Genomic DNA, 220,636 nt, shown 5'->3' on the forward strand with positions numbered 1-220,636 from the left:
TCAATTGTCAAAGAACAGACATCGCAGACGCGAGGTCGTGGCCCGTACGCTTTTGGCTTCGGGGCCGTTCGAGTGTCGCTCACGCGGCTCTCTTGAATTTCGCAGAGGGCAAATCTAGAAGCGAACTTCTTCGTCGCCAGCGGCGCGCCGCCCTCGTTGGTGAGGCGTATATAGTCGGCAGGCGTCCAAAGTGTCAACAACGATTTCGGTCTTTTTTGAATTTTTTGCGACGAAAGATTGCGGTGCCGATTTTCGCTAGCCGACTTCCGCTGCAGCATGGGGATAACAAAGCCGACCACCACCAAGGAGCCCTATTGCCGCCGCATTGCGGTTTGACACCAAGGCCCAACGAAGCTGGCGCATGCACCACCGGCGCGGCGCCCTTATAAGCGACTGATAAGAGAGCCACTAAGAGAGAAGTATGACTGGGGATCTCGGCCGAAGCCAGGCGCTTCGTTGACTTCGCCCGCCGTGACAGGCAAATGTCATGGCCACAACAAAAGCGACAAGCCGTCCCGCCCGGGGAAGAAGCAGCCTTTCTGGATGCCAGATACGGAAAATGTCATAGCCGAACTCGGCAACGAGCCGCCGCTGATTGCGGACGGTCGCAGTGGCCCGCCCGACCGGCGCGAGGTTTCGGCGCGCTGGCTGTCGGGCACTTTTCTGACTGGCGTGACGTCGAGCGTGCTGATGGGCGTGGCGCTGTTCGCAGCCCTCGACGGCCGCCAGCAATTGGCAACACCGCCCGAGATCGCGGAACTGATCAGCCTTGCAAGGGGCGACGATTCCGGCGAGGTCGCCAAGACCACCAGGCTGGCGGCGCCGCGCCAGATCGCCAAGGCCAAGGACCGCCGGCGCATGGAAGTGTCGATGGTGACCAAGGTCGGCGACCGCGATGTCATCCACACCATGCCTTTCGTGCAGATCAAGATGGCGCTTGCCGCCGGGCACACGACCAGCCGAGCCTATCCGCCTTTCAACCCGATGCAGGTGTTTGGGGACGACCGCGACGGCAATGCCGGTCAGCCGGCGACCGCCGCCGCCGGCCAGATCTATGGCGCCAAGGTCGAAAGCGAGATGAGCCTGAAGACGGTCGATTTCCCGATCGAGAAGGCGGCCTTCGACGAAAAGAGTGACTTGTCCGCCGACGAGGTGGAAAAGGTGGTGCGCCAGGCCGGCACGGGCCTGAGCGACGGCGCCGTGCAGGTCGCGTCGCTGCATTATGTCGACCCGCAGCGATTCGGCGATGCATTCGCCGAGAGCATGGCCGGCTCCTACGACGTCAGGATCGTCCCGGAAAACGTCTCGGTGTCGCCGCGTGCTGCCCCCGATGATCAGGCGCCAGCCTTCGCCGAGGAGATCATCCCCTTCACCAGGGACCGCAACATTGTCGAGGCATTTGCCGATTCGGGCTATACGGGCGAGGACGCCACCGGCATGGCCGAGGCGATCGCCAAATTGCTGAATGCGACAGCGCTCAAGGCGGGAACCGTGCTGCGCGTCGGCCTCGAGGTCCATGGCGACGCCGCCAAGGTCGTTCGCACCGGCATCTACGACAGGGCCCAGCATATCGTCACCATCGCGCTCGATGATCACGGCCAATATGTGCCGGCGCAGGAGCCGGAGCCCAATCCCGAATTGCTGACCGCGTTCGATGATTCGCCGCCGGTTGTCGTGCGCGGCAATCTGCCGAACGTCTATGACGGCATCTACCGCGCCGCCTATTCCTACGGCATGTCCAAGGCGATGACCAAGCGGCTGATCAAGCTCCTGGCGTCCGGTGTCGATTTCCAGTCGCGGCTCAATCCGTCGGACCGCGTCGAGGTGCTGTTCTCGCAGCCGGATGGCGACGACCAGGCATCCGACGAATCCGAGCTGCTCTATGTCTCGGCGACGTTCGGCGGCACGACGCGCAATTTCTATCGGTTTCAGATGCAGGACGGCAGTACCGACTATTTCGACGAGGACGGCCGCAGCGCCCAGCAATTCCTGCTGCGCAATCCCCTGCCCGCAGGAAAATTCCGCTCCGGCTTCGGTGCCCGCAGGCATCCGATCCTCGGCTATGTGCGCATGCATACCGGTGTCGATTGGTCAGCCGCCATCGGCACGCCGATCATCGCTGCCGGCAACGGTGTCGTCGAGAAGGCGGGCTGGGCCGGCGGCTATGGCAAACAGATCATCATCCGCCACGCCAATGGCTACGAAACCTCCTACAATCACCAGAGCGCATTTGCCAAAGGCATCGCGCCGGGCGTGCGCGTCCGCCAAGGCCAGACCATCGGCTTTCTCGGCCAGACCGGCCTTGCCACCGGTCCGCATCTCCACTACGAGCTGATCGTCAACGGCACCAAGGTCGATCCGATGCGTGTTCGCCTGCCGGTCGGCAAGGTGCTGAAGGGCGACGACCTCGTCGCCTTCAAACGCGAGCGCGGGCGCATCGATGATCTGCTCAATCAGGAAGACAGTGATTCGCTGAAGGTCGCGAGCGCCAAGATCGAAGGCTGAGCTGACCTTGAAACCTTCCGGGCTCCTCAGCTCTGCGGAGTCTCAGATACACGCGACCATGGCAGTCGTTCGCCGGAGACGGTCGTCCACGCCACGATCGCCGAGAGCAGACAAAGCAGCGCGGTCGCCAAGGCGACGGCTGCGAAAGCTGCATCGCTGGCGGCAAGCCTTACTGCATCGAGATCCGGTGCCAGGCCCGCCGGCGCCGGTTCGCCGAAACCCGGAATGCCGGATGCGGCACCGCTATTCAGCACTGCCGCATAGACCCAGGCCGCCAGTGACCCCATCGCCGCCACTGCGATCAGGCCGCCAATGCGCGAGACGGCATTGTTGATTCCCGAAGCAGCACCCGTATCCTTGTCCTCGACTGCCGTCATCACCGCCGTCGACAGCGGCGACACGACCAGCGCCATGCCGAGCCCCATCAGCGCCATCAGCGGAAACACTCCCCACCAGAAACTGTGGAGGCCGGCATAGGCCAGCAAGGCAAGCCCGGCAAAGGCGACAGCGACGACGAGACTGCCGCTGGTGATCGGAAAACGCGGGCCGATCCGGTCAGACCACTGGCCGACCAGCCCCGACAACATCGCGATCAAGACCGACAGCGGCAGGAAGATGAAGCCGACCTCAGCCGCGCTCAGCCCCCATCCGGCGATGAGCAGCATCGGCAGATAGAACAGGTTGGCCGACAGTGCGAAATAGAGGAAGAAGGTCGCCACATTGGCGCCGGCGAAGGCGCCGACCCGAAACAGCGAGAGATCGATCATCGGTTCGCGCTGCCGGCGCTCGAAGACAATAAACATGATGAGCAGCAGCGCGCCGGCGGCGATGCTCGGGCCGGACATTTGCGCCTCGCCCTCTGCGCTCATCGAGGTCAAGCCGTAGGCAAGCGCTCCGAACGCCAAGGTGGCGAGGGTAGCGCCGCCGAGATCGAGGCTGCGCTTTTCCGTCGGTGCGTCGGCCGGGACCTTGGCGAGCAGGAGGTAGATCGAGACAAGACCAAGCGGCAGATTGATCGCGAAGATCGCCCGCCAGATGCCGTTGCCGAAGGCCGACAAGACAACGCCGCCCAGCACCGGGCCAAGCGCCGTCGTCAGCGCCGAGGCCGCCGCCCAGATGCCGATCGCCCTGCCGCGCTCCTTCTTGGGATAGGCCTTGGCGATAATGGCGAGGCTGCCCGGCACCATGATGGCAGCACCGATGCCCTGAATGGCGCGAAACGCAATGAGCACCGGCGGGTTCGGCGCCACCGCGCAGGCAAGCGAGGCGGCAATGAACAGCGCGATGCCTGCCACAAAAGCATGCCGCAGGCCAAAACGGTCGCCCGCGGCGCCGCCGACAAGGATGAGTGCCGAAAGCGTCAGCGCATAGGAGTTTGAAATCCACTGCGCCTCGGCGAAACTTGCGCCAAGATCGACGCGGATCGCCGGTGTGGCGATGGCCAGGATCGAACCGTCGATGAAGCCGAGCGCCGAAGCCAGGATCGCCGCGATCAGCACGAAGCTGCGCCGCGATTGCGGGCAAAACGTATCGGCCGGCAGCGGCCTGGCCAGGGGGACGGCTTCGGCGCCGACTTCGCTTGGAGAGCGCATGAAGCCTGCTTAGCCCTCCTATGCGCTGGCAACAACCGGCCAGAGGACTGCTGTCGTTGAAACCAGAACAGGATCGGCGTTTCGATGCCGCCGGACAGCGGCTCCTTCACTTGCGAAGATCATCGGCTGATTCATGCAAGTCGCCCAAAAGCCTGCTCCCGGGTGACCCAGGGGTGCGCTACGATTTGCGAAGGCGCTCAGTCGATGAATTCCACCGTGACGCCCGGCGAGACGATTTTTGCCAGTTCGCGCGCGTCCCAATTGGTCAGCCGCACGCAGCCATGGCTTTCGGTTTTGCCGATCTTGGAGGGGTCAGGCGTGCCGTGAATGCCGTAGGTCGGCTTGTCCAGTGCAATCCAGACCGAGCCGACGGGGCCGTTCGGACCCGGCGGGATGGTCAGGATCTTGTTGTTTTCGCCCTGCTTGAAATTGATGTTCGGATTGTAGGTGTAGTTCGGATCTAACGCGACCCGCGACACCGCATGAGTGCCGGTGGGCGAAGGCGTGTCCGCCGAGCCGATGGTGGCTGGATAGGCCGCGATTAGCTTGCCCGACGCGTCATAGGCGCGGACCTGCTTCTTGCCCTTGTCGGCGATGATGCGCGCCACCGGCTCCGCCACCAGCCTGCCGAAATTGGCGACCTTGATGATCGTGCCTGGACGATTGAAATTGGCTTCCGGGTTGAGCGCCTTCAGATAGTTCTCGTCCATATGGAACCGCTCGGCCAGCGCTTCGGTGACGGAGGTGTAACTCAGCCGGTCGAGCTGCGCCTTCTGGCCGTAGTCTTCCGGCACCGAGGCGACATAGGGGCCGGCCGCATCCTCGGGCGTGATGCTGTAGGAGGCGAAGGCATCGCCGCCGGACTGCTCAAGGGCTGCCTGGATGCCGACCACATCGGTCGACCGAAGATTGCTGCCGGTGATCTCGTTGTAGGCGGCGAGCGCCTTGTCGACATTCGAGCCGAAGCGTCCGTCGACGACGCCGGGCGAAGCGCCGGCGCGGTCGAGCAGCACTTGCAACGCAGCAACATCCTGTCGTGCACCGAGTGAAAGCGACGGATCGGCGACAGTCTTGCCGCCGATCTTTGGCGGCAATGCCGCCTGGTCGCCCGGGGCCGTCGGCTCGACCGGTTCGATCGAAGCCTCGTCGAGCGGCTGGCGCTTGACGGTGCGCGGCTTTATCGGCTGCGGCGCTTCCGGATAATCGTTGCCATAGCTGCCGTCATCCAGCGGCGCTTCGGGAAAAGCTTCCACATAATTGTCGCTGTAGGGATCGTATTCGTCGACCGGCGGTACGACTTCATCGACCGGCGGTACGACGATCAGGCCTTCCTCTTCCAATTGCCTGCGGCGCAAGCGCGCCGTGTCTTCCGGGTCGTCGAGATAATAACGGTCGTCCTCGACCGGTCCGAGATTGCGCAGGCGCTCGCGGCGGAGCGCGCGGCGGTCGAACCTGGTCTGCGGCGGCTGGATGGCGAGGACCTGGCCGGTTTCCGCATCGACGATGACGCGGTTCCCCCTGGCGTCGTAATAGACGTCGAAATCGCCGTTCTGGGCGACCAGCACACCACCGGCATTGGCCGCACGGGCAGATCGCGGCGCGATGTCCTTAGTCGGCGCGGCCATCGCGCTCGAAGAAAGCAGCCCGGCGGCGAGCGCCGAAAGGGTGAAGATCGTGCGAAACATGTTGGCCAAAATCTCCGGTCCGTAATTGCCGCCGCCCGGCGTTGTCTCTTTAGAGCGCCGCGCGTCCCTTCGGACGCGCAAGGACGCTCCAATAGTTAAAATCTTCGCACCAAGTTTTCCGAAAATCGAATTCGATGTTCGGGCCTATGCGGCAGGCGAACCTCTTCGCCAGCAAATCAGTTGCCGACCATAAGGTTCCAACATGAACCGGGCATGAAGATGGCGGATTTCTGGCGATGAGAGCAACATAGCTAGCTGGCGGCGAGTCCCAATTCCTTGCGCGCCTGCTTGGTCAGCTTGAGTACGACAAGGCGATGGCTTTCGCGCAGATAGTCCTTCAGCGCGTCATCATCCATGCTTTGGCTTGTCTGGCGCTGGATCCATTTCATGCCGCGTGACGCAAGATAGGGCGCGGGCCGAAGGCCCGGCTGTTCCTTCAAGATGTCATAAGCGGTGTCGGAGCATTTGAAGGTGACGAACGGCTCCTTGCCCTCACTCCAACCGCCTATCGCAAACACCTTGGCTCCGACCTTCCAGACATGGGCGCCGCCCCACTGGACGACATGGCTCGTCGACGGCAGCGAGGCGCAGAAGCTGTTGTAGTCATCCAGCGTCATCTGCGCCCCGCCGTTGAGTGTTTAATTATGTGGCGGCCTCGAATCAGGCCGCCGCCTCGGTCGCCACGACCGTCGGCTTCGAGCGGAAGTTCAACCGGTCGGAACCTGCGGTGACCTTGACGGTCGAACTGTCGAGGATGTCGCCGAGCAGTATCTTCTCCGCCAGCGGGTCCTGCAGTTCCTTTTGCATCACCCGCTTCAGCGGCCGCGCGCCATAGGCCGGATCGTAGCCCTTGGCCGCCAGCCAGTCGATCGCCTCCTGGTCCAGCGAGAGCGTGATCTTGCGATCGACGAGCAGGTTTTCCAGTCGCTTGAGTTGGATCTCGACGATGCGGCCCATATCCTGCCGGCGCAGCCGGTGGAACAGGATCACTTCATCGACGCGGTTAAGGAACTCCGGCCGGAACGATACCCGCACCACGCTCATCACCTCGTCACGTACGGCATCGACGTCCTGGTTCTCGTTGAGATTGACCAGATATTCGGCGCCGAGGTTCGACGTCATGATGATCAGCGTGTTGCGGAAATCGACCGTGCGGCCCTGCCCGTCGGTCAGGCGGCCGTCGTCGAGCACCTGCAGCAGCACGTTGAACACGTCCGGATGCGCCTTCTCGATCTCGTCGAACAGCACGACCTGGTAGGGCCGGCGCCGCACCGCTTCGGTCAGTGCCCCGCCTTCCTCATAGCCGACATAGCCGGGAGGCGCGCCGATCAGCCGGGCGACCGAGTGTTTCTCCATGAATTCCGACATATCGATGCGCACCATGGCGCTCTCGTCGTCGAACAGGAAGCTGGCGAGCGCCTTGGTCAGCTCGGTCTTGCCAACGCCCGTCGGTCCGAGGAACATGAACGAGCCGATCGGCCGGTTCGGATCCTGCAGGCCGGCGCGGGCACGGCGAACGGCTTTCGACACGGCCTGCACCGCCTCGCCCTGGCCGACGACGCGCTTGCCGATCTCGTCTTCCATGCGCAGCAGCTTATCACGCTCGCCTTGCAGCATCTTGTCGACCGGAATGCCGGTCCAGCGCGACACGATATGGGCAACGTGATCGGGGGTGACTACCTCTTCGACCATGCCGACCTTGCCGTCTTGCGCCTCGGCCTGCGTCAGCTTTTTTTCGAGTTCCGGAATCTTGCCATAGGCAAGCTCGCCGGCGCGCTGGAATTCACCCCTGCGCTGGGCAATGGCGAGCTCGTTTCGCGCCTCGTCGAGCTGTTTCTTCAGGTCGGCCGCGAGCCCGAGCTTCTGCTTCTCGGCCTGCCACTTCGAGGTCAGTTCGGTCGATTCTTCTTCCAGAGCGGAAAGATCCTTTTCGAGGCGGGCGAGCCGGTCCTTTGACGCGTCGTCCTTCTCGACCTTCAGCGCCTCACGCTCGATCTTGAGCTGCATGATGCGGCGGTCGATCTCGTCTAGCGCTTCGGGCTTCGAATCGACCTGCATCCGGAGCCGCGACGCGGCCTCGTCGACAAGGTCGATGGCCTTGTCCGGCAGGAACCGGTCGGCGATATAGCGATTGGACAGCGACGCCGCAGCGACCAGCGCCGAATCCGAGATGCGCACCTTGTGGTGCTGCTCGTATTTTTCCTTCAGGCCGCGCAGAATGGAGACGGTGTCTTCGACGGTCGGTTCATTGACGAAGACCGGCTGGAAGCGGCGGGCAAGGGCGGCGTCCTTCTCGACATGCTTCCGGTATTCGTCGAGCGTCGTCGCGCCCACACAGTGGAGTTCGCCGCGTGCCAGCGCCGGCTTCAACAGGTTCGACGCATCCATGGCGCCATCCGCCTTGCCGGCGCCGACCAGCGTGTGCATCTCATCGATGAACAGGATGATGCCGCCAGCGGCAGCGGTAACTTCCGAAAGGACCGCCTTCAGCCGCTCTTCGAATTCGCCGCGATATTTGGCACCGGCGATCAGCGACCCCATGTCGAGCGCCATCAACTGCTTGTCCTTGAGCGATTCCGGCACGTCGCCGTTGACGATGCGCAACGCCAGCCCTTCGGCGATCGCCGTCTTGCCGACGCCGGGTTCACCGATCAGCACCGGATTGTTCTTGGTGCGGCGCGACAGCACCTGGATGGTGCGGCGGATCTCGTCGTCGCGGCCGATGACCGGGTCGAGCTTGCCGGCGCGGCCGTCGGCGGTCAGGTCGCGCGCGTACTTCTTCAGCGCATCATAGCCCTGCTCGGCGCTCGCCGAATCGGCGGTGCGACCCTTGCGGACGTCGTTGATCACCTGGTTCAGCGCCTGTGGCGTCACGCCGGCCTTGGTGAGGATGTCGGCAGTCTTGGCGGATTTCTCGACCGCCAGCGCCGTCAGCAGCCTCTCGACCGTAACGAAACTGTCGCCGGCCTTCTTGGCCAGTTCCTCGGCGGTCGAGAACACCTTGGCCAGCGGCTGCGCCAGATAGAGCTGGCCGTTGCCGCCTTCCACCTTGGGCATCGCCTCAAGTGCCGTCTCGACGCCAAGCTTGACGTCGCGGACGCTGCCGCCGGCGCGCTCGATCAACGACGCGGCCAAGCCCTCGTCGTCGTCGACGAGCACTTTCAATATATGTTCGGGAGTGAATTGCTGGTGGTTGCGCGAGAGCGCCAAGGTCTGCGCGGACTGGATGAAGCCGCGCACGCGCTCGGAATATTTTTCAAGGTTCATCTCTGTCTCCTTCCGTCACCGGCCCGCTTTGCGGCACCGGATCAGATTGCGGTGACGGACCCGCCCGTTCGAGCCGGGTCCTATTCACGCGAGATATGGGGCGCAAGCCACGGACCCTCAAGACGTCCCAATAATGGTGAATGCATAATATTGCCCGGGTGCGCAAAACAAAAACGGCGGAGATTTCTCTCCGCCGTCCAAGAATGTCTGAAGGCCTTGCTCGATCAGTTGTTGACGTCGATGATGGCAGGCTCGCCACCGGCGTCTTCCGCCGGCGCTGCATTCACGTTATCGGCGCCAGCATTGTCGTTACCGCCATCCACCTGATCAGCGTTGACGCGCGGACGGCGCGGACGCCTGGGGCGGCGGGCAGCGCCGCTTTCGGCGGCTGCTTCGTTCATCTCGGCCTGGACAGCCAGAGCCGCCGGCGAAAAGCTTTCGAACTGCGGCGCGGGTTCGGCCACAGAAACCGGCTCGACCGGAGACACAGTTTCCGCCTGTATGGGTGTCTCGTTCTGTACCGGTGTCTCGTTGCGCCGGCTCTGATCGCCGCGCCGGTTCTGATCGTCGCGTTGTCCGCTCTGCTCGCCGCGCGCACCAAATTCGCCGCGCTGGCCGTTCTGGCCGTAGCCGCCATTGGGGCGACGGTCGCGATGGCGGCCGCCATTGTCGCGCCCACTATTGCCGCGCCCACTATTATCGCGCCCGGTATCGCGCCCACCGGTATCGCGATTGTCGCGGCCGTTTTCCTGGTTGAACGCCAACTCGGCTGGCGTGCCATCGATGACCGGCTGCGGGCCGCCAGCGTGGTTGACCACCGGAGCCGCAGTCTCACCGACATTGCTGTTGCCGGCATTGTCGAACTCATCGCGATCTTCGTCGCCGTCATCGTCGAAATCGTCGCGGTTCTGCTGAGCGCTCTGGATCGGTAACTGCGCCTGTGCGGCAGCGATGATGCGATTGTAGTGCTCGGCGTGCTGGAGATAGTTTTCCGCCATCACCCGGTCGCCGGAGCTTTGCGCGTCACGGGCAAGGGTCGCGTATTTTTCGGCGATCTGCTGAGCCGATCCGCGGATCTTCACATCCGGACCGTTGCTCTCGTAGTTGCGCGTCAGGGGATTTGGGCCCTTGCGGTTATTGTTGTTGTTATTGCCGCCGCCATTGTTGTTGCGACCGCGCATGCGCCTGTTCTGCTGTTGTGGCCTCATTCGACTCTCTTCAATTTTGAATTTTCGAAAACTTTTTCACGAACGGAGGCGCTCATGCAGCCAGCCGTTTCGTCTCTTCACCGGCGTTCGCCCGCATCGATTGCGTTGGCGCCACGTGTCATCCTGTTCCGGTTACATCACTTGTCGGACGATTCCCGCACGAAGCTTGGGCGTCGTTTGCGCAAGAAGGCAGCTATTTCCAAGGAAACCGAATCGCTAAGAGCACTGCCTGCTTCGTCTCATCCGGTTAAGGCGACCCTAGCCGCATTCCCCGGCATTGCCAAGCGCTTTTTTCGCACTGCATCACGGCTTTGTCAGTTCAAAGATCAGAACCCTCTCGTTTCCGCCAAAGTCTCGGAATACCCCCGCCGGCACATAGCCGGCTGCGGAGAATATGCCCGTAACCTCTTTGCGTTGGGTGTGGCCAATCTCGACCGCAATCCTGCCCTCGGCTTCCAAAAAACCTGCCGCCTCGGCGGCGATGATCCTGTAGGGACTCAGACCATCCACGCCGCCATCGAGGGCTTGGCGTGGATCGAAATCGCGGACTTCGTCCTGCAGATTTTCAATGTCTATTGATGCTATATAGGGAGGGTTAGCGGCAATTACATGGTATCGGCCAAAAACTTTTTCGAACCAGTCGGATTTGAGCACCTGGAACCGGTCGGCTAACCCCAATTCCCTGGCATTGCGCATGGCGGTTGCCAGCGCGCCTTGCGAAATATCGACACCGGTAGCCACCGCCGCCGGAACGGCGCTGAGCAGCGCCAGCGCGATGGCGCCGGTGCCGCTGCCGAGATCGAGGATGCGGCATTGGCCTTGCCGTTCCGCTGTCGCCTTCACGAAGGGCAGCACCGCTTCGACCAGCGTTTCGGTGTCCGGTCGCGGCTCAAGCGTTTCCGGTGACAGCGACAGGCGCAAGCCGTAGAATTCGCGATAACCCAGGATGCGATGCACCGGCTCGCCGGCGATCCGCCGCCTCAGGGCTGAATCGATCGCGGCAATCGCGCCGGCATCGACCCTGCATTCGGGATCGGCGATGGCTTGTGTGCGGGTCGTGCCGGAAATATGTTCGACGATCAGCCTTGCATCCAGCGCCGGATCGGCGACTGCGGCCGCGGCAAGGCGTGCCCGCGCCGCTTTCAGCAGTGGCCCTAACGTACCGGGCAGACTGTCAGCCATCGAGGCCGATATCGGCGAGCAGCTTCGACTGGTGGTCGGCAATCAGCGCGTCGATGATCTCGTCGAGTTCGCCCATCATCACCCGGTCGAGCTTATAGAGGGTCAAATTGATGCGATGGTCGGTGACGCGGCCCTGCGGGAAATTATAGGTGCGGATGCGCTCCGAGCGATCGCCCGAACCGACCTGCGATTTGCGCGATTCGGAGCGTTCCTCGTCAGCCTTGCTGCGCTCGAGGTCGTAAAGCCTGGCGCGCAGGATCTGCATGGCTTTCGCCCGGTTCTGGTGCTGCGACTTCTCCGCCTGCACCACCATGATGCCGGTCGGCAGATGGGTGATGCGCACCGCCGAATCGGTGGTGTTGACGTGCTGGCCACCCGAACCCGAGGCGCGCATCGTGTCGATGCGGATGTCTTCGGCCCTGATGTCGATGTCGACCTCTTCCGCTTCGGGCAGCACCGCAACCGTCGCCGCCGAGGTATGGATACGCCCGCCGGCCTCGGTCGCCGGCACGCGCTGCACACGATGCACACCGGACTCGAATTTCAGATGGGCGAAGACCCCCTTGCCCGAAATGGTGGCGATGATTTCCTTGTAGCCGCCGACCTCACCCTCGCTCGCCGACACCGTCTCGAAACGCCAGCCGCGTGCCGCAGCATAGCGTTCGTACATGCGGAACAGGTCGCCAGCAAAGAGAGCCGCCTCGTCGCCGCCGGTGCCGGCGCGGATTTCGAGGATGGCGTTCTTGTCGTCTGCGGCATCCTTGGGCAGAAGCAGGATCTGGATATCCCTCTGCAGCGCCTCAATGCGTTCCCTGACCTCGGGCAGATCAGCCTCGGCCAATGCCCGCATTTCGGCATCGGTGCTTTTGTCGGCGAGCATCGCCTGCAAGTCGGACTGTTCATGCTCGGCGGTACGCAGCTCCCTGATCTTTGCCACCATCTCCTGCATGTCGGCATATTCCGACGCCATCCTGACATAGGCGTCCGCCGCCGGCCCGGCCGACATCTGCGCTTCGAGCATATCGAAACGCTTGACGACTTGATCCATACGGTCGCGGGGCAGGTTGATCATGGCGAAGGTCTACAACGGAATGGAGCGGTCGTCGGCAAAGGCTTGCAGCAGCGCCCGCATCGGCAACCCGTAGGCCGGCGCCATAAGATTGTCGTCGAAGAACGTCTCCAGCTCGGCCAGCGGCAGTTCCGTCAGCATCGCCTTGACTGGACCGATCGAAGCCGGCGACATCGAGATCGACCGGTAGCCAAGGCCGATCAGCGCCATCGCCGAGATCGGCTTGCCCGCCAGTTCGCCGCACAAGGTCACCGGGGTTTGATTGCGCACCCCGGCGTCGGCAATCTGCTTCAGAACGCGCAGGAACGGCGTCGACAGCGCATCGAAACGGTCGGAGAGCTGCGTGTTGCCGCGATCGACCGCCATAACGAACTGGAACAGATCGTTCGAGCCGACCGAGACGAAATCGACGGCCTTCATCAGCTCGTCGAGCTGGAACAGCAGCGACGGCACTTCCAGCATGGCCCCGAGCTTCAGGCTGGTCGGCAGATGATGGGCAAAACGCGACAGATGCCGCACCTCGCGATCGATGATTTCGCGCGCCTGTGCGATCTCGCCGAGCTCCGTCACCATTGGCAGCATCAGCTTCAGTTCACGCCCACCGCAGGCCTTTAGAAGCGCACGGATCTGGGTGCGCAACAGGCCCGGCCGGTCGAGCGTCAGGCGGATGGCGCGCCAGCCGAGCGCCGGGTTCTCTTCCTGGATCGTGTCCTTGAAGTAGGGCAGCACCTTGTCGCCGCCGATATCGATGGTACGGAAGGTCACCGGCTTGCCGCGCGCCGCGTCGAGCACGTCGCGGTAGAGCCGTTCCTGGGCTTCCGCACGCGGAAAGGTCGAGGCGACCATGAATTGTAGCTCGGTGCGGAACAGGCCGATGCCGGCGGCGCCCGCCTCGGCAAGCTGCGGCAGATCGACGGCCAGGCCCGCATTCATTAAAAGGTCGACCTGGACGCCGTCCTTGGTCACCGACGGCTTCTTGCGCAGTTCGCGGTAGACCTCCTGCCGCCGCGCCCGGAAGCGGACCTTTTCGGCATAGGCGGCTTCGAGGTCGGGCTGAGGGCGCAGATGGATCGCGCCTTCTTCGCCGTCGACAATGATGGCGTCGCCGTTTTCCGCCATGGAAACGGCGCCCCTCATCTGGCCCGCGGCCGGTATGCCCATGGCCCGCGCCACGATAACGACGTGGCTGGTCGCCGCGCCGTCCTCGAGCACCAGCCCGCGCAGCTTGTCTCTGGGATAATCGAGCAGTTCGGCAGCCCCCATCGAGCGGGCGACGATGATGGCGTCCTTCGGCAGCGAGGCCGCGACATCGTCCGGCCCCCGCCCCATCAACTGGCGTAGCAACCGATTGGCGAGATCGTCGAAATCGCTCATTCGCTCGCGCAGATACGGATCGGTCATGTGCAACATGCGGGCACGCATGTCGCTCTGCACTTTTTCCACCGCTGCTTCCGCCGTCAGGCCGTTTCGGATCGCCTCTTCCAGCCGGCGCACCCAGCCGCTGTCGTTGGCGAACATGCGATAGGCTTCGAGCACCTGGCGGTGTTCACCCTCGAAGGCGACTTCGCGGCGTTCCAGCATGTCGTCGATGGAGAGCCTGAGCGAGCCGAGGGATGCATCGAGCCGCCTGATCTCCTCATCGCTGTCCTCGTTGAACAGATTGGTGACGACGATGCGCGGCTCGTGCAGCACGACATGACCGAGCCCGACGCCTTCGTTGAAGGACAGGCCGGTAAAGCTCACCGGGCGGCGCAGGTCGAGTTCGAGCCCGGGCCGGGTCAGCCGGGCAAGGTCGCCGGTGGCGATCATCTCGGCGATCACCATCGCCGTCGTTTCCAGCGCCTCGACCTCGTCGTCGCGATAGTGGCGCATGGTCTTGTTCTGGACGACCAGCACACCGAGCGTGCGCCCTGCCCTGAGCACCGGCACGCCGAGGAAGGAATTGTAGATCTCTTCTCCTGTCTCCGGCAGGTAGGCGAAGGCTGGATGTTCCTGCGCGTTGGAGAGATTGAGCGGCCGTGCTGAGGCCGCGATCGTGCCGACGAGGCCTTCCCCCAGCCTGAGCTGCGCCAAATGGACGGCGTTCGGGTTCAGACCCTCGGTGGCATAGAGTTCGAGCACCGAATCGGCGCGCAGCACATAGAGCGAGCACACTTCGGCGACCATATTGGCGGCGATATCGCGCACGATGCGGTCGAGCCGCTCCTGCGGCTCCAGCGGCTCCTGCATGAGCTCGCGGAGCCGTTTCAGCAAAACGCGCGGGCCACTGGCCGTATCACGCATCGCGGCTTGTTCTCCAATGGACATTTTGCCCGCCGCAGTTTCTCCCGCGGCCGGCGCTCACGCAACAACTCAATTAGAGCGTAATGCGTCCAATTGGACGCCAAAGGACGCTCTAAGACTTTCGATCTGCTGCATCGTGCTTTCCGAAATCGACTCCGATTCTCGGGCCGATGCAGTCTGCTACTGCTTATCCAGACCGTAGACGGAATGCAAAGTGCGAACCGCAAGTTCGGTGTAGGGACCGTCGATCAGGATCGAAATTTTGATCTCGGAGGTGGTGATCGCACGGATGTTGATCGCCTTGTCGGCCAGCGCCTTGAAAGCGGTGGCGGCGACGCCCGCATGGCTCCTCATGCCGATGCCGATGACCGAGACCTTCGACATGCCGGCTTCCGACTGCACGACGTCGTAGCCGATCGTGGTCTTCAGCCGCTCGAGCACGGCAAGCGCCTTGTCGACATCGCCGGACGGCACGGTGAAGGTCATGTCGGTGAACTTGCCGTCCTCGGAAATGTTCTGGACGATCATGTCGACATTGATGTTGGCCCCGGCCAGCGGCCCGAAAATGCCGGCGGCAACGCCCGGCCGATCGCCGACACGGCGCAATGAAATCTGCGCTTCGTCCTTGGCATAGGCAATTCCGGTGACGACCTGCTGTTCCACGATCTCTTCCTCGTCGCAAATAAGCGTTCCGGGCGGATTGAGCAAATCCCCCATTCCGGGCGCGTCGGGATCGTCGAAGGACGACCGCACGAAAGTACGCACCCTGTGCACCATGGCAAGCTCGACCGAGCGTACCTGCAGGACCTTGGCGCCGAGAGAGGCCATTTCAAGCATTTCCTCGAAGGAAATCTTGGCCAGCCGCCGCGCTTTCGGCTCGATGCGCGGGTCTGTGGTGTAGACCCCATCGACATCGGTGTAGATGTCGCAGCGGTCGGCCTTGACCGCCGCCGCGATGGCGACAGCACTGGTGTCGGAACCGCCGCGGCCGAGCGTGGCGATGCGATTGTCCGGGCCGATGCCCTGGAAGCCGGCGACCACCGCCACCTGGCCCTCGCCGAAGCGCTTGATCAGGAACGCGCCGTCGATGTCGAGAATGCGCGCCGCGCCATGCGCATTGTCGGTCTTGATCGGGATCTGCCAGCCTTGCCAGGAGCGGGCATGGACGCCCATATTCTGCAGCGCGATCGCCAGCAGGCCGGCGGTCACCTGCTCGCCGGAGGCGACGACGACGTCATATTCGCGCGCATCGTGCATGGGTGAGGCTTCGCGCGTCCACTGCACGAGCTCGTTGGTCTTGCCGGCCATCGCCGAGACGACCACCGCAACCTCATGGCCGGCATCGACCTCGCGTTTGACATGGCGCGCCACATTGCGGATTCGGGCGATGTCGGCGACGGAGGTTCCGCCGAATTTCATCACGATGCGCGCCATGGAAGCGAAATGCCTTTGACTGGGTGCCGGACCGGCGGCCGAATAACGGAAAGGGAGCGCCCGCCTGGGCCGGTCGCCGAATTGGCGGCCTCCTTAGCCAAATGCTACGGGTTTCGCAAGGCGTGCCGCCGCTTGCCCTGGGCGACGAAGGCGACACACGAGCGAAACGCGCGTACCCGCATACCTGTCGCATAGGCGCAACGGGCAACAGTCGAAATTTGCTGCCTTGACATTCGCTGGCTCTCGACCGACTTCCTAACGTTCGAGGAGACCACACGATGCCAGAACCCCGACGATCGACGATCGATGCCGGAGAAGTGGAGCGCTTTTCCGCCCTTGCCGCCGAATGGTGGAATCCGAACGGCAAATTCCGCCCGCTGCACAAGTTCAATCCGATCCGGCTTGCCTATATACGCGACCAGGTGGCGGCGCGCTTCGGCCGCGACCCGCGTGCGGCGCGGCCGTTCGAGGGCCTGCGCTTCCTCGACATCGGCTGCGGCGGCGGGCTGTTGTGCGAGCCGATGGCGCGGCTTGGCGCCGAAGTGGTCGGCGCCGACGCATCGGCCACCAACATCGAAGTGGCCAAGCTGCATGCGGCGGAGGTCGGCGTGACGGTGGATTACCGTGCCACGACGGCGGAGGATCTGGCTGACGCCGGCGAGAAATTCGACGTCATCCTCAACATGGAAGTGGTCGAGCATGTTGCCGACATCGACCTGTTCGTGGCCAAATGCGGCGACATGCTTAAGCCCGGCGGCATCATGTTCGTCGCCACCATCAACCGCACACTGAAGGCCCTGGGCCTGGCCATTATCGGCGCCGAATATGTGCTGCGCTGGTTGCCGCGCGGCACCCACCAGTTCGGCAAGCTGGTGCGGCCAGACGAGCTGGAAAAGGCGCTGACCGGCGCTGGCCTGACCATCATCGACCGCACCGGCGTCACCTACAATCCGCTCGCCGACCGCTGGCAGCGGTCGAAGGATATGGACGTCAACTACATGGTGCTGGCGGAGAAGGCACCCGCCTGAACTTTCTCACCAAACGTCTGAACCTTCTCACGCCGCCACCTTCTCACCCGCCTTTGTGGTGATCTGGCTTTGCGCTTTGGTGGTGATGAACACGCCGGCGATGATGATGGCAGCACCCGCCCAGGTCAGCAATCGATAGTGCTCGCCGAGAAACATAGTGCCGGCAAACAATCCGACCGCAGCCGCGACATAACCGATCTGGCTGAGATAGACCGGGCCGCCGACCGCCTGCAGCCGGAAGAAGAAGACGAACATCGCCGCGGCTGACGCGACCTGCCCGACGACCACCATTGGCACGCCGCCGACCAGGGCGAGCGAACCGCCGCCCTGCAGCGTGAAGATACCGCAAAGAAGCAGCGCAGCCGATGCCAGATGGCTGCCGACGGCAAGCTCGATCGGTCCGGTCCCTTCCGGCCAGTCGACCGTGCGGTAGATGTTGCCGGCGGCAAGGCTGACCGGGATGAGCAGCCCCACCGCCACCCAGAAAAATTCGGCCGGCTGGCCGGCCTCGCCGCGCGTCCCCGCCACCATCACCGCACCAAGGAAGCCGACGGCAATGCCGACGACACCAAGCAGATTGGGGCGCCGAACGCCGAGCAGGATCGAAAACACCAGGGTAACCACTGGCGACAGTGTGAACATGATACCGGTATAGCCGGCGCCGAGATGCGGAATGGCCGAGAACATCAAGAGATTGGGGAATGCATAGGACACCGCCGCGGTGACGACGAAGTAACGCAGCCTGGGCGGGGTGAGCCGGATGCGTTGCCCGCGCAGAAGCAGGGCGCACAAAAGCACACCGCCGGCGCCGAGCGAGATAACGAGGGCCCAGACCATAGCCGAAACGCCGGCCGCCGTGGCGATCTTGCCGAACGGCAGCGTCAGGCCGAGCAGGCCGCCGGTGACGACCAAAAGGCCGGGCGCTGAATCCCAGAGAAATTTCATAGCGAACCTTGCACCTTATTGTCTTTGCAGCTCTTGGCCAGCAATGTGTCTTGAGATAAGATAATGGAAAGATTCTTAACGTCAAGATATTTAACGGTGAGATAGATGGATCGCGCCGCGAAAGCCATCGAGCAGTGGAAGAAAGAACGGCCGGATCTGGATGTTTCTCCGATGGCCGTGCTTGGACGGTTGAACGAAGCCTCGTCGCTGATTGCACGAGAACGCCTCGCTCCGCTGTTTGCCCGCTTCGGACTGCAATCCGGGGAATTCGATGTGCTGGCGACGCTGCGCCGTTCCGGGTCGCCTTACGCGCTGACGCCAACTGCCCTCTATGAAGCGACGATGGTGACGTCGGGCGCCATGACCAACCGGCTCGATCGGCTGGAGAAGGCCGGCTTGATCCTGCGCGGTCCGCACCCCAACGATCGGCGCGGGATCGTCGTGCAGCTGACCGGAAAAGGTCTCGCATTGGTCGATGAGGCGGTCGCCGCCCACGTCGCCAACGAGCACGAGATCCTTTCCGGTCTGACGCGCCAGGAGCAGGACACGCTCTCCCGGCTGCTCGAAAAATTGATAGGAAGCGTGGGCTGAACAGCGGGCACAGTCAGAGACCAGCGACGGAAAAGGAGGAATCAATTCGGCTGATCGGAAGCCCTTTTGCCATCTTGCCGCCCTAAGATCCTCCGATGTCGCCATCGCGCGAAAGAGACGATGATGCCCGCAAGCCAAGCCGGGGCATCGAGATGGAGCAAGGCATCCCGGGCGCCAGCGATCTCCCGGGCTTTGAGTGCTGCGTTGGAATAGTCAACTGGCCGATCCTGTCTGGCTTCGACCAATCGGCAAATACTCTCTCCATTCGGCAGTTTCGCTGCGAAGGCCAGTTCACGTTCCATACAGACCTGTTCCACCCGGTCGCGCAATTCCTGCTCGTAGCCAATGCCCCCTTGATGGAGGCGCGCATGCGTGGCTTCATGCACGATAGCACCGGCGATCTGCTCGGTCGTCGTGTGCTCGCCCAGAACAAATCGTTCATCGAGCTCACAAGTCGACGTCGAATTGACGAACTGGCCGGCGGCACCGGTATTAGTCGTAATCCAGATCCGCTTGATATCCTGGACCACGCGTCTGTAGCGAACAGGATCGAAATCGCTTATCAGTTGAAGTGCTGCAGCAACCTTGTCCGTAGCTTCACTGCCTTTGTGTTTGCTAAAAACGATCACCATTCCGCTGATCGTATGCTTGGCGCTCGCCTTCATGGCCAGCCAATTGAGAGTGTCCTGCCACACGATTGAAAAAGGTCGCCGTTCAGGCTTCCCGCGCCGACGCGACGTGGTCACGGGCACTCAGTTCCGCTCGTCCGGGAAGCTTGGAATCGGCATGAATTCAACGCCTTCCTCGGCCAGACTCTTCGCCTCCTCCAGCGTCGCCTCGCCATAGATGCCGCGCGGATCGCTCTCGCCGAAATGGATCTTGCGCGCTTCCTCGGCAAACTTGTCGCCGACATAGTCGGCGTTCTCGCGCACCTTCTCGGCCATCGCCTTTAATTGCGCCAGCGCCTGCTTCTGGGCCTCGCCCATGGCTAGTGCGATCTTCTCTTGCTTGCGACCGGTGGAGACGGCCGGCGCCATCAACGCCTTCTCAACCTTGTGCGAGCCGCAGGTCGGGCAATCGACGAAGCGACGCTTCTTCTGGGTGTCGAAATCGTCGTTGCTGCGAAACCAGCCCTCGAATTCGTGCTCGTGCTCGCAGATCAGAGAAAACCGGATCAAGATGCTGCACCCCTGAGTGGCAATGCCTCAGCCTGTCCGCCGTTTACGGCAAAATCCCGCGCATTTTTCAGGTTTGGGATCTTCTTGCGCGCGGCGGCCGACTGCGCCGGGTCGATCTCGGCGATGATCACCGCCGGCTCGTCATGTGCCGCTTCCGCGACGATGCGGCCCCAGGGATCGACGATCAGCGAATGGCCATAGGTCTCGCGGCCGTCCTCGTGCAGTCCGCCTTGCGCCGCGGCAACGACATAGGCGCCGTTCTCGATGGCGCGCGCCCGCAGCAGCACATGCCAGTGCGCCTCGCCGGTCTGGCGGGTGAAGGCGGCGGGCACCGAAAGCAGGTCGGCGCCGGCCAGCGCCTCGGCGCGGAAGAGCTGCGGAAAGCGCAGATCGTAGCAGACGGCGAAACCCAGCCTCGCACCATCGGTCCCGGCGCCGCTGATCTCAGTGACAACGGCCTGGGTGCCCGGCTCGTAGGCGGCGGATTCGCGCCAGCTTTCGCCGTTGTCGAGATCGACGTCGAACATGTGGATCTTGTCGTAGGTGGCAATCGTCGCGCCATCCGGTCCGAACAGAAGCGCGCGGTTGGCGAGCTTGCCGTCGGCGCGCAGGATGGCGGTCGAGCCGATATGCAGGAAGACGCCAAATTCTTTCGCCAGCTTGCGCGAGGTCGAGACGATGATGTCCTTGTCCTCGGAAGTGAAGGAGGCGGCCCGCGCTTGGCTGTCGCGGATCAGCGCACCGGTCATTTCCGGGGACTGGATATAGGTCGCACCCTGGCCCGCGGCCTCGCGCACCAGCCGCGCCAGATCGACCGCATTGCGCTCGGGGCTGGTGCCCGAACGCATCTGAATCGCCGCTGCCTTGAAAGCACCCATCGTCACATCCTTAATTCGTCGAGACATTGGCGAGCAGACGGTCCAGCCGGCCCTCCGCCTCCAGTTCATGGAGATCGTCGCAGCCGCCGACATGCGTGTCGCCGATGAATATCTGCGGAAAGGTCGAGCGGCCATTCGCGCGGGAAATCATTTCTCGGCGCAGTTCCGGCGAGAAGGACGCGTCGTGCTCGGTGTAGGCAACGCCCTTGCGCTCGAGCAGCCGCTTGGCCGCCACGCAATAGCCGCACATCATCCGTGTATAGATCGTCACATCGACCATCGGTCAGCAATCCTGCCTTTCTCCAATCTATATAGTCGCGGACTCGTCGGCCCGAAAGTCCCCCGGCAGCACGCGCGCAAAGGTCAGCACGTCGACGGTCCCAGCACCGCCCTTCTTCAGCGCCTTGGCGACCGCGCGGACGGTGGCGCCGGTGGTATAGACATCGTCGATCAAGAGCACCCGGCGGCCGGCGATCTCGATCTCGGCCTCCTCGGGCACTCTGAATGCGGCACGCACATTCTCCTCGCGTTCCCGCCGCTCCAGCCCGACCTGCTGGCGGGTGAGTTTGACGCGCCTGACAGCGGAGGGCGCAAAATGCAAGCCGCCAAGTTGCGATACCGCCCTTGCCAGTTCCGCCGACTGGTTGAACTGGCGCTTGAAAAAACGCCGCCAGTGCAGCGGCACCGGCACGACCACATCGGCTTCCGCGATCAGTTCGGCACCGGCGCGCAGCATCCAGCGCGCCATCCACGGCGCGAGGTCGGTGCGATCCTGGTATTTCAACCCTTGCACCATCTGGCGGGCGACACCGGAGTAAGCGACCGCGGCCCGCGCGCGCTCGAACGGAGGCGGGTCGGCGATCGCCTCGGCCGACAGGAACCCCTCGCCCATGTGATGGATGAACGGCGTGCCCATCACCGGGCACCATGGCCGCTCCAGGAGCCTGAGCTTCGGCCAGCAGGCGCCGCACAGTACGCCGGGCTGCGAGACATGCCGTCGACAGCCGGCGCAAACCGGCGGAAACAGGATGCGCGCCGGCCAGCCCAATGCCTTTCGAGCGATACTCTTGATATCTGGCATTGGATCGGCCACGTGGTTGCTCCTCCGCCACCCTATATCAGAGAGCGGAAACCAGGAACCGTCAGTTGCAACCTATAGTAGACACTTCTCTCTGGCTGGCGCACAAGCGCCGGGCGTTCGCCCGACCGACTGCCGGCGCGGATTTCCTGATGCGGCGGGCGGCCGAGGAGCTTGCCGAGCGGCTGGGCGCCGTCGAGCGCAAATTCGACAGAGCGGCCGTGCTGTTTTGCCAGACGCCGGCGGCGGTCGACGTGCTCGCGACAAGCGGCAAGGTTACGGACATCATACGCGTGGAGGCGGACGCTATGTTCCTGGGCGATGCCACCGGACTGGTGGCGCCGCTGGAGACCGTGCCGTTCGAGCCGGAAAGCCTCGACCTCGCCGTGTCTCTTTTGTCCCTTCAGGCAATGAACGACATTCCCGGCATGCTGGTGCAGATCCGCCGCGCGCTGAAGCCGGATGGTCTTTTCCTCGGCGCTTTTGCCGGCTCCGGTACGCTTTCCGAGCTGCGCGAAAGCCTGCTCGCCGCCGAGACCGAGCTTTACGGCGGGGCCAGCCCGCGCGTCATCCCGTTCACCGACGTGCGCGACGCCGGCGCACTTTTGCAACGCGCCGGCCTGGCCTTGCCCGTCGCCGATGTCGAGACGGTGACGGTGCGCTACGATTCCCTGTTCGGTCTGATGGCGGACCTGCGGGCGATGGGCGAAACCAGCGCGCTCATCGACCGCAGCAGGCGACCGGGCACACGAAGGCTGTTTGCCCGCGTCGCCGAAATCTACGCCGAGCGGTTTTCGGATGCCGATGGTCGCATCAGGGCGAGTTTTCCGATCGTCTGGATGTCAGGCTGGGCGCCCGACGCCTCGCAGCAAAAACCGCTGAAGCCGGGCTCGGCGAAAATATCGCTGAAGACGATACTGGAAAATCCCAGCGGGCGTTGACCGGATTTCTGTCGACCGGACTTTTATGGATGCTGGTGGCCGGTCGCGATCACTGCGCGAAAGCGTTCACAAGCCTGCTGGAATTGTCGCTGAACAGCCACGCCATTGCGTCAGCCGCCTGGCCGATGCCGCCTATGATGGTAAGCGACAGCACGGTCACGATCAGCCCATATTCGATGGCCGTCGCGCCGGTCTCGTCTTCCCAAAATCGTTGCAGCAATATTTTCATGGCCGTCGATCCCGCTTGCCGAAACCCTAGCGCCGACCTGTTAAGAAAGGTTAATGGCACAGGCTTAACAGGCGGTGAAACGGCTGCTCTAAACCATCTCAGCAGTCGCCGCTGCGCTTGCCATTGTCGCGTATCACGCAGACCGAACTGGGCAGCGGCTGCAGCACGCTCCTGCGCAGCGTGTAGGTCCCACGATGGCCGATCGAGCCCGTGTTTCCAATCGAGCCTGTGCTCCCGACCGATCCTGGGCTCCCAATCGATCCTGTGCTCATTCCATCGAGGCCGCCGGCAAAATGGTCGCGGGCGGACTGCATTCGCGCCCGGCTGTCGAGCAAGGGCGTCGCGATCAAGGCCAGCGCCACCGCGGCCGAGCCGAACAGCAGCGTGATCCGCAATATGCCCATGCCGGCATGGACAGCGCTAAAGCTGCGGTCGGGTCGGATCGAATCCCAGTCCCTGTCGAGGCTCATGCAACCGCCCTCCGAAGGCCTGAACACGGCCTTCCCTTCAATGTCCACGCCTCAATTTTCCACAGCGGGATAAATCTTCCATTAACGCTGTCTAACTCGGGCAGTGACGGCACAATCACAGAAGATCGATGAGGAACTGGATCAGCGGCGCGTCGGCCGGCGGCATCGGAAAATCGCGCATCTGGCGCGGCCGCACCCATTTCAGCACCTGCCCTTCCTTCGGCTGCGCGATGCCGCGGAAGCGACGGCAGACGAACAGCGGCATCAGCAGGTGAAAATCATCGTAGGAATGGCTGGCGAAGGTGAACGGCGCCAGGCAGGGAATATCGGTTTCGATGCCGATCTCCTCGTACAACTCCCGGATGAGGCATTCTTCCGGCGTCTCGCCGGGCTCGACTTTGCCGCCCGGAAACTCCCACAGGCCGGCGAGCTGCTTGCCTTCCGGCCGCTGCGCCAGCAGCACGCGGCCGTCGCTATCGACCAGCGCGCAGGCTGCGACCAGGAGCAGGCGCTTGCCGACAGGGCTTGGGCCGGTCATGCGCCTGGCGGCCGGCGATAATGGTAACGATAGACTTCGTCGAACCCGAGCGAACGATAAAGCGCCAGCGCCGGCGCATTGTCGGCCTCGACCTGCAGCCAGGCTTCCCGGGCGCCGCGCAGCCGGGCCCATTTCAGCGCCGACAGGATGAGGTGGCGGCCATGGCCCTGGTTGCGTACCGATCTGTCGGTGGCGATCTCGAACAGCCCGGCAAGATCGCCATCGTGGACGCAGATCAGCGTCGCCAGCGGTTCGGTGCCCTTTTCGAGCGCGAACAGCCCGGCTTCCGGCTGGATGGCGCCGATGATCTCCGACAGGCCCGGCCGCAGCGACACATCCGAGCCGCTTACCTTGAGCGACGCGCCGATGAAGCGGCTGATGTCCTTCAGCGGAATCTGGTCCATCGCGGCATCGAGCTGGGCGTCTGCCAGCGGCAGCCGCATCACCAGCGATTCGTCGAATGTGCTCCAGCCTTCGCTGTCGAGATGTTTGGAAAGGACCGGCCCCGACAGCGGCGATATGCGGAAGGTCAGCGGCCGGCCATAGGCGTCGAAACGGCGGCTGGCGCGGCCGATGCGCTCGGCAATGTGCTGGATGTCGCCCGGATCGAGCGGATTGACCGAATTCAGCCGCTTGGCCGGATGACCCGCCGTCAGCCGCACCACCCAGGTGCCGTCATAGTGGACCGCCGCCGCCGGCCAGGCGCGAAAGCCGGCCGCCTCGTAGCGGCGCACGATGGCAAGCACGCTTGCCGGATGTCTGGAAACCAACGCCATCAGCTCCGATAATCGCCGTTGATGGCGACATACTCTTTGGTAAGGTCGCAAGTCCACACCGTCGCCTTGCCGCGGCCGATACCGATATCGGCATGGATGCGGATCTCGTCGCGCTTCATGTAGGCCGATGTCGCCTCTTCGGAGTAGGCGGCGTCGCGCTCGCCCTCATGCGCCAGCCTGATATCGCCGAACCAGATCGACAGAAGGTCGCGGTCGGCCGGTTCGCCGGCCTTGCCGATGGCCATGACGACGCGACCCCAATTGGCATCCTCGCCGGCGACCGCCGTCTTGACCAGCGGCGAATTGGCGATCGACAGCGCGATGCGCTTGGCCGAGCGGGCCGATTTCGCACCGGTGACGGTGATCTCGACCTGCTTGCGGGCGCCCTCGCCGTCGCGCACCACTTGCAGCGCCAGCGATTTCAACACCTTGGCGAGCGCGCGGCGGAAGGCGCCGAGGCGCGCATCCCCGGCATCGGTGATGTCAGGCGCGCCGCGCCTGGACGCGGTGCCGGTGGCGAAGATCAGCAGCGTGTCACTGGTCGAGGTGTCGCTGTCGACGGTGACCGCATTGAAGGTCTTGGCCGTGCCGCGTGACAAAAGATCCTGCAGCACGGGGGCTGCGATCGGCGCATCGGTGGCGATGAAGGAGAGCATCGTCGCCATGTCGGGCGCGATCATGCCGGCGCCCTTGGCAATACCGTTGATGGTGACGTCGGCGTCGCCGAGTTTTACCGTCGCGGTCGCCAGTTTCGGATAGGTGTCCGTGGTCATGATCGCCTTGGCGGCTTCGGTCCACAGGTCCGGCCTGCCGTCCTTGACCAGTCCGGCGAGCAGATGGCTGAACTTGCCGGCATCCAGCGGCTCGCCGATGACGCCGGTCGAGGCCAGAAACACCTCGTCCGGCGTGCAGCCCGCAGCCTTGGCTGCAGCCTCGCCGGTCATTGCCGTGGAGGCTCGGCCCTTGCTGCCGGTGAAGGCGTTGGCATTGCCGGAATTGACGACCAGGACGCGCGCCCTGCCCTGCCCGAGATTCTGCCGGCAGAAATCGACCGGCGCCGACGGGCATTTCGACTTGGTGAACACGCCGGCGACCGTGGTGCCGGCATCGAAGACCATGGTCAGCAGGTCTGTGCGGTTCTTGTACTTTATCCCGGCCTCGGCGGTGGCGATGCGGACGCCCTCGATGTCAGGCATTTTGGGATACTTCTTCGGCGCGAGCGGCGAAATGGTGGCTGACATGAAGACCTCGGGCGGGAAAATCGCAAGGGGAACGCCGGTTTGCCCGATAGCGGGCGCCGGTGCAAGGGCGTTTTCCCGACCGTTGCGGACGACACCAACTGCCGGCAGCACGCTTGCGTCATTGGGCAGGATTGAGGAACCTCCGGAACATCTTCTGCACGCCCGGAATGAGGCCCCAGATCATGATCGCGACCATCAGCGGGGCGATGACCAGCGTGCGCTGCCAGATCTCCCACTGTTCGGTCAGCGGGAACACGACATAGAGGATGGCGGTGATCAGTGGATAGACGCCGGCAAGCACCAGCAGCGCAAAGCGGAGGCGCGAGAAGCGGGCGGCGGTCGAGGTCATTGGCTCTCTCCTTATCGTTACGAAACGTTCCGTTATATAAAACGGGCCGTTCCGTTTCGTCAAGAGGTCGTATATGCATGCTGAGGAAACCTGCCGATAAGGAAAAGCAGATGGGTGAGGACGCAGATCAGGCCCGCAAATCAATTGGCGCGCGGCGCAACCCCGACAGCGCCGACGCCATTCTCGACGCCGCCGAGGCGGTGCTGGTCGAGGCCGGTTATTCCGGCTTCTCGATCGAAGCGGTGGCGCGGCGGGCGCGTGCTGGAAAGCCTACGATCTATCGCTGGTGGCCGAGCAAGGCCGCTTTGCTCTTCGACGTCTATCAGCGGCTAAAGCGCGTCGACAACCCCGATACCGGAAACCTCGAGGATGATCTCGTCGGCTTCCTGAAGAACCTGTTCTCGCACTGGCATGGAACGTCCTCAGGCAGCGTCTTCAGATCGCTGATCGCCGAGGCGCAGTCGGATGCGACCGTCGCCGCCGTGCTTGTCGAATACACGAAAGGACGCCATGCCCATACCGCGCAGATGATCGAACGCGCCAAGGCAAGAGGCGAAGTGGCGGCCGACGTCGATTCCACGCTCGTCGCCGACCTGGTCGCCTCCTTTGCCTGGACGCATCTTTTGACCAATCGCCTCGACGAAGACGAAGCGACGCTGCGCAGGGCGGTTGGCTATGTGTTGAAGGGCATAGCCGCCGACGATGCCGGCTCGGTCAACGCCGCGGCGGTCCGGCGGAGGCGTCGACGCGTCATCGGTCGCACCACCAGGTAGAAGCGACAGGGGCGGCAGAGCAAAACCCACGCCCTGTCGTGATGGAGACCATCAGAGGCACAATTATCGGGGCGCGGCGCCGGCGCCAACAATTGATCGTCTCCATCATCTGCCGTGGCGGGCTGGCCTACTTGGTGTTTTCCAGCGCGTCGACCGTCTTCTTCAGCTTCTCGTCCGGGATCTCGACCTTGGCCTCGGCGCGCAGCGACTTGACCAGCGCGATGTACTTGTCGCGGATAACCGCCTGGCGGGCCTGGTCCTTGACCTGGTCGAAGGCCGGCGGCTGCTTGGCGCGCTTGTCCTCGACCTGGATGACGTGCCAGCCGAACTGCGACTGCACCGGCTGCTCGGTGTATTTGCCCACCGCCAGCGCGAAGACCGCCTTGTCGAACTCCGGCACCATCTGGCCGGGTCCGAACCAGCCGAGATCGCCGCCGCTGGTCTTGCCGCTCGGATCGCTGGTGTGCTCGTTGGCGAGTTTCTGGAAATCGGCGCCGCCGTCGAGCTGCTTGATGATCGTATCGGCCTCTTCCTTCGTCTTCACGAGGATGTGACGGGCATGCACCTCGTTGGTCGGCGGCGTGTTGGCGATTTCCTGATCGTAGCGGGCGCGAATTTCGGCATCCGTGACCTTGCCGACGACATCCTTCTCGACCATTTCGCCATGCAGGGCGCGCTGCTGCAGGAATGCCATGCGGCGCTGGAAGTCGGGATCCTTATCGAGGCCGGTGGTGACCGCCTGGGCAGCCATGACCTTGATTTCGATCGCCGCCGAAAGTGCTGCGGCGCGGCGCTGTTCGGGCGGCATCTGCGCGAACTGCTGTGACAGCTCGCCTTCGGCAAGGGCAAGGTCTGCCTCGGTCAGCGTCTGGCCGTTGATCGTGGCGACCACGGCGTTCGGATCGACCGGCGCGGCCGGTTGGGCGGGGGCGGCCGGTTGGGCCGGGGCTGGTTGGGCGGGGGCGGTGTCCTGCGCCATCAGCGGCGATAGCGACAGGGCCGACAGCCCGAATGCCAGGCCGAGGCTGGCGAGCGACGCGCGGCGGAACAATAAGGACATACGATTAACTCCAATGGGGGATAGCTAGAGCGGGATGGCTTCCAGACCAGCCAGATTGTGGCGGAATTTGGCACGGTCGACAGGGCGAGCGCGCCGTTGACATCGATTGAGCCCCCTCTTATCTGTCCAACGACTTTGCGTCCAGAACCGTTTTCCGGGCGCTTTTTGCGTTTGTCCGCGTTTCACGTGGATTTGATGGGACCGTCGGCACCCGTCGCAACGACTTGGAATGCTATTGAAAGGACCATTGAATGGTCAGTTTTGGCGGTCTCGCCCGTAAGGTTTTCGGCTCCTCCAACGATCGTCGGGTCAAGTCGACCCGACCGCGCGTCGAAGCGATCAATGCCATGGAAAACGAGATGCGGGCGCTCTCCGACGCCGAGCTGGCGGCCCGCACGGAAAAATTCCGCCAGGACGTCGCCAACGGCGCCAGCCTCGATGATCTCCTGGTGCCGGCCTTCGCCACCGTGCGCGAGGCGGCGCGCCGCGTGCTCGGCATGCGCCCGTTCGACGTCCAGCTGATCGGCGGCATGGTGCTGCACAATGGCGGCATCGCCGAGATGCGCACCGGCGAGGGCAAGACGCTGGTCGCCACGCTGCCGGTCTATCTCAACGCGCTCGCCGGCAAGGGCGTCCATGTCGTCACCGTCAACGACTATCTTGCCAAACGCGACTCCGAATGGATGGGCCGCGTCTACAAATTCCTCGGCCTTACCGTAGGCGTCATCGTTCATGGCCTGTCCGACGAGGAACGCCATGCTGCCTACGCCGCCGACGTCACCTACGCCACCAACAACGAGCTCGGCTTCGACTATCTGCGCGACAACATGAAATTCGAGCGCGCCCAGATGGTGCAGCGCGGCCACAGCTACGCGATCGTCGACGAGGTCGATTCCATCCTGGTCGACGAGGCGCGCACGCCGCTGATCATTTCCGGTCCGCTCGAGGACCGCTCGGAAATGTACAACACCATCGACGCCTTCATGCTGAAGCTCGGCCCGGCCGACTATGAGATCGACGAGAAGCAGAAGACCTCGATCTTCACCGAGGAGGGCACCGAGAAGCTCGAAAACCTGCTGCGCGACGCCGGCCTGCTCAAGGGCGAGTCGCTCTACGACGTCGAGAACGTCGCCATCGTCCATCACGTCAACAATGCGCTGAAGGCGCACCAGCTGTTCCAAAAGGACAAGGACTATATCGTGCGCAACGGCGAGATCGTCATCATCGACGAATTCACCGGCCGCATGATGCCGGGCCGCCGCTATTCGGAAGGGCTGCACCAGGCGCTCGAGGCCAAGGAGCATGTGGCGATCCAGCCGGAGAACCAGACGCTCGCCTCCGTCACCTTCCAGAACTATTTCCGCCTCTACAAGAAGCTCGCCGGCATGACCGGCACGGCGCTGACCGAGGCCGAGGAATTTGGCAACATCTACAATCTCGAGGTCACCGAGATCCCGACGAATCTGCCGGTGATCCGCATTGACGAAGACGACGAGGTCTACCGGACCGTCGAGGAGAAATACAAGGCGATCATCAAGGAGATCAAGGAAGCCCGCGCCAAGGGCCAGCCGACGCTGGTCGGCACCACCTCGATCGAGAAATCCGAGCAGCTGGCGGCGCGTCTGCGGAAGGAAGGCTTTACGGATTTCGAGGTGCTGAACGCCCGCCATCACGAGCGTGAGGCGGCGATCGTCGCCCAGGCGGGAAAACCCGGTGCCATCACCATCGCCACCAACATGGCCGGCCGCGGCACCGACATCCAGCTCGGCGGCAACGCCGACATGCGCATCGCCGAGGAGCTTGGCGATATGCCTGAAGGCCCCGAGCGCGAAGCCAGGGAAAAGGCAATCCGCGACGACGTCGCCCGGCTGAAGGAAAAGGCGCTGGCCGCCGGCGGCCTCTACGTGCTCGCCACCGAACGCCACGAGTCGCGCCGCATCGACAACCAGTTGCGCGGCCGCTCAGGCCGCCAGGGCGATCCCGGCCGCTCAAAATTCTTCCTGTCGCTGCAGGACGATCTGATGCGCATCTTCGGCTCCGAGCGCATGGACGGCATGCTGCAGAAGCTTGGCCTCAAGGAAGACGAGGCGATCATCCACCCCTGGATCAACAAGGCGCTGGAAAAAGCGCAGAAGAAGGTCGAGGCGCGCAATTTCGACATTCGCAAGAACCTGCTGAAATATGACGACGTCTCGAACGACCAGCGCAAGGTGGTGTTCGAGCAGCGCCTCGAGCTGATGGACGGTGAAGGCCTGTCCGAGACCATCGCCGAGATGCGCGAGGGCGTCATCGAGGAGATCGTCGCCAAGGCCATTCCCGAAAACGCTTATGCCGAGCAGTGGAACGTCGCCGGCCTCAAGGCCGAGGTCGCCGAATTCCTCAATCTCGACCTGCCGATCGAGGACTGGGTCAAGGAAGAGGGCATTGCCGAGGACGACATCCGCGAGCGCATCAGCCAGGCCGCCGAGACTGCCGCGAAAGAGCGTGCCGAGCGCTTCGGCCCCGACGTGATGACCTATGTCGAGCGCTCAGTGGTACTGCAGACGCTCGACCATCTGTGGCGCGAGCACATCGTAAACCTCGATCATTTGCGCTCGGTCGTCGGCTTCCGCGGCTATGCCCAGCGCGACCCGCTGCAGGAATACAAGGGCGAGGCGTTCGAGCTGTTCCAGGCGATGCTGGGCAATCTGCGCCAGGCCGTCACCGCGCAATTGATGCGCGTCGAGCTGGTCCGCCAGGCCGCCGAAGCGCCGCCGCCCGAGGCGCCCGACATGTTCGGCAGCCATCTCGACGGCACTACCGGCGAGGACGATTTTAACGGCGGCGAGACCGGGCTTCTGGTTCGCCAGGAGACCAACGCCATCGTCGCCCCCGAAAACCGCGACCCGAACAACCCGGCAAGCTGGGGCAAGGTCGGCCGCAACGAAGCTTGCCCCTGTGGCTCAGGCAAGAAATACAAGCATTGTCATGGGGCGTTTGCGTAAGCGAGCGCTTCTCTTCTCCCCGCCATTATACGGGAGAAGGTGCCCGAGGGGCGCATGAGCGGCGGCGCTGGGGCTCGCGATAAGCCAATCTCCCACCTGAGGGGAGATATCAGGCGGCCAGAGGGGGGTGCTGTCCCGAAGTGTTTATTATCAATTTTTGGCGATCATCTGGTAGGACAAACCATAGGAATCCTGACAGGCCGTCAATTATCGCGTTCGACGCAGCGAGCGAACAAAGAGAACAAGGGCTCCCAAAACAAACACGGGATTACGGTCACCGCGCCACCCCGTCCGCGCCAGAAACTCTGCCTGCCGTGGGTCTGGCGGACCAAGCGGTCCCCTGTCAACATGTTCCCGAGAAGGCGCAACTCGCTTTGCAGCCTTAAGCTCTTCAAGGCGCGCGCCCAATCGCTTAAGCCGCGCTTGCAGCTCTTTATTTATCAAGTGCTCCATGCATCTGTCATCGCACCAACTCTGGGTTGGAGCAACACCGCGCTACCCAGCCGTAGGGGGTTGGCTGGCGGACCTATTCCCTGGCCTTCTTTTTCGGGCGGTCGTCTGGATGCACGCACCAATCTGGTCGGGCGTATTCGGCGTAGCCTTTCAGGCCGGGGACCATCGCCAGCATGATGCATTCTTCAAGGCTCTGTCGTTTCGTCGCGTTCTGCCGCGAACGATGAATATGGAGCAGCGCTTGCGCTCCTGCTCGCGCCTTCTCCCCGCAAACAGGGCGAAGGAAGTATTCCACCCAACCGTTTCTTAATGTGTTTTCGCTACACCCAAACCCAGAAAAGAGGCGGAAAACGGAGAGTATTAGGTGCGCTTTTCCGCGGCGACGACAGCCGGGCGGTTCCTGCCGCAGCGCCTTGCGCTGCGCGTAAAGCCGCTGCTTGGCCGCATCGATGCCGTGCTGTTCACCGCCGACGAGCGCGGCGAAGCCGGCCGCATGTCGCTGATCGCCTTCTCCATCCGCATCGTCAGCGCCGTCATCGCCTTCGTCAGCCAGGTGCTGATGGCGCGCTGGATGGGCTCGTTCGAATACGGCATCTTCGTCCTCGTCTGGGTGACGATGGTCATCGTCGGCAATCTCGCCTGCCTCGGCTTCCACACCTCGGTCATCCGCTTCATTCCCGAATATCGCGAGCGCAACATGCTGGCCGAACTGCGCGGCATCGTGCTGACCAGCCGCCTGTTCGTGCTGGTTGCCTCGACGGCGATCGCCGGGCTCGGCGCGCTCGGCGTCTTGCTCCTCTCGCCCTTCATCGAAAACTACTATGTCGTGCCGTTCATCCTCGGCCTCATCTGCATGCCGATGATCGCCATGTCCGATCTGCTGCAGGGGCTGGCGCGGGCCAACTCATGGGCGCTGTTTGCGCTGGCGCCCACCTATCTGGTGCGGCCGGTGCTGATCCTGGCGCTGATGGCGCTGATGCTTCTGGTCGGCTTTGCGCCCGACGCCAGGACCGCGATTTTCGCCTCGATCGCCGCCGCCTATGCCACCACGCTCGGTCAGCTCATCGGCGTCACGACGCGCATGGACCGGAATATCCCGGCCGGGCCGAAGAAGGTTCATTTCGCGCAGTGGTTCCTCGTGTCGCTGCCGATTTTCCTGGTCGAAGGCTTCTTCTTCCTGCTCACCAATGCCGACGTGCTGATGGTCGGCGCCTATATGAAGCCCAACGACGTCGCCGTCTATTTCGCCACGGTGAAAACACTGGCGCTGGTGCATTTCGTCTATTTCGCGGTCAAGGCGGGCGTCGCCCAGCGCTACGCGCAATTCACCCATGGCGAGCCGGAAAAGCTCGCCGCCTTCGCCCGCGAAACGGTGTCGTGGACGTTCTGGCCGTCGCTGTTGATGGCGCTGCTGGTGCTGATGCTGGGCGAGCCGATGCTGAGCTTGTTCGGCGCCGAATTCGTTGCCGGCTATCCGCTGTTGTTCCTGCTGGTCTTCGGCGTCGTCGCCCGCGCCGCCGTTGGCCCCTGCGAAAGCCTGCTCACCATGAGCGGCAACCAGAACATCTGCGCCGCCGTCTACGCCATGACGCTGGCCTTCAACATCGGTCTCAATTTGGTGCTGATTCCGCTTTTCGGCCTGTGGGGCGCGGCGATGGCCACCGCCTTCGCCATGATCTTCGAGGCCGGCGCGCTGTCCTTCACGGTCTGGCGCAGGCTCGGCATCGTCATGGCCATTTTCGTAGCCGCCGAAGGAGCCGCATGATGGCTGCCATCCCGTTGCTCGAGGAAACCAGCGGCGGCCCGGCCGGCGCCATGGTGTCCGGCCTCGCCGGGCTCGCCCGCGAAGCCGACCCCGCCCATATCGAGCTCTTGGCCAACGACCGGCCCGAGCGCAAACTGGCCGTCTACCCGGCCTCCGCCGGCTTCGATCTGGTCGAGGAACTCGACTATCTCTGCACCCGCACGATCGAGCCCAACGTCTTCTTCAACCCGCGATTCCTGGCGCCTGCCATGCCGCGGCTGGAAGACCGCGAGGTGCGGCTGGCGGTCATCCGCGACGGCGACGAATACCGCAACCGGCTGCGCTTGCTGGTGCCGTTCTCGGTGGAGCGGCCGGCGCTGCCGCTCGGCGTGCCGGTCATGCGCACATGGTCGAGCCCGTTCGGCCCGATCGGCACCCCGCTGGTCGACCGTGACGATCCCGTCGGCGTCGTCGAGGATTTTTTCTCGATGCTGTCGCGGCCGCATCTCAAGCTGCCGAAAGTCTTTGTGCTGCCCGACATCCGGCTCGACGGCCCGGTGGCCAGCCTGCTGGCGACGGTCGCCGAGACGCGTGGCCTGACGCTGGTCACCACCGGCAAGGCCGAACGCCCGATGCTCGAAAGCGAGATCGACGGCGATGAGTATCTGAAGGCCTCGCTGCGCTCGCACCATTATCGCGAGTTCCGCCGCCTGAAGCGACGCCTCGCCGACCTCGGCAGGCTGGAGCATCTGGTAGCGCGCGGACCGGAAAACATCCGCCATGCCATTGAACGCTTCCTGACGCTGGAAGCAGCAGGCTGGAAAGGCCGCGAGCGCACCGCCATGGCCATCGACCGCTACCGCGCCGCCTTCGCCCGCGAGGCCGTGCACCGGCTCGCCGAACAGGATCTGTGCCGCATCCATTCGCTGACGCTCGACGACCGCACCATCGCCAGCCTGATCGTCTTCGTCGAGGCCGGCGTCGCCTACACCTGGAAGACGGCCTATGACGAGACGCTCGCCGCCTATTCGCCGGGCACGCTGCTGATGATCGAGGTGACCAGGCAGCACCTCGACGACCCCAACATCATGATGACCGATTCCTGCGCCGTGCCCGACCATCCGGTGATGAGCCGGCTGTGGACGGAGCGCAGGCCGATCGGCACCCTGGTCATCGGCCTGACGCCGGACGCCGACCGCCTCGCCCGCCAGGCGGCGTCGCAGCTTCACCTCTACCGCGAAACCCGCAACATGGCGCGCCTGCTGCGCAACCGGATGAAGAGCTTGTTGGGACGGCGGTAGGCTGATGGTGCTGCTGGTTCCTCGACCCAGTGATTTTGACAGGTTGGGCCAATCAGCAGCGAACGTCGATAATTCACGTCAGTGGCAAATCGCAAACCTCTAGGATTAGCCGAAACACCCCTCCACTTCGTTATCCCCGGGCGGAGCAAGGAGCGAAGCGACGGGGCACAGACCCTGGGATGACGAAGGCACAGTCGAGGCCTAGGTCATGAGGGCTAATTCTCCCGGCCAGCGGAAAGGATTAGCATCGGCGATAATCTCGGCCGCGCAACCAGCATCATTGCCGCCTTGCACGGCCAGAACAAAAATCTGGGAGGAATGCATGACGAAAACAACTTACTTCAGGCGCCGCAGCATACTCGCTTTGACTGGCCTCATCGGCGCCTGCCTGACTGCGGCTGCAGGTCAGGCCGCCGAGCCCGACAAGGCCGAGATCGATGCCCTCAAAAAATCGCTAGCCAAGTACGAAGACTACAAGGCCGCCATCCGCGACCTCTATCTGTCGACGGTCGGATGCGTTTATTACAGCGGCGAAAAAGTGGCTGGCGCTATGGATTACCCTAAGGGCGCGATGGGCATTCATTTCGTCAACGTCGCGAGCGTCAGCCCGACACCAGATCCGACGCGCCCCAATGTCCTTATCTATGAGCCGGTCGACGGCGGCTTGCGCCTGGTGGCCGTGGAATGGCTTGCACCGTTGACGCCCGACACCAAGGAGCCGCCGAAACTCTTTGGACAGACGTTCCAGGGGCCGATGGAGGGGCATTATCCGCTTATTCCGACGGAGTTCTACCATTACGATCTTCACGCCTGGCTGTTCAAGGACAACCCGCTCGGAATGTTCAGCCCGACGAACCCTGACGTGAAATGCGACAACTACGCGTTTCCGATGCCGGAGCAGCCGACCAAGATGGTCCCGGGGCCGATGTGATGGCGACCTGAGCTACGGAGTCCGATCTAATCAGGAAGGACCGGCCTCGTTGTCAGGAAGGACCGGCCTCGATTGTGGATTATCCCAGGATGCTCCTGGGATAACATCCCGCCGAGCTTTCAAGACGTCTCGGGTGGAAAATGGTGCCCCTAGCCGGGATCGAACCAGCACTCCTTGCGGAACTCGATTTTGAGTCGAGCGCGTCTACCAATTCCGCCATAGGGGCTCAGGCCGGGCGGCCTGGATTGGCGCGGACTATACGGTTGGAGGCCTGTTCGTCAACTGGCCAATTCCCGACATGCGGCCTTCGCTCAACCCCAGCCTTCGATTTCGTGAAGCTGCGGCCATTGTGCGGCGCGAAAAATCTTTCTAGACAGGCAGCGCATTGAAGCGCGTCGCGTATCGAGAGATTCATGTGGCGCGCTTTTGGTCTTTGTTTTTATGCATTGTTATCCCAAAACCGCTGCGCATTTTGGGCGACGTGCATTAGGAGTGCCGATGCTTCGCGGACTTTACGACTGGACCTTGTCGCTGGCGGCAAAGAAATCCGCCGAATGGTGGCTGGCATTCATCGCTTTCGTCGAAAGCTCGGTGTTCCTGGTGCCGGCCGACGTGCTGTACCTGCCGATGGCACTGTCGCGGCCGGATCGCGCCTACCGCTACGCGCTGGTCGCCACGCTGGCCTCCGTTCTGGGCGGCATCGCCGGCTGGTACATCGGCCACTATGCCTACGACACGGTGGCGAAGCCGATCCTCGAATTCTACGGCAAGTATGACGACTTCGAGGCGCTGCGCGTCTCGTCGGGCATCGGCTTCATCATCCTGATGCTGATCACCTCCGGCCTCGCCCATCTGCCGCCGATCAAGGTCGTGACGATCTTGTCCGGCGTCATCGGCGTCAATCTCCTGCTGTTCATCGTGCTGGCCATCGTGGCGCGCGGCGCCCGCTTCCTGTTCCTGGCCTGGCTGCTGCGCCGCTATGGCGAACCGATCCGCGAGTTCATCGAAAAGCGCCTTGGCATGATCGCGGGCGCCGCCGCCGCTGCCCTGATTTCGCTCTATATCGTCGTCAAATACGCCTTCTAGTATCAGAAGTCCGGGCTAGTATGAGAAGTCCGGGCTAGTATCAGAAGTCCGGGCTAGAGCAAGGATGTTCAAATTGACCCATCCTTTGCTCTAACGGGAATGGACGGTAGATCGATGACAGCGACCGTGAATGCCGACACTGGACGCCAGCGCATGCGGACGGCGGTGTTTCTCGCCGTCGCCATGGCGGCCACCGTCGGCTCGGCGCTGGCCTTCCAGCACCTGGGCGGCTACATCCCGTGCAAGCTCTGCCTGGAGCAGCGCACCCCCTACTACATCGGCGTGCCCCTGATGCTGCTGGCGGTGCTGTCGTCGGCGCTGCGCTGGCCGGCTTGGCTGACACGCGGCCTGCTGGCCGTCGGCGGCCTGCTGATGGCCTACGGCGTCTATCTCGGCGTCTATCATTCCGGCGTCGAATGGGCGTGGTGGCCGGGGCCGACCGATTGTGCCGCGGCGGCAGGACCGGTGGACACCGGCGGCAAGGGCGTGCTCGACGCGCTCGACCAATTCGTCCCGCCCTCCTGCGACAAGGCGGCACTGCGCATCCTCGGCCTGTCGCTGGCCGGCTGGAACGCCATCGCCAGCTTTGTCCTGGCCGTGGTCGCCTTCCGTGGTGCGTTTGCGCGCGGCTGAACCGCACAGCGCAGAGTTCGTCCAGAAATTCGTGAGGCCGGAGCGCATGACGTGGCTTTCGAGAACCGGAGCGGAGCGTACTTAAGTACGTGAGCACCGGAAGCGCAGAAAGCTGCGTCAGGCGACCGGGGCTCGCGGATTTCTGCCGAACTCTACGGTTCCAGTTCGACGTCCCAGTACAGATAATCCATCCAGCTTTCATGCAAATGGTTGGGCGGAAACAGCCGGCCGTTGTTGTGCAGATCATGCACCGTCGGCTGGTAGGGCTTCTGCAGCGGCCACATCTTGGCGTGCGCCGGCATCATGCCGCCCTTTCTCAGATTGCACGGCGAGCAGGCGGCGACGACATTCTCCCACGTCGTCGCGCCGCCGCGATGGCGGGGAACGACATGGTCGAAGGTGAGATCCTCCGGCGTGCCGCAATACTGGCACTGGAAACGGTCGCGCAGGAAGACGTTGAAGCGGGTGAAGGCCGGATGCCGCGATGGCTTCACATAGGCCTTCAGGCTGACGACGCTCGGCAGTTTCATCGAGAAGGTCGGCGACGACACGGCGTGCTCGTATTCGGCGACGATGTTCACCCTCTCGAGGAACACCGCCTTGATGGCGTCCTGCCAAGACCAGAGCGACAGGGGGTAGTAGCTGAGCGGACGGTAATCCGCGTTCAGCACCAGTGCTGGAAGCCCATCCGGAGATACGGCAACCGTCACGTCATTGACCTCCTTGGTTCAGCGCATGACCCCGAAAATCGGATCGAATTTCGGAAAGGATCATGCGCAGCTTCAAAAGTCCTACAGCGTCATTGCGCATCCAACTGGATGCGCGGCGCTGTAACCTGTCGGCGCGGATACTGTAAGCCCGACATGACAGGGATGTGAAGCGGCTTGTCGATCAAACGCCACGCCAAAAGCGACTGATTTCAATGCTTTTTTGCGAATTCAGGCCGGAGGCGCGGCGTCCCTGCCCTTCAATTCGCGATAATAGGCCCAGAAAAGCCGCGATGCGACACCTCGCCATGGGCTCCATGATTCGGCGAGCTGGATCAGTGTTTTCTCGGGCGGACGCGGGTCGATGCCGAGCGCGTGGCCGACCGCGCTCTGCAGGGCAACGTCGCGTGCCGGGAAGACATCGGGGTGGCCGGCGGCGAACAAAAGATAGACTTCCGCCGTCCACGGGCCGATGCCCGACACCTTGGTCATCGCCGTGATCGCATCAGTGGCGTCGAGCAAGCAGAGATGATCGAGGTCGAGGCCGTCGACCACCGCCTGGGCCACGGCGATCAGGCCGCGCTGCTTCGGCCGCGACAGTCCGGCCTCGCGAAACATGGCTTCGTCGGCGGCAAGGATCGCTTGCGGCGTCAGCGGATCGACCAGTTTTGTCAGCCGCCCGAAGATGGCGTCGGCGCTGGCGCGGGAAACCTGTTGCGAGACGATGATCGAGGCAAGGCTTCTGAACCCCGGCTCGGAAAGCCGAAGCGGCACCTCGCCGGCCATGCCGCGCACCTTTGCGAGACGCGGGTCGAGCAGGCAGAGTGCGTCCAGCCCTTGTACGATGTCGTCGAGCGTGGCGATACGTTGCATGTCTGCTTGTTCCCAGCGCAAAATGTCAGATGTAATCAGGCGCAAAGTAGCAATTGGCGAAAGCGCCGCTCAACCCGATTGCCGCCGAACGATGACACTCCTGACATTCCGCTTCGCACCGAGCCCGAATGGCGAACTGCATCTCGGCCATGCCTATTCGGCGCTGCTCAATCAAAAATTGGCGAGAGCAACCGGCGGGCGCCTGTTGCTGCGCATCGAGGACATCGACACGACGCGCTGCACGCCGGAATTCGAGGCCGGCATTTTTCGCGATCTGAAATGGCTCGGGGTTGGCTGGGAAGAACCGGTGCGCCGTCAGTCGGATCATTTCGCGGACTATCAGGCGGTGCTCGACCGGCTGATCAGGGAAGAGCTCGTCTACCCGGCCTTCATGAGCCGTGGCGAAATCCGCGCCTTCATTGCCGCCAGCGAAAAGCGCGGGCGCGACTGGCCGCGCGACCCGGACGGCGTGCCGCTCTATCCCGCCGTCGACAAGGCAATGCCGATGAGGGAACGCCAGCGTCGGATTGCCGAAAATGCGCCTTTCGCCTGGCGGCTCGACGTCGATGCTGCGATGGCGCGCGTCGGGACGGACCTGTCATGGCTGGAATTTTCGGATGAGCGGCTTTCCGCAACACGCACGGTGCATGCTCGGCCGCAGGACTGGGGCGACGTGATCGTGGCGCGCCGTGAAATCCCGACCAGCTATCATCTCGCCGTCGTCGTCGACGACGCGCTACAGGGCGTCAGCCATGTCGTGCGCGGCCAGGACCTCTATTCCGCCACCGGCGTGCAGCGCCTGCTCCAGGAGATCCTTGGCCTGCCGCAACCAAGCTACTTCCACCATCGTCTCGTCCTCGGCCCGGACGGACGAAAGCTGTCGAAGAGTCTTCGGGATACCGGCCTTGCCGCCTTGCGCGAGGCCGGCGCATCGCCGGCCGACGTCAGGCGGCTGATTGGGTTCTAGATCGGCGCATACGACCGCAAATATGAGCGCACCCTTCAATTCGGATGAGCCTATGGATCAACCGTTTGGTTTTGCTTGCTAGGTTGAACCGCATTACTGCAGTCGCGACACTCAACCCTCACCGATCACGCGGCAGCCTCCCGAAAATGCACAGCATCAAGCGGTTCATCCCCGCCTCCTTCGTCGTCCTGTGGGCGACCGGCTTCATCGGTGCTCGATACGCCATGCCGTGGGCGGAACCCTTCACCTTTCTCGCCGCGCGCTTCGTTCTGGCCGCCGTCCTCTTGGCCGCCTTGATGGCAGCACTCGGTTCCAGGCGGGCGACCCGCGCGGAAGCGTTGCACGCGACCGGCGCCGGCATCCTGATGCATGGCGTCTATCTCGGCGGCGTGTTCTGGGCCATCCATCGAGGCATGCCGGCCGGGCTTTCGGCCTTGATCGTCGGGCTGCAGCCGCTGATCACCGCGGTGATGGCCGGCCGATTTCTCGGCGAGGCCATCCTGCCGCGCCATTGGGCCGGTCTCGGCATCGGTCTGGTCGGTGTGCTCATTGTGCTCTGGCCGAAGCTCGGTGCGCTCGGCGGCGGCGTGACGGCCGAGACGCTGGCCGCGTCGCTTGTCTCGGTGCTCGCCATGAGCGCCGGCACGATCTGGCAGAAGCGCTTCGCCTCCAGCGGCGATCTCGTGGCGGCCACCAAATGGCAATATGTCGGCGGCGCATCGGTGATGGTCCTGGCTTCGCTCGCCTTCGAGACGCGAACGGTCGTCGTCAACGGCGAGTTGATCTTCGCCATGGCATGGTTGGTGCTGGTGCTGTCGATCGGCGCCATCTTCCTGTTGATGGTGATGATCCGCGACGGCGAGATGTCGAAAGTCGCTTCGCTGTTCTATCTGGTCCCGGCGGTCACCGCGGTCATCGCCTGGCTATTGTTCGGCGAACAATTGAACCTGGTCCAGATCGTCGGCATGGCGATCGCGACGCTCGGCGTCGGGCTCGCAACCGCTCAGCCGACCAAAGCATGATCCCGAACCGAAGGGCAGCGAAGCAAAAAGTGGGAACCGGTTTTCGGAAAAGATCGTGCTCAACTAAGACTCAGCCGACTCTCGCGCGCGCCTCCAGATAGCGGCTGATCGCGGCATTGAGTTCGCCGCCAAGGATGAAGATCGCCGAGACGATGTAGAGGAAGACGACCGCGACCATGATCGAGGCAAGGCCGGCATAGGTCGTCACATAGGACGAGAAACGGTCGAGATAGGCGGCGAAGATGGTCGACCCGATGAGCCAGGCAATCAGCGTGAAGATGATGCCCGGTATGATCGAGACGAAGCGGCGCCTGCCCGCAGGCAGCCAGTAATGCACCGCGAACAGCCCACCGACGATGACGGCGGAGGCGATGATGTAACGCCACAGCGTGATCGTGCCCATATAGGGCTTTATCCATTCGAAATTGGCCTCGGCCAGCCGCCCCAGTAAGGGCGCGAAAACCACGAGCACGCTGATCACCAGAAAACCTGCCGTGGCGATCAAAACGAAGGCGATGCTCTGCACCCGTCGATAGATGATGCCGCGCGTTTCGGAAACGCGGTAGGCGCGGTTGAGCGAGGTACGCAGCGCCTCGATCCCGTTCGAGGCGAAGAAGGCGGCAAGCAGCACGCCGTAGGTCAACAGGTCGGTGCGTTGCACGGTGAGCACGTTGAGCACTTCGCGCGCGATCGGCTTGGCGATCTGCTCGGGCCAGGTGTCGAAGACGAGATGCACGGCGGTGTCGGCAAAGGCCTGTGCGCCGAGGAAGCTGGCCAGCGTCGTGGCGAAAATCAGAAAGGGGAAAAGCGCCATCAGCGCCGTGATCGCCAGATGACTGGCCATCGCCCAGCCATCGTCTGCATTGAAATGGCCGAGCGCATCATAGAGCACGCGTTTGAGGGCTACGATCTTCCGCAACAAGAACCGCGTTCCCTTCGATTGTCTCGACGCCGCGAATATGGGAAGGGATTGCGGCAAATGGCAAGCCTAGGTCAAACCACGCTTCCTCCCGGAGAAGAGTTGCGCACCATCATCGTCACCGGTGCTTCTTCCGGGATAGGCGCCTATTGCGCGCGAGCGCTGAAGGCGGAAGGCTGGCAGGTCTTCGCGACGGCGCGCAAGCCAGAGGACATCGCTGCCCTCGAGGCCGATGGCCTCGAGGCTTTCTATCTGGACTACCGCGAACCTGGATCGATCGAGACGCTGGTGGCGTCGGTGCTGGAACGGACGGACGGACGGCTCGATGCCCTGTTCAACAATGGCGCCCACGCCCAGCCCGGCGCCGTCGAGGACCTGCCGGTCGCAGCACTCCGGGAGCAATTCGAGGCGAATGTCTTCGGCTGGCATGACCTCACCCGCCGTGTCGTGCCGGTGATGCGCCGCCAGGGCCATGGCCGTCTCGTCCATTGCTCCTCGATCCTCGGCCTGGCGCCGCTGCCCTTTCGCGGCGCCTATTCGGCGTCCAAGCACGCGATCGAAGGGCTGATGCTGTGCATGCATCAGGAACTCCAGGGCAGCGGCATCCATGTCTCGCTGATCGAGCCGGGGCCGGTAACATCGAAGATCGCCAGCAACGGCCTTGGGTGGTTTCTCAGGAATATCGACCGTGAGAATTCCGTCCACCGTCTTGCCTACGAGGCGCAGCTGCAACGGCTGCAGGCCGGCGGCAGCACGTCACGGCTGAAGCCTGGGCCGGAGGTGGTTCATGCGGCCTTGCGCCATGCGCTTCTGTCGCGGCGCCCGCGTCCGCATTATGTGGTAACGGTGCCGGCCAGGATCGGCGTTATCCTCAAACGCGTCCTGCCGGCATCAATGCTCTACCGCCTGCTTGCCAAACGCGCCTGAACGCAATCGATTGGAAACACACTATGGCAACCGTCTTCAACATCCTCGCTGTCCTCGTCATGGTCGCCGTGGTGATCGTGCTGATCCGCGGCCTCATCAACATGATGCGCGGCGGCTCCGCCATGACCTCCAACAAGCTGATGCAGACGCGCGTGCTGCTGCAGTTCGTGGCATTGGTGCTGATCATGCTGGCGGTGTATTTCACCCGCAAGTGACGAGGGTGGCGATTTCGGGAGGCAGAGCGTGGTCAAGCTCAACAAGATCTACACCCGCACCGGCGATGACGGCACCACCGGCCTTGGCACCGGTGAACGGCGGCTGAAATCCGATCTGCGCATCGACGCCTATGGCACGATCGACGAAGCCAATGCCTGCATCGGCATGGCCCGCATCCACACCGCGGCAACCCATCCGGGGATCGATGCGATGCTCGGCCGCATCCAGAACGACCTTTTCGACCTCGGCGCCGATCTGGCGATGCCGGACGACGGCAAGCCGCTCGGCTATGAGGCGCTGCGCATCACCGCTGTGCAGACCGACCGTGTCGAAAAGGACATCGACCTGCTCAACAAGGACCTGCAGCCGCTCAAATCCTTCGTGCTCAACGGCGGCACGGCGGCGGCGGCGGCCCTTCACCTTGCCCGCACGGTGGCACGGCGGGCCGAGCGCATCATGGTGGCTTTGACGCAGGACCCAAGCGAGCATGTCAACCGCGAGGCGATAAGATACATCAACCGCGTGTCGGACTTTCTGTTCGTCGCCGCACGCGCGGTCAATGACAATGGAAACGCCGACGTGCTATGGGTTCCCGGCAAGAACCGCTGAAGCTGCCGAGGCTGGAGGGGGGTCCGATGTTCATCCCGCTTTATGACACCAACCGGCTGCGCCACATCAAGCAGCAATATGTGACGATCGGCCTGATCGCGTTCAACACGCTGATCTACTTCGCCACCGCGCTTGGCGGAGAGCAGTTCACCAACGCTGCTGTGCTGGGCCTCGGCTTCATCCCGTCGGTCGTCCACGACAGCGTCGAACTGGCTCCGCAGTTTGTCGTGATCCCGGAGAGCTTGAGCTACGTCACCTATTCCTTCCTGCATGCCGATATTTTTCACCTCGGCGGCAACATGCTGTTCCTCTGGGTGTTCGGCGACAATGTCGAGGACGCGCTCGGTCATGTACGCTTTCTCATCTTCTACCTGCTGTGCGCCATCGCCGGCGCCTTCTTCCAGGGCCTGATCGCGTGGGACTCGCAGGTTCCGCTGATTGGCGCCTCAGGCGCCATCGCCGGCGTGGTCGCCGCCTATCTGATCCTCTACCCCAGGGTGAAGGTATGGGTGCTGGCCTTCGCCCGCATCCCGCTGCGGATCCCGGCCTTCATCCCGCTCATCCTGTGGATCCTGTTCCAGATCGTGATGTTCGCCGCCGGTGGCGAGGATCAGATTTCCTGGGCCTGCCATGTCGGCGGCATCATCGCCGGGGCCGTGCTGGTGCTCATTTTGCGCAATCGCGCCGTACCACTGCTTGCCGGTGCTGAGGAAGAGGCAGTGGTGGTCGCCGGCCAGGTGCCTGTTGCCGCAGAGCCGGCGTCAAGCGACCCGCAGCCGGCGCAGGCGGCGCCGCGCTGGGGACGGGGAAGCGCGTCCAGTCCGGAGTGAACCGATGTGAGTGCGTCACGGATAATTTGGGGGCGCCTCGGATATTGACGTGCGGGGTCGCCGCAACTACGGAAGCTTTCCCACACAAAGGCGGTCGGAGACTAGAATTCCGTCCGGAATGTCGGCTTTCGACAACTCTGAAGAGGCGCACACTGCTATAGCGCCCCCGACTATCTTGAAAGAGGTGGCTATCGTGAAAGAGGTGACAGGCAAATGAAGATCCTTGTGCCCGTGAAGCGGGTTGTGGATGCGAATGTGAAGGTTCGTGTGAAAGCTGACGGTTCGGCGGTGGAACTCGCCAACGTCAAGATGGCGATGAACCCGTTCGACGAGATCGCGGTCGAAGAGGCGATCCGGCTGAAGGAGGCCGGCAAGGCGGAAGAGATCATCGTTGTCTCGATCGGGCCGCAGCAGGCGCAGGAGACCTTGCGCACCGCCCTCGCGATGGGCGCCGACCGCGCCATCCTGGTCAAGACCGACGAGCAGACGGAGCCGCTGGGCGTCGCCAAGGTGCTGAAGGGCGTGGTCGAGGCGGAAAAGCCCGGTCTCGTCATTCTCGGCAAGCAGGCGATCGACGACGATTCGAACCAGACCGGCCAGATGCTGGCGGCACTTCTCGGCTGGGCGCAAGGCACTTTCGCTTCCAAGGTCGTTATCGATGGCGACAAGGCCAAGGTGACGCGCGAGGTCGACGGCGGCCTGCAGACGGTGGAGCTGAAGATGCCGGCGATTGTCACCGCGGATCTTCGCCTCAACCAGCCGCGCTATGCCTCGCTGCCCAACATCATGAAAGCCAAGAAGAAACCGCTCGACGAGAAGAGCCCGGCCGACTACGGCGCCGACGTCAAGCCCCGGCTGAAGGTGATCAAGACCGAGGAGCCGGGCGGCCGCAAGGCGGGCGTCAAGGTCAAGAGCGTCGCCGAATTGATCGACAAGCTCAAGAACGAAGCCGGCGTGCTGTAAGGCTGCGAAGGGACAAAAAAATGACAATTCTTCTGATTGCCGAACACGACAATGCGACGCTTTCCGACCAGACCGCCAAGGCGCTTTCGGCGGCACTGCAGATCGGCTCGGACGTGCATGTGCTGGTCGCCGGCAAGGGCGCAAACGGCGCTGCCGATGCTGCCGCCAAGCTCAAGGGCGTGAGCAAGGTGCTGCTCGCCGAAGCCGACGAACTCACCGAGCGCCTCGCCGAGCCGCTGGCCGCACTCGTCGTCGGCATAGCCGGTGCCTATGACACGATCATCGCGCCGGCGACCTCGTCGGGCAAGAATGTCGCGCCGCGCGTGGCAGCCCTGCTCGATGTCGCGCAGGTATCGGAGATCATCGAAGTTGTATCGCCCGACACCTTCAAGCGGCCGATTTATGCCGGCAACGCCATCCAGACGGTGCAGTCGAGCGACGCCAAGAAGGTCATCACCGTGCGCACCGCCTCCTTCCAGGCCGCACCCGAGGGCGGTTCCGCCCCGGTCGAGACGGTTCAGGCGGTGGCCAATCCCGGCCTGTCGAGCTTCGTCGAGAACAAGCTGTCCGAGACCGATCGTCCTGAGCTGACTTCGGCCAAGATCATCATCTCGGGCGGCCGCGCGCTGGGCTCTTCGGAGAAATTCCAGGAAGTCATCCTGCCGATCGCCGACAAGCTCGGAGCGGCCGTCGGGGCCTCGCGCGCCGCCGTCGACGCCGGCTACGCGCCGAACGACTGGCAGGTCGGCCAGACCGGCAAGGTGGTCGCACCCGATCTCTACATCGCCGTCGGCATCTCCGGTGCCATCCAGCATCTTGCCGGCATGAAGGATTCGAAGGTCATCGTCGCCATCAACAAGGACGAGGAAGCGCCGATCTTCCAGGTCGCCGATTACGGCCTCGTCGGCGACCTTTTCGTCATTCTGCCGGAACTGCAAAAGGCGCTTTGACGCCTTCTGCCAAAGCGTATTAAATTGTGAAGGGCGGGGTAGACGAAGTCGCCCCGCCCTTTTAGTTTGCACCGCACAAAAAGCAGGCCGCAAAGCCTTTTGACGGGATCGGTGTAATGAACAAGATCGAGACGATCGGCATCATCGGCGCGGGCCAGATGGGCGGCGGCATCGCCCATGTGTCCGCGCTTGCGGGCTACAAGGTGCTGGTCTACGACATCTCACCCGACCGCATCGAAAAGGGCATCGCCACGATCAGCGGCAACATGGCCCGCCAGGTCGGCTCCGGCAAACTCGAGGAAAAGCTGCGCAACGAGGCGATGGCGCGCATTTCGGCAGCGCCCACCATGGCCGATCTTGCGGGTGCCGATCTGGTGATCGAAGCGGCGACCGAGGACGAGACGGTCAAGCGCAAGATCTACGCCCAGCTCTGCCCGCAGCTCAATCCGGAAGCCATCCTGGCGACGAACACCTCGTCTATCTCGATCACCCGTCTCGCCGCGCAGACCGACAGGCCGGAGCGTTTCATCGGCATCCATTTTATGAATCCGGTTCCACTGATGAAGCTGGTCGAACTGGTACGCGGCATCGCCACCGAGGACCAGACCTTCGAAGCGGCAAAGGCCTATGTGAACCATCTCGACAAGACGATCACCGTCTCGGAGGATTTTCCGGCCTTCATCGTCAACCGCATCCTGCTGCCGATGATCAACGAGGCGATCTACACGCTCTATGAAGGGGTCGGCTCGGTCGACGCGATCGACACCGCCATGAGGCTCGGCGCCAACCATCCGATGGGACCGCTGCAGCTTGCCGATTTCATCGGCCTCGATACCTGCCTGTCGATCATGCAGGTGCTGCATGACGGCCTGTCGGATTCGAAATACCGCCCCTGCCCGCTGCTGGTGAAATATGTCGAGGCCGGCTGGCTCGGCCGCAAGACCGGACGCGGTTTCTACGATTATCGCGGCGAGCATCCCGTTCCGACGCGTTAGGCTCGAAACCCAATTGTGGTTGTTTAAGAGGCGATGGTCTGATTCCTTGGCGTCCGGAGGTTTTCGGATGGCAAGGAATCGCGAGGTTCATTGGCTGTCGGATGCGGAATGGGAGGCGATCCAGCCGTATTAGCCGAAGGGGCGAGGCGCGGCGTGTCGATGACCGGGGCTCGGGGACATGCACATGCTACGCTCGGGCGGCGGCGCTGCCCGCTAAGCCAACGCAGTCGCGCAAAGGCTTGACACGGAGCGGAACCCGTTCACCCGATCGACCACCCCGTGCCCCATCGTTTTTTGTCCAGCCTTCAGTGCCCGCTTAAGGCAGGCGCTGAAAGGCTGGATTGGCAATGCAATACGTTTCGACAGCCGCCCTACCTTCGGTTCGGTCCAACCGCAAGAATATGCCAAATATCCACCGATCAATCGCTACGGTTAGATGGATATCTCAAGTGGCTACCTGGATTTCCGTCTTGACGGAATTGGCAATGAAGCACTGTTCATGCGCCAAGTGGTGCAGTTCCGCTTGCGTTGCGGCGGTTGGCGGCTCCCCGGCGTAGACAATGGTCGGATTGAGGTCAACGCGGCTGACAACCAATCGTCCGTCGACCTTCTCCATCATGCCGATCGCCTTGTCGGTATAGCTCTCGACGACGATTCCCTGGGGCGCCGCGATCGAGAGAAAAGTCAACATATGGCAACTGGAAATCGCCGCGATGTAGGCCTCCTCCGGATCGACGTTGGCTTCCACTGAATAAGGAAGCGGAACGATGTGCGGCGAAGCCGAGGCCGGCACCACTTGGCCTCCGTCGAAGCGCCAAACGTGTGCGCGGCTGTAGCGCTTGTCGGTAAATACTGCCCCTTCTCGCTCCCAATGCACCTCGACGGTCATTTTCATGATTGATCCTTTGTCGGAATGGAAAGAAGTCTTGCAGTCGTTTGGGTTAAATGGCGGCGAAGATGCTGCGCAGCAGCGTCGAAATCGCGCCTTGCACAAGCGGCAACGATCGCCGCGTGTTCCTCGAAGAAATCAATTCGCTCCTGGGCGCCACGCTCTTGGTGAAGGGTTGACCGCCGGGATTCTCGTCGAAGGTCTCCGACGGTCTTAAGCAATCGAGTATTCGTGCAACCGCTGTACAGGGCGAGGTGAAACTGTTGGTCGAGCTCCAGAATCCGCGACGGATCATACTCCGCGAATAGCTCGTCGTTGAGCCTCTCAGCCTTACGCAAGGCAGAAGGCTGAAGCCCCGGTACCGACTGCTCCAAGGCGGCGACCTCCAAAATGGCCCGAAGTTCGCAAAGTTCAGTCGCCTCCCGTTCTGAGAGGATCGCTACCGCCAGGCTTCGATCGCGACGCCGCACGACCAAGCCACTCCCGAGTAACTGGTCTAAGGCCTGCCGGACGGGCTGGCGGCTGACCCCGAAACGCTCGGCGATCGATTCCTGCTTGAGAACGGAGCCTGGTGCCAATTCACCTGACTCGATCTCGTCCTGCAGCTCGCTAAAAATCGACTTTGGATCCATGGATCCAAATAATATACCCCGGCGGAGTTGGTCAAGCCTTAATCAGCTAACAAATGTTCCTCCTGGATCGCAGCGCTCCCGCCCTTCCGCCTCGGCTCAAGAAACGAAGCGACCAGGGGCCGACGACCGGGCAGTCCTTCCAGCGCCCGCTGGAGCGCAGCATGTGGATGATCCCCGAGATCGCCCGCCGGTCAGAGCGAATTCGATTTCGGGCCGATGCGCTGCCGCGCGCCTATTGTTCCGATCGCGGGCCGTCGCTCACCAGCGCACAAAAAGCCGCCCGCCGAGCGCGCCGAGCGCCGCAAGGATGGCAATGGCGATCGTGTACCAGGTGGCGACGAAAAGCGGCGAGTCGTCGAAGCAGTGTGCGGCATAGAAAGTTGCCGCCAGCCCACCGGCAAGCAGGCCCGCCACGGTTCCGGCAAGCACCGGCCGCGTCGGGGCGCCATAGCGCAGCACCGCTAGGAAGATGGCGAGCGGACCGATGCCGATCAGCGGAATGAACGTCAGGCAGATCACCAGATTGCTGCCGACCAGCCGCGTGCCCCAGTCGGCCGCAGGCACGGAAAGGAGTTCAAGAACCACCGCAATGACCACCAGCAGCGGTGCCGCAACCATCCAGGCCGCCCCCCTGCTCGTCGATGCACCGGGTGTCGACAGGGCGCGGATCAAGGCGAAGGCGCTGACGGCCAGAGCAGTCGTGAAGACGAACTTGGCGAGGAAACGCATCGTATGCATGGCGGTCGCGATGTCGGTGCGTGGGCCGATCGCCAGCCAGAAAACCACCGCCGCGATCCCCGTAGCCGCACCGGCGGCCACCCACCAGGCCGAGCCAAGCGGCATCGCCCCGCTGCGGGCATCGGCGTCAAGCGCCTTTATGAGATCGTCGGTCCTCATGTCATTCCCGCCCGAATTGGCTGGCCCCGAACCGTTTGGCAATGGTTGCGAGACCACGATGCAGCGATACGCGCACCGCCGTCTCGCTGATGCCGAACTTCGCTGCCGTCTCGCCGATGGAACGGCCTTCGACCGACACCGACGAGACCACGGAACGCTGCGCCGGCGGCAGGCCGTCCAAGGCCCGATTGATGTCGCGCTCGCTGACCGTCTCGGCCTCCGGTTCGGCGAAGGTCTCGGCGATCTCGTCGATTTCGATCTCGATGCGCCGCCCGCGCCGCCGAAAGGCATCGATCAGCTTGAAGCGCGCAATGGCGTAGACCCAGGGCAGCACGGCCAGATCCTGCCGCCAGGTATGCCGTTTCACATGAATGGCCAGCAAGGTTTCCTGCACGACGTCCTCGGGATCGACCCCGCCCTGAACGATCTTGCGCCTGATAAAGCCGCGAACGAGAGCAGCCGTCCGGCGCAGAAAGTCGGCGTAAGCCTTTTCATCTCCCGCGATCGCGGCCCGCATCAGCCGGGAAAGCTCGGCCTCGTCGTTGCCGGTCACAAGAGTTCACTCCCCGATATTCGCGCCTCGACGCTGATTTGTTACGTGGCCGGCGAATAATGTCCAAGCCAAAATATGGGAATATCACGAAGGTTTCACCTCCAGCGCCCGATTGCGCCGCTCATCAATGTTGACTACACCGGTCAGGAATTGATAGGTGCAGTCTTGCTAAATCAAAGACCATTGAGATCGAGAGGGATAACGTCCATGAAATATGCTCTTTCCGCCCTTGCCGGTGCCGCGGCACTTGCAACCAGCCTGATCGTCGGCCCGGCAATGGCCCAGGACGGCGGCATCGTCGTCTACAATGCCCAGCATGAAAGCCTGACCGACGCCTGGGTTGAAGGTTTCACCAAGGAAACCGGCATCAAGGTCACCGTTCGCCACGGCGGTGACAGCGATTTCTCCAACCAGATCGTCGCCGAAGGCGCCGCGTCGCCGGCCGACGTGTTCCTGACCGAAAACTCCCCCGCCATGGTGCTGGTCGAATCCGCCGGCCTGTTCGCGCCGGTCGATGCCGAGACGCTGGCCCAGGTTCCGCAGGAGTACCAGCCGTCCAGCGGAAAATGGGTGGGCATCGCCGCGCGCAGCACCGTCTTTGTTTACAACAAAACCAAGCTGACCGCCGAACAGCTGCCCAAGTCGCTGCTTGATCTCGCCGATCCGAGCTGGAAGGGACGCTGGGCCGCTTCGCCGTCCGGCGCCGATTTCCAGGCGATCGTCAGCGCGGTTTTGCAGCTCAAGGGTGAGGCCGCAACGGCCGGCTGGCTTAAGGCGATGAAAGAGAACTTTACCGCCTACAAAGGCAACAGCACGGTGATGAAGGCGGTCAATGCCGGCGAGGTCGAAGGCGGCGTGATATATCACTATTACTACTACGGCGACCAGGCCAAGACCGGTGAGAACAGCAAGAACATCGGGCTTCACTATTTCAAGAACCAGGATCCGGGCGCGTTCGTCTCGGTTTCCGGTGGTGGCGTGCTGGCCTCCAGCAAGCACCCGAAGGAAGCCCAGGCCTTCCTGAAATGGGTGACCGGCAAGGGTGGTCAGGACGTACTGAAGACCGGCAATTCCTTCGAATACGCGGTCGGCAAGGGCGCGGATTCCAATCCGGCGCTGGTGCCGCTGGCCGAACTGCAGGCGCCGAAGGTCGACGCGACGACGCTGAACTCCAAGAAGGTGACCGATTTGATGACGGCAGCCGGCTTGCTTTAGTCGGCGTTCGTCCTAAAAGGGCAACCGACTGCGCTCCTGCGGGAATTCGCTTCCGCAGGAGCGCTCTGTTTTTCGAGGTGGCATTCGTCCATGACGACAAGCTGCGTTTCTGGCCGCGTTTGCGGCCCTTCGACCGTTTCCGCCATCGGGCGGCAGCGGCACGGCGCCTGAGCTGATGCAGTCTGCGGCCGACCTTGCACGCTCGGGCCTGCCGACCGGCATGGTTGCTGGGCAATGGACGCGCCGGCGGCCGATATCCTGGATTTCGCTTGCCGCCATCCTGATCTCACTTCTCTCCCTGCTGCCGCTCGCCTTCATCATCTGGATTGCCGTGCAGACCGGCTGGGAGACCGTATCGGCACTGGTCTTCCGGCCGCGCGTCGGCGAGCTGCTGGTCAACACCCTGCTTTTGGTGATGCTCGCGGTACCGATCTGCATCGTGCTCTCGGTGGCGCTGGCCTGGCTGACCGAACGCAGCGATCTTCCCGGTGCCCGCCTGTGGGCCTGGCTGTCGGTGGCGCCGCTCGCCATCCCCGCCTTCGTCCACAGCTATGCCTGGATCACCCTGGTGCCGGGACTGCATGGCCTGTGGGCCGGCGTTCTGGTTTCCGTCGTCGCCTATTTCCCGTTCCTCTATCTGCCGGTGGCGGCAGCTTTGCGCCGGCTCGATCCTGCTCTCGAAGATGCCGCGGCAGCTGTCGGCCTCGGGCCGTGGCGCGTGTTCCGGCGGGTGGTGCTGCCGCAGCTCAGGCTCGCCATCTGCGGTGGCTCTCTACTGGTCGGCCTGCATCTCCTGGCCGAATACGGCCTTTACGTGTTCATCCGCTTCGACACCTTCACCACGGCGATCGTCGACCAGTTCCAGTCGACCTTCAATGGCCCCGCCGCCAACATGCTGGCTGCGGTGCTGGTGACATGCTGTTTCGTGCTGCTCGGGATCGAAGTGCTCGTGCGCGGCGAGGAGCGTTATGCCCGCGTCGGCTCGGGCGCCGCGCGCCAGCAGCAACGCACAAGGCTCGGCCGCGCCACGCTCCCGTGCCTGCTGCTGCCGGTCGTCACCACTATGCTGGCGCTGGGCGTGCCGTTCGTCACCATCGGCCGCTGGCTCGTAGCCGGCGGTGCCGATGTCTGGCGCCTCGATGAGATCGGCCTTGCGCTAGGCCAGACCCTGTTCCTGGCGCTCGCCGGCGCCCTGCTCGCCACCATCGCCGCCATGCCGATGGCCTGGATCTCAATCCGCGCGCCGGGACCGCTGCAGCGTCTTCTGGAGGGTTGCAACTACATCGTCGGATCGTTGCCCGGCGTCGTCGTAGCGCTGGCGCTGGTCACCATCACCGTGCGCATCGCTCTGCCGCTCTACCAGACCCTGTTCACGATCCTCGTTGCCTATGCGCTGATGTTCCTGCCGCGCGCCCTGATCAGCCTGCGGGCGTCGATCGCGCAGGCGCCGGTCGAGCTCGAACTCGCCGCCGCCAGTCTCGGCCGGTCACCGCTCAAGGCGCTGTGGTCGACGACGATCCGTCTGTCGGCGCCGGGTGCCGCGGCAGGCATGGCGCTGGTGGCGCTCGGCATCATGAACGAATTGACCGCAACGCAGATGCTGGCGCCCAACGGCACCCGCACGCTGGCGTTGGCGTTCTGGGCCCACAGCGGCGAGATCGACTATGCGTCCGCCGCACCTTACGCCCTTATCATGGTGGCGATCTCACTGCCGCTGACCTGGCTGCTTTATGTCCAGTCGAAGCGGATGGCCGGACGATGAGCTTCCTCGAACTCACCGATGTGCACAAGCACTACGGCCCGGTGGCCGCACTGGCCGGTGTCGATCTCAGCGTGGCCGGCGGCAGCCGCACCGCGATCGTCGGGCCGTCGGGCTGCGGCAAGACGACCTTGCTGCGGCTGATCGCCGGCTTTGAGGCGCCGGACCGGGGCCGCATCGTGCTTGACGGCCAGGTGCTGGCCAATGGCGGCGCCGCCGTGCCCGCCTATCGGCGCGGCATCGGCGTGGTGGCGCAGGACGGCGCCCTGTTCCCGCATCTGAGCATCGCCGCCAATATCGGCTTCGGCATGCGACATCACGAGGACAAGCGCACCGAGCGCATCGTCGAGCTCGCCTATATCGTCGGGCTCGACAAGGCGATCCTGAAACGGCGGCCACACGAGCTCTCCGGCGGCCAGCAACAGCGTGTGGCGCTGGCCCGCGCCATGGCCATGAAGCCGCGGCTGATGCTGCTCGACGAGCCGTTCTCGGCGCTTGACACCGGGCTGCGCGCCTCGATGCGCAAGGCGGTGGCCGAACTTCTGGAGACCGCCGGTATCACCACGATCCTGGTCACGCACGACCAGGCCGAGGCGCTGTCCTTTGCCAGCCAGGTCGCGGTGATGCGCGATGGAAAATTCTCGCAAATCGGCACGCCGCACGAACTCTATCTCAAACCGAAGGACAGGATGGTCGCCGAATTCCTCGGCGATGCCATCATCCTGCCGGCCAAGATCGCGGACGGCTTCGCCAACTCGCCGCTCGGCCGCATCGCCGTCGACAGCACCGAGCGGCGCGATATCGTCCGCATCATGCTGCGGCCGGAACAGGTGCTGTTGAAACGGACATCGCGCGAAGGCATGTCGGGCACGCCGGACATGCTGTTCGGCGAAGTGACGGAGTCCGAATTCGCCGGTTCGATGTGCACCATCGCGGTGCGGCTCTTGAACAGTCCCGATCCGCCGGACGCAGCCGCGATCGGCAACACGCCATTGATCCTGCGCAAGCCGGGCATGGACACACCGGTGGTTGGCGAGATCGTCCGGCTGACGGTGTCGGGCAAGGCGCATGTGTTTGCCTGAACGGCCTTGCGCCTCGCGCGGTTCGCTGGCCAGGACGACAGGCTGGCTTCAATCGACCCGTTTTCCGGCCTGATCGAACCAATGCAGCTTTTCGGCTTTGGCCACGACACGCAACTGGTCACCAGGCTTTGCGGCGGCGCGCCCTGAGACGCGCACGACGATACGGCTACCGCCTGCGGCGCAGTGAAGAAAGCTTTCGGCACCGACCGGTTCGACTGCCTTGACTGTCGCCGGCAGGACGAGCGCACCGGCCAGCGCCTCCGCATTGAAGGTCACGTCGGCATCTTCAGGACGAAAACCCAGTGTCACGGCTGGTGTTTCGCGAGCCGCAAAGCCGATCGCCGTCCCGTCGGCCAATACCGGGCCTGAGGAACTTCCGGTGAGCGCCAGAAGATTCATCGGTGGCGCGCCGATGAAGGAAGCGACGAAGATCGAGGCTGGCTTCTCGTAGACGTCGAGCGGCGCGCCAGTTTGCTCGACCAGTCCGGCGTTCATGACAACAAGGATGTCGGCCAGCGTCATCGCCTCCAGCTGGTCGTGGGTGACATAGACCGAGGTGACGCCGAGCGTGCGCTGCAAATTCTTGATCTCGACCCGCATCTGGCCGCGCAGTTTGGCATCGAGATTGCTGAGCGGCTCGTCGAACAGGAAGACTTTCGGGTTGCGCACGATGGCGCGGCCCATGGCGACACGCTGGCGCTGGCCGCCGGAAAGCTCGCGCGGGCGCCGGTCGAGCAGCGCCGAAAGCTCCAGCACCTTGGCTGTCGAGCGCACCCTGCTGTCGATCTCGTCCTTCGGCGTGCCGCGATTGCGCAGGCCATAGGCCATGTTGTCGTAGACCTTCATATGCGGGTAAAGCGCGTAGTTCTGGAACACCATGGCGATGTCGCGCTCGGTCGGGCCAATGGCGTTGACCACCTTGCCGTCGATGGCGACCGTACCGGCAGAAATGGTCTCCAACCCGGCGATCATCCTCAGCAGCGTGGACTTGCCGCAGCCGGAGGGGCCGACCAGAACACAAAGCTCCCTGTCGGGAATGGCGATGGAGACCCCCTTCACGGCTTCGACGCCGCCGGGATAGACCTTCTTCACGTCCTTCAGATCGACGGTCGCCATCGGCTTCTCACTTTTCGGATTCGACCAGGCCGCGCACGAACCAGCGTTGCATCAGCACGACCACCAGGATCGGCGGCACGATGGCCAGCATCGCCGTGACCATGACCAGGTGCCATTCGGTATCGGCATCGGCGAAAGAAACCATCTTTCTCAGCGCGATGACGATGGTGTTCATATCGTTGCTGTTGGTGACGAGCAGCGGCCAAAGATACTGCGTCCAGCCGTAGATGAAGAGGATCACGAAAAGCGCCGCGATGTTGGTGCGCGACAGCGGCAAGAGGATATCGAAGAAGAACCGCCATGGCCCGGCACCATCGACACGCGCCGCCTCGACCAATTCGCCCGGTATGGTCATGAAGAACTGGCGGAACAGCAGCGTCGCGGTGGCGGAGGCAATCAGCGGGATGATCAGGCCGGCGTAGGTGTCGATCATGCCGAGGTCGACCATAACCTTGTAGGTCGGCAGGATGCGCACCTCAACGGGAAGCATCAAGGTGATGAAGATCAGCCAGAAGAAGGTCATGCGCAAGGGAAAGCGGAAGAACACGATCGCATAGGCCGACAGGATCGAGATGAAGATCTTTCCCACCGCGACGCCGAGCGCCATGACCGTGGTGTTGAGGAGCAGTTGGCCGACGCTGACACCGCCGATGCGGCCAATACCGCCGAACAGCGCCTCGCTGTAATTGTTCCAGAGCTGGCCGCCGGGCAAGAGCGGCAGCGGCGGCCTGAAGATGGTTTGCAGCGTGTGGGTCGAGGCAACGAAAGTGTAGTAGATCGGAAAAGCCACAATCAATATGCCAAGGATGAGCACGGCATGGGCGATGAAGGTGCGGAGCGGGGACTGGCCGATCATCGCTGCCCTCAACCGTAATGGACTTTGCGTTCCACGTAGCGGAACTGGATGGCGGTGAGCGCAATGACGATGGCCATCAGTATGACCGACTGCGCCGCCGAGTCACCCAGGATCAGATTGACGAAGCCGTCATTGTAGACCTTGTAGACCAGCGTCTCGGTCGTCTTGCCCGGCCCGCCGCCGGTGACGGCATGAACGATGCCGAACGTGTCGAACAGCGCATAGACAGTGTTGACGACCAGCAGGAAAAAGGTCGTCGGCGCAAGCAGCGGGAAGACGATAGTCCAGAAGCGCTTGGTCTCGCCGGCGCCATCCATCGCCGCCGCCTCGATCAGCGTTTTCGGCACCGCCTGCAGGCCGGCGACGAAGAACAGGAAATTGTAGCTGATCTGCTTCCAGGCAGCCGCCGACACCAGCAGGATCATGGCGTGGGTGCCGTTGAGGAGCGGGTCCCATGCGATGCCGAGGCTTCTCAGCAAATACGCCAACGAGCCGATCGAAGGATTGAACAGAAACAGCCACAGCATGCCGGCAATCGCCGGCGCCACGGCATAGGGCCATATCAACAATGTGCGGTACAGGCCTTTGCCGCGCACGGCCTTCTCGGCCATGACCGCAAGCAAAAGAGCCACGCCCATCGCAACGATCGCGGTCGCAAGCGAAAACACTACGGTGACGTGGATCGAGTTGAGGTAGGCCGGATCGGCCAGCACCTTGCGGAAATTGGCGAACCAGACGAACCTGGTCCTCAGCCCGAACGGGTCTTGCCGGAGCATCGACTGGTAAAGCGCCTGACCGGCCGGCCAGTAGAAGAAAACCAGTGTTATGGCGAGTTGTGGCGCCACCAGCAGGTAGGGCAGGATCTTGTTGGGAAAGACGATGCGTGGAGACAGGCTGATTTCCCTCGCTATCCAGGAATCGCCCACGCGAGCTCGCGTGGGCGATATTCCAATCGATTGACCGAGATAATCTCGTCAGTTCTCGAGCGCTTCCTCGATCGCGGCGTTGCCGCGCGTGACCGCATTGTCGAGCGCCTGCTGAGCGGTTTGCTGGCCGGCCAGCATCTTCTCGAACTCCTCGTTCTGGATATCGCGCACCTGCGGCAGATTCGGCAGGCGCACGCCCTTCGAGTTATCGGTCGGCGCCTTGCCCGTCATCTGCAGGATGGGTGTCTCGCGGCCGGGGTTTTTGTCATAGAAGCCTGATTTCTTGGTCGCCTCGTAGGCGGCGAGCGTCACCGGCAGGTATCCCGACTTCTGGTGCAGATATTCCTGCACATCGGTCTTGGACAGATAGGCGAAGAAGGTCGCGACGCCCTTGTATTGCTCGTCCGACTTGTTGCCGAAGACCCACAGGCTGGCGCCGCCCGGCGTGGTGTTCTGCGGTGCGCCCTTGGCGTCGGTGTCGTAGGGAAGCTGGCCGATGCCATAGTTCATGCCGGACTTGACGATGTCGCCGAGGCCGCCCGACGATTCGGTGAAGATGCCGCATTCGCCGGCCAGGAAGATCTGCTTGGCTTCGGAGGTGCGCCCGCCATATTTGAAGGTGCCGTCCTTGGCGAGGTCTGTGAGCGCCTGGAAGTGGTTGACGAAAATCGGCGCATTGATCTTGAGCTCGACATCACCGCCGGCCAGGCCGTTTTGCTGGGTGGCCCAGGGCACGTCATTCCACGCCGCAAAGTTCTCGAGATGGATCCAGGTCAGCCAGGTCGAGGTGTAGCCGCATGAGGCGGCGCCGCTCGCCTTGATCTTCTTGGCAGCTTCCCACACCTCATTCCAGGTCTTGGGCGGGTTGTTCACATCGAGACCCGCCTTCTGGAAGATGTCCTTGTTGTAATAGAGGATCGGCGAGGAGGAGTTGTAGGGGAAGGACAGCATGGTGCCGTCAGGCTTCGAATAATAGCCGACGATGCCGGGCAGATACTGGCTCTTGTCGAAGGTCATCCCGGCACCGGTCATCACCTCGGCCACCGGCTTGATCGCACCCTCGGCCGCCATCATCACGCCGGTGCCGACATCGAACACCTGGAGAATATCGGGCGCCTGTCCGGCGCGGAAGGCAGCGATGCCGGCATTCAGCGTCTCGGGATAGGTGCCCTTGAACACCGGAACCAGCTCATAGTCGCTCTGGCTGGCGTTGAAATCCTTAGAGATCTTGTCGACGACTTCGGCGTTGGCGCCGGTCATGGCGTGCCACCAGCTGATCTGCGTGACGGCGAAAGCGGAAGTGGTGGAAAGCAGGGTCAAGGTGGCGGCGACACCGGCCGCGAAGCCGAAGAACTTCATGTTTCATCTCCCGTTTTGTCATTGGCGAAAGGGCACTCTCGCAAAGGCAATATGTGCCGCTCGTGACAATTGGACAACGGTTTTGTTGCGGATCGATGAACTCGATCTCCACGTAAAGTGGTGCACGCTTGCGAATGAGAGCTGATGGAAAGGGATTGCCAAGCCGGCTTACGGCTCGAACAAGGCGACGAAGATCGGCAACAATCGCTGACGCCTAGTCCGACTTTCCGAGCGCTGTCACGAGCAGCCGCTTGGCGTCCGGTCCCGACCATTCGGCCGGGCCGTTCATGTGAGCGATCAGGCAGCCTTCGCCGTCGATCAGCATGGTGACCGGCAGGCCGAGCGCCAGGCCGCGCGTCTTGAGATTGTTGAACAGCGCCATCGTCGAATCGCGGTAGTAGCCGAGCGCCTTGACGCCGGTTTCCTCGAGGAACTTCTTCGGCTTGGCGTCGTCGCCGACATCGACGTTGACCGCGACGACCTCGAAGGCATCGCTGCCCATTTCTTTTTGCAGCGCGTCGAGCGCCGGCATTTCGGCGCGGCAGGGTGCGCACCATGTCGCCCACAGATTGAGCAGCAACGTCTTGCCGGCATGGTCGGCGAGCGTCATCGGCTTGCCGCCAGGGTCGTTGAAGGCAAGGCCCTTCAGCGATTGCGGCGGATCAGCCGGCAAAAGTGCTGCCACCTGGCCGGTGGCAGCCGCCGCGACCGTCTTGGCGCGGTCGGCCTTGGCGGCGCAGGCGACATCGTCCTTGCTGTCGCCAATGGCGACTGGCACGGGCGCGTTGTTGCCAGAACCGCTCTCGCTGACATATACCGCGACCGCGCCCGCAAGCACGCCCGCCACCAAAGCGGCGAGGATGAGGCGCGGGGCCGGGAAAAATCGATTGCCGTCTGCCATTTTCTAAAAACTGCTCCGGAGCACGGGTTATAGCGATGAGCGACAAGAAGGCCAGCAACCAGATGTGGGGCGGACGTTTTGCCTCGGGTCCGGCCGCGATCATGGAAGCGATCAACGCGTCGATCTCGTTCGACCGCAAACTCTATGCGCAGGATATCAGAGGCTCGATCGCCCATAGCGAGATGCTGGCGCAAACGGGCATTATTTCGACGGCCGATCAAGAAAAAATCGCTCACGGGCTGAACACGATCCTGGCAGAGATCGAAGCTGGCACGTTCGAGTTCTCGACCAGGCTGGAAGACATCCACATGAATGTCGAGGCCCGCCTTGCCGAGCTGATCGGCCCGGCCGCCGGCCGCCTGCATACCGCCCGCTCCCGCAACGACCAGGTAGCGGTCGATCTCAGGCTGTGGGTCAAAGACGAATGCTTTCGCGTCGCCGAGGCGCTGAAGGGCCTGATCACGGCGTTCCTGGAACGGGCCGAGGAGCATGCGGCGACGGTGATGCCGGGCTTCACCCACATGCAGGCGGCGCAGCCGGTGACCTTCGGCCACCACTGCATGGCCTATGTCGAGATGTTTTCGCGCGACCTGTCGCGTGTCCGCGACGCCATCGAACGGATGGACGAAAGCCCGCTCGGTGCGGCCGCCCTTGCCGGCACAAGCTTTCCGATCGACCGGCACCAGACGGCCAAGGCGCTCGGCTTCCGCGAACCGATGCGCAACTCGCTGGACAGCGTTTCGGACCGCGATTTCGCACTGGAATTCTTGGGGCTAGCGGCGATCTGCGCGACGCATCTGTCGCGGCTGGCCGAAGAGATCATCATCTGGTCGACGCCGCAATTCGGCTTCGTCAGGCTGTCGGACTCATTCTCCACCGGCTCCTCGATCATGCCGCAGAAGAAGAACCCCGACGCCGCCGAGCTGGTGCGCGGCAAGACCGGCCGCGTCACCGGCCATCTGGTCGGCCTGCTGACGGTGATGAAGGGCATGCCGCTGACCTACGGCAAGGACATGCAGGAGGACAAGGAATCCGTGTTCGACGCCGCCGAGACGCTCGATCTGATGCTGGCGGCGATGACCGGCATGGTGCGCGACATGACGGTGAACGCGGCCGCCATGAAGAAGGCCGCCGGGTCAGGTTATTCGACCGCGACCGACCTTGCCGACTGGCTGGTGCGCACGCTCGGCCTGCCGTTCCGCGAGGCGCACCACGTCACCGGCCGCGCGGTGGCGCTGGCCGAGGAGAAGAAAATCGGGCTCGACAGGCTGCCGCTGGAAAACTTGCAGTCCATTCACCCCGGCATCACGGCGGACGTGTTTTCGGTGCTTGCCGTACAGGATTCGGTGAAGAGCCGCACGAGCTTCGGCGGCACCGCGCCGTCGGAGGTGAGGAAGCAGATCCGGTACTGGAAAAAGCACATCGCCAAGGCGTGATGCTCGTGCGGCGAATTCGAAATTCGCATCACGTTGGAGTAGCGCGGCGAGCGAATTTCGGATTCAAAAGCCGCACGAGTATTGATGAATTCTAGTGTGGTTTTGGATTTGAACTTCCTTGACGCGAATGCCATCAATGACAGGAACTTCTAATCCACCACACTAGGTGCAATGCCAGCAAAACTCGGCTAAAAGCGGCGGGCGAAAGTTTCAGACGGATGGATCGATGACCGCAAGCAGGATTTTGGTGACGCTGACGCTGCTGGTGGCGCTGGCAACCGTAACGGCCTGCGGCAGGAAAGCCGGCCTCGACACGCCCTATGAGGCGGCCGTGCAGGCGCGCAAGGACGCACAAAAGGCCGAGCAGCCCGTGCCGCCGGAGCCGGAAAAACCGGTCAAGGACAAGAAGTTCATTCTCGACCCGCTGATCTAGAGCCGATGAGATCGGCCGATCTTATCGGCTTCAACATCCGGAACCACTGTTGTGAACCATTTCGACTACCGCGACGGCGTGCTGCATGCCGAGGACGTGGCGATATCAGATATCGCCGCAAGCGTCGGCACGCCGTTCTATTGCTATTCGACGGCGACGCTGACCAGGCATTTCCGCGTGTTTGCGCAGGCCTTTGCCGGGCTCGACGCGCTGGTCTGCTACGCCATGAAGGCGAATTCCAACCAGGCGGTGCTAAAGATCCTGGCCAAGCTCGGCGCCGGCGCCGACGTGGTCTCGGAAGGCGAATTGCGCCGCGCCCTGGCCGCTGGCATTCCGGCCAACAAGATCCTGTTTTCGGGCGTCGGCAAGACCGCGCGCGAAATGGATGTTGCGCTCTCGGCCGGCATTCTGTGCTTCAACGTCGAATCCGAACCGGAACTTGAATTGCTGTCGGCCCGCACCACGGCACTGGGAAAGGTGGCTGCGATCTCGCTGCGCATCAATCCCGATGTCGACGCCAAGACCCACAAGAAGATCTCCACCGGCAAGGCCGAGAACAAGTTCGGCATTCCCTGGCAGAAGGCACGCCAGGTCTATGCCCGCGCAGCTGAACTGCCTGGCATAAAGGTCACCGGCATCGACACCCATATCGGCAGCCAGATCACCGAATTGCAGCCCTTCGACGACGCCTTCGCGCTGCTGGTGGAGCTGGTCGGCGTGCTGCGTGCCGACGGGCACGCCATCGAGCACATCGATCTCGGCGGTGGCCTCGGCATTCCCTACCGCGTCGACAACAGCCCACCCCCCTTGCCGGACGCTTATGCCCAGATCGTCAGAAAGCACGTCACCAAGCTGGGATTGAAGGTGATGTTCGAGCCGGGGCGGCTGATCGTCGGCAATGCCGGCATTCTTGTCTCGCAAGTGATCTTCGCGAAGGAGGGCGACGCCAAGAACTTCCTGGTCGTCGATGCCGCGATGAACGATCTGATCCGGCCGACGCTCTACGACGCCTTCCATGACATCAAGCCGGTGGTGCAGCAGCCGGCTGCGGCGCCGCGCATGACGGTCGACGTGGTCGGCCCGGTCTGCGAGACCGGCGATTATCTCGGCCTCGACCGCGACCTGCCCCGGCTGAAGGCCGGCGACCTGATCGCCGTCGCCACTGCCGGCGCCTACGGCGCGGTGCAGGCCGGCACCTACAACACCCGCCTGTTGGTGCCCGAAGTGCTGGTCGACGGCGATCGTTTCCACGTCGTGCGCCCGCGCCAGACCTATGACGCGCTGATCGGACTGGATTCGCTGCCCGACTGGCTGGAATAGACCCATGATCCCGAAAAAGTGGGAACCGGTTTTCGGAAAAGATCATGGTCAAACAAGAATAGATCGCCTGCAGCGCTACAACCGGTGCTGAATGAGCGCCCTCGTCTCGGCGATCCTGTCCTCGTCGCGGCGATAGAACGTCCACTGTTTGATACGCTTACTGCTGAGAAGGCCGGCCCGGGTGAGCACCCGCATATGCTCGCTGAGCGTCGCCTGGGTAATGCCAAGCTTTTCCGCAATCAGCAGCGCGCAGACGCCGTCCTCGACAAGATCGCCATCCGCTTGGCGTGGAAAATGCGCGCGCGGATCCTTCAGCCAGTCGAGGATTTGCAGCCTGCGCACGTTGGCGATCGCCTTGAAGACATCAACCTCTTGCATTTAGCCATTTTGCTAAGTTACTAAGTGATGTCAACCCTTGGGAGCAGGCCATGCTGAACAGCAATAGCATTACACGCGAACGCATCGCAGCAATGGAACCCCGCATCCGGCCATTCGTGCGCCACACGCCGGTCCTGCGCGTCGACATGGCCGATTTCGGCCGTCCGCCTCTTGCCGTCGACCTGAAGCTGGAATGCCTGCAGCATTCCGGCTCGTTCAAGGCACGCGGCGCCTTCACCAATCTTCTCGAGCGGCCGGTTCCCAAGGCTGGCGTCGTCGCGGCATCGGGCGGCAATCATGGCGCTGCGGTCGCCTATGCCGCCATGCGGCTCGGTCACAAGGCGACCATCTTCGTTCCCGAAGTGAGCCCGCCGGCCAAGCTGGAACGCATCCGCGGCTACGGCGCCGAGCTGGTCGTCGGTGGCGCGCGCTATGCCGAGGCGCTGGTCGCCAGCGAAGACTTTGCCGAAAGGTCCGGTGCACTGCAGATCCACGCCTTCAACCAGGAGGAAACGCTTGTCGGGCAAGGCACGCTTGGCCTCGAGATCGAGGCCGACCTGCCTGAGCTCGACACACTGCTGGTCGCCGTCGGTGGCGGCGGCCTGATCGGCGGCATCGCCGCCTGGTTTGCCGGCCGAATCAGGATCGTCGCCGTCGAGCCCGAAGGAGCGCCGACGCTTTATCGCGCCTTCGAGGTCGGCCAACCCGTCGATGCGCCAGCCGAGGGCATCGCCGCCGATTCGCTGGCGCCGAAGCGCGTCGGCGAAATGATGTTTCCAATCGCCGAGGCTTTCGTCGAGCGTTCCATATTGGTCAGCGACGACGAGATTATCGCCGCGCAGGCGGCGCTTTGGGACCGAGTGCGAATCATCGCCGAGCCGGGCGGCGCTGCTGCCTTCGCGGCGATCCTGTCCGGCCGGTACGCGCCGGCTGCGGGCGAGCGTGTCGCGGTACTGGTCTGCGGTGCAAACGCCAATCCGGCTAAATTCTGACGATAACGGGGGCAGTCCTGTTCACGTTTTAGGGAACTGCCTCGCCTTCGCCGTGTTTCTTGGTATGTTTGGAGCGACATGCATCTAAGGATTTAAGTCCTTCGCATCCGATTCTCGGGCCGGTGCGATAGATTTGTGAGGTTCGGGTTATCCTCCCGAATAGGAAGGGCCGATGACGCAACGACCCACCTTCACCAGTGATCGCAGCCTGGCCGGGCGCCTTGCTCTGAGCCGGCTGGCGACACGGGTCTCGATGACGGTCGAGCGTGGCTGGCCGTTGCTTCTTCCGCTGGTCATCGTCGCCAGCCTGTTCCTCAGCGTCTCGTGGCTCGGCCTCTTCCTTCTGCTGCCCGACACCGCGCGCATGAGCCTCATGGCAGTGTTCGGCATCGCAGCCCTTGCCGCGCTCTATCCCCTGCGTTTCTTCCGGGTGCCGACCAGCGCCGAGATCGACCGGCGCATCGAGGCTGCCAACCAATTGCTGCACAGCCCGGTGCTGGTGCAGACCGATCGGCCGAGCGGCAGGGAGAGTATTTTTTCGCAAGCGCTGTGGCGTGAGCACCAGAAACGCATGGCCGAAAAACTCGGCAGCCTCGGCGGCGACCTGCCCCGCACCCGGGTGCCGGAGCGCGACCCGTGGGGGCTGCGCGCCGTGGCGGCGCTTTTGTTGGTCACTGCCTTTGCCTTCTCCTTCGGACCGTCGGGCGGCCGCATCGCAGACGGGTTCAGTGCCCACGCGGCGCGCGACGCGGTGCCGCCGCGCATCGACGCCTGGGTGACGCCGCCGGCCTACACCGGCAGGCCGCCGGTCTTCCTCACTTCCCCCGCCCTCGCCAACCCAGCCCTCGCCGACAATGGCAAGCAGGCTGCGTCCACCTTCACCGTTCCGGAAGGCAGCGATGTGTCCCTGCGCGTCACCGGCGGTTCGGGCGAGGAAACGCTGAGCTACGCCGACGCCGACGGCAACGCCCGCACCATCGAACCGACCGGGCAGAAGGCCGACGCCAAACCGGCGGCGGCAACGCCCTCGACGGCAACGCCCTCCACGGTGCGCCAGTTCACAGGAAAGCTGACGACCAACGGCACGCTGACGCTGCAATCGGGCAATGACGAACTCGGCAACTGGGCCTTCGCGGTGATCCCGGACAAGCCGCCACAGATCCGCTTCGTCGGCGAGCCGAAACGCGCCGTCAACGGCTCCTTCGAACTCAACTACCAGATCGACGACGACTATGGTGCGGCCTCCGCCAAGGCGGATTTCGCATTGGCCGATCCACCGGCGCCGAATGCGCATCCGCTCTATGGCCCGCCCGAAATGCCGCTGACGCTGCCGCGCCGCGGCGCCAAGGGGAACGCCGCCAAGACCACGAAGGACCTGACCGAGCATGTCTGGGCCGGCGGCAACATCAAGCTCACGCTTGTCGCCATCGACGACGCCGGACATACGGCAACCAGCGAGACTAAGACGCTGGTGATGCCGGAGCGGCCTTTCTCCAACCCGCTGGCGAGGGCCGTGATCGAGCAGCGCCGCGCGCTGGCGCTCGACGCCAACTTCAAGAGCCGCGTGCTCGACCTGATGGACGCGATCACGCTCAGGCCCGAAGATACGTTCGACAACATGGCGCACTACCTCGCCATCATGAGCGCCCGCACCCGGTTGAAGATGGCTGACAGCGACGACAAGCTGCGCGACGAGGTCGCCTATCTGTGGGAGATCGCGCTCGGCATCGAGGAAGGCAATCTTTCTGAGGCCGAGCGGCGGCTGCGCCAAGCGCAGCAGGCGCTGCAGGACGCGATCAAGAACGGCGCCAGCGACGAGGAAATCGACAAGGCGATGAAGGAACTGCGCGAGGCGATGAACCAGTTCCTGCAGGAATTCGCCCAGCGTGCGCAGCAGAATCCGAACGCGCCGCAGATGCAGCAGAACGGCCAGGAACTGCGCCAGAGCGACATCGAACGCATGATGGACCAGATCGAAAACCTGGCGAAATCAGGCGATCGCGACAGCGCGCAACAATTGCTTTCGCAACTGCAGGACATGATGAACAATCTGCAGGCCGGACGTCAGCAGCAGGGGGGCCAGCAGAACAGTGAAATGCGCCAGCAGATGGACAAACTCGGCGAGATCATGCGGCGCCAGCAGGAGATGATGAACGAGACGTTCCGCATGGACCAGATGCAGCGTGGCCAGCAACAGCGCGGGCAGAATCGCGACGAGCAGCTCGGCGAGAACGGTGAGCAGGGCCAAATGGGCGAACAGGGCGAGCAGCCCGGCCCAGGTGAAGACCGCGATCCGCTCGGCCGGCCGAAGCCGATGACGCCGCAGGAATTCGCCGACGCGCTGAAGCAGTTGCAGGAAGGCCAAGGCAAGCTGAAACGCGACCTCGACCAGCTGAGGAAAGGCCTCGAAGGCATGGGTCTCGAGCCCAATGAAGGATTTGGCGAGGCCGGCAAATCCATGGGCAACGCCGAACAGGCACTTGGCGACAGCGATGGCGATCAGGCCGTCGGTCACCAGGGCCGCGCGCTGGAAGCGCTGCGCAAGGGCGCCAAGGACATGATGAAGCAATTGCAGGCCATGCAGGGCGACGAGGGCGACGGCGAGCGGGGCGGCCGCCAGCAGAACGCCGACCGCGATCCGCTCGGCCGGCCGCGCGCCACCGAGGGTCCCGATTTCGGCGATTCGGTGAAGGTGCCGGACGAGATTGACGTGCAGCGCGCCCGCGAGATTCTCGAAGCGATCCGCAAGCGGCTCGGCAACGCGCTCAGCCCCGACATCGAGCGCAGCTATCTGGAGCGGCTGCTGGAGCTGAAGTAAACCTGCCCTGCTCTAGCGATTGGTGAACGCCTCGCGGATCGCCTCTTCCATGCCGTCGATGGCCTCGCCGGAAGCGTTCGGATTGCGCCGCAGCACTACGTTCGACGAATCGATGTCGCCGAACCCGTCGGCGGCCGTAAGTTCGCGGCAGCCGGCCGGGATGTTGCTGCGCGAGATCGGCGCAATCGCCAGCCCGGAGGTGACGGCGAGCCGCAGGCCGCCATTGGTGTCGCTGGTATAGGCGACACGGTAGGCGAGACCGCGCTGTTCCAGCGACTTGATCGCGAAATCCTTGCACCAGCCGGCACGATTATAGAGGGCGATCGGCACCGGTCGCTCCTTATGCATGTGATGCAGCTCCGACGTTACCCATACGGTCGGATCATGCATCAGCACCTCTCCGCCGGAGAGGTCCTGCCATTCGAACACCACCGCCAGATCGAGGTCGCCGGCGGCGAGCGCCGCGATCTGCGCACCCGAATGCGCGTAGCGGACGGTGATGTCGACCTGAGGATGGCGCTTGGCAAAAGCGCCGAGCGCGCGCGACAGGATCGCGTGGCCATATTCCTCCGGAATGCCGATGCGAACCGGCCCGCCAAGCGGCGCTGCGACCATCGATGCCGCCGTCTCGTCCAGCAGCGATACGATCCGGCGGGCGTTGATGATGAGTTCGCTGCCGCGGCGCGTCAGCGCCACACCGCGCGAGCCGCGCTCGAACAGGCTGTCGCCGAGCACATCTTCGAGCTTCTTCATCTGCATCGAAACCGCCGATTGGGTACGGCCGGCCTGCTCCGCTGCCTTGGTGAAATTGCCGGTATCGGCAACCGCTACGAAGGTGCGCAGCAGATCGCTGTCGAGCGTGAGCTTCATTTGTCCGCCATAAGAAATTCTGATTGCTGGCATCATTCCAATTCGTTTGCAACATGTCAAACGGCGGATAATAGTCGCCTCACCCATTGGACATGCGGCTGCGAAATCGGCCGCGGACCAATATAGAGTCCTCACTCGTACCCGCTGCCCGAAACGGTGGCGGGTTCTTTTTACCCCGAACGCAGGCCCGGTTCCGGGCCGCACAGCAAGGAGCCGTCGAACGACATGCAGAACCGGATCGTTCTCGGCATGGCAAGCCTTTGCCTCGGCGTTCTGGTGTTCTCGCTCCAGGATCCGCTGATCAAGGCCGTGTCGGGCACCTATCCGGTGACAGAGGTGATGGCGATCCGCTCCATCGTCGCCCTGCCCATTCTTCTCGTGCTCGTTCATGCCGATGTCGGGCTCAGAGCGATTTTTTCAAAGCGATTTCGCATGCTGACGACGCGCGCCTTCATCCTGTTCACCTCCTACACGGTCTACTATCTGGCGATCGCCGCCCTGCCGCTTGCCGACGCGGTGGCGCTCTACTTCATGGCACCGCTGTTCATCATGGCGCTTGCCGGCCCTTATCTCGGCGAACGAGTGGCGTGGCAGACGCTGGTCACCGTCATGGTCGGGATGCTGGGCGTGCTGGTGATGCTGCGACCCGGTGCCGGGCTGTTCGACTGGGCGGCGCTGCTGTCGCTGGCCTCGGCGGTGCTGTACGGCTTATCGCAGTTGATGGCCCGCAAGATCGGCGACACCGAATCAGCCACGGTCATGGCGTTCTATCAGAACGGCGTCTACCTCTTGGGCGCTGCAGTGGTTGCCGGGCTGTTCTGGCTGGCGGGAATAGCTCACGCCACGCACCCGAGCCTCGAATTCCTGGTCAGGCCATGGATCTGGCCGACGCCAATCGATTTCCTGAAGATGGCGGCCTGCGGCTTCGTCGCTTCGGCTGGGATGGTCCTGTTGTCGCAGGCATACCGGCTGGCGCCCGCCAACAGCGTCGCCACTTTCGAGTACACCGGCATCATCTGGTCGCCGCTGTGGGGCTTCCTGTTCTTTGCCGAAGTGCCGCGATCGACCACCGTCGTCGGCGCGGCCCTCATCATCGGCGCCGGTCTGTTCGCGCTAAACGCCAATCGGCGCCGGAGCAGCGCGCCGGCAATCGCGGCAACCTGCGATCCGGCCTGACTGCAATCAGGCTTTGGCCGCTAGGCAAAACAGGCGAGCGCCCGTTCGACACGCGCGCGGATTTCGGCCAGCGTGAACGGCTTTTGCACGACGTCCACAATGACACCGTTCAATTCCTCGGCGCGCTCGCGCTGGTCGGCATAGCCGGTCATCAGCAAGATCTTCATCGCCGGAAAAAGCGACGCCGCCGATTTGGCCATTTGGATGCCGTCCATTTCCGGCATCCGGACATCGGAAACGACAAGGTCATAGCCGCCACGTGCTGCGCGGATCAGGGCAAGCCCTTGCGCGCCGTCGGCGGCGATGTCGATCATATGCCCGGCGCGTTCGAGCGCGCGGGCGGCGAGGGTGCGGACGGACTCATCGTCCTCGACGATCAGGAGCTTTGCCATAGCGGAATGTTTGGCGGGGAAAAGTTGACTTTTCCTGAACCGCAAACGGCATCGAAGATAAATCTATGCGTCGCCCTTGACGACGCCGACAAACGGCAATTCGCGAAACGCGTGGGCGACATCCATGCCGTAGCCGACGACGAAATAGTCGGGGCAGTCGAAGCCGACATAGTTGGCGTTGAGCGCAGTCTGGCGGCGCATGCGCTTGTCGAGCAGCACGGCGATGGCGCAGCTTTTGGCGCCGCGCGACAGCATCAGGTCGCGGGTGAAGGACAGCGTCTTGCCGGATTCGAGAATGTCGTCGATCAACAGCACGTCGCGGCCGGCGACTTCGTTGTCGATGTCACGCAGCACCCTCACCTCGCCGCTGGTGGTACCGGCGCCGTAGCTGGAAATGAAGATGAACTCGACCTCGGGCGACAGGCCGACATCGTGCATGGCGCGGATAAGATCGGCGGCGAAGATGAACGATCCTTTCAGCACCGAAATCACCAGAAGGTCCTGATAATCGTGCCCGGCGATCTCCTTGGCGAGTTCCAGATTGCGCCGGGCAATCGCCGACGCCGAAAACAAGACCTCGATATTCTTGCCACGCACGATTGGCATTAGCCGCCTTTCCAGAAATGATCGCCCCTAATTGGCGAAGGTGACCGAGACGGTCTTGACCCCGTTTCTAGGCACGTCGAGCCGGCTGGAAAAGCCAAATCTTTCGCCGGGCGCCAGCGAACGGTTGAATGCCTCCAGCGTATAGCGGGTTGTGCGCCTGTCATTGCCGGTGACCCGGATTTCCAGCGGCGGCAATGGCAAAGGGCTGGCACCGTCATTCGCGGCCTCGCCACCGACGAACAGGACAGGTTCCGGCCCGGACGCATCGATACGCGACGTAACGCCTGAAATGGTGAGTGCAGCGCCCGTCTCCTGTGCCGCGAGAAGAAGCGGCGCCTGGCGCACCAGCGCGTGCCCGCCCGAGATCCAAAAGGCTGCAAACGCCACGCTGAGGCCGGCGATCCAGAAGATCGGCCCGCCGCGCGACGCCCGCAGCCGTTCCATCGCGGCTTTCGGCTTGCGCAACATGTCCATGCCTTCGAGCGATGGCGTGGCGATCACCCGCGAAAGCGGCGGTGAAGGGTCCATGCTGGCGGTGAGGCGCGGCAGCACCTCGTAGTCGGCATCGACGACGTCGGCGGCTGGATCACGCAAGATGCGTTCCGGCGCATCGGTCATGAATTCGCCGGAAACCGGGCGCGCGGTTCGATCGTCAGCCATCACGGCCCCAGCACTACGGCACTTGTTCGTCTTCCTTTCTTTTGTGTAAACGGAAATGGTTAACGCTTCGCCACCGGAACCCTTGTGACGCGCCTAAAAAACCTCCGAATTAACCGCGGGTTAACCATGGCGGCCGATGGTGTCTCTTCTCAGAGAAGGCTGGCTCGTCGCCGCCGCAAGTTTCAGGTCGTCGAACGTGATCCGCTTCGAAAATGTCGGCCTCCGCTATGGCATGGGTCCGGAAATCCTCCGCGACATTTCCTTGCACATACCGGAGCGCTCCTTCCAGTTCCTGAGCGGCCCTTCGGGCGCCGGCAAGACGACGCTGCTGCGGCTTTTGTTCATGTCACTCAAGCCGACGCGCGGGCTGATCACCATCTTCGGCAAGGACCGCTCGCGCATCTCGCGCACCGAGCTGCCGCATCTGCGGCGGCGCATCGGCGTGGTGTTCCAGGACTTTCGCCTGCTCGACCACATGACGACCTATGAGAATGTGGCCTTGCCGCTGCGCGTGCGCGGGCGAGAGGAGGCGAGCTACCGCACCGACGTGACCGAATTACTGAAATGGGTCGGCCTTGGCGAGCGCATGCATGTGCTGCCGCCGGTGCTGTCGGGTGGCGAGAAGCAGCGCGCCGCAATTGCCAGGGCGCTGATCGAGCAGCCCGAGATCCTGCTTGCCGACGAGCCGACCGGCAATGTCGATCCACCGCTGGCGCGACGCCTGTTGCGCCTGTTCATCGAACTCAACCGGCTGGGCACTGCGGTGGTGATTGCAACGCACGACCTCGGCCTGATGGAACAGGTCGACGCACGGCGCATGATCCTGGCCGGCGGAAGGCTGGATATCTATGACTGACCTTTCCGTTCACCATGCCGAAGACCAGCACGCCGGTAAGGCTGCGACGACGCAGCGCGCTCAGCGCAAGATGGCGCCGATCGTGCCGGCGCAGAACATCGCCGGCCGGGCACTGGTCCTGGTCATTGCCATCATGACTTTCCTCTCCTGCCTGACCTTCGGCGCGGTGACGCTGGTGCGTGACACCGCCTCGGTCTGGGAGAACCAGATATCACGCGAGGCGACCATCCAGATCAAGCCGGTAGATGGCCTCGACATGGAGGCAGCACTTGCCCAGGCCTCGCAGATCGCCGGTGAATTTCCTGGCGTGAAGAGCGCCAGGATCGTCGACCGCGATGCCACGGCGCGGCTACTCGAGCCGTGGCTGGGTTCGGGTCTCAACATCGACGAGCTGCCGGTGCCGCGTCTGATCATCGTCACCATAGACGAGAACAACCCGCCCGACTTCGCCGCAATGCGCGCTGCGATCACGCCGAAGCTCCCCAGTGCAGCACTTGACGACCATCGCACCTGGGTCGACCGGCTGGTGGCCATGGCCCGTACCACGGTGACAATCGGCATTGCCGTGCTGGCGCTGATGCTGTCGGCAACGGTGCTGACCGTGGTGTTCGCAACGCGCGGCGCCATGGCCGGCAGCGGCCACATCATCGAGGTGCTGCATTTCGTCGGCGCCGAAGCGCGCTTCATCGCGCGCGAATTCCGCCACCACTTCCTGGTCACCGGCATGAAGGGCGCAGCCGCCGGGGGTGCGGCGGCGGTGCTCGTCTTCATGGTCTTCTCATGGTGGTCGTCGCGGAACATGGCAACGCCGGAGGCCGATCAGGCGACCGCCTTGTTCGGTAATTTCGCCATCGGTTCGGCGGGCTATCTCGGCGTCGTCCTCATGGTGCTGGTCATCGGTGCGCTGACGGCGGCAACCTCCCATGTCACCGTCGTCACCTATCTCAGCGACATCGATGTCCGCCAGCCGGACGCGGGGTGATCACGAATAGAGAATTAGCGTAACGTAATGTGTGCTTTTCCACCTACTAAACGCCGCATTTCGGGGTTAACGATAGAGACGATGGACGCGCGCGAGTCGACCGGAACGGCTGGACAGTTACCCTTGGTGATTGCGCCATTCAGCGAGCGCGTCACGCCCGGCCGATTGGCGGGCGCATTGCGCATCTCCGCTTTCTTTCTGCTCGTGCTGGCAACGCTGTTTGCCGGCGGCTTCGGCTGGTTCGCCAACACTGTCAGCCGTCTCGCGACGCCTATCAATCCGGCAAAAGCCGATGCCATCATCGTGCTGACCGGCGGCCATTCGCGTCTCGACGCCGCCATGGGTCTGCTGGCGTCCGGCAAGGGCGAGCGGCTGCTGATCAGCGGCGTGCATCCTTCCGCCAGCCGCCGCCAGCTTCAGGTCGCGACCCGCGGCGACAAGAAATTGTTTTCCTGCTGCGTCGATATCGACCGCGCCGCGCTCGACACGATCGGAAATGCCGAGGAAAGTGCCAAGTGGGTGGAAGACCACGCCTATGGCACCGTGATCCTCGTCACCAACAACTATCACATGCCGCGCAGCCTGCTTGAAATGGGCCGGCTGCTGCACAAGGCCAAGCTCGAGCCCTATCCGGTTGTCAACAGCAACCTTGGCAATGGCGGCTGGCTGACCAAGCCTAGGGCGCTGCGCGTGCTGTTCACCGAATATAACAAATATCTGCTGGCGCTGGCGCGCGGCATCGTGCCGGTGAAACCAACGCCAACCGGCATCGCTCTGGCCGAGGCTGCTGCGCCGAACTGAGCCGATCTGGACCTGTATCATTCCTTGACCGTGGCGCATGAGGCGCTGCGCAGGCGCGCGATCTCCTGTTCGAGACGTTCGATACGCTTGTCCCGCTCGGCCAGCGCCGCCGCGACGTCGGCAGCTTCGAACCGTTGCGGAATATGCTGCGGGCAATTGGAATCCCAGGCAGAAACCGTGAACAGGATGATTTGCTCGGGGCGCGCCTTATACCCTTCCGGCATCAGCTTCGCCATCAGTTCGGCGTCGTCCTCGAGGACACGCGCACTGCCCCAGATCTTGATGCGCTGCCGGTGCGCATAGTCGATCAGGAACAGGAAAGCGCGGGGGTTGTCGTCCAGATTGCCTTGGGTGATGAATTGCCTGTTGCCGGAGAAATCGGCGAAGCCGATCGTCCGCTCGTCGAGCACCTTGAGAAAGCCGGCCGGCCCGCCGCGATGCTGGATGTAGGGCTGGCCCTCACCATTGGCCGTCGACAGGAAGACGCTGGTCTGCGCCTCGATGAAGGCGGCGAGATCGGGCGTGATATCAGCTTGCCAGCCGCCACGCTCCTCGACGCGGGCATAGGCCACGCGTGAGCCTTTGCGGGCCTGGATCGCCTTGACGGTTGGCGTAAAGGCGACATCGCTGGTGAAGACGTGAACGCTCATTGGAAAGCCTCCTTCAAAGGCCGAGGTCCGTCAGAGAGGGATGGTCGTCCGGCCGGCGGCCGAGCGGCCAATGATATTTGCGGTCGGCCTCGCGGATCGGCAGGTCGTTGATGCTGGCGATGCGCAAGCGCATCAATCCATGTTCATCGAACTCCCAGTTCTCATTGCCGTAGCTGCGAAACCACAAGTCGCTGTCGTCGTGCCATTCATAAGCGAAACGCACGGCAATACGATTGTCGCGGAAGGCCCAGACCTCCTTGATCAGCCGATAGTCGCGTTCGCGACCCCATTTGCGTGTGAGGAAGGTCTGGATGGCATCGCGTCCTTGCAGGAACTCGGCCCGGTTACGCCAGCGACTGTCGATTGTGTACGCAAGCGCGACCCGTGCCGGATCACGGGAGTTCCAGGCATCCTCCGCCATGCGTGCCTTCTGTGCGGCGGTCTCGGCGGTGAATGGCGGGAGCGGCGGGCGGCTTTCGGCCATGGGAACTCCTTGCAATGGGCTCACGGTTGCTGAATTCAGGCTGCCCTGCGGGCAGAAACGAGCGGAAAGTCGATCTCCGTCCTGGCAACCTCATTGACATAGTTGGTCCAGATATTGAGAGCGACATGCTGGACGATCTCGATGATCTGCGCATCATCGTAGCCTGCGAGCCGGACGGCGCTGAGATCCTCGTCGCCGATATGGCCACGGTCGCGCGCAACCTTGGCGCCGAAACGCACCGCTGCGGCGGCCTTGGGGTCGTTGGACCCGCCGCCGCGATTGGCGACCATCTCGGCGTCGTCAAGCTTGGCGAGGTTCTTGCCGAGATAGGTGTGGGCGGAAAGGCAATAGCTGCAGCCATTGATCTCGGCGACCGCCAGAGCGATGCGCTCGCGCGTCGGCGCGGGAAGGCGGCCCCTGGCAAGCGCTCCGGACAGACTGAGATAGCCTTCCAGCGCAGCCGGGCTATTGGAAACGAGCCTGAAGAGATTTGGGACGACACCGAGTTGCTCCTCGACGGCATGCAACATCGGCTGCGACGCAGCAGGCGCGGCCTCTGTGGACGCAGGTGTAGAGATACGGGGCATGGCATTTCCTTCTCGTCGATCAGCTTCGCCACCAAATATGCCCCCTTCCATGTTTCGGATGTAGCTGTCATATTCGCAATTGATCCTTCCATTTTTCGGGAGAACCATGGATCGCCTCGAGGCCATGTCGCTTTTCGTCGCCGCGGTGGAGGCCGGCAGCCTTTCGGCCGCCGGACGCCGTTTCGGCATCCCACTTGCAACGGTCAGCCGCAAGGTCTCCGACCTGGAGCGGCATCTGAAGACGCGTCTCCTGAACCGCTCGACACGGCAGCTGACGCTGACCGACGCGGGTCACGCCTACCTGGCGGCCTGCCGTCGTATTCTCGACGAGGTCGGCGAGGCCGAGCGGACCGCCGCCGGCGAATACATCGCCCCGACGGGCGAACTGATCATCACCGCACCGATCGTCTTTGGCCGCCTGCATGTGCTGCCGGTAGTCACCGGCTTCCTCGCCGCCTACCCCGACGTGGCTATCCGCCTGATGCTCGCGGACCGGATAACCCAGTTGAGCGAGGAGCATATCGATCTCGCCGTCCGCATCGGCGAGCTTCCCGACTCGAGCCTGGTGGCCACCCGCATCGGCTCGATCCGGCGCGTTGTTTGCGCGAGCCCGGCCTATCTGGCCGAGCACGGTATGCCGGAGACCCCGAGAGACCTCGCGGCACATAACTGCATCACCTTCGAGGGGCTCACCGCTCCCGCCGCATGGACTTTTGCCACCGGCAAGACCGAGCTCGCTGTTCCGATCCGCTCACGGCTTCGGGTCAACACCGCGGAAGCGGCGGTCGATGCCGCGGTTGCCGGCGCCGGGATGACGAGGGTGCTTTCCTACCAGGTCACAGCTGCGGTGCGGGCGGGCACACTCCGCGCCGTGCTGCAGGCATTCGAGCCGCAGCCATGGCCGGTCAGTCTCGTGCATGCCGGCCAGGGTCTGCTGCCAGTGAAACTGCGTGCGTTCCTTGATTTCGCCGCCCCTCGCCTGAAGAAGCGGCTGGCGCAAGCGACGTGGCAGGCCTGATGAACGGATAGCGGATTATCAAGTCGGATCGATTTCGCATCGTTTCCTTTTTGCCCGCGCTTGGTGTAACCAACGCACACCTCCTCACCGGGCACTTCTCCATGCTCCTTATCCGCTCGCTGGCGTTTAACTTCGTCTTCTATGTCAATCTGATCGTCCAGATGATCCTCTGGACCCCGTACTATTTCCTGTCGCCGCGCCACCGCGCCTGGTTCGTGCCGAAATTCTGGTCGCGCACAAGCATGTGGCTTTATGACAAGATCGCCGGCACCAAAAGCGAGATCACCGGCCAGGAAAACCTGCCCGAAGGCTCGTTCATCCTGGCGCCCAAGCATCAATCCTTCTGGGATGCGATTGCCTTCTTCCCCCTCCTGCAGGATCCGATCTACATCCTGAAGCGGGAACTGACCTGGATCCCGTTCTTCGGCTGGTACATCTTGAAAATGCGGATGATCCCGGTCGACCGCGGCAGCCGCTCGAAAGCATTGAAGGCAGTCGTCGCCGCGACCAAACAGGAGCTGGCGCGCAATCCCCGCCAGCTGATCATCTATCCCGAGGGTACGCGCCGGGCGCCGGGCGACGAGCCGGCCTATAAATACGGCATCGTCGAGATTTATGCGCAGCTTGGCATTCCGGTGGTGCCGGTCGCCCATGTCGCCGGCCTCTACTGGCCGCGCCGGAAATTCCTGCGTTATCCCGGCACGATCAAGGCCCGCTTCCTGCCACCGATCCCACCCGGGTTGGATAAGCAGGAATTCATGGAACGGCTGATTGGTGAGACGGAAGCCGCCTGCGACCAGCTGCTCGTCGAGGCCTCCAATGCGCCCAACCCGCCGCCTATGCCGCCGACGGCGGTGAAGCGGCTGAGTGAGCTGGCCCCCGATACCTCGGCCTGAACTGCTGCCTGACCGGTAATATCCCCCTAGGGAACCACAGCCAGTGCCGTCGTCAAAACCAGCGTCGCCGCGAACGTCAGATTGATGATCCGCGAGGCCAGCGGTTTGCGCAGGAAGCGCGCAAACGCTGCCCCGGCGAGAAGCCAAAGGGCATGGATGGCGACGATCATCGAGGCGAGGACCGCCAGCTTGAGGCTTGCATCAAGCTCACCGGCGGACGACGTGCCGGCGAACACAGCGGCAATCGCCACATAGGCTTTTGGGTTCGCGACGGCCAGAAGAAACCCACCCAGGAACGTGGGAAGTGCCGCCCCGCCGGTACGCGCAGCCAGAGGCGGAGCCGTTGCTATCTTGAAGGCGAGGTAGAGGATGTAGGCTGCGGATGCCAGCGCCAAGAGCGATGTGAGCTTCGGCACAGAGGCAAGCATGGCCGTGATGCCCGTCGCCACGACCAAAAGCACGGCGACCGTGCCAAGAACGATGCCCGAGGCGTAGCGGAGCGAATCGCGCAGGCCGAAGGCGGCCCCAACGGCGGTGACGCTGATCGTCGCCGGCCCCGGACTGCCCATCACAACCGCCGATGCCAGCACAAGCGCGAGCAATTGCTGCCATAGATACGGGTGGGATAGAACTTGTCCGGCCATGCGTCATCCCCGCATCGTGCGTCGATGCAGGGACGGTACGGCAAGGCAGCGCCGAGCGTCTTGAACGATCGTGCAAACTCGTCCGCGGCCGGGTGTCCTTGACGCATCCACTGCTTGAATGTCCTGGGACACGCAAGCAGTCACTTCACACGCGGCTACGCACTCGCGCTGTCGAGCTCGGCGATATCGTCTGGGCTGAGCTTCAATGATGCGGCGTGGACGAGGCTGTCGACCTGGTCCAGCGTCGTGGCGCTGGCGATTGGCGCAGTGAGGCCGGGCCGCGCGATCACCCAGGCGAGCGCCACTTCCGCCTGCTTGGCCGAGTGACGCGCCGACACAGCGTCGAGTGCCGCCAAGATGCGCATGCCGCGCGCGTTGAGATAGCGCTTCACGCCGTCGCCACGCGCGCTTTTGCCGAGATCAGCTTCGCTGCGGTACTTGCCGCTCAAAAAACCCTTGGCGAGGCCGAAATAGCTGATGACGCCGAGATCCTCGGCCATGCACAGATCGCGGAGCGGCCCGTCGAAGGAGGCGCGATCATAGAGATTGTATTCCGGCTGCAGCACCGCGTAGCGCGGCAGGCCCCGCAGGCTTGCCACGTCGAGCGCGGCGCGCACCTGGCCGGCATCGAGATTGGAGGCGCCAACGTAGCGGATCTTGCCCTTGGCGAGCAGTTTTTGGTAGGCGCCGAGCGTTTCCTCGTAGGGGGTCATCGGATCCGGCCAGTGCGACAGATAGAGATCGACGACATCGGTCTGCAGCCGCTTCAGCGACGCATCGATGGCCTTTTCGACATAGGCGGCGGAGAGGTCTTTCCTGCCCTGTCCCATATCCGACCCGACCTTGGTGATCACCACGACCTTGTCGCGGTTGCCGCGGCTCTTCATCCATTTTCCGATGATGGTTTCGGATTCGCCGCCTTTGTTGCCGGGAACCCAGCGCGAATAGGCATCCGCCGTGTCGATGGCGTTGAGACCGGCGCCGACGAAGCGGTCGAGCAGGTCGAAAGAGGTTTTCTCGTCGGCGGTCCAGCCGAAGACGTTGCCGCCCAGGACCAGCGGCGCGATGGACAGGTCGGTTTGACCGAGACGACGTTTCTGCAAGACTGATCTCCGTGGGGAACGGAAAGGAGCGGGCGAAAAGCCCGGGCTTAACTAGGTCTCACCGCGCCGAGGTCAAAGGCCCGGCTGTCTTTTCCGATGGACCAGCGCTTCACAAAGGCGCGACTCGCCGCGCTCCAAATGTCTACTGGCTTTGGCGCCGGTATTCACCAGGCGGCAGTCCGACCACGCGGTTGAAAAGCCGGCTGAATGAGGCCGTATCCCGGTATCCGACCTGGTAACATATTTCCGAAATGCCGAGTTTGGTGCTTTCAAGAAGTGTTTTCGCGGCCTCAAGGCGCCGGTCTTGAATCCATCGGCCAGGAGTGGTGTGCAATTCATCGGAAAACCGGCGCGCCAGCGTTCGCGGCGACAGGCCGAGTTGCGCTCCAAGGAAGGCAACGTCGAGCGCTCCAAGCTGTTTTCTGGACAAGGTTTCGAGCCGGTCGCGGAACGGCTCTTGCGTGGGCAGCAGATCGGTGAGCGGGAACTCGTAGGGTGTCTGGATCTGCCGCGACGGTGGCAGCACCAGCAATTTGCGAACCAGGCGTTCCTCCCTGGCGAAGCCAAGATCCCGCAGAAGCGCCTTGCCGAGCTCCAAGCCTGAAAAACCGCCGCCGCAAGTGTAGATTCGTCCGTCCCCGATCAGCACACGTGAAGCGTCCCAACGCACCTTCGGAAAGCGGCGCTGGGCATCGGTCTTCAGCCACCAGGAGATCGTCGCGCGCTTTCTGTCGAGAAGACCGGCGTCTGCCAGGAAGTAACCGGCCCCGCAATGCGCGGCGATGATGGCGCCGTCGCGTTGCGCGCTTGCGATAAGCGGCGCGGCGTGGCGGCTCTCTTCCTCCAGCGCGGCAACAAGCTCCGGGATTTGCATGCCGGGCATGGCCAGCAGGATCAGCAGGTCCATGCGCTGCGAGGGTTCGCGTCTGGTATGGAAGGAAATCCCGGGCGTCGTCGTGGCGTCGGCCTGCCGCGCCACGAATTCGAAGGAAATCGCCGGCGCGCCGCGAATTGTGTTCACCAGCTCGAACATTTCGACAAGTGTCGCGGCGACGGCCGAATAAAAGGTCGACGGCAGCCAGATCACGGCGTGGACGGAACGATTGTCCAAGATGCCTCCTTTTGAACAGTTATGGCAAGTTTAGCACATAGACTGTCAAATCTGCCAATTCCGATTTTTGCCAGCGGGCTTAGGTTGCGCGACACCGATGCACATCGGTGCCTGCGATCTGGCCGCGTCCAGATTGCATGACCAGATCGCCCGTTATTGGAGGCCGAGATGAAAGCAATCGTGTTTGACGCAATCGGCTCGCCGCGGGACGTGCTCTATCTGCACGACGTACCCATGCCGCGAATTGGCGACGGCGAGGTGCTGGTCAGGATGGTTTCCGCCTCGGTCAACCCTGGCGACTTCCTGTTCATCCAGAACCTCTATCCCGAACCGAAGAAGCCGCATTTTCCCCACCAGATCGCCGGAAATCATGGCGCCGGCATTATCGATGCCGTGGGCGCGAACGTCGCTTTGAAACCGGGCACGCTTGTCGCGTTCAGCTACTACAATAGCTGGGCCGAATATGCGGCCGTTCCGGCCGAATGGCTGATCCCGCTACCTGCGGACTATCCGCTCGAACGCGCCGGACAGATGGTGAACCCCATTACCGCCTGGGACCTGCTGGCGGATTCCCGTGTGCAGCCTGGACAGTGGCTGGCCGTCACGGCCGGCTATTCATCGGTTTCGACGATGGTGATGCAGTTCGCCAAACGGCGCGGCATCAACGTGATCGCGCTCGTGCGACGCTCTCACGACAGGCTGGACCTGAAGCGGCTTGGTGCCACCGCCACCCTCGATCTGTCGGATTTGAAGGTCGGCATCAGGGAAGCGGTCATGGACATGACCGGCGGCGCCGGGTTGAACGGGATCATCGATAATGTCGGCGGACCCGCCAGTGGCGAATTGATACGCACCCTCGCGATGGGCGGGCAGATGGTCATCAATGGCGGCATGAGCACCGAGCGTTTCGAACTGCACAATTTCGACGTGCTGCTGAGCGGCGTCGAGATCAGGGCAAATATCTACCGCTACTTCTTTTCGCCGCCTGTCGAAGCCGACCGGCCGGTGTTGCGCGAGATTGTTGACATCTTCGGCCAACCCGATTTCCATATCTCTGTCGGCGGCATCCATCCGCTGGCGCAGTTCGAGCTCGCCGTGGCAAACAGCCTGGATCGCGCCGATCTCGGAAAGCAGATTCTCAGGATCTAGCCCGGATCATGATCCCGAACCGAAGGTCAGCGAAGCAAAAAGTGGAACCGGTTTTCGGAAAGATCATGGTCAAACAACGAAAGAAGATCACGACCCGATCCGTTTCGCCACTTCTTCCAGCCAGTGGTCGCGGATCCCCAGCGCTTCGAGGTGCTCCAGCGTGCTGAGCACGTAGTCCTCGTTCTTTCCCGACTGGCCGACGGCGCCGCGAACGACGGTCGCCGCATCGGCCGCATCGAGCGCACCGGCATATTGCTCGTGGGTACGGTCGACGACATAGGCGACAGCCGAGACCGTCTCGCCCCCGTCCGTCTCGCCGCCACCCTTATCGCCGCCACCCTTATCGCCGCCACCCTTATCGCCATTGTCGAGGCGAATGCTAAGCATGCGCTCGAGATAGACATTGGTGACCAGCTCGCGCTCGCGCAGATAGGTGATGACCTCGTTGCGCAGATCGCCGGGGACGCGGAAGGCCAGCCCGATGCAGGAGCCGCCACGGTCGAGGCCGAGCACCAGGCCGGGCCGTTCGCGCGTGCCGCGATGCACGAAGGAGTAGACGCACAGCGAGCGGCGGTAGCCGTGGAGGCGGGCGCGCCGCGTCTCGATATGCGCAAATCCCGGCCGCCAGATCAGCGAACCGTAGCCAAAAACCCAAAAATCGCCCATATCGCCAAGCCTGTTGCAGCACCGCACTGGAATCGGTGTTTTTCGATCCTCCTCCGTCTATCTGATGTTGCCGGAAACGACAGTCCCCTCTGCAACACGCGCCAACGAAGAGCCGCAGCATGACGTCAAATGACGAACGCCCGCCGAATTTTCTCCGCCGGCTGCTCTGGCTCGGCGCTTTCATCGTCGTACTGTTCGGCCTCTACAGCGCCGGCTGGTTCTACCTGGCAGACAAGGTCAAGAGCGAAGCCGGCAAAGCGGTGGCCGAGCTCAACGGCAATGGCATCGAGGCGGACTGCACCAATCTCACGGTCAGCGGCTATCCCTTGAGCTTTGCCGTTTCCTGCGACAGTCTGGCCTACCAGGACGACACAAGGAACGTCGCCGCCTCGCTCGGCAGCCTCAACGCGGCTACGCACATCACCCAGATCCCGTCGCCTGGCGCCGACCTGCGGGGGCCGCTCAGGACCTCCGTGCCGGGGATGGCGCCGCTATGGATCGACTGGGATACTCTGCGAGCGAACGTGAAACTGTCCTGGCCTCTGCCCCGGCGCGTTTCACTGGAGGTGGAGAGCCTGTCTGCCCAGACCGATCCGGCGGATGGCACAGACCCGGTCGAGCTGTTCAGCGCCGGGACAGCGGCCGGACAATTGCGTCCGAACGGCCAGGACATCGACTATGCCGGGAGTTTTACCGATCTCGAAATCGACCCCGATGCCATTGATGGTCGCGTGCTGCCGCCGCTCGACGGCAGCGGCGACGTGACGCTGAAGAACGGCGTGGCGCTGATCAAGACACAAACAAAGAGCCTGCGCGGCCAGGCGGTCGATATCGGCAAGCTCGATCTGTCGTCGGGAACTGCGCGTATCACCATTTCCGGACCGGTTTCGGTCGATGCCGATGGGCTGATCGACGCCGATTTGATGATCAAGCTTAGCGATCCGAAGGCGGTGGCGGCAATCCTCGGCAAGGCCATTCCCGAGCAGAAGAGCCAGATCAAAACAGGCTTTGCCGGGCTGGCGCTGCTAGGCAACGAACCGTCGATGCCGCTCAAGGTCGTCAAGGGCAAGGCCTCGCTCGGTTTTATCCCGCTGGGCAGGATCAAGCCGGTCGATTAGACCAAGATTGCGAACCTCCAGTTCGGAAAAGAACATGGTCAAACAGGAAGATAGATGAACCGCCCGGTGAAGCTCCTGAGTGTTGGCGCGCTGACGCTCGACACGATCCTACGCGTCGACACGCTTCCGACACGTCAGGGCAAGTTCATCGCGGCCGACGGCGTCCAGATCGCCTCGGGCATGGCTTCGAGCGCGGCCTGCGCCGCACGCCGCCTCGGCGCGGACGTATCGCTGTGGGCGAGCGCGGGAGACGACTCCGTCGGCGATCAGCTGGTCGCCGGGATCGAGGCCGAAGGCGTCGATTGCAGCTTTGTCCGGCGCGTCACCGGCGCGCGTTCGGCACTGTCGGCCATTTTGGTCGATACGCATGGCGAGCGCATCATCGTTCCTTTTTATGACAAGCTCGCCCAGGCCGACCCCGAGGCGCTCCCCTCTGAAGACCTCACCGCATTCGACGCCGTCATGGTCGATGTGCGCTGGCCGGGCGCAGCAGCTCTGGCCATGGCGGCGGCGCGCTCAATCGGCCGTCCAGCCATACTGGACGCCGACACCGCGCCACGGGACGTGCTGGAACGCCTGTTTCCACTCGCCTCGCACATCGTCGCGTCGGAGCCAGCGGCATTCATCCTCTGCGGCGAGGAGCAAGGCCCGCAAGAGGCCTGTGAAGCGTTGGCCGGACGCACTGATGCATTCGTAGCGGTGACGGGCGGCTCGGCGGGAAGCTGGTGGTTCGACCGCTCGGTCGCGTCCGTGCGCCATGTCGCGGCGCCAAGGATCAAGGCAGTGGACACGCTTGCCGCTGGCGACGTGTTTCACGGCGCCTTTGCCGTCGGGCTGGCGGAGGCGATGCCGATCGAACAGACATTGCGGTTTGCCAGCGCCGCCGCCGCGCTCAAATGCCTGCGCTTCGGCGGCAGGCTGGGCGCGCCGGACAGGGCCGAGACACTGGCGATGATGGCGGCTCATTGGCCGGCCTGAGACAGCGGCGGGCTTCAAATCGAATCGTACCGCCGCTCTGCCTTTTGTTTGAGCATCGGATTTCCCAAAACAAGTACCCACTTTTGGGTCCGATGCTCTATCCCTTGGATGGGTGCTCGACCGCCTGCCGGCCAAAGTCCGGCACATCGATGTCCTGGCCGGCCTCGATGATCGAACGGCGGACGGCGCGGGTGCGGGTGAACAGGTCGAACAGCTTTTCGCCGTCGCCCCAGCGGATCGCCCGCTGCAGCGAGGCCAGATCTTCCGAGAACCGCGCCAGCATTTCGAGGATGGCATCCTTGTTGTGCAGGCAGACATCCCGCCACATGGTCGGGTCGGAAGCGGCAAGGCGCGTGAAGTCGCGAAAGCCGGAGGCCGAATATTTGATGACCTCGGACTTGGTCACCGACTCCAGGTCGTCTGCGGTGCCGACAATGTTGTAGGCAATGATGTGCGGCAGATGCGAGACGATGGCCAGTGTCATGTCGTGATGCTGGGGATCCATCGTATCGATGTTGGAGCCGCAGCGGCGCCAGAATTCCGAGAGTCTTTCCAGCGCCTCGGGATCGGTGCCGGGCAACGGCGTGAAAATGCACCAGCGATTCTCGAACAGTTCGGCAAAGCCTGCATCCGGACCCGATTTTTCGGTGCCCGCCAACGGATGGCCGGGAATGAAATGCACACCATCAGGCACATGCGGCTGCATCTGCGCGATGACCGACGCCTTGGTCGAGCCGACATCGGTGAGGATGGCGCCCTGCTTCAGCGCCGGTGCGATTTCCTCGGCGACCTCGCCCGAAGCGCCGACCGGCACCGAAACGATGACCAGGTCTGCATCGCGGACCGCCTCTTTCGCGTCCACCGTGTAGGAGGAGCCGAGACCGAGTTCGCTTGCCCGTGCCAGCGTCGTTTCGCTGCGTGTCGAGATAGCGACGTGGCGGGCAAGACCTTCGCGGCGGATGATACGGGCCAGCGACGAGCCGATCAGGCCGATGCCGACCAGCGCGATCTTTTCGAACATCGGTGATGTCATTGTCTCAGCTTTTCAGAAATGTCGTGAGCGCGGCGACAACACCGCGATTGGCCTCTTCGGTGCCGATGCTCATGCGCAGTGCATTCGGGAAGCCGTAGCCGGAAACGCGCCGCAATATGTAGCCGCGCGCTGAGAGGTAGTCGTCCGCAGCCGCCGCCGAATGCTTTTGGTCCTCGGGAAAGTGGATGAGCACGAAATTGCCGACGCTCGGCGTCACCCGCAGTCCGAGCTTGGTCAACTCCTCGCTCACCCATCGCAGCCAGGTCTCGTTATGCGCCACGCTGCGCTCGACATGGGCGCGGTCGCGGATCGCGGCAATGCCGGCCTCGATCGCCGTCGCGTTGACGTTGAAGGGACCTCGCACGCGGTTAATCGCGTCGATGATATGCATCGGCGCGTACATCCAGCCGATCCGCGCGCCGCCGAGGCCGAGCTTGGAGAAGGTGCGGGTCATGACCACGTTTTCCGCGCCAGCCACCAGTTCGACGCCGGCTTCATAGTCCTTGCGGCGGACATATTCGGCATAGGCGCCATCCAGCACCAGAAGCACATTTCGAGGCAGGCCGGCATGCAAGCGGCGCACCTCCAGGAACGGCAAATAGGTGCCGGTCGGGTTGTTCGGATTGGCGAGGAAGATGATTCTGGTCCGCGGCGTTACGGCGGCGAGGATCGCATCGACGTCGGCGCGCTCATTGCTTTCCTTGACAGACACCGGGACAGCGCCAGCCGACTGGATGTAGATCTTGTAGACCATGAAGCCGTGTTCGGTGATAACGGCTTCATCGCCGGGCGCGAGATAGGTCTGCGCAAGCAGGCCCAGAATCTCGTCGGAACCATTGGAACAGACGATGTTCGCCGGGTTGAGGCCATGCACCTCGGCGATCGCCTCCCGCAGGCGCCTGGCGGTGCCGTCGGGATATATGTCGAGTTTGGCTGCGACGTCGCGCGCGGCCTCTATAGCCTTCGGAGAGGGGCCGAGCGGGTTCTCGTTCGACGACAATTTATGGATCTTGGCAACGCCGGCCGGCGCCGTGCTCTTGCCCGGCACATAGGCTTCTATGTCCATGATCCCCGCGCGGGGCGTTGGACGTGCCTGATCCGATGGCTGGTTCATATTGCAAAAATCCGTCGAGAACGTTTCCGCCCGGGAAGCCGCAGCGGAAATACAAGCCGTGGCCCGGAATGTCGAGAGCGTCAATTATGGGTGAGCGACTGGCCGTTGACGCCGAGGCGCGGCGGTCCTAGAAGAAAGGCGAAATCCCGTGGTGATTTGGCCGGTCGGCTTGCAGCCACGTTAAACAACTCGCTAAAGGGCCGTTTGCATTCTGTAACCGGCTTTGCGAAGGCAATGCCGGTTTTTGTTGTCCGTTGCCGGCCGGACAACCGCATCGCCCGAAAATCGGAATCGATTTTCGGAAAGCGCGATGGGTAATATAAGAGGATGCGATGGTCGCGCTGCGCACTAAAAGAACCAACAACGAGGCCGACCAACCGTCAAGCCCGGTGTTGCGTTTCGGTGCCGACAAGCCGCTCAAGCTCGACGCCGGCACGCTGCTGTCACCGTTCCAGATCGCATACAAGACCTACGGCACGCTCAACGACGCCCGCTCCAACGCCATCCTCGTCTGCCATGCGCTGACCGGCGACCAGCATGTCGCCAGCACCAATCCGGTGACCGGCAAGCCGGGCTGGTGGGAAGTGCTGATCGGCCCCGGCAAGATCATCGACACCAGCCGCTTCTTCGTAATCTGCTCAAACGTCATCGGCGGCTGTCTCGGCTCGACCGGCCCCGCCTCGACCAATCCAGCCACCGGCAAGCCCTACGGGCTCGACCTGCCGATCATCACCATCCGCGACATGGTGCGGGCGCAGTTGATGCTGGTCGACCATTTCGGCATCGAAAAACTGTTCTCAGTGCTCGGCGGCTCGATGGGCGGCATGCAGGTACTGCAATGGGCGTCGAGCTATCCGGAGCGCGTTTTCTCAGCGCTGCCGATCGCCACCGGCGCGCGCCATTCCTCGCAGAACATCGCCTTCCATGAGGTCGGCCGGCAAGCGGTGATGGCCGATCCGGACTGGCATGGCGGCAAATATTTCGAGCAGGGCAAGCGCCCGGAAAAGGGACTGGCCGTGGCGCGCATGGCCGCTCACATCACCTACCTGTCTGAAGCGGCCCTGCACCGGAAGTTTGGCCGCAATTTGCAGGACCGTGAAGCGCTCACCTTCGGTTTCGACGCCGACTTCCAGATTGAGAGCTATCTGCGCCATCAGGGCATGACCTTCGTCGACCGTTTCGACGCCAACTCCTATCTCTACATGACCCGGGCAATGGACTATTTCGACCTCGCCGCCGACCATGGCAGCCGGCTGGCCGACGCCTTTGCCGGCACCAGGACCCGTTTCTGCCTGGTCTCCTTCACCAGCGACTGGCTGTTCCCGACCGAGGAGAGCCGCTCGGTCGTTCACGCGCTGAACGCGGCCGGCGCCTCGGTGTCCTTCGTCGAGATCGAGACCGATCGCGGCCACGACGCCTTCCTGCTCGACGAGCCGGAGCTGTTCGCGGCCATCAACGGCTTCATCGCCTCGGCGGCCCGCGCCAGGGGGCTCAGCGCATGACCCCTGAAGATTGCAGGCTTTCCGGACCGGCATCATGCGCCAGGCATCAGCGCATGACCCCGAAAAGTTGCAGACTTTTCGGACCGGCATCATGCGCCAGGCATCAGCGCATGACCCCGAAAAGTTGCAGACTTTTCGGATCAGGATCATGCGCCAGGCAAAAGGCGAGATCATGAGTGTCAACCACGCCCAGCGCGTCGACCTCGAAGTCGTCGCCGATCTCATCCCGCCGCAGTCGCGGGTGCTGGACGTCGGTTCCGGCGATGGCCTGCTGCTCGAATTGCTGCAGGCGACGAAGCAGGTCGACGGCCGCGGGATGGAACTGTCGCAGCGCGGCGTCAACGAATGCGTGGCGCGCGGCCTGTCCGTCATCCAGGGCGACGCCGACAAGGACCTCAAATTCTATCCCGACAAGGGTTTCGATTTCGTCGTCCTGTCCCAAACCTTGCAGGCGACCCGCAACCCGAAGCTGGTGCTCGACGAATTGCTCAGGATCGGCAAACACGCCATCGTCTCCTTCCCCAATTTCGGCCACTGGCGGGTGCGCCTTTCGCTGTTCCTCGAAGGGCGGATGCCGGTGACCAAGGACCTGCCCTATTCCTGGTACGACACACCCAACATCCATTTCTGCACCATCCGCGACTTCGTCAATCTCTGCGAGGAGCTCGGCGCAACGGTGGAAAGGGCAACCGCGCTTGACGCCAATGGCCAGAAAATCGGCCTCTCGATGCCATGGTGGTTCTGGAATTTCTTTGGCCAGCAGGCGGTATTCTTGCTGAGGCGATAACGGCCGTCGCTTCTTCGGCCAATATGCGATCGACCTGTCCGACCAGCTAGCGATTAAGTTCCGGAAAATACGGATCGGAGAAAAACTGCCGGTCGCGCTCGCCTTGCAAACAGTCGACCGGTGTTGCCGCATCTACCCGGATCGGTCCGCGATCGGCCCAGGGACCGGCAACACCGCTGACCTCTAGGATCAGTTTGCGGCGTATGGCGGTCACGAATTCGGAAGCGGCATAGACCGGCAGCACGAAAGCCCCAGGCCCGCCCGTAACGCACTCGGCATAGTATTGGTCGAGATGGCTGAAGCTGGGCGACGGGCTGATCAGGATCGGCAGGCCGTTGATGACGATACCCTTTGCCACCGCGGCGTCGCGTGTCGTGGTGACGGGCATCCCGGTATTGTTGGGACCATCGCCTGAAATGTCGATGACGCTGCGCGTCGCCTCGAAAGCGCCTCCATCCAAAAGCTTGGCGCCGAAGCCGAGCGCACCGGAAATGGAGGTGCCGCGAAAGCTCCTGAATGGGCGCGCCTCGATCTTGTCGGCGAATGCGTCGGCGCTTTCAGCGTTATCGATGACCTGCCAGGCAATGACCGCATCGTCGCGGACGGTGCCTGCCCATTCGAAATAGGCCAGCGCGATGCGGCCGGTCACACCCGAACGCACCGCATTGATGAAGTCGGGGTGGCGCAGCGCCTCGACATAGCCGGCACGCTGCAGGGCGAATTCGCTTTCGTCCATCGAGTGTGAAATGTCGACCGCCAGCACCAGTTCGACGTCCACTGCAATGGTATCGGCCGGCGCGGCCAGTGGTGCTGCCTGAGCGCAGGCAAGGCAGGCAAGCAGGCTAATGCATGTCGCCCAAAAGTGCGAAGCGGTTTTGGGGTAACGACATGCATAGAAACAAAGGCTTAAAGCGTGTCGCATGAATCTCTTCAACGGGACGCGTTTTAAGCGCGTCAAGCATGGGTCCAACGCCGCGAACTTCCGCACGATGCCGGCAATCTTTCGCCGCGATCACGGCGAAATAAAGCTTGGCAGCGTATCGCCGGCTACGTCTCTTGGTAGGCTGCGGCGACGGCCGGGGGTGGTTCGATCGCGCCGGCCCTGACACGGACTGGCTTGAGAGCCGGTCGCTCGACGTCTTTCACGATCGCCAACGAGCGCGGAAAGAATTCAATGTTCTGCTGGCTCCGGCCGATGTTGAGGATCGCGGCGTCGGCAAGACGCGCCTCCAGCATCGACAGCACCCGACTCAGCGTCGCGCCGTCGAACGTGTCCAAAGCCTCGTCGATGATCACCCATTTCGGCTGCCGCAAAACCAGCCGGGCAAAGGCAAGCAGGCGCTGCTCGTCATCGCTCAATTCGCGCTCCCAGCGCGCCGAGCGGTCGAGCGAGGACGACAGACGCCCAAGACCGACCTCGGCAAGCACCGCCGAGATCTCGGCGTCGCTGACCGCGGCATCGGCGTGGTTGAGCACCTCGCGCAGCGTGCCGAGCGGGAAATAGGGCTTGCGGGGAACGAAGGCGGGCACCTCTCCGGCCGGCATGCCGATCCGCCCGCTTCCCCACGGCCACAGACCGGCAATGGCGCGAAAGAACAGCGTCTTGCCGGCGCGCGGATCTCCGGTGATCATGACGCGCTCGCCCGCGCGGATTTCGACATGGGGCTTGGCGAGCTTCGTACAGCCATCCCGCGACGCAACTTCGAGGTTCTCGAATGTCAGCCTGCCATTCGGGTTTTCGCCGATCGTGATGCGTTCTTCGGTGTCGTGCAGCACGTCCGTTTCAACGAGCGCGATGCGGAAATCGGCGACGCGCATCAGCGTGGCGCGCCAATCGGCGATGCCGCCGATATTGTTGATGAACCAGCGCAACGAGGCATGCACCTGGTTGAAGGCGCCGACAGCCATCATGAGTCCGCCGAAGCTGATATCGCCGGCGAAATAGACCGGCGAGGCGACGAGGATCGGCGCGACGACAGTGATCCAGCCATAGGTATCGGTCACCCAGGAAAGATTGATCTGGGCGCTGTAGATGCGCCGCATCGCGCCCAGCACCGTGCCGAGGTCGAGCTCGAGCCGTCGTCTCGCGTCGGCTTCGCCGTGCGCAAGCGCGATGGCATCGACATTCTCGTTGACGCGGACCACCGAGGAGCGCAGCTCCGCTTCACGCGTATAGCGGTCGCTGTTGAAGCGGATGAGCGGCCGTCCGACCAGCCAGCTCAGCCAGGAGGCGGTACCGGCATAGAGGATCGCGGCCCACACCATGTAGCCCGGAATGGCCAGCGAATAGCCGCCGATATGGAAGACGAAGCCAGAAGACAGCGACCATAAGACGCCGACGAACGAAACAAGCAGAATCAACGACTGCAACAGCCCTATGCCGAGACCTGTCGAAAGATCGGAGAGATGTCCGGCATCTTGCTGCAGGCGCTGGTCAGGGTTGACGCCGATGGCGCCGGCGTTGGCGAGCCGGAAGGCGCGCGCCGGCCGCATCCATTCACCGATCAGATCGAGGGTCAACGCCTCACGCAGCTTCAGCCGGATCCTCTGGTCGAGCCAGGTCTGGCCGACATTGAGCACCACAAGTCCGCCGGCGATGGCGGCAAAGACCAGAAGCTGGTGCAGGAAGCCCTGCATGTCGCGCCGAGCCAGCGCGTCGTAGAAGGGCTCGTTCCAGCGATTGAGCAGAACCTGCCCGATCGAGGTTGCCACAATGACGGCGACAATGCCGACGCAGGCCCAGAGCAGGTGTTTGCGGATCGGCGAAGTCCCCAGCGCCAGCTTGATCGTCGCCAATTGGTCGCGCAAGCTGCTGGCCTCGATCGACGCGGCAACCGGCTTGGCGCTGGCCTCTACATCCGGATGATCAGCCATTGGTGAAGTCCTTGAATTCGCAAGCGGTGCTGAAACCGGTGAACATGTCGACACATTCGGGTAGCAAACCCGCCTTCGACAGATAGGTGAGAAAAAGCCCGATCCCGATCACGAAAATGTCATCGACGAGTCGGCAATGTCGCCTTCCCGGTCGGCGATATCCGGCCGAGCCTTGTGGCGCCATGCGGCGAGAAAACCGGCACGAAGACGCGGCGAGATGCGCGCTGGACGACCGGCACGCCCTGATAGAGCCGCTTCTGCGCCTCGACCACGATGACGCCGGAAAAGATCGGCCAGAACCTGCGGCCGGCGCGCTCCAGCACATTGTGGAACTGCATCATGAAACCTCGCCGCGATGGCGGGAAGAACAGGGCGTCGGACCAGGCGGCGGGCGTGAAGTTTGCTTCGCGCAGCAATTCGGTGAGCTGGCCGCGCGAAAAGGGCCGGCCGCTGCCGAACGGCGTATGCTCGAAACGGGCCCAGACACCGCGCCGGTTGGGCACGACGATGACGACGCGGCCGGCGGGCGACAGCACCCGCCAGATTTCGTTCAGCGTCTCGCGCGGGTTCTCGGCATGTTCGAGTGAATGGACGAGCAGCATGCGGTCGATTGAGGCATCGACCAGCGGCAATTCCTCATCGAAGACCAGCGCGGTGGCGGTCGGCCCCGTGGCCGGCCAGACCACCGCGCCTTGCGTCGCCGGCATGAAGGCAAAGACGCGCTCCGCGTCGGTGCCGAACCGCTCCAGCCACGGCAAGGTGTAACCGAGGCCGACCAGCCGCTCATTGGGCACAACAGCCCATATCGAGGACAACGCCATGGTGATCGAGCGTTCGGCCAATCGCCCTAGCGTGGTCGAATAGAAGGAGCGAAGGTCGACGATATCGGAATGCATGCGCGGCACGCTATCTTCGATGCTGTCCAAGTTCAACAAAGGCGGATGACATCCGCGGGCAAGCGCCCTATGTCTGCGGCGACTACTGCATCGGCTCGAAATCGATTTCGATTTCGGAAAGCACGATGCAGCAGATAAAAGTGCTAGAGCGTTCTTTGTGCGTCCAACTGGACGTATGGCGCTCTAGAGCAATTCCAGGAAAAGTGTGAAACGGTTTTCCGTCCGGAATTGCGCAAAAACAAGAGATTAAAGCGGTTCGGCGTTTCCGTGAAACGACGAACCGCTCTAGTGGAGAGACCCCATGCCGGTTGAAATCGAACAGTTCATGTGCCGCAGCGACAATTTCGGCGTGCTGGTGCATGACCCCAAGAGCGGCCAGACCGCGATCATCGACGCGCCCGAGGAGGCGCCGATCCTGGCTGCGATCGAGCGTACCGGCTGGACGCCGACGATGATCCTGACCACCCATCACCATGTCGACCATGTCGAGGCCAATCTGGCGCTGAAGGAGCGCTTCAAGCTGCGCATCGTCGGACCGGAAGCGGAAAAGGCCAAGATCCCCGGCATCGCCGAAACCGTCGAGCAAGGTTCGGTCATCCACCTCGGCGAGGAGAGGATCGACGTGATCGCCACGCCCGGCCACACGGCAGGCCATGTCTCCTATCATCTGCCGGGATCGAAAGTGGCGTTCACCGCCGATACGCTGTTCGCGCTCGGCTGCGGCCGGCTGTTCGAATGCAAGCCGCCGGTGATGTACGATTCGCTGAAAAAGCTCGCGGCACTTCCGGCTGAGACGGTCGTTTATTGCGGCCATGAATACACGCTTTCCAACGCCCGCTTCGCGCTGACCGTCGACCCGACCAATTCGGCGTTAAAGGAGCGTGCTGCGAAAATCGAAGCGCTGCGCGCCGACGGCAAGCCGACGCTGCCGACCACGATCGGCGAGGAACTGTCGACCAATCCGTTCCTGCGCTGGCACGATCCGGCAATCCGCAAACATCTCGGCATGGAGAACGCCTCCGACGCCGAAGTGTTCGCCGAAATTCGCAAGCGCAAGGACAATTTCTGAGCGCCATGATGGTCTGGAAACCGTGACGTTCTGGGGCCAGTGACCAGTTCCGCCGAAATCATCGCAACGCTCGGCCTGAAACCGCATCCGGAAGGCGGCTGGTATGCCGAAACCTTCCGCGATGGCACGGAAGGTGCGCGCGGCCATTCGACGGCGATTTATTTCCTCTTGGAGCAGGATCAACTGTCGGCATGGCACCGCGTCAAGGACGCGGCCGAGGTCTGGCATTTCTATGCCGGCGCGCCGCTGGCGCTGTCGATACATGGGGAAAACGGGCCGGTGATCGAGCAGGTGCTCGGCACGGCACTGGCGGCGGGCGAGCGGCCGCAGATCGTCGTGCCGGCAGGTTGGTGGCAGTCGGCACGCAGTCTGGGCGAGTGGTCGCTGGTCGGCTGCACCGTGGCTCCGGGCTTCGATTTCGCCGCCTTCGAGCTGGCCGAACCGGGCTGGCAGCCGGGAACGACGTAGGTATGTTGAGATTCAGGTCAGGCCGGCATCACCCTGATATCGACATACCTAACCCAACAGGAAACCCATCGTGATCCCCAGCTGGGCGGCGTAATACAGCATCCAGACCGCGTAGCGCACCAAGGCGCGGTGTGGCGAAACGGCGGTCAGCAGGAACTTTTCCGAGGCGAGCAGCCCGTCGGACGCCATGAACAGCACGGCGCCGCCGACGACCCAGATATTGCTCAGCGTCAGGGAAGAAATCGCCATGGCGAGGATTGCCGCGATATAGACGCTGACCGGAAGGCGCAAGGCGGGGCCGACACGGCGCCAGAGCGCAAAAAGCATGGCGAGCGCGAACACGGCCATTGCCAGGGCAATCGACGCGCGCCACGGCTCGGCCGAGAGCAGCCCGATCCCACCGCCGGAACGCAGGAACAGCGCGATGTAAAGCCCATGCGCGACGAGAAAACTGGCCAGCCCGCCGAGAAAAGCCTTTTCATCGTCGCGCGACAGGAACGCGTCGCCGACGGCGCTGAGCCCCAGTGCCGCTACGAGCAGCCACGGACCGCCCTGCAGCGAGGCCAGCACGGCAAGCATTGCCACGGCCAGCGTCTTGACCGCAGAACGCGCAAGCGTCGGCGGCATGTCGATGATGAAGGCGTAGATCACCGCCGCCACCAGCGAAAACAGCAGCGTCGCATTGGCGTTGGCTTCGATACCGCCGGGAAACGGCATCACGCCTCGGCCCCGCTCGTTGCCTGCTTGCACAAGAACAGCGATTTCGCCGCCAGCGCTGCCCCGCCGGTGATCAGCACGCAGGCGGCGAGAATGCGCAGGGACGGCTCGGCGAAACCGGCTGATATCAGCACCAGCGTCGACAGCAGCGGCGCGGCATAGCTCGCCGCGCCCAGCACCTGGATGTTGCCGCGCTTGACGCCTATGTCCCAGGCGTAGAAGGCCGCGCCCACCGGCATCAGGCCGAGGCCGAGCACGGCCAGCCACTGGCCGGCGCCGACAGGCAGCACCGTCTCTTCCAGCATCAGATGGCAGACAAGGGAAAGTGCTGCCGTGGCCGCACAGAACCAGGTGACGATGCTGGTCGGCACCGACGGGAAGCGCCGCGACAGCAGCGAATAGGCCGACCACAGCACGGCGCAGACGCCAGCCATCGCATAGCCAAATGCATAGCGCGCGTCGAAGGCAAGCCCGCCGCCCTTGGTGACGATCAGGAAAGTGCCGGCAAGCCCGAGCAGCGCGCCGACGACATGGTTCCAGGCCAGCCGCTCGCTCGGCATCAGCGCCGATCCGAGCACGATCAGCAGCGGCCACAGATAGGCGATGAGGCTCGCCTCCACCGCCGGCGCGTTGCGCAGCGCAGTGAAGTAGAAGAAGTGATAGCCGAACAGGCCGGCAATGCCGATCACCCACACTTGCGGCGGTATCTTCTGCCGGTTGGCGGCGGCCGGCATGAGCAGCCGCGCGACGAGCCCGACGCCGGTGCCGATCGTGAAGGTGATCGCCGAAAGCAGGAATGGCGGCACCGCACCGGAAGCGTCCGTAAGCAGCGCCAGCAGCGCCCACATGGCGATCGCCGAGAAGCCGATCAGTGTTGCGCGCCCCATGTCCGTCGGCCTCATGCCTGTTTCTGGCGGCGCGCAATCGCGCCTATTCTGTTGCTTCGAACCGCTCCGCGCTGACGGTAAGAGTGCCGATTTTCGTGCTGACCGTGGCGTGGATCGGCGCATATACGCCAGTTTGGCCGACCGGCGCAAATGTCACCATGATGCGGCTGCGATCCTTCAGGTACTTCAAAGCTTTGCGGTTCTTGCGGTACCCCGCCACCGGCTCAAAGCCGAGCCTGCAGGTAACGGTCTCGCCCTTGTAGCCGCGCACCGAGATCGAACCTTTCGAATAGTAGGTCAGCGTCAGATTGGCGCGCATCTCGCCGTCATACAGTTTCACCGTGCGCCCGCAGACCTTGTCGAGGCTATCGGCATGGATGACGGTGGCGGCCATCGGATCGAGCACCGACGCGAGATGGCTGGCGCCCAGCGGTATCCAATTTTTGGGATTGCGCTTCTTCGGCGCAGGCACGACCTTCGTCGCGATAACAGTGCCATTGGCGAACTGGATATCGATCATCGACGCCTTCTCGCCCGACTTGTAGTCGGCGCGGAACGCTTGTGGCTGCAATTGCTTGCCCGAAATCTTGCCTTTTGACGAGATCGTGCCGCGTGTGTCGTCGAAGATTGTGGCGAGGCCGGCGCTGGAGACGCTGCCGTCGATCGAATAGGTATCGCCTTCGTAACTGCTGGAAAAGGTTGCTTTCGCCACCGAGAGGCCGAGGATCGATACCGTATACTCGCCCTTGAAGGATTGTGGCGTGGCGGCAGACGCTGCCGTCGGCAGCGCAACGGCAAGCGAGGCAAGGAGAGCAAGAGACGAACGACGCATGGCGGGGATCGATCCTCGATTTTTCAGCGGAAGCGGACAACTCCGGCCTGGCATCTCCTTGTGCGACCGCTTATAGGCTGAATTCCGGCCTTTATGTGAAAGGCGTCGTCACACCCGTGCGCAAGCCGGAGCTTGACGCATCGGCGAAATGCAACTATGGAACGCCAACTTTTTCCATAAGGCCGCCTGACCGAAACCGCGCGCCAACCGGCGCGGGTCGAATGTTTGGCCAGACCGAGAACTGAAGGTTTAGAACCATGTCCCGCACCTGCGAACTCACTGCCAAGGCAGTCATGTCCGGCAACAATGTGAGCCACGCCAACAACAAGACCAAGCGTCGCTTCCTGCCCAATCTCGTCAACGTGACGCTGATCTCGGAAGCGCTGAACCAAAATGTGCGCCTGCGCATTTCGGCCAACGCGCTGCGTTCGGTCGAGCATCGCGGCGGCCTTGATGCGTTCCTGGCCAAGGCCGACGCCAAGGAGCTGTCGCAGCGCGCGCGCCTGCTGAAGAAGCAGATCGCCAAGAAACTTGCCGAACAGCCGGCCGCTTAATTTTTTCAGGCAACCGCCTTCCAAGGAGTGTCGTCCGAGCTCGGCATGACATCCCGCTGGTTCCATCACCCAGGATAAAAAAATGAGTTTTTTCTCCCGATACCTGCCCTTTGTTGCGGCCATGGCGCTTGTCGTGGTGGCGTCGAACATCCTTGTGCAGTTCCCGCTGCAAGGTGCGATCGGCGGCTTGTCGCTGGCCGACATTCTGACCTGGGGCGCCTTCACCTATCCCTTCTCCTTCCTGGTCACCGACCTTGCCAACCGCCGCTACGGCCCGGCCGTGGCGCGCCGGATCGTGTTTGTCGGCTTCACGGCGGCGGTGATCTGCTCGGTGGTCATCCCGCCCTTGCTGTTCCGCTACGGTCTGATCGAGTTCGAAACGGCCGCCGACCGGCTGGTGCGCATTGCGGCGGCTTCCGGCACCGCGTTCCTGATCGCGCAACTGCTCGACGTGACCGTGTTCAATTGGCTGCGCCGGCAGAGCTGGTGGCGGGCGCCGATCGTCGGCACGCTGGTCGGCTCGGTGTTCGACACCGCCGTGTTCTTCACCGTCGCCTTTTCAGCGGCCTTCGCCTTCGCTGGCCCCAACGATGGCTTCGCGCTTGAAACCGCGCCGCTGATGGGCGTGCTGCCGGTCGAGACCATGCGCTGGGTGTCATGGGCGCTCGGCGACCTCGGCGTGAAGCTGATCATCGCCGTGGTGGCGCTGATCCCCTACCGGCTGCTTGCCGCCCGCTGGAGCCAGCCGGCACTGGCGGCATAGACCATGATCCCTGAGAGTGGGTGCCGGTTTTCGGAAAAGATCATGCTCACAGGGTCTCGAGCATGATCCCATGGGTCCAGCTCGATAGCGCGAATACGCCTGACGGCGACCACGAGCTTCGCCTGAAACAACGCGGCGCCGAATTCTCGATCATGCTCGACTCGAACGAGTTGATGAACAGCCGCCTCAGCGGCTCCGAGGAAGCGCTGGCCAGGCTGTCCTGCCAAAGGATTGCCGGCCGGCGGCAGCCGAAAATCCTGATCGGCGGGCTGGGCATGGGCTTCACGCTGCGCGCCGCCCTTGCCGAGCTTGGCGCCGATGCCGGCATTGTTGTCGCCGAGTTGGTACCCGCCGTCGTGGCGTGGGCGCGCGGCCCGATGGCCTCGGTTTTCGGTGGCTGTCTCGACGATCCGCGTGTGACCATTCGCGAGGCGGACGTCGGGCAGATCGTACGATCGGAAGCCTTGGCCTGGGATGCCATCCTGCTCGACGTCGACAATGGGCCGGAAGGGATTGTCCACGGGGCCAATGACGCTCTTTACAGTATAGCCGGGTTGAACAGAGCGAGAGCAGCGCTCAAGCCCGGCGGCGTGCTGGCGGTCTGGTCGCAGGGGCCCGACAGCGGCTTTACCCGCAGACTCAAGCAGACGGGCTTCTCGGTCGAGGAAGTTAGGGTCCGCGCCAATGGCAAGCGCGGCGCCCGCCACGTCATCTGGATCGCGACCAACGAGCAATAGGCCGAATTCTCTTTGCGAAGCTGCGAACATCGAAGAGCTCGAGACGGCAGCCTCGCCATCAGCCAATCGCCGGCCGCACGTTCTCAATCCTCGTGTAGCACAAATTCCAGATAGAGATTACGCTGTAGCATCGAGTGGTTGTCGTCCGAGATCAGCGACACCATCAGTGCGCCGTCGTCGCGGGTCCAGACGTCGAGCCCTTCCATATTGTCGATCTGGTAGGCCATGTCGGCTTCCATCAGCACCGGCCCGTCGGCAACGGCGCCCTTCTCGACGCTTTCGCCATAGATGCGCCTCAGCCGCATCTTGACCCCGCCAGCCATCGAAAAGCTGCGCTCCAAAAGCAAGAGGTCGCCGTCCGGCAGGAATGCGCCGTCGGTAATGTCGAAATTGCCGTTGCGCATGACGGTGAAGACACCCTTGTGCGGCCCTCCGATAACAGCCGCATAGATGTTGCCGGCCTTGTCGAGGCTCTTCTCCGACACCACGACCAGCCCGCCTTGGTGCTGGCCGTTAGGATGGGCGTGGGTGACGGTCTCAAAGCCGCGATTCAGGCGAAGTTCCCAGGCTGGAATCAGGGAATCCAATTGCTTGAACGGCGGCTCCATATCGTGCGGGTCGATCTTGAACTGGGAAACACGGTGGTTGCGCTCGAAGCCGACCGTGGCAATGCCACCCTTGACCGCAAGGCCTTCGGCGTCGACCTTCCATTTCTCTTCGATCAGGCCCGCCTCATCGACCATCTGCTGCATACGGAAATACCGCATGCCCGACGGGCGCTTGTCGGCATCATGGGTAACCGTGCCGAAGAACCAGAAACCAGTGTCGGCGACGCCGATGAAATCACTGCCGGGCTTGAGGAAGCGAAACGCCGACAGCGCGCCGAAATCGCGTGACGGCGAGGTCATTTCCAGCCCGCCGACGAATTCGAGCGGGCCGAAACGCTTTTCGTCACGGCCGATATGAAACCGGTCTATCAGCCGTGCCGAGATTTCGATCGGCTCGACCGAAACGCTGCCCGCGGCGATGCAAGGCGACAGGGCGATGCCGGCAACGAACAGCGCTGTGACGGCGAAAAGCGTCTGCCGAAAGCCGCCCCGCGAAAAAATCATCCGGCGCGCCGCATGCCGCCGCGTCGCGTGTCCCGCGTACTTTCCTCGCCAAACAGTGAGGCCAGTTGCTCGGTCATGGCGCCGGCCAGTTCCTCGGCATCGACGATGGTGACCGCGCGGCGATAGTAGCGGGTAACGTCGTGGCCGATGCCGATGGCCAAAAGCTCGACCGGCGAGCGCGTCTCGATCAGTTCGATCACCGCGCGCAGATGCCGTTCGAGATAGTTGCCCGGATTAACCGACAGCGTCGAATCGTCGACCGGCGCGCCGTCCGAGATCATCATCAGGATCTTGCGTTGCTCAGGCCGGGCGATCAGGCGGTTGTGCGCCCACAGCAGCGCCTCGCCGTCGATATTTTCCTTGAGCAGGCCCTCGCGCATCATCAGCCCGAGATTGCGGCGCGCCCGCCGCCACGGATGGTCGGCGGATTTGTAGATGATGTGGCGCAGGTCGTTGAGCCGGCCGGGATTCGGCGGCTTGCCTTCCTTCAGCCATTTCTCGCGTGCTTGCCCGCCCTTCCAGGCGCGGGTGGTGAAGCCGAGGATCTCGACCGAGACGCCGCAGCGTTCCAGCGTCCGCGCCAGAATGTCGGCACAGGTGGCGGCGACCGTGATCGGCCGGCCGCGCATCGAGCCCGAATTGTCGAGCACCAGCGTCACCACCGTGTCGCGGAATTTGGTGTCACGTTCCTGCTTGAAGGACAGCGGCTGCATCGGATCGATGACGACGCGCACCAGCCGCGCCGGATCGAGATAACCCTCTTCGAGATCGAAATCCCAGGACCGGTTCTGCTGCGCCATCAGGCGGCGCTGCAGCCGGTTGGCCAGCCGGCCGACGACGCCGGAAAGGTTGGCAAGTTGCTTGTCGAGAAAGGCCCGCAGCCGATCCAGCTCTTCCTCTTCGCACAGGTCCTCCGCACCCACCGTCTCGTCGAAGGCGGTGGTGAAGACCTTGTAGTCGATCTCCTTCGACAGATTGGTGAAGGGATTGTCGTTGCGGCGCGCCTCGCCGGGCGTCTCGGCATCGGCGTCGTCATCGTCGGACAGGTCGTCGGCGGTGGCATCGGATGCCTCCGTCTCGGCCGATTGCTCGTCGTCGGACGACGCCTCGGTGTCGTCGGACTGCGACTGCTCGGAGCCGGAATCATCCTCGCCGCCCTCCTCGCTCTGCTCCTCGCCTTGCGGCTGGTTGTCGTCATTGTCCTCCGAGTCTTCCGTCTCCTGATCGTCGCCGAGTTCCTCGGCCATTTCCATGGAAGCCAGCATCTCGCGCACGACACGGGCGAAGGCCTGCTGGTCGTCGAGCTTTGCCGACAGTCCGTCGAGATCGGCGCTGGCCTTCTCCTCGACCCACGGGCGCCAGAGGTCGACCAGCCGCTCGCCGCTCTTTGGCACGGTGCGGCCGGTCAGCTTTTCGCGCACCATCAGGGCGAGCGCTTCCTCGATCGGCGCATCGGCCTTGTCCTTGACGTCGATGAGGTTGGCCCTGGCGTATTTGTCCTCGAGCATCGAGCCGATATTGTCGGCCACACCTTGCATGGCGCGGGAGCCGATCGCCTCGACGCGGGCCTGCTCGACCGCATCGTAGATGGCGCGGGCCTGCTTGCCCTCCGGCGCCAGCCGAGTGTGGATGCGCGTGTCGTGACAGGCGCGCTTCAACGCCATGGAATCGCCGAGCCCGCGCGTGATGGCGATATCGGCCTTCGACGCTTTTTTCGGCAGTTCAGGCAGCCGGGCGCGGCTGCCGGCAAGTGCCGGCCGGTCCTTGGCGAAACCAACTTCGAGGTCCTTGTCGCCGGCAATCGCCCGCATACAGACGGTAACGGCGCGCTTGAAGCTGTCGGCCTCAGCCCCCGTCTTCGACTTATTGCGCGTATTGTCGCCCGGACCCGCCATCGATCGTTCCTTGGAGCATGACCCCGAAAATCAGAATCGAGCCATGCTTAGCCCAGCACCACATTGGCGGCCGATTCGGGCAGATCCTGGCCGAAGGCGCGCTGGTAGAACTCGGCAACGAGCGAGCGTTCCAGCTCGTCGCACTTGTTGAGGAAGGTCAGCCGGAACGCCATGCCGATATCGCCGAAGATCTCGGCATTCTCGGCCCAGGTGATGACCGTGCGCGGGCTCATGACAGTCGACAGGTCGCCGTTGATGAAGGCCGAACGCGTCATGTCGGCGACACGCACCATCTTGTTGACGATCTCCTTGCCCTTGCTGTCGCGATAGTGCTTGGCCTTGGCCAGCACGATGTTCACCTCATTGTCGTGCGGCAGATAGTTCAGGGTGGTGACGATCGACCAGCGATCCATCTGCGCCTGGTTGATCTGCTGGGTGCCGTGATAGAGGCCGGTGGTGTCGCCGAGGCCAACGGTGTTAGCGGTGGAGAACAGCCGGAACGCCGGATGCGGGCGGATGACCCGGCTCTGGTCGAGCAGCGTCAGCCGGCCGGACGACTCCAGCACGCGCTGGATGACGAACATCACGTCCGGACGGCCGGCATCGTACTCGTCGAAGCAGAGTGCGACATTGTGCTGGTAGGCCCAGGGCAGGATGCCGTCTCGGAATTCGGTGATCTGCAGCCCTTCCTTGACGACGATGGCGTCCTTGCCGACGAGGTCGATACGGCTGACATGGCTGTCGAGATTGACGCGCACCATAGGCCAGTTGAGACGGGCGGCGACCTGCTCGATATGCGTCGACTTGCCGGTGCCGTGATAGCCCGACACCATGACGCGGCGGTTGTAGGCAAAGCCGGCGAGGATCGCCATCGTCGTGTTCTTGTCGAACAGATAGTCGGGATCGATGTCGGGCACATGCTCGCTCGTCACCGAATAGGCCGGCACCACCATCTTGGACTCGAAGCCAAATTTCTCCTTCACCGACACGGTGCTGTCGGGCAGGTTGGCGATGTCGCGATCGACCTTGTTCATCTTTATCAACGTCTCCACGGGCGAACGCCGCGTTTCGCCGGCAATCGATTTTGTTCGGGGGCGGTCTTAGAGCCTTTTCCAACCTTATGAAAGTTGGAAAACGACACGAACCGAATGGTCGCTCAGCACAATCCTGCCTGCTTGAGCACGCGATAGGCCTGGAGCACATCGCGGAACCGGTCTTCCGAACCTCTGTCGCCGCCATTCGCATCCGGATGGTGGCGTTTCACCAGTTCCTTATAACGCGCCTTGATATCCTTGCCAGTCGCCTTTGTATCAAGGCCAAGCGTTTCCAGCGCCTTGGCCTCAAGCGGCTTGGCCTTGCGCTCCCGCGCTTCGCGCGGATCCTTCGGGCCTTTGAACAGGTCGAACGGATCGCGCATGCGGTTGTAGTAGCCGGCGCGGCCGGAACGCTGCTGGGCGAAATCGGGCGAGGAGCGCGTCGAGGCGCCGTTGACGCCCATCTTCCAGGTTGGCCGGTGGCCGGTCATCGCTTCCTTCTGGAAGCGGGCGATCTCGGTATCGGGGACACCGGAGAAATAATTGAAACCCTTATTGTACTCGCGCACATGATCGAAGCAGAACTGGAAATATTCGCCCTCCTTCATGCGCCCGACCGGCGCGCGATGGGTGCCGGCCTCCTTGCAACCGTCCCATTGGCAGATCGGCGAGCGCGACTTCAGCTCCGCATCCTTCTCCGGGCGGATGCGAATTTTTTCGAAATATTTGGGGTACGGTTTCATCTCACCCATTTATGGGCTGTTCGCTGGTGCGAAACAAGAATTGACATTTTTGCAATGATCGCCCTAACCGCTGAATCGGGGCATAAAGCGGGCGATCGACGAATTTTGTCGCGGCGACGGTACCGTGCGTCCTTCCGGACGCGCAAAGGGCGCCGATTTTCGAGGGTCATGCGCCCGCATATGTGGTGAAGGGAAGTACGAATGTCCATACAGTCAACGATGGAAGGCAAGTTGAAGAAGGCGTTCTCGCCGGAGCGGCTGGTGATCATCAACGAAAGCCATCTGCATGCCGGCCATCACCATCAGGATTCCGACCATCACGGCACTTATGACGGCACCGGCGAGACGCATTTCCGCGTCCGCATCGTCTCCTCAGCCTTTGCCGGCATGAGCCGAATCGAGCGCCATCGCGCGGTCAACGCATTGCTGGCCGACGAGCTGAAGGCTGGTGTCCACGCGCTGGCGATCGAGCCGGCCGCGCCGGACGAAAAGACCAGGTGGTAGGCTTCAGCCGAGCGCCGCCTTCAGGAAAGTCATCACTGCACGGGTCAAGGTGTCGCCTTCGCCGAAGTCGCGGTTGATCGACATGTGCGAATAAGCGCTGCCGTCGAACAGTGTCACCTCCGTTCCGGTCGCCCGCAGGCGCTCGGCGAAGGCCCGTGAGGCCGCCGCACGACCCGATGCGCGCGAATAGGCGATAAAGGTCGGCGGATGTTTGCGGCTCCCGACATGGGTGGCAGGCGACAGCACGCGCCACTGCGACGGGTCGGGAAAGGCCCGGGCGTAGGCCGGTGTCATGCCGCCGCTCCTCGCAAGCGCCTCCAGATCATAGGCCCTGGTATCGTTCAGAACCAGCGCCGCGACGCCGGGCAGACCGCCGCGCAGCCCCGTCAGTGCGGCGAGATGGCTGCCGGCGGAATGGCCCATCACCGCTATCCGGTTCGGATCGCCGCCGTATCTGGCGATGTTGGCGCGCACGTAACGATATGCCTGCTCGACATCGTCGGCCTGGGTGGCGACATCAGCCCTAGGCAGCATCCGGTAGTCGATCGAGACGAAGCAGAAGCCATTGTCGAGCAGGAAGCCCGGCTTTACGTCGACGTTGGTGCGATTGCCGGCTCGCCAGGCACCGCCATGGATGAAAAGGACCACAGGCAGGGAGCTAGCGCCAGCGCGCGCGTAGATGTCGAGCCTGGCCGGTCCGTAGTCGAAGGTTTGCGGAGATGGCAAAAGCCGGCGCGGCGCCGCCGAAGCGCTGGCCGGCAACAAAGCCATCGACATCAAAAGCAGGATTCGCCGATCGATCACCGTCATCTCCAGACAGCCCAGCCGAAAAGTGCACGCCGGCGCGGCGAGCGTGCAGTCAAGGATTGGTGAGCCGCGACAGAACCTACCAGAACTAGATGTCACCGGCCGGCCTGATCCTCAACCTTGCAATCCGGTTCTTGTCGCGCTTCATGACGACGAAGCGCTTCCCGTGAAAGGTGAACGCCTGCTTCTCGTCCGGGATCAATTGCGTCTCGTGGATGACGAGACCGGCAATGGTGGTGGCTTCTTCGTCCGGCAGGTCCCAGGCGAGCGCCCGGTTCAGGTCTCGGATCGACACAGTGCCGTCGACGACGACGGAGCCGTCGGCTTCCTGCTTGACGCCCTGCACGTCGATGTCGTGCTCGTCGGCGATCTCGCCGACGATTTCCTCGATGATGTCCTCCAGCGTCACCAGCCCCTCGACCTCGCCATACTCGTCGACGACGACTGCGAAATGCGCCTTGCGACGCAGAAAGGCGTTGAGCTGTTCCTGCAGTGTCGTGGTATCGGGCACGAACCACGGTTTTGAAGCGATCTTCATCACGTCGATCTTGGAAAAGTCGTTGCCGACATCGTTCAGCGCGCGCAGCAGGTCCTTGGCATGCAGCACGCCGACGATGTTGTCGAGCGAGCCCTTCCACAAGGGCATGCGGGTATGCGGGCTCTGCAGGATCTCGCGCACCACCGCTTCCGGCGGATTGTCGGCATTGACCGAGCGCATGTTGGTGCGGTGGACCATGACATCGGACACTTCGAGCTCGTCGAGATCGGACAGGCGGCCGATGCGGGGGCGATCCACGCGCACCACCTGGCCGTCGCGCCGAAAATCGTCGACGGCGCCTCGCGCTTCATCATGGTTCGAATGCTGCGGCTCGATGCGCTGCAGTTCATAGCCGAAGGCAGCGAGCAGGCGCGCGCGAAAGGCGAAAGCGAGCAGGCCGAGCCCGGCCAAGACACCAGCGGCAATCCAGCCGGCCTCGTTCATCCCGGGCGGCTCTTCTGCTGACCCGGGCTGCCTTTCGGCTGACCCGGGCGGTTCTCCCTCAGAAACGACAGCACTTCTGACGCCGGCACATCCTTGGCGATGAAGGCCTGGCCGATGCCGCGCGTCAGGATGAAGGTCAGCGCGCCGCGCGAAACCTTCTTGTCCTGGGTGATGAAGGCAAGCAGCGCTTCGGCATCAGGCAATTCACCCGGAATATCGGCCATGCGCCAGGGCAGGCCAACAGCGCGAAGATGCGCCTCGACGCGCGCCGCGTCGTCGGGACTTGCCAGGTTGAGGCGTGACGAAAAGCGATAAGCCAGCGCCATGCCGATGGCGACTCCCTCGCCGTGGACGAGACGGGCGCTGTCATAGTGGGTGGCGGCCTCGAGCGCATGGCCGAACGTGTGGCCGAGATTGAGCAGCGCGCGGTCGCCGGTCTCGAACTCGTCGCGGGCGACGACATCGGCCTTGGCGCGGCAGGCTTCGGCGATGGCCTCGGCCCGCTCCGGGCCGCCGGCGAACACTTGGCCCCAGTTTTCCTCCAGCCAGGCGAAGAAGTCGGGGCGATCGATGAGCCCGTATTTGGCGAGTTCGGCGTAACCCGCCCGGAAATCCCGGATCGGCAGCGTATCGAGCACTTCGGTGTCGGCCAGCACCAGTTTCGGCTGATGGAAGACGCCGACGAGGTTCTTGCCGCGCGCACTGTTGATGCCGGTCTTGCCGCCGACGGAAGAGTCGACCTGCGCCAGCAGCGAAGTCGGGACCTGCACGAAATTCATGCCGCGGCGCACGATGCCGGCGGCAAATCCGGCCAGATCGCCGATGACACCGCCACCGAGCGCGATGACGACATCGCCGCGTTCCAGTCTTGCGGCGAGCACGCCGTCCACCACCTCTTCGAGATGCGCGAAACTCTTGGTCTTTTCCCCAGCCGGCAACGTGATCACGGCGGGCTGGATGCCGCCCTTTTCAAGGCCGGCCTTCAACGTCTCGAGGTGTGCTGCGGCGACATTGACGTCGGCGACCACCGCGGCGCGCGTACCGGGCAGGCGGCGCGAAATCTCGCTGCCGGCGCGCAAAAGCAGGCCGGAGCCGATCAATATGTCATAGGCACGATCGCCGAGCCCGACTTCGACGGTGACTGTCGTATTGGTGCTCACGACCGCACCTCGCCTGTCACGGCCGCAACGCCGAAATACCCGCAAAGCGCATTCACCACCTCGGCCGCGATGACCTCCTTGCGATCGTCGCGGGTCGGCACGGTGACATCGGCGGCTGCGTAGACCGGATAGCGCTCAGCCATCAACCGCTCGATCACGGCGCGGGGGTCGGCGCTTTTCAGGAGCGGCCGGTTCTGCTTCTTGGAAACGCGGTCCATCAAGAGGTCGATCTCGGCCTTCAGCCATACGGACACGCCATGGCCGGCAATGGCCTCCCGCGTCTGCGCACTCATGAAGGCGCCGCCGCCCGTCGACAGCACCTGCGGACCATGTTCCAGCACGCGCAGGATGACCCGCTGCTCCAGCGCCCGAAACTCGGTTTCGCCATAGCGTTCGAACAATTCAGGGACGCTCATGCGCGACACGCTTTCGATCTCCTGATCGCTGTCGATGAAAGGCAGTCCCAGGATGCCCGCCACCTTGCGGCCGATCGCCGTCTTGCCGGCGCCCATAAGGCCGACAAAGACGATGGAACGGCTGCCCAGCCGGCCGAGCAGCGCGGCATGGCTCTCATCGGGAGGATTTGCTGGTAGTGCGTTCATTACACCATGATGTTTCTAAGCAGGTTCCGCCAAGTGTCCTACGGTTTGGCGACAAGAACTGCGACAAGCCAAAGAATCTAAGCAGGCATTCCTGGGCCAGCCCACGAATGCCTGCTTAGGCCCTCTTTGCCGGCGTATCGACATCAAAAGCCTGATTGCGTCAAGCGTGGCGGTGCCGAGTGTCGTCCGAGCTTCGCCCTTGAATTGGCCGGATTGGCGTCTCATAAGGGCACCGGGTTTGGAAACGCAGAACAAGAAGACGGGCGAAAATTGATGCCGACACTGTTCCGCTTTGTCGTGACGCTCACGATTCTGGCCGGCATTGTCTATGGCACGATGTTCGCTCTGGCGATGTTCGTCGAGCCGAGAAAGACCGAAATGAGCGTACGCATTCCTCCCGAAAAGCTGAACCCCAAGAAAAACTGACCCAAAAGAGAAAAACTGACCCAAAAGAAATGAATAGCGCGGCCCGCATCGAAGCCTTTTTGGAAATGATGAGTGCCGAGCGCGGCGCTGCCGAAAACACGCTTTCCAGCTATCGCCGCGACCTCGAAGACGCTTCGGCCGAGATCGACGGCGGGCTCGCGGGTGCCGCCGCCGCCGATATCCGCGGCTATCTCGACGAGATCGCGGCGCGCGGTTTTGCTGCCACCTCGCAGGCACGCAAACTGTCGGCGATCCGCCAGTTCTTCAAGTTCCTCTATGCAGAAGGCCTGCGCGGCGACGACCCGACCGGAACCTTGGACAGTCCGAAGAAGGGCCGGCCGCTGCCGAAGACGATGAGCGAGGCCGACACCGGCCGGCTGATCGACCGTGCAGCGCAGGAGGCCGCTGACGCCTCGCTGAACGATGGCGACAACCTGGCGGCGCTGCGCCTGCATGCCCTGGTCGAGGTGCTCTACGCCACCGGCCTGCGCGTTTCTGAACTGGTCGGCCTGCCGGTCACGGTGGCGCTGCGCGACGATCGTTTCTTCATGGTGCGCGGCAAGGGTGACAAGGAACGCATGGTGCCGCTGTCGGCAAAGGCGCGCATGGCAATGCGGGCCTGGCTCGCTGCCCGGGCAACGGTGCCGGCTTTCGCAGATAGCCCGTTCCTTTTTCCAGCAGCAAGCGACAGCGGCTATCTCTCCAGGCAGGTTTTCGCCCGCGACCTGAAGGGCCTTGCCGCGCGCGCCGGCATCGCCTCGGCGAAAATATCGCCGCATGTGCTGCGCCATGCTTTCGCCAGCCATCTCCTGCAGAACGGCGCCGATCTCAGGGCCGTGCAGCAGTTGCTTGGCCATGCCGATATTTCAACGACGCAGATTTACACGCATGTGCTGGAGGAGCGGCTGGTGCGGCTGGTCAACGATCATCATCCGCTTGCCGACTAGACGTCATATCGCTATGTGAGGACGACGTTCCACCGCCCGGTGCCTCTATTTCCCAGGTTCCGTCAGTCATTGCCTCCCGGCTTATCGGTCCGCTCAAGAATGTACAATTACCTCGATTTCGAAAAGCCGGTTGCCGATCTCGAAGGCAAGATTGTCGAGCTGAAGAAGCTCGCCGAGAATGGCGAGGCAGTCGATGTCGGCGATGAGATCAGCCGTCTCGAGAAACGCGTGCGTGACGCATTGCGCGACACTTATAGGGCGCTGACCCCATGGCAGAAGGTGCAGGTGGCGCGCCATCCGGACAGACCGCATTGCGTCGACTACATAAAGGGCCTGTTCAACGATTTCACGCCGCTTGCCGGCGACCGCAATTTCGGCGAGGACCAGGCGATCGTCGGCGGCTTCGCCCGCTTCCGCGGCGAGCCGGTGGCGATCATCGGCCAGGAAAAGGGTTCCGACACGGCCAGCCGGCTGAGGCATAATTTCGGCTCGGTACGGCCGGAGGGCTATCGCAAGGCGGTGCGGCTGATGGAACTCGCCGATCGCTTCAATATCCCGTTGTTGACGCTGGTCGACACGGCCGGCGCCTATCCCGGCGTCAATGCCGAGGAGCGCGGCCAGGCCGAAGCCATCGCCCGCTCGACCTCGGCCTGTCTCGGCCTGAAGGTGCCGTCGATCTCGGTGGTCATCGGCGAAGGCGGCTCGGGCGGTGCCATCGCGATCGCCACCGCCAACCGCGTCTACATGCTCGAGCATGCCATCTATTCGGTGATCTCGCCGGAGGGCGCCGCCTCGATCCTGTGGCGCGACACCACCCGCTCGAAGGATGCGGCGACCAATATGAAGATCACCGCCCAGGATCTGCTGGAGCTGAAGATCATCGACGCCATCATTCCCGAACCGCTCGGCGGCGCCCATCGTGGCCCGGAGACGGTGATTGCCGCCACCGGCGATCTCATCGCCAAAACGATGAAGGAATTCTCCGGCGCCAACACCGATTTTCGTGAGCAGCGCCGCGAGAAATACCTGGCTATGGGGCGAAACCTCTAGACCATGATCCCAAACCGAAGGTCAGCGTAGCAAAAAGTGGGTACCGGTTTTCGGAAAAGATCATGGTCAAACAAGAAGATTCGGGCCGTTCGATTTCAATCGGACGGACCGCCGGACGGTTTCGGCGCTGCAATGTGGCGAGATTGAGCACCTTCGCCACAAAAATGCCGCTGCACTCGTTTCAATCGGATTGCCGCAATGGCCCGGCGCTTGCGGTAAGGAATTTTCAAGGTTAACGGACTTAGGGTTGGGTCTGTCGGCGTTGATGCCTGCGGTCCGAAAGAAAAGACATAGCCATGTTTGCCAAGCTTGCCCGCACCGGACTTCTGATTGCCGCGATAGGCGTCGCCGGCTGCACCGATTCTTCGATGAAGGATTTTGCCCCCCACGCCAACAAGCCGCTGCCCGACAAGATCCTGGCCAGCATGAAGGCCAAGGGCATGACCCGCACCTCGCCGGTGATGGCCCGCATCTTCAAGGAAGAGGGCAAGCTCGAAATCTGGAAGGCCAAGACTAACGGCCGCTACGACTTGGTCGCCAGCTACGACATCTGCAAATGGTCGGGCAAGCTGGGTCCCAAATACACCGAAGGCGACCGCCAGGCACCGGAAGGCTTCTATACGGTCCGTCCGGCGCAGATGAATCCGCGGTCGAGCTACCACCTTGCCTTCAACATCGGCTATCCCAACGCCTACGACCGAGCCAATGGCCGCACCGGTTCCCATCTGATGGTTCATGGCGCCTGCTCGTCGTCGGGCTGCTATTCGATGACCGACGCGCAGATCGAGCAGATCTACGCCTTCGGCCGCGACGCTTTCCAGGGCGGCCAGACCGAGTTCCAGATCCAGGCCTTTCCGTTCCGCATGACCGCCACCAACATGGCGCGCTATCGCAAAGATCCGAACTACGAATTCTGGAAGATGCTGAAGGTCGGCTACGACAATTTCGAGATCACCAAAGTGCCGCCGAAGGTCGATGTCTGCGAGAAGCGCTATGTCTTCAACCAGGTCGCGGCTGACGGCGCGACCTTCGATCCGGCCGGCGCCTGCCCCGCGACCACGCAGCCGGATTCGCTGAAGAGCGCCTTCAATGCCTATCAGAGCACCTACGAAGCGGCTTTTAACGGCGCGGTCAAGGCTAGCGTGCCGGCGCCCAAGCCGACCATCGCCGGGATCAAGGAAGCCAGCATCGTCTCCGAGTGGTCGAAGAAGCGCGCCCGTGGCGAACGCGTGCCGATCGAGCCGCCCTCGCTTAACGCCGACGGCTCGTTGACGGCGACGGCGCGCATGGGCCGCATCGATTCGCCGGCGGGCCGCAAGATGGCCGCGCTCGACGCGGAGAAGGCCGCCAAGCAGAAGGCCGAGGAGCAAAGGCTTGCCGCGATAGAAGCAGCCAAGGCCGAGAAAGAGGCAGCTAAGGCTCAGGCTCTGGCTGAAGAGGAAGCCGTCCGGGCCGCAGCCGAAGCGCCTGTCGCCACTGCAACCGTCGTGCCCTCCGAGGCCGCCGCGGCAATCGAAACGCACGCGGCGAGTGCCGACGAAAGCACGACGACAAGGCTGAAGAAGAAGCTGCTCGGCATGTTCGGCGGCTGAGGTTCATGCTTGAACAAGAAGATGGGGGCCAAGAAGACAGGCCCTCAACCAGCCCCGCCGCCGTCTACGATCTCAAAGGCCTGAACTGCCCGTTGCCCGTGCTCAAGGCAAAAAAGCGGTTGGCAACAATGCAGCCGGGCAGCCGCCTGTGGCTTGAAACCACTGATCCCCTCGCCGTCATCGACATTCCCGCCTTTTGCACCGAGAGCGGCCATCGATTGATCGAAACGGCAGCGATATCAGGCGGCCATCGCTTCCTCGTCGAGCGCGGCGGTGGCTGAGTCTCAACTTAGCTCGTTCTGGCGAAAGCGGCTGAGCGGACAATCTCCCTTGAGGGGGAGATGCCAAGTTTTGGCAAAGAGGGCAGGCCAGAGAGGTTGCCGCGCGTGAAGCGCCAACCTTTTTTTCGTCCTGCGGGGCGTCGCACCAGCCGAGGCGACCCCCTCTGTCGCCTTCGGCGACATCTCCCCCTCAAGGAGGGAGATTGGCAGCTTGAAGCTACCGCCCGGCGATGGCCAGCGGGTTGTTTTCCAGCGCTGCGCGGTCCGGTGTGTCGATCGACGGCCGGTTGGTGAAGGCGGCAAACAGCCGGCGGACGTAGTCTTCCGGCATGTCGAGCGTGATCAGCACCAGCCTTGTGCCGCGTTGACCGTCCGGCCAGGACGGCAGCCGCGCCGGCGGATGAAGGATCTTCTGTACGCCGTGGACGACCAGCGGCCGCGACGGGTCTTCCAGCAATTCGATGACGCCCTTCATGCGCAACAGGCGCTCGCCATGCGCCGATCGCAACAGGTCAAAGAACATCTCGATCGCCGAAAACGGCACCGGCCCTTCATGAACCAACGAGTAGGAGCGCACGCGGGAATCGTGCCGATGGTCGTGATCATGGTCGCCGTGGTCATGATCGCCATGGTGATCATGGGCGGCTTCCTCGCCCAGCCAGCGCCGCACGTCGGCGGACTTGGTGGCCGGGTTGTAGAGGCCGCAATCGAACAGCGCCGCTACATCGGTCCTTCTGTCACCCGCATCGAGCAGCTCGGCACCCAGATTGATCTGCCGCAGCCGGGCCCGCAAGGCCTCGACGTCGCGCGGATCGGTGGCCAGATCGGCTTTCGTCAGCACGATGCGGTCGGCGACGGCCACCTGCTTCACCGCCTCGACATGGGCGTCGAGCGTCGCATTGCCGTTGACCGCGTCGACCAGCGTGATGACGCCGTCGAGCCGGAAGGCGTGGACCAGCGCCGGATGCGCCATGATCGACTGCAGCACCGGCGCCGGATCGGCGAGGCCGGTGGTTTCGATGACGACACGGGCAAGCCGGGCGATGCGGCCGGTCTGCAGCCGGTCGATGAGATCGGCCAGCGTGTCGACCAGTTCCCCGCGTACCGTGCAGCATAGACAGCCGTCGGAAAGCTGGATGATGCCGTCGGAGGCCTGTTCGACCAGGAGATGGTCGATCGCCACCTCGCCGAACTCGTTGATGATGACCGCGGTGTCGGCGAGCGCGGGATCTCTGAGCAGCCGGTTGAGCAGCGTCGTCTTGCCGGCGCCGAGAAAGCCGGTCAGCACCGAGACGGCGATGGGAAAGCCGCTGCTCATCAGGCTAGTTCAAGGCCTTGGCGGGCTGGTCGTCCTGGGCCGCGGTGGCGGAACCGATCACTGCCGGCTCGGCGCCGGGCGGCGGCGGCAGGTCGGGCCGCCAGTTCGGCAGCGGCACGTCTGCATATTCCCGGCCCGATGCATCGAGCATCGCCTTCGGCTTCGGCCCGGTGGCGCCGCCAAGGCCGACCGCGACCAATGTCGGCACATGGTCGAGCTTTTCCCGATAGGGAGATTTTGGCGCATTCTTATCGCCGACGGGGACGGCTTCCGACTGCTCCTTAGCCGGTTTCTTCCTGCAAATCTCGTCATTCAGGTCGTTGACCGATGTGGTGTCGCCATAGGAAGGCAGCGCCGCCACCGTCAACCAGCCCGGTGTCGGCGTCGCAAAGCCGTGGTCGAGCAGCCTGGCGACGGTCTCGGCGCGGGTGACGGCCGACTTCTCGCCAAGCACCACCGCCACCAGCGTGCGCCCGTCGCGTGTTGCCGAACCAATCATGTTGAAGCCCGAGGGGCAGACGAAACCGGTCTTCATGCCGTCGGCGCCGGGATAGCGGCCGATCAGAAGATTGTAGTTCGGGATCTGCTTCTTGCCGACGGCCAGGCCCTCGATCGAGAACCATGGGGCATATTGCGGAAATTCGATGCGGATCGCCATCACCAGCAAGCCGAGGTCGCGCGCCGTCGTATACTGGTCCGGCGAAAACAGCCCGTTCGGGTTGACGAAATGCGTTCCGGTCATGCCGAGCCGGCGTGCCTCGGTGTTCATGCGTTCGGCGAAAGCGGCCTGCGAACCGCCGATGTTCTCGCCGACAGCCATGGCGACGTCGTTGGCCGATTTGACCAGCATCATCTTCAGCGCGTTGTCGAGCCGCATGACCGAACCCGGCTTGAAGCCCATTTTGCTCGGCGGCTCGCCGGCGGAACGTTTCGTGACCTTGATCGGCGAATCGAGCTGGACCTCGCCCGCGGCAATCGCACGAAATGCCACATAGGCGGTCATCAGCTTGGTCAGCGAGGCAGGATACCAGCGCTTGAAAGCCTCCTGGTGCTGGAGGATCTTGCCATTCCCCAGATCGAACACGATCGTCGGATTGGCGAGAGCCGGTCCGGCCAACACCGGAAGCGCCACGGCGCCCGCCAGCAATAGTTTGAGGAAATGCCTGTACCGCATGGTGGAATCCGAAATCGCCTCTTGCCGCAGTCGCCTCTGGCTCCGTAAGATTTGTTACGCGATCGCCAGCATGGTGATCCGGCCCCTATCCGGATCGCAATCTTGCGGTGCTATTTAGCCTATGTGACGTCAAGATGGCAAAGTGCCGGAATGACAATTGTAAAACAGCAGGCACAATTTGCAAAGCAGCAGGCAGAGCCCGTCTGCTCCAACAGCGAGATGGAACCATCATGCCGATCCTGAACCGCGCCGCCGAAATGCAAGACGAGGTCGCCGGCTGGCGCCGCCATCTGCACCAGACGCCGGAGCTGAATTTCGACGTCTTCAAGACCGCCGCCTTCGTCACCGAGAAGCTGAAGGCCTTCGGTTGCGACGACGTGGTGACCGGGCTCGGCAAGACCGGCGTCGTCGGCATCATCCGCGGCCGCCTGGGCGAAGGCACGACCATCGGCCTGCGCGCCGACATGGACGCGCTGCCGCTCAACGAGATCTCCGGAAAATCCTACGCCTCGACCATTCCGGGCAAGATGCACGCCTGCGGCCACGACGGCCACACCGCAATGCTGCTCGGTGCTGCCAAATATCTTGCCGAGACGCGCAATTTCGCCGGCTCCCTCGCGGTGATCTTCCAGCCGGCCGAAGAAGGCGGCGGCGGCGGCAACGAGATGGTCAAGGAGGGCATGATGGAGCGCTTCGGCATCTCCAAGGTGTTCGGCATGCACAACATGCCGGGCCTGCCGGTCGGCCAGTTCGCCATCAAGCCGGGCCCGATCATGGCGGCGACCGCCGAATTCACCATTACCGTCAAGGGCCGAGGCGGGCATGCGGCGATGCCGCACGGCACGATCGACCCGATCGTCATCACCAGCCAGCTCGTCGGCGCTCTGCAGACGATCGCCTCGCGCAGCATCGATCCGGTAGAGGCTGTCGTGGTGTCGGTGACGAAATTCCACGCCGGCGACGCCTACAACGTCATTCCCGAGAGCGCCGAGATCGCCGGCACCGTGCGCACGCTGAAGAAGGAGGTCGCCAGGAAGGCTGAGGAGCGCGTGCGCGCCCTCTGCGAGGGCGTGGGCGCGGCCTTCGGCGCAACGATCGAGGTGGATTACAATGCCAATTATCCCGTCACCTTCAACCATCCGGAAGAGACGGCCTTTGCCAGCGACGTCGCCGCTGATGTCGCCGGCGAGGCGCATGTGCATCGCGCCATCCAGCCGGTGATGGGCGGCGAGGATTTCTCCTACATGCTGGAAGCGCGGCCGGGCGCCTTCATCTTCATCGGCAATGGCGACACGGCCGGTCTCCACAATCCTGCCTACGACTTCAACGACGAAGTCATCCCGCATGGCATGAGCTATTGGGTGAAGCTCGCGGAGACGGCGCTGGCCGCCTAATGCATCGCCCCCAAAGCCTACCCTCGGGCTTGCCCCCAAGGGTAGGCAGCCAACGCGACGCCGATACCCACGCATCTATCATGAGCGGTCATGTAGGGTGGAGGGGCAACCGCTGGGACTCTTTTCGAAATCAGTGGATGGCGCCTGGACCGCTATGGTCCGCTCTTCGGGTCCTCGACCTCCAGCGCCTCCATGACGGGCGCCAGATTACTCTCTTCGACCGGATCGGCCTGCTGCTGTTCGCCGGTCCGGGCCTTGTCCAAAGCTTTCTCAATCGCCTCTTCAATGTCGCCGATCTCGTCTTCGCGCACCTCGTGACCGTAGCCGGCGGCGTCGGCATCTTGTTCGAACTGCTGAGCCAGGACCGCCACGCTCACCTCGCTTTCAGCGGGCAGGTTACCGACGTTCTCCTGGAGCCAGGTTTCAAAGAACTCTTTCGTAGCACTCATGCGGCATCTCCTTCGGCACACTAAAGCGCGGCGGTGGTCCGAAGTTCCGCTATCCCCAACTCATCTTTGCGATCCACCTCGCAACCGGCCGATTGCATCGAGCCAGCCTCTTGGCGAAACGGTCCGAAGCGGTTATGTGTCGGGCCGCGTGGTCCCGTAGCTCAGTAGGATAGAGCGGCAGATTCCTAATCTGTAGGTCACAGGTTCGATTCCTGTCGGGATCACCAACAAAATCAAAAGCTTGGTGATCATTTGGGCGGCGGCCATGTCGCGCCATGTTGCAATTGGCTACCGTTGATTTCCAAAGGTTTCCTGCGACTATCGGCGGATCCACGCGACATGGACGCGACATGGGGGAGGCTATGGGACTGGTTTGGGGCAGCGGGACGTTACAGCTGACGTCGGCGAGGCATCAGCGGGCCGGTTGACCTCCACCTATCGCGCCTTGCCCGGATGACGTCGAGCAAGGCGCTGGCGCGGTCCTGGTGCCATGACGCAAGGCTGAGGTGAAGGTGGCAGCGGAGGCCGGCGATAAGCCTCATGACGCTACGCCCTCGATCAGTGCCTTGATGACGCGCTTAGTCAGGTCCTCGCATCCGTTAAACTGGCAGCAATGTCGATCGAAGAGGGGGATCTCCGTCGAAGTTTCTGCTCGTCCTCAGTTGTAGGACGTGCTGCACAGAGCGCGACCAAGGCATCATCCATAAGACCGAGCGCCTAGCCAAGATTAGAATGCAATCCTCCGCCGGTATAGCATCAATCATGATGATGTCGACTACGATCGGTACCGGATTGTACATTTTGACGATTTCCCGACAGCAACGAAAAACAGCGGGCAGCCGCTGAACGCCACGTGAACAAGATGAACAGTCTGACGAGTGTTATGCCTGTGGGGGTGATAGTTGCTACAGTGGCCAGAGCACTTGCCGCATCCCTTTCCAGTCCAGAATTTCTAAATTGGGTGAAGGGGATCGTCGCAGCTTTGCGTCACTAACTTAGAGGTATACCCAACCTTCGGAAATACCGTTGCACGTCCGGATGTTCGCGGTCGTCCTGCCTAGGCAGTTCAGCGCACAACGATCACCTCAAGCGCCATGGCTAGTCCTGGAGCGCTGATGCGAAGCGGTGCGCCGTCTGATTGGCGAAGTGGAATTGAATTTCTTCACCAAGCGTCGCAACGTGTCCTCTGACAATCGATAGTCTTTGAACACCTCCAGCGCCTGCTCGACCGTAAGGGCCTCGGTGCCGGGTATATGGAGCGGTCGAAGACGCTCGCCTGTGTTTGGCGCTGTTTTGGCAGGAAGACGAACAACATTCGCTCTCATTCCTCGCGACCTCCTGACCAGCAACGAAACGCGCTGTTAACGCCGTTCGCGGGTGACAGGATGTAGGCCGCAGTTCGAAAGTGTAGTCTGCATTTAGCTGTCAGCCGCGGAGGCGGAAATGAAGTTGCTTAGGATTGCGCTCCTGTGCACGGCCATGATCGGCCTTGGAATGCCGCCCGTTCGAGCTGAGGATCAGCCGGCTCCGCCGAACAGCGAAGCAGCAACAGAGCAGCCGCCAGTTCATTGCGAGGGGCAAAACTGTCTCCCGCCGGCGGATAACCCTGTGCAGGAATGCACCGGACAAGATTGCATGCCAGCTCCGCCGACTGAACCGGGTCCGGAGATTGAGCAGGTCGAGTGAGCAGCAGCAGCGGACGATCTCTCTGTTGGCAGGGATACGGCTCATTGTTTCCCGCACTTCCGGCCAGCAGCGCCACCGCTGGCGTTCCAGACTGTGCCAACCAAATCGACGCCTAGGCTGCGCGTTCGCGAACAGCCGGAACCAACGGCGACGACAAATGGTTTAGCAATCGAAGGGACTGCAATGGATGCAGGATAATGGAATTTCTGGGTTTGGAATTGGCGAGAGCCCGACAGCGGCTCAGCCGAGCGGAGCTTTCCCTTAGGCGTGCGAATGAAATGCTGGATGAAGACTGCGGTGTCGGCGTCAATATTGCGTTGTGCAGCAGGATACGGGCTGGGCAACGTCGCGTGGCCGAGGCCAGATCCCGGTTGATGAAGATCGATCCAACCAGCGCTGACGGTTTCGCGCGGGTTGAACCATCCCGCCCGTCGACGCCACGATAGATCGGGGTCATGCGGCATTACCTCCTGGCCGCTGCCCGTGCCCACTTCGCAAGCAAAGCTCGCGCTGAACAGCGTCATGACGCGCTCGCGGTTCGCGGTTGATGGTATCCCGATTGAACCCGGCACGTTGCGTCTGTCCGCCCAAAGTCGCAACCACCTGCTTTCAGTAGTTCGTCGCAGCGGCGCCGCGCTTGACCGAAAGCACCTCGGCAACACGGACTTTGCCGACGCGCTTCGCCATCGGGAAGGCGATCACCAGACAGGGCGGGTTCCAATCCAGAAGTTCGAGCTGCTTCATGCAACCCTCCGCTTGGCTCGCGCGTAAGCGCCTAGTTCTTCACCTTCATCGCCTGCCCCCCGCAAGGGTAGTCGAGCATGAGGGCGGTGACCTCCTCAGGCTTCTCCTGCTGGGACCAGTGTCCGCAACCAGCGATCACATGTTTCTTGCTGGCGAATGGGTTGGTTCGCTGACGCTGATTACCCGGGCGCCTGCGCCACTCACACACGCCGGCCGGTTTTCGCGTCGAACAGGTGGGCGCATGCGCGATCGACTTCGATCCGCACCTGCGCGCCTTGCTTGAGCGGCAGCCGCTCGCGGAACAGGCAGGAAATTTCCTCGCCGGCGCAGTCGACCTTGGTGAAGATTTCCGAACCCGTGGCTTCCAGGAGCGTCACCGTTCCTGGCATGCCCTGGGCGGTTGCGCGGATATGTTCGGGGCGGATGCCGTAGACAAGCTCGCGTCCTGCAGCGTCAGCCGGGCGGGCGCCTTCCGGCAGCGGCAGGATCAGCCCACCGGCGCTGCGGAACACGCCTTCCTCGATGCGGCCGGCAATGAAGTTCATGGCGGGCGAGCCGATAAAGCCGGCAACGAAGAGATTGGCCGGCTGATCGTAGAGGTCGAGTGGCGCGCCGATCTGCTCGACCAGGCCGTCATGCAGCACGACGATCTTGTCGGCCATGGTCATCGCCTCGATCTGGTCATGCGTGACATAGATGGTGGTGGTGCCCAGCCGCTGGTGCAGCGCCTTGATCTCACCGCGCATTTGGACGCGCAGCTTGGCATCGAGATTGGAAAGCGGCTCGTCGAACAGGAAGACCTGCGGGTCGCGCACGATGGCACGGCCCATGGCGACGCGCTGGCGCTGGCCGCCGGAGAGCTGACGCGGGTAGCGCTCAAGCAGCTTTTCCAGGCCAAGGATGCTGGCCGCATTCCTGACGCGGCCGGCGGTATCGGCTGGATCGGCTTTTTTGATCTTGAGGGCAAAGCCCATATTGTCGGCCACCGTCATATGCGGATAGAGCGCATAGTTCTGGAACACCATGGCGATGTTCCGGTCCCGCGCCCGCAGATTGTTGACCATGCGCTCCCCAATGGCGATCTTCCCGCCGGAGATCGTTTCAAGTCCGGCGATCATGCGCAGGAGCGTCGACTTTCCGCATCCCGACGGGCCGACCAGGATGACGAACTCTCCGTCGGCGATATCGACGCTGACGTCGTGAATGATCTTGGTGGCTCCGAAAGCCTTCTGCACGTTGTTGATTGTTACCGATGCCATTGGATTTCTCCGGGAAAAGAGTGATGTCCAGCTACTGCGGCTTCAGCCGCCCTTGACCGCGCCGGCGGTCAGCCCCGCGACGATCTGCTTTTGCGCGAACATGGTCAGAACCAGCACCGGCAGCGTCACCACCAGCGCCGCGGCGGCGAGCGGCCCCCAGCTCACCTGCTCATAGGAGAGCATGTTGTAGACGGCGACCGGCAGCGTGCGCGTCTCGCGGCTGGCGAGCACCACGCCGAAGACGAAATTGTTCCACGAAAAGATGACGGACAGGATGAAGGCGACAACGATGCCCGGCTTGGCGATGGGCAGGGCGACCAGCCGGAAAACCTGCCAGGAGCTGGCGCCGTCGATGTTGGCCGCCTCTTCCAGCTCCATCGGCGTGGTCTCGAAATAGCCGATCATCACCCAGACGACGATCGGCACCGTCACCACCAGGTGGATGATGATCTGCGGCCAGAGCGTGCCGAGGATCCCGATCCATTGGAACAGCAAAAACAGCGGGATGAGATAGGACAGCCCCGGCGTCATGCGGGCGATCATGATGACGACCGCCGATCTTTCAGCCTTGAGCCGCGCTATGCCATAGCCTGCCGGCACGCCGATCAGCAGCGCCAGCAATGTCGCCGTGCCGGTCACCAGAACCGAATTCCAGAGATAGAGCAGGAAATTGTTCTCCTCGAACACCTTTACATAGTTCGACCAGGCGAAACGTTCGGGGATCAGGATCGGCGGATAAGCGCCGTTATCGATTTCGAATTTCAGCGAAAGCGAGATCATCCAGAGGAAGAACAGGATCGCCGGCGAAACGATGACCAGAGCCGCGAAAAACAGGCCGATCTGGTTGACCAGACGTGAGCTCATCTATTTGCCCTCCGTATCGTTCCACTGCGAGCGTTGGCGCAGCATCAGGAGGATGAAGGACAGCGCCACGATGACGATGAAGAACACCACGGCCATGGCCGAGCCATAGCCGATGTCGTAGTAGGAGAAGGCGGTGTTGTAGAGATAGATGTTGATGGTTTCCGACGCCGTGCCCGGCCCGCCCTGGGTCATCGCATAGATGATGTCGAAGCTCTTCAGCGCATCGATGGTGCGGATGATCAACGCAATCATCAGGAACGGCGCGATCATCGGCAGAGTGAGGTAGCGGAATTGCTGCCAGGCATTGGCACCGTCGATCTCGGCGCTCTCGAACGGCTCGCGCGGTACCGAGGCCAGCCCGCCCAGCACGATCAGCATCACCAGCGGCGTCCACTGCCAGGTCTCGACCGCGACCAGCGAAGGGATGACCGTTTTGGCGTTGAATATCCATTCCTGCGCTGGGATGCCGACCAGCGATAGAAGGTAATTGAGCACCCCGAGTTGGGGATGGAACATCATCGTCCAGACCAGCGCCACGGCAACTGGCGTTGCCATCATCGGCATGACGAAGACGCCGCGCAGCAGGCCGCGCAGCGGAAACCTGGCGTCGAAGATCAGGGCGGCGACAGTGCCCAGGAGCATCGGCGCTGCCACCGACAGGGAGGTGTAGGTCAACGTATGAACAAGGGATTCCCAGAATCGCGGGTCGCTGGCCAGACGGAGATAGTTTTCCATCCCGGCAAAGCTTCGCGATTGGCCGAGCGTCCAGCGGTTGACGCTCATCCAGAGCGTGAAAGCCCAGGGAAAGACGATCACGGCGCCAACGACGACGAGCGCCGGGACGACGAAGGGCCAGTAGTTGGGAGCCAGTCGGACCGACTGGTTCTCCTCGATGGCTTGCGTCGTCGCGCCGCTGCGTTTCGTCGTCACCTCGGTGCGATCCGTCGTCACCTCGGTGCGATCCGTCGTCACCTCGGTGCGATCCGTCGTCACCTCGGTGCGATCCGTCGTCACCCCGGTGCGTTCAGGGGCGATGGTCGACATCAGCCCTGCTCGCTCCTGTCGAGAACCGGCTGGAACTGTGCGGTGGCCTTCTTCAGCTCTTCGGCAGGATCGGCCCCGGCAATCATGTTGGTCAACGCCACGCCGTAGATGTCGCGGAACTCAGTGACCGGGATGATCACCGGCAGCGCCAGCCTGCTGATATTGCCGGACTGAACCACGGCATCGAGCCAGCTTGCCGGCATGGTGACGCCTTCGCGCACCTTGGGATCTTCCAGTACCGACTTGCGGAAGGGCACGCCGGCGCCGGCCTGGAGCAGGCGCGCGCCCATGGCCGGGGAAACCGCCCACTGACAGAAGAGATAGGCAGCTTCCTTCTTTTCGCTGGAGGCGGTCACGCCGAGGCCGTCGCCAAACGTCCCGGAGGCATGCGCCTTGGGCCCCTTGGGCATGACCCCATAGCCGACCTTGCCGACCACGCGCGACTTTTCGGGATTTTCCATCGGCGGGGCAAAACCCACGCCATCGAACCACATGCCGATCTTGCCTTGCAGGAAGGCGGACTGCGCTTCAGCCCAATTGAATCCGGTGACGCCCGGAGGGGCGGACTTGGTCATCAGCCTCTGGTAGAGGGCAGCGGCCTCGATCGCCTCGGGCGTTTCGGTGCGCAGCTTGCCCTTGTCGTCGAGCGGCGTCATGTCGTAGCCGAGCATCAGCGACGTCCACACCGGCGTGTTGGCATTCTTGAGGCCGCGGGCGACGAAACCGAAAGTGTTGGTCGACGGATCGGTCAGCGCTTCGGCGGCGGCCACCAGCTGGTCGAACGTTTCAGGGTATTTGAGGCCCTTGGCCTCGAACAGCTCCTTGTTCCAGTAGACGATCCAGTAGTCCACCGAGAAGGGCAGCGACCGCAGCACGCCCTGGCTGTCCTTGGCGAAAAGCATGCCGGCCTCGGCGAAATCGCTTTCGACCAGCCCAGGATCGGTCAGGGCCGGATCGGCCAGATAGCCTGATATGTCGGCCAGCCAGCCACCCTTTTCGAACTGGCGCTTCTGCACGTGATAGCTCAGATGCACGACATCGAAGCTCGGCTTGCCGGAGCTCAGTTCGATCACCGTCTTCTGCCGCTGCTGTTGTTCTGGCGTCGCCTCGGCATTGACCTTGATGCCGGTCAGCTCCTCGAATTCGGCGATATATTTCAGGATGGTGTCGCTGCGCGGGCTTTTCACCAGATTGACGTCGAGCGTCGTGCCGGCAAAGCGCTTCCAGTCGACGCTGGCGGAAAAGCTCGGGCGAAGGCCGGCCAGGCCCGCGGCGGCGAGCGCCGTGGTTCCTGCAAGGACTTGCCTTCTTGTTGGCTTAAACGGATTGGACGACATTTCTTCCTCCCTGGGTTGCTGTCGTTGTGGGTAGTGTCGCGGCAGCCGCGAACCATACGTCCTCAGATCTGGAGCGCCAACCGGCGCGCGTTGTCGATATGCCGGCTGATCGCCTCGACCGCCTTTTGCGGGTCGCGGCTCTCGAGCGCTTCGATCACCGTCAGGTGCTCCTGCATCACCGGCACGACGCGCCCGTCGATACGGAAACGCTCCTGGTGGATTAGCCTGATCTTTACCGAATTGACCAGATACGCCTTGGCGATGATCTCGTTGCCCAGCGCATCGATGAAGGTGTCGTGCATGGCCCAATCGATGTTCTGGGCCCTGGCTTCCATTTCCGGCGTCGGCGCCTGCGACAGCGCTTGAGCCAGCATGTCCTCATGCTCGTGCCGCAGGCGGGCGAGCTCGGCGTCGGAGGCGTTGACGGTGAACAGCGCCACCGCTTCGCGCTCCATGAACAGGCGAAATTGGAAGGCCTCGCGGATCAGGTTGATGTCGATATGGGCGATCTGCATGCCGCGCTGCGGGATGGTCGTCAAAAGCCCCTCGGCTTCGAGACGCGGCACGATCTCGCGGATGGCGCCAAGCGGCAGCCCGGTAAAGGCAACCAGCTCACGCTGCGACACGAACTGTCCCGGCCGCAGATCGCGGGCCAGCAAATGCCGCGTGAAGCTGGCATAAGCTTTTTCCCTTAGGGTGGCCGGTTCGCTGCTGTCGTCCATTTCAGCGCTTCCCTTTGCCGATCAGGCCGGCTCTGTCGCAAACAGCCTGTCGTAGGCGGCAGCAAGCTGTTGCCGCCCTTGCGAAGCGATCGGCTCCAGCGGCGGACGGACCGCCAGCCAGCGCTCGTCGCCGGTTTTGCGCGCCACCATGACCTTCACCGCCGGGATGACCGGATATTTGAGCAGTTCGAGCACGAACCTCTCGACACGAGCATCGTCGCGCCCGTCCTCTGCCATGGCGCGGATTTCACTGGTGACGAAATTGGCCATGCCGGAGATGGCGCCCTGCCCGCCCTGGCGCACGCTTCTGGCCAGGTGCCGCTCGTCGCCGATCAGGATCACCAGGTCGCCATGGGCTCTTAGCAGCGCCTCGCTGTAGCTCCAGTCGCCACCCGAATCCTTGACACCGGCGACCACGGCGGGAAAGGCGGCACGCAGCCGACCGATTAGGCTGAGCGGGAGCGGCACCATGGTGACAGAGGGGATATTGTAAAGCAAGACCCCGCGAACCAGCGGGCCGAGCGCGGCGAAGACGGCCGAAAACCATCCGAACAACCCGTCCTCGCCGACATTCTTGAAGTAGCTCGGCGGAGCCAGCAGGATGTTGCGGACACCGCACTGCAAGGCATGTCGCGCCTGTTCGGCGGCGTCTTCGGCCGCATCGACCAGCACGCCGGCTACCAGTTGATGCGCCGGAATGCCGGCGGCCAGCATGGCCTCGGTGACAGTCCGCCGCTCCCCCGTGCCCACCGAGGCGCCTTCCCCGGTGGTGCCGAACAGCGTTGCGCTGCTGCAGCCGGCCCCAAGGCAAGCCCGGGCTTGCGCGACCATCGGAGAGATGGCGATTTGCCCGGATGCCTCGAAAGGCGTGGTGAGGGCAACCGAAAGACCAAAGCGCGAAGCCACTGCAATTCTCTCCAGATTTCGATGTTCAGGCAGTCTTAGCACGCTAACATGTTAGTTGTAAATTGCGGCGGCGCCTTTTTCGAAACGACATCGAATATCGGCGTGAAGGAAGCGAATTCGGGCGGGATGCCGACTTTCCGTCAGCGGATCCCTACTCCGGTCGCGTCCGCGTAGAGATCGAGGATTCGGGTGATGCTGCCGATCAGAAGCTCGTGCGCGAAGGGCTTGACCCGGCCTGCCGCAACCTCAGCGTCGAGCTGCCCCAGATATTGGCTGATCAGAGGCCGGGGAATATCCGTCTCGCCCAGCACGTCCAGCAGCGTCTGTGTCGCGCGCTGCGCCTCCGGCGTCGGCCAGTAATAGCGGATGCGGTCACTGAACGAGAAATGCCGCTGCACGCGCTGCTCTTCCGGCGTGCCCGGATAGTATTTCTGCCAATTGTCCGGCGACGCCAGCATGACGCGTTCCATCGCGGCAGGCAGGCTTTCGCGCGAAGCGTCCGGCGCGAGCACATCGGCGATGTGGCTGAGCCCATACAGCGCTTCGCGAAGCCCGAAGGTCAGCCAGGGGCCGACCTTGAGGATGGCGAAGCCGTCGCGAACGAGAGCGTTGAGCGCTTCGGCCGGCTGGTAGTCGGTCGAATGCGCTTCAAAAACAAATTGCGGCATGCGGTCGAGCACAGCTACCAGTTCGGTCGCCTTGGCCGGCGCATAGGGCACGATTTCGGTGTTGCCGAATTCGACGCCGGGCTGGACGACGACGCCGATCGCACGGGCAAAAGCGGCTTCGAGGCCGGCACGGGAAAACGCTCGCGCGTGGACCTCGACGGTGCCCAAGGCATCTCCGGGCGCCGTCACATTCAGGTGGTCGAGCGCCTCCAGTGCACCGCCCGGCACCGGCACTTCGGTGCCGATGACGTAGACGGGCTTCTCGCTGCCGGCGCGCTCGACCGCCGCCTCGGCGATTGCAGCAAGTTCGGCCGCGCGTGCGGCGATGATCTCATCGGCAAGCACGGCTGGATCATCGGCGCAGGCCATGCTCGTATCCAGATGCATCTTGGTGAAGCCGGCGCTCGCATAGGCATCGATCATCGCCCCCGCCTTCTTCATCGCGGCGGCCGCAGCCATGTGCTTCCACGGATTGGGTCCGAGATGATCGCCGCCGAGGATCAGGCGATCAATTGGGAAACCAGCCTTCTGCGCATGCGCCTCGACGAAGCTGCGGAAGTCGGGCGGCGTCATCCCGGTGTAGCCACCCTCGTGGTTGACCTGGTTGCAGGTGGCCTCGATCAGCACATCCGCATGCCGCGCCATGCCATGACGCAGAGCGGCCTCGATGACCAGCGGATGCGCCGAGCAGACCGAGGCGATGCCGCCTCTCTCGCCTGCGGCGCGCCTGGCCGCAATGTAGGCAAACCTTCGCGTCGCAGCACTCATGGCGCGCTCATCCCTGTGGCGATGAAGGCCTCGACCGCTTCAAGCGGGAAAATGCCCTCCATCGGCCCCTTGCGGGTAACGGCGAGCGCACCGCAGGCATTGGCGATTCGCAGAGCCTCTGCGGGAGCCGCCCCGCGCAGCCAGAACGAGACGAAAGCAGCACCGAAACAATCACCCGCGCCGGTCGGATCGACCTCGTCGACGGCAAAGCCTGACGAGGCGATCACACCATGGCGATCATGATAGGCGGCGCCTGCGGCGCCTTTCTTCAGGACGATGCAGGACAGGCCACGGGCCAGCAGTTCCTCGACCGCGCCCCTTTCGTCCTTCGCCGATGAAAACAGGAAGAGCTCCTCACCGCTCGGCAAGAAAATGTCGGCTCGCGCCAGCACATGGTCGAGCGCCGCGCGCATGCCGGACGCCTGCATGATCTCCCGGCGAACGTTCGGATCGAAGGACACGGTTCCACCCCCGGCCTTGACGGTCTCGATCGCCGACAGCGCGACCTCGATGGCGCGGTCGGAAAACAGCGACGAACCCATGACATGGACGTGATCGGCACTGGCGAGCAGCTTTGTTGCCGCCCCATCGGTCTCGATCAGGCCGGAGGCGCTGTTGCGGATGTTGAAGACAAAATGCCGGCTGGCATCGGCCCGGTAGGCGACGAAGGCGGTGCCCGTCGCATGGCCCTTGTGAACCGCGATCGCCGACACGTCGGCACCCAGCGCCCGCAGCCGGCCTATGTTCAGCCTGCCGAAATCATCATCGCCGACGGCGCCTATGAGACCGGCCGGCTGGCCGAGCGCCGCCGCCTGGCCGATGAAGATGGCGGGCGCTCCGGACGGGAAAGGCCCAAGCAGCGGACCAGGATCGAGAAAGCTCTGGTCGATCCGCTCGGCCATGATCTCGACCAGAATCTCGCCGGCACTGACCAGCTTCTTCATCTCGCGGAATCCCTCCCGGCGTTTCGCCCCGGCCTCGCTTCGGATGAACCGCGCGAGCAGTTTCCGGGTGATACGAATTTCGAATTCGCCCACTGGAAGTGAATACGGCTTGTGCTTTTTCGCGTCAATTAATAAATTTACGCATGGAAACTGCTGGAATTGTCTGTAAAGTTTCGACTTACGGTTGTATGCTGGCGCACAGTAAGTAGGGAACCGGGCAGCGCTGACGAATGGCGCGAGGGATCAATGCCGATGACGCACAAGACGATGGAGGATTTTGCTCGCTCTTGCGGCGTCTCCAGGCCGACATTGTCGAAATATTTCGACGATCCGACCAGCGTCAAGCCGGCGACACGTGAGCGGATCGAGGTGGCGCTGCGCTCGTCCGACTACCAGCCCAATCTCTTTGCGCGCAACCTGAACCGCAAGCGGACCCGCAGCATCGGCATTGTGGTGCCGACGGTCGCCGATCCCTTCTATTCCGAGATGGTCAGCCGAATCGAACTCAGGCTGCGCGACGAAGGCTACTGGCCGATCGTGATCTCCTCGCACGGCTCGCGCGAGCTCGAAGTGGAAGCGACGCGAACCATTCTTTCGCTAAAAGTTTCCGGCGCGCTCATCGCGCCGCTCGGCCTGCGCTCCGACCATCGCACGCTGGAGAAGCTGACGCAGACCATACCGATCGTCTATTTCGACACCTATCTGGAGGGCGACACGCCATTCGTCGGCAACAACAACAGCCAGAGCGTCTCGACCATCGTCGATTATCTCTGTCGTTCCGGTGATGCCCCGGTCTATTTCGACATCCCGCACGTCAACCACAATTCGCGCGAACGCCTGGACAGCTATGTCGGCGCCATGCAGCGGCTCGGGCATGACCCTGCCATCATCGGCAATACCGATGACTACACCTGGGATTTCGAACGGATCGGCTACGAGCAGATGGAGGCGATGCTCGCCCGTGGCGGCCTGCCGGGCAAGACCATTCTGTGCGCCAACGACCGTCTCGCCTTCGGCGTGATGGCCGCCGCCCACTCGCAAGGCCGCAAGGTCGGCCGCAGGGGCGATTGCGACCTGCGGGTCGCAGCCCATGACGACCATCCGTTGAGCCGCTACACCTGCCCTGCCCTCACCACCATGGCGCAGGACTTCGCTTCGATGGCAGGACGCAGCGTGGAGACGCTGCTGGCCTTGCTGGACGAGGACGACGCGACAGTTGCCCCCAAGGTCAGTCTCGACGCGACGCTGGTCATGCGTCAGTCGGCCTGAGCGTTTCCAAAGACAGGATCGAAGCTGCGCCATGCGGCAACCGCCGCGCCGACCGCTTGGCGTGCCACCGGACCATGGCGGCCCATCGAGACGAAGCCGTGGATCTGGCCGGGCCAGCGCCGCACGACAACCGGCACCTCGTCATCTTCCAGACGCTTCGCATAGGCCCCGCCTTCGTCGGCGAGAATGTCATGACCAGCGATTGCGACAAAAGCCGGCGCTGCGCCCGCAAGGCTTGCGGCCTTGAGCGGCGACACGCGCCAGTCGTCGATATCGCCGGCATGGTTGATATAGTGGTCGCGGAACCAGGCCATGGTCGGCGATGTCAGGCCATAACCCTCGGCAAAGCGGCGATAGCTGTCCGCCGCCTGCGAGGCGTCAGTGTTCGGATAGAACAGCAGTTGCGCGGTCGGCGGGTTCTCGTCACCGCGCAGAAGCAGGCAAAGCACTGTAGCGAGATTGCCGCCGGCGCTGTCGCCGGCGACAGCGATCCTTCTCGCGTCGATGCCGAGATCGCCCGCGCCATCTTGCATGAAGGAAAGTGCGGCGCGGCAATCTTCGATGGCCGCCGGAAATTTGTGTTCCGGCGCCAGCCGGTAATCGGGAGAGACGACTACGCAGGCCGCCATATTGGCAAACCACCGGCAAATCTCGTCATGGGAGTCGAGATTGCCGATCACCCAGCCGCCGCCATGCAGATAGAGCAGCGCCGGGGCAGCGGCCCCGCTCACGCCGTGTCCGCGATAGATCCTGAGCGTCAACGGGCCGCCGGGTCCGGTGATGGTGCGCTCGGTTAGTGAGCCGACCGGCTCGCGCTCGCCCTGGAGTGCCGGAAAGCCCTGCTTATAGGCGCGGCGCGCTTCTTCGGGCGTGCCGGCTTCGAATGGCGGGGCAGCCGCCTGCCTGTCGAGGTCGAGCACGTGCCGGGCCTCCGGATCGAGCAAGGGCGAAAGCGATGTCGTCATCGTAAGCGCTCCGATATCAGGCAAGCAGGCTAACCGCTTCGTCCTCCTGGAGGAGCTGCGGCTGATCGACGGTTGCGTTGACGGCAACGGACTCGCGGCTCGCTCCCGAAGCAAGAATCGCTTCCATAATCTCCAGGACATGCAGCGCAAGATCGCCGGACGCACGCGGCTTTCTTCCGGTTGCCAGTGCGCGCGAAAGGTCGGCGACGCCGAGCATTCGGTAATTGGCTCGGTCCGGCGCGGCATAGGGCCAGTTGCGCGCGCCATAGAGTTCGCTCTCGCTGTGGAAGTCGGCCCAGTCGGCCCCACGTTCCGACAGCGAGACGGTGCCGCCGAACGTGTCCGGATCGGGCAGCCTGAGCGAGCCTTCGGTCCCATGCAGCTCGATCGGATGGTTAGAGTGCCTGAAGACATCCCAGGAGGCACCGAAGGTGACGGTGGCGCCCGAGCGGAACTCCAGCAGCGACAGGATGTTGGTCGGTGTGCCGACCTTGAAGCTGGTGTTCCGATAGGGGCCTTCGGCAGTGATCAGCCGCTCCTCCTGGCCTCGCGTCGCCATCGCCATCACGCGGGCCACCGGCCCGAGCAAATTAACAAGCATCGTCAGGTAATAGGGCCCCATGTCGAAGACCGGTCCGCCGCCCGGCTGATAGTAGAATTGCGGATTGGGATGCCAGTGCTCCATGCCGCGCCCCATCATGAAGGCGGTGCCGGTCACCGCGCGGCCGATTGCGCCCTGATCCATGAGGCGGCGTGCCCGCCGTCCGGCGGCGCCGAGGAAAGTATCCGGAGCCGAACCCAGCAGCAGCCCGCGCTCCGCCGCCTCGGCGACAAGGCGCCGGCCGTCGCTGGCCGAGGTCGCCAGCGGTTTTTCGGTGAAGACGTGCTTTCCCGCCGAAAGCGCCGAAAACGAAATGTCGAAATGCGCCGCCGGGATGGTCAGGTTGAGGACGAGGTCGATCTCGGGATCGGCCAGGAGCGCATCGACGCTGAGAGCCCGGATGTCGTATTCGCTCGCACGCAGCGCCGCCATGTCGGGCGATATGTCGGCGCAGGCGCGCAGATCAACCTCACCGAACAGAGCTGCATTGCGTAAATAAGTCATCGAGATGTTGCCGCACCCGACAACGCCAATACCGAGCTTAGCTGCTGATTTTCCGTGCATTTTCGATTTCACCTCCCAACGCTGCAATGTCCTGTCCGACCTATTACACCGGCAACGGATCATAGTCGGAAGTCGCTATACAATATTTTAAATGTTGACGCGCGTAAAATTTTTATAGAACATGCGGAAATGCTGGCGCAACATCGGGAGGCCGCCAGCCCCAAGGAGGAGAAAATGAACTGACATGAAAAAACGGCCGGGCGCCGATGCGAATCCCGTGGGTCATGCGCGCATTGGATCTTTCGGTCGCGGCCAGGGACCGCGATGGGTTCAGGCATAGATCACCTTGGCCCCGGTCCTATAGAGCCGGCTGCGCATCGGGCCGGGCAGGCCATCGTCGGTGATCACCACATCGACGCTCGACAGCGAAAATGCCTTGGAGGTCCCGCTGACGCCCCATTTGCTCGAATCCGCAAGGAGGACAACGCGCCGGGCCATGCGCACGAGGTTTCGCTTCGTTCGCGCCATGTCTTCGTTCACGTCGACCACATCCAGTGACGAGTCAATCGCATGCGCTCCAACAAACACCTGATGCGCTACCAAGCCGCCGAGAGCCGTGTCGGCATCGGTGATCAGCGTGCTCACCGTGTCTGGATAGACCCGGCCACCGATCATGTGAACGTCGAGCCCGGGCCGATGCATCAGATGCTGCACGATATTCATCGCCGTGGCCGCGACCACGACATTGCTGAGCGGCGGTAACTGCATGGCAACCTGCATCAACGTCGAGCCGCCGTCGAAGACGACCGATTGGTTGTCCTCGAACAGCTCTACCGCTGCCCGGGCGATGCGTTTCTTTGCTTCGAGGTTCGTTTGCATTCGCCGGGCGAACGCGGCCGTGGTCGAATCCGTGGTCCGGGTCACCGCCCCGCCGCGGGTCTTGGTCAGCAGTCCCTTGCGGTCCAGTATCTCAAGGTCGGAGCGCACCGTGACTTCCGACACGCCGAAATCGTCCGACAGGTCCTTGATGCGAACCTGTCCGCTGCGTTGCACCTCACCCAGGATCGATTGGCGTCTCTGCTCTGACAACATTGCCCTGTCCTTGCCTCCATGGGCCAGGCGATCGCCCCTGGCATCGGTTCACTCTACCAAAAATACGCAAATTCGAAAGCTTTCGAAAGATTGCATTTATCCTTTCTTTCGAAAACACTGGGTCCAGGATTTTTAAATCAATCGATTGGAGAATTTTGGACTCATGAGCCTCGGAACCAAAGTACGCCTTGCGCGCCTCTTCTCAAATCCATCGGGGAACCTTTTTGGCGGCGCGGTCGACCACTTCGTCGGCTATGGCGACGTGCGCAAAGGCGGTCTTGCCGATCTGCCGGGCGCGCTCGCACGCGTCATGGCGGGCAAACCCGACTATGTCAGCATCCAGCCCGGCACCGCGCGCCATCTGTGGCCGCAATATGCGGGCAAAGCTTCCCTGGTGATCCAGGCGGGCTGCTTCACTCCGGACGATCGCATCAGCGAGTTGATCGCAACGCCCGAGGATGCTGTGCGCGCTGGCGCCGATGCGTTGGCCGTGGCCATTCCGGTGCGCGGCGCGACCGAGGGCAAGTACATACGCTGGCTGACGGATTCGGTGAATGCGACGGCCCGCTACGGCATGCCGGTGGTGGCGCATATCTACCCTCGCGATTTCACCGATGGAGCAAAAATCGTCTTCACCCCCGACGAGATCGCCTATGCGGCGCGCATTGGCTACGAGTCCGGCGTCGACGTGATCAAGATCGGCTACACGGGCGATTTCGAGTCGTTCCGAGAGACCGTCCGGACCTGCCCGGTGCCGGTTGTGATCGCAGGTGGTCCGAAGACCGATACGCTGCTCGGCGCGCTTCAGCAGACGGCGGACGCCATCCGTGCCGGCGCGCGTGGCGCCGTGGTGGGCCGCAATCTCTGGGGGCATGGCGATCCGGAGAAGGCAGCGATTGCCTTTCGCGGCGTCATCCATGACGGCCTTTCGGCGCAAGACGCGCTGGCGAAGGCGGGTGCCTGAACGATGCCCACCGTCCCTTCAATCCTCGGCTTCGGAGCTATTGCGATCGACGACATCGTCTATGTCGATCAGCCGTTGTCGGCGGGCAAGGGGAAGGTTCTGCAAAGTGCCCGAGCTTTCGGGGGAAATGTCGCGACGGCCCTTGCCGCCGTCGCGCGGCTCGGCGGAACCGCCGGGTTCGTCGGATGGCTGGGCAGTGCCACGGACGACGCTGTGCTGTGCGATCTCGTTGCGAGCGGCGTTGAAACCGCGTTCGCGCCGCGCCACGCCGACGCACACCCGGTGCGCTCGCGCATCACCGTCGGCTCGGACGGGGAACGGTTCATCGCGTATGACGACGAAGCCATGCTGGGCACCGCGCCGGACTTTCCGGACGAGGTCCTCAGCCGCGCGACCGTCCTGATCGTCGACAGTTACGCGATCCGGTCGCTGAATGTCGTGGCTAGGGCTCGCGATCTCGGCCTCGCGATCCTCGGCGATGTCGAATGGAGCAGCGGTCTAGCCACCGAGAAACTGATCGCGCTCTGCGACCATCTCATTCTTCCCCTCGGCTTTGCGCGGACTGCCACGGGCCGCCGATCGCCCGCCGAGATGCTCGATGCATTATGGTTGCCGTCGCGGTCCGCCGTGGTCCTGACGGATGGCGGCAGGGGCGTCTATTATCGCGGACGCGACGAGACGGGGCTCTGGCACCTGCCTCCGCACCGGGTTGAAGTCGTCGACTCGACCGGCGCCGGCGACTGCTTTCATGGCGCCTATGCCTATGCATTGACGCGCGGAGCCAACACTGCAGGCCGGGTCGCATTCGCGGCCGCGGCGGCGGCCCTTTCGATAACGGGGCGGGGCGGGCGCGAGGCGCTTCCGACCGACGACCGGGTCACGGACCTCCTGGCATCGACGACCGCGCCGTCGGCAGTCGAACTGAAATATGCGCGGCTCGATACCGGGACATAGGCCGAACTATCCGAGGAAATATTTCGCAGGTGAACACAAGCCGAGGATAATTAAAAAAATCAATGGCTTAAACTTGTGAGGGAGGAAGATGGCAGAAGTCGTTCTTGAGAATATCTGCAAGACATATGGGAACAATTTTCACGCAATCGACCAACTGAACCTGTCGGTCGAGGACGGCGAGTTTTTGATTCTCGTCGGGCCGTCCGGCTGCGGCAAATCCACTGCGTTGCGGATGATCGCAGGATTGGAGGACGTCACCAGCGGCAGCCTTCGGATCGGCGGAGTCGACGTTGTCGACATGCCGCCCAAGGACCGCGACATCGCGATGGTCTTCCAGAGCTACGCCCTCTACCCGCATATGACGGTGTTCGAAAACATCGCCTTTTCGATGCGGCTGGCGGGCAAGCCGAAGGCCGAGCGCAAGAAGCGCGTGGACGAGATCGCCAAAACCCTTCAGCTGACGTCTCTGCTGGACAGCAAACCGGCGAACCTTTCAGGCGGACAGCGCCAACGGGTTGCCATGGGCCGCGCGATGGTGCGCGAGCCGGCCGCCTTTCTCATGGACGAACCGCTTTCTAATCTCGACGCGAAACTGCGTGTGCAAATGCGCGCCGAAATCACCAGCCTGCAAAAGCAGCTCGGCGTCACGACCATCTACGTGACCCACGACCAAACCGAAGCGATGACGATGGGGGACAGGGTCGCGGTGTTGAAAGGCGGCGTGCTGCAACAGGTCGACACACCCAAGAGGCTCTATGAATCGCCGGTGAATGCCTTCGTTGCCGGCTTCATCGGCTCTCCTTCGATGAACCTTTTCGAGGCCACCCTGACGGGCGACGAATTGATCTCCGGCACCTTCGCCATCCGGCTGCAGGATGCAGCCTTCGTGCGCAGGCCGGGCTTGAGGTCGTATGCGGGGCGCAAGGTCGTGTACGGGATCCGACCGGAGCATCTCTATGACAGCAGCCTCGAATCCGGCCGCAAGTATCAGACGATACCGGCAAAGGTGACCTCGATCGAAGAACTCGGATCCGAACACATCGTCCATCTGAACATCGACGCGGTCCGCGTGGACTCCGGCGACCCGGACGCGGTGGACGATTTCGGCCTGGCGTCGAATGCGGTGGCGAAATTCGAACCGGTCAGCACCGTCCACTCAGGCTCGGAAATCCGGTTGGCCCTGGATGATACCAAGCTCCATTTCTTCGATCCCGAGACGCATCTGGCGATCTAAAGACCCGCGGCAAGGCCCGCAGGCGAAGGCGAGGCGCCTGCGTAAGAAGACTTCTGAATAAACCAGGCGATCGTCCGCATTGTGCGGTCGATCCTAAAGAAGGAGGAGAAAATGACGTTTCGTATAAAACCCGCGATGCTGAAAATAGCCGCGGCCGCATGGTTGCTTGGCGCAACCGGCGCCATGGCGGACACGACGCTGGAATTCACCCAATGGTGGGAGCCCGAATTGCCGGCTGGCTCGCTCAGGGCAATCATGGATGACTTCGAGGCTGCAAACCCCGGAATCAAGGTGACGCTGGTCAGCGGCCCTTATGCGACCACGCGAGACCAGATCTCGGTTGGTGCTGCAACCGGAACGCTCAGCGACGTGGTCGGTCTCGACGGCGCCTGGGTGAACAATCTGAATGCGCAGAACGCACTCGCCGACATGAACCCGATGATGGATGCGAGCGGTTTCGACAAGACCCAGGTCGCGGACATCATCAAGGTGGACGGCAAAGCGGTGATGTTTCCCGTGGCTTCCTTCGTCTATCCGGTCTTCGTGAATTTGGACCTCGCCGCCCAGGCAGGCGTGACCAAGCTGCCGTCGACCCGCGCGGAGTTTCTCGAAGCAGCCAAGAAGATGACGCAAGCCGACAAGAACCAGTATGGCTGGGTGCTGCCCCTGTCGCTGCAGACGCCATCCGGCGTCCAGAACGACATGATGTCCTGGGTCTGGGCTTCGGGTCAGTCGATGATGGCCAACGGCAAGCCCGACCTCGAGGGCAAGCCGGTGGTGGATATGCTCACCTTCGTCAAATCGCTCAACGACGCCGGCACCATCTCGCCCGGCATCGCCACCAAGACCGAACAGGAAAAGGTCGAGGAATTCGTCAACAACCGCGTCGGGATGATGATCGACTCGCTCGCGCATGTGAACCTCATCCGCAAGCGCAATCCCAAGCTGAACTTCGACCTCATCCCGGTCCCGGTCGTGGAAAAGTATACCGGCAAGCGCGGCCTTCCCTATGCCTCCTGGGGCATCGGCATCTCTGCGGCCTCGAAACATCAGGAAGAGGCCTGGAAACTCGTCCAGTATCTGATGAGTGAAAAGGTGAATGCCAAGCTCGTGTCGCTTGCAAACGCCTTCCCGGGCAACGTCAACGCCAAGCCCGATTTCGTGACCTCGGACAAGGCTTTCGGCAAGGCTTTCGAAATCTTCAAGACGGGTTATCTCGCCAACGAATTCACGGGCCTGCCGGTGGCTGAAGACCTGATGACCCAGTTCGACGTGCAGGCCCAGAAGATGCTCGCCGGCGAGCAGTCTCCGGAACAAGCCGCAGCCGCCGCTCAGAAGGGCTGGATGGCGAAATTCTGATCGGCCTGTTCCCGTTTGCTATCTTCGACCGGGTGGCCTGACTTCGGGCAGGCCACCCGGCAGCAACGGATCGGCAATTTGAGATGGACCTGTTTTTGGAAGCTTACCTTCTCTTGAAGGCGTATCCCAAGGTTGGCACATGACCCGGCAAAAGCGCTCCCACCACAAGCTGAAACGAGCGGTCGCACCCTACCTATATCTGTCGCCCTCGCTCCTCATCATCGGCCTTCTGATGCTGCTGCCGATGGCCACGGTTATTGCCTACTCGTTCCAGAACAGCGCGGTGCTGCGTCGTGACCCATCCTTTGCCGGACTGAAACACTACCAGGCGATCGTCGACGACCCGGTGTTCTGGGCCTCGCTGTGGCACACGCTCTACTTCACATGCATGAGCGTCATTTTCCACATGACCATCGGCATGGTCTTCGCGCTCATGCTGAACAGCGACCGCATCAATCCGACGCTGCGCAATATTCTGCGCGTGCTCTACATACTGCCCTGGCTGTTCACCGCGGTGATCATCGCCGTGATCTGGCGCCTCCTGCTGGAGCCGAATGGCGTCGTGAACAGCATGCTCATGCAAATCGGCATCATCGGCTCCAAGGTCGAGTGGTTTTCCTCGCCCGAGACCGCGCTGCACGCCGTCACCTTCGCCAATGTCTGGGCGGGCTATCCGCTTTTCATGGTCAGCCTGCTCGCGGGCTTGCAAGGCATTCCCAAGGATTTCTACGAGGCCGCCGATATCGATGGGGCAAAGGCTTACCAGAAGCTGATCTTCATCACCATCCCGCAGCTGATGCCGATCATCATCAGCATCTCGCTGCTCGACTTCATCTGGACCATGCAGGTCTTCCCGTTGATCTGGATAACCACGGGCGGCGGCCCGATCTACTCGACCGAGGTCCTCAGCACCTACACTTACAAGCTGGCGTTTTCGAGCTACAACCTGTCACAAGCGTCGGCAAGCGCCGTGGTCATCCTGCTGATCTCCCTCGGCCTGACGTTGTTCTACATCCGCTATCAGAAGGCTCGGTAGTCACCATGAGGAAACGAAACTCTGGCAAAGACAAGCTGATCACCGTCGCGCTGCATGTTGCTCTTGCAGCGGGGCTCTTTTTCGCGGCCTTCCCGATCTACTGGATGCTCAGCAGCTCGTTCAAGTCGAACACTGAAATCTTTGCCCTGCCGCCAACCATCCTGCCGAAGGCCTTCACGCTGGAAGCGTACGCAGCCATCCTTGGCGATCCGGTAAAGCTGCGCTTCTTCTTCAACAGTTACTTCGTGGCGGGAGCGGTGACCGTGCTGACGGTGCTGATCGCCTTGCTGGCCGCCTATGGGTTCAGCCGCTTCAACTTCCGCGGCAAGGGCAGCCTGAACACACTCATCATCAGCACGCAGACGATTCCGCCGATCACGCTTTTGATCCCCTTCTTCGGGCTTGTCGTCTCATATGGCATCTTCGACACCTACGTCGCACTGATCCTGACTTACCTGGTGTTTACACTGCCCTACGCGATCCTTTTGATGACGGGATATCTGAACACCTTGCCCCGCGATCTCGATGAAGCGGTGGCTGTCGACGGCGGCACCAGTTGGACAGCGCTTTGGCGGGTGATCGTCCCGATTTCACTGCCTGGTATCGTGGCGACGTCGGTCTACACCTTCCTGTTGTGCTGGAACGAATTTCTCTTTGCGCTGACGCTGACGAAGTCAACGTCCATGCGCACCGTCCCCATCGGCATCCAGTTGCTGATGGGGCAGCACGCTTTCGAATGGAACCAGATGATGGCGATGAGCGTGCTCGGCTCGCTACCGCTCTTGCTCATCTACCTCGTTGCCCAGAGGTATTTCCTCGCCGGCATGACCGCGGGCTCGGTCAAGTAGGATGTCCATCCCGCGTATCGCAATCGATGATCGGACTATCTGTTGGCAAACGTTATCGCCGCGGCCTTGGCCGTCGTGCACCGTTCCACTGATCGTGCTCGTGCTGTTCTTCCAGCGCCACATCATCGCAGGGCCGACGCAGGGCGCATCAAGGAATAGGCGGAATCAAGGAATGAAAGAATGAACGTGAAAGACCTCAAAGTCGGCTGCCAGACCTTTACCTGGGAAATGCTCGGAGACCGTTTTGCCGGCGGTCCGGACGACCTGCTGAAGGCGATCGCCGACGGCGGCTATGCCGGCATCGAGATCACCGACACGATGATCGGTCGCTATGCCGGCAAGCCGGTGGAATTTGCCGCCGCGCTGAAATCGTCCGGGCTGACGCTTGTGTCTTTCGCCTTCGGCTCGAAGAGCGGCTTCACACTACAGGAAAAGATCGGCGCCGACCTTGAGACCGCCAAGCGCTGGATCGATTTCGCCGCCGCATTTCCCGGCGCGCTCGTCTCGATGGGCTCGGCTACCTCCGTTTCCGAAGGACCTCGTGACGACAAGTTTGCCATCGCGGCCGAGGTCTACAACAGGGCCGGCGAACTCGGGCGCAAGGCCGGCGTCGACATCGCCGTCCATCCCAGTTCCCACCACAACACGCTGCTATTCGACCGTGCCGACTACGACCGGATTTTCGCACTGATCGATCCGTCGCTCGTCGGCTGGGTGCCCGACACCGGCCACATCTTGCGCGGCCATGAAGACATGATCGACACGCTCACCACATACCGGGACCGCATCCGCTACATCCACCTGAAGGACGTCGATGCCGGCGGCAAATGGGCGATGCTCGGCAAGGGCGTCTGCGACACCCAAGCTGTGATGGATGTCGCCGGTGCCGCGCCACATTTCAACGGTTGGCTGGTGCTGGAGGAGGAATCCGAGACCGCCGCCGCCGATCCGGCCGCCGCGGTCAAGACCAACCGCCAGACCATGCGCGACTACGGCGCGTGAGGAAGAGATCATGATCCGGAAGCAAGACCGTCGCCTTCGTGTCGGCGTGCTCGGCTGCGGGCCGATCGCGCAGTTCGCCCATCTCGAATCCTGCGTGAAGGCCAGGAACGCTGATCTCTATGCGATCTGCGATGCCGCCCCCGACCTTCTGGCGCGCATGGGCGCGACCTATGAACCCGAGAAGATGTACGCCGACTACGATGAGATGCTCGCCGACCCGCAGCTGGAGGCGGTGATCGTCGCAACCTCCGACGCCTACCACGTTCCGATGTCGATCAAGGCGCTCGAGGCCGGTAAGCACGTGCTGTGCGAAAAGCCGATCGGCGTCTCGGTCGAGGAAGGCGAAACGCTCGCCGATGCGGTTAAACGCTCCGGCAGGGTGCTGCAGGTCGGTCACATGAAGCGCTTCGACCCGGCGCTGGAAGCGGCGCGCGATTTCGTCCGCGAGGAGATAGGCGAGATCCTGGCGCTAAAAGCCTGGTATTGCGATTCCACCCATCGCTATACCAACACCGACGCGGTCCAGCCGCTGCCCGTCACCAGCAAGCTGGCAAGGAAACCTGGCGGCAATCCGAAAGCCGATCTCAGGCAGTATTTCATGCTCGCGCACGGCTCCCACCTCGTCGACACGGCGCGCTTCTTGTGCGGTGAGATCGTCGCGGTGCGCGCCCGCCTCAACGAGCGTTTCGGCGCCTATTGCTGGTTCGTCGAAACCGAGTTCGCCAACGGCGCGCTTGGCCATCTCGATCTCACCGTGGCTGTCCGCATGGACTGGCACGAGGGCTTCCAGCTCTATGGCGAGAACGGCTCGGTAATCGCGAAGACCTTCAATCCGTGGTATTTCCGGGCGAGCGAGGTCGATATCTTTCACGAGAAGGATGCGACGTCGCGAAAGCCGCTGGGCGCCGACGGGCATTTCTTCAGGCGCCAGCTCGAAAGCCTCGCCGAGACCGTCCTTGACGGCAAGCCGATGCGCGGCGCCAACGTCGAGGACGGCCTCGCCTCGATCCGCGCCATGGTGGCGATCGCCCGCTCGGTCGAAACCGGTGATCGCGTCGAGATCGCTTCCGTCACGGGAGCGGTCTGATGCAGATCGGGGTGTTCGCCAAGACCTTCCCTGGGAGCGAGCCGGCCGGCGTGCTGTCAGCGGTCCGCGACGCGGGATTTGCCGTCACCCAGTTCAACCTGGCCTGCGCCGGCCTGCCGTCGATGCCGGATGCGGTCCCTGACGATGGCATCAGCGCCATCGCGGCCGCGTCGAATGCTTCCGGCGTCACCCTGGTGGCGCTCTCGGGCACCTACAACATGGCCCATCCCGTCAGGACGGTACGCGACGACGGCCTGCGCCGGCTTGGCGTGGTGATCAAGGCTGCGGCAGACCTTTCCGTTCCCTTGGTCACGCTGTGCACGGGAACACGCAACGCGGACGATCAGTGGGCGTATCACCCCGAGAATGCTGCCCCTGAGGCATGGGACGACATGGCGAGCGAGGTCGAAAAGGCGCTGCAATTCGCTGAGCGCCACGGCGTCGATCTCGGCATCGAGCCCGAACAGGCCAACATCGTCGCCTCGGCGTCGGACGCGATGCGCCTCATCGCCAGCATGGGCTCGAAACGGCTGCGCATCGTGCTCGATCCGGCGAACCTGTTCGAGCAGGCGAGCCCCGCCGAAGCACGCGCCATCGTGGCCGCTGCGGTCGAGCACACAGCCGGCCATGTCGCGATGGCCCATGCCAAGGACCGTTTAGCCGATGGCCGCTTCGCTACGGCCGGTCGGGGCGTTGTCGACTTTGTGGATTTTGTTGCCCGCCTAAAGGTATCAGGCTTCGACGGGGCGCTGGTCACGCACGGCCTTTCAGCCGACGAAGCGCCTGAGGTTGCCCACTTCCTCAAGGGGCTGATCTGATGGCGCGTCTTGCAACTCTGCTTCGCGATGACGCCTTGCTTCAAGTCTCCGACCGCGGCGACGGGCTTGCTTTCGTCTTCCAGCATGGGCTGGGCGGTGGCGAGGCGCAGGTCGCCCAGGCTTTCCCTTCCGGGCCGAGGTTGCGGCGCCTCACGCTGGAATGCCGCGGGCACGGTGCCTCTGGGCTCGGCAGCAGCCGCCCGTTCTCCCTGAGCATGTTCGCGGATGATGTTCTAGCCTCCGCCGATCAGGCCGACCTCGATCGGTTCGTCGCCGGCGGCATTTCCATGGGCGCCGCAATTGCAACCCGCCTCGCCTGCCGTCATCCGGACCGTGTCGCGGGCCTGCTGCTGGTGCGGCCGGCCTGGACGTTCGACAGTGCGCCTGACAACATGCGGCCGATCGCCGAGGCTGCCGGCCTCATTCTCAGTCACGGCCCCGACAAGGCCAAGGCGATCTTCGCGCAATCGGAAACCGCCGCACGCCTGAAGCGCGAAGCACCCGACAACCTTGCCTCGCTGTTTGGCTATTTCGACCGGCCGGACGCCGCGCCATTCGCGCAAGTCCTCGCCGATATTTCTGCCGACGGCCCAGGCGTTTCCGCGAGTGACGCCGCGGTGCTTGGCATTCCCACGCTGGTCATCGGCAATGCCATGGATGCGGTGCATCCGCTGTCGGCGGCCCATACGCTCGCGACGGCCATCTCCGGCGCGACCTTTGCCGAAATCTCTCCCAAGGCGCTCGACAGTGTCAGGCATTTCGCCGAACTGCAGGCCGAGATCACGACCTTCCTTCACGCCCACTTCAACATCCGGAGCCTCATTCCGTCATGACGATGAAAACCCTGTCCGGTCCCGCTGCCATCGCCGCCTTGCCGCGCAACCGGCTGCTCGGCGAGTTTTCGCTGTGGTCGGCGGACCTTGCCAATATGGAGCGCGACCTGAAGCGCATAGAACCTCATGTCGACCTGCATCACATCGACGTCGCAGACGCCCGCTTCACCCCCGGCTTCCTGTTCTTCCCGGATCTGGTGAGGCGGATCGCCAGGCTGACGGCAAGGCCGATCCATGTGCACCTGATGGTCGAAGCCGAGATCGTCGAAGAGCAGACGCGTCAGTTCATCGAAACCGGCGCCGACCTGATCAGTGTGCACGCCGAAAACGGGGAGGCCGGCCTGCGCGCCGTGCGGCTGGCGCATGAGCTCGGCGCCGAGGCCGGCGTGGTGCTCAGGCTGGAAACGCCGGTCGCTGCGGTCACCCCATTCCTGCCGGAAGTCGCGTTTGTGACGCTTCTTGGCACATCCATTGGCGTCAAGGGCCAGAGCCTTTCCGACCAGGCCTGCCCACGCCTGATAGAGGCGCGTACACTGATGCGGCAAGCCGGCCGGGAGGCGGACGTCATCCTGGCTGCCGACGGCGGCATCCGCCACGAGACGGTGCCGCGCCTGCGCGCCGCCGGGGCCGAGACCGTGGTGCTCGGATCGCTGGCATTCGGCGACCCCGACCTCGCGCAGCGCATGGCCTGGCTGCATGGGCTGAAGGTCGCCGCCTTATGACAAGACTGGCCCTCGCCTTCGATCTCGGCGGAACGGAGCTGCGCGGCGCGTTGGTCGAGAGCCGCGGCCGCGTTGTCGCGCAGGTTTCGGCGCCGACGATGGCGATCGCGGGATCGGATGCGGTGATCGGGCAGATCATCGCACTGGCCGGGGCTCTTCTGACACAGCGCCCACAAGCGGATGTCGTCGGCATCGGCATCGGCGCGCCGGGACCGCTCGATCCCAAGGCTGGGATCGTGATCGCACCGCCGACGCTGGCCGGCTGGCACGACGTGCCGTTGATCGACATTCTCGGCAAGCATTTCGGCCTGCCGGTGCGGCTGGAAAACGACGCCAATGCGGCCGCGCTGGGCGAGTGGCGCTTCGGCGCCGGCCTGGGCACCGGGTCGCTGGTGTTCGTCACCGTATCGACCGGCATCGGCGGCGGGGTCGTTGCCGACGGCCACATCTATCACGGCCGGCGCGGGCTTGCCGCCGAGATCGGCCACATGACCATCACCGGCGAGGGCGACCGCTGCTTCTGCGGCGCTGTCGGCTGTTTCGAGGCGGTCGCCTCCGGAACCGCGCTCGGGCGGCGTGCCACGGCGCTGACAGCGCCAGGCGACGGCTCCCTGCTCAGGCGCCTTTCGGCCGATGGCGACGTTTCGGCCAGGCACGTCGTCGAGGCCGCACGTACCGGCGATATCAGTGCGCTCGAGCTGATCGAGGCGGAAGCCAGGTGGCTCGGCATCGGCTTCACCAACCTGCTTCACCTCTATTCGCCGGACCTGATCGTCATGGGCGGCGGTCTCGCCAACGGCTTCGACCTGCTGGCTCCAGCCATCAGGGTAACCGTCGAGCAGCGGGCGATGCCGGCCTACCGGGATGTGCCGATCGTGCCGGCGCAGCTTGGCGACCGCGCAGGGCTGATCGGCGCGGCCAGTCTGATCCTGTCGGAAGGCGAACCGGGCGCGCCATTGGCGATGGCGCAGGACGAGGACAGCAAAGACGGCGCGACCGAACGTGCCGTCGGCAGGGAGGCAAGCCATGGCTGAGCTCAAGCTGCGCGGCGCGCGCAAGTCCTACGGATCCGTCGAGATCATCAAGGGCCTTGACCTGGACGTCGAGGACCGCGAATTCGTCGTCTTCGTTGGCCCGTCCGGCTGCGGCAAGTCCACGCTGCTGCGCATGATCGCCGGCCTGGAAAAGATCACCGCCGGCGACTTGCTGATCGATGGCGTGCGCGCCAACGATATCGATCCGTCCGAGCGAGTCTCGCCATGGTGTTCCAGTCCTACGCGCTCTATCCGCACATGACGGTGGCCGAGAACATGGGCTTTGCGCTGAAGATCGCCGGCGTCTCCGCCGCGGAAAAGGAACGCAAGGTGCGGGAGGCCGCCGAGATGCTGCAGCTTTCGCATCTTCTCCACCGGCGGCCGAAGACGCTTTCGGGCGGCCAGCGGCAGCGTGTCGCCATCGGCCGCGCCATCGTGCGCAATCCCAAAGTGTTCCTGTTCGACGAGCCGCTGTCCAATCTCGACGCCGCCTTGCGGGTGAGCATGCGGCTCGAGCTGATGCGCCTGCATGAACACCTGGCCGCGACCATGATCTATGTCACCCACGACCAGACCGAGGCTATGACCATGGCCGACAAGATCGTCGTGCTGAACGGCGGCAGCATCGAGCAAGTCGGCTCGCCGCTCGATCTCTATATCAGGCCGGCAAATATCTTCGTCGCCGGCTTCATCGGTTCGCCGAAGATGAATCTGTTGAAGCTGAAAGTGGCCGCGACTGGGCCCAAAGGCGTCTCCGTTACCTTGCCGGACGGCCAGGCGCTGACCGTCCCGGTTGCCGCCGGTGCAAGCAAATCTGGCGACGAGCTGCTGCTCGGCATGCGGCCGGAACATCTCCGCATCTCGTCCAACGGACAATTCAAGGGGCGAGCCGTGCTGGCGGAGCGGCTTGGCAGCCTGACCATCCTGCATGTCGAGGTCGCGCCCGATGTCACGCTGGTGGTGCAGGCGGGAGGTGGCGACCGGACGCCGTTGCACAGCCCGATCGCGCTCGACATCTCGCCATCGGCTTGCCACCTGTTTCGCACCGATGGTCCGGCGCTGGCGTCTCTGCAATCGGCGTGAGCCGTGGGCTCATAGTTTGAAACCAGAGAACTGACGACGCCGGCATCGAGCCTGCTTCGACCCCTACAGTGTCGATTTCTGCTGGATCGCAGCACATCAAAAATCGCTGCACACCATTTTAAAACTTGACGCATGTCAAATTTTTCTAAAACATGCGATAATGCTGGCGAGGCCTTGGCCAGCGCTCTGGGAGGAGAAATGCCTGACACGGAAAATGGCCCGGAACGGGTCTTGAAGCAGAGAGCTCCACGGCAATCGCCGATCGGTCGGCTGTCTGCCATCGCAAGCGCCGGGCCGGCCTTCGTCGCGCCCTGCACAGCCATTCCATTCGCCGAACGGGTTAATTGCGACACAACCAACATTTAGGAGGAGGAAGAAGCATGCGTATATTCAATAGCCTGACGCTTGGCGCAGGTCTGTTCGCAACCATCATCTCCATGCCAACCCAGGCCCAAGACGCGGCGAAAGTCGCGGCCATCGTCAAGGGTCTCGACAACCCCTTCTTCCAGTACATGCAGAAGGGCATCGAGGAGCAAGCCAAGGCCGATGGCGTCGGCGTTACCGTGCAGGCGGCCGCCAATATGGGCGACGCAACCGGGCAGGCGGACCGGCTGACCGCCATGGCCATGCAGGATTTCGACTGCTACCTGGTCAACCCGATCAGCGTCTCCAACCTGGTGCAGGCGCTGGTGCCGGTCGCGCAGAAGAACAAGCCGATCGTCAACATCGACAGCACCATCGACGCCGAGCAGGCCAAGGCCGCCGGCTTCACCATCTCAACCTATATCGGCACAGACAACGTTGCCGCCGGCGTGCTGGCCGGCGAGGAGATGCTGAAGCTGGTTCCTGCAGGCTCCAAGGTTGCACTGGTGGCGGGCATCGTCGGCGATGTCGGCAGCAATGCCCGCATCAAGGGTTTCAAGCAGGCTGTCGAAGGCAAGCTCGACGTCGTGGTGATGGTGAGCGCCGACTGGGACCGTGAAAAGGCCTTGACCGCCGCGACCGACATCCTGGCCGCGCATCCCGATCTCGCCGGCTTCTTTGCCGCCAACGACATCATGGCGCTCGGCGTCCAGCGCGCCGTCCAGACCTCGGGTAAGGACGTCAAGGTGATCGGGCTTGACGGCATCGTCGACGCCCTGAAGTCCGTTGCCGCCGGCGAACTCGCTGCGACCGTCGCCCAGTATCCCTATGTTGTCGGAGCCATGGGCGTGGAAGCCTGCGCCGCGGCAGCCAAGGGCAAGGAACTGCCCGCCAACGTGCCGGCGCCGGTGCTCCTGATCAACAAGGACAATGCCGAGGCTTCGCTGAAGAACTTCCCGCGCCCCGGCGGAGACTATCCCGATCCCTTCCGCGAGATGTTGCAGCAGTGAACGCTCCCGCTGAGAACGCGTCCTCGCGGGAAGCGGGCGCGGCGGAGGAGAGCCGTCCCTCCCTGGCGGCTCTCCTCCTGGATCCTTCCTTCTGGGCCGACTGGGCATCCGTCGTCGGCCTCGTCGGCCTCGTCGTCGTGTTCGGCATCGCCCAGCCGGTCTTTCTCAGCGTCGCCAATTTGCAGGCCCTGCTGCTGGCCGCGGCGATCCTGGTGGTGCTGTCGATCGGCCAGACCTTCGTCGTGGCCACCGCTGGCATCGATCTCTCGCTGGCTGCCGCGGTCATGCTGGGCGCCATCATCCTCGGCCTCGTCGATGCCGCGGGCTATGGCATCTTCTTCGCCTGCGTACTGGCCGTCGCCGCCACCAGCGCGGTCGGTTTCCTCAACGGCGTGCTCATCACAGCCGGGAAAATACCCGACTTCGTGGTGACGCTCGGCACGCTTTCGGGCGTCACCGGACTCGGTCTGATCCTGTCGGGCGGCGAGCCGATAATGGTTGGCTCGACCTTCCTGCTGCGGCTGGCCTCCGGTTCCTTCGGGCCGTTCGGCTATCCAGTCTGGGTGGCGATATCGGCCGTTCTCGTGGCGCATATCGCGCTCTACCACACCCGCTTCGGGGTGCATCTGCTGGCGACCGGCGGCCAGACCGAAAGCGCCCGCTCGCTCGGCATCCGGACCAACCGGGTCAAGATCGCCGCCTACACGATATCAGGATTCTGCGCCGGCATCGCCGCGCTGCTTCTGGTGGCGCGCATCGGCTCGGCCGAACCGCAGATCAACACCAGCCTTCTGCTCAATTCGGTGGCGGCGGTCGTCTTGGGAGGCGTCAGCCTGTTCGGCGGACGCGCCAGCATTCTCGGCCCGGCGATCGGGGCGCTGATGCTCACCGCTCTCGTCAACGGGCTGACGCTGCTCAGCGTTTCGGCCTTCTACCAACCGCTCGCCGTGGGCGCCATCGTGGTGCTGGCGGCACTGATCATGCGGTATCAGAAATGAGCGCCGTCAATCACTCGCCGTCGGCCGACGCGATCCTAGCCTGCGAAGGGCTAAGCAAGCATTTCGGCGGCATCCGCGCCTTCACCGATGTCGCCTTCCAGGCCCGCCGTGGGGAGGTCACCGCTGTCATCGGCGACAATGGCGCCGGCAAGTCGACGCTGATACGGTGCCTGGTCGGCGTCCATGTGCCGGATGGTGGCGAGATCTTCTTCGACGGCCGGCTGCACCCCTTCGCCAATCCCGACGAGGCGCGCAAGGCCGGCATCGAGACGGTGCACCAGAACCTCGCGCTGATCGATGAATTGACCGTCGTCCAGAACCTGTTCCTCAACCGTGAGATCGTGCGCCGGATCGGCCCCTTCGCCCTGCTCGACCGCAAGGCGATGAAGCAGCAGGCGCGTGCCATGCTGTCGCGCCTGTCGATCAACATGCCTTCGGTCAGCCAGCGCGTGCGGCGCCTTTCGGGCGGGCAGCGACAGGCGATCTCGATCTGCCGCGCCGCAGGTTCCGGCGCCAAGCTGGTGGTGATGGACGAACCAACCGCGGCGCTCGGCGTGCAGGAGACGGCCAATGTCGAAGCCCTGATCCGGCGGCTGCGCGACCAGGCCGTCAGCGTCATCCTGGTCAGCCATAATTTCGATCAGGTGCGGCGGCTGTCCGACCAGATCTGGGTGATGCGGGCGGGGCGGATGGTGGCGACAGTACGATCGTCCGAGACCACCGGCAACGAACTTGTCGCGCTCGTCACCGGCGCGGCATAGAAACGATCCGGCTCGTTACGAATTGAAACGATTGGAAAGGGGGTTGCAGTGGCGGTGATCCGTGTCGGACTTGTAGGGCTTGGAGAGGTCGCTCAGTCGATCCATCTGCCGGTGCTGAGCGACCAGCGCAACCGCTGGCTGATATCGGGCGTCTATGATGTTTCGCCGAGCCTCGTGACGCTGTGCCGCTCCGAATACCCGACTGCCGCAATCTTCGATTCGGCCGAGGCGCTGATCAGTTCGCCGGATATCGACGCGGTTTTCATCCTCTCGTCCGACGAGACCCACAGCCGTTTCGTCCGTGCCGCCGTCCAGGCGAACAAGCATGTCCTGCTGGAAAAGCCCGCCTGCCTGACGGTGCGCGAAATCGACGAATTGCTGGCTCTGACGACAAATTACGCCAAGACGATCTTCGTCGGTTACATGCGCCGCTACGCTCCGGCCTACCTGGCGGCGATGGGGGAACTGCCTGACTTCGCCGATATCACCCATGTCCGCATCTTCGACCTGATCTCCGAGGGCCGGCATTTCCTGAAAAAGAGCCAGAATATTCTCTCTCCCACCGACATCGATCCGGCCCTTTTGGCACGCGGCGCCGGGGAGCGCGAGGCGCTGATCCGCGAAGTGGTGGGCAGCGATGCGCCCGCCGATCTCGTACGCGCCTATCGCGGCCTGACGGCGCTGAGCTCGCACCACATTTCGGCGATGCGCGGGCTGCTCGGCGAGCCGGTTCGTGTGCTCGCCGCGCATCGCACCAATGGCGGCGCCAACACCAGCGTCGCCTTCGACTATGGGCATTTCGCCTGCTGCTACGACGCAGTGGTCGACGATCTCGGCCTGTTTGATGCCATGATCGAGGTTCGCTCGAACACCAAACGTGTCCGCATCATCTACGACACGCCCTATATCCGCAGCCTGCCGACGCGGCTCGAAGTGACGGAAGCCGGTCCACTAGGCCCGGTGACCAGGACCTTCGGGCCGCTCTATGGCGACGCTTTCTCGAATGAACTGGAGACCTTCCATCGCCACATCACTGACGGGACAAAGCCGCTGACCGACCTCGCGGACTCCCGTCGCGACCTGGCGCTGATGGCCGACATCATCGCGCGGATGAAGGAGACTGGCGGGCGCTGAAGCCTGCCGCCTATTTCCCGCAGTGGTGATCGTTGATCTTGTTCAACGCATTCGCGTCGGGTCCGACCCTGTGGTAGGAGCAGGCTCCGGCGGCTGTCGTGACCAACTGCTGGTCATAGTAGCGCGGGCCGCCGAACAGAATGTCGATGATGTCGCCTTCGGCGGGAACGTAGCGTTCGGATTGAACCCGGTAGTCGCGGTGCCGATAATCGCGGTATTTGTCCCCCGCGAAAGCCGAGGCGGACATGCTGCAGCCTATCGCGAAGGCGAGCGCGCGGGTCGCAAAGCGTTTTGTCATCATCGGCAATACCCTTCTGGCAGTTCGGCTTTCTACCATATAGCCAAAATCGCCAGCCGAACAAAAGTTCCCTGAACGGCGCCTTAGGTCCCAGCGCGAATCCATCAAAGGTGCTGGGCTACGATGCGGCCGCCGCACTCGCCAACGACGCCGCCAACAAGGAAAAGTTCGGCGCCGTGATGAGCCAGTAGCCAGCCCGGTAGCCAGTGGTGTCGTGCGCGCCGGAAATCCTACCCGGGCAGTCCGTGCCGGTATGGCGCGGGCCCGGGGTGCGGGCCACATCAGGGTCTTGCGCATCAGCGGTCACCGCCCTGCTGTTCATCGCGCCGCTCAGTCTGCTGCCGATGGTCCAGGCTCGTCGTCGCGGCCGTCGCGCCGGGCGGCGAACTCGACTTCGGCGCATTCGCCGAACGTTTGGCCAGCCCGCCGCCTTGCGGGCGATGTGGCATACGCTAGATACTGCTTTTTTCGGCGCCGTGCTGGCGGTCTGCCTCGGCAGCCCCCTTGCCGTCGCCATCGCAATGACCGACCTGTAGGGACGAAAGCCCCTCGGCTTCCTGCTTTTGCTGCCGCTGATGATCGCGCCACAGGTCACCGCTTTGTCGGGGCTGCATCTGTTTGGTCCGTTCAGCACGTTTCTCGGCATGGTCGGCATGGCGCCGCCGCCGGGCACACCCAATCCAATGCTTGGCCGCAACGGCATCATCCTGCTTTACGCCGTCCAGCATGCACCGATTGTGTTCATTACGCTGCGGGCCGGCCTTGCGCGGATTCCTCGCGATCTCGTCGAGGCAGCCAGGGCCTCCGGCGCCAGGCCGCTATCCGTGCTGTGGACCATCGTCCTGCCGGCCGTGCGTCCGTATATCGTGGCTGCGGCGGCACTCGCCTTCGTTTCGGGCGTCGGCAATTTCGGCATCCCCGCTTTGCTCGGAATGCCGGTCAACTATCTGACGCTGCCAATGCTGATCTATCAGGACCTGTCGAGCTTCGGGCCCGGTGTCCTGCCGCAGATCACGGCGCTGTCGGTGCTGGCGCTGGCCGGTGTTGCTTGCCAGTCGCTGGCTTTGCGTGGCGCCGCTCACCGCTTTACCTCAGGCACGCCGGCGCGGTTCGAGCTCGGGCGCTACCGCCTGCTGCTGGCCGGTCTAGGTTGGCTGGCGATCGGCTTCATCCTTGTTCTTCCCGCTTGCGCGCTGCTGGCCACGTCGCTCGTACCGTCCTTCGGCGTGCCGCTTGGATGGCAGACGATGACCGTGTCCAACTATGCCGAGGTTCTGGTCCGCCAGGCTTCGACCGTTCGTACCTTCCGCAATTCCCTTGTTTTTGCCGGTGCTGCGGCACTGATCCTCGCATTCGGCGTCATACCGGTGACCGCCATCCTCGGACGGCTCGGCAGCGTTGGCAGCGCTGCTCGGCGGCATCGTCGACCTGCCCTATGCTGTTCCCGGCGTCGGGCTTGCCATTGCCTGCATCCTCTTGTTCCTGCGCCCGCTGCCGCTGGTCGGCAGCCTCTATGCAACTGCCTCATCATCGTGGTCGCCTATGTGATGCGGTTTTTCACGCTCGCCTTGAAACCGGTGGCGACCGCGGTCGGTCAGATTTCACGCGATCTCGACGAGGCAGCGGCAGTGTCGGGAGCCGGCTCGCCGCGCCGGCTTGCAACCATAACCGCGCCGCTCGCCGCACCGGCGGCAGTGGCGGGCGGGCTGCTCGTCTTCATGAGTGCCTTCAACGAACTGACGGTCTCGGCCTTGCTCTGGTCGAGCGGCAACGAGAGGCTGGGCGTGGTGCTGTTCAGTCTCGAGGAGGCAGGCTTGGGAACGCAGGCAGCTGCGATCGCCGTCTCCACAATTGTCATTGTCGTCGTCCTGCTGCTTGTGCTCGACTGGTTCGGGCGGCGGTTTCCGGCCGGTGTGTTGCCCTGGCGGTAAACCGGCTCAGGTGCTCGGGATAATCCAGGCGATCGGCAAGGTCGTTCACGGTGATCTGCCTTGCCGCAGGTGCTTCGCTGGCCTACGCGGCAATCTATCCCGCGATCTCAAGCAAGGACGATACCAGCAACCGGCGTTCGTCCTGTGAAAGGACGTCCGAGTCGAAGAGGTTCATGCTGCGAAGTCCTTCGATGGCGAGGTAGCAAACCAGCAGCGCCTTGAGGTCCGGCGTCTCTCCCTTGAGCCGCTCGAAAACCTGCCGCCTGAACGATTTTATCGGTGTCAGGAAATCGGGATCCTCGGCGATCGCCGAAAATATCCAGGAAGCCGACGGTTTCGATTCCTCGGCATGTTCGGCCGAAAGCTTGATGTAGGTCGCAAGCGGGCTTTCGCCGCTGACGCCGGCCGTGCGGGCGGACTCCAGCGCCTGCTCGAAGGCGCGCAGGTAATCCTCCACCAGCGCCTGCATCAGTTTCGCCTTGGTCGGGAAATTGTACAGCAAGCCGCCTTTCGACACGCCGGCTCGGCTGGCGACGGCGTCCAGCGACAGGCTGCCGGGCCCTGTCTCGCGTGCCACATCGGCGGCGGCAGCAAGTATCTTGTCGCGCGAATTTGTTCTTCGGGCCTTCATCAGTCACTTCCCATACATTAGCCTACGCGGAATTGACAAGACCGTCCAGACGGTACAGTAAGATCGCCGTCATTTGAAATCGGGACCAGTCACAGGTATGTGTTTCGGTCATCCGACTGTTATGCCGGGCCATGGCCAAGGGGACTGTTCGTGATCAAGCGTTTCGTCATTGCCTTCGTTCTGCTCGTGCTGGTGTGTGGCGGCATCGTCGGCTTCAATTTGTTCCGCGACAATGCAATGCAGCAATTCTTCGCCACGATGAAACCGCCGGCCGCGACCGTGTCGACGACAATCGTCAAACCGACGAGCTGGACGCCGGGCGTCGAGGCGATCGGCACTGTCAGGGCGGTCCGCGGCGTCGACCTGAGCGTCGAAACCGCCGGCATCGTTAAGGACATCCTGTTTCACGCCAATCAGAAGGTTGAAGCCAACGCGGTTCTCCTTCAGCTCGACGATGCCGCCGAGCGCGCCGATCTCGATGCGACGAAGGCGCAAGCTGCGCTCGACCAGACGGCGTTGACACGCGCCCTTGAATTGCAAAAGCGCGGTGTCGGCTCGGAATCGACGCTCGACACGGCGCGGGCAACCGCATCGGCTTCCGCTTCGCAGGTCAACAGGCTGCAGGCGGTGCTCGAACAGAAACTGCTGACAGCGCCCTTCGGCGGCACAGTGGGTATCCCCAGGATCGATCTCGGCCAGTATCTCTCACCCGGCACTTCCGTAGTGACACTGCAGGACCTGGAGACGATGCGGGCCGATTTCTCGGTTCCCGAACAGCAGCTTCCGCTGCTGAAGATCGGCCAGAAGGTACGGCTGGGCATTGGTGACGGCGAGCTGCCGTTCGGCGGCACCATCCGCGGTATCGACCCGAAGATCGACCCAACCAGCCGGCTGGTGACGGTCAGGGCCGAGGTCGCCAACCCCGAAGGCAAGCTGACCCCTGGCCAGTTCGTGCAGGTGCGCATCGAATTGCCCGAGGAAAACAACGTGCTGACGGTGCCGCAGACCGCGCTGACCTCCAGCCTCTACGGTGACTTTGTCTTTGTGGTGCGTCCGGCGAAGCCGGCCGCGGCCAATGGCGCCGCCCCTCCTGCTGCGGCAAAGCCGGAAGAAAAGCCCGCCACGGATACTGCGAAGCCCGCAGCCGAAGCGCCCGCAGCAAAACCCGGGGAAAAACCGGCTGCAACGCCGGCCGAATCGACAGCGGAAGAGCAGAAACCGCAGCTCGTACTTGCCCAGGTGTTCGTCAAGCCCGGCCGCCACAATGCCGGCCTGGTTGAGATCCTGGAAGGTATTGCGCCCGGCGACGAAGTCGTTACCGCCGGCCAGAACCGGCTCTCCAACGGCATGTCCGTAGCTGTCGACAACACGATCGACCCGACCAAGCCGGCGAACCAGCAGGCAGCCCAGCAATGAGCTTTTCCGACCTCTTCATCCGCCGTCCGGTCCTTTCGACCGTGCTCGCCTTGATGATCCTGCTTCTGGGTTTCCAGGGCATCTTCAACCTTTCGATCCGGCAGTATCCGGAGGTTGAAGAAACGGCCATCACGATCACTACGACCTATCCCGGCGCCAGCGCCGACCTGATCCAGGGATTCATTTCCGCGCCGATCGCCCGTGCCGTCGCTTCGACCGAAAACATCGATTATGTCACGTCGGCGAGCCGGCCGTCCTTAAGCACCGTGACGGTGCAGATGAAACTCGGCTCCAACCCCGACGTCGCGTTGAACGAAGTCTTGTCGAAGGTACAAGGCGTGCGCGGCGATCTGCCAGACGAGGCCGAAGACCCGGTGATCGTCAAGGGCACCGGCGAGCAGTTCGCGATGATGTACATCTCGATGCAGAATCCGAACATGACGCCGGAACAGCTCACCGAATATATCGAGCGCGTCGTACGGCCGCGCATGTCGACGGTCGAGGGTGTCGCCGACGTTCAGATCTTCGGGGCCGCCGAATATTCGATGCGCGTCTGGATCGACCCGGTCAAACTGGCGGCGCGCGGCGTGACGGCGGCGGAAGTGCTGACTGCCATCAATGAATCGAATTTCCTCTCCGCGCCCGGCAATACCGAAAACGAATACGTCGCCTCCTCGATCACCGTTCGCTCGACGCTGCAGACGCCGGAGGCTTTCGCCGCCCTTCCGCTCCGTTCGAAGGACGGCAATGTGGTGAGACTGCGCGACGTGGCGCGCGTCGAACTCGCTGCGGCGAACACTGACACCAGGGTCACTTTCAACGGCAAGCCCGGCATCTTTCTCGCCATTTTCCCGACGCCGGCCGCCAATCCGCTGACGACAGCGGAGGCGATCCACGACATTGTGCCGACGATTCAGGAGACGCTGCCGCAAGGCATGACGATCGAGATCGTCTACGATTCGACCGAGCAGATCAGCGCCTCGATCGAGGAGGTGTTCAAGACCATCGGCGAGGCGGTCATCATCGTCATCGTCGTCATCCTGCTCTTCCTCGGCTCGTTCCGCTCGGTGCTGATGCCGATTGTGACCATTCCGCTGTCGCTGATCGGCGTCTGTTTCCTGCTGTTTTCGTTAGGCTATTCGATCAATCTTTTGTCTTTGCTGGCCATGGTGCTGGCGATCGGCCTCGTCGTTGACGATGCCATCGTGGTGGTAGAAAACATTCACCGCCATATGGAGGAAGACGGTTTGTCGCCGATGCAGGCGGCCTTCAACGGCATGCGGGAGATCTCGTCCGCCGTCATCGCCATGACGATAACGCTGGCCGCCGTATTCGCGCCGCTGGCCTTCACCGGCGGCCTGACCGGCGCACTGTTTCGCGAATTCGCGGTGACGCTTGCCGGCTCGGTGGTGCTTTCGGGTGTCGTTGCCCTCACCGTCACGCCGATGATGTCGGCACGCATCCTGAGGGCCGGCTCGCACAGCCGCTTCCAGCGTATTGTCGACAGCACGTTCGGGCGCGTCGAAAACATCTATGAGCGGCTGGTCAGCGGCTCGTTGAAATATCGCCCGGTGACCCTGATGATCGTCATCGCACTGGTGGCCACGACCGGCTTCATGTTCACCAAGACCGCGAGCGAACTGGCGCCGGAAGAAGACCAGGGTTTCTTGCTGTCTATTGTGAACGCGCCGCGCTATGCGACGTCGGACTACACCGAGACCTATGTGAACCAGATTCTCGGGCTGGTGAATAATATCCCCGAAACCAGGGCGCGGTTCTCCGCCGTCGCGTTCCAAGGCCCGACGAACAACGCCTTCGTCGGCTTCGCATTCAAGGACTGGGCCGACCGCACGCGCAGCTCGAAGGAACTTCAGGAAGACATCACGGGTCGCCTCAGCAAGGTTGCGGGCGTCGAAGCTTTCGTCTTCGCACCGCCGACGCTACCCGGCTCCGGCGGCGGCCTGCCGATCACGATGGTGGTGCGCTCGACCGGCGACGCCTCCCAGGTGTATGAGGCGGCCGAGGACATCAAGAACAAGGCGCAGGCCTCCGGTCGCTTCCTCGCCGTGCAGAATTCGATGTCCTACGACGCGCCGCAAGTGACGGTGACGATCGACCGCGACCGCGCCGCGGCGCTCAACCTGCCGATCGCCGACATCGGCCGGACGCTGACCCTCTTGGTCGGTGGCGCTGAGGTGGCGCAATTCGACCGCGAATCCAACAGCTACGACATCATCCCGCAGGTACCGCAGAACTTCCGCGACAACCCTGAAAAGCTGGCCGAGTATTTCGTGCGCAGCGCGTCGGGCGAGATGGTGCCGCTCTCGGCGGTGGTGAAGATCTCGACCAATGCATCGCCGGCCGCGATCGAGCAGTTCAACCAATTGAACTCCGCCACGATTTCGGCTCTGCCATTGCCCACCGTCACCACCGGCGACGGGCTGAAGACCATCGAGAATATCGCCAGGGAAAGCCTGCCCGATACGTTCTTCATCGACTATACCGGCCAGTCGCGGCAGGAGAAGGAACAGGGCTACACGATCATCATCGCCTTCGCGGCAGCCGTTCTGGTCATCTATCTGGTGCTGGCGGCGCAGTTCGAAAGCTTCCGCGATCCGTTGATCATCATGATGTCGGTGCCGCTGTCGATCTTCGGCGCGATCGTGCCGCTCAATCTGGGGCTGGGAACGCTCAATATCTACACGCAGGTCGGCCTGATCACGCTGATCGGTCTGATCACCAAGCACGGCATTCTTCTGGTCGAGTTTGCCAACCAGCAGCGCGAGCTCCACGGGATGCGGCGGCGCGATGCGATCGTCGCCTCGGCCAGGGTGCGGCTAAGGCCGATCCTGATGACGACGGCTGCGATGGCGCTCGGCGTGGTGCCGCTGATCATCTCCAGCGGCGCGGGTGCGGCGGCGCGCTATTCGATGGGCCTGGTGATCTTCACCGGCATTCTGGTGGGGACCATGTTCACCCTGTTCGTGGTGCCGATGTTCTACACCTTCATTGCCAGCAAGGACCTGCCGCATCACGCCGAGAAGCCGGACCCGAAGCTGATGCCGGTCCCGGTTGATTGATTGACAAAAAGGCCGGGGATTTCCGGCCTTTTTCTTGGGCAGTGATGTCCGACCGCAACGTAATTTTACAAGCGGATCGTCTTTGCTTATCTATTTGACGATGACGATCCTGGTGTTGGCCGGACCGAAAATCTCGACCAGCTGGTAAAAATCGGCGGCGTTGACCGGATGCAGCCGCACGCAGCCATGCGAGGCCGGCTGGCCGAGGCGCTTGACGAAATTTGTCGCATGCACAGCGTAGCCACCCTTGAAGAAGACCGAATGCGGCATCGGCGCGTTGTCATATTTCCTCGAATACCACATTTGGTGCATGCGGGTCGGCTTGAACGAGCCGGTGGGGGTGACATGCCCCTTGGCGCCGGTCGAGACTTTCCACGCGAAGGTCGGCCGCCCGTCGACCAGGACTTGCATCGTCTGCTGCGAAAGCGAAATCCGCGCCACTATCTGATTGGCGGCCTGATTGGCAGCATGGGCAATGTCGTTACCGGCGCCGAACAGAAGAACCGCACCCGTGAGGGCGGCGGCAGCGATGTTGATGAGCTTGGCAGAAATGGCAGTGTACATGATGTCCCCCGTCTGCCGGATATGGCCGGCTCCAATTCGATGACCGGCTTATCGTTGGGTTACGTTTCGGATTGATTTCGCACGGCAGGCGTTTCAGTTTCGAATGTGTTTCCTATGGTTAACAGCCCAAAGCCTATCCGAGGGATTTGTAAGGGTGAACCCAATGACATGAAGCCTCGGCTGCTCGAGCCCGGACCCGCGAAAAGGTACTGCCATCTCCAAAGTGAAAGTGCGCTCTTCCCTCATATGAAAGAAATTTGACTTGGCTCGAAACCACTCTGCAACAAAGCGCGGACTCTAGCGGCATGATCTGGATACAGGCCACCCGCAGAGTTGACCGAACGAAAACAGCCGGCACAAACGAAGATGAACATGCAATCGAACGCGATCTCCTGGCTCTTCAGGATAAGCATAGCCGCAGCGATGATTGGCGGCGTCGGCACCTTCGCCGGCAGCCCGACGACGAAGCTTGCGGGAATGACTTCAAGCGAAGTTTCGACGCTGCATGCCGCACTGTTTTTCGCCACGGTCTGGATCGTGTCCAGTCTGCGCATCAACCGGCTCAAGGCCCTCTGGCGGGTCGGTTTTGAGCTGAAGCAGATGCGCGGCCCCTCCGGCAACTTGCAGCCGAGAGGACCGAAGGCCCGCGCCGCGACGGGGGGCTCCGCTGGCGGCGCGGGCGCTTCGGGGGTTTCCCTGAAGACATGATCCCGAACCGAAAGACCGCATCGCGACAAGTGGTGCTGGTTTTCGGGAAAAGATTGCGCCCGAAAACAGGCCATACGCAGCAGATCTGAATTTGGGGACGAAAACGATGAACACGAAATTTGCAGCTTCGGTGCTTTCCGCACTGCTCTACGCACAAGGCCTGCTCGGCTTTGCCGGCCTCGCCACCGTGCTTCTTAGGGATCGTGCCCATGCGAGCGAATTCGTCGCCGCCAGCGAAATGCCGTCAGGTCCGTCGCTTCTTGTGGTCCGCTGAGCGCCTGGGCCTGTGGGCAATACGGTGAGGGCCCCGGCCTCAGTCGGCGAACTGCGTCGGCGGATCGAACCGGTAGCCTGCACCCCTTATAGTGGTGATGGTTTCGGTGTCGAGCTTGCGGCGCAGCCGCACGATGCGCGAATCGATCGAGCGATCGAAGGCATCGGCATTTTCGGCGGGCGCGGCGGCAATGATGTCGTCGCGCGTCAAGACCTTGCGCGGACTGGCCAGGAACAATCTGAGCAGCGCCACCTGACCCGGCGACAATTGTTCTTCCGTGCCGGAGCGATGCATGACCATGGCCGACCGGAGGTCGACCGTCGCGTTCTCCAGCACGACCAATTCCCCGGCGTTTCTGCCGCGCCGTGCCAGCAAGCCGCCGATACGGGCGGCGAGTTCCCTGACATTGAGCGGGCTTTCGACGACGTCGGCGGCGCCGAGTTCGAGCGCCAGCACCTTGTCGACGAGATCGGCCGGCCGGCAGATCAGGATGAAATCCGGCCCGCCCTCGCCGCCATGGCGCCTGAGCAGATCACGCCCTTCCGCCTGGCTGAGGCTGTCGCCGACGACGACGACATCGATGCCCTTTCCGGAAAGCAAGGATTCGGCCTCCCACGGCTGCCGCACCGCGCGCACGTCATGACCACGCCGTTCGAGATGGTCGGCGAGATCGGTCGCGACCACTTCGGCGACGGAAACAAGCGCGATGACGGATCGTGCAGCCATTTTTTTCCACCCTGCAACCGGCAACCCAAGATGAGTGCTGGACATGATGTTTATACCCAATCTACTTTCCGCTGAAAGCGGGAGCGAGAGCATAGTGCGGGCACGAATTGTCATCGTCGAGGACGAGCCGGATCTGAGAGACGCGGTCGCCGAGTATCTCGGCGCCAGCGGCTACGATGTCGCGACGGCCGAGAGTGCCAGCGCCGCGCGAACTTTGCTGGAAACGCAGTCGTTTCATCTGGCCATCCTCGACATCGCCATGCCAGGCGAGGACGGCCTGTCGCTCGGCCGCTGGCTGCGCTCGAAAATGCCTATCGGCATCATCTACGCCACTGCCGCCGGCACCGCGCTCGACCGCATCGTCGGGCTGGAACTCGGCGCCGACGACTACATCGTCAAGCCTTACGAATTGCGCGAGGTGCTGGCGAGGGTCCGCAGCGTGCTGCGCCGCGTGCCACAGCCGGCCGAACCACCGGGCGCCAAGGCCGAAACAACTGCCAACCGCCGTTTTATGAGCTTCGGCCCTTTCCATGCCGATCTCGACGGCCGGTTCGTCACCGGCCCCAATGGGACGGTCATCGACATGGCCAAGAGCGAGTTTGACGTGCTGGAGGTCTTCCTGACGCGTGCCAACCGTTTGCTGACGCGTGCGGCGATCTCCGAGGCGATCGGCTTCGTGGAAGATCCTGAATCGTCACGCGCGGTCGATATCCGCATCATGCGGCTGAGAAAGAAGATCGAGGCGGACCCGGCCAATCCGAAATTCCTGCGCACAGTCCGCGGCGAAGGCTATATCTTCTCGCTGCCGACCGGCGAAAGCGACTGAGCGGCGCGACCACTGGTAACCACTCTCGGTGGCACGACTGTGAAATGACGGCTGACCATGACGGCTGAAGCAGCACGCAGCGATATGCACGGCGCCAGGCAGGGCGCGGCGATGGCGGCTGTCCATGTCGTTCGCCGGCTTCGCGAAGCCGGCGACTGGCAGCGCGAGATGGACAGCATCCTTGAAACGCTCTGCGGGGCCATGGATTGTCAGCGCGGCATCCTGTTTCGGCTGCGCGAGCTGCCCGGCCAGGGCTTTGCCCAGTCGGTCGCGGCTTACTGGATCAACCCCCGATTTGGTGGCGAACTGGCGTCGCCAACGGTAATCATGCAGTCGGTTGTCAATTCGGACCCACTGCTGGAACGGTTGGCGGAGGACGAGCGGCAAGGCAAGATCTTCGCGGGACACACGCGCGACCTCGAAGGCTTTCTGAGAACCGACTTCGAAAAGCAGCACATCAAGTCGTTCCTGTCGGTGTCGGTCTTTGCGCATGGCCATCTGTGGGGCACGCTGGCGGTCAACGACTGCGTGAACGAGCGCGAATGGACCGACGAGGAAGAGGCAACGCTGCACATCGTGGCATTGGCCATCGGCGACGCCATCGAACGATCGCTTTCCGATGCCCATGCCAGCGAAGTCATCCGACGCACCATGTTGCAGGCCTCGCTCGACGCCATCATAGTCATCGACGAGACGGGTTCGATCATCGAGTTCAATCCCGCCGCCGAAAAGATGTTCGGCTATCAGCGCAGCGACATCCTCGGCAAGGACCTGCTCGACACCGTCGTTCCGGAATATTATCGCAAGGGCTATGTGTCGGGCGCCGAATACATGTCGGGCCGCGGCGCGCCGATGGTCGGCCAGCGGATCGAGACCGTCACCCAGAATGCGGCCGGCGAGGTCTTTCCGATCGAACTGACGGCGACTGAGATGCGAGTCGCCGACCGCCGCCTGATCTTCGGTTCGATCCGCGACCTTCGCGACAAATTGCGCGCCGAGGAGGAGATCGGCCGCCAGCGCGAAAAGCTGCACCAGAACGAGAAGATGGCGGCGATGGGCTCGCTGCTTGCCGGCGTGTCACACGAGCTCAACAACCCGCTTGCCGTGGTCGTCGCACAATCGACGCTGTTGCACGAGTTCGCTTCAGACCCGCAGACCAAGGTGCGCGCCGAAAAGGTGCGCGCCGCCGCCGAGCGTTGCGGCCGCATCGTCAAGAGCTTCCTCTCAATGGTCCGCCTGCACCCGGCGGCGCAGGCCGAGACGGACCTCAACCAGGTGGTCCGCGCGGCACTCGAAGTGACTGCGTACGGCGCCAGGTCGACCGGCATCATTATCGATACCGATTTCGCCAGCGGCCCGCTGCTGGCCATGGCCGACGCCGACCATGTGACGCAAGTGGCCGCCAACTTCCTCATCAACAGCCAACACGCTCTGGCCGGCATCGGCGGCGACCGGCTGATCAAGGTTCGCACGTTTCGCAGCGATCGCGGCAATCCCTGTTTCTCGGTTGAGGACAACGGGCTGGGCGTGCCGGAAGCGATTCGCTCTCGCATCTTCGAATCTTACTTCACCACCAAGCCGGTCGGCGTCGGCACCGGCATCGGCCTGTCAATCTCGAAATCGATCATCGAACGGCACAATGGCAATGTCTGGTTCGAGGAAGTTCTGCCGAGGGGCGCCCGTTTCGTCGTCCAGTTGCCAGCGATCTCCGCCGGAGCGGCCGCCGCCGGCGAAACCCCGTCGCGCTCGAGCGGATTGCGCCATGCGCTGATCATCGACGACGAGCCGGATGTCGCGGCGTCGCTGTCCGACATTCTGGAATTGATGGGCATCAAGTCGCGGATCGTGCCGGCCTGGGCGTCGGCCGCCGCGACCTTGACCGGCCACATGCCGCCGGACATCGTCTTTTCCGATCTGCGCATGCCCGGCACCAGCGGCATATCAATCTATCGCGAACTGCTCGCCAAAAAGCCTGATCTGGCGCGGCGCTTCGTTCTGGTCACCGGCGACCTGATCGGCGCAAAGGCCGAAATCGAAGCACTGCCCGCGCCGCAGCGTCCGCAGATCCTGGAAAAGCCGTTCAGCACGCTGGACGTGCGCGGCGTGCTGTCGGCCATCGCCGAGCAGGCGGCATTGGGCAGCTAGAACTTCGGGCTGGTGGAAATCGGCTTTTGAAAAATCCGATGCTCGAACGAAGGGTTAGAGGCCAGAGAAAAAAACTCCCGGCCGACGATGCGGCGGGAGCCTGCCTGGAGCGCTGGAGGGTCGCTCGGGGGGCATCAAAAAACGTTCGGCGTATCGGTCAGCGGCGGGGCATTGGCGATCACGCGGACCGCGCGAGCCTTGTGGATGCCGGACTGCTCGGCGATGACGCGCAGGCAGTCCGCACTTTCGGCGCCCCAGGCTTGCCCCTTGCAGACAAAATCGATCTCCGGCATCGGCAGGCGCGCGGTCTTTGTCGTGGTCGGCGCGCCGTCGACGATATTTGCCGGCGGGTTCAGTGAAGCAAAGGCCGGACCAACCGTCGGCGCGAACGCCATGCCGACGAATGCGGCGACGCCCAGCACCACGAACAGCGCCATCGGATGGTCGTTGGCGCGCCGGCGCAGCGCCAGCTTCGGCCGCCGATCGTTGCGCTCCGCCTGCGGGCGGACATTGTAGGCAGTCTGGATTTTCGTATACATCGCCATTCCCTTCGTTGATCTTCTTTTTCTATGGAAACGAACTTAGTCGCACCTTGTAACGGACGAACGACGCACGCAAACTGACCGTGTAACAGATTTGAAACCGGAATTCGGGCAGTACCGGGCGCTTCGCCTGTGACCATGAGGCGCTTTTGACTATTGCGGATTAAATTCCGAGAGGATTTTCTGTGCAGCAATGCGCCCAGCCACGATTGCGCCTTCGACATAGCCCGGAAATGACGGAGACAATTCCGAGGATGCGAAATACACTGGCGGCGCGCCGGCCAGGATGGTTTGTTCGGCGTCGGTGGCACTCGTATCGATGATGAGATCGCTGTAGCCGCCGCCGCTCCAGCGATCATCGGTCCAGTCGCGACAGCTGAAATCGGTGAAGCTGCCTGCATCCGTGCCGAGCGCCTCCTTGAGCCGCGCGGTAACCTCCGCGCGCAACGCGGCATCTCCCAATTCCCGCCAGCGTAGGGCAAGCGGCCCGCCGACGAAGACGACCAACGCAGGGTGGCCGCCATCCTTGCTGACGTCACAGGCAAAAAGGGCCGGCGGATCGCGCCACATCACCATGCCGCTCAAGCCCTTGGCGCGCCAAAATGCTGTGGGGTAGCGCACCTGCATTTTGATCACCGCGCCGCTTTGCCAGACACCGAGGGCCTTTTCCAAGGCAACCGGCAGCGGCGGCGCGAAATCCAGCTTCGAAGCCACCATCGGCGGCATGGCGATCAGCGCCCTTCGCGCCGTGATCGAGCCCGTCGTCGACGCGAGACGAACTCCTCCCAGTCTGCGCTCGATCGTTCTGACCGGAGTGTTCAATCGCAGGCGGTCGCCGAGATCGCCGGCCAGATCATCCGCCAGAGACTGCATGGTTTCGTGCACGAAATACTGCAGCTCCGACACCTCATTGGTGATACGGCGGTCATTGTCGATGAGGTGCCAAAGCGGCAGTTTTTCGAGCGCCTGGCACCACAGGCCTTCGATCATCGATCGAAAAGCCGCCTTGGCATCACCGGGATCGTTCTGGCGATCGAGCCATGCGGCGACGGTCAAGCCGGCAATAGTCGGGTCGCCCGGTGCAATCGCGTTCATGCGGTCGCGGATCGCCATCGAGGCGTAGTAGATTCGCTCGGCATCCTGTTCGCCCGTCAGCGGCTGGGCAATGACTTCGCCCTTAACATAGGTCTCGACCAACGTCTTACCGTGCGTTCGCACCAAGGCCATCAGTTCCGGCATGTCCTCGCACAGGAACTGACCGCCGCTGTCGATCCGCTCGCCAAGCCCATTCCACTTGGACTCGACCCGCCCGCCGACGCGGCCGCGCGCCTCGAGCAGCACAAAATCAATCCCGGCCTTGTTCAATTCATGCGCGGCTGACAGGCCGGTAAAGCCGGCGCCGACGATGGCGACATCGGTTCGTACGGTCTGGCGCTTCAAGAGCCGGCCCTGAAGTTCTCGAAGTCCGCAATCATCCGCGGCTTGAGCTCCGGAGACAACGGTCTTGTCGAGATCATCAAAACCCCGCGCGATCGATATATATTGCAGGTCGCTGGCTACTCTGCCGGGCGACACGCTTTACCCAATGGTCTTTTCCAGCATACTGATCCAGTTGCGATAGGCGATCTTCTCGATCAGCGCGCGACCGAAGCCGCGCTCGGCGAACGCATCGAGCAGCTTCGGCAGGCCGGTGACGTCGCCGATCACAGCCGGGATCATGGCGCCGTCGAAATCGGACCCGAGGCCGACGCCGTCTTCGCCCAGCGCCTGCAGCAGTGAATCGACATGGCGCACCATGATGTCGAGACTGGTATCGGCATTCATCCTGCCGTCCTCGCGCAAAAACCCGGTGGCGAAATTCAGCCCGACCAAGCCACCCGACTCGCGGATTGCGCCTAGCTGCCAGTCCGTGAGGTTGCGGGAATGGCCGCAGATCGCATGGACGTTCGAGTGGGTCGCCACCAGCGGGGCGTCACTGATCTCGGCGACGTCGCGAAACCCCTTTTCGTTGAGATGCGAAAGATCGACCATGATGCCGAGCTGGTTGCAGGCCTTGACCAGTCCCTTGCCGGCATCGGTCAGGCCAGGTCCGGTGTCGGGCGTCGACGGGAAACGGAACGGCACGCCGTGGCCGAAAGCGTTCGGGCGGCTCCAGACGACGCCGAGCGAGCGCAGGCCGGCCGCATGCAACACGTCGAGCATCGTTAGTTCGGGGTCGATCGCCTCGACCCCTTCAATATGGAACACCGCCGCGATCGACCCTTGCGCCATCGCATTTCGCACGTCGCCGGCGCTGCGGCAGACGGTGAGCGCCGACGCTCGTTCCAGCCTGAACAGGATCGAGGCCATGGCGATGGTGGAAGCGAGCGCGTCGGCGCGCGGAATTTCGGGCGGCAAGGGCTCGGTATCGCTCGGCGCAGGTGGAACCGCACTGCGCTTGGATTTTTCGACCGGCGGCGGAAAGATCGCGAACATGCCGCCAGCAAAGCCGCCCTTTTTCGCGCGCGGCAGGTCGACGTGGCCACCCTGCGTTCCCTCGATGAACAGCTTCTCAACATCCGCGTCTTTCGACTGATAGAGCCTGAGCAGCGTATCGTTGTGGCCGTCGAAGACGGGAACGAGGTCGGTCTCGGTCATCAAGGGATCATTCGGTTCGATTGGTCGGGCGGCAATATACCTACTTAGGCAAGGCAATACCTACTAGGCAAGACAACCCACTAGGCAAGACAGGCGATCTGCGCAAATGCCACAGCGATGGATGCCTTGTGGCTGCCCGCCCTCAACCGTCATCGCGTGCGGAGGCCTATGGGTAGGACCAGCGCTATTGCTTCAGCACGTCGGCCCATTCCTTGTGACGATGGAACTGGGCGTTGGCGAACGGACAAAGCGGGATGATCTTCTTGCCCGCCGCGCGCGCGTCCTCGACGGCTCGGGTAACGAGGCGAAGCCCGGCGCCCTGGCCGCGAAACGCATCCGGCACCTCGGTGTGGTCGATGATGATCTGGTGCTCGCCGATCTTGGTGAAGGTCATTTCCGCCTCGGCGCCATCAGGCCCGCGCAAGAGATAACGGCCCTTGGAACCGCGATCCTCGAGTTCGATCTCCGGCAATTGGTCAAGCATTGCTTACGCTCCTTCTATCGGCGTAGCGGACAGGAACCGCCGCGCCGCCTCGATCTCGTTCGACTGCACCTCATGGCCGCCGTCGTGCCACTCCACTGTGACATCGGCGCCATCGGCGCGCAAATAGGCCTCCAGCCGCGACGTCAGGTTGGGCGGACATATCGGATCGCGCCTGCCTGCTGTGACCAGGATGCGACGGCGGGCGAGACTTCCCTCGATCTCCGGTTCGAACGGGATCAGCGGATGCATCAGCACCGCCGCGTCGAACAGAGAGGGCGCCGCGAACACCACCGACGCCAGGATGTTGGCGCCGTTGGAATAGCCGAGCCCAAGCACCGACGAGGGTTTTGCCGCCTCGACATGCGCCTTGACGAAACCAACCATCTTGTCCGTCGCTCGCGCCAGGTCGCCCATGTCGTAGACGCCCTCGCCGGTGCGGCGGAAAAAGCGCGCGGCACCGTGTTCCGAGACATCGCCGCGCGGCGAGACGATAGTCGCCTGCGGCGCGAGATCGCGCCCGAGCGACAGAAGCTGACTCTCGTCGGCCCCGGTCCCGTGGAAGACGAAGAGCAGCGATCCATCAGGCGAACCGGGCAGTGCTTTGTAGATGTAAGCGTCCTTACTCATGGCCTTGTCCTCAGTCTTCCAGCTTCTGCAAATGTTGCTCGAGATAGGGCCTCAGATGCCGGTGCTGCGACGGCAGCTTCAGCGCCTCGCCGAGATGGGCGGTGTCCTCGTCGCGGTCGAAGCCGGGCTCGTTGGTGGCGACTTCGAACAGCACGCCGCCCGGCGTGCGGAAATAGATCGCCCAGAAATAGTCACGATCGATGACCGGCGTCACCTGATAGCCGGTGTCCATCAGCGCCTTGCGCACTTCGAGTTGCTTGGCGCGGTTTTCGACAGCGAAGGCGACGTGGTGGACGGAGCCGGCGCCGAGATCGGCAAAAGCGGCGCCCGGCAACGATTCGATATCGACGATATTGGCGCCGTTGCCGTTCTTCACCGCCAGCCTTTTTACAGTGCCGGACGTGTCGACTTCTTCATAGCCCATGAATTTCAGCAGCTCTTCGGTGGCGCCGCCATCCTTCAGCCTGAGCGACACCGAGTGGAAGCCGCGGATCGCCTCGTCGGAGGGAACATCGCCCTTCGCCCACGGCGTACGGGTGTCTGCCTTGTTCTCGACCAGCGCAAACCCGTCACCATCGGGACCAGCGAAGCCAAGGCGCTTCTCACCGAAGCTCTCTTGGCGCGACAGCCCGGCGACGCCCTCATCGGCAAAACGCTTTTCCCAATAGGCGAGCGTGCCTTCGGGCACCGAATAGACCGTGGTGCCTACTTCGCCAACGCCGTGGCGACCCTTGCCGATATTGGGGAACGGAAAATAGGTCATCACCGAACCGGGCGTGCCGAGCTCGTCGGCATAATAGAGATGGTAGACATCCGGCGCGTCGAAATTGACGGTTTTCTTGACCCGGCGCAGGCCGAGCTTTTTGGTAAAGAACTCATTGTTCTGACGCGCATCCCTGGCCATCGAGGTGACGTGATGCAGGCCTTTGATCTGGTCGAGCATTTTTCCTGCTCCTTTCCTTGTCCTGTGCGGTCCATGCCGCGGTCCACGCCTATATGAGAACCGGCCAGCCAGCGGCAAAGGCCGCAAACACAGATGGACTGTGCTCTATAAGTGAACAATAAGGCGGATTTTGTTCACGATTTGGCGAATACCTGAGGCTTGCGTCGCCACAAAAATTCGGCTCCATGAGCGGCACGTTTTCAATGAAGGATACAGCATTGGTCAGAAAAGACAGGCGCCCGAATGTTCTCCTGATCACCTGCGACCAGTGGCGCAGCGACTGCCTGTCGGCGGCAGGCCACAAGGTGGTGCGGACGCCGAATGCCGACGCGCTCGCCGCCGAGGGTGTGCTGTTTCGACAGCATTATGGCGGCGCGGCGCCCTGCTCGCCGGCACGCGCCTGCCTATACACCGGCCTCTACCAGATGAACAACCGAGTTTGCCGCAACGGCACGCCGCTCGACGCCCGTCACGGCAACATCGCGCTCTCGGCGCGCAGCCTCGGCTATGATCCGACGCTGTTCGGCTATACCGACGTATCGCCCGATCCGCGCACGCTGGCGCCGGGCGACCCGCGGCTAAAAAGCTACGAAGGCGTGCTGCCCGGCTTCACCGTGCGCCAACTCCTGCCGGAGCACCAGAAACCGTGGCTGTCGTGGCTCAAGGCGCGCGGCATCGATAGCAGCGCCGGTTTTCCCGACATCCATCGCCCAGCGGATGAGATTGGAGCCAGGACCGACGGCGCGGTGACAAGCGCGCCGCCCGTCTACTCGAAGGACGAAACCCCTGCTGCTTTCCTGACCGGCGAATTCGCCCGCTGGCTTGACGAACAGGAGCGCGATACACCGTGGTTCGCGCATCTTTCCTTCCTCAGCCCGCATCCGCCCTTCATCGTGCCGGAGCCTTACAACAGGATGTATGATCCTGCCGAGGGACCGGCTTTCCACCGCGCCGTGAGCTGGCAGGCCGAGGCAGAAAGCCATCCCTACCTTGCCTATAACCTTGACCTGCAGGAGCGTTCGAATTTCCGCCCCGGCGCCGAGGGCAAGGTGCGCGACTGGGGCGACGACAATTTTGGCCGCATCCGCGCGCTCTATTACGGCATGATCTCGGAGGTCGACGCACAGCTTGGCCGCATCTGGCAGGCGGTCAAGGGGGCGAGTGCATGGGATGACACCATCGTCGTGCTGACCTCCGATCATGCCGAGATGATGGGCGACCATTACATGCTGGGCAAGGGCGGCTTCTTCGACGGCAGCTATCATATTCCGCTGATCATCCGCGACCCGCGTCGTCGCAAAGCGGCCGGCGCCAAGGTCGATCGCTTCACTGAGGCGGTGGACATAGCGCCGACATTGCTCGCCCTGCTTGGCGAGGAAACCCCGCCGCATCTCGACGGACGATCGCTGAAGCCGTTCCTGGACGCCGTCGAGCCGGGGGACTGGCGCGAGGCCGCGCATTGGGAATTCGATTTCCGCTCGGTTGCCGAAGGTGATGCCGAGCGCCATTTCGGCATCGGTCCGCGCCAGTGCAATCTGGCCGTCATCCGCACGAAACAATTCAAATATGTACATTTCGGCGGCGGCCTGCCGCCGCTGCTGTTCGACCTGGAGCAGGATCGAGACGAACTAACCAATGTCGCTGCCGATCCGGCCTATCTGCCGGTCCGGTTGGAGCTTGCCGAAAGGCTGCTTGCCTGGCGGGCCGAACATCTCGATCAGTCGCTGGCACTTGCCGAACTGACCGACGATGGCGTTGCCGGCCACGTCGCACCGCTGCCAACTTTCCAATCATAAAAAGGCCCGCGCCGTCGCCGGCGCGGGGCTTTTTTTCGTCGTTAGAGCGAATTAACGCATCATCATGCGCTGCTCGTCGCGCTTCTCTGCATAGGTGCCCTTGTCGTACGCGACCTGCGCCTCGAGCTGCTCCTTGGTGAAGTTCGTGTAGAGATAGCGGTTGCCATCCTTGTCGGTCATGAATTTAAGGTTGTCCATGCCGACCGCCACTTCCTTCTCGCCAACGCCGAGGAAACCGCCGACGTCGATGATCACGGCGTCGACCTTCTGGTCGCCCGTCAGCACGACGTCACCAATCTCACCGACATTGACATCATTGGCGCCATAGACGGTGGTTCCAACCAAGTCCTCGGACCGGATTTTGTCGACCGGCATTTCGGTCAGCGCCGACTTGTCGATCGCCGCGGTCTGCGTCTGGTCGGGGGCTGAAGCGTCAGGCGTTGCTGCAGCCGGAGCCTCGGCTGTCTTGTCCATGGGGGCCGGAGCAGCGGTTTCAGGCGTTGCCGCCGGAGCCTCGGCTGTCTTATCCGCCGGGGCTGGGGCCGGAGCTTCGGCTGTCTTGTCCATTGGCGCCGGAGCAGCGGTGTCAGGCGTTGCCGCCGGAGCTTCCGCGGTCTTCTCCGCCGGGGCTGGAGTGACTGCAGGGGTGGTGGTCACCGGCGCCGGCGTCGCCGCGTCAGTCGATGCGGTTGTCGCCGGGGCGGGATCATAGGGCTCGCGGTTGAACTCCGGCAACGCCTCCAGTTCTTCCTTCGTGGTCTCGGCGACCAGCCAGCGATCGCCATCCCTCTCCGCCCACTTGGCCTTGTCGAACTGATAGGCGACATTCTTTTCGCCAATCTCAAGGAAGCCGCCGACGCCAATGATCAGCGACTCGGCCTTGCCATCCTTGGCCAGGACGATGTCGTTCACGTCACCGATGTTTTGAGCGTCGTCGCCAGTGCCGTTGTAGACGGTTTCGCCGATGATATTGGTGGCAAGATTACCGTCGGCACGCTTCACAGGTTCGGCCGGAGCTGCGGTGCTATCGGCTGGAGCAGCCGGAGCGTTCTGTGCGGTGGTTTCCGTCGAGCCGGAAGGAGCGGCAGGAGCCGTAGCCGTAGTGTCATTGGCCGCAGGAGCCGGATCGAAAGCGCTACGGTCGAAGTCCGGCTGAGCCGTCAACTCATCCTTTGTGGTTTGCGCAATCAGCCAACGGTCGCCGTTCCGTTCGGCCCATTGCAGCTTATTGTAGTCGAAAGCCACGTTCTTGGCGCCAACGCCAAGAAAGCCGCCGACGCCGATGACGACGGATTTTGCCTGACCGTTTTCATCGAAGACCACGTCGTCGACATTGCCAATGTTCTCGGCATCGTCGCCTGTGCCATTATAGACCGATTCCCCGATGATGTTGGTCACAAGGCTGCCTTCGGCGCGCGCAACGGGAGCCGCAGGAGCGGTATCCTGGACTGCCGGGTCCTGCGTCGGCGCCGGGGTTGTAGCCGTCTGCGCATATGCACCGGTCGCAAGCAGCGCTGCGAGTGCGGTGGTGGTCAAAAGGGTGCGGATCATTTAATCCTCCTGCGTTATCTCGTTCGCACCGCGAGCATGGGAGATTGGTCGCGGCGTTACGTATTCACAACGTCGTGACCGCGCGGTTGTTCCGACACCATGGTGAGCGTCGTGAAAAAACCAGCCGAAACGCGCTCAATCATGCCCGCGGCCGGTGAGATTCGCTCCTGTATTTTCGTTAGAGCTGCGGAACTTTTTTTCAGCCGCCCCGTTCCAGCCTATGGCTGGGTCTGTCCTGGCCGATGATTATTCCAATGGTTGCCAAGAAAGAACGGAGTGGGGGGATGCGATTTGCGGCGGTGCTGAACCAGGAGGGCGGCACCCTGCGCACGATTGATCTTTCCGCCTTCACGGACCGGATGCGCCAGACGTTGGAGGCAGCAGGTCACTCCATCGATATCGACATCGTTGCCGGCAAGGACATCGTCGCTACGCTGGACCGCATCGCTTCGAAGCATAGCGTCGACATTGTGCTGGCCGGTGGCGGCGACGGCACCATTTCGGCCGCGGCTGCCCGGTTGATGGGCAGGAAGAAAGCACTTGCCATTTTACCGGCTGGCACGATGAACCTGTTCGCGCGCGGGCTTGGCATCCCACAGACCCTTGACGCGGCCGTGAAATCTCTTGCCGACGGCGAGGTGATCGCAGTCGATATGGCAACAGCCAACAATAAGCCATTCGTGCATCAGTTCTCGATCGGCATGCATGCCAGGATGGTTCAGCTTCGCCAGACCATGGAGTTTGGCTCGCGGTTGGGAAAGATGCGGGCTTCGGTCAAGGCTGCGTGGGCGGCGATCAACAACCCGTCGGCAATGAAGGTGACGCTGACCATCGGCGAATCCGAGATCGTGACGCGCACCACCGGCATCGGCATCACCAACAATCTGTTCGGTGAGGGTCACCTGCCCTATGCCGACAATCCCGCCGGCGGCGTGCTCGGCATCTATGTCACGGTGGCGCGGCGGCGTGGCGAACTGCTCAGGGTCCTTTTCGACATGGCGCGCGGCAAATGGCGCGACAGTGAGCATGTGGAAATCCACCAGGCTGACCGGGCCGTTTTGAAAGTGCACTCGGCTGCCAAGAAGTTCCGCGCCGTCATGGACGGCGAACTGGTCAGGCTTGACCCCGAAACGACGATCGAAATCCATCCTGGCGCGCTGAAGGTTCTGGTCCCGGCGCTCGCTGTCCAAGCGAAGGCAGCGTGATGCAGTCCGGCACAGTCGATCGGATAGCTTCAGCCTTTGGGAATCTCGCCCTGTTCGCCCCTGGGAAGCTCGCCCTGTTCGGTTGTCGACGTCTTGTCTATCATGTTGCCGTAGATCTCTGCGATGCCCCAGGCGATAAATGCCAAAAGCAGCGCGGCGATCAAGATACGGAAAGTGTGCCACCCCCAGCGTCCCTGGCGGGCTTTGTCTTCAGGAACGATCCTGGGCATGATCGGCCTCCATTTCGTTTGGCGCTGGCATGTCGTTTGGCGCTGGCGGGCGCGGCTGGCAAAACGTGGTTGGGTAACGGTTCCTCAAGGCGAAGGTTCCGGTTTCAGAGCCAGGCGACTGGCGAGAATGGCTGCAAGCCGATGCACTTGGGGGCCGTGTGGATAGTAGGGTAGTGAAAAAGCCGAATCTGCCGGTCGACGTCCTTAGTGTGGTAAGGGCGCAGGACCGGCTTGCAGTACTGCACGGTCTCGACGCCCTCGACACGGCGGCCGATCGTGACTTCGACCATATCAGCGGTCTTGCCGCCGCGGTGATGCTAGCGCCCATCGCGCTGGTGACGCTGGTCGATGTCGAGCGGCAACGGTTCAAGTCCTGTGTCGGCCTGGATGAAACCGAGGCCTCGACAGATGCATCTTTCTGCGCCCATACCATTGCCGCCGGCGACCAGCCGATGGTGGTGACCGATGCAACCACGGATTCACGCTTCAACGCCAGCCCGCTGGTCACTGGCCAGCAACATGTCCGTTTCTATGCGGGTGTGGCGATTGTGGTGGCCGGCGCCCGGATCGGCACGCTCTGCGTGCTCGACCGGAAGCCGCGGGCGTCGCCGTCTGCCGCCCAGCTCGAACAATTGACGGCGCTCGCCAGCCTCGCCGCCAGCCTGTTCGCATTGAAGGACGCCACCCGCAACGGCGCCAGCATCGCTGCGGCGCTGGCGCGCGAGGAAAAACGGCGCGGCATCGCGCTCGATGCCGCAGCGCTCGCGAGCTGGGCATGGGATATCCATACCGATATGATCGAATGCGATGTCCGGTTGTCCGAGCTGTTCGGCCTGCCGCGCTCGAATCGGCTGAGGGCGCGCGATATCCTTGCCGCTATCGACCCGCGTGATGTCTACCAGACCGAGACGCGCTTTCGTGACGCGCTGACCGGCAGCGACGACTATTTTGGCGAATACCGCGTCAAGGGCTTCACTCCGCCGCGCTGGCTCGCGACGCGCGGCCGTGTCATCGAGCGCGACGGCGACGGCAAGCCGACGCTGATCTTCGGCGTCAATTACGACATCACCGAACGCAAGCTCGGGGACGAGCGGCAACGGCTCTTGCTGCGCGAGTTGAACCATCGCGTCAAGAACACGCTGGCGACAGTGCAGGCGCTGGCGACGCAGACAGTTCGCCATGCGCGCCAGCCCAGCGAATTCCTTGAAGCCTTCAGCGCCAGGCTTCAGGCGCTGGGCGCCGCCCACAGCCTGCTATCCGACCGCGAGTGGCGCGGCATTGGCATCCGCGAACTCGTGCACATCGAGGTCAAGCCGTTCGACACCGCCGAACAGCCGCGCATTACGATCTCAGGCGCCGACCTGCTGCTTTCGCCCGACCAGGCAGTCGGGCTTGGCCTGATTCTGCATGAACTGGCCAGCAACGCACTGCAATACGGAGCGCTGTCGGCGGCTTCGGGCAAGGTCGATCTCGACTGGCAGGCGCAGGGCCGGAAAGGCGCACGGCGCCTGGTGCTGACCTGGCGCGAAAGCGGCGGGCCTGAAGTTGCCTCGCCCGAACGCCACGGCTTCGGCTCGATCCTGATCCGCCGCAGCCTGGCCAAGGTCATCTCCAGCGAAGTGATCCACGAATTCCGGCCGGAAGGCGTATTCGCCCAAATATCGATGCCACTGGAGGATCTGCCGAAGTGACGGCCCGGCCATGATCCCGAACCGAAGGTCCGCTTCAGCGAAAAGTGCAGCCCGGTTTTGGGATTAGATTGTGGTCAACAAGAAGAATCGCTTCGAGCTATTTCGCTTCGCCGGCATCCGGATCGTCGGCATCGGGCTTCACGTTCTCGCGGTAGATGGCGTAGGCGGCGAGTGCGATCGCTGGGCCGAGTATGGTGCCCAGGCCGCCTTTTCCCTTGAGTAGCGCCGGCAGCACGGCGAGCGCGGCCGTGATGCCGACCGCCTTCATATCGGCTTGGCGCCTCCGCGCCCGGCGTCGGGCGCGCGCGCCGGCCGACAGCTGATGGAAGAGCAGGAGAAGCCCTGTGATCACCAGGAAACCGACCCCAAAACCGAGGCAGGCTGCCATCGGCCCGTAGCGCCCCGCCACCCAGACATAGGCCGCTCCGACCAGGAAACCGACGCCGCACAGTGCGGCAAGTGCTGCGAGCGCATAGACGATTGCAGCCGTGCGCGCGCGGCGCACGGCTGCCACGGCTTCACCCGAGGCGAGCCCCGAGATCAACGATGCCAGCATTCCCATCTGGGCTGAGGCTTAGCGGCGCGCGAGAAGCGCGAATAGAAAGCCGACGCCTGCCGCGATCGCCAGCGACGTCACCGGCTTTTCGCGCACGCTCGCCACCACTTGGGCTTCGAGGTCCCTTGCGTTGCTGCGCATATTTTCAAACGCTGCTTCGCCTTGGGCGCGCAATTGCTCGATTCCTTCCGCGGCAACGCGACGAGCAGCCCCGTAACCATGTTGGCCGGTCTCGGCCAGCTGTTCGGTGAGTTTCTGAATGTCGACTTTCAACTGCCTGATATCGGCTTCAAGGTCCGAATTCGTCCGGCTTTCGTTCGGGGACTTTCCTGCGGCAGTCGCCATCACTTGACTCCTTGCGTTTGCTCGGGTCGAAACGCTCGACACACCCCAAGGTTCCGAATCGGAACAACTCCCATGAAAGGGTGTTTCCGCAAGCGAGTCCAGCCCGGCACGTCTCCGGTAGCCGCTCAGATCAGCGGTCGGCGAGCTTCGCTCAACCCTTGCCAGCGGGCGAGTTCCTTGAGCCTTTCGTTGTCGACCACCTCGCAGCCGCCGTCGCGCCAGAAGATAAGCTTGCGGTCCATCAGCTTGCGGATCGTCTTGTTGGTGTGGACCAGCGACAGGCCGAGGGTATCGGCGAGATGCTGCTGCGTGATCGGAATCTGCACGGGCGTCCTGCCGTTCAGCCCGACCACCCTGGCGCGGCTGGAGATGAACGCGATGAGATAGGCTGCAGGCTCGAGCGCGGTGCGTCTGCCAATACTGAGAGGTTCTCGTCCAGCATGCGCTCCTCTCGCGAGGCGATCCAGGTGATGTCGTAGGCGAGGCCCGGATGGCTGCGGTAGAGTTCGGGAAGGGCTTCCCGCTCGAAAACGCAGAGCAGCATCGGCGACAGCGCTTCCACGGAATGCTGCATTTCTCCCATCAGACTGCCTTGCAAGCCGATGAGATCGCCTGGCATGGAATAGTTCAAAATCTGGCGGCGGCCATCCGACAGCAATTTGTAGCGGAAAGCCCAACCCGACAGCACCGTATAGAGATGGGCGCTGTGGCTTCCCTCCACCAGAACCGTAGCTCCCTTGTCGACGGCCAGTTCGCCCTTCTTGACAGCGTCGACGAAGACAAGTTCCTGCTTCTCGAATGCCCGGAACGCCGGCAACGGCCGCAGTGGGCAGTTCTCACATGAATACCGGCGGGTGGAAAAAGAACGGCCGTTCTGGCCAGGCATTTCAATCCCTCTTCGAAAGCGGCCCTCTTCCGGAAGGCGATAGCAAACGCCCTGCAGGCATCGAGGTTCCGCCATCCGCGACGGGCATGTCTTTTTTAAATGACAGCATGCCAAATAACTTTAAATGACAGGAAGCCAAATAGGGATCATGATTCCTCTGTTCCCTGCGCCCCATGGAGACATTGCCACGTGCCCCCCTTGCTGGACGGATTGCGGATTCTTGTTCTGGAGGATGAATTCCTGATCGCCATGGATGTCGAGCAGCTTTGCCGCGACTACGGCGCCGGCGACGTGATCATCGCCCGCAATCTGGGTGAGATCGATCGGAAGAGCGTTGCCTCGCAATTCGACGCCGCCATCGTCGATCTCATGCTTGGCGGCGCTTCGACGCTCGATTTCGCTTCGCGGCTGCGCGAATCGGGCGTGCCTTTCGTCTTCGCCTCGGGCTATTCCGACATGGACGAAATCAAGGTGTCCTTTCCGGATGTCAGATTGGTCACCAAGCCTTATTCGGGAGACGATCTCGTGGAGGCAGTGGCGGCGGCGTGCGGGCGCGGCCCTCTTGTTTGATGTCCGGAAAACCGGACCGATATTACCGGGGCCCATATTGTCGAGGGTCAGTATTCAGGCGGCGTTCGACCCCGTCACCTGAGCCGATATCGCATCCGGGCCAAACTCGTCATCACCGGAAATCTTCAGGATTTCCTGCAGCCGCGTGCGGGCGCGGCTGACGCGGCTCTTGATCGTTCCGACCGCACAGCCGCAAATCACGGCGGCTTCCTCGTAGGAAAAGCCCGACGCGCCGATGAGGATGATGGCTTCGCGCTGGTCCTCGGGCAATTGCTCGAGCGCGCTACGAAAGTCCTTGAGGTCGAGCTGGCCGTGCTGGGCCGGATGGACGGCTAGTCTGGCCGTCATGATGCCGTCGCTGTCCTGCACCTCGCGGCCGCGCTTGCGCATCTGCGAATAGAATTCGTTGCGCAGGATGGTGAACAGCCAGGCCTTGAGATTGGTGCCCGGCTCGAAGCTTTCATGCTTGTCCCAGGCCTTCACCAGTGTTTCCTGCACCAGATCGTCGGCCTTGTCGGCGTTTTGCGTCAATGACACGGCAAAGGCCCGCAGGCTCGGAATCGAGCCGAGCAGATCCGTCTTGAAGCTCTGGGAGACGGCCGCCATGCCTCAGTCCTTTTTCCGTGCAGGTTGGGCCTGTTCCAATTGGCGGAGCAATTGGGCGAAGCGATCCGGCACGTTGTCGGAGACCAGCTCGTCGTAATATTGTTTGAGTTTGCGGCCGATTTCCGAGTTTGGCCCGAGCGGGTCGCCGGAAGCTGCCCGGCGCCTGTTTGCAGCGCCAGCCGTGGTATCTTTCGTCATCTCTTCATTTCGCCCTTTTTCCCAGTACCCTGCCGCCCTTCAATACACGACGCAAAGCAGGCGGTCCCCTCGTCTGGTTGCCCGTCCCGACCTCAAACGCCCTCTTCTTATATTAGTTCCAAACTCGTCGGAACTTTTTCGGAAAGCCGGCGTTTATGTTTTCAGGGTTTATTTTCGGGGCTTGTAATCATCTTGGCCTGCAATCAATCCAATTACGTCAGAGGGAGCCGTCCATCATGAGCCTGTCCGCAACCATCGCTCCGCACCTGCCGTTCCTGCGCCGCTTCTCGCGGGCTGTTTCCGGATCGCAGGAGAGTGGCGACGCGCTGGTCGCCGCGATGCTCGAAGCCATCATCGCCGACGTCGACATCTTTCCGGACGCGTCGAACGACCGCATCGCGCTCTACAAGGTATTCGCCAGGCTGTTCACCTCGGTCGCAATCCGCGTTCCGCAAGAACACCCGCAGTCGGCGTGGGAACAGCGCGCCGCCGCCAATCTGAACGCGATCTCACCCCGTCCCCGGCAGGCCTTCCTGCTGGTCGCCGTGGAAGGTTTCAGCGAAGACGAGGCGGCGGAGATTCTCGACGTTGACGATCAAGAATTCTCCGAACTCCTCGCCGAGGCCAGCAACGAGATTTCCCGCCAGGTGGCAACCGATGTGCTGATCATCGAGGACGAGCCGCTGATCGCCATGGACATCGAGCAAATGGTCGAAAGCCTGGGCCATCGTGTCGTCGGAACTGCGCGTACCCACGCCGAGGCGGTGGCGATGTTCACAAAGACGCGGCCGAAGATGGTGCTGGCCGACATCCAGCTGGCCGACGGCAGTTCGGGCATCGAAGCGGTGAACGAGATCCTGTCGTCCACGCCGGTGCCGGTGATCTTCATCACCGCCTTTCCCGAGCGCCTCCTGACCGGCGAGCGGCCGGAGCCGGCCTTCCTCGTCACCAAGCCGTTCAATCCGGATATGGTCAAGGCCCTGATCAGCCAGGCGTTGTTCTTCGACCGGCACGCGAAAGCCGCTGCATAGGACCGGGCAGGCCCGGCCTCACGCTGCCCCGTTTCCACCGGTCGCCCGTTTGCCACTGATCGAATGACGCCGGCCCCTTGCGGCTGGCAAACGTCACTTGCGCCTCGAACTTCCCCCTGCGCATGAGGATTCAATTCGGGCCGGAAAGATTTCCAGGGATAGTCTTTTTCGGGAAAAGGTGGAACAAACGGCAGCGAAAGACGTTCTTGCCGTACCATTTGAAGGAGATGGATCATGCTTTACTGGGCGCTCGTGTTTCTCGTCGTCGCGATCATTGCAGGCGCTCTTGGTTTCGGCGGTATTGCCGGGACCTCGGCAGGTATAGCACAGATATTGTTTTTCATCTTTCTGGCTTTCCTGATCATCTCGCTTATTGCGGGCTTGTTCAAACGCGCGTCGTGAACTGCGATCCAACACTGGGAACCGCACCCCTCAAGCGGTTTCCAGCTACCGCCGGGCAGTGTCCTTCAACGGGACGCCGCTCGGCGGACTTCTTTTGGGAACTCATTTTTCCGTCAGCCGTTCAGCTTGAATCGGGTGGGTGAAGTTACCGATGCAATCCAGAGCCGGAGACATGAAAGACAGCGGACGGAGCGATGAGATCATCGCTCTGCATTCCGCTGACAGCGAAATGCAGCTTGGTCGGGCCCTTCTCCATGCGCTGCACAATGTCGGCATTTCGGTTCTCTATCAGGATCGCGAGATGAGAACCGTCTGGGCCCGCAACATGCGCCCGCCATGGGCTTCCGATACTGCCGATAGCAACGGCATGCTGCCCCTGGCGCATGCGGAACGCATCGGTGCCGCCAAACGCAACGTAGTCGCATCCGGCAATCCGGAACATCTTGAGCTCAGCATCCCCGCCGACGATGGCGTTCGCTGGTTCCAAATATGGGTAGACGCTGATCACGACGACGGCGGCGCCGTGCAGGGCGTCGTCACCACTATGGTCGAAACGACCGAGCAGAAACGTCGCGAGCAGACCCTGAAAACGCTGCTGCGCGAGGTCAGCCATCGCTCGAAGAACCTTTTGGCCATCATCCAGAGCATCGCCACCCAGACCAGCCGTTATTCGGACACGCTCAGTGATTTCCTGACACGCTTTCGCGGCCGGCTGCAGTCGCTTGCCTCATCCCAGGATCTGGTGACCTCGTCCAACTGGCGGGGAGCGGCACTGCGCGAACTGGTGTCCGGCCAGGTCGGCCGCTACGGAGCCGACCCCTTGCGCAGCCTGCGCTTCCAGGGTGCAAATCCATACCTCAACCCCAATGCCGCCCTGCATATAGGCTTGGCCATGCACGAACTTGCCGTCAATTCAGTCAGCTATGGCGCTCTGTCGCGAGCCGACGGATTCGTCGAGGTGACGGCCGATCTGACGGCTGCTTCCGCTGGCGAGACCGCACTATCGCTGACATGGGCCGAAGCCATCGGGGCCAACGACAATCAGCCAAGCGAGAAGCGTTTTGGCAGCGTCGCGCTCGAGCGCGTCGTGCCTGCGTCGTTGAACGGAACGGCGACGCTTGAAATCACCGGGGACCGCCTCGAGTATCGGCTTGTCGTTCCTCGCGGCAATTTCGAGACGGATTGACCGAACAACAGCCGAGCCAAAGAGGGCTGGGGCCAAGAGGGCTGAATACCGCGCCGGCCTTAACCACCTGTTCACCATAAAGTCCGAAGCTGTTCAGACACCGATCCGCATGACGTTTTCGATCGCAGTCTGCTGCGCAGTACGGGAGGAATGGCTTTGACGGTTGCCGACATCATCAGGCTGGAACAGGCCGCACGCGTTTCGATGGGCGGGTTTCAGGATCTCGAAGCATCCGCGATGCCGTCGCCCCGTGCTTCCCACCCGACCCCCGGCCTCGCCGCAATCGGGCTGGCTGCGGTGGTCGTCCTGGCCGCCGCGTTCCACTTAATCTAGAGCGTCGGACCCAAAGTGGCCGGCGGCTTGTGCTTGCCTCATGTCGACCTGTTCTCCAATCAGTCGCGCCAGCCGGCATCGCAGGAACTTTGACGAATATGGCCCGTTCTTATGGCGAGAGGATCCTCGCCATGGAACACATCGCTGCCGTGTTGCTTGTCATTGGCTGTTCTAACGCGATGACGGAATGTCGTGAACTGCCCGTATCGGTGGGTGTTTTCGAAACCGCTCAGGAATGCGCCGCCGAGCGTCCGTTTGCCATGAGCGATGTGCAGGGTCAGGCTCCGCGCATAATTGCCAAATGCCTTTCCGTCGATCCGGCACTTGAGGATGATTACGATCAGATCGTCTGGAATGTGCGTCCGGACGGCACGCTCGACGCTTCCGTGGAGATTTCCAATCTTGAGGTTGCTTCGACCGGCGCGCGCCCCGAAAAAGATTCTCTTAGCCAACAATGAAATCGATCGGGCAAAACCATTTTTCGCATGGTAAGTGACGGGTGGAGCTACAAGTGAGGACAAAAGCGAGGAGTGACCCTATGCGGAAGATGATTATTGCCATGGTTGCCGTGGTCGCGGTCAGCGGCTGCAGCACCACCGAGCGGGATGTCGGCGTCGGCGCCGGTGTCGGGGCTCTGGCCGGCGGCCTGATTGACGGCGGCAAGGGTGCGCTGGTCGGCGCAGCCATCGGTGCCGGTTCCGGCCTGCTGGTGCGCAACCTGCGCAATGGCTATTGCCAGTACCGCGACAACCGTGGCCGTCTGTTTACGGCTCGCTGCTGATCCGTTTCAAACGCATGAGGCAATAGAAGCGGAGACCGGACGAGCCGGTCTCTGTTTACTTTCGCCTTCGAAAACGGTCGGTTTGCGGCAGCGTTTTCAGTCCGACAGTGGGATCCTGATTTCCACTCTCAATCCGCCATCGTGAAAATCGCGATTGATCATACCGCGCAATTCGCGCGTCACGTTCAAATCGATCAGCTTGGTGCCAAAACCGGTTTTGGCAGGTGCTTCAAGCTTCTTCTGGCCGACTTCGCGCCAGTTGAGAACCAGCGTCCGGTCGCGCCAGCGGCCCTCGACCGACCAGTCGACCTTGAGCGCACCGACCGAGTTGCCGGCTTCGCCATATTTCAGCGCATTCGTCGCCAGTTCATGAAAGGTCAGGCCGAGCGCTTGCGTCGTCGTCTCGTCGAGCAGCACCTCTGGCCCCGACAATATCCCCTCGGGAAGCTCCTTGCCGAATACCTGACCAAGCTCAATGCGCAAGAGATCGCCGAGGTCTGCCTTCTGCCAGCGCGAGCGCGTCAGCATGTCCTGGGATGCCGCCATCGCTTGCAGCCGGGCCGAAAAAGAGGACGAGAACTCGTGGACGTCGGTGGCGTGCGATGCCGTCTGGCGCGCGATCGCCAGCACCCGCGTGATCGAGTTCTTGATGCGGTGCTTCATCTCCTGCAGCATCAGATCCTTTTCGAGCAGGCTTTTTTCCGTCGTCTCATGAAGCAGCGAGACCGCGTCGAAGGCCCGCTCCTGATAGCGTGCCACCAGCGCGATGGTTCCAGCGAGCAGCAGCCCGAACAGGCCGAGCATCACCGGAATGGCGCGCGAGGAGGGTTGCGAGAAGGCGCTTGTCGGCCTGAACAGGACGGTCCATGGACGTCCGGCGATGGTGATCTCGCGAGAAACCACCAGCCTGTCACCGAAGATCGACGCCGGCGGCGTTTCCGACCGGAACAAAAGATGGTCGGCATCCACCTTGCCGTCATAGATTTCGATGTTCACCGGCAGCAGCGGCGTTCGGCTGAGCGCGGTCTGGAACAGATCGCGGGCGCGGAAGGCCGCATAAAGAAAGCCTGATGTCGAGGATCTGGTCGCATCGATGCCGTCCGGCGCGGTTTCGATGTTGAGCCGCACGAAAACCAGGAAACCGGTGAAGGTCTGCGCAGCACCTGTTTCCTGGCCTAGCTGCACGCGCCCGCTCGCGTGCTGCTGGTTGTCGGCCATCGCCCTTTCGATCGCCTCGCGCCGGACCGGTTCGGTGAACATGTCGTAGCCGATGCTGGATTGATTGGAAGGATCCAGCGGCTCGAACAGCGTGATGGGCGTACGCCATGGCAGCGTTGTCGTAGCCGGATAGATCGCATGGCTGGCGCCATAGTCGTGCAGGATGGCACGCTCGACGGCTGCCTCGTCGCCGGCTCTCACCAGCCGGAGAAAGCCGATCCCGCGCAGGCCGGTAAAATTGTCGTTGATATCAAGCGCTTCGAAGAACGCCTTGAACTCGCCGCGCGAAATCCCACCATTGTGCGCCTCAAACAGCGCATGGGTCGATCGCAGCAGCGACAGATGCAGGTCGATGCGGCTATCGATCCGGTTGAGCGCATCGTCCGCCGTCGCCTCGAACTTAATGCGCGCCGCTTCCTGCGTGGCGAAATAGGCGAATCCCGCCATCGTCAGGCTGATCAGCGCGACGGCGATGAAAGCTACGATCGGAAAGAACTTCTTCAAATTGCTGCTGCGGCCCATGGTTCCCCATCTTATGGGCAAGTCCCTGCGTCAATACAATGGCGCGGCCAAACCATCATGGCCGCTGGCACATCACATGACAGGTATTTAGCCGGCTTGTTTGAAGCTTCAGGCGGCGATCTTCAGCGCACCCGGCCCGGGAATGGCACCGGGCGGGCACTTGCCCAGGATGATCATGCCGAGCACCTCGTCCTGGGTCACGTCGCTGGTGCGCGCCGTGCCGACGACCCGACCATTCTTCATCACGCAGACGCGGTCGGCAAGCTCGAACACATCGTGGATGTCGTGACTGATCAGGAAGATGCCGATGCCGTCGGCCTTGAGCTGCATGACCAATTCGCCGACCTGCGCCGTTTCCTGCGGGCCCAGTGCCGCCGTCGGCTCATCCATGATCAGGATGCGGGCGTTGAACAGGATGGCGCGCGCGATAGCCACCGACTGCCGCTGGCCGCCCGAAAGCTTGACCACCGGCTCCTTGAAGCGCTGGAAGCGGGGATTGAGCCTGCCCATCACCTTGCGCGCCTCGGCCTCCATGGCGCCATCGTCGAGCGTGCCCCAGCCGGTCATCAGCTCGCGGCCGAGGAAGAGGTTGGCGGCGGCGTCGACATTGTCGGCGAGCGCCAGCGTCTGGTAGATCGTCTCGATGCCATACTTCTTGGCGTCGCGCGGATTGGAAATCGAAGCCTCCTCGCCTTTGACGAAGATCTGGCCCGAGTCGCGCTTGTAGGCGCCGGACAGGATCTTGATCAGTGTCGACTTGCCGGCACCGTTGTGGCCAAGCAGCGCCACGACCTCGCCCGGGAAAAGGTCGATCGACGCATCGTCGACGGCGCGAATGCCGCCAAAGGCAATCGAAATGTTGCGCATGTCGATCAGTGGCGTGGGAGCAGTTGTGTCAGCCATGATCGTTCCTCCCTATGGTTTTTGTTTGAGCATGATCTTGTCGAAAACCGGTATCCACTTTTTCGGGATCATGCTCAGACCCGCTTGCGGTAGACGGTGTCGAGCCAGGCGGCGACGACCAGGACGGCGCCGACGACGACGCTCTAAAGCGGTGAATCGATGCCGAGCAACACCATGCCGGACTGCAACGACTGCATCAGAAGTGCGCCAAGCATGGCGCCGAGCACCGTGCCGGAGCCGCCGGCCAACGACGTGCCTCCAATGACCGCGGCCGCGATACCAGCAACTCGTCCAGCGTACCCAGCGAATTAGTCGACGCATTGAGACGGGCCGACGCAATCGCCGCGCTGATCGCGGCCAGAACGCCCATGATCATGAACACCTTCATAGTCACCGAGCGCGTGTTAATGCCGGCGAGTTCTGCCGCTTCCGGATTGCCGCCGATGGCAAAGACATAGCGGCCGAAACGGGTGCCGCTGGTGATGAAGGTCATGACGATGCCCACAGTGACCGCGATCAGCACCGGTATGGCGATGCCATGGGCGATGAACAGCCCGCCTTCCGGGACGGTGATGCCGGTCCGCTGGGCGTACTGGCGAACGATGCCGATCGGCCAGGGATAGGAATTGGCGATCCAGATGGCGCCGAGGATGGCGGCGCAAGCGACAACCCCAAGCAAGGTCTCCGCCCAGACGGGACGCAGCGGGAACTTGAACCGCTTGCGCTGCGACCGGCCGTTGAGCAGCATCAAGGCGACGGCCACACAGGCGAGAATGCCGACAATCCAACTTGCGGTTGCTCCGATCGAGCCACGCGGCCCGCCACTCATGAGCTGAAAGGTGGCGTCGAGCGGCGCGACGGTGCGCCCGCTCGTCATCAGCCACGCCCGCCGCGCCAGATCAGCAGGCCGCCCAGCGTCACGATGATGGCCGAAACCTCGAGATAGGCGATAATGAAGCCCTGGAGCGCGCCGACCATGCCGAGCATGCGTATGTCGAGCTCGGTTGCCTTGAGAGGGCGGCCGACCGGGCTGAGCTCGGATTCACGCGCCCGATCGGCGCCTGTATCGGCGGCCGGCGTGCTGGAAGTCGTGTCGGTCATGATGTCCTCCCACCGGTTGCCGTTTGCCGCGGATGCCGGAAGCAGCTTGGAAGTTATCCGCGAGAAGCGGAAAAACAATTCTTTTTGAAAAAACGCCGCGGCGTGAAGCCGCCGCGTTTCAGGCTTCTTGCGAAGGCCGGATCAGTTGCAGACCGGGACCGTGCCCGCCGCCACGCCGGCGCAGACCTCTTCCTTCTTGATCCAGCCCGCGTCGATGACGACGTTGAGATTGTCCTTGGTGACGGCAATCGGCGTCAGGAACAGCGACTTGACGACATTGCCGCCCGGCGTGGCGAAGTCCTTGACGCCGGCAATGTCTGTCATCTGCTTGCCGTCGGCCAGTTGCGAGGCGATCTCGGCGGCGTTCTTGCCGAGCTCGCGCGCGTCCTTCCACACCGATACGGTCTGTGTGCCGAGCGCGATGCGGTTCAGCGCGGCATGGTCGCCGTCCTGGCCCGACACCGGAACGGATCCGGCCAAGCCTTGCGCCGTCAGCGCCGCGACGACTCCACCAGCGGTGCCGTCATTGGCGGCAACCACCGCATCGACCTTGTTGTCGTTGGCGATCAGGAACTGTTCCATGTTCTTCTGGGCGCTGGCGGGAAGCCAGCCGTCCGTATAGGCCTCGCCGACATTCTTGATCTTGCCGCTGTCGATGGCATCCTTGAGCACTTCCATGGAGCCGGCGAACAGGAAATCGGCATTCGGATCGGCGCCCGAGCCCTTGATGAAGACGTAATTGCCTTCCGGCGCCACCTTGAACACTTCGCGGGCCTGCATGCGGCCGACTTCCTGGTTGTCGAAGGTCAAATAGAAGACGTCCTTGTTCTCGATCAGCCGGTCATAGCCGACGACTGGAATGCCTTCGTCCAGCGCCTTCTGCACCGCCGGCCCGATGGCCGAGGCATCCTGCGCAAGGATGATCAGCGCGTTGGCGCCCTGCGAGATCAGGCTTTCGACGTCGGTCAGCTGCTTGCCGGGATTGGACTGTGCATCGGCGGAAATATACTTGTCGCCCGCGGCCTCGATCGCCGACTTCATGGCGGCTTCGTCAGTCTTCCAGCGCTCTTCCTGGAAGTTCGACCACGAAACACCAATGACCTTGTCCTTCGCCTGTGCGACCGACGCGAGCGTCAGCGACATGGCGATCCCCGCCAGAATGGCGGCTGTGAATCTCTTCATGATATTCCTCCTGCGCCGCGTACGGCGCGACCAACTGGCCCGAAGGCCTGCACAAAGGATCCAACGCCGAAGCACTGTCAACATGAATTCTGATGGATTTTGGTGTCTGCCGGCTTTTTTTCGAGCCTCGGAATAAACAATGACAGGTCCTTCTGCTTCTGCCAGTGTTTGTCGGCCTGACGGCTTCCGATTCATGAGCGGCCGCGGCAATAGGGAGGACGCTAAACAATGTCGGTTGGGATCCGCCATGACGATTTGCGCCGGCGCAACCGGGCGATGGTTATTTCGGCCGTACGCCGCGCAGGGCAGCCGTCACGGACCGAGATCGCCGCAACCACCGGCCTCAGCCATTCGACCATATCGGCGATCTCTTCCGACCTGATCCACGAAGGCATCCTGGCCGAGAGCAAGGCGAGTGAGACCGTTTCGCTGAAACGTGGCCGGCCGCAGGTTGGCCTCAGCCTCAATCCGGAAGCCGCTGCGGTATTGGCCGTCGTGTTGTCGCTGAATTCCCTTTCGGTCGCTGTCATCGACTATGCCGGACAAGTGGTCGCCGAGAAACAGCGCCGGCTGGACACGCTGACCATGTCGCGCGACGAGCTGATCGATGAATGTGTCGCCATCGTCCGGCGCCGGCTCGAAGACCCCGACCTCGACGTCCAAAACGTCGCCCGCATCGCGCTGGCGATCCAGGGTATTACCGATTCCCATGCGCGCGCCATGTTGTGGTCGCCGATCACGCCGCAGACGAACATCGCCTTCGCCGACATTCTGGAACGCGAGTTCGGCATCCCGGCCATCATGGAGAACGACTGCAACATGATGGCCGTGGCGCTGCGCTGGCGCGACCCGGATCGCTACCGCGACGATTTCATCGCCATCCTGCTCTCGCATGGCATCGGTATGGGGCTGGTGCTGAAGGGCGAGCTGTTCACCGGCACCCATTCCTCAGGCGGCGAATTCGGCCACATGATTCATCGGCCGGGCGGCGCGCTTTGCCGCTGCGGGCGGCGCGGTTGCGTCGAGGCTTATGCCGGCAATTACGCTATCTGGCGCAACGCAAGGCAATTGAGCGAGAACGCCGAGCCGGTCGCCGATGTCAGCGACGCCGAGATGCGGGCACTGGCGGCCCGGGCGCGCGAGACGGACGGACCGGAGCGCGAAGCCTACCGCAAGGCCGGCGAGGCGCTCGGCTTCGGGCTCGGCAGCCTGTTCGCGCTGATCGATCCGGCGCCGGTCGCCATGGTCGGTCCCAGCGCTGCCGCCTTCGACCTGATCGAGCCGGCCCTGCGCGAGGCCATCGCCCAGACCGCCGGCGGCGAGCATTCGGGTTCGATTTCCTTCGACACCGAGCCGAACGAACTGCCGCTGATCCGAGAAGGCTGCGCCATGCGGGCGCTGAGCTTCGTCGACCAGGAGATCTTCGGGCCGAGCATCCAGGCACGAGCCGGTTCGGTCGGAAAGAACGTGGCTTGAACTCGAAGGCAGGGATCCCCGGATCGCGACTTGGGGTGTGTTGAGATTCAGGTCAGGCCGAGTCGAGAATGGTGGGTTCCGAGAACGGAGCGGAGCGTACTTTTGGGTACGTGAGCACCGGAAGCGCAGGAAGCCGGCGTTCGCAGGCCCGGCACCACCTGAATATCAGCACATCCCTAGTCTTCCCTGATGGCATAGCCCGCGCCGCGGATGGTGCGGATGACATCGGGCATGCGACCATTGTTGACCGCCTTGCGCAACCGGCCGACATGGACGTCCACCGTGCGCTCGTCGATGTAGATCGTCTCGCCCCAGACATTGTCGAGCAACTGGCTGCGCGAGAAGACCCGACCCGGGTGCCGCATCATGAATTCGAGCAGCCGGAATTCGGTCGGCCCGAGCCGGATCTCGCTCTTCTTGCGATAGACCCTGTGCGATTCGCGATCGAGCATGATGTCGCCGACCTTCAGCACGCTGGACAGTACTTCCGGCTTGGCGCGGCGCAGCAGCGCCTTGACCCTGGCCATGAATTCCGGTGTCGAGAACGGCTTGACCAGATAGTCGTCGGCCCCGGTGGAAAGGCCGCGCACCCGGTCGCTCTCCTCGCCGCGCGCGGTCAGCATGATGATCGGCAGCCGCTCGGTTTCGGGACGCACCCGAAGGCGCCGGCAAAGCTCGATGCCCGAAACCGCCGGCACCATCCAGTCGAGCACCAGAAGATCGGGCACATTTTCCTGCAGCCGGATTTCGGCCTCGTCGCCGCGCGTCACCACCTCGACCTGATAGCCTTCGGATTCCAGATTGTAGCGGAGGAGGACGCCCAGCGGCTCTTCATCCTCCACCACCATGATGCGCGGCGCGATCATCGGCCGGTCACTCCTGTCATGTCGCCGGCGCCGACATCGTCGTTTCGTCGAGCTTCGGGCGATCCGCCGGCAATTGCTCCCCGGTCACGACAAAGTAGGCGTTTTCGGCTATGTTGGTGACATGATCGCCGATGCGTTCGAGATTCTTGGCGCAAAACAGAAGATGCGTGCAGGCGGTGATGTTGCGCGGATCCTCCATCATGTAGGTCAGGAGTTCGCGGAAAACCGCGGTGTATTTCACGTCGATCTTCTGGTCGTCGGCGCGCAGTTCTTTCAAAGCGCCGGCATTGCGCGACACATAGTGCTCAACCACCCCGCGGAGCTGCACAAGAACGAGATCCGCCATCGCGTCGATACCGTGCGACAGATTACGCGGCGTGGCGCTCTGCCCGACTGCGCTGACCCGCTTGGCTATGTTTTTGGCCAAATCGCCGATGCGCTCGAGATCACCGGCCATGCGGATTGCGCCGACCACGGCGCGCAGATCTTGCGCCATCGGCTGCCGCTTGGCGATCAGCGTGATCGCGCTATCGTCGAGTTCGCGCTGCCGCGCATCCATGATCGCGTCGTCCGAGACGACACGCTGCGCCATCGCATTGTCTGACGCAAGCAACGCGCGGATCGAGGCTGCGACCATCGCGGCGGCGAGCTCGTCCATGTCGCGGATCAGCCTGTCGATGTGCTCCAGTTCCTCGTCGAAAGATGCGACGGTGTGTTCACCCATGATCCTGTCCTCGTGTTCGAAATTCGCTGCCGGACCGCTCAGCCGAACCGGCCGGTGATGTAGTCCTGGGTGCGCTTGTCGTCGGGATTGGTGAACATCTTGTCGGTTGCGCCCTCCTCGACCAGGTAGCCGAGATGGAACATCGCCGTGCGTTGCGACACGCGCGCTGCCTGCTGCATCGAGTGGGTGACGATGACGATCGTGTAGTTCTGGCGCAGTTCGTCGATTAGTTCCTCGACGCGGGCGGTGGCGATCGGATCCAGCGCCGAACAGGGCTCGTCCATCAGAATCACTTCCGGCGACACGGCGATGGCGCGCGCGATGCACAGGCGCTGCTGCTGTCCGCCGGAGAGACCGGTGCCCGACTCGAGCAGGCGATCCTTGACCTCGTTGAACAGACCGGCCTTCTTCAGGCTCGATTCAACGATGCCGTCCAACTCGGACTTGCTCCTGGCCAGGCCGTGAATGCGCGGACCGTAGGCGACGTTTTCATAGATCGACTTCGGAAACGGGTTCGGCTTCTGGAATACCATGCCGACGCGAGCTCGCAGCTCGACGACATCGATTTTCGGGTCGTAAACATCCTCGCCGTCGAGCGTTATCTTGCCGCTCACCCGCGCGATATCGATCGTGTCGTTCATTCGGTTCAGGCAACGCAGGAAGGTCGACTTGCCACAGCCCGATGGGCCGATCAACGCCGTCACCTGGTTCTCGCGGACATCGAGGTCCACGTCGAACAGAGCTCGCTTCTCGCCGTAATGAACAGAGACCTTTTCGCCCTTCATCTTGATCGAAGGGGCATTGGTTCCGCTGCTCAGTTTCTGTTCGACGCCGGCTTCCGTCATGATGTTCATATCCTCTACCCCTTACCAGCGCCGCTCGAAGCGCCTGCGCAGTATCACCGCAATGGCGTTCATGATGACCAAAAACAGCAGCAAAATCAAAATCGCCGCCGAAGTCTTCTGCTGGAATCCAGCTTCCGGGAAATCCGCCCACATGAATATCTGCACCGGCAGGATCGTCGCGGGATCGGTAAAGCCGCCGGGAATGTCGACGATGAAGGCGACCATGCCGATCATCAGCAACGGCGCGGTTTCGCCCAGCGCATGCGCCATTCCGAGAATGGTGCCGGTCATGATGCCCGGCATCGCCAGCGGCAGGACGTGATGGAATACGGTCTGGACCTTGGACGCTCCGATGCCAAGCGCTGCCTCGCGGATCGACGGCGGCACGGCGCGCAGCGAAGCGCGCGAGGCGATAATGATGATCGGCAGGGTCATCAGCGCCAGCACCATGCCGCCGACCACCGGGGCCGAGCGCGGCATGCCGAAGAAATTCAGGAATACGGCAAGTCCAAGCAGGCCGAAGACGATCGAAGGCACAGCCGCCAGATTGTTGATATTCACTTCGATGATCGTCGTCAGCCGGTTCTTGGGCGCAAATTCCTCAAGATAGATAGCCGCCGAAACGCCGATCGGAAAGGCGATGGCGAGCGTAACGATCATGGTCAGGAACGATCCGACGACCGCGCCCCAAACACCGGCCAGTTCCGGCTCGCGGCTTGCGCCGGTGAAGAAGAAGATCGAGTTGAATCGGCTTTCGATTAGGCCGGCGCTCTTCAGCGTGTCGAGCCAGACGATCTCCTTGTCGGAAATCTTTCGCGATGCTTCCGGCGTATCGATGACGCGCAGGAATGCCTCGCCGCTCGCGGCGGGCGCCGTGCTGTCCAGCGCCTCGATCACCGTGCCCTTTGCGACCGCCGTCCTGTTGGGCCCCGGCGACAGCGCGGTGAGCTTGACCGTGCCGCCGTTGAACACGACCAGCAGCGATGATGCACCGCTCGTCAGCGTGAGCATGCCGTTTTCGCCTTCGGTCGCACCACGGCCGCGCGCCAGCGCCAGCATGGCATCGTCGCCGAAGGTCAGATCGATGTCGCCGCTGGTTTTCGAAGGCGTGACGCTTGTCGAAATCGCTTCGTCCGAACCGACGTCGGCCAGCAAACCCTTAAGATAGAGGTCAGCAAAATCGTCAACTGGAACCGCATAGTCCACCGTTCCTCCGAGCATCCCCGGATTAGCCGCAATATCCTTGCGCAGGAAGACGCCTGTGCCGGTGGAAATCAGCCCGCGCAGCAGACGCCTGTCCTGACGGCTCGTAACATCCGGAAATCTCGCCGCAAGCGCTTCCTGAGCGATGGCGTCGTAGTTCACTGCATCGAGTTTTGCCGGGTCGACCTTGGCCGCCGAAAGGTCAATCGGCAGCGTCAGATAGTTCTGCCGCAGCGCCGGGATCGCCTGCGTCACGATCGTCGACAGGAGCAGCACAAGGAATAGGCCGGCCAACGCGACGGCTCCGGCGCCAAGCCATTTGAACCACGTTTCCGTGCGGTAACGACCCTTCAGCCGCGCCTTCGCGGCACCGTCGGTATGAATGCTGACCGGCCGTCCGACGGCGCCGAATGACGAGATCGCATCAGTCATATTGCTCTCGGTATTTCTGGACGACGCGCAAAGCGACGATGTTGAGGGTAAGCGTGATGCAGAACAGCACCAGGCCGAGTGCGAAGGCTGCCAGCGTCTTGGCGCTGTCGAACTCCTGATCGCCCACCAGCAGCGTCACGATCTGCACGGTCACGGTGGTGACCGCTTCGAGCGGGTTGGCCGTGAGGTTTGCCGCCAGCCCCGCCGCCATGACCACGATCATTGTTTCGCCGATTGCGCGGCTGACGGCAAGCAGCATCGCTGAAACGATGCCCGGAAGGGCAGCAGGAAGGACCACCTTGCGGATGGTTTCCGACTTGGTCGCGCCGAGGCCGGCGGAACCGTCTCTCAGGGATTGCGGAACGGCGTTGATCACATCATCGGAAAGCGAGGAAACGAAGGGAATGATCATGATACCCATGACCACGCCTGCGGCGAGCGCAGATTCGGACGCGACGTTGAGGCCCAGGCTTTCGCCGATACCGCGGAAGTAGGGCGCAACTGTCAGCGCGGCGAAGAAGCCGTAGACGACGGTCGGAATGCCGGCGAGGATTTCCAGTACCGGCTTTGCGACCGCGCGGACGCTTTTGGAGGCGTAATCCGAAAGGTAGATCGCAGCCATCAGCCCGATAGGCGCAGCCACCAGCATGGCGATGAAGGTGATGAGCAGCGTGCCGGCAAAGAGCGGCACCATGCCAAAGATGTCCTGGTTGACCGCCCCGGCTTCCGCTCCGGCGCCGGTGAAGGCGCTCTGCGGCGACCAATGCGTGCCGAACAGGAACTTGTAGAACGGCACCTGTTGGAAGAACCGCAGGGATTCGAAGATGAGCGAGAGAACGATGCCGACCGTCGTCAGGATCGCGACCACCGAACAGGCGATCAAGAATACGCGAAGAACGCGCTCGACCACGTGGCGCGCCCGGTAGGCCTGTGCGATGCGCGAATAGGCCCAGTAAAATCCGGACGCGGAAAGCACGAGCGAGGCGGCCCAGATGATCCAGGTGCTGGTCGTATGGATCGATTTGTAGACGGCGGCAGCCGCATCTTTCGTGGGATCGGCGAAGCCGACAAGCCCGCCAAAGGCCATCGCGCGAGCGTCGCGGATGAAAGCTTCGACCTGCGGAATGCCCATTCCCGACAGTTCGGTGGAGAAGCGGTCGGCAATGATCGACGATTCAATTCCCGGCGTGACCAGCGACCACAACAAGATCGCAAGCAGCGCGGGACCGGCAGCAAAAAGTGCCAGAAACATGCCATGTTGGCCAGGCAGCGAATGCAATCGCGCGACGTCGCCATTGACACTGGCAACGGCGCGTCTCCGGCCGATCAAATAGGCCGCAGCTGCCAGAACCAACAGAAGAACAACGAGATAACCGACCATGATTCAGGACGTCCCCTCGACCGCCGGTCATTCACCGGCTCAAAGCACGGGACCTTGGCCCCGCGCTTTGGGCTTTAGAGCATGAGGGTCAGAGCGGATATACGCCCGGACCCCGAAACCTCAGGAACCCATGCCCTTCAGGGCCTTGGCGTTTTCGGCCCACTTGGCGCGCTCGGCGTCCGGCAACGGGATCAGGCCCTTGTCGGCCAGATAACCATCAGGACCCCATGCACCTTCCGAGGTGTACTCGGCGATGAATTCCTGCATGCCGGGGATGACGCCAACATGCTCCTTCTTGGCATAGACATAGAGCGAGCGGGAAACGCCGTAATCGCCGGATGCGATGTTCTCGAAGGTCGGCTCGACGCCGTCGACTTTGTGGCCCTGCAGCTTGTCGGCGTTCTGGTCAAGGAACGAGAAGCCAAAGATGCCGAAGGCATTGGCGTTGGCTTCCAGCTTCTGGACGATCAGATTGTCGTTTTCGCCGGCCTCGACAAAAGCGCCGTCTTCGCGGATCTCGCCGCAGCCCTTTTCATTAGCCGCCTTCACTTCTTCCTGGCAGGCCGCATCCATGACGAGTTCGACGAACGCATCGCGCGTGCCGGATGTCGGCGGCGGGCCAAGCACTTCGATCTTTGTCGCGGGAAGCGACGCATCGACATCCGACCAGTTCTTGTAGGGGTTGGCGACGACCTTGCCGTCAACAGCGACGTTCTTGGCGAGCGCCTTGAAAATCTGTTCCTTGGTCAGATCAACGACAGTCCCCGCCTTCGAATTGGCCAGTACGATGCCATCGAAGCCGACCTTGATCTCGACCGGCGTCACGCCGTTTGCCTTGCAGGTCTTAAGCTCGCTGTCCTTGATGGCGCGCGAGGCATTGGTGAAGTCGGCGGTATTTTCGCCGACGCCCTGGCAAAACAGCTTCATGCCGCCGCCGGTGCCAGTCGACTCGACGACCGGGGTCTTGATCTTTCCGCTCTGGCCGAGCTTTTCAGCGACAGCCGTCGTGAAGGGGAACACTGTGGACGAACCGACGATTTGAATCTGGTCGCGCGCGGCGGCATAACCAGCCGACGCAGCGAGCGCAAGCGCCGCGGCCGACGCCGTAAGGAGGAAATTTTTCATGTGGCCTGCTCCTGTTCGGAAAATGGTCTCTCGGCGCCATTCCTTCGGCGCCCGCTGAGGCCAATAGCCCCCGATTATTACAGTCACATGACAGTTTGATGTCAGCCCGGTAACCGCCGCACAGCCATCTCGAAAAGGAAGGGCGCGGGTCTCGCCGGCACAGCCGTGGTTTGCCGCTGGAATCAGCAGCTTGCACGCTTTGCGGCCGGCATTTGCCCTCGACAGCCGAAATAATTGGCGCCGAAAAAGAAAATCCGGGCGGGAGCGCGTTGCATGCGGCCAAGGAGGTCATGCCGCGCCATCGCCGAAACAGGTCCGTTGGGGTAAATCTGACCCTGCTTCTTGCCGGCGGTCGCTGCTCCCGCCCGTAACTGGAGGAGCGGAACTCGAATGCGCTTATTGTCCCAACCGGACGCACGCTTTGATATGGTGCGATCGCACCATAGTCTTGTCCGCAATGCCTCGCCGAATCACGGCTTGCAGCCTGACGCGGATGCCAAATCCCGCGTTGCGCTGGATTTCAGTCCGCGCCGACCTTTTCGAGCAAGACGCCCTGGGGCTGATGGGCTTGGGCAGGTAATCGTCCATGCCGCCCCCCAGTCGCGCCAGGGACGCTGCGGCACTTTTGATTTTGCGCATGATCCCCGGCGAAATCGATTCCGATTCTCCGGGTCATGCGCTAGCCTTGCCCGCGAATATTCCGACGGTTGTCGGTAGAACCGAAGCCGCGTTATAAATCCCGCAAGGGTGTTGCCGATGTTGGGACGGATCCTGGCTTTTTTCCTGTGCCCGATGCTGCTGCTGGGGAGCGGCTGCTCGCGCAGCTACGACGGCACCGTCGTCATTCCAAGGCCGCTCGACGTCCGGCGGTTCTGGGACAGGCCGCCGCAGCAGGCGCAAGTCGAACAGCCGCAGTTGCTGCAGACCGATGTCTTTCCGGTGGCGCCCGAAACGCCGGAAAGAGCGGCGGCCCGCAGAATCAGCACCCCCGTGGCGCCGAGAAGGCGAATCGCCAGGATTTCCAAAGATCCGCCGACGCCCTCATCCGAGCCGGCAAAACCGCTCACCTGCAGGAACGTCAGTCAACCCGGAAAGCGGGTCCGCATGGTTTGCGAATAGCCAGCCGGCATTCAAACGGTGGTAGCTAAAAAGATGCGCCCTAAACACGTGCTGCGCACCTGACGCAGCGGTTCGGTCACACGCGCACGCGATCGCCGAAAGCATGTGCCGACCGGTGGGTTTCGGGCTGCGCGATCGGCGTTTCCGCCGCCACGTTGAAACCTTATCCCGCCCTCGACGTTAAACGGCTATTGCAGCGCCGCGCGTACCTTTGGACGCATAAAGGACGTTGTCGCGTTTTGATTTGGCGCATGGTCCGAAACCGAAGGGCAGCGGAGCAGACTGATCCCGATCTTTCGGGTGATGCGCTGGATGGTCAAAGGAGACGGCACACATGTCGATTCACTTCACTGTCTCGGACCTGACCAGAAATCTGTTTCACTCGCCCAGAAATCTGTTTCACTCGCCCAGAAATCTGTTTCACTCGCTGAGACTGGACCATGAGCGCACGCCGAGACCTCTCAGTCCTGAGCAAAGTCTTTTGCTGGAATGCTATCTGGCCGGCCAGATTCCGGAATCGGCCTGGAGCGACTACGTCTTCGAGACGCCGGAATTGGCACGCCATGTCAATGCGAGACGCGGGCAACACTGATATCTCGTGGGCTGCCGCAACCCCGATGTTTGAAGGCTTGACACCCGACGACAATCGCCAGGTCAGGCGCGGTTTCCCCTGGAACAATAGCCCTTGAAACAAAAAGGCCGGCACATGGCCGACCTTTCCTTCCACCTCGACCGCGCCAGTACATCCGTGGTCGCGAGCTGGAGGTGAATTGCCGATCAGTAGATAGGGATTTGGTTAACGAATCCTTAACCGACGGGAGCTGCTCATCGACGCGTCATGGCCAATCTGATCTGCGTTTTCGTGATGAGTGCGGAAAGTCGTCTTTAAATGCGGCACATATTATTAATCGTTGTACACCACGTGTTAGCGTGTGAAGCATCCCTAAGTAACTATCGTATTCTGGAACTCGATTTATGGCCGTACTTGGCGCCCTCCCTCCCGACGTCCACTGTCGACCAATTCGCGAAGCTGATTGGGAAGGAGTGGTCGACTGCCTGTGCCGGGGTTTTCCGGAGCGTGACCGGAGTTACTGGATACAGGCGCTGACCCGTTTGTCGCTGCGGCCTGCCGTCGCCGAATTCCAACAATACGGTTTTGCTTTGGAGAAGGCTGGTCGGATCGTCGGCGTTGTGCTGACCCTTTATACCCGTTATCGCAGGGAGGAAGGCGACGAAATCCGCTGCAATCTTTCAAGCTGGTCCGTAGACGCGGAATTCCGCCCCTATGCCATCAAGCTGATAACGGCGGTTCTCAAGCAAAGAGACGTGACCTACACGAACGTTTCGCCGGCGCCCGCGACATTAAAGCACAATTTGGCGCTCGGCTTTCGCCTCTTTTCCAGCGGACAATTTGCCTTCCTGCCGGCGTTTAGTTCGGTGCAACGGTCCTGTCGCGTGCTTGAAGCTCGTTCCGATCTTGCCGAAATGGCCATGCTGTCCGACAGTGAGAGATACATACTCTCGGAACACGCCGCGCTGGGCTGCCTGTCATTGATTTGCATTTGCGACGGAGCAGCGTTTCCTTTCGTATTAATGCCACGCCGGACATTGCGCGGTCTTATCCCATCCTATCAGGTCATCTATTGCCGCTCCCTCGCGGATTTGAGCCGGTGCGCCGGTGCTGTGGGGCGCTTTCTCTTGCGAAGCGGCATCCTGCTGTGCGTCGTCGACGCCAAGGAGCCGATTGCAGGCCTGTTCGGGTGGTACCGCCCCAACAGGGGGCTGAAGTACTTCAAGGGGCCCAGGCCACCCTCGCTCGGAGATCTGACGTTCACCGAGCTTGTGATATTCGGTCCCTGAACACCAAGCGCAACGCCGCCCCCGATTTGCAGCAATGCCGATGCCTCTGGCCTATCTATCCGGCGGCCGCGCGGTGTCTCGGCTTATGACTGCAGCCCTGTCGCCTGAGGGGCAAGCTCGATGCGCTCAACGCAGTCAGCCAAGACGCCTCACGCCTCGGCCTGCGACTTCACATAGGCGATATAGCCGCGCACGTCGGCGGCCGGCTCGGCATAGGCTTTGCCGAGCTTCTTCTCGATCGCCGCCATGTACTCCATCGCCCATTGGGGCAGCGCGTAGTCGATGACTGCCAGGAATTCGAGCGTCGCCGCCAGGCGAATGTCGGCGATCGACGGATTCTTGCCGCCGATGAACGGCTTGCCGTTCCTGAAGAAGCTGTGAAAGACCTCCAGCGGCTCGGCTATCGCGGCTATAGCGGCCTTCTGGGCTTCCGACTTCTTGTCGGGATGAGCGTCGCTGTGGCCGACCTCGCCGGCATATTGTGGGAAGTTCAGCGCAGGATAGGTGGCGCGCGCCACATAGGGGTAGAGCGTGCCGATCAGGTAGAACATGGCGCTATCGATCATTGCCCGCTTGGCCGGCGCCTTGGGATATAATTTCTCCAGCCCATGCTTGTTGGCGAGATACTGCATGATGGCGCAGCTTTCCCACAGGACGCCTCTCGGCAAGCCCTTGTCCTCGATCATCGGCGTCAGATGCGCCGGGTTTCGCGCCATGTATTCAGGCGAGCGTGTGTGGCCCCATACGTCGGTCTCGGAATGGTCGAGCCCGGCCGCGCGCGCAAACACCCGAACGCTCATATTGTTGACGCTCGGCTTCAGCATGCTGAGCGTCAGCCCGGCTTTTTTCGCTGATTTCGCTTTGGCCTTGGCCGCGGGCTTCGCGGATGCCTTGCCTGCAGGTTTTGCGGCGGCTTTCGTTGCCGACTCCGCGGAAGCTTTCGGCGCCTTGGCAGCAGGCTTTGTCGCCTTGGCAGCTGGTTTTGTGGCGGCCTTGGCAGCCGGCTTCTTCGCACTCTTCGTTGTCGTCTTTGCCATTATGGTCCTCCCTCGGGTTGCTGTCGTCAGTATGGATTTTTCGGCGCGCGGTCCTCCGACAAGGTCGCGCGGGAGCGCTCGACAAGCGCCTGGATCGCGTCGGCGAGATGCACTTCGGCGATTGCGTAGTCGCCGCGCGCGACGCGAATCTTGTGCGCCTGCATCAGCACGTCGGCATGGGTGAAGCCCGCCGGCGGGTCGAAACGGTAGGAGGCGAGTTCGATCAGCAGGCCGAGCGGATCCTCGAAATAGATCGAATCCATAAAACCGCGATCCTTGACGCCGCTGTGCTTGATGGCGCGCTCGTCGAGCCGGGCAACCGCCTGCAGGAAGGTGACGCGCGACACCGCAAACGCGATGTGATGGACGCAGCCCGTATCGGTCGGCGTGCGCCGCTTGACCGGCGTGCGGCTCTCATCGGTGAAGATAGTGATCAGCCGGCCGTCACCCGGATCGAAATAGAGGTGGCTTTCGCTGGCCTTGTCGAGATTGGGCTGCTCGAAGATGAAAGGCATGCCAAGCACGCCTTCCCAGAAATCGATCGAAGTCTGGCGCCCGGCGCCGACCAGCGTGATGTGATGGACACCCTGCGACTGCAGTTTCTGCATTTGGCCCTCTCTCCCTGCGCTCTTCTCTTCCCGGCGAGCTTCGATCTATTCGCTGCGCGACAAATTCATCTCCGGCGGCGTTCTGCACCTTTGGCCCCTATTTACATGACGCGATGCTAATTCAATTGAGGGGGCCGCGCCAGAAGCGGTGACTGCGGCCGTGACCGACGGCGATGCCAGGTACGCTAACGTTTTGAGATCCTTGGTACGCCCAAGGGGAATCGAACCCCTGTTCCCGCCGTGAGAGGGCGGTGTCCTGACCGCTAGACGATGGGCGCGTTCAAGAACCGGCGATATAGGCTGACGGCTGGGAAAAAGCAACTGGGCTTCGGACAGTCGATGATGCTGGAAAAATATCCGTTGCAATCCTATCGTTTCGGCTCGATCAGGTCCCAGAGATTTCCATGGAGATCGGCGAAAACCGCCACCGTACCGTAGGCCTCGTGGCGAGGTGCCTCACGGAATTCGATGTCCTTTTCGAGCATTGCCGTGTGGTCGCGGACAAAATCGTCGGTTTCGAGAAACAAAAAGACGCGGCCGCCGGTCTGGTTGCCGATGCGGCTTGTTTGCGCATCATCGGCCGCTTCGGCCAGCAGCAGCCGCGCGCCTTGTCCGTTGGCTGGCGCCACCGTGACCCAGCGCTTGCCGCCGCCAAGATCGACGTCTTCGATGAGCAAAAAGCCCAGCTTGCCGACGTACCAGGAGATCGCCTCATCATAGTTTCTGACCACGAGCGCGACCGTGGCCACACGGCGATGTCCGACGAATCCAGTCATTTGTTACGGATCGAAAAGCGACCGACAACGCGGCGCTCAGTGATGTCGTAGACAAAGATGGCGCGGCTGCCGTCGGCAAGTTCCGCATCGATGGAGACGCGGTTGCCGGAGAGTGACTGGCTGATGACCTTGGCGCCGACCGGCAGCACGACGTCGCCGGTCAGCGGCTCGCCGGCCGGCACCTGGATGTCGCCGGCAAGTGATGGAGTTGCTGGTGGCGCGGTGCGCGTTTTGTAGACAAGGGCCGCGATCACCACCATAAGGGCGAGGAACAGCAGTCCAAGATTGATGGCCACGAAGCGGACGAGCTTCTTGCGCACCTTTTCAACCTCGGGGTCGAGCGGCTTTTCCTCGTCTTCGTCGGCAGCAGCCATGGCAAACATTCCGGAACGATTTTCGATGAGCGCTCATAACGAAGAGGCCCCCATATTGATAGAGGATGGATTGATAGGGAATGGATTGATGGAGGGCGGATCGCCAGACGGTAGATCGCCAAACGGGGGATCGATCGTGCTGGAAGCGGGTCCCGATGCGGCCGGCCAGCGCCTCGACCAGTGGCTGGCGGGCAAGCTCGGCCCGGACATGTCGCGCAGCCGGGTGCAGATGCTGATCAGACAGGGCGCCGTCAAGGTCGGCGGCCAGCCGGTCAACGAGACCAAACGCAAGATGGCGGCCGGTGACCGCGTATCGGTCGATATGCCGGAGCCGGAGCCGGCGGAGCCACAAGGCGAGAACATCGCGCTCGACGTCCTCTATGAAGACAATGAATTGATCGTCATCAACAAGCCGCCTGGGCTTGTCGTCCATCCCGGCGCCGGCAACTGGACCGGCACGCTGGTCAACGCGCTGATCCACCATTGCGGCGACAGTCTTTCCGGCATCGGCGGTGTGCGGCGGCCGGGCATCGTCCATCGCCTGGACAAGGAGACCAGTGGCGTCATGGTCGTCGCCAAGACCGATCGAGCCCACAAGTCATTGTCGGAGGCCTTTGCCGATCATGGCCTGACCGGCGATCTCAAACGCGCCTACCTGGCGCTGGTCTGGGGCATACCGATGAGACCGACAGGCACGGTCGACGAGCCGCTCGGCCGCGCCGTCGACCGCGTGCGCCGCGCCGTGGTGCCGGAGGGCCGCGACGATGCCCGCCATGCCGTCACCCACTTCACCGTGATCGAGCGCTTTGGCGAGCAGCAAAAGCAATTTGCCACGGCAAGTCTGGTCGAATGCCGGCTCGAGACCGGCCGCACCCATCAGATCCGTGTCCATATGGCCCATATCGGCCATCCGGTCGTCGGCGATCCCGATTACGGCCAGGCCTTTCGCACTAAGGCGAACCGGCTGCCCGAGCCGCTGAAGGGCCGGGTGAAGGCATTTCCGCGACAGGCATTGCATGCCCGCCTCCTTGAATTTCGGCATCCGACGACCCATTTAACAATGAGGTTCGAGGCGCCTGTACCGAGGGATATGGAGGAACTCGTCGACGGCTTCCGCAAACTCTGAATCGCCTTCTTTCCATTCAAAACCTGATTGCAAAAACCTGACCGGCGTTGTTCACTTTGGCGTGACACACTGTTTCGTGTTGAACCAATGCTGTCCTTTCTGGTTTTGTTCCTATATACACCGGTTGTCGCGAACGAGCCTTTGGCGTTCGCGATATATGCCCGCCACATTTCGGGGGCACCACTCCAAGAGAGAGGGGCGCTATCATGGCCCAGTCATTACCCAGTATTGTTTCCGGCGAAGGCGGCCTCAGCCGCTACCTGGAAGAAATCCGTCGCTTTCCGATGCTTCAGCCGCAGGAAGAGTACATGCTCGCCAAGCGTTACGCCGAGCATGAGGACACCACGGCTGCACACAAGCTCGTCACCAGCCATCTTAGGCTCGTCGCCAAGATCGCCATGGGCTATCGCGGCTACGGCCTGCCGATCGGCGAGGTGATCTCGGAAGGCAATGTCGGCCTGATGCAGGCCGTCAAGAAATTCGAACCGGAGCGCGGCTTCCGGCTCGCCACCTATGCCATGTGGTGGATCAAGGCCTCGATCCAGGAATACATCCTGCGCTCGTGGAGCCTGGTCAAGATGGGCACGACCGCCAACCAGAAGCGCCTGTTCTTCAACCTGCGCAAGGTGAAGGGCAAGATCCAGGCGCTCGACGACGGCGATTTGAAGCCCGACCAGATCACCGAGATAGCCACCCGCCTCAACGTGTCCGAGGCCGAGGTGGTGTCGATGAACCGCCGCCTGTCGGGCGACGCCTCGCTCAACGCACCGATCAGGGCGAGCGAAGGCGAGTCCGGTGAGTGGCAGGACTGGCTGGTCGACGACCACGAAAGCCAGGAAGAGGCGCTGATCGAGCAGGACGAGCTGGAAAACCGGCGCGGCATGCTGTCGGGCGCTCTTACCGTGCTCAACGAGCGCGAGCGGCGCATCTTCGAGGCGCGCCGCCTGGCCGAGGAGCCGCTGACGCTGGAAGAATTGTCGGCCGAGTTCGACATCAGCCGCGAGCGCGTGCGCCAGATCGAGGTGCGCGCCTTCGAGAAGGTGCAGGACGCGGTCAAGGCCGCGGCCAAGCGCCAGATGCAGGCGCTGCGCACCATCGAGGCGCAGCCGGCGGCGTAAACGCTCCGACGGAAAAATAACGGCGGCGTCAGGTAACTGGCGCCGCCTTTTTTATGGGGTTCTCCGACTGCCGGGAGAATTGTCCCTTGGTGTCATGTTCTAGCTAGGGTTGCCGGTTCCGCCGCACCTTCGCGGACGCACGATCCGTCGCGATAAACCGCTCAATCATCGGTGCGATCAGCCTGGCCGGATCATAGCGGCAATATAGCAATTTTCCCCAAGACCTGGAAACCGCAACGCTGCAAATTGTGGCGGCAATGTTCCGGCGCCGACACGGGCTTCCGTCGCGAAATTCCAAAAGGCGGCGCTTGCGGCAGGCCGGCACGACAATGGGCCGCCGGGGCTGCGCTGGGCAGTTGAGCTCGTCTATTTGGAAACAAGGCAGTATGACGATGACGATTTCTCCTTTTCTCACCGCCCTCGGATCCGAAGGTCCCCCAGCCGACCGAGCGAAAGACATGGACCTGTATGGATGGCTAATTGGAAGCTGGGAAATGGACTCGGTCCACTACCTCCACGACGGCACAATCCAGAAATGCAATGGAGAATGCCATTTTGGCTGGGTGCTCGAAGGCCGCGCGATTCAGGACGTTTGGATCAGGCCCAAGCGCCCTGCGCCGTCCACGATGTATGGGACGACTTTGCGCATCTTCGATCCAGGGATCGAGGGATGGCACATCGTATGGAACGACCCGCTCAACCGAGATCACTCACGCCAGATCGGGCGGGCCGAGGGAAAGGACATTGTCCAGCTCGGTAATGACTCGCGCGGTCTGACAACTCGATGGCGCTTCACTGAGATCACTGCCAACAGCTTCCATTGGATCGGCGAGGAAAGATCTTTCGAGAGCGATCCTTGGCAAATCACGTATGAACATTTAGCCCGCCGAACAAAACCCTGAAGCTAGAGTAGCTGGCGCCTGCGCCGCTCCTCCTCCGGCTGCCGGGCACTTTCTCCCCGTATAGTGACGGGGAGAAGAGGCAGATCGCACCGCCGGCACTCTTTTTGCAACGTCGAAAATTGGCGAAATCGCCAGCGAAAAGCGCCCTTCTCCCCGTCACTGTACGGGGAGAAGTGCCCGGCAGGGCGATGAGGGGCGGGGCCGAGTTTAAAATAGAGTTGTAGTGCCAGCGACCCATCTCATCACAAGCAATCGAGCGGAAATTTCAAATACCGGCGGCCGTTGGATTCCGGTTCCGGCAAGCGCCCGCCATTCATGTTGACCTGCAGCGCGTGCAGGATCAGCCTCGGCATCGGCAGCGTCCTGTCGCGTGCCTCGCGCAACGCTACGAAATCGGCCTCTGTCCTGCAGGCGGCAACATGGGTGTTCTTGGATTTCTGTTCCGCAACAGTGCTCTCCCACAAGACTTCGCGCCCCTCCGCCTGGTAGTCATGACCGACGAACAGACGTGTCTCGTCCGGTAGCGCGAGGATATCCTGGATCGAGCGCCAGAGTCGCGCGGCACTGCCTCCGGGAAAATCCGCTCTTGCCGTGCCGCTGTCCGGCATGAACAGCGTATCATGGATGAAAGCGGCGTCGCCGATCACATAGGTAATCGAGGCCAGTGTATGGCCCGGCGAAAAAAGTACCTTTGCCGGAATGCCGCCGACCGAAAAGGTCTCGCCGTCGGCAAACAGCCTGTTCCACTGCGATCCGTCGGCAGGAAAATCCGGCCAATTGTAGATCGCTTTCCACAATTTCTGGACGTCGATAATCTTGTTGCCGATCGCCGTAGGCGCTCCTGTCTTCTCGTTGAGATAGTGCGCCGCCGAGAAATGGTCGGCGTGGGGATGCGTGTCGAGAATCCATTCGACGACCAGCCGTTGATCTCTAATGAACTCAAGCATCGCGTCGGCATTCTTGGTCGCCGTGGCGCCGGATTTCTCATCGAAATCAAGAACGGGATCGATGATTGCGCATCGTCGCGTCTGTGGGTCGGCGACGACATACTGGATGGACCCGCTCGGCTTGTCGTAAAAGCCTGCCACTTGCAGCTTGGCCGATGTCGCGTCCAATCTCGGCTCCCTCAACGCCCACCCGGCAGGAATGGTTTTCCCTGCCGGGGTAAAAGAAGAGCATGGTCGTTCGCCAGCGCCACGCCGTCAAGCACCGCATGCTTCGCCGAGGCAAAAAGGCCGAAAATCCTTCCGTGCGTCCTGGCCGCTCAGGCTGAGGGCTGCTTGGTCTTCCGGAGATACGGCAGGATCGTCTCGTAGGCGCCGAAACGCTTGATCGCGTCCTCATTGGAAACGGCGGCGGTGATGATGACGTCCTCGCCCTGCTTCCAGTTCGCCGGCGTCGCCACCTGGTGCTTGGCAGTCAGTTGCATGGAATCGATCGCACGCAGGATCTCATCGAAGTTGCGGCCGGTCGTCATCGGATAGGTGAGAACCAGCTTGATCTTCTTGTCGGGGCCGATGACGTAGACCGAACGCACCGTCGCGTTGTCGGCGGGCGTGCGCCCTTCCGAGGTTTCGCCGGCACCCGCCGGCAGCATCTCGTAAAGCTTGGCGACCTTGAGGTCCTTGTCGCCGATCAGCGGGTAGTTCACCGATTGGCCGGTCGCCTTCTTGATATCATCCTGCCATTTGCCATGGCTTTCGACCGGATCGACGGAAATGCCGATGATCTTGACGTCGCGCTTCTTGAACTCGCCTTCCAGGCCGGCCATCGTGCCGAGCTCGGTCGTGCAGACCGGCGTGAAATTCTTCGGATGGCTGAAAAGCACCGCCCAGCCGTCACCGATCCATTCGTGGAAATTGATCGTCCCTTGCGTGGTTTCCGCCGTGAAATCCGGCGCGATATCGTTGATACGAAGGCTCATGACGTGTCCCTACCCTGTGATTGCAGCCGGCATTGACCGGCGTTGCTTTCGCCTTTCTACCACTCCCGCGTCATCCTTCAAACGCCTGTTGCACCGGCATCGAGGCCGGCGGCGAAAAATTTTTATTGCTTCTCGGCAATTGCAGCAGGAATTTTCGCTGCGCTGGCTCAGGCCTTGTTCACCGCCAGCGTCGTCGCCAGATCTTCCATGCGCTGGGCGAGCGCGCCAAGCGCTTGGGTCAGCACCGAATCGTTCTTGTCGGCCTTGGTCAGCGCGTCGTCACGCGTCTTGCGCAGCGTCAGCACTTCGCTTTCCATGCCCTTGACGCGTTTTTGCAGTTCCGAAAGCTCGTCCATGACCATGATGCCGGCCATCACGGTCAGCCGCTGGTCGCCGATCTCGCCGAATGAGTCTTTCAGATGCGAGACATAGCGGTCGAAGCGCTCGGCAAGGTCGATCAAATGCTCTTCCTGGCCCTCGTCGCAAGCCATGCGATACTGCTTGCCGTCGATGGAAACCGTGACTTGTGCCATTGGCCTACCTGTCCAGTCCCTATCTGTCCAACACGGCGCGGATGGTTTCCATGGCGGTCACCAGCCGACGCGACACTTCCTTGTTGGCGTCTTCCAGCCGTTCGGCGCGCGCTTCGGAATTGTCGAGTTCCTGCGCCAGCCGCGAGCGATCGGCGTTCATGCGCTGCACCTCCGCCTCGGCTTCCGTATAGTCGCGCTCGTGCTCGAGCTTGGCCGCGACGGCATTTTCCAGCCCCTCGATGGCCTTACCCAGCCTCGCGATGACTTCTTTGAGTGTCGTTTCCCCGGTCATGGCTTTCGTCCTGCGCCCTGCCCATCACCGAATCATCCACGTTCAGAACGCGTTATGTCTGAAACATTACCCGCCGTGTGAAGCCAACGTCAATAAAGCTCTCGCGGCTGTCCCCTGCTAACGCTAATGTAGAGCCCCCAAAGCCCTTCTGGCGCCATCACAAGACCGGCAAAAGCGCCGGTTTATTGACTAACAAGATCGGCGAAAGCGCGCCGGTTTGTTGACTAAAAAGCCGCGCCTGCTATGTGTCGCGCACGCTTTTCAAGGGCGCTCCCAAGGCCCAAACCCCCACACTGGAGGAAGCATGACCTCGCGTGAACAACATGACCGGATGGCCAATGCGATCCGTTTTCTTTCCATGGACGCCGTCGAGAAGGCCCAGTCCGGCCACCCCGGCCTGCCAATGGGCTGCGCCGACGTTGCCACGGTGCTGTTCACGCGTTTCCTGAAATACGATCCGAAGAACCCGCACTGGCCCGATCGAGACCGGTTCATTCTGTCGGCCGGCCACGGTTCGATGCTGCTCTATTCGCTGCTCTATCTGACCGGCTATGAAGACATCACCCTCGACCAGATCAAGCATTTCCGCCAGTTGGGATCGAGGACGGCGGGTCATCCCGAATATGGCCATGCCGCCGGCATCGAAACGACGACCGGCCCGCTCGGCCAGGGGCTTGCCAATTCGGTCGGCTTCGCACTCGGCGAGCGCATCATGAATGCCGCTTTCGGCAACGACCTCGTCGACCATTACACCTATGTGCTGGCCGGCGACGGCTGCCTGATGGAAGGCGTCTCCCAGGAAGCCATCGCACTTGCCGGGCATCTCAAGCTGAACAAGCTGATCGTCTTCTGGGACAACAATAACATCTCCATCGACGGCCCGGTGTCGCTGGCCGACAACACCGATCAGGTCGCTCGCTTTCAGGCGTCCGGCTGGAACGCCAGCCACATCGACGGCCAGGACCCGGAAGCGATCGCTTATGCTATCGAGGCGGCGCGCCATTCCGACAAACCGACGATGATCGCCTGCAAGACCACGATTGGCTTCGGCGCGCCGACCAAGGCGGGTACCAACAAGGCGCACGGTTCTCCGCTCGGCGCAGAGGAAATCGCCGGCGCCAGGAAGTTCTTCGGCTGGGACTATCCGCCCTTCGAGGTTCCTGCCGACATCCTCAATGCCTGGCGCGACGCCGGCAAGACGGGTGTCAAGGCACGCACCGACTGGGAAGGCCGCCTTGCCGAGGCCGACGCCCAATTGCGCAGCGAATTCGAGCGCCGCATCAGTGGCACGTTGCCAGCGAATTTCGACGCCGTCCTCACCGACTACAAGAAGAAACTCGCCGCAGACAAACCGAAGGTCGCCACTCGCAAATCGTCGGAAATGGCGCTCGAGATCATCAACGGCGCGGTGCCGGAAACGATCGGCGGCTCGGCCGACCTGACTGGCTCGAACAACACCAAGACCAGCCAGACCAAGAACATCACATCAGACGATTACGGCCAGCGCTACGTTCACTACGGCATCCGCGAGCACGGCATGGCGGCCGCCCTCAACGGGCTGACGCTGCATGGCGGCCTCATCGCCTATGGCGGCACGTTCATGTGCTTTTCCGATTACGCCCGTCCGGCGATGCGACTTGCCTCGCTGATGGGCATCCGCTCGATCTTCGTCATGACCCATGATTCCATCGGCCTCGGCGAAGACGGCCCGACCCATCAACCGGTGGAGCATCTGGCCGCACTGCGCGCCATCCCGAACCACAACGTCTTCCGTCCGGCCGACGCGGTCGAGACCGCCGAATGCTGGCAGCTGGCCATCGAGCAGGAAAAGACGCCTTCGACGCTGGCGCTGACCCGGCAGAACCTGCCGACCGTGCGCAACGACTTTGTTGCGGAAAACCTCAGCCGCCAGGGCGCCTATGAGTTGGCTGGCGCCAATGGCGATGCGGCGGTGACGATCTTCGCTTCGGGCTCCGAGGTCGAAATCGCGCTGGCGGCGCGCGAGGCGCTGGAAAAGCACGGCCATCCGACCCGCGTCGTCTCGGTGCCGTGCTTCGAATTGTTCGACAAGCAGAGCGCCGACTATCGCAAGAAGACGATCGGCAACGCGCCGATCAAGATCGCGATCGAAGCCGGCATCCGCCAAGGCTGGGATTATTTCATCGGCACCGACGGCATCTTCATCGGCATGACCGGCTTCGGCGCCTCTGGCACGATCGAACAGCTCTATCCGCATTTCGGCATCACCGCCGAAGCGACGGTGAAGGCGGCGGAAGCCCGCCTGCACGGCGAGTAAAGCCAGGCGCCCGCGAAACCGCGCATAATGGTTTTGCGGGCAGCCTCCGTCTGGTGGACTTAAATCCAACCCATCGGCGGCTGGATTCTTTGCCAGCCCGCCGTTATGAAGCTGCGGACTTGATCTTCGGCCTCCAACTCCCAGGGAGAGAAAAATGACCGTCAGAGTTGCCATCAACGGATTCGGCCGCATCGGCCGCAACATCCTGCGCGCCATCCACGAATCCGGCCGCAAGGACATCGACGTCGTCGCCGTCAACGACCTCGGCCCGGTCGAAACAAACGCGCATCTGCTACGCTTCGACAGCGTGCATGGCCGCTTCCCGCATGAAGTGACGGTTGACGGTGACCAGATCACCGTCGGCACCGAAAAATTCAAGGTCACCGCGATCAAGGACCCGACGCAGTTGCCGTGGAAGGAGCTCGGCATCGATATTGCGCTCGAATGCACCGGCATCTTCACCGCCCGCGACAAGGCCGCCGCGCATCTGACCGCCGGCGCCAAGCGCGTCCTCGTCTCGGCGCCGGCGGAGGGCGCCGACCTCACCGTCGTCTATGGCATCAACCATGACAAGCTGACCAAGGACCACATCGTCATCTCGAACGCCTCCTGCACTACCAACTGCCTGGCACCGCTGGCAGCCGTGCTGCATGAGGCCGTCGGCATCGAGAAGGGCATGATGACGACGATCCACTCCTACACCGGCGACCAGCCGACGCTGGACACCATGCATAAGGATCTCTACCGCGCCCGCGCCGCGGCCCTGTCGCAGATCCCGACTTCGACCGGTGCGGCCAAGGCGATCGGCCTGGTGCTGCCCGATCTCAAGGGCAAGCTCGACGGCATCTCCATTCGCGTGCCGACTCCGAACGTCTCGGTTGTCGATTTCAAGTTCATCGCCAAGCGGCCGACGACCGTGCAGGAGATCAACGAGGCGGTGATCGCCGCCTCCAACGGCAAGCTGAAGGGCATTCTCGCCGTTACCCATCACCCGAACGTGTCGATCGACTTCAACCACGATCCGCATTCCTCGATCATGGCGCTCGACCAGACCAAGGTCATGGACGGCAACTTCGTTTCGGTGCTGTCCTGGTACGATAATGAATGGGGTTTTTCCAACCGCATGGCCGACACCGCAGTCGCCTTCGGCAAGACCATCGCCTGATCGCAGAACCATCTTCTCGCGACTTGGAAACGCCCGGCTCTGTCCGGGCGTTTTCATGAGAGCGCCCAGCGCCCTTTTGGATGCGCAAACGACGCCCTAACGGTTTGTTTGGCAAGACCGCGCCTTGAACGCCAAAACACTCAATAATCAGCGGCATAGGGCAAAAAACCACCCTCACGCCTTGCACCGGTCATGTCTTCGCCTCACTCTCCCGTAAAGCGAGAGGAACACGAATTCGAGGGGCAATTGGCGGATGGAGCATGCGATCTATCTCGTGACGCTGGTCGGCGCCGCACTGGTCGTCGCCGCCGCGTTTTCGAGCCTGATCGCCTTCCGCTTCGGCGCCCCTCTCTTGCTGCTGTTTCTCTGCATTGGCCTGGCCACGGGAACCGACGGCCTCGGCATCCAGTTCGACAATGCGCGGCTGGCTTATTTTGCCGGCTCACTGGCGCTGGCGGTCATCCTGTTCGATTCTGGTTTCGGCACGCCGCTCAACGCCTTGCGCCAGGCGGCCGGACCGGCACTGTCGCTGGCGACCATCGGCGTCCTTTTGACCACTGGCCTGTTCGGCGTCGTCGCCTATTATCTGCTCGATCTCAGCTGGCTGGAATCCTTCCTGCTCGGAGCTGCTGTCGCCTCGACCGACGCGGCAGCAGTGTTCTTCCTGTTGCGCGCCGGCGAGATCAATTTGCGCGAACGCGTGCGTTCCACGCTCGAGGTGGAATCCGGAACCAATGACCCAATCGCCATCTTCCTGACCATCAGCCTGGTCGAGATCATCGCCGCCAACGCCAGTCCCGAGGCCAGGGTGCTGTTTACGGATCTCGTCCTCGGCTTCCTTCTCAATATGGGGCTTGGCGCCATCGTCGGCATTTTCGGGGGCCTCGCCATCGTGCGTCTTGTCGACCGGCTCAATCTCGACCATGGGCTGCTGCCGATCTTCGTGCTGACGCTGTCGCTGATGGTGTTCGCCGCCGCCGGCGCCATTGGCGGCTCCGGTTTTCTGGCGGTCTATATTGCCGGCCTTATTGCCGGCAATTCCGACATTCGCGCCGTCACCATCCTCAAGCGCTTCCAGGACGGCATGTCGTGGCTGGCACAGATCATCATGTTCCTGGTCCTAGGCCTGTTCGCGACGCCCTCGCAATTTCCGGCGATCCTGCTGCCGGCGGTGCTGCTGGGCCTGTTCCTGATATTCGTGGCGCGGCCAGTCGCCGTCTGGCTTTGCCTGATGCCGTTCCGTCTGCCGCGCCCGGAAGTCGCCTTCGTCTCATGGGTGGGTCTGCGTGGCGCCGTGTCGATCCTGCTCGCCATCACGCCGCTGCTTGGCGGGCTTGAGAACGGTCGTCTCATCTTCAACACCGCCTTCATCGTCGTGCTGGTGTCGCTGGTCATCCAGGGATGGACCGTCGGACCGCTGGCACGCCGCCTCGGCCTGATCGTGCCGGCCCGCCTAGGCCCGTTGGACAAGGTCGAACTCGAATTGCCGGGCTCCGCCCACCACGAGCTTCTCGCCTATCGCGTAGCACCTGGCAGCCCGGTGGCGCGCGGGGAGCGCATTCCGCGCTGGGCGCGGCCGTCGCTGGTGCTGCGCGACGGGCGCTCGATGCGCTTCCAGGACATGGGCAGGCTCGCCGCCGGCGACCATGTCTACATTTTCGTGCCGGATCGCTATCCAGCCCTGCTCGACAAGCTGTTCGCCAGCCGGGCCGTGGTCGATCCCGAGGACGCGGACTTCTTCGGCGCCTTCGCCGTCGATCCGGCGCGCTCCGCCGCGGAACTTGAAGCCGCTTACGCGCCGGGCCTGACCGAGGAGGAACGCAAGCTGACCGTCGGCGACTTGGTGACGGAGCGGCTCGGCGGTCATGCCGAATATGCCGACCGCGTGCTGATTGGTCCGATCGAGCTGATCGTCCGCGATGTCGACGACAAAGGCAAGATCACTGGCCTCGGTCTTTCCCTCGAGCCGACCGCGCCGGTGGCACGGGTGCCGGTGTTCCTGAGTGCTGGCGAGATCGCCGACCGCGTCGCTGGCTTTGTGCGCAATTGGCGCAAGCGGATCAAAAAGCAGAGTGCCGAGGCGCCGGACGACGCGGAACGGTCTCCACAGCCGGCGGTGGAAAGGGCAACCGACGAGGGCTGACTGCTCCCGACACATGCCGTGTCATATTTTCCGCGTAGCACCGTTGCAGGTCTTGCATCGTCGTTGATGCGGGGTAAGGTCCCGGCGATTTTTCGCGAAAGGGAACAGCATGGCCGGCTTCAAGACACTGGACGACATCGGCAACATCGACGGCAAGCGTGTGCTGGTGCGCGTCGACCTCAACGTTCCCGTCGCCGACGGCAAGGTGACCGACGCCACCCGCATCGAGCGCATCGCGCCGACCATCATCGAGCTTTCCGGCAAGGGGGCCAAGGTCATCCTGCTTGCCCATTTCGGCCGGCCCAAGGATGGACCGTCGCCCGAATTCTCGCTTGAGCCGATCGCCAAGGCGAGCGCGAAGGTGCTTGGCTGCCCAGTCGGCTTCGCGCCGGATTGCATCGGCGACGCAGCGGCGAGCGCCGTCGCCGCCATGAACAACGGCGACGTGCTGCTGCTCGAAAACACCCGCTTCTACAAGGGCGAGGAGAAGAACGACACGGCCTTCACCGAAAAGCTCGCCGCCAATGGCGACATCTTCGTCAACGACGCCTTTTCCGCCGCCCACCGCGCCCATTCGTCGACGGAGGGGCTTGCACACCTGCTGCCGGCCTTCGCCGGCCGTACCATGCAGGCTGAGCTCGACGCGCTGGAAAAGGGCCTCGGCAATCCCGTCCGCCCTGTCGTCGCCATCGTCGGCGGCGCCAAGGTGTCGAGCAAGATCGACCTCTTGATGAATCTGGTGAAGAAGGTCGACGCGCTGGTCATCGGCGGCGGCATGGCCAACACCTTCCTCGCCGCGCGCGGCACCGATGTCGGAAAATCGCTGTGCGAGCATGATCTCGCCGGGACCGCCAAGCAGATCATGATCGAGGCGGCCGAAGCCGGCTGCGCCGTCATCCTGCCGGTCGACGGTGTCGTCGCCGAGGAATTCAAGGCGGGCGCCGCCAGCGAAACCGTCGCCATATCAGAGGTGCCGGCCGATGGCATGATCCTCGATGTCGGCGAAAAGACCGTGAGGACCGTTGCCGACTGGATCGACCGCGCTGCGACGCTGGTCTGGAACGGTCCGCTCGGCGCCTTCGAGATCGAACCGTTCGACCGGGCAACGGTGGCGGCAGCCAAGTACGCCGCGGCCCGCACCAAGGCCGGCAAACTGGTCTCGGTGGCCGGCGGCGGCGACACGGTGGCAGCACTCAATCATGCCGGCGTCGCCGACGACTTCACCTATGTCTCGACCGCCGGCGGCGCCTTTCTGGAATGGATGGAAGGCAAGCCGCTGCCCGGTGTCGATGTGCTGAAGCGCTGAGGCCCTGGGGCGGCAGGCGAACGAGGGGCGTTTGCGCGTTTCAATCGATTCGAGCTTTCCGATTGGAATGGTTCGACTTGAACCTGCCTTGCTCTAGTGGTCTGCTAGGATGGAACAAACGGTTCAGGAGGATGCACAATGAGCGAACGTCTCGAGGACATTGCCGCCGCGATGGTGGCCGACGGCAAGGGTCTTTTGGCCGCCGACGAAAGCTCCGGCACCATCAAGAAGCGCTTCGACGTGATCGGCGTCGAATCGACCGCCGACAGCCGCCGCGACTATCGCGAGATGATGTTCCGCGCCAGGGAGGCGATGACCAGATACATCTCCGGCGTCATCCTCTACGACGAGACTATCCGCCAGAAGGCCGCCGACGGCACGCCGTTGGTCGACATCATCAAGGCGACCGGCGCCATTCCAGGCATCAAGGTCGATGCCGGCGCCAAGCCTCTGGCCGGGTACCCCGGCGACACGATCACCGAAGGCCTCGACGGCTTGCGGGAGCGGCTCGCCGACTATTACAAGCTCGGCGCTCGTTTCGCGAAATGGCGTGCGGTGATCGACATCGACACCGCCAAGGGCGTGCCTTCAGCCACGTCGATCGGTTCGAATGCGCATGCGCTCGCCCGCTATGCGGCGCTTTGCCAGGAGGCCGGCATCGTGCCGATCGTCGAGCCGGAGGTGCTGATGGATGGCGCCCATGACATCGGCACCTGCTACGAGATCAGCAAGGCAACGCTGACAAAACTCTACACCGAGCTCTACGCGGCCCGCGTCGTCCTCGAAGGCACCATCTTGAAGCCGAACATGGTTCTCGCCGGCAAGAAGTCGGGCAAGACCAGCAGCCCCGAGGAAGTCGCCGAAAAGACCATAAAACTGTTCCGCGAAACGGTGCCGGCCGCAATCGGCGGCATCGCCTTTCTCTCGGGCGGGCAATCGGACGAGGAGGCGACCGCCAACCTCAATGCCATCAATGCCATCGGCCCGCATCCATGGAAGCTGACCTTTTCCTATGGCCGCGCCTTGCAGGCGGCGCCACAGAAGGCCTGGAGCGGCAAGGCGGCCAACGTTGCCGCTGCCCAGGCCGCCTTCGCCCACCGCGCCCACATGAACCATTTGGCCGCACTTGGAAAATGGCAGCCGGACCTGGAACGGGCCGCCTGACCGGTTTTTTGCCTTCGTCCGAACCCCGGGCCATGTGCCCGGTTCAATTTATGCTCCAAAAAACCGAGGGCCGTGTCGGCTTGCGTTGAGCCCAAACGTCCTTGGGACTCAAAGAGGAGCAGACTCATGCCAAACAACAAGATCGTTTCACGGAAAGACTGGTTCCAGGCGCACAAGGCGCATCTGGCCCGCGAGAAGGAATTGACGCGATTTCGCGACCGCATCGCTGCCGAACGGCGGGAATTGCCCTGGCTGAAGATCGGGAAGGACTATGTCTTCGAGACCGAACAGGGCCCGAAGAAACTGGCCGGCCTATTCGGAGGCGCAAGCCAGCTGATCGTCTACCACTTTATGTTCGGGCCGGGCGCCGATTATCGTTGCGAAGGGTGTTCCTTCCTTGCCGACCATATCGACGGCGCCAACCAGCACCTCAAGCATCACGATGTGTCGCTGGTCGTGATCTCGCGGGCGCCGTTGGCCGAATTTCTGCCCTACAAACAGCGCATGGGGTGGAAATTCAACTGGGTGTCGTCCTACGCGTCGGACTTCAACTTCGACATGCAGGTTTCCTTCACCGACAAACAGATCCAATCAGGCGACACGACCTACAATTTCGAGCAGCGCGCGCTGAAATCGAAGGACCTTCCCGGCATCAGCGTGTTCTACAGGGATGAGAACGGCGACATCTTCCTTACCTTCATGTCGCGCTCCAGGGGCGGCGATCCGCTGATCGGCGCTTATCACTATCTCGACCTGACGCCGAAAGGCCGCAACGAGACAGGTCCCTACCACAGCCTGATGGACTGGGTGCGGCTGCACGATGAATACGCAGACAGGCACGAGATGCAGGACGCCTGTTACCATTGACGACGGGCAGCCGACGCAAGATCTTTCGCCTTTAGCCCGATATGCGCTAAGTGCTGCTCGCCACGCCTTTAACGGACTTTCCCCATTAACGGTTTGCGATGCAGCGCTTTCTTGCCCTCCTCACCTGGCTCGCCTTTCCAGTCTATGTCTGGCAGGGACTCGGCGTGCGCCGCCGCACCACCCGCATGCTGCCGGCGCAAGGTCCGGTCATGCACGAGATATCAGGCCAGGCGCCAGCGATCTCGCTTCTGATGCTTGGCGATTCTTCCGCCGCTTCGGTCGGCATCGGCAATTCCGAGTACGGGTTGGCCGCGCAACTGGCCGAGTTGATCTCGCAACGCACTGGCCGTGCGGTGCGCTGGCGGGCAGCCGGCTTCAACTCGGCGACCTCAGGCCAGATCCGCGACCATGTGCTGCCCAATCTGTCGGCTGATCCTTGGACGCATATCGTGCTCGCCATCGGCACCAACGACACCAAGAACTTTCACTCGGTGCCACGCTTCAAAAGCGATTTTGGCGGCCTGCTCTACGCGCTGCGAGCTAAATGGCCTGAGGCGCGCGTCGTGTGGTCGCCGGTGCTGGAATTCACCCGGGCGCCGGCAATGCCGCCGCTGCTTGGAACGATCCTGGAGATCCGCGCCGCCGAGATGAACCGGATGGGCGAGCGCCTCTGCCTCGAACGCGGCGCAGTGCCGGCGCCGCGCCTGCCGATCACCGATGCCGAAGCCGGTTTTGCCTCCGACGGATTTCATGCCTCGGAAGCCGGCTACCGGGCCTGGGCGGAACATCTCGTCGACCTGGTGCTGGCCAACGAACCACGCGTAGCGTAGCGGGGCCGCCAGCTCTACGTCCAATGCCCCAGCGCCGCTGTTATCGAGATCGCCGCCATCGCCAGCACCGCCAGCTTCCAGAAATCGCTGCGCCGCTTCAGCCCCGGCCAGCCGAGCGGCTTGATCAGCTGGATGACCATCATGACAATGATAACGAGCGCGAGGAGTTTCGACATGCCGCTTTTGACTAGCGCATCGGCCCGAAAATCGAAATCGATTTTCGGAAAGCACGATGCGTAGATTCAAAGGTGCTGGAGCGTCCTTTGCGCGTCCAGAAGACGCGCGGCGCTCTAGTGTCACGGTCGGCTGTTAAAGCGCTCCGCTCATGCCAGATCGCCATAACGCTGAGAGGTGCTATGCCAGCGGCTTGAGGCCGGCCTCGATCGAGGCCCGCTTTGATTCGAGGAAGGGCGGCAAGGCCAGACTTTCGCCCAGCGTTTCCAGCGGCTCGTCGGCCGTGAACCCGGGGCCGTCGGTGGCGATCTCGAACAATATGCCGTTCGGCTCACGGAAGTAGAGCGAACGGAAGTAGTATCGTTCGACTTCACCGCTTGACGGCAGGCGGAATTCGGCCAGCCGCGCCGTCCATTGATGCAAGGTCTCCCGGTCCGGCGCCCTGAACGCGACGTGGTGGACTGCCCCGGCACCTTGCCGTGCCGGCGCAAGGCCCGGCTGCACCGCGACATGAAGTTCCGCCGCCGGGCCGCCTTTTCCCATCTCGAAGACATGAACCTGGCCCTGACCATCCGGCGAGGCATAATCCCGCGCCTTGTGCATGTTCATCACCCTGGTCAGCACCGCTTCGGTGCTGGTGATGTCGGGAACGCTGATCACGATAGGCCCGAGCCCACGTATCTGGTGCTCGATTGGGACCGGGCTTTGAGCCCAGGGATGACTGTCCCCCTTGCCGCCATCGCTGACGAGACGCAGGCGCTGGCCTTCTGGGTCTTCGAAATCCAGCGACGGGTAGCCGCCGACATCGCCGATCTCTCCCGTCGCGACGGTCTCGCCGGACAAGTGCTGCTTCCACCAGGCAAGGCTTTCGGGGCTGGCGACCCTCAGGCTGGTCCGGGCGATGCTGTTGGTGCCGCGCCGTTCGCGTCCGACCGGCCAATCGAAGAAGGTAAGATCGGTGCCAGGCGTCGCCTCGGCGTCGGCATAGAAAAGGTGATAGGCCGACGTGTCGTCCTGATTGACCGTCTTCTTGACCAGTCGCAGGCCCAAGGTCCTCGTGTAGAAACGAAGGTTTCCGGGCGCATTCGCGGTGATAGCGGTCAGGTGGTGGATTCCCGTCAGTTGCAGGCCCATGGTCGTCTCCCTGATTTACGGAAAATTTTTCTCCTTCAATATCAGAACGCCGACCCTATCGCAGAAGGATGCGAATTCCGACAGTCTGTCGCTGCAAGCTGAACGATCTCGACGCTGATAGCGACCTGCGATGAATAAGCCGGCGTGCCGCGCACCGGCGAGCTCGGGAAGGCAAAACCGGCAGCATCGCCGAAGGCCATCATTCTACTGACAGACTGCTGTCAGGAGGGGTGTGCGATAGTGTCTCCATCGAAAGAGAGGAGACCAGCTATGAACGGTTTTACCATTCTGCGCAGCGTGCAGCACTATGTCGGCAAGATCAGGACGATGCGCAACGAGATCCGCACCCGGCGTTTCATGAACGGGTTGCCGCAAAGCATCCGCAAGGACATCGGTTGGCCGGATAATTACGAAGGCCGCCACGGCCGCGGCCATTGAGGCGATTTCTTCGCAGCAGCAGTTGGATGCGGACGCCACGGCGCCCAGATAAACAGGTCCGGCGGACGGAAAGACGGAGCAGGAAATGTCCGAACAGAAAACCATCGGCGTTCTTTTCATCGATCGCTTCGCCGACTGGGAATACGGGCTGCTGGCGGCTTCGGCGCTCGAATGGTTCGGCGCACGCGCGGTGTCGCTGACGCCGAACGGAAAGCCGGTGACTTCGGCCAGCGGATTTATGCTGACGCCCGACCGTTCCACCGAGGTTGATGAAAACACCGATCTCGACGCTGTGGCGGTCATCGGCTCCGACCAGTGGGTCGATGCCCCGCCTGATGTCTCCCGGCTGCTGACAGCGGTCGCAGCGCGTGGCGGCGTGGTCGGCGGCATTTGCGCCGGCACCTTGGCACTGGCACGTGCCGGCTTGTTCGATAAGGCCAAACACACCAGCAATGGTCGTGACTGGATCAACGAAAAGGAACCGGGTTACCCGGGCGCCCAGAACTATCAGGACGTGCCCTATGCGGTCGCCGACGGTCGCATCGTGTCCGCGCCGGGTTCGGCTCCCGGCACGTTCGCTCTTGCCTATTTGAAGACGCTCTATCCCCAGAGAAGCAGCGACGTTGCTGAGATGCGAATGCTGTTCGCCAAGGAGTACGCTGAAGGGGAATATGCTGAAGCCTCCTGACAGTATGGTGTCAGGAGGGGCGTGCAATAGTACGGCAGTATCAGGAGACAGACATGGCCTTCATCCCTGCAAAAGCTTCGGCATGGTTCGAGATTCCTGTCACCGACATGGATCGGGCGCGCGCCTTTTATGGGTCGGTGCTCCAGAACGATCTCATTCTGGGGGAGAACGGCCCGAACCCGATGGCCATGTTCGCCGCCGAGGACCGAACGGCCTCCGGGCACATCTACCCAGGGAAACCCGCGGCACCGGGAAATGGCCCGACCATCCATCTGTCGGTTGCCGCACCGATCGAGGACGCCATGGAACGGGTGAGGCAGAACGGCGGGCAGGTTGTCTCGCCGGCGATCTCCATTCCGGCCGGCACATTCGCTTATTGCCTCGACCCGGACGGCAACAGCTTTGGGCTCTTCGTTTAGGTGGCGCATGGTAAAGAGCTGGAACGACAGGCTGAACACGCCGGGCACCAACGGTATCAAGCCGACGCCGCGCACTGTTGGCGACGTCGTCGAAGGCCAGCCGATGCTGGTGCCGACGGCACGGCAGGTCGATGATTTCATCCGCTCCATCCCAGAGGGCGTGGACATGGACGTCCGCGCATTGCGCACCGCGCTCGCCATCGAGCACGGTGCCGAAGTGACATGTCCGGTCACTATCGGCTATCATCTGCGCACTGTTGCCGAGGCCGCCAACGAGGATCTGGAACGCGGCATGACGCTCAGCGACATCGCGCCGTTCTGGCGGGTGCTGGATGCAAAGACGCCGACAACAGGGAAGTTGTCCTTCGGCGCGGCTTTCGTCGCCGCGCAGCGCAAGCGTGAAGGGCTCGGACCATAATGCATGTCGCCCAAAAGTGGGAACCGGTTTTGGCAAAACGACATGCATAGAAACAACATCGAGGGACCATACGATGCGTCGCGCCGACAGGCTCTTCCAGATCGTGCAGCATCTGCGCGGTGGCCGTCTGGTCACCGCCCAGAAGCTGGGCACGTGGCTCGAGGTTTCCGAGCGAACCATCTATCGCGACATCGCCGACCTGCAGTCGACGGGCGTGCCGATCGACGGCGAGGCCGGCGTCGGCTACATGATGAGGGAGGGTTTCGACCTTCCGCCGCTGATGTTCACGCGTGACGAGATCGTCGCGCTGGTCGCCGGCGCCCGCATGGTGCGCGCGTTTGGCGGCGCTGCCATGGCGCGGGCCGCCGACGAGGCGCTGGTCAAGATCGGCGCCGTGCTGCCCGATGCCGAAAAGGACCGCATCGCCCGCACCGAAATCCACACGCCGATGTGGGTGGTGAGCGACGCCGCCCGCGAAGCAATCGACCTGATCGAGCGCGCAGTGGAAAAACGCCAGGTGCTGACTATCGACTACTCCGACGAAGCAGGCCGCGGCACCGCGCGCGACATCAGGCCATTGGGTCTGTGGTTCTGGGGCAAGGTGTGGACGCTGGTCGCCTGGTGCGAGATGCGCGACGATTTCCGCGCTTTCCGTATCGACCGCATCGCTTCGGTGGTCATAGCCGGCCGCGTCTTCAAGCCGGAGCGCGGCAAGCAACTCGCCGATTTCTATCGTGCGGTTGAGCGCAGCGAGGATTACGGCATGGCACCGGACCGAGCCGCGCGAACCTAGATTAAGTGACGTCTTCCCTTCTCCCTTGTGGGAGAAGGTGGCCGAGCGAAGCTGGGTTGGATGAGGGGTGCTGGAAGGATCGCGGCGTTGGCGTTTCTTCCAACACCCTCTTCCGTCTTGGCGCTGTGCCGCAATCCACCTTCTCCCACAAGCAAGGGGAGAAGGCAGGTGCCCTCACCTACTCCTCGTCGTCCTTATCCTCGTCCTTCGACTTCAGCGCCGAAAGCTTGGCGAAGACGGCGTTGGCATCGAGCTCCGTATCCTCGTCCTTTGGCTTCTCCGGCGCCGGCACCAGGCGCTCGGTCAATGCCGCCGGCAGCAGCGTGTCGCCGGCCGGCTGTGCCTGCTCGCGGCCACGCGAGGCGCGGTTGACTTCCATGTCGAGGTCGATCTGCGAGGCGAGACCCAATGTCACCGGATCCATCGGCTGCAGATTGGCCGAGTTCCAGTGCTTCCTGTCACGGATCTGGTCGATCGTCGACTTGGTGGTGCCGACGAGGCGCGCGATCTGCGCGTCCTTCAGCTCGGGATGGTTACGCACCAGCCAGAGGATGGCGTTGGGCCGGTCGTGGCGTTTCGACAGCGGCGTGTAGCGCGGACCCTTGCGCTTGGACTCCGGCACCCGCACTTTGGGGTCGGACAGCTTCAGCCGATGGTTCGGGTCCTTCTCGGCACGTGCAATCTCGTCGCGCGTCAGCTGGCCGGTCATGATCGGGTCCATGCCCTTGATGCCCTGCGCCGATTCGCCATCGGCGATCGCCTTGACCTCGAGCGGATGCAGCCCGCAGAACTGCGCGATCTGCTCGAAGGAGAGCGCGGTATTGTCGACCAGCCAGACGGCGGTCGCCTTGGGCATCAGCAGCGTATTGGCCATTATGAGATATCCTTCTCGTTCGCCCGCGTTCCCGCGCGGGCGGTGGTTTTAGAGCCACCAAAATGGGAAATTCGCTGCGTATATAACCACTCCGTTGCCGTTTCGCAACGGTTTTGGAAGGTACTGTCGTAAGCATGGCTGCAGGACCGGAGAATGCAGAAGTTTGTGGGAGTGTTGCGCCGCTGGGGGCGTGGAGCTTTTTGCAGCATCTTGCCGGCGCCTTCGTGGCACCGATCTATCATCGCAGCTGCTGCTGCACGGACTTCAAAACGACAAAACCCGCCGGACAGGGTCCAGCGGGCTCGGAACCGGCGACGGGAAACCCGTCTGCTGCGGCTCTGGCTTCTAAAGCATGATCTCGGACCGAAGCACCACGTCCCGAAAAAGCGGCTTGATGCTTTCAGGCGAGATCACGCTTGAGATCAAAGCGCCTTGCGGGCGATCCTCTCGATGTCACCACGGTTGATGCCGAGGTCGTTGAGCTGACGGGCGTTCAGGCGGTTCAGTTCGCGCACGGTTTCATTGTACATGCGCCAGTTACGGAAAGCACGGATCGGGTTCATGGTAGTCCTCCATCGTTTCGATGCCGCTCAAATAGGCATCGTTGATGAAAAGTTGAACAGACGCTTTTGCATGGCCGCAATGCGTTTGTTGCATTGCACAATTAAGCCTTTGTTCAGCTTGTTTGCCGACCGTCAGCCGACATCCAGCACGATCTTGCCGATGTGGTCGCCGTCCTCCATTCGCTCATGCGCCCGCCACGCTTCCTTGAGCGGGAAGATCATGTCCATGACGGGTGCTACCTTGCGGGTGCCGAGCAGCGGCCACACCTGCGCCTCCAGCGCCGCGGCGATCGCCGCCTTGAATTCGACGGTGCGCGGCCGCAGCGTCGAGCCGGTGTGGGTGAGCCGCTTGACCATCATCTTCGAGAAATCGGCGCTTGCCACCGCCCCGCTCTGCGTGGCGATCTGGACGATGCGGCCTTCCACCGCCGCGGCCTCGTAGTTTCGCGCCACATAGTCGCCTCCGACCATGTCAAGGATGACGTTGGCACCCTTGCCGCCGGTCGCGTCCTTGACCGTCGCGACGAAATCCTCCTCACGGTAGTTGATCGCGCGGTTAGCGCCAAGCTTCAGACAAGCGTCGCATTTCTCCTTGCTGCCGGCGGTGGTGATGACATAGGCGCCGAAGGCCGAGGCGAGCTGGATCGCCGTGGTACCTATCCCGGACGAACCGCCATGGACGAGCAGCGTCTCGCCGCCCTTCAGGCCGCCGCGCTCGAAGACATTATGCCAGACGGTGAAGTAGTTTTCCGGTACCGCCGCCGCTTCCGTGTGGGTAAAGCCGGCGGGCAGCGGCAGCACGCTGCCGGCATGGACCTTGACGTATTCGGCATAGCCGCCGCCGGGTGTCAGCGCGCAGACCCGGTCGCCGACACGCCACCGTGATATCTCGTCGCCAAGGGCTGCAACTTCGCCCGACGCTTCGAGGCCCGGCAGGTCCGACGCACCGGGCGGCGGCGGATAGACGCCCTTGCGCTGCTGCACATCCGGCCGGTTGATACCGGCAGCGCGCACCCGGATCAGGATTTCGCCGGGACCGGGCACGGGCACGTCGCGCGTTTCCGGTTTCAGCACTCGCGGTCCGCCGGGTTCCGAAATCGCAATGGCCGTCATCTTCGCCGGAATTTTGTTCTGTCCACTCGCCATGAATTTTCCCGTCTCGCTTCGCCAGTTTCATCCAGCTGCCGGTTTTCTTGCCGACTGTTTGCATCCATGCCCCTGCCCTATGTATGCTGATTGCCAAATCAGGCAAATGGCCACTGCAGCGTCGGGCGTTCGAATTGGACGCGCAGAGGCAGCAGTTAATTTTTTTGCGCATGAGCGAGGAGCGACGATGGCGATCTTCGACGACGAACCCAAAAAGAAAGCCCGCCCGCATGAGATCGGGCAGGATCTGTCGCTGCTTTCCGTCGATGAACTGTCCGAGCGGATCGCCATCTTGCGCGACGAGATCGCCCGTCTCGAAGCCGAGCTCAAGACCAAG

At 62.7% G+C, this 220,636-nt stretch carries 223 protein-coding genes, 3 tRNA genes, 5 pseudogenes and 1 riboswitch (1 of these 232 cut by a window edge); of the genes and pseudogenes, 108 read left to right on the forward strand and 123 right to left on the reverse strand.

Translation table 11 applies throughout. From position 1 onward, the window contains the following. Nucleotides 1–305: pseudogene (locus ACWTU8_RS23415) on the reverse strand (hypothetical protein); the annotation flags it as partial. 238 nt (nucleotides 306–543) lie between these two features. On the opposite strand from ACWTU8_RS23415, the gene ACWTU8_RS23420 reads away from it, so the two are divergent. Next, complete coding sequence (locus ACWTU8_RS23420) at nucleotides 544–2,505, forward strand: M23 family metallopeptidase (protein WP_455850038.1); 1,962 nt, start codon at nucleotides 544–546, stop codon at nucleotides 2,503–2,505. A 26-nt stretch (nucleotides 2,506–2,531) separates the two neighbouring features. Here ACWTU8_RS23420 and ACWTU8_RS23425 read toward each other — a convergent pair whose 3' ends face one another. The 9 genes from ACWTU8_RS23425 to ACWTU8_RS23465 all read right to left on the reverse strand — a co-directional run bounded on the left by ACWTU8_RS23425 (nucleotide 2,532) and on the right by ACWTU8_RS23465 (nucleotide 16,225). Then, nucleotides 2,532–4,097 carry an MFS transporter gene (locus ACWTU8_RS23425; protein ID WP_455850039.1) on the reverse strand — a complete coding sequence of 522 codons (1,566 nt, stop codon included), beginning with the start codon at nucleotides 4,095–4,097 and terminating at the stop codon, nucleotides 2,532–2,534. A 197-nt stretch (nucleotides 4,098–4,294) separates the two neighbouring features. Beyond that, complete coding sequence (locus ACWTU8_RS23430) at nucleotides 4,295–5,782, reverse strand: L,D-transpeptidase family protein (protein ID WP_455850040.1); 1,488 nt, start codon at nucleotides 5,780–5,782, stop codon at nucleotides 4,295–4,297. Nucleotides 5,783–6,033: 251 nt separating this feature from the next. Continuing rightward, a complete protein-coding gene (locus ACWTU8_RS23435) occupies nucleotides 6,034–6,399 on the reverse strand; it encodes an MmcQ/YjbR family DNA-binding protein (protein WP_455850041.1) in 366 nt (121 codons plus the stop codon). Nucleotides 6,400–6,442: 43 nt separating this feature from the next. Continuing rightward, nucleotides 6,443–9,049 carry an ATP-dependent chaperone ClpB gene (clpB, locus tag ACWTU8_RS23440; RefSeq protein WP_455850042.1) on the reverse strand — a complete coding sequence of 869 codons (2,607 nt, stop codon included), beginning with the start codon at nucleotides 9,047–9,049 and terminating at the stop codon, nucleotides 6,443–6,445. Between the two features lie 224 nt (nucleotides 9,050–9,273). Further along, a complete protein-coding gene (locus tag ACWTU8_RS23445; RefSeq protein WP_455850043.1) occupies nucleotides 9,274–10,257 on the reverse strand; it encodes a DUF4167 domain-containing protein in 984 nt (327 codons plus the stop codon). 303 nt (nucleotides 10,258–10,560) lie between these two features. Then, nucleotides 10,561–11,439, reverse strand: a complete 879-nt coding sequence (gene prmC / locus ACWTU8_RS23450) for a peptide chain release factor N(5)-glutamine methyltransferase (RefSeq protein ID WP_455850044.1) — start codon at nucleotides 11,437–11,439, stop codon at nucleotides 10,561–10,563. Further along, nucleotides 11,432–12,511, reverse strand: coding sequence for a peptide chain release factor 1 (prfA, locus tag ACWTU8_RS23455; RefSeq protein WP_455850045.1), 1,080 nt, complete (start codon nucleotides 12,509–12,511; stop codon nucleotides 11,432–11,434). Before prfA ends, prmC begins: the two co-directional genes overlap by 8 nt. A gap of 9 nt (nucleotides 12,512–12,520) precedes the next feature. Beyond that, nucleotides 12,521–14,791 (reverse strand): phosphoenolpyruvate--protein phosphotransferase, encoded by a 2,271-nt coding sequence (gene ptsP / locus ACWTU8_RS23460; RefSeq protein WP_455839967.1) that lies wholly within the window; start codon nucleotides 14,789–14,791, stop codon nucleotides 12,521–12,523. 180 nt (nucleotides 14,792–14,971) lie between these two features. Then, nucleotides 14,972–16,225: an aspartate kinase gene (locus ACWTU8_RS23465; protein WP_455850046.1), complete on the reverse strand. Its 1,254-nt coding sequence runs from the start codon at nucleotides 16,223–16,225 to the stop codon at nucleotides 14,972–14,974. A 278-nt stretch (nucleotides 16,226–16,503) separates the two neighbouring features. On the opposite strand from ACWTU8_RS23465, the gene ubiG reads away from it, so the two are divergent. Next, nucleotides 16,504–17,253 (forward strand): bifunctional 2-polyprenyl-6-hydroxyphenol methylase/3-demethylubiquinol 3-O-methyltransferase UbiG, encoded by a 750-nt coding sequence (gene ubiG / locus ACWTU8_RS23470; protein WP_029348550.1) that lies wholly within the window; start codon nucleotides 16,504–16,506, stop codon nucleotides 17,251–17,253. A 27-nt stretch (nucleotides 17,254–17,280) separates the two neighbouring features. Here the strand turns inward: ubiG and ACWTU8_RS23475 are convergent, their stop codons facing one another. Continuing rightward, nucleotides 17,281–18,198, reverse strand: coding sequence for a DMT family transporter (locus ACWTU8_RS23475; protein WP_455850047.1), 918 nt, complete (start codon nucleotides 18,196–18,198; stop codon nucleotides 17,281–17,283). 105 nt (nucleotides 18,199–18,303) lie between these two features. Here ACWTU8_RS23475 and ACWTU8_RS23480 point away from each other — a divergent pair, with 105 nt between their 5' ends. Next, nucleotides 18,304–18,789: a MarR family winged helix-turn-helix transcriptional regulator gene (locus tag ACWTU8_RS23480; RefSeq protein ID WP_455850048.1), complete on the forward strand. Its 486-nt coding sequence runs from the start codon at nucleotides 18,304–18,306 to the stop codon at nucleotides 18,787–18,789. A gap of 41 nt (nucleotides 18,790–18,830) precedes the next feature. On the opposite strand, the gene ACWTU8_RS23485 is transcribed toward ACWTU8_RS23480, so the two are convergent. The 5 genes from ACWTU8_RS23485 to ACWTU8_RS23505 are packed head-to-tail and all read right to left on the reverse strand — an operon-like array spanning nucleotide 18,831 to nucleotide 21,938. Then, complete coding sequence (locus ACWTU8_RS23485) at nucleotides 18,831–19,535, reverse strand: hypothetical protein (protein ID WP_455850049.1); 705 nt, start codon at nucleotides 19,533–19,535, stop codon at nucleotides 18,831–18,833. A gap of 6 nt (nucleotides 19,536–19,541) precedes the next feature. Further along, nucleotides 19,542–19,967: a DUF1178 family protein gene (locus tag ACWTU8_RS23490; protein ID WP_455850050.1), complete on the reverse strand. Its 426-nt coding sequence runs from the start codon at nucleotides 19,965–19,967 to the stop codon at nucleotides 19,542–19,544. Then, a complete protein-coding gene (locus ACWTU8_RS23495) occupies nucleotides 19,964–20,845 on the reverse strand; it encodes a carbon-nitrogen hydrolase family protein (RefSeq protein WP_455850051.1) in 882 nt (293 codons plus the stop codon). The genes ACWTU8_RS23490 and ACWTU8_RS23495 overlap by 4 nt, the downstream gene beginning before the upstream one ends. A gap of 10 nt (nucleotides 20,846–20,855) precedes the next feature. Continuing rightward, nucleotides 20,856–21,125 carry a glutaredoxin 3 gene (gene grxC, locus ACWTU8_RS23500; RefSeq protein ID WP_455850052.1) on the reverse strand — a complete coding sequence of 90 codons (270 nt, stop codon included), beginning with the start codon at nucleotides 21,123–21,125 and terminating at the stop codon, nucleotides 20,856–20,858. Nucleotides 21,126–21,152: 27 nt separating this feature from the next. Continuing rightward, nucleotides 21,153–21,938, reverse strand: coding sequence for a ComF family protein (locus ACWTU8_RS23505; RefSeq protein ID WP_455850053.1), 786 nt, complete (start codon nucleotides 21,936–21,938; stop codon nucleotides 21,153–21,155). Nucleotides 21,939–21,991: 53 nt separating this feature from the next. Here ACWTU8_RS23505 and ACWTU8_RS23510 point away from each other — a divergent pair, with 53 nt between their 5' ends. Continuing rightward, a complete protein-coding gene (locus ACWTU8_RS23510; protein WP_455850054.1) occupies nucleotides 21,992–22,864 on the forward strand; it encodes a methyltransferase domain-containing protein in 873 nt (290 codons plus the stop codon). Between the two features lie 49 nt (nucleotides 22,865–22,913). On the opposite strand, the gene ACWTU8_RS23515 is transcribed toward ACWTU8_RS23510, so the two are convergent. From ACWTU8_RS23515 to ACWTU8_RS23540, 6 genes are all read right to left on the reverse strand, one after another. After that, the gene (locus tag ACWTU8_RS23515; RefSeq protein ID WP_455850055.1) at nucleotides 22,914–23,093 is read right to left on the reverse strand and encodes a Flp family type IVb pilin; all 180 of its coding nucleotides are present in this window, start codon (nucleotides 23,091–23,093) and stop codon (nucleotides 22,914–22,916) included. A gap of 98 nt (nucleotides 23,094–23,191) precedes the next feature. Next, nucleotides 23,192–23,563: a hypothetical protein gene (locus ACWTU8_RS23520; protein ID WP_455850056.1), complete on the reverse strand. Its 372-nt coding sequence runs from the start codon at nucleotides 23,561–23,563 to the stop codon at nucleotides 23,192–23,194. Nucleotides 23,564–23,678: 115 nt separating this feature from the next. Beyond that, nucleotides 23,679–24,101, reverse strand: a complete 423-nt coding sequence (locus tag ACWTU8_RS23525) for a (deoxy)nucleoside triphosphate pyrophosphohydrolase (RefSeq protein ID WP_455850057.1) — start codon at nucleotides 24,099–24,101, stop codon at nucleotides 23,679–23,681. Then, complete coding sequence (locus ACWTU8_RS23530) at nucleotides 24,098–24,877, reverse strand: GNAT family N-acetyltransferase (protein WP_455850058.1); 780 nt, start codon at nucleotides 24,875–24,877, stop codon at nucleotides 24,098–24,100. The genes ACWTU8_RS23525 and ACWTU8_RS23530 overlap by 4 nt, the downstream gene beginning before the upstream one ends. Then, on the reverse strand, nucleotides 24,877–26,118 hold the full coding sequence (gene argJ, locus ACWTU8_RS23535; RefSeq protein WP_455850059.1) for a bifunctional glutamate N-acetyltransferase/amino-acid acetyltransferase ArgJ: 1,242 nt from the start codon (nucleotides 26,116–26,118) through the stop codon (nucleotides 24,877–24,879). Before argJ ends, ACWTU8_RS23530 begins: the two co-directional genes overlap by 1 nt. Nucleotides 26,119–26,236: 118 nt before the next feature. Further along, nucleotides 26,237–26,467 carry a hypothetical protein gene (locus ACWTU8_RS23540; RefSeq protein ID WP_065008468.1) on the reverse strand — a complete coding sequence of 77 codons (231 nt, stop codon included), beginning with the start codon at nucleotides 26,465–26,467 and terminating at the stop codon, nucleotides 26,237–26,239. A gap of 110 nt (nucleotides 26,468–26,577) precedes the next feature. Between ACWTU8_RS23540 and ACWTU8_RS23545 the strand changes: the two genes are divergently transcribed. Beyond that, nucleotides 26,578–27,240, forward strand: coding sequence for a TetR/AcrR family transcriptional regulator (locus ACWTU8_RS23545; protein ID WP_455850060.1), 663 nt, complete (start codon nucleotides 26,578–26,580; stop codon nucleotides 27,238–27,240). A 127-nt stretch (nucleotides 27,241–27,367) separates the two neighbouring features. On the opposite strand, the gene ACWTU8_RS23550 is transcribed toward ACWTU8_RS23545, so the two are convergent. Continuing rightward, complete coding sequence (locus ACWTU8_RS23550; protein ID WP_455839981.1) at nucleotides 27,368–28,300, reverse strand: peptidylprolyl isomerase; 933 nt, start codon at nucleotides 28,298–28,300, stop codon at nucleotides 27,368–27,370. A gap of 251 nt (nucleotides 28,301–28,551) precedes the next feature. Between ACWTU8_RS23550 and secA the strand changes: the two genes are divergently transcribed. Further along, a complete protein-coding gene (gene secA, locus ACWTU8_RS23555) occupies nucleotides 28,552–31,284 on the forward strand; it encodes a preprotein translocase subunit SecA (protein WP_455850061.1) in 2,733 nt (910 codons plus the stop codon). 526 nt (nucleotides 31,285–31,810) lie between these two features. On the opposite strand, the gene ACWTU8_RS23560 is transcribed toward secA, so the two are convergent. Continuing rightward, nucleotides 31,811–32,032: a hypothetical protein gene (locus tag ACWTU8_RS23560; RefSeq protein ID WP_455850062.1), complete on the reverse strand. Its 222-nt coding sequence runs from the start codon at nucleotides 32,030–32,032 to the stop codon at nucleotides 31,811–31,813. Nucleotides 32,033–32,101: 69 nt separating this feature from the next. On the opposite strand from ACWTU8_RS23560, the gene ACWTU8_RS23565 reads away from it, so the two are divergent. From ACWTU8_RS23565 to ACWTU8_RS23575, 3 genes are all read left to right on the forward strand, one after another. Beyond that, nucleotides 32,102–33,502, forward strand: a complete 1,401-nt coding sequence (locus ACWTU8_RS23565; protein WP_455850063.1) for a lipopolysaccharide biosynthesis protein — start codon at nucleotides 32,102–32,104, stop codon at nucleotides 33,500–33,502. Then, entirely contained in the window at nucleotides 33,502–34,782 is a 1,281-nt protein-coding gene (locus ACWTU8_RS23570) for a GNAT family N-acetyltransferase (protein ID WP_455850380.1), read from the forward strand. Before ACWTU8_RS23565 ends, ACWTU8_RS23570 begins: the two co-directional genes overlap by 1 nt. A 364-nt stretch (nucleotides 34,783–35,146) precedes the next feature. Beyond that, entirely contained in the window at nucleotides 35,147–35,713 is a 567-nt protein-coding gene (locus ACWTU8_RS23575; RefSeq protein ID WP_455850064.1) for a hypothetical protein, read from the forward strand. A 141-nt stretch (nucleotides 35,714–35,854) separates the two neighbouring features. On the opposite strand, the gene ACWTU8_RS23580 is transcribed toward ACWTU8_RS23575, so the two are convergent. Further along, nucleotides 35,855–35,939, reverse strand: a tRNA-Leu gene (locus ACWTU8_RS23580). A gap of 272 nt (nucleotides 35,940–36,211) precedes the next feature. Here ACWTU8_RS23580 and ACWTU8_RS23585 point away from each other — a divergent pair. Then, nucleotides 36,212–36,799, forward strand: a complete 588-nt coding sequence (locus ACWTU8_RS23585) for a YqaA family protein (RefSeq protein WP_095517776.1) — start codon at nucleotides 36,212–36,214, stop codon at nucleotides 36,797–36,799. Nucleotides 36,800–36,913: 114 nt separating this feature from the next. Beyond that, complete coding sequence (locus tag ACWTU8_RS23590) at nucleotides 36,914–37,432, forward strand: disulfide bond formation protein B (RefSeq protein ID WP_455850065.1); 519 nt, start codon at nucleotides 36,914–36,916, stop codon at nucleotides 37,430–37,432. A gap of 152 nt (nucleotides 37,433–37,584) precedes the next feature. On the opposite strand, the gene ACWTU8_RS23595 is transcribed toward ACWTU8_RS23590, so the two are convergent. Beyond that, nucleotides 37,585–38,142, reverse strand: a complete 558-nt coding sequence (locus ACWTU8_RS23595; RefSeq protein ID WP_029348574.1) for an HNH endonuclease — start codon at nucleotides 38,140–38,142, stop codon at nucleotides 37,585–37,587. A gap of 228 nt (nucleotides 38,143–38,370) precedes the next feature. Then, complete coding sequence (locus tag ACWTU8_RS23600) at nucleotides 38,371–39,012, reverse strand: DNA-3-methyladenine glycosylase family protein (RefSeq protein WP_029348575.1); 642 nt, start codon at nucleotides 39,010–39,012, stop codon at nucleotides 38,371–38,373. Nucleotides 39,013–39,103: 91 nt separating this feature from the next. On the opposite strand from ACWTU8_RS23600, the gene gluQRS reads away from it, so the two are divergent. Together gluQRS and ACWTU8_RS23610 are read left to right on the forward strand one after the other, a co-directional pair. Further along, on the forward strand, nucleotides 39,104–39,979 hold the full coding sequence (gene gluQRS / locus ACWTU8_RS23605) for a tRNA glutamyl-Q(34) synthetase GluQRS (protein ID WP_455850066.1): 876 nt from the start codon (nucleotides 39,104–39,106) through the stop codon (nucleotides 39,977–39,979). Between the two features lie 146 nt (nucleotides 39,980–40,125). Continuing rightward, nucleotides 40,126–41,001 carry a DMT family transporter gene (locus tag ACWTU8_RS23610; RefSeq protein WP_455850067.1) on the forward strand — a complete coding sequence of 292 codons (876 nt, stop codon included), beginning with the start codon at nucleotides 40,126–40,128 and terminating at the stop codon, nucleotides 40,999–41,001. A 70-nt stretch (nucleotides 41,002–41,071) separates the two neighbouring features. On the opposite strand, the gene ACWTU8_RS23615 is transcribed toward ACWTU8_RS23610, so the two are convergent. After that, a complete protein-coding gene (locus ACWTU8_RS23615) occupies nucleotides 41,072–41,923 on the reverse strand; it encodes a YihY/virulence factor BrkB family protein (protein WP_455850068.1) in 852 nt (283 codons plus the stop codon). Nucleotides 41,924–41,980: 57 nt separating this feature from the next. Between ACWTU8_RS23615 and ACWTU8_RS23620 the strand changes: the two genes are divergently transcribed. The 7 genes from ACWTU8_RS23620 to ACWTU8_RS23650 all read left to right on the forward strand — a co-directional run bounded on the left by ACWTU8_RS23620 (nucleotide 41,981) and on the right by ACWTU8_RS23650 (nucleotide 47,410). Then, nucleotides 41,981–42,847 carry an SDR family oxidoreductase gene (locus ACWTU8_RS23620; RefSeq protein WP_455850069.1) on the forward strand — a complete coding sequence of 289 codons (867 nt, stop codon included), beginning with the start codon at nucleotides 41,981–41,983 and terminating at the stop codon, nucleotides 42,845–42,847. Nucleotides 42,848–42,870: 23 nt separating this feature from the next. Further along, nucleotides 42,871–43,062, forward strand: coding sequence for a twin transmembrane helix small protein (locus ACWTU8_RS23625; protein WP_029348580.1), 192 nt, complete (start codon nucleotides 42,871–42,873; stop codon nucleotides 43,060–43,062). 28 nt (nucleotides 43,063–43,090) lie between these two features. Next, nucleotides 43,091–43,672, forward strand: a complete 582-nt coding sequence (locus ACWTU8_RS23630; RefSeq protein WP_455850070.1) for a cob(I)yrinic acid a,c-diamide adenosyltransferase — start codon at nucleotides 43,091–43,093, stop codon at nucleotides 43,670–43,672. 26 nt (nucleotides 43,673–43,698) lie between these two features. After that, the gene (locus ACWTU8_RS23635) at nucleotides 43,699–44,502 is read left to right on the forward strand and encodes a rhomboid family intramembrane serine protease (RefSeq protein ID WP_287339620.1); all 804 of its coding nucleotides are present in this window, start codon (nucleotides 43,699–43,701) and stop codon (nucleotides 44,500–44,502) included. Nucleotides 44,503–44,715: 213 nt separating this feature from the next. Continuing rightward, nucleotides 44,716–45,465 carry an electron transfer flavoprotein subunit beta/FixA family protein gene (locus tag ACWTU8_RS23640; RefSeq protein ID WP_127248531.1) on the forward strand — a complete coding sequence of 250 codons (750 nt, stop codon included), beginning with the start codon at nucleotides 44,716–44,718 and terminating at the stop codon, nucleotides 45,463–45,465. Between the two features lie 20 nt (nucleotides 45,466–45,485). Then, nucleotides 45,486–46,415, forward strand: a complete 930-nt coding sequence (locus ACWTU8_RS23645; protein WP_455850071.1) for an electron transfer flavoprotein subunit alpha/FixB family protein — start codon at nucleotides 45,486–45,488, stop codon at nucleotides 46,413–46,415. 116 nt (nucleotides 46,416–46,531) lie between these two features. After that, complete coding sequence (locus ACWTU8_RS23650) at nucleotides 46,532–47,410, forward strand: 3-hydroxybutyryl-CoA dehydrogenase (RefSeq protein WP_029348585.1); 879 nt, start codon at nucleotides 46,532–46,534, stop codon at nucleotides 47,408–47,410. 445 nt (nucleotides 47,411–47,855) lie between these two features. Here the strand turns inward: ACWTU8_RS23650 and ACWTU8_RS23655 are convergent, their stop codons facing one another. The 4 genes from ACWTU8_RS23655 to ACWTU8_RS23670 all read right to left on the reverse strand — a co-directional run bounded on the left by ACWTU8_RS23655 (nucleotide 47,856) and on the right by ACWTU8_RS23670 (nucleotide 50,381). Beyond that, a complete protein-coding gene (locus ACWTU8_RS23655; RefSeq protein WP_455850072.1) occupies nucleotides 47,856–48,305 on the reverse strand; it encodes an OsmC family protein in 450 nt (149 codons plus the stop codon). After that, nucleotides 48,302–48,931, reverse strand: coding sequence for a GntR family transcriptional regulator (locus tag ACWTU8_RS23660; RefSeq protein WP_455850073.1), 630 nt, complete (start codon nucleotides 48,929–48,931; stop codon nucleotides 48,302–48,304). Before ACWTU8_RS23660 ends, ACWTU8_RS23655 begins: the two co-directional genes overlap by 4 nt. A 258-nt stretch (nucleotides 48,932–49,189) precedes the next feature. Then, entirely contained in the window at nucleotides 49,190–49,828 is a 639-nt protein-coding gene (locus ACWTU8_RS23665) for an NrsF family protein (protein ID WP_455850074.1), read from the reverse strand. 1 nt (nucleotide 49,829) lies between these two features. Continuing rightward, nucleotides 49,830–50,381, reverse strand: coding sequence for a sigma-70 family RNA polymerase sigma factor (locus tag ACWTU8_RS23670; RefSeq protein WP_455850075.1), 552 nt, complete (start codon nucleotides 50,379–50,381; stop codon nucleotides 49,830–49,832). A gap of 207 nt (nucleotides 50,382–50,588) precedes the next feature. On the opposite strand from ACWTU8_RS23670, the gene ACWTU8_RS23675 reads away from it, so the two are divergent. The 3 genes from ACWTU8_RS23675 (at nucleotide 50,589) to ACWTU8_RS23685 (ending at nucleotide 54,437) form a co-directional block, all read left to right on the forward strand. Further along, entirely contained in the window at nucleotides 50,589–51,596 is a 1,008-nt protein-coding gene (locus ACWTU8_RS23675; RefSeq protein ID WP_455850076.1) for an iron ABC transporter substrate-binding protein, read from the forward strand. A gap of 175 nt (nucleotides 51,597–51,771) precedes the next feature. Next, nucleotides 51,772–53,358, forward strand: a complete 1,587-nt coding sequence (locus ACWTU8_RS23680; protein WP_455850077.1) for an ABC transporter permease — start codon at nucleotides 51,772–51,774, stop codon at nucleotides 53,356–53,358. Next, on the forward strand, nucleotides 53,355–54,437 hold the full coding sequence (locus tag ACWTU8_RS23685; RefSeq protein ID WP_455850078.1) for an ABC transporter ATP-binding protein: 1,083 nt from the start codon (nucleotides 53,355–53,357) through the stop codon (nucleotides 54,435–54,437). Before ACWTU8_RS23680 ends, ACWTU8_RS23685 begins: the two co-directional genes overlap by 4 nt. A gap of 48 nt (nucleotides 54,438–54,485) precedes the next feature. Here ACWTU8_RS23685 and ACWTU8_RS23690 read toward each other — a convergent pair whose 3' ends face one another. From ACWTU8_RS23690 to tlpA, 5 genes are all read right to left on the reverse strand, one after another. Beyond that, on the reverse strand, nucleotides 54,486–55,553 hold the full coding sequence (locus tag ACWTU8_RS23690; RefSeq protein ID WP_455839996.1) for a sn-glycerol-3-phosphate import ATP-binding protein UgpC: 1,068 nt from the start codon (nucleotides 55,551–55,553) through the stop codon (nucleotides 54,486–54,488). Between the two features lie 7 nt (nucleotides 55,554–55,560). Then, nucleotides 55,561–56,409 carry a sn-glycerol-3-phosphate ABC transporter permease UgpE gene (ugpE, locus tag ACWTU8_RS23695; protein ID WP_455850079.1) on the reverse strand — a complete coding sequence of 283 codons (849 nt, stop codon included), beginning with the start codon at nucleotides 56,407–56,409 and terminating at the stop codon, nucleotides 55,561–55,563. An 8-nt stretch (nucleotides 56,410–56,417) separates the two neighbouring features. Then, entirely contained in the window at nucleotides 56,418–57,302 is an 885-nt protein-coding gene (gene ugpA, locus ACWTU8_RS23700; RefSeq protein WP_029348593.1) for a sn-glycerol-3-phosphate ABC transporter permease UgpA, read from the reverse strand. Nucleotides 57,303–57,383: 81 nt separating this feature from the next. Next, a complete protein-coding gene (ugpB, locus tag ACWTU8_RS23705) occupies nucleotides 57,384–58,694 on the reverse strand; it encodes a sn-glycerol-3-phosphate ABC transporter substrate-binding protein UgpB (RefSeq protein ID WP_029348594.1) in 1,311 nt (436 codons plus the stop codon). Nucleotides 58,695–58,908: 214 nt separating this feature from the next. Beyond that, a complete protein-coding gene (gene tlpA, locus ACWTU8_RS23710; RefSeq protein WP_455850080.1) occupies nucleotides 58,909–59,595 on the reverse strand; it encodes a thiol:disulfide interchange protein TlpA in 687 nt (228 codons plus the stop codon). Nucleotides 59,596–59,630: 35 nt separating this feature from the next. Here tlpA and argH point away from each other — a divergent pair, with 35 nt between their 5' ends. The 3 genes from argH (at nucleotide 59,631) to lysA (ending at nucleotide 62,784) form a co-directional block, all read left to right on the forward strand. Next, nucleotides 59,631–61,031 (forward strand): argininosuccinate lyase, encoded by a 1,401-nt coding sequence (gene argH / locus ACWTU8_RS23715; RefSeq protein ID WP_455850081.1) that lies wholly within the window; start codon nucleotides 59,631–59,633, stop codon nucleotides 61,029–61,031. A 226-nt stretch (nucleotides 61,032–61,257) separates the two neighbouring features. After that, complete coding sequence (locus tag ACWTU8_RS23720; RefSeq protein ID WP_029348597.1) at nucleotides 61,258–61,464, forward strand: hypothetical protein; 207 nt, start codon at nucleotides 61,258–61,260, stop codon at nucleotides 61,462–61,464. A 51-nt stretch (nucleotides 61,465–61,515) separates the two neighbouring features. After that, entirely contained in the window at nucleotides 61,516–62,784 is a 1,269-nt protein-coding gene (gene lysA / locus ACWTU8_RS23725) for a diaminopimelate decarboxylase (protein WP_455850082.1), read from the forward strand. 75 nt (nucleotides 62,785–62,859) lie between these two features. Here lysA and ACWTU8_RS23730 read toward each other — a convergent pair whose 3' ends face one another. Continuing rightward, nucleotides 62,860–63,162 (reverse strand): ArsR/SmtB family transcription factor, encoded by a 303-nt coding sequence (locus tag ACWTU8_RS23730; RefSeq protein ID WP_455850083.1) that lies wholly within the window; start codon nucleotides 63,160–63,162, stop codon nucleotides 62,860–62,862. A 50-nt stretch (nucleotides 63,163–63,212) separates the two neighbouring features. Here ACWTU8_RS23730 and ACWTU8_RS23735 point away from each other — a divergent pair, with 50 nt between their 5' ends. Then, complete coding sequence (locus ACWTU8_RS23735) at nucleotides 63,213–64,154, forward strand: threonine/serine dehydratase (RefSeq protein ID WP_455850084.1); 942 nt, start codon at nucleotides 63,213–63,215, stop codon at nucleotides 64,152–64,154. Between the two features lie 172 nt (nucleotides 64,155–64,326). Continuing rightward, entirely contained in the window at nucleotides 64,327–66,972 is a 2,646-nt protein-coding gene (locus tag ACWTU8_RS23740; protein WP_455850085.1) for a TIGR02302 family protein, read from the forward strand. A gap of 12 nt (nucleotides 66,973–66,984) precedes the next feature. Here the strand turns inward: ACWTU8_RS23740 and ACWTU8_RS23745 are convergent, their stop codons facing one another. Next, complete coding sequence (locus ACWTU8_RS23745; RefSeq protein ID WP_455850086.1) at nucleotides 66,985–67,842, reverse strand: LysR family transcriptional regulator; 858 nt, start codon at nucleotides 67,840–67,842, stop codon at nucleotides 66,985–66,987. Between the two features lie 225 nt (nucleotides 67,843–68,067). On the opposite strand from ACWTU8_RS23745, the gene ACWTU8_RS23750 reads away from it, so the two are divergent. Next, entirely contained in the window at nucleotides 68,068–69,018 is a 951-nt protein-coding gene (locus ACWTU8_RS23750) for a DMT family transporter (protein ID WP_455850087.1), read from the forward strand. 20 nt (nucleotides 69,019–69,038) lie between these two features. Here the strand turns inward: ACWTU8_RS23750 and ACWTU8_RS23755 are convergent, their stop codons facing one another. From ACWTU8_RS23755 to ACWTU8_RS23765, 3 genes are all read right to left on the reverse strand, one after another. Then, complete coding sequence (locus ACWTU8_RS23755; RefSeq protein ID WP_455850088.1) at nucleotides 69,039–69,410, reverse strand: response regulator; 372 nt, start codon at nucleotides 69,408–69,410, stop codon at nucleotides 69,039–69,041. Nucleotides 69,411–69,473: 63 nt separating this feature from the next. Further along, nucleotides 69,474–70,016 (reverse strand): hypoxanthine phosphoribosyltransferase, encoded by a 543-nt coding sequence (gene hpt, locus ACWTU8_RS23760; RefSeq protein WP_029348604.1) that lies wholly within the window; start codon nucleotides 70,014–70,016, stop codon nucleotides 69,474–69,476. A 27-nt stretch (nucleotides 70,017–70,043) separates the two neighbouring features. Continuing rightward, entirely contained in the window at nucleotides 70,044–70,679 is a 636-nt protein-coding gene (locus tag ACWTU8_RS23765) for a hypothetical protein (RefSeq protein ID WP_455850089.1), read from the reverse strand. 193 nt (nucleotides 70,680–70,872) lie between these two features. On the opposite strand from ACWTU8_RS23765, the gene ftsE reads away from it, so the two are divergent. From ftsE to ACWTU8_RS23780, 3 genes are all read left to right on the forward strand, one after another. Beyond that, nucleotides 70,873–71,532 (forward strand): cell division ATP-binding protein FtsE, encoded by a 660-nt coding sequence (ftsE, locus tag ACWTU8_RS23770; protein ID WP_010911739.1) that lies wholly within the window; start codon nucleotides 70,873–70,875, stop codon nucleotides 71,530–71,532. Then, complete coding sequence (locus ACWTU8_RS23775; protein ID WP_455850090.1) at nucleotides 71,525–72,514, forward strand: cell division protein FtsX; 990 nt, start codon at nucleotides 71,525–71,527, stop codon at nucleotides 72,512–72,514. Before ftsE ends, ACWTU8_RS23775 begins: the two co-directional genes overlap by 8 nt. Nucleotides 72,515–72,595: 81 nt before the next feature. Beyond that, nucleotides 72,596–73,315: a YdcF family protein gene (locus ACWTU8_RS23780; RefSeq protein ID WP_455840010.1), complete on the forward strand. Its 720-nt coding sequence runs from the start codon at nucleotides 72,596–72,598 to the stop codon at nucleotides 73,313–73,315. Nucleotides 73,316–73,332: 17 nt separating this feature from the next. Here the strand turns inward: ACWTU8_RS23780 and ACWTU8_RS23785 are convergent, their stop codons facing one another. From ACWTU8_RS23785 to ACWTU8_RS23795, 3 genes are read right to left on the reverse strand one after another with little or no spacing between them, the layout of a single operon-like run. Further along, nucleotides 73,333–73,965: a pyridoxamine 5'-phosphate oxidase family protein gene (locus tag ACWTU8_RS23785; RefSeq protein ID WP_455850091.1), complete on the reverse strand. Its 633-nt coding sequence runs from the start codon at nucleotides 73,963–73,965 to the stop codon at nucleotides 73,333–73,335. A 13-nt stretch (nucleotides 73,966–73,978) separates the two neighbouring features. Further along, nucleotides 73,979–74,449, reverse strand: a complete 471-nt coding sequence (locus tag ACWTU8_RS23790) for a nuclear transport factor 2 family protein (RefSeq protein ID WP_029348609.1) — start codon at nucleotides 74,447–74,449, stop codon at nucleotides 73,979–73,981. A gap of 35 nt (nucleotides 74,450–74,484) precedes the next feature. Continuing rightward, nucleotides 74,485–75,036, reverse strand: a complete 552-nt coding sequence (locus ACWTU8_RS23795) for a carboxymuconolactone decarboxylase family protein (RefSeq protein WP_455850092.1) — start codon at nucleotides 75,034–75,036, stop codon at nucleotides 74,485–74,487. A 106-nt stretch (nucleotides 75,037–75,142) separates the two neighbouring features. On the opposite strand from ACWTU8_RS23795, the gene ACWTU8_RS23800 reads away from it, so the two are divergent. Beyond that, nucleotides 75,143–76,054, forward strand: a complete 912-nt coding sequence (locus ACWTU8_RS23800; RefSeq protein WP_455850093.1) for a LysR family transcriptional regulator — start codon at nucleotides 75,143–75,145, stop codon at nucleotides 76,052–76,054. Nucleotides 76,055–76,155: 101 nt separating this feature from the next. Further along, nucleotides 76,156–76,950, forward strand: a complete 795-nt coding sequence (locus tag ACWTU8_RS23805) for a lysophospholipid acyltransferase family protein (protein ID WP_455850094.1) — start codon at nucleotides 76,156–76,158, stop codon at nucleotides 76,948–76,950. Between the two features lie 26 nt (nucleotides 76,951–76,976). Here ACWTU8_RS23805 and ACWTU8_RS23810 read toward each other — a convergent pair whose 3' ends face one another. The 3 genes from ACWTU8_RS23810 to ACWTU8_RS23820 all read right to left on the reverse strand — a co-directional run bounded on the left by ACWTU8_RS23810 (nucleotide 76,977) and on the right by ACWTU8_RS23820 (nucleotide 79,808). Continuing rightward, complete coding sequence (locus ACWTU8_RS23810; RefSeq protein ID WP_036267040.1) at nucleotides 76,977–77,594, reverse strand: LysE family translocator; 618 nt, start codon at nucleotides 77,592–77,594, stop codon at nucleotides 76,977–76,979. Between the two features lie 155 nt (nucleotides 77,595–77,749). Next, nucleotides 77,750–78,697, reverse strand: a complete 948-nt coding sequence (locus ACWTU8_RS23815; RefSeq protein WP_455850095.1) for an aldo/keto reductase — start codon at nucleotides 78,695–78,697, stop codon at nucleotides 77,750–77,752. Nucleotides 78,698–78,839: 142 nt separating this feature from the next. Beyond that, nucleotides 78,840–79,808, reverse strand: coding sequence for a GlxA family transcriptional regulator (locus ACWTU8_RS23820; protein ID WP_455850096.1), 969 nt, complete (start codon nucleotides 79,806–79,808; stop codon nucleotides 78,840–78,842). A 168-nt stretch (nucleotides 79,809–79,976) separates the two neighbouring features. On the opposite strand from ACWTU8_RS23820, the gene ACWTU8_RS23825 reads away from it, so the two are divergent. Beyond that, nucleotides 79,977–80,957, forward strand: coding sequence for a quinone oxidoreductase family protein (locus ACWTU8_RS23825; protein WP_455850097.1), 981 nt, complete (start codon nucleotides 79,977–79,979; stop codon nucleotides 80,955–80,957). 87 nt (nucleotides 80,958–81,044) lie between these two features. On the opposite strand, the gene ACWTU8_RS23830 is transcribed toward ACWTU8_RS23825, so the two are convergent. Continuing rightward, nucleotides 81,045–81,623, reverse strand: coding sequence for a gamma-glutamylcyclotransferase (locus ACWTU8_RS23830; RefSeq protein ID WP_455840020.1), 579 nt, complete (start codon nucleotides 81,621–81,623; stop codon nucleotides 81,045–81,047). A 119-nt stretch (nucleotides 81,624–81,742) separates the two neighbouring features. Between ACWTU8_RS23830 and ACWTU8_RS23835 the strand changes: the two genes are divergently transcribed. Together ACWTU8_RS23835 and ACWTU8_RS23840 are read left to right on the forward strand one after the other, a co-directional pair. Beyond that, nucleotides 81,743–82,741, forward strand: a complete 999-nt coding sequence (locus ACWTU8_RS23835) for a DUF2125 domain-containing protein (protein WP_455850098.1) — start codon at nucleotides 81,743–81,745, stop codon at nucleotides 82,739–82,741. A gap of 54 nt (nucleotides 82,742–82,795) precedes the next feature. After that, nucleotides 82,796–83,719: a sugar kinase gene (locus ACWTU8_RS23840; protein WP_455850099.1), complete on the forward strand. Its 924-nt coding sequence runs from the start codon at nucleotides 82,796–82,798 to the stop codon at nucleotides 83,717–83,719. Between the two features lie 97 nt (nucleotides 83,720–83,816). Here the strand turns inward: ACWTU8_RS23840 and ACWTU8_RS23845 are convergent, their stop codons facing one another. Together ACWTU8_RS23845 and hisC are read right to left on the reverse strand one after the other, a co-directional pair. After that, nucleotides 83,817–84,752, reverse strand: a complete 936-nt coding sequence (locus tag ACWTU8_RS23845; protein WP_455850100.1) for a prephenate/arogenate dehydrogenase family protein — start codon at nucleotides 84,750–84,752, stop codon at nucleotides 83,817–83,819. Between the two features lie 4 nt (nucleotides 84,753–84,756). Further along, nucleotides 84,757–85,866, reverse strand: coding sequence for a histidinol-phosphate transaminase (gene hisC / locus ACWTU8_RS23850; RefSeq protein ID WP_455850101.1), 1,110 nt, complete (start codon nucleotides 85,864–85,866; stop codon nucleotides 84,757–84,759). 138 nt (nucleotides 85,867–86,004) lie between these two features. Then, nucleotides 86,005–86,082: riboswitch (SAM riboswitch) on the forward strand. Nucleotides 86,083–86,198: 116 nt separating this feature from the next. Between hisC and metX the strand changes: the two genes are divergently transcribed. Beyond that, nucleotides 86,199–87,368 carry a homoserine O-acetyltransferase MetX gene (gene metX / locus ACWTU8_RS23855; protein ID WP_455850102.1) on the forward strand — a complete coding sequence of 390 codons (1,170 nt, stop codon included), beginning with the start codon at nucleotides 86,199–86,201 and terminating at the stop codon, nucleotides 87,366–87,368. A 172-nt stretch (nucleotides 87,369–87,540) separates the two neighbouring features. Continuing rightward, entirely contained in the window at nucleotides 87,541–88,155 is a 615-nt protein-coding gene (gene metW, locus ACWTU8_RS23860) for a methionine biosynthesis protein MetW (RefSeq protein WP_065008548.1), read from the forward strand. Between the two features lie 46 nt (nucleotides 88,156–88,201). Here the strand turns inward: metW and ACWTU8_RS23865 are convergent, their stop codons facing one another. From ACWTU8_RS23865 to ACWTU8_RS23875, 3 genes are all read right to left on the reverse strand, one after another. After that, nucleotides 88,202–89,002, reverse strand: coding sequence for a DUF1194 domain-containing protein (locus tag ACWTU8_RS23865; RefSeq protein ID WP_455850381.1), 801 nt, complete (start codon nucleotides 89,000–89,002; stop codon nucleotides 88,202–88,204). Between the two features lie 200 nt (nucleotides 89,003–89,202). Further along, the gene (locus tag ACWTU8_RS23870; protein ID WP_455850103.1) at nucleotides 89,203–91,029 is read right to left on the reverse strand and encodes an ABC transporter ATP-binding protein/permease; all 1,827 of its coding nucleotides are present in this window, start codon (nucleotides 91,027–91,029) and stop codon (nucleotides 89,203–89,205) included. Nucleotides 91,030–91,148: 119 nt separating this feature from the next. Beyond that, the gene (locus tag ACWTU8_RS23875; RefSeq protein ID WP_455850382.1) at nucleotides 91,149–91,925 is read right to left on the reverse strand and encodes a class I SAM-dependent methyltransferase; all 777 of its coding nucleotides are present in this window, start codon (nucleotides 91,923–91,925) and stop codon (nucleotides 91,149–91,151) included. A 301-nt stretch (nucleotides 91,926–92,226) separates the two neighbouring features. Between ACWTU8_RS23875 and gloB the strand changes: the two genes are divergently transcribed. Both gloB and ACWTU8_RS23885 read left to right on the forward strand, forming a co-directional pair. Further along, entirely contained in the window at nucleotides 92,227–92,994 is a 768-nt protein-coding gene (gene gloB / locus ACWTU8_RS23880; protein ID WP_455850104.1) for a hydroxyacylglutathione hydrolase, read from the forward strand. A gap of 39 nt (nucleotides 92,995–93,033) precedes the next feature. Continuing rightward, a complete protein-coding gene (locus ACWTU8_RS23885) occupies nucleotides 93,034–93,462 on the forward strand; it encodes a cupin domain-containing protein (RefSeq protein ID WP_455850105.1) in 429 nt (142 codons plus the stop codon). Nucleotides 93,463–93,510: 48 nt separating this feature from the next. Here ACWTU8_RS23885 and ACWTU8_RS23890 read toward each other — a convergent pair whose 3' ends face one another. Genes ACWTU8_RS23890 through ACWTU8_RS23900 form a run of 3 tightly spaced genes read right to left on the reverse strand, consistent with a single transcriptional unit; the run spans nucleotide 93,511 to nucleotide 95,898 of the window. After that, entirely contained in the window at nucleotides 93,511–94,179 is a 669-nt protein-coding gene (locus ACWTU8_RS23890) for a lysoplasmalogenase (RefSeq protein ID WP_455850106.1), read from the reverse strand. Beyond that, nucleotides 94,179–95,066 (reverse strand): aromatic amino acid exporter YddG, encoded by an 888-nt coding sequence (yddG, locus tag ACWTU8_RS23895; RefSeq protein WP_455850383.1) that lies wholly within the window; start codon nucleotides 95,064–95,066, stop codon nucleotides 94,179–94,181. Before yddG ends, ACWTU8_RS23890 begins: the two co-directional genes overlap by 1 nt. Before the next feature lie 43 nt (nucleotides 95,067–95,109). Next, a complete protein-coding gene (locus ACWTU8_RS23900; RefSeq protein ID WP_455850107.1) occupies nucleotides 95,110–95,898 on the reverse strand; it encodes a DUF3108 domain-containing protein in 789 nt (262 codons plus the stop codon). 257 nt (nucleotides 95,899–96,155) lie between these two features. Here ACWTU8_RS23900 and rpmB point away from each other — a divergent pair, with 257 nt between their 5' ends. From rpmB to ACWTU8_RS23915, 3 genes are all read left to right on the forward strand, one after another. Then, a complete protein-coding gene (gene rpmB, locus ACWTU8_RS23905) occupies nucleotides 96,156–96,452 on the forward strand; it encodes a 50S ribosomal protein L28 (protein WP_006328411.1) in 297 nt (98 codons plus the stop codon). A gap of 82 nt (nucleotides 96,453–96,534) precedes the next feature. Further along, the gene (locus ACWTU8_RS23910; RefSeq protein ID WP_065007384.1) at nucleotides 96,535–97,215 is read left to right on the forward strand and encodes a queuosine precursor transporter; all 681 of its coding nucleotides are present in this window, start codon (nucleotides 96,535–96,537) and stop codon (nucleotides 97,213–97,215) included. A gap of 62 nt (nucleotides 97,216–97,277) precedes the next feature. After that, nucleotides 97,278–97,952: a spermidine synthase gene (locus tag ACWTU8_RS23915; RefSeq protein ID WP_455850108.1), complete on the forward strand. Its 675-nt coding sequence runs from the start codon at nucleotides 97,278–97,280 to the stop codon at nucleotides 97,950–97,952. 83 nt (nucleotides 97,953–98,035) lie between these two features. Here the strand turns inward: ACWTU8_RS23915 and ACWTU8_RS23920 are convergent, their stop codons facing one another. The 4 genes from ACWTU8_RS23920 to ACWTU8_RS23935 form a co-directional block, all read right to left on the reverse strand. Then, nucleotides 98,036–99,064, reverse strand: a complete 1,029-nt coding sequence (locus tag ACWTU8_RS23920) for an esterase-like activity of phytase family protein (protein ID WP_455850109.1) — start codon at nucleotides 99,062–99,064, stop codon at nucleotides 98,036–98,038. Beyond that, nucleotides 99,061–100,959, reverse strand: a complete 1,899-nt coding sequence (gene cobT, locus ACWTU8_RS23925; protein ID WP_455850110.1) for a cobaltochelatase subunit CobT — start codon at nucleotides 100,957–100,959, stop codon at nucleotides 99,061–99,063. The genes ACWTU8_RS23920 and cobT overlap by 4 nt, the downstream gene beginning before the upstream one ends. 47 nt (nucleotides 100,960–101,006) lie before the next feature. Further along, on the reverse strand, nucleotides 101,007–101,993 hold the full coding sequence (cobS, locus tag ACWTU8_RS23930; RefSeq protein ID WP_065007510.1) for a cobaltochelatase subunit CobS: 987 nt from the start codon (nucleotides 101,991–101,993) through the stop codon (nucleotides 101,007–101,009). 122 nt (nucleotides 101,994–102,115) lie between these two features. Beyond that, on the reverse strand, nucleotides 102,116–102,745 hold the full coding sequence (locus ACWTU8_RS23935; protein ID WP_036262308.1) for a J domain-containing protein: 630 nt from the start codon (nucleotides 102,743–102,745) through the stop codon (nucleotides 102,116–102,118). A gap of 192 nt (nucleotides 102,746–102,937) precedes the next feature. Here ACWTU8_RS23935 and ACWTU8_RS23940 point away from each other — a divergent pair, with 192 nt between their 5' ends. Next, a complete protein-coding gene (locus ACWTU8_RS23940; protein WP_077372975.1) occupies nucleotides 102,938–103,240 on the forward strand; it encodes a BolA family protein in 303 nt (100 codons plus the stop codon). A 3-nt stretch (nucleotides 103,241–103,243) separates the two neighbouring features. Here the strand turns inward: ACWTU8_RS23940 and ACWTU8_RS23945 are convergent, their stop codons facing one another. The 4 genes from ACWTU8_RS23945 to ACWTU8_RS23960 form a co-directional block, all read right to left on the reverse strand. After that, nucleotides 103,244–104,044, reverse strand: coding sequence for an alpha/beta hydrolase (locus tag ACWTU8_RS23945; RefSeq protein WP_455850111.1), 801 nt, complete (start codon nucleotides 104,042–104,044; stop codon nucleotides 103,244–103,246). A gap of 91 nt (nucleotides 104,045–104,135) precedes the next feature. After that, entirely contained in the window at nucleotides 104,136–105,029 is an 894-nt protein-coding gene (locus ACWTU8_RS23950; protein WP_455850112.1) for an HlyC/CorC family transporter, read from the reverse strand. Further along, nucleotides 105,026–106,189, reverse strand: coding sequence for a 3-dehydroquinate synthase (gene aroB / locus ACWTU8_RS23955; RefSeq protein ID WP_455850113.1), 1,164 nt, complete (start codon nucleotides 106,187–106,189; stop codon nucleotides 105,026–105,028). The genes ACWTU8_RS23950 and aroB overlap by 4 nt, the downstream gene beginning before the upstream one ends. Continuing rightward, nucleotides 106,186–106,791 carry a shikimate kinase gene (locus ACWTU8_RS23960; protein WP_455850114.1) on the reverse strand — a complete coding sequence of 202 codons (606 nt, stop codon included), beginning with the start codon at nucleotides 106,789–106,791 and terminating at the stop codon, nucleotides 106,186–106,188. Before ACWTU8_RS23960 ends, aroB begins: the two co-directional genes overlap by 4 nt. Nucleotides 106,792–107,064: 273 nt before the next feature. On the opposite strand from ACWTU8_RS23960, the gene ACWTU8_RS23965 reads away from it, so the two are divergent. From ACWTU8_RS23965 to ACWTU8_RS23985, 5 genes are all read left to right on the forward strand, one after another. After that, nucleotides 107,065–107,217, forward strand: a complete 153-nt coding sequence (locus ACWTU8_RS23965) for a hypothetical protein (protein WP_029348640.1) — start codon at nucleotides 107,065–107,067, stop codon at nucleotides 107,215–107,217. A gap of 29 nt (nucleotides 107,218–107,246) precedes the next feature. Beyond that, entirely contained in the window at nucleotides 107,247–108,164 is a 918-nt protein-coding gene (locus ACWTU8_RS23970) for a site-specific tyrosine recombinase XerD (RefSeq protein ID WP_095517831.1), read from the forward strand. Between the two features lie 99 nt (nucleotides 108,165–108,263). After that, nucleotides 108,264–109,214, forward strand: a complete 951-nt coding sequence (locus ACWTU8_RS23975; RefSeq protein ID WP_455850115.1) for an acetyl-CoA carboxylase carboxyltransferase subunit alpha — start codon at nucleotides 108,264–108,266, stop codon at nucleotides 109,212–109,214. A gap of 296 nt (nucleotides 109,215–109,510) precedes the next feature. After that, complete coding sequence (locus ACWTU8_RS23980; RefSeq protein ID WP_455850116.1) at nucleotides 109,511–110,806, forward strand: L,D-transpeptidase family protein; 1,296 nt, start codon at nucleotides 109,511–109,513, stop codon at nucleotides 110,804–110,806. Between the two features lie 5 nt (nucleotides 110,807–110,811). After that, a complete protein-coding gene (locus tag ACWTU8_RS23985) occupies nucleotides 110,812–111,087 on the forward strand; it encodes a sulfurtransferase TusA family protein (RefSeq protein WP_051694953.1) in 276 nt (91 codons plus the stop codon). 217 nt (nucleotides 111,088–111,304) lie between these two features. On the opposite strand, the gene ACWTU8_RS23990 is transcribed toward ACWTU8_RS23985, so the two are convergent. Both ACWTU8_RS23990 and ACWTU8_RS23995 read right to left on the reverse strand, forming a co-directional pair. Continuing rightward, nucleotides 111,305–112,405: a CobW family GTP-binding protein gene (locus tag ACWTU8_RS23990; RefSeq protein ID WP_455850117.1), complete on the reverse strand. Its 1,101-nt coding sequence runs from the start codon at nucleotides 112,403–112,405 to the stop codon at nucleotides 111,305–111,307. A gap of 4 nt (nucleotides 112,406–112,409) precedes the next feature. Further along, nucleotides 112,410–113,579 carry a D-alanyl-D-alanine carboxypeptidase family protein gene (locus tag ACWTU8_RS23995; protein WP_455850118.1) on the reverse strand — a complete coding sequence of 390 codons (1,170 nt, stop codon included), beginning with the start codon at nucleotides 113,577–113,579 and terminating at the stop codon, nucleotides 112,410–112,412. 230 nt (nucleotides 113,580–113,809) lie between these two features. Here ACWTU8_RS23995 and ACWTU8_RS24000 point away from each other — a divergent pair, with 230 nt between their 5' ends. After that, nucleotides 113,810–114,973: a M20 aminoacylase family protein gene (locus ACWTU8_RS24000; RefSeq protein ID WP_455850119.1), complete on the forward strand. Its 1,164-nt coding sequence runs from the start codon at nucleotides 113,810–113,812 to the stop codon at nucleotides 114,971–114,973. Between the two features lie 152 nt (nucleotides 114,974–115,125). Here the strand turns inward: ACWTU8_RS24000 and ACWTU8_RS24005 are convergent, their stop codons facing one another. After that, entirely contained in the window at nucleotides 115,126–115,422 is a 297-nt protein-coding gene (locus ACWTU8_RS24005) for a hypothetical protein (protein WP_455850120.1), read from the reverse strand. 150 nt (nucleotides 115,423–115,572) lie between these two features. On the opposite strand from ACWTU8_RS24005, the gene ACWTU8_RS24010 reads away from it, so the two are divergent. After that, nucleotides 115,573–115,649 (forward strand) — tRNA-Arg (locus ACWTU8_RS24010). Nucleotides 115,650–117,149: 1,500 nt separating this feature from the next. Here ACWTU8_RS24010 and ACWTU8_RS24015 read toward each other — a convergent pair. The 10 genes from ACWTU8_RS24015 to ACWTU8_RS24060 all read right to left on the reverse strand — a co-directional run bounded on the left by ACWTU8_RS24015 (nucleotide 117,150) and on the right by ACWTU8_RS24060 (nucleotide 126,364). Next, nucleotides 117,150–117,632: a hypothetical protein gene (locus ACWTU8_RS24015; protein WP_455850121.1), complete on the reverse strand. Its 483-nt coding sequence runs from the start codon at nucleotides 117,630–117,632 to the stop codon at nucleotides 117,150–117,152. Nucleotides 117,633–117,717: 85 nt separating this feature from the next. Then, a complete protein-coding gene (locus tag ACWTU8_RS24020) occupies nucleotides 117,718–117,852 on the reverse strand; it encodes a hypothetical protein (RefSeq protein ID WP_455850122.1) in 135 nt (44 codons plus the stop codon). 200 nt (nucleotides 117,853–118,052) lie between these two features. After that, entirely contained in the window at nucleotides 118,053–119,111 is a 1,059-nt protein-coding gene (locus tag ACWTU8_RS24025; protein ID WP_455850123.1) for an ABC transporter ATP-binding protein, read from the reverse strand. Nucleotides 119,112–119,153: 42 nt separating this feature from the next. Then, the gene (locus ACWTU8_RS24030) at nucleotides 119,154–119,975 is read right to left on the reverse strand and encodes a carbohydrate ABC transporter permease (RefSeq protein ID WP_029348668.1); all 822 of its coding nucleotides are present in this window, start codon (nucleotides 119,973–119,975) and stop codon (nucleotides 119,154–119,156) included. Next, a complete protein-coding gene (locus ACWTU8_RS24035; RefSeq protein WP_455850124.1) occupies nucleotides 119,976–121,019 on the reverse strand; it encodes a carbohydrate ABC transporter permease in 1,044 nt (347 codons plus the stop codon). Then, on the reverse strand, nucleotides 121,019–122,356 hold the full coding sequence (locus tag ACWTU8_RS24040) for an ABC transporter substrate-binding protein (RefSeq protein ID WP_455850125.1): 1,338 nt from the start codon (nucleotides 122,354–122,356) through the stop codon (nucleotides 121,019–121,021). The genes ACWTU8_RS24035 and ACWTU8_RS24040 overlap by 1 nt, the downstream gene beginning before the upstream one ends. Before the next feature lie 62 nt (nucleotides 122,357–122,418). Continuing rightward, nucleotides 122,419–123,078, reverse strand: a complete 660-nt coding sequence (locus ACWTU8_RS24045) for a GntR family transcriptional regulator (RefSeq protein ID WP_029348671.1) — start codon at nucleotides 123,076–123,078, stop codon at nucleotides 122,419–122,421. A 21-nt stretch (nucleotides 123,079–123,099) separates the two neighbouring features. Next, nucleotides 123,100–123,984 (reverse strand): dihydrodipicolinate synthase family protein, encoded by an 885-nt coding sequence (locus tag ACWTU8_RS24050; RefSeq protein ID WP_455850126.1) that lies wholly within the window; start codon nucleotides 123,982–123,984, stop codon nucleotides 123,100–123,102. 140 nt (nucleotides 123,985–124,124) lie between these two features. Continuing rightward, nucleotides 124,125–125,420: a D-tagatose-bisphosphate aldolase, class II, non-catalytic subunit gene (locus tag ACWTU8_RS24055; RefSeq protein WP_455850127.1), complete on the reverse strand. Its 1,296-nt coding sequence runs from the start codon at nucleotides 125,418–125,420 to the stop codon at nucleotides 124,125–124,127. Continuing rightward, a complete protein-coding gene (locus ACWTU8_RS24060) occupies nucleotides 125,417–126,364 on the reverse strand; it encodes a sugar kinase (protein WP_455850128.1) in 948 nt (315 codons plus the stop codon). Before ACWTU8_RS24060 ends, ACWTU8_RS24055 begins: the two co-directional genes overlap by 4 nt. A 246-nt stretch (nucleotides 126,365–126,610) precedes the next feature. On the opposite strand from ACWTU8_RS24060, the gene ACWTU8_RS24065 reads away from it, so the two are divergent. After that, on the forward strand, nucleotides 126,611–127,633 hold the full coding sequence (locus ACWTU8_RS24065) for a LacI family DNA-binding transcriptional regulator (protein WP_455850129.1): 1,023 nt from the start codon (nucleotides 126,611–126,613) through the stop codon (nucleotides 127,631–127,633). Here ACWTU8_RS24065 and ACWTU8_RS24070 read toward each other — a convergent pair. The 3 genes from ACWTU8_RS24070 to ACWTU8_RS24080 form a co-directional block, all read right to left on the reverse strand. After that, complete coding sequence (locus tag ACWTU8_RS24070) at nucleotides 127,621–128,598, reverse strand: alpha/beta hydrolase (protein WP_455850130.1); 978 nt, start codon at nucleotides 128,596–128,598, stop codon at nucleotides 127,621–127,623. The genes ACWTU8_RS24065 and ACWTU8_RS24070 overlap by 13 nt on opposite strands. Before the next feature lie 16 nt (nucleotides 128,599–128,614). Continuing rightward, on the reverse strand, nucleotides 128,615–129,763 hold the full coding sequence (locus ACWTU8_RS24075) for a Gfo/Idh/MocA family protein (protein WP_455850131.1): 1,149 nt from the start codon (nucleotides 129,761–129,763) through the stop codon (nucleotides 128,615–128,617). Nucleotides 129,764–130,033: 270 nt separating this feature from the next. Then, entirely contained in the window at nucleotides 130,034–130,795 is a 762-nt protein-coding gene (locus tag ACWTU8_RS24080; protein WP_455850132.1) for a DeoR/GlpR family DNA-binding transcription regulator, read from the reverse strand. Between the two features lie 163 nt (nucleotides 130,796–130,958). Here ACWTU8_RS24080 and ACWTU8_RS24085 point away from each other — a divergent pair, with 163 nt between their 5' ends. The 18 genes and pseudogenes from ACWTU8_RS24085 to ACWTU8_RS24170 all read left to right on the forward strand — a co-directional run bounded on the left by ACWTU8_RS24085 (nucleotide 130,959) and on the right by ACWTU8_RS24170 (nucleotide 148,035). Continuing rightward, nucleotides 130,959–131,759: an aldolase gene (locus ACWTU8_RS24085; protein ID WP_455850133.1), complete on the forward strand. Its 801-nt coding sequence runs from the start codon at nucleotides 130,959–130,961 to the stop codon at nucleotides 131,757–131,759. A gap of 3 nt (nucleotides 131,760–131,762) precedes the next feature. Continuing rightward, entirely contained in the window at nucleotides 131,763–132,713 is a 951-nt protein-coding gene (locus ACWTU8_RS24090) for a PfkB family carbohydrate kinase (protein WP_455850134.1), read from the forward strand. An 88-nt stretch (nucleotides 132,714–132,801) separates the two neighbouring features. Next, nucleotides 132,802–133,947 (forward strand): ABC transporter ATP-binding protein, encoded by a 1,146-nt coding sequence (locus ACWTU8_RS24095; protein WP_455850135.1) that lies wholly within the window; start codon nucleotides 132,802–132,804, stop codon nucleotides 133,945–133,947. Between the two features lie 111 nt (nucleotides 133,948–134,058). Further along, nucleotides 134,059–135,306, forward strand: a complete 1,248-nt coding sequence (locus ACWTU8_RS24100) for an ABC transporter substrate-binding protein (protein WP_455850136.1) — start codon at nucleotides 134,059–134,061, stop codon at nucleotides 135,304–135,306. Nucleotides 135,307–135,445: 139 nt separating this feature from the next. Further along, nucleotides 135,446–136,342 carry a carbohydrate ABC transporter permease gene (locus ACWTU8_RS24105; RefSeq protein ID WP_455850137.1) on the forward strand — a complete coding sequence of 299 codons (897 nt, stop codon included), beginning with the start codon at nucleotides 135,446–135,448 and terminating at the stop codon, nucleotides 136,340–136,342. A gap of 5 nt (nucleotides 136,343–136,347) precedes the next feature. Further along, the gene (locus ACWTU8_RS24110) at nucleotides 136,348–137,190 is read left to right on the forward strand and encodes a carbohydrate ABC transporter permease (RefSeq protein ID WP_455850138.1); all 843 of its coding nucleotides are present in this window, start codon (nucleotides 136,348–136,350) and stop codon (nucleotides 137,188–137,190) included. 180 nt (nucleotides 137,191–137,370) lie between these two features. Further along, entirely contained in the window at nucleotides 137,371–138,192 is an 822-nt protein-coding gene (locus tag ACWTU8_RS24115) for a sugar phosphate isomerase/epimerase family protein (protein WP_455850139.1), read from the forward strand. A gap of 10 nt (nucleotides 138,193–138,202) precedes the next feature. After that, nucleotides 138,203–139,279 (forward strand): Gfo/Idh/MocA family protein, encoded by a 1,077-nt coding sequence (locus tag ACWTU8_RS24120; RefSeq protein WP_455850140.1) that lies wholly within the window; start codon nucleotides 138,203–138,205, stop codon nucleotides 139,277–139,279. Continuing rightward, nucleotides 139,279–140,097 (forward strand): sugar phosphate isomerase/epimerase family protein, encoded by an 819-nt coding sequence (locus tag ACWTU8_RS24125; RefSeq protein ID WP_455850141.1) that lies wholly within the window; start codon nucleotides 139,279–139,281, stop codon nucleotides 140,095–140,097. Before ACWTU8_RS24120 ends, ACWTU8_RS24125 begins: the two co-directional genes overlap by 1 nt. Then, a complete protein-coding gene (locus ACWTU8_RS24130) occupies nucleotides 140,097–140,930 on the forward strand; it encodes an alpha/beta fold hydrolase (protein ID WP_455850142.1) in 834 nt (277 codons plus the stop codon). Before ACWTU8_RS24125 ends, ACWTU8_RS24130 begins: the two co-directional genes overlap by 1 nt. Further along, the gene (locus ACWTU8_RS24135; RefSeq protein WP_455850143.1) at nucleotides 140,927–141,652 is read left to right on the forward strand and encodes a ribulose-phosphate 3-epimerase; all 726 of its coding nucleotides are present in this window, start codon (nucleotides 140,927–140,929) and stop codon (nucleotides 141,650–141,652) included. The genes ACWTU8_RS24130 and ACWTU8_RS24135 overlap by 4 nt, the downstream gene beginning before the upstream one ends. Next, on the forward strand, nucleotides 141,649–142,686 hold the full coding sequence (locus ACWTU8_RS24140; protein WP_455850144.1) for an ROK family protein: 1,038 nt from the start codon (nucleotides 141,649–141,651) through the stop codon (nucleotides 142,684–142,686). Before ACWTU8_RS24135 ends, ACWTU8_RS24140 begins: the two co-directional genes overlap by 4 nt. After that, nucleotides 142,679–143,100 (forward strand): annotated as a pseudogene (locus tag ACWTU8_RS24145) (ABC transporter ATP-binding protein); the annotation flags it as partial. The gene ACWTU8_RS24140 and the pseudogene ACWTU8_RS24145, both read left to right, overlap by 8 nt. 291 nt (nucleotides 143,101–143,391) lie before the next feature. After that, nucleotides 143,392–143,769: a TOBE domain-containing protein gene (locus ACWTU8_RS24150; RefSeq protein ID WP_455850384.1), complete on the forward strand. Its 378-nt coding sequence runs from the start codon at nucleotides 143,392–143,394 to the stop codon at nucleotides 143,767–143,769. A 380-nt stretch (nucleotides 143,770–144,149) separates the two neighbouring features. Further along, nucleotides 144,150–145,142 (forward strand): sugar ABC transporter substrate-binding protein, encoded by a 993-nt coding sequence (locus ACWTU8_RS24155; protein WP_455850145.1) that lies wholly within the window; start codon nucleotides 144,150–144,152, stop codon nucleotides 145,140–145,142. Beyond that, a complete protein-coding gene (locus ACWTU8_RS24160) occupies nucleotides 145,139–146,140 on the forward strand; it encodes an ABC transporter permease (RefSeq protein ID WP_455850146.1) in 1,002 nt (333 codons plus the stop codon). The genes ACWTU8_RS24155 and ACWTU8_RS24160 overlap by 4 nt, the downstream gene beginning before the upstream one ends. Beyond that, nucleotides 146,137–146,901, forward strand: a complete 765-nt coding sequence (locus tag ACWTU8_RS24165) for an ATP-binding cassette domain-containing protein (RefSeq protein WP_455850147.1) — start codon at nucleotides 146,137–146,139, stop codon at nucleotides 146,899–146,901. Before ACWTU8_RS24160 ends, ACWTU8_RS24165 begins: the two co-directional genes overlap by 4 nt. A gap of 48 nt (nucleotides 146,902–146,949) precedes the next feature. Then, entirely contained in the window at nucleotides 146,950–148,035 is a 1,086-nt protein-coding gene (locus ACWTU8_RS24170; protein WP_455850148.1) for a Gfo/Idh/MocA family protein, read from the forward strand. Nucleotides 148,036–148,045: 10 nt separating this feature from the next. On the opposite strand, the gene ACWTU8_RS24175 is transcribed toward ACWTU8_RS24170, so the two are convergent. After that, on the reverse strand, nucleotides 148,046–148,336 hold the full coding sequence (locus ACWTU8_RS24175; RefSeq protein ID WP_455850149.1) for a hypothetical protein: 291 nt from the start codon (nucleotides 148,334–148,336) through the stop codon (nucleotides 148,046–148,048). Between the two features lie 572 nt (nucleotides 148,337–148,908). Between ACWTU8_RS24175 and ACWTU8_RS24180 the strand changes: the two genes are divergently transcribed. Beyond that, nucleotides 148,909–150,264 (forward strand): ABC transporter permease, encoded by a 1,356-nt coding sequence (locus tag ACWTU8_RS24180; RefSeq protein ID WP_455850150.1) that lies wholly within the window; start codon nucleotides 148,909–148,911, stop codon nucleotides 150,262–150,264. Nucleotides 150,265–150,358: 94 nt separating this feature from the next. Here the strand turns inward: ACWTU8_RS24180 and ACWTU8_RS24185 are convergent, their stop codons facing one another. Continuing rightward, nucleotides 150,359–150,895, reverse strand: a complete 537-nt coding sequence (locus ACWTU8_RS24185; RefSeq protein ID WP_455850151.1) for a TetR/AcrR family transcriptional regulator — start codon at nucleotides 150,893–150,895, stop codon at nucleotides 150,359–150,361. Between the two features lie 150 nt (nucleotides 150,896–151,045). Here ACWTU8_RS24185 and ACWTU8_RS24190 point away from each other — a divergent pair, with 150 nt between their 5' ends. Both ACWTU8_RS24190 and ACWTU8_RS24195 read left to right on the forward strand, forming a co-directional pair. Then, nucleotides 151,046–152,311 carry an efflux RND transporter periplasmic adaptor subunit gene (locus tag ACWTU8_RS24190; RefSeq protein ID WP_455850152.1) on the forward strand — a complete coding sequence of 422 codons (1,266 nt, stop codon included), beginning with the start codon at nucleotides 151,046–151,048 and terminating at the stop codon, nucleotides 152,309–152,311. Then, nucleotides 152,308–155,391: an efflux RND transporter permease subunit gene (locus tag ACWTU8_RS24195; RefSeq protein WP_455850153.1), complete on the forward strand. Its 3,084-nt coding sequence runs from the start codon at nucleotides 152,308–152,310 to the stop codon at nucleotides 155,389–155,391. The genes ACWTU8_RS24190 and ACWTU8_RS24195 overlap by 4 nt, the downstream gene beginning before the upstream one ends. A gap of 90 nt (nucleotides 155,392–155,481) precedes the next feature. Here the strand turns inward: ACWTU8_RS24195 and ACWTU8_RS24200 are convergent, their stop codons facing one another. Further along, nucleotides 155,482–155,955: a L,D-transpeptidase gene (locus ACWTU8_RS24200; RefSeq protein WP_455850154.1), complete on the reverse strand. Its 474-nt coding sequence runs from the start codon at nucleotides 155,953–155,955 to the stop codon at nucleotides 155,482–155,484. A 372-nt stretch (nucleotides 155,956–156,327) separates the two neighbouring features. On the opposite strand from ACWTU8_RS24200, the gene ACWTU8_RS24205 reads away from it, so the two are divergent. Further along, nucleotides 156,328–156,663, forward strand: coding sequence for a hypothetical protein (locus ACWTU8_RS24205; RefSeq protein ID WP_455850155.1), 336 nt, complete (start codon nucleotides 156,328–156,330; stop codon nucleotides 156,661–156,663). A 106-nt stretch (nucleotides 156,664–156,769) separates the two neighbouring features. Then, entirely contained in the window at nucleotides 156,770–156,937 is a 168-nt protein-coding gene (locus tag ACWTU8_RS24210; protein ID WP_023797130.1) for a hypothetical protein, read from the forward strand. 39 nt (nucleotides 156,938–156,976) lie between these two features. Here the strand turns inward: ACWTU8_RS24210 and ACWTU8_RS24215 are convergent, their stop codons facing one another. Further along, nucleotides 156,977–157,663, reverse strand: a complete 687-nt coding sequence (locus tag ACWTU8_RS24215) for a response regulator transcription factor (protein WP_065007437.1) — start codon at nucleotides 157,661–157,663, stop codon at nucleotides 156,977–156,979. 46 nt (nucleotides 157,664–157,709) lie between these two features. On the opposite strand from ACWTU8_RS24215, the gene ACWTU8_RS24220 reads away from it, so the two are divergent. Then, nucleotides 157,710–158,489, forward strand: a complete 780-nt coding sequence (locus tag ACWTU8_RS24220; RefSeq protein WP_455850385.1) for a response regulator — start codon at nucleotides 157,710–157,712, stop codon at nucleotides 158,487–158,489. Between the two features lie 57 nt (nucleotides 158,490–158,546). After that, nucleotides 158,547–160,634 carry a PAS domain S-box protein gene (locus tag ACWTU8_RS24225; protein ID WP_455850156.1) on the forward strand — a complete coding sequence of 696 codons (2,088 nt, stop codon included), beginning with the start codon at nucleotides 158,547–158,549 and terminating at the stop codon, nucleotides 160,632–160,634. A gap of 134 nt (nucleotides 160,635–160,768) precedes the next feature. Here the strand turns inward: ACWTU8_RS24225 and ACWTU8_RS24230 are convergent, their stop codons facing one another. The 6 genes from ACWTU8_RS24230 to ACWTU8_RS24255 all read right to left on the reverse strand — a co-directional run bounded on the left by ACWTU8_RS24230 (nucleotide 160,769) and on the right by ACWTU8_RS24255 (nucleotide 165,867). After that, nucleotides 160,769–161,173 (reverse strand): hypothetical protein, encoded by a 405-nt coding sequence (locus tag ACWTU8_RS24230; protein WP_455850157.1) that lies wholly within the window; start codon nucleotides 161,171–161,173, stop codon nucleotides 160,769–160,771. A 156-nt stretch (nucleotides 161,174–161,329) separates the two neighbouring features. After that, on the reverse strand, nucleotides 161,330–162,616 hold the full coding sequence (locus ACWTU8_RS24235; protein WP_455850158.1) for a flavin monoamine oxidase family protein: 1,287 nt from the start codon (nucleotides 162,614–162,616) through the stop codon (nucleotides 161,330–161,332). 138 nt (nucleotides 162,617–162,754) lie between these two features. Beyond that, entirely contained in the window at nucleotides 162,755–163,813 is a 1,059-nt protein-coding gene (locus ACWTU8_RS24240) for a dipeptidase (RefSeq protein ID WP_455850159.1), read from the reverse strand. A 184-nt stretch (nucleotides 163,814–163,997) separates the two neighbouring features. Next, on the reverse strand, nucleotides 163,998–164,297 hold the full coding sequence (locus ACWTU8_RS24245) for a GNAT family N-acetyltransferase (RefSeq protein WP_029348700.1): 300 nt from the start codon (nucleotides 164,295–164,297) through the stop codon (nucleotides 163,998–164,000). Between the two features lie 3 nt (nucleotides 164,298–164,300). Further along, on the reverse strand, nucleotides 164,301–164,924 hold the full coding sequence (locus ACWTU8_RS24250; protein ID WP_455850160.1) for an alpha/beta hydrolase: 624 nt from the start codon (nucleotides 164,922–164,924) through the stop codon (nucleotides 164,301–164,303). Nucleotides 164,925–164,934: 10 nt separating this feature from the next. After that, nucleotides 164,935–165,867 (reverse strand): VOC family protein, encoded by a 933-nt coding sequence (locus tag ACWTU8_RS24255; protein WP_095517884.1) that lies wholly within the window; start codon nucleotides 165,865–165,867, stop codon nucleotides 164,935–164,937. A gap of 218 nt (nucleotides 165,868–166,085) precedes the next feature. Here ACWTU8_RS24255 and ACWTU8_RS24260 point away from each other — a divergent pair, with 218 nt between their 5' ends. Then, nucleotides 166,086–167,663 (forward strand): alkaline phosphatase family protein, encoded by a 1,578-nt coding sequence (locus ACWTU8_RS24260; RefSeq protein ID WP_455850161.1) that lies wholly within the window; start codon nucleotides 166,086–166,088, stop codon nucleotides 167,661–167,663. A 51-nt stretch (nucleotides 167,664–167,714) separates the two neighbouring features. On the opposite strand, the gene ACWTU8_RS24265 is transcribed toward ACWTU8_RS24260, so the two are convergent. Further along, nucleotides 167,715–169,214: a PRC-barrel domain-containing protein gene (locus ACWTU8_RS24265; protein ID WP_455850162.1), complete on the reverse strand. Its 1,500-nt coding sequence runs from the start codon at nucleotides 169,212–169,214 to the stop codon at nucleotides 167,715–167,717. 284 nt (nucleotides 169,215–169,498) lie between these two features. On the opposite strand from ACWTU8_RS24265, the gene ACWTU8_RS24270 reads away from it, so the two are divergent. Then, a complete protein-coding gene (locus ACWTU8_RS24270) occupies nucleotides 169,499–170,419 on the forward strand; it encodes a diacylglycerol/lipid kinase family protein (protein WP_455850163.1) in 921 nt (306 codons plus the stop codon). 29 nt (nucleotides 170,420–170,448) lie between these two features. Here ACWTU8_RS24270 and ACWTU8_RS24275 read toward each other — a convergent pair whose 3' ends face one another. Continuing rightward, nucleotides 170,449–170,649 (reverse strand): hypothetical protein, encoded by a 201-nt coding sequence (locus ACWTU8_RS24275; protein WP_029348704.1) that lies wholly within the window; start codon nucleotides 170,647–170,649, stop codon nucleotides 170,449–170,451. Between the two features lie 173 nt (nucleotides 170,650–170,822). On the opposite strand from ACWTU8_RS24275, the gene ACWTU8_RS24280 reads away from it, so the two are divergent. Next, complete coding sequence (locus ACWTU8_RS24280) at nucleotides 170,823–172,340, forward strand: sensor histidine kinase (RefSeq protein WP_455850164.1); 1,518 nt, start codon at nucleotides 170,823–170,825, stop codon at nucleotides 172,338–172,340. Nucleotides 172,341–172,437: 97 nt separating this feature from the next. Here ACWTU8_RS24280 and ACWTU8_RS24285 read toward each other — a convergent pair whose 3' ends face one another. From ACWTU8_RS24285 to ACWTU8_RS24295, 3 genes and pseudogenes are all read right to left on the reverse strand, one after another. Further along, nucleotides 172,438–172,902, reverse strand: a complete 465-nt coding sequence (locus tag ACWTU8_RS24285) for a hypothetical protein (protein ID WP_095517888.1) — start codon at nucleotides 172,900–172,902, stop codon at nucleotides 172,438–172,440. Between the two features lie 12 nt (nucleotides 172,903–172,914). Continuing rightward, nucleotides 172,915–173,241 carry a DUF883 family protein gene (locus ACWTU8_RS24290; protein WP_455850165.1) on the reverse strand — a complete coding sequence of 109 codons (327 nt, stop codon included), beginning with the start codon at nucleotides 173,239–173,241 and terminating at the stop codon, nucleotides 172,915–172,917. Nucleotides 173,242–173,366: 125 nt separating this feature from the next. Continuing rightward, nucleotides 173,367–174,127: pseudogene (locus ACWTU8_RS24295) on the reverse strand (Crp/Fnr family transcriptional regulator). A gap of 249 nt (nucleotides 174,128–174,376) precedes the next feature. On the opposite strand from ACWTU8_RS24295, the gene ACWTU8_RS24300 reads away from it, so the two are divergent. Continuing rightward, nucleotides 174,377–174,697 carry a response regulator gene (locus tag ACWTU8_RS24300; protein WP_065007520.1) on the forward strand — a complete coding sequence of 107 codons (321 nt, stop codon included), beginning with the start codon at nucleotides 174,377–174,379 and terminating at the stop codon, nucleotides 174,695–174,697. 54 nt (nucleotides 174,698–174,751) lie between these two features. Here ACWTU8_RS24300 and ACWTU8_RS24305 read toward each other — a convergent pair whose 3' ends face one another. Beyond that, nucleotides 174,752–175,303 (reverse strand): sigma-70 family RNA polymerase sigma factor, encoded by a 552-nt coding sequence (locus ACWTU8_RS24305; RefSeq protein ID WP_455850166.1) that lies wholly within the window; start codon nucleotides 175,301–175,303, stop codon nucleotides 174,752–174,754. A gap of 3 nt (nucleotides 175,304–175,306) precedes the next feature. Next, nucleotides 175,307–175,501: a NepR family anti-sigma factor gene (locus tag ACWTU8_RS24310; protein ID WP_455850167.1), complete on the reverse strand. Its 195-nt coding sequence runs from the start codon at nucleotides 175,499–175,501 to the stop codon at nucleotides 175,307–175,309. Nucleotides 175,502–175,737: 236 nt separating this feature from the next. Between ACWTU8_RS24310 and ACWTU8_RS24315 the strand changes: the two genes are divergently transcribed. The 6 genes from ACWTU8_RS24315 (at nucleotide 175,738) to ACWTU8_RS24340 (ending at nucleotide 179,234) form a co-directional block, all read left to right on the forward strand. Next, a complete protein-coding gene (locus tag ACWTU8_RS24315) occupies nucleotides 175,738–176,532 on the forward strand; it encodes a response regulator (protein ID WP_065007451.1) in 795 nt (264 codons plus the stop codon). A gap of 234 nt (nucleotides 176,533–176,766) precedes the next feature. Next, nucleotides 176,767–176,934: a DUF1328 domain-containing protein gene (locus ACWTU8_RS24320; RefSeq protein ID WP_023797107.1), complete on the forward strand. Its 168-nt coding sequence runs from the start codon at nucleotides 176,767–176,769 to the stop codon at nucleotides 176,932–176,934. Between the two features lie 151 nt (nucleotides 176,935–177,085). Continuing rightward, a complete protein-coding gene (locus ACWTU8_RS24325) occupies nucleotides 177,086–178,120 on the forward strand; it encodes a sensor histidine kinase (protein WP_455850168.1) in 1,035 nt (344 codons plus the stop codon). Nucleotides 178,121–178,270: 150 nt separating this feature from the next. Beyond that, on the forward strand, nucleotides 178,271–178,453 hold the full coding sequence (locus ACWTU8_RS24330) for a hypothetical protein (protein WP_455850169.1): 183 nt from the start codon (nucleotides 178,271–178,273) through the stop codon (nucleotides 178,451–178,453). Between the two features lie 131 nt (nucleotides 178,454–178,584). Further along, nucleotides 178,585–178,911, forward strand: coding sequence for a hypothetical protein (locus tag ACWTU8_RS24335; RefSeq protein ID WP_455850170.1), 327 nt, complete (start codon nucleotides 178,585–178,587; stop codon nucleotides 178,909–178,911). Between the two features lie 80 nt (nucleotides 178,912–178,991). After that, nucleotides 178,992–179,234, forward strand: coding sequence for a YMGG-like glycine zipper-containing protein (locus tag ACWTU8_RS24340; protein WP_352953357.1), 243 nt, complete (start codon nucleotides 178,992–178,994; stop codon nucleotides 179,232–179,234). Nucleotides 179,235–179,330: 96 nt separating this feature from the next. Here the strand turns inward: ACWTU8_RS24340 and ACWTU8_RS24345 are convergent, their stop codons facing one another. The 4 genes and pseudogenes from ACWTU8_RS24345 to xylF form a co-directional block, all read right to left on the reverse strand. Then, entirely contained in the window at nucleotides 179,331–180,956 is a 1,626-nt protein-coding gene (locus tag ACWTU8_RS24345; protein WP_455850386.1) for a CHASE domain-containing protein, read from the reverse strand. A gap of 126 nt (nucleotides 180,957–181,082) precedes the next feature. Next, nucleotides 181,083–181,877, reverse strand: coding sequence for an ATP-binding cassette domain-containing protein (locus ACWTU8_RS24350; protein ID WP_455850171.1), 795 nt, complete (start codon nucleotides 181,875–181,877; stop codon nucleotides 181,083–181,085). Between the two features lie 74 nt (nucleotides 181,878–181,951). Beyond that, nucleotides 181,952–182,978 (reverse strand): annotated as a pseudogene (locus ACWTU8_RS24355) (sugar ABC transporter permease). 141 nt (nucleotides 182,979–183,119) lie between these two features. Then, on the reverse strand, nucleotides 183,120–184,160 hold the full coding sequence (xylF, locus tag ACWTU8_RS24360; RefSeq protein WP_455850172.1) for a D-xylose ABC transporter substrate-binding protein: 1,041 nt from the start codon (nucleotides 184,158–184,160) through the stop codon (nucleotides 183,120–183,122). A gap of 228 nt (nucleotides 184,161–184,388) precedes the next feature. Here xylF and ACWTU8_RS24365 point away from each other — a divergent pair, with 228 nt between their 5' ends. After that, nucleotides 184,389–185,636 (forward strand): ROK family protein, encoded by a 1,248-nt coding sequence (locus ACWTU8_RS24365; protein WP_455850173.1) that lies wholly within the window; start codon nucleotides 184,389–184,391, stop codon nucleotides 185,634–185,636. 176 nt (nucleotides 185,637–185,812) lie between these two features. Here ACWTU8_RS24365 and phoB read toward each other — a convergent pair whose 3' ends face one another. The 6 genes from phoB to ACWTU8_RS24395 all read right to left on the reverse strand — a co-directional run bounded on the left by phoB (nucleotide 185,813) and on the right by ACWTU8_RS24395 (nucleotide 192,212). Continuing rightward, nucleotides 185,813–186,502: a phosphate regulon transcriptional regulator PhoB gene (gene phoB / locus ACWTU8_RS24370; protein WP_031254097.1), complete on the reverse strand. Its 690-nt coding sequence runs from the start codon at nucleotides 186,500–186,502 to the stop codon at nucleotides 185,813–185,815. Nucleotides 186,503–186,518: 16 nt separating this feature from the next. After that, on the reverse strand, nucleotides 186,519–187,226 hold the full coding sequence (gene phoU / locus ACWTU8_RS24375) for a phosphate signaling complex protein PhoU (RefSeq protein ID WP_455850174.1): 708 nt from the start codon (nucleotides 187,224–187,226) through the stop codon (nucleotides 186,519–186,521). A gap of 38 nt (nucleotides 187,227–187,264) precedes the next feature. After that, nucleotides 187,265–188,080: a phosphate ABC transporter ATP-binding protein PstB gene (pstB, locus tag ACWTU8_RS24380; RefSeq protein ID WP_029348716.1), complete on the reverse strand. Its 816-nt coding sequence runs from the start codon at nucleotides 188,078–188,080 to the stop codon at nucleotides 187,265–187,267. Between the two features lie 12 nt (nucleotides 188,081–188,092). Then, nucleotides 188,093–189,706, reverse strand: a complete 1,614-nt coding sequence (gene pstA, locus ACWTU8_RS24385) for a phosphate ABC transporter permease PstA (RefSeq protein ID WP_455850175.1) — start codon at nucleotides 189,704–189,706, stop codon at nucleotides 188,093–188,095. Then, nucleotides 189,699–191,087 (reverse strand): phosphate ABC transporter permease subunit PstC, encoded by a 1,389-nt coding sequence (gene pstC / locus ACWTU8_RS24390; protein WP_455850176.1) that lies wholly within the window; start codon nucleotides 191,085–191,087, stop codon nucleotides 189,699–189,701. Before pstC ends, pstA begins: the two co-directional genes overlap by 8 nt. Nucleotides 191,088–191,207: 120 nt before the next feature. Further along, nucleotides 191,208–192,212, reverse strand: a complete 1,005-nt coding sequence (locus ACWTU8_RS24395; protein WP_455850177.1) for a PstS family phosphate ABC transporter substrate-binding protein — start codon at nucleotides 192,210–192,212, stop codon at nucleotides 191,208–191,210. Between the two features lie 756 nt (nucleotides 192,213–192,968). On the opposite strand from ACWTU8_RS24395, the gene ACWTU8_RS24400 reads away from it, so the two are divergent. From ACWTU8_RS24400 to ACWTU8_RS24410, 3 genes are all read left to right on the forward strand, one after another. Beyond that, entirely contained in the window at nucleotides 192,969–193,331 is a 363-nt protein-coding gene (locus ACWTU8_RS24400) for a hypothetical protein (RefSeq protein WP_455850178.1), read from the forward strand. 334 nt (nucleotides 193,332–193,665) lie between these two features. Continuing rightward, nucleotides 193,666–193,923, forward strand: coding sequence for a hypothetical protein (locus tag ACWTU8_RS24405; protein ID WP_455850179.1), 258 nt, complete (start codon nucleotides 193,666–193,668; stop codon nucleotides 193,921–193,923). Between the two features lie 383 nt (nucleotides 193,924–194,306). Beyond that, nucleotides 194,307–195,191, forward strand: a complete 885-nt coding sequence (locus ACWTU8_RS24410) for a hypothetical protein (protein ID WP_455850180.1) — start codon at nucleotides 194,307–194,309, stop codon at nucleotides 195,189–195,191. A 149-nt stretch (nucleotides 195,192–195,340) separates the two neighbouring features. On the opposite strand, the gene ACWTU8_RS24415 is transcribed toward ACWTU8_RS24410, so the two are convergent. From ACWTU8_RS24415 to ACWTU8_RS24435, 5 genes are all read right to left on the reverse strand, one after another. Continuing rightward, nucleotides 195,341–196,228 carry a glutathione S-transferase family protein gene (locus tag ACWTU8_RS24415; protein ID WP_455850181.1) on the reverse strand — a complete coding sequence of 296 codons (888 nt, stop codon included), beginning with the start codon at nucleotides 196,226–196,228 and terminating at the stop codon, nucleotides 195,341–195,343. A 26-nt stretch (nucleotides 196,229–196,254) separates the two neighbouring features. Then, nucleotides 196,255–196,836, reverse strand: coding sequence for a VOC family protein (locus tag ACWTU8_RS24420; protein WP_455850182.1), 582 nt, complete (start codon nucleotides 196,834–196,836; stop codon nucleotides 196,255–196,257). 203 nt (nucleotides 196,837–197,039) lie between these two features. Then, nucleotides 197,040–197,114 (reverse strand) — tRNA-Glu (locus ACWTU8_RS24425). Nucleotides 197,115–197,204: 90 nt separating this feature from the next. After that, nucleotides 197,205–197,612, reverse strand: a complete 408-nt coding sequence (locus ACWTU8_RS24430; protein WP_455850183.1) for a VOC family protein — start codon at nucleotides 197,610–197,612, stop codon at nucleotides 197,205–197,207. After that, entirely contained in the window at nucleotides 197,609–197,986 is a 378-nt protein-coding gene (locus tag ACWTU8_RS24435) for a fimbrial protein (protein ID WP_455850184.1), read from the reverse strand. The genes ACWTU8_RS24430 and ACWTU8_RS24435 overlap by 4 nt, the downstream gene beginning before the upstream one ends. 25 nt (nucleotides 197,987–198,011) lie before the next feature. On the opposite strand from ACWTU8_RS24435, the gene ACWTU8_RS24440 reads away from it, so the two are divergent. Both ACWTU8_RS24440 and rpoH read left to right on the forward strand, forming a co-directional pair. Then, nucleotides 198,012–199,112, forward strand: coding sequence for an RluA family pseudouridine synthase (locus ACWTU8_RS24440; protein ID WP_455850185.1), 1,101 nt, complete (start codon nucleotides 198,012–198,014; stop codon nucleotides 199,110–199,112). Nucleotides 199,113–199,318: 206 nt separating this feature from the next. Next, a complete protein-coding gene (gene rpoH, locus ACWTU8_RS24445) occupies nucleotides 199,319–200,230 on the forward strand; it encodes an RNA polymerase sigma factor RpoH (RefSeq protein WP_455850186.1) in 912 nt (303 codons plus the stop codon). Nucleotides 200,231–200,333: 103 nt separating this feature from the next. Here rpoH and ACWTU8_RS24450 read toward each other — a convergent pair. After that, nucleotides 200,334–200,423: pseudogene (locus ACWTU8_RS24450) on the reverse strand (DUF2274 domain-containing protein); the annotation flags it as partial. A gap of 193 nt (nucleotides 200,424–200,616) precedes the next feature. On the opposite strand from ACWTU8_RS24450, the gene ACWTU8_RS24455 reads away from it, so the two are divergent. Beyond that, nucleotides 200,617–201,132, forward strand: a complete 516-nt coding sequence (locus ACWTU8_RS24455; RefSeq protein ID WP_455850187.1) for a hypothetical protein — start codon at nucleotides 200,617–200,619, stop codon at nucleotides 201,130–201,132. Between the two features lie 242 nt (nucleotides 201,133–201,374). On the opposite strand, the gene ACWTU8_RS24460 is transcribed toward ACWTU8_RS24455, so the two are convergent. The 4 genes from ACWTU8_RS24460 to ACWTU8_RS24475 form a co-directional block, all read right to left on the reverse strand. Then, nucleotides 201,375–202,247 (reverse strand): MBL fold metallo-hydrolase, encoded by an 873-nt coding sequence (locus ACWTU8_RS24460; RefSeq protein ID WP_455850188.1) that lies wholly within the window; start codon nucleotides 202,245–202,247, stop codon nucleotides 201,375–201,377. Between the two features lie 149 nt (nucleotides 202,248–202,396). After that, nucleotides 202,397–203,056 carry a peroxiredoxin gene (locus ACWTU8_RS24465; protein ID WP_065007495.1) on the reverse strand — a complete coding sequence of 220 codons (660 nt, stop codon included), beginning with the start codon at nucleotides 203,054–203,056 and terminating at the stop codon, nucleotides 202,397–202,399. A gap of 167 nt (nucleotides 203,057–203,223) precedes the next feature. After that, nucleotides 203,224–203,589 carry a cell division protein ZapA gene (locus tag ACWTU8_RS24470; RefSeq protein ID WP_023797070.1) on the reverse strand — a complete coding sequence of 122 codons (366 nt, stop codon included), beginning with the start codon at nucleotides 203,587–203,589 and terminating at the stop codon, nucleotides 203,224–203,226. Between the two features lie 19 nt (nucleotides 203,590–203,608). Further along, the gene (locus tag ACWTU8_RS24475; protein ID WP_023797069.1) at nucleotides 203,609–203,881 is read right to left on the reverse strand and encodes a DUF4164 domain-containing protein; all 273 of its coding nucleotides are present in this window, start codon (nucleotides 203,879–203,881) and stop codon (nucleotides 203,609–203,611) included. A 304-nt stretch (nucleotides 203,882–204,185) separates the two neighbouring features. On the opposite strand from ACWTU8_RS24475, the gene tkt reads away from it, so the two are divergent. The 7 genes from tkt (at nucleotide 204,186) to ACWTU8_RS24510 (ending at nucleotide 213,652) form a co-directional block, all read left to right on the forward strand. Continuing rightward, nucleotides 204,186–206,177: a transketolase gene (gene tkt / locus ACWTU8_RS24480; protein ID WP_287330322.1), complete on the forward strand. Its 1,992-nt coding sequence runs from the start codon at nucleotides 204,186–204,188 to the stop codon at nucleotides 206,175–206,177. Nucleotides 206,178–206,331: 154 nt separating this feature from the next. Continuing rightward, nucleotides 206,332–207,342 (forward strand): type I glyceraldehyde-3-phosphate dehydrogenase, encoded by a 1,011-nt coding sequence (gene gap / locus ACWTU8_RS24485; RefSeq protein WP_127208478.1) that lies wholly within the window; start codon nucleotides 206,332–206,334, stop codon nucleotides 207,340–207,342. A gap of 253 nt (nucleotides 207,343–207,595) precedes the next feature. Next, nucleotides 207,596–209,485 carry a potassium/proton antiporter gene (locus ACWTU8_RS24490; RefSeq protein ID WP_455850189.1) on the forward strand — a complete coding sequence of 630 codons (1,890 nt, stop codon included), beginning with the start codon at nucleotides 207,596–207,598 and terminating at the stop codon, nucleotides 209,483–209,485. 109 nt (nucleotides 209,486–209,594) lie between these two features. After that, nucleotides 209,595–210,791, forward strand: a complete 1,197-nt coding sequence (locus ACWTU8_RS24495) for a phosphoglycerate kinase (RefSeq protein ID WP_455850190.1) — start codon at nucleotides 209,595–209,597, stop codon at nucleotides 210,789–210,791. A 138-nt stretch (nucleotides 210,792–210,929) separates the two neighbouring features. Then, nucleotides 210,930–211,955: a class I fructose-bisphosphate aldolase gene (locus tag ACWTU8_RS24500; protein WP_455850191.1), complete on the forward strand. Its 1,026-nt coding sequence runs from the start codon at nucleotides 210,930–210,932 to the stop codon at nucleotides 211,953–211,955. Between the two features lie 126 nt (nucleotides 211,956–212,081). Continuing rightward, nucleotides 212,082–212,822 carry a DUF899 domain-containing protein gene (locus ACWTU8_RS24505; RefSeq protein WP_455850192.1) on the forward strand — a complete coding sequence of 247 codons (741 nt, stop codon included), beginning with the start codon at nucleotides 212,082–212,084 and terminating at the stop codon, nucleotides 212,820–212,822. Between the two features lie 98 nt (nucleotides 212,823–212,920). Then, nucleotides 212,921–213,652, forward strand: coding sequence for an SGNH/GDSL hydrolase family protein (locus tag ACWTU8_RS24510; RefSeq protein ID WP_127212172.1), 732 nt, complete (start codon nucleotides 212,921–212,923; stop codon nucleotides 213,650–213,652). A gap of 14 nt (nucleotides 213,653–213,666) precedes the next feature. On the opposite strand, the gene ACWTU8_RS24515 is transcribed toward ACWTU8_RS24510, so the two are convergent. Together ACWTU8_RS24515 and ACWTU8_RS24520 are read right to left on the reverse strand one after the other, a co-directional pair. Then, nucleotides 213,667–213,828, reverse strand: coding sequence for a hypothetical protein (locus tag ACWTU8_RS24515; protein WP_127314259.1), 162 nt, complete (start codon nucleotides 213,826–213,828; stop codon nucleotides 213,667–213,669). Nucleotides 213,829–214,006: 178 nt separating this feature from the next. Next, a complete protein-coding gene (locus ACWTU8_RS24520; protein ID WP_455850193.1) occupies nucleotides 214,007–214,960 on the reverse strand; it encodes a ring-cleaving dioxygenase in 954 nt (317 codons plus the stop codon). 270 nt (nucleotides 214,961–215,230) lie between these two features. On the opposite strand from ACWTU8_RS24520, the gene ACWTU8_RS24525 reads away from it, so the two are divergent. The 5 genes from ACWTU8_RS24525 to ACWTU8_RS24545 all read left to right on the forward strand — a co-directional run bounded on the left by ACWTU8_RS24525 (nucleotide 215,231) and on the right by ACWTU8_RS24545 (nucleotide 217,716). Then, entirely contained in the window at nucleotides 215,231–215,398 is a 168-nt protein-coding gene (locus ACWTU8_RS24525) for a hypothetical protein (RefSeq protein ID WP_082982284.1), read from the forward strand. Between the two features lie 85 nt (nucleotides 215,399–215,483). Further along, complete coding sequence (locus ACWTU8_RS24530; RefSeq protein ID WP_455850194.1) at nucleotides 215,484–216,086, forward strand: DJ-1/PfpI family protein; 603 nt, start codon at nucleotides 215,484–215,486, stop codon at nucleotides 216,084–216,086. 53 nt (nucleotides 216,087–216,139) lie between these two features. Then, a complete protein-coding gene (locus ACWTU8_RS24535; protein ID WP_455850195.1) occupies nucleotides 216,140–216,505 on the forward strand; it encodes a VOC family protein in 366 nt (121 codons plus the stop codon). A gap of 7 nt (nucleotides 216,506–216,512) precedes the next feature. Then, nucleotides 216,513–216,923 carry a hypothetical protein gene (locus ACWTU8_RS24540; RefSeq protein WP_455850196.1) on the forward strand — a complete coding sequence of 137 codons (411 nt, stop codon included), beginning with the start codon at nucleotides 216,513–216,515 and terminating at the stop codon, nucleotides 216,921–216,923. Nucleotides 216,924–216,996: 73 nt separating this feature from the next. Continuing rightward, the gene (locus tag ACWTU8_RS24545) at nucleotides 216,997–217,716 is read left to right on the forward strand and encodes a helix-turn-helix transcriptional regulator (protein ID WP_008873880.1); all 720 of its coding nucleotides are present in this window, start codon (nucleotides 216,997–216,999) and stop codon (nucleotides 217,714–217,716) included. A gap of 178 nt (nucleotides 217,717–217,894) precedes the next feature. Here the strand turns inward: ACWTU8_RS24545 and ACWTU8_RS24550 are convergent, their stop codons facing one another. The 3 genes from ACWTU8_RS24550 to ACWTU8_RS24560 all read right to left on the reverse strand — a co-directional run bounded on the left by ACWTU8_RS24550 (nucleotide 217,895) and on the right by ACWTU8_RS24560 (nucleotide 220,299). Continuing rightward, a complete protein-coding gene (locus ACWTU8_RS24550) occupies nucleotides 217,895–218,590 on the reverse strand; it encodes a DUF1013 domain-containing protein (RefSeq protein ID WP_287086603.1) in 696 nt (231 codons plus the stop codon). Nucleotides 218,591–219,012: 422 nt separating this feature from the next. Beyond that, the gene (locus ACWTU8_RS24555; protein WP_065011316.1) at nucleotides 219,013–219,153 is read right to left on the reverse strand and encodes a DUF1127 domain-containing protein; all 141 of its coding nucleotides are present in this window, start codon (nucleotides 219,151–219,153) and stop codon (nucleotides 219,013–219,015) included. Nucleotides 219,154–219,285: 132 nt separating this feature from the next. Beyond that, complete coding sequence (locus ACWTU8_RS24560; RefSeq protein ID WP_455850197.1) at nucleotides 219,286–220,299, reverse strand: NAD(P)H-quinone oxidoreductase; 1,014 nt, start codon at nucleotides 220,297–220,299, stop codon at nucleotides 219,286–219,288. Between the two features lie 187 nt (nucleotides 220,300–220,486). On the opposite strand from ACWTU8_RS24560, the gene ACWTU8_RS24565 reads away from it, so the two are divergent. Continuing rightward, nucleotides 220,487–220,636 carry the 5' portion of a DUF1192 domain-containing protein gene (locus tag ACWTU8_RS24565; protein WP_455850387.1) on the forward strand. The gene runs 45 nt beyond the window's last position, so 150 of the gene's 195 nt are visible here — the first part of the coding sequence; the start codon lies at nucleotides 220,487–220,489; the stop codon falls past the right edge of the window.

This window comes from Mesorhizobium sp. BHbdii (assembly GCF_053848045.1).

Bases quoted from the DNA above. Each gene is read 5' to 3' on its own strand.
- ACWTU8_RS24520 (WP_455850193.1), bottom strand. From the start codon at position 214,960: ATGGGCCTGCAACTGACGGGAATCCACCACCTGACCGCTATCACCGCG.
- ACWTU8_RS23790 (WP_029348609.1), bottom strand. From the start codon at position 74,449: ATGGCCGAAAGCCGCCCGCCGCTCCCGCCATTCACCGCCGAGACCGCC.
- ACWTU8_RS24525 (WP_082982284.1), top strand. From the start codon at position 215,231: ATGAACGGTTTTACCATTCTGCGCAGCGTGCAGCACTATGTCGGCAAG.
- ACWTU8_RS24440 (WP_455850185.1), top strand. From the start codon at position 198,012: ATGAGCGCTCATAACGAAGAGGCCCCCATATTGATAGAGGATGGATTG.
- ACWTU8_RS23750 (WP_455850087.1), top strand. From the start codon at position 68,068: ATGCAGAACCGGATCGTTCTCGGCATGGCAAGCCTTTGCCTCGGCGTT.
- ACWTU8_RS23960 (WP_455850114.1), bottom strand. From the start codon at position 106,791: ATGAACGCACTACCAGCAAATCCTCCCGATGAGAGCCATGCCGCGCTG.
- ACWTU8_RS23970 (WP_095517831.1), top strand. From the start codon at position 107,247: ATGAATAGCGCGGCCCGCATCGAAGCCTTTTTGGAAATGATGAGTGCC.
- ACWTU8_RS23870 (WP_455850103.1), bottom strand. From the start codon at position 91,029: ATGGCTGATCATCCGGATGTAGAGGCCAGCGCCAAGCCGGTTGCCGCG.
- ACWTU8_RS24000 (WP_455850119.1), top strand. From the start codon at position 113,810: ATGCCGATCCTGAACCGCGCCGCCGAAATGCAAGACGAGGTCGCCGGC.
- ACWTU8_RS24040 (WP_455850125.1), bottom strand. From the start codon at position 122,356: ATGTCGTCCAATCCGTTTAAGCCAACAAGAAGGCAAGTCCTTGCAGGA.
- grxC (WP_455850052.1), bottom strand. From the start codon at position 21,125: ATGGTCGATGTGACGATCTATACACGGATGATGTGCGGCTATTGCGTG.
- ACWTU8_RS24075 (WP_455850131.1), bottom strand. From the start codon at position 129,763: ATGCACGGAAAATCAGCAGCTAAGCTCGGTATTGGCGTTGTCGGGTGC.
- pstA (WP_455850175.1), bottom strand. From the start codon at position 189,706: ATGACTGATGCGATCTCGTCATTCGGCGCCGTCGGACGGCCGGTCAGC.
- secA (WP_455850061.1), top strand. From the start codon at position 28,552: ATGGTCAGTTTTGGCGGTCTCGCCCGTAAGGTTTTCGGCTCCTCCAAC.
- ACWTU8_RS23540 (WP_065008468.1), bottom strand. From the start codon at position 26,467: ATGACCTCGACCGCCGCCCGCTTCTCGCGCCTCCGCTTTGCGCTGCTG.
- ACWTU8_RS24155 (WP_455850145.1), top strand. From the start codon at position 144,150: ATGCGTATATTCAATAGCCTGACGCTTGGCGCAGGTCTGTTCGCAACC.
- ACWTU8_RS24220 (WP_455850385.1), top strand. From the start codon at position 157,710: ATGTTTATACCCAATCTACTTTCCGCTGAAAGCGGGAGCGAGAGCATA.
- ACWTU8_RS24420 (WP_455850182.1), bottom strand. From the start codon at position 196,836: ATGCAGAAACTGCAGTCGCAGGGTGTCCATCACATCACGCTGGTCGGC.
- ACWTU8_RS23525 (WP_455850057.1), bottom strand. From the start codon at position 24,101: ATGACCGGCCCAAGCCCTGTCGGCAAGCGCCTGCTCCTGGTCGCAGCC.
- ACWTU8_RS24305 (WP_455850166.1), bottom strand. From the start codon at position 175,303: ATGGCGGCCGTCTCCCAGAGCTTCAAGACGGATCTGCTCGGCTCGATT.
- ACWTU8_RS23840 (WP_455850099.1), top strand. From the start codon at position 82,796: ATGAACCGCCCGGTGAAGCTCCTGAGTGTTGGCGCGCTGACGCTCGAC.
- ACWTU8_RS24175 (WP_455850149.1), bottom strand. From the start codon at position 148,336: ATGATGACAAAACGCTTTGCGACCCGCGCGCTCGCCTTCGCGATAGGC.
- ACWTU8_RS23515 (WP_455850055.1), bottom strand. From the start codon at position 23,093: ATGAAAATATTGCTGCAACGATTTTGGGAAGACGAGACCGGCGCGACG.
- argH (WP_455850081.1), top strand. From the start codon at position 59,631: ATGAGCGACAAGAAGGCCAGCAACCAGATGTGGGGCGGACGTTTTGCC.
- ACWTU8_RS23625 (WP_029348580.1), top strand. From the start codon at position 42,871: ATGGCAACCGTCTTCAACATCCTCGCTGTCCTCGTCATGGTCGCCGTG.
- ACWTU8_RS23910 (WP_065007384.1), top strand. From the start codon at position 96,535: ATGAGTTTTTTCTCCCGATACCTGCCCTTTGTTGCGGCCATGGCGCTT.
- ACWTU8_RS23590 (WP_455850065.1), top strand. From the start codon at position 36,914: ATGACAGCGACCGTGAATGCCGACACTGGACGCCAGCGCATGCGGACG.
- ACWTU8_RS23825 (WP_455850097.1), top strand. From the start codon at position 79,977: ATGAAAGCAATCGTGTTTGACGCAATCGGCTCGCCGCGGGACGTGCTC.
- tkt (WP_287330322.1), top strand. From the start codon at position 204,186: ATGACCTCGCGTGAACAACATGACCGGATGGCCAATGCGATCCGTTTT.
- ACWTU8_RS24465 (WP_065007495.1), bottom strand. From the start codon at position 203,056: ATGAGCCTTCGTATCAACGATATCGCGCCGGATTTCACGGCGGAAACC.
- ACWTU8_RS24055 (WP_455850127.1), bottom strand. From the start codon at position 125,420: ATGAGTGCTGCGACGCGAAGGTTTGCCTACATTGCGGCCAGGCGCGCC.
- ACWTU8_RS23935 (WP_036262308.1), bottom strand. From the start codon at position 102,745: ATGGGTGAGATGAAACCGTACCCCAAATATTTCGAAAAAATTCGCATC.
- ACWTU8_RS23680 (WP_455850077.1), top strand. From the start codon at position 51,772: ATGCAGTCTGCGGCCGACCTTGCACGCTCGGGCCTGCCGACCGGCATG.
- ubiG (WP_029348550.1), top strand. From the start codon at position 16,504: ATGCCAGAACCCCGACGATCGACGATCGATGCCGGAGAAGTGGAGCGC.
- ACWTU8_RS24505 (WP_455850192.1), top strand. From the start codon at position 212,082: ATGCCAAACAACAAGATCGTTTCACGGAAAGACTGGTTCCAGGCGCAC.
- ACWTU8_RS23620 (WP_455850069.1), top strand. From the start codon at position 41,981: ATGGCAAGCCTAGGTCAAACCACGCTTCCTCCCGGAGAAGAGTTGCGC.
- ACWTU8_RS24270 (WP_455850163.1), top strand. From the start codon at position 169,499: ATGCGATTTGCGGCGGTGCTGAACCAGGAGGGCGGCACCCTGCGCACG.
- ACWTU8_RS24250 (WP_455850160.1), bottom strand. From the start codon at position 164,924: ATGAGTAAGGACGCTTACATCTACAAAGCACTGCCCGGTTCGCCTGAT.
- ACWTU8_RS24005 (WP_455850120.1), bottom strand. From the start codon at position 115,422: ATGAGTGCTACGAAAGAGTTCTTTGAAACCTGGCTCCAGGAGAACGTC.
- ACWTU8_RS23745 (WP_455850086.1), bottom strand. From the start codon at position 67,842: ATGAAGCTCACGCTCGACAGCGATCTGCTGCGCACCTTCGTAGCGGTT.
- gloB (WP_455850104.1), top strand. From the start codon at position 92,227: ATGCCGGTTGAAATCGAACAGTTCATGTGCCGCAGCGACAATTTCGGC.
- ACWTU8_RS23650 (WP_029348585.1), top strand. From the start codon at position 46,532: ATGAACAAGATCGAGACGATCGGCATCATCGGCGCGGGCCAGATGGGC.
- ACWTU8_RS23845 (WP_455850100.1), bottom strand. From the start codon at position 84,752: ATGACATCACCGATGTTCGAAAAGATCGCGCTGGTCGGCATCGGCCTG.
- phoB (WP_031254097.1), bottom strand. From the start codon at position 186,502: ATGATCGCGCCGCGCATCATGGTGGTGGAGGATGAAGAGCCGCTGGGC.
- cobT (WP_455850110.1), bottom strand. From the start codon at position 100,959: ATGGCGGGTCCGGGCGACAATACGCGCAATAAGTCGAAGACGGGGGCT.
- ACWTU8_RS24340 (WP_352953357.1), top strand. From the start codon at position 178,992: ATGCGGAAGATGATTATTGCCATGGTTGCCGTGGTCGCGGTCAGCGGC.
- metX (WP_455850102.1), top strand. From the start codon at position 86,199: ATGGTCGCGCTGCGCACTAAAAGAACCAACAACGAGGCCGACCAACCG.
- yddG (WP_455850383.1), bottom strand. From the start codon at position 95,066: ATGGGGCGCGCAACACTGATCGGCTTCTCGGCGATCGCCATGTGGGCG.
- ptsP (WP_455839967.1), bottom strand. From the start codon at position 14,791: ATGCGTGATACGGCCAGTGGCCCGCGCGTTTTGCTGAAACGGCTCCGC.
- ACWTU8_RS24185 (WP_455850151.1), bottom strand. From the start codon at position 150,895: ATGAAGGCCCGAAGAACAAATTCGCGCGACAAGATACTTGCTGCCGCC.
- ACWTU8_RS23445 (WP_455850043.1), bottom strand. From the start codon at position 10,257: ATGAGGCCACAACAGCAGAACAGGCGCATGCGCGGTCGCAACAACAAT.
- ACWTU8_RS23720 (WP_029348597.1), top strand. From the start codon at position 61,258: ATGACCGCAAGCAGGATTTTGGTGACGCTGACGCTGCTGGTGGCGCTG.
- ACWTU8_RS24135 (WP_455850143.1), top strand. From the start codon at position 140,927: ATGACGATGAAAACCCTGTCCGGTCCCGCTGCCATCGCCGCCTTGCCG.
- ACWTU8_RS23545 (WP_455850060.1), top strand. From the start codon at position 26,578: ATGGGTGAGGACGCAGATCAGGCCCGCAAATCAATTGGCGCGCGGCGC.
- ACWTU8_RS23465 (WP_455850046.1), bottom strand. From the start codon at position 16,225: ATGGCGCGCATCGTGATGAAATTCGGCGGAACCTCCGTCGCCGACATC.
- ACWTU8_RS24455 (WP_455850187.1), top strand. From the start codon at position 200,617: ATGACGATGACGATTTCTCCTTTTCTCACCGCCCTCGGATCCGAAGGT.
- ACWTU8_RS24230 (WP_455850157.1), bottom strand. From the start codon at position 161,173: ATGTATACGAAAATCCAGACTGCCTACAATGTCCGCCCGCAGGCGGAG.
- ACWTU8_RS24350 (WP_455850171.1), bottom strand. From the start codon at position 181,877: ATGGCTGACACAACTGCTCCCACGCCACTGATCGACATGCGCAACATT.
- ACWTU8_RS24410 (WP_455850180.1), top strand. From the start codon at position 194,307: ATGGCCGTACTTGGCGCCCTCCCTCCCGACGTCCACTGTCGACCAATT.
- ACWTU8_RS24510 (WP_127212172.1), top strand. From the start codon at position 212,921: ATGCAGCGCTTTCTTGCCCTCCTCACCTGGCTCGCCTTTCCAGTCTAT.
- ACWTU8_RS24020 (WP_455850122.1), bottom strand. From the start codon at position 117,852: ATGAAGCAGCTCGAACTTCTGGATTGGAACCCGCCCTGTCTGGTGATC.
- pstB (WP_029348716.1), bottom strand. From the start codon at position 188,080: ATGAACATCATGACGGAAGCCGGCGTCGAACAGAAACTGAGCAGCGGA.
- ACWTU8_RS24470 (WP_023797070.1), bottom strand. From the start codon at position 203,589: ATGGCACAAGTCACGGTTTCCATCGACGGCAAGCAGTATCGCATGGCT.
- ACWTU8_RS24120 (WP_455850140.1), top strand. From the start codon at position 138,203: ATGATCCGGAAGCAAGACCGTCGCCTTCGTGTCGGCGTGCTCGGCTGC.
- ACWTU8_RS24495 (WP_455850190.1), top strand. From the start codon at position 209,595: ATGGCCGGCTTCAAGACACTGGACGACATCGGCAACATCGACGGCAAG.
- ACWTU8_RS24210 (WP_023797130.1), top strand. From the start codon at position 156,770: ATGAACACGAAATTTGCAGCTTCGGTGCTTTCCGCACTGCTCTACGCA.
- ACWTU8_RS24365 (WP_455850173.1), top strand. From the start codon at position 184,389: ATGTCGGTTGGGATCCGCCATGACGATTTGCGCCGGCGCAACCGGGCG.
- ACWTU8_RS23475 (WP_455850047.1), bottom strand. From the start codon at position 18,198: ATGAAATTTCTCTGGGATTCAGCGCCCGGCCTTTTGGTCGTCACCGGC.
- ACWTU8_RS24330 (WP_455850169.1), top strand. From the start codon at position 178,271: ATGGCTTTGACGGTTGCCGACATCATCAGGCTGGAACAGGCCGCACGC.
- prmC (WP_455850044.1), bottom strand. From the start codon at position 11,439: ATGGCTGACAGTCTGCCCGGTACGTTAGGGCCACTGCTGAAAGCGGCG.
- ACWTU8_RS24530 (WP_455850194.1), top strand. From the start codon at position 215,484: ATGTCCGAACAGAAAACCATCGGCGTTCTTTTCATCGATCGCTTCGCC.
- ACWTU8_RS24200 (WP_455850154.1), bottom strand. From the start codon at position 155,955: ATGTACACTGCCATTTCTGCCAAGCTCATCAACATCGCTGCCGCCGCC.
- ACWTU8_RS24255 (WP_095517884.1), bottom strand. From the start codon at position 165,867: ATGCTCGACCAGATCAAAGGCCTGCATCACGTCACCTCGATGGCCAGG.
- ACWTU8_RS24560 (WP_455850197.1), bottom strand. From the start codon at position 220,299: ATGGCGAGTGGACAGAACAAAATTCCGGCGAAGATGACGGCCATTGCG.
- ACWTU8_RS24180 (WP_455850150.1), top strand. From the start codon at position 148,909: ATGATCGCGCCACAGGTCACCGCTTTGTCGGGGCTGCATCTGTTTGGT.
- ACWTU8_RS23430 (WP_455850040.1), bottom strand. From the start codon at position 5,782: ATGTTTCGCACGATCTTCACCCTTTCGGCGCTCGCCGCCGGGCTGCTT.
- ACWTU8_RS24130 (WP_455850142.1), top strand. From the start codon at position 140,097: ATGGCGCGTCTTGCAACTCTGCTTCGCGATGACGCCTTGCTTCAAGTC.
- ACWTU8_RS24540 (WP_455850196.1), top strand. From the start codon at position 216,513: ATGGTAAAGAGCTGGAACGACAGGCTGAACACGCCGGGCACCAACGGT.
- ACWTU8_RS24285 (WP_095517888.1), bottom strand. From the start codon at position 172,902: ATGGGAATGCTGGCATCGTTGATCTCGGGGCTCGCCTCGGGTGAAGCC.
- ACWTU8_RS23585 (WP_095517776.1), top strand. From the start codon at position 36,212: ATGCTTCGCGGACTTTACGACTGGACCTTGTCGCTGGCGGCAAAGAAA.
- ACWTU8_RS24240 (WP_455850159.1), bottom strand. From the start codon at position 163,813: ATGACCGAGACCGACCTCGTTCCCGTCTTCGACGGCCACAACGATACG.
- ACWTU8_RS24215 (WP_065007437.1), bottom strand. From the start codon at position 157,663: ATGGCTGCACGATCCGTCATCGCGCTTGTTTCCGTCGCCGAAGTGGTC.
- pstC (WP_455850176.1), bottom strand. From the start codon at position 191,087: ATGGTCGGTTATCTCGTTGTTCTTCTGTTGGTTCTGGCAGCTGCGGCC.
- ACWTU8_RS23965 (WP_029348640.1), top strand. From the start codon at position 107,065: ATGCCGACACTGTTCCGCTTTGTCGTGACGCTCACGATTCTGGCCGGC.
- ACWTU8_RS23600 (WP_029348575.1), bottom strand. From the start codon at position 39,012: ATGCAACGTATCGCCACGCTCGACGACATCGTACAAGGGCTGGACGCA.
- ACWTU8_RS24325 (WP_455850168.1), top strand. From the start codon at position 177,086: ATGCAATCCAGAGCCGGAGACATGAAAGACAGCGGACGGAGCGATGAG.
- ACWTU8_RS23755 (WP_455850088.1), bottom strand. From the start codon at position 69,410: ATGGCAAAGCTCCTGATCGTCGAGGACGATGAGTCCGTCCGCACCCTC.
- ACWTU8_RS23550 (WP_455839981.1), bottom strand. From the start codon at position 28,300: ATGTCCTTATTGTTCCGCCGCGCGTCGCTCGCCAGCCTCGGCCTGGCA.
- ACWTU8_RS24195 (WP_455850153.1), top strand. From the start codon at position 152,308: ATGAGCTTTTCCGACCTCTTCATCCGCCGTCCGGTCCTTTCGACCGTG.
- ACWTU8_RS24290 (WP_455850165.1), bottom strand. From the start codon at position 173,241: ATGGCGACTGCCGCAGGAAAGTCCCCGAACGAAAGCCGGACGAATTCG.
- ACWTU8_RS24500 (WP_455850191.1), top strand. From the start codon at position 210,930: ATGAGCGAACGTCTCGAGGACATTGCCGCCGCGATGGTGGCCGACGGC.
- ACWTU8_RS23660 (WP_455850073.1), bottom strand. From the start codon at position 48,931: ATGGATCCAAAGTCGATTTTTAGCGAGCTGCAGGACGAGATCGAGTCA.
- ACWTU8_RS24030 (WP_029348668.1), bottom strand. From the start codon at position 119,975: ATGAGCTCACGTCTGGTCAACCAGATCGGCCTGTTTTTCGCGGCTCTG.
- ACWTU8_RS24315 (WP_065007451.1), top strand. From the start codon at position 175,738: ATGAGCCTGTCCGCAACCATCGCTCCGCACCTGCCGTTCCTGCGCCGC.
- ACWTU8_RS23780 (WP_455840010.1), top strand. From the start codon at position 72,596: ATGGACGCGCGCGAGTCGACCGGAACGGCTGGACAGTTACCCTTGGTG.
- tlpA (WP_455850080.1), bottom strand. From the start codon at position 59,595: ATGGCAGACGGCAATCGATTTTTCCCGGCCCCGCGCCTCATCCTCGCC.
- ugpE (WP_455850079.1), bottom strand. From the start codon at position 56,409: ATGATCGGCCAGTCCCCGCTCCGCACCTTCATCGCCCATGCCGTGCTC.
- gap (WP_127208478.1), top strand. From the start codon at position 206,332: ATGACCGTCAGAGTTGCCATCAACGGATTCGGCCGCATCGGCCGCAAC.
- ACWTU8_RS24035 (WP_455850124.1), bottom strand. From the start codon at position 121,019: ATGTCGACCATCGCCCCTGAACGCACCGGGGTGACGACGGATCGCACC.
- rpmB (WP_006328411.1), top strand. From the start codon at position 96,156: ATGTCCCGCACCTGCGAACTCACTGCCAAGGCAGTCATGTCCGGCAAC.
- xylF (WP_455850172.1), bottom strand. From the start codon at position 184,160: ATGAAGAGATTCACAGCCGCCATTCTGGCGGGGATCGCCATGTCGCTG.
- ACWTU8_RS24100 (WP_455850136.1), top strand. From the start codon at position 134,059: ATGACGTTTCGTATAAAACCCGCGATGCTGAAAATAGCCGCGGCCGCA.
- ACWTU8_RS24090 (WP_455850134.1), top strand. From the start codon at position 131,763: ATGCCCACCGTCCCTTCAATCCTCGGCTTCGGAGCTATTGCGATCGAC.
- ACWTU8_RS23990 (WP_455850117.1), bottom strand. From the start codon at position 112,405: ATGAGCAGCGGCTTTCCCATCGCCGTCTCGGTGCTGACCGGCTTTCTC.
- ACWTU8_RS24125 (WP_455850141.1), top strand. From the start codon at position 139,279: ATGCAGATCGGGGTGTTCGCCAAGACCTTCCCTGGGAGCGAGCCGGCC.
- hisC (WP_455850101.1), bottom strand. From the start codon at position 85,866: ATGAACCAGCCATCGGATCAGGCACGTCCAACGCCCCGCGCGGGGATC.
- ACWTU8_RS23995 (WP_455850118.1), bottom strand. From the start codon at position 113,579: ATGCGGTACAGGCATTTCCTCAAACTATTGCTGGCGGGCGCCGTGGCG.
- gluQRS (WP_455850066.1), top strand. From the start codon at position 39,104: ATGACACTCCTGACATTCCGCTTCGCACCGAGCCCGAATGGCGAACTG.
- ACWTU8_RS24165 (WP_455850147.1), top strand. From the start codon at position 146,137: ATGAGCGCCGTCAATCACTCGCCGTCGGCCGACGCGATCCTAGCCTGC.
- ACWTU8_RS23655 (WP_455850072.1), bottom strand. From the start codon at position 48,305: ATGAAAATGACCGTCGAGGTGCATTGGGAGCGAGAAGGGGCAGTATTT.
- ACWTU8_RS23730 (WP_455850083.1), bottom strand. From the start codon at position 63,162: ATGCAAGAGGTTGATGTCTTCAAGGCGATCGCCAACGTGCGCAGGCTG.
- cobS (WP_065007510.1), bottom strand. From the start codon at position 101,993: ATGAACAAGGTCGATCGCGACATCGCCAACCTGCCCGACAGCACCGTG.
- ACWTU8_RS23665 (WP_455850074.1), bottom strand. From the start codon at position 49,828: ATGAGGACCGACGATCTCATAAAGGCGCTTGACGCCGATGCCCGCAGC.
- ACWTU8_RS23835 (WP_455850098.1), top strand. From the start codon at position 81,743: ATGACGTCAAATGACGAACGCCCGCCGAATTTTCTCCGCCGGCTGCTC.
- ACWTU8_RS23740 (WP_455850085.1), top strand. From the start codon at position 64,327: ATGACGCAACGACCCACCTTCACCAGTGATCGCAGCCTGGCCGGGCGC.
- ACWTU8_RS24085 (WP_455850133.1), top strand. From the start codon at position 130,959: ATGAGCCTCGGAACCAAAGTACGCCTTGCGCGCCTCTTCTCAAATCCA.
- ACWTU8_RS24095 (WP_455850135.1), top strand. From the start codon at position 132,802: ATGGCAGAAGTCGTTCTTGAGAATATCTGCAAGACATATGGGAACAAT.
- ACWTU8_RS23830 (WP_455840020.1), bottom strand. From the start codon at position 81,623: ATGGGCGATTTTTGGGTTTTTGGCTACGGTTCGCTGATCTGGCGGCCG.
- ACWTU8_RS24105 (WP_455850137.1), top strand. From the start codon at position 135,446: ATGACCCGGCAAAAGCGCTCCCACCACAAGCTGAAACGAGCGGTCGCA.
- ACWTU8_RS23915 (WP_455850108.1), top strand. From the start codon at position 97,278: ATGATCCCATGGGTCCAGCTCGATAGCGCGAATACGCCTGACGGCGAC.
- ACWTU8_RS24245 (WP_029348700.1), bottom strand. From the start codon at position 164,297: ATGCTTGACCAATTGCCGGAGATCGAACTCGAGGATCGCGGTTCCAAG.
- ACWTU8_RS24310 (WP_455850167.1), bottom strand. From the start codon at position 175,501: ATGACGAAAGATACCACGGCTGGCGCTGCAAACAGGCGCCGGGCAGCT.
- ACWTU8_RS24435 (WP_455850184.1), bottom strand. From the start codon at position 197,986: ATGGCTGCTGCCGACGAAGACGAGGAAAAGCCGCTCGACCCCGAGGTT.
- ACWTU8_RS23675 (WP_455850076.1), top strand. From the start codon at position 50,589: ATGAAATATGCTCTTTCCGCCCTTGCCGGTGCCGCGGCACTTGCAACC.
- ACWTU8_RS24150 (WP_455850384.1), top strand. From the start codon at position 143,392: ATGAATCTGTTGAAGCTGAAAGTGGCCGCGACTGGGCCCAAAGGCGTC.
- hpt (WP_029348604.1), bottom strand. From the start codon at position 70,016: ATGCCAATCGTGCGTGGCAAGAATATCGAGGTCTTGTTTTCGGCGTCG.
- ACWTU8_RS24405 (WP_455850179.1), top strand. From the start codon at position 193,666: ATGTCGATTCACTTCACTGTCTCGGACCTGACCAGAAATCTGTTTCAC.
- ACWTU8_RS23530 (WP_455850058.1), bottom strand. From the start codon at position 24,877: ATGGCGTTGGTTTCCAGACATCCGGCAAGCGTGCTTGCCATCGTGCGC.
- ACWTU8_RS24070 (WP_455850130.1), bottom strand. From the start codon at position 128,598: ATGACGACATCGCTTTCGCCCTTGCTCGATCCGGAGGCCCGGCACGTG.
- ACWTU8_RS24265 (WP_455850162.1), bottom strand. From the start codon at position 169,214: ATGATCCGCACCCTTTTGACCACCACCGCACTCGCAGCGCTGCTTGCG.
- ACWTU8_RS24015 (WP_455850121.1), bottom strand. From the start codon at position 117,632: ATGACGCTGTTCAGCGCGAGCTTTGCTTGCGAAGTGGGCACGGGCAGC.
- ACWTU8_RS24490 (WP_455850189.1), top strand. From the start codon at position 207,596: ATGGAGCATGCGATCTATCTCGTGACGCTGGTCGGCGCCGCACTGGTC.
- ACWTU8_RS23480 (WP_455850048.1), top strand. From the start codon at position 18,304: ATGGATCGCGCCGCGAAAGCCATCGAGCAGTGGAAGAAAGAACGGCCG.
- ACWTU8_RS23980 (WP_455850116.1), top strand. From the start codon at position 109,511: ATGTTTGCCAAGCTTGCCCGCACCGGACTTCTGATTGCCGCGATAGGC.
- ACWTU8_RS24225 (WP_455850156.1), top strand. From the start codon at position 158,547: ATGACGGCTGAAGCAGCACGCAGCGATATGCACGGCGCCAGGCAGGGC.
- ACWTU8_RS23610 (WP_455850067.1), top strand. From the start codon at position 40,126: ATGCACAGCATCAAGCGGTTCATCCCCGCCTCCTTCGTCGTCCTGTGG.
- ACWTU8_RS24395 (WP_455850177.1), bottom strand. From the start codon at position 192,212: ATGAAAAATTTCCTCCTTACGGCGTCGGCCGCGGCGCTTGCGCTCGCT.
- ACWTU8_RS23570 (WP_455850380.1), top strand. From the start codon at position 33,502: ATGGCTGCCATCCCGTTGCTCGAGGAAACCAGCGGCGGCCCGGCCGGC.
- ACWTU8_RS23425 (WP_455850039.1), bottom strand. From the start codon at position 4,097: ATGCGCTCTCCAAGCGAAGTCGGCGCCGAAGCCGTCCCCCTGGCCAGG.
- ACWTU8_RS23950 (WP_455850112.1), bottom strand. From the start codon at position 105,029: ATGAACGAGGCCGGCTGGATTGCCGCTGGTGTCTTGGCCGGGCTCGGC.
- ACWTU8_RS24045 (WP_029348671.1), bottom strand. From the start codon at position 123,078: ATGGACGACAGCAGCGAACCGGCCACCCTAAGGGAAAAAGCTTATGCC.
- clpB (WP_455850042.1), bottom strand. From the start codon at position 9,049: ATGAACCTTGAAAAATATTCCGAGCGCGTGCGCGGCTTCATCCAGTCC.
- ACWTU8_RS24300 (WP_065007520.1), top strand. From the start codon at position 174,377: ATGGATGTCGAGCAGCTTTGCCGCGACTACGGCGCCGGCGACGTGATC.
- ACWTU8_RS23940 (WP_077372975.1), top strand. From the start codon at position 102,938: ATGTCCATACAGTCAACGATGGAAGGCAAGTTGAAGAAGGCGTTCTCG.
- ACWTU8_RS23810 (WP_036267040.1), bottom strand. From the start codon at position 77,594: ATGGCCGGACAAGTTCTATCCCACCCGTATCTATGGCAGCAATTGCTC.
- ACWTU8_RS23920 (WP_455850109.1), bottom strand. From the start codon at position 99,064: ATGATTTTTTCGCGGGGCGGCTTTCGGCAGACGCTTTTCGCCGTCACA.
- ACWTU8_RS24115 (WP_455850139.1), top strand. From the start codon at position 137,371: ATGAACGTGAAAGACCTCAAAGTCGGCTGCCAGACCTTTACCTGGGAA.
- ACWTU8_RS24065 (WP_455850129.1), top strand. From the start codon at position 126,611: ATGCCGATGACGCACAAGACGATGGAGGATTTTGCTCGCTCTTGCGGC.
- ACWTU8_RS23800 (WP_455850093.1), top strand. From the start codon at position 75,143: ATGGATCGCCTCGAGGCCATGTCGCTTTTCGTCGCCGCGGTGGAGGCC.
- phoU (WP_455850174.1), bottom strand. From the start codon at position 187,226: ATGGGTGAACACACCGTCGCATCTTTCGACGAGGAACTGGAGCACATC.
- ACWTU8_RS24025 (WP_455850123.1), bottom strand. From the start codon at position 119,111: ATGGCATCGGTAACAATCAACAACGTGCAGAAGGCTTTCGGAGCCACC.
- ACWTU8_RS24550 (WP_287086603.1), bottom strand. From the start codon at position 218,590: ATGGCCAATACGCTGCTGATGCCCAAGGCGACCGCCGTCTGGCTGGTC.
- ugpB (WP_029348594.1), bottom strand. From the start codon at position 58,694: ATGAAGTTCTTCGGCTTCGCGGCCGGTGTCGCCGCCACCTTGACCCTG.
- ACWTU8_RS24415 (WP_455850181.1), bottom strand. From the start codon at position 196,228: ATGGCAAAGACGACAACGAAGAGTGCGAAGAAGCCGGCTGCCAAGGCC.
- ACWTU8_RS24535 (WP_455850195.1), top strand. From the start codon at position 216,140: ATGGCCTTCATCCCTGCAAAAGCTTCGGCATGGTTCGAGATTCCTGTC.
- ACWTU8_RS23735 (WP_455850084.1), top strand. From the start codon at position 63,213: ATGCTGAACAGCAATAGCATTACACGCGAACGCATCGCAGCAATGGAA.
- ACWTU8_RS23785 (WP_455850091.1), bottom strand. From the start codon at position 73,965: ATGAGCGTTCACGTCTTCACCAGCGATGTCGCCTTTACGCCAACCGTC.
- ACWTU8_RS23435 (WP_455850041.1), bottom strand. From the start codon at position 6,399: ATGACGCTGGATGACTACAACAGCTTCTGCGCCTCGCTGCCGTCGACG.
- ACWTU8_RS23420 (WP_455850038.1), top strand. From the start codon at position 544: ATGCCAGATACGGAAAATGTCATAGCCGAACTCGGCAACGAGCCGCCG.
- prfA (WP_455850045.1), bottom strand. From the start codon at position 12,511: ATGATCAACCTGCCCCGCGACCGTATGGATCAAGTCGTCAAGCGTTTC.
- ACWTU8_RS24275 (WP_029348704.1), bottom strand. From the start codon at position 170,649: ATGCCCAGGATCGTTCCTGAAGACAAAGCCCGCCAGGGACGCTGGGGG.
- ACWTU8_RS23805 (WP_455850094.1), top strand. From the start codon at position 76,156: ATGCTCCTTATCCGCTCGCTGGCGTTTAACTTCGTCTTCTATGTCAAT.
- ACWTU8_RS23795 (WP_455850092.1), bottom strand. From the start codon at position 75,036: ATGCCCCGTATCTCTACACCTGCGTCCACAGAGGCCGCGCCTGCTGCG.
- ACWTU8_RS23985 (WP_051694953.1), top strand. From the start codon at position 110,812: ATGCTTGAACAAGAAGATGGGGGCCAAGAAGACAGGCCCTCAACCAGC.
- ACWTU8_RS24110 (WP_455850138.1), top strand. From the start codon at position 136,348: ATGAGGAAACGAAACTCTGGCAAAGACAAGCTGATCACCGTCGCGCTG.
- ACWTU8_RS23875 (WP_455850382.1), bottom strand. From the start codon at position 91,925: ATGCATTCCGATATCGTCGACCTTCGCTCCTTCTATTCGACCACGCTA.
- ACWTU8_RS23690 (WP_455839996.1), bottom strand. From the start codon at position 55,553: ATGGCGACCGTCGATCTGAAGGACGTGAAGAAGGTCTATCCCGGCGGC.
- ACWTU8_RS23975 (WP_455850115.1), top strand. From the start codon at position 108,264: ATGTACAATTACCTCGATTTCGAAAAGCCGGTTGCCGATCTCGAAGGC.
- ACWTU8_RS23685 (WP_455850078.1), top strand. From the start codon at position 53,355: ATGAGCTTCCTCGAACTCACCGATGTGCACAAGCACTACGGCCCGGTG.
- ACWTU8_RS24430 (WP_455850183.1), bottom strand. From the start codon at position 197,612: ATGACTGGATTCGTCGGACATCGCCGTGTGGCCACGGTCGCGCTCGTG.
- ACWTU8_RS24205 (WP_455850155.1), top strand. From the start codon at position 156,328: ATGCAATCGAACGCGATCTCCTGGCTCTTCAGGATAAGCATAGCCGCA.
- ACWTU8_RS23890 (WP_455850106.1), bottom strand. From the start codon at position 94,179: ATGCCGTTTCCCGGCGGTATCGAAGCCAACGCCAATGCGACGCTGCTG.
- ACWTU8_RS23520 (WP_455850056.1), bottom strand. From the start codon at position 23,563: ATGAGCCTCGACAGGGACTGGGATTCGATCCGACCCGACCGCAGCTTT.
- argJ (WP_455850059.1), bottom strand. From the start codon at position 26,118: ATGTCAGCCACCATTTCGCCGCTCGCGCCGAAGAAGTATCCCAAAATG.
- ACWTU8_RS24475 (WP_023797069.1), bottom strand. From the start codon at position 203,881: ATGACCGGGGAAACGACACTCAAAGAAGTCATCGCGAGGCTGGGTAAG.
- ACWTU8_RS24080 (WP_455850132.1), bottom strand. From the start codon at position 130,795: ATGTTGTCAGAGCAGAGACGCCAATCGATCCTGGGTGAGGTGCAACGC.
- ACWTU8_RS24335 (WP_455850170.1), top strand. From the start codon at position 178,585: ATGGAACACATCGCTGCCGTGTTGCTTGTCATTGGCTGTTCTAACGCG.
- ACWTU8_RS24400 (WP_455850178.1), top strand. From the start codon at position 192,969: ATGTTGGGACGGATCCTGGCTTTTTTCCTGTGCCCGATGCTGCTGCTG.
- ACWTU8_RS24545 (WP_008873880.1), top strand. From the start codon at position 216,997: ATGCGTCGCGCCGACAGGCTCTTCCAGATCGTGCAGCATCTGCGCGGT.
- ACWTU8_RS24555 (WP_065011316.1), bottom strand. From the start codon at position 219,153: ATGAACCCGATCCGTGCTTTCCGTAACTGGCGCATGTACAATGAAACC.
- ACWTU8_RS24515 (WP_127314259.1), bottom strand. From the start codon at position 213,828: ATGTCGAAACTCCTCGCGCTCGTTATCATTGTCATGATGGTCATCCAG.
- rpoH (WP_455850186.1), top strand. From the start codon at position 199,319: ATGGCCCAGTCATTACCCAGTATTGTTTCCGGCGAAGGCGGCCTCAGC.
- ACWTU8_RS23645 (WP_455850071.1), top strand. From the start codon at position 45,486: ATGACAATTCTTCTGATTGCCGAACACGACAATGCGACGCTTTCCGAC.
- ACWTU8_RS23900 (WP_455850107.1), bottom strand. From the start codon at position 95,898: ATGCGTCGTTCGTCTCTTGCTCTCCTTGCCTCGCTTGCCGTTGCGCTG.
- ACWTU8_RS23635 (WP_287339620.1), top strand. From the start codon at position 43,699: ATGTTCATCCCGCTTTATGACACCAACCGGCTGCGCCACATCAAGCAG.
- metW (WP_065008548.1), top strand. From the start codon at position 87,541: ATGAGTGTCAACCACGCCCAGCGCGTCGACCTCGAAGTCGTCGCCGAT.
- ACWTU8_RS23640 (WP_127248531.1), top strand. From the start codon at position 44,716: ATGAAGATCCTTGTGCCCGTGAAGCGGGTTGTGGATGCGAATGTGAAG.
- ACWTU8_RS24140 (WP_455850144.1), top strand. From the start codon at position 141,649: ATGACAAGACTGGCCCTCGCCTTCGATCTCGGCGGAACGGAGCTGCGC.
- ACWTU8_RS23775 (WP_455850090.1), top strand. From the start codon at position 71,525: ATGACTGACCTTTCCGTTCACCATGCCGAAGACCAGCACGCCGGTAAG.
- ACWTU8_RS24320 (WP_023797107.1), top strand. From the start codon at position 176,767: ATGCTTTACTGGGCGCTCGTGTTTCTCGTCGTCGCGATCATTGCAGGC.
- ACWTU8_RS24060 (WP_455850128.1), bottom strand. From the start codon at position 126,364: ATGAAGAAGCTGGTCAGTGCCGGCGAGATTCTGGTCGAGATCATGGCC.
- ACWTU8_RS23495 (WP_455850051.1), bottom strand. From the start codon at position 20,845: ATGGGTGCTTTCAAGGCAGCGGCGATTCAGATGCGTTCGGGCACCAGC.